Consider the following 164,182-nt stretch of genomic DNA (forward strand, 5'->3'; position numbering starts at 1 on the left):
ATGACGATCGTGATGCTGGTGATCATGACGGAGACGACCGCGGACATCCTCGCGGTCGGGGAGGTCGTCGGGCGGCCCGCGAACGGGCGCACCGTCGTGAACGGCCTCCGCGCGGACTGTCTCTCGACCGCGGCCTCCGGCGGGCTGCTGAACTCGTTCTCGGCGAGCGCGTTCGCGCAGAACGTCGGGATGGTCGCGATCACCGGGGTCAAGAGCCGGTTCGTCGTCGCGACCGGCGGCCTGATCCTCGTGGTGCTGGGCCTGTTCCCGAAGATCGGCGCGGTGGTCGCCTCGATCCCGCAGCCCGTGCTCGGCGGCGCCGGCATCGTCCTGTTCGCGACGGTGGCCGCGAGCGGCATCCGGGCGTTGTCGCGGGTGGACTACGAGGGCAACAACAACCTGGTGATCGTGGCGGTGTCGGTGGGCGTGGGCGTCATCCCCATCGCGGTGCCGACGTTCTACGAGCACTTCCCGATGTGGTTCCAGACCGTCTTCGACTCCGGCATCAGCTCGGCCGCCATCACCGCGGTGCTGCTGAACCTGCTGTTCACGGTGGGTCGTTCCGGACGGCGGCGGGAGGCGGCGATCTTCGCGGAGGGTCCGACCGTCGGCGTGACGCCGTCGCACGACCGGCCCGTCTCCACGACCGGCTCGGGCTGACAGGGTGGGGGAGTGCTGCGACTCGGCTTCCCCGTGATCGGTGTGACCGACCTCGACCGGGCCGCCGCCTTCTGGCGCGCGGCCCTGTCGTTGCGGAACAGCGACGAGTGGTCGGACTCCGCGTGGCAGACGCTGGTCACCGCCGACGGCGAGCGGGCGCTCGGGTTGCAGGTCAGCGAGTCGCCGGTCGAACCGCGGCCGCGGCTGCACCTGGACCTGTTCGTCGACTCCGCGGAGGAGCAGCAGGCCGAAGTGCAGCGGCTGCTCGACCTCGGCGCCTCCGACCCGGGGTGGACGGACTACCCGGAGCACCCCGACTTCGTCGTCCTCGCCGACCCGGACGGCAACGTCTTCTGCGTCGTGGACCTCAGCCACGCCCCGTCGTCGTGAACGCTCGGTAGAGGTCGCGCAACGTGCCGATCTCCCCGCCGTGGTGGCACAGCTCGCGGGTCAGGTGCAGGACGAGGGTCGCGAACGGCTCGTCGGCGAACGGGCCCTCGGCCGGTCCGGTGGGCTCGGTGAACCGCTCCGGGTGGGCGCGCAGAGCGTCGTGCCAGCGGCGGTAGCCCTCGTCGAGGAACGCCAGGCCGCCGGCGGCGGTGAGCGGCCACTCGACCGTCGTGACGTCGAAGGACCCGTCGTCGAAGTGGTTGCTCCAGCGCAGCCAGAAGCAGAGCCCGGCGACGTGGCAGAGGCGCCAGGCGATCGTCGTGATCGGCGGCGGATCGGGCGGCGTCGGCGAGAAGTCGATCGTCGTCCCGCCCCCGGGCGTCTCCCGGACGGTCCACGCCGGCTGCGCCGGCTCCCAGAGGTACTCCGCGTCGGTCAGCCCCTCGAGACGGGGCCGCAGCGTGGTGTCCCAGTAGAACTCCATCTGGGCGAGCAGCTCGTGGTGCCAGTCGATGTCCATGGCCGCACTGCCTACTCCGCGCGGGTCAGGATCTCCATCGCGTGTCCGTCCACGGAGTCCCAGTACACCCCGCGACCACCGTTCATGCGGTTCGTCTGCTGCGGGCCGGAGTGCCCCGGGCCGGCCCAGTAGGCGAGACCGCGCTCGCGGATGCGGCCGAAGATGCGGTCGAACTCGTCCTCGCCGACCAGGAACGCGTAGTGCAGCGGCTGGGCGGGCAGCGGATCGACGTCCATGAAGTCCAGGCTCACGCCGTCCCCGACCGACACGACGTCGAAGTGGTACATCCGCGTCGCCTCGACGCCGAGCAGCTCCGCGAGTTCCCGGGCGGCGGCGCGCTGGTCGCGGCTGAGGACGATGGTGTGGTTCAGCTCGATGCTCATGCCCCGACGCTAGGAACTGAACCGCACTCGAGGTCAAGGCCGGCGGATGCTCGTGCGTCGCGCACACGGCTCGCGGTGGTCGCCGTGCTCCGGGCCGCCGTTGCGTGGCGCACACGGCCGGGAGCGGGCGCTCGTCCGCGGATCGCCGTTGCGTCGCGCACACGGCCAGGGGCGGTCGCCGTGCTCCGCGCCGCCGTTGCGTCGCGCGCACGGCGGGCCAGGACCTCGAGGTCGACGTGACGCAAGGTTCTGGCGCCGCGGATCCTGCGTGGTGTCGCTCTCGTGATGGGGTCAACGGGGACGGGTGCAGCGCGGCGGCGCGACGTCGACGTGACGCAGGTTCTGGTGCCGCGGGTCCTGCGTGGTGTCGCTCTCGTGATGGGAGTGACGCGGACGGGTGCAGCGCGGCGGCGCGAGGCCGACGTGACGCAGGTTCCGACGCCGCCGAACCTGCCACGTGTCGCACTCGCGATCGGCGGACGTGCGCCCGCCCGTGATCACGACTTCGGGAGCGACACGCCCAAGATCTGCTGCGACTCGCCGCCGAAGTCCCGATCACGGTGTCCGACTCCTGCGGCCCAACGCCGGGGAGTGCGGACTTCCCGGGCCGTGCGCGCCGCGCAACGCGGAGGCCGGGGAGTGCGGACGGTGCGGACCGTGTGCGTGCCGCAACGCGGGGGCGGGGGAGTGCGAACGGTGCGGACCGTGTGCGTGCCGCAACGCCGGGGCGGGGGAGTGCGAACGGTGCGGACCGTGTGCGTGCCGCAACGCGGGAGGCCGGGGAGTGCGAGCCGCCCGAACCGTGTGCGTGCCGCAACGCGGGGGTGGGGGAGTGCGAGCCGCTCGAACCGTGTGCGTGCCGCAACGCCGGCCCGCCGTCGGACGAGGACGACGGGCCGGGCGGATCAGCCGACGCGGGCGATCCGGAAGGCGACCTGGGTTCCGGAGACCTCGGTGACGGTCACGCCGAGCTGGGCCTGCTCGCCGTCGACCGTGCCGGTGCACACGGTGGTGGCGCCGACCTGGCCGGGCAGCATCTCCGGGCAGACGACGTCCTCGGCGCCGATCTGGGCCGAGACCTCCGGCGCGAGCTGCTCCGGCGTCACGGCCGGAATGTCGGACGACGAGGACGACGAGGGCGACGCGGGCGGGACGTCCGGCAGCTGGGAGACCTGCTGGGCGATCGAGGCGGCCATGACGCTCACGATCACGGCGGTCACGACGCCGAGGACCACGAACACGATGCTCAGCCACATCCCCGCCGTCGCGAGGCCGCGGCCGTTCTCGTTCCGCTCGCGCGCCTGCCGGCGGCCGATGACGCCGAAGACGATGCCCAGCGGGGAGAACACGAACGCGAAGACGATCGACAGGATCGCCATCGTGTTCGTGCGCTGCGGCGCGGGCGGGGCGGGCGTGTAGCCCGGGGCGGGCTGTTCGGGGGAGGCGTACGGGGGGAGCTGCTGCGTCATGTGATCGCCATCGCGTGGATCTCACGCATTGCGACACGAACGGACCTGCTTGATCGTTTCTTCACCCCAATGCCGCAACGACGAGAGTCACCAGGATTCGGGACAGAGACCTCGGGACACTCCCCGCCCGTGCCGCGCTCCCTCACCGCCACCCCGCTCGACGAGGCCTTCCTCGACCTCCGCGCGGTCTCCGTCCTCTCGGTGCACCTCGACGTCCGGGTGACGGGGCACGTCGACACCGTGCGGCTCGCCGAGGCCCTCGCGACGGCCGCCGACCGCCACCCGATGGCCCGCGCGCGGTCGGCGCCCGAGTCGCCCTGGTCGCTCACCGCCACGTGGGTCCTCGACGCACCGCTCGCCGTCGCCACCACCGACGACGCCGACCACGCCCGGGAGCTTCTCCAGTCGGAGCTGCCCGACGACCGCGCGGTGTCCGTCGTCGTGGTGCGCCACGACGACGGCGACGAGCTGATGTTCCGCTTCCACCACGCCGCGATCGACGGCCGGGGCGCCGTCCGCTTCGTCGCGACCGTGGTCGACGCCTACGCCGGGCGACCCCTTCCCGACGACGGCCCGGTCCTCGACCGGGCCCGCGACCTCCGCCGACTGGCCGGCGCCCGGAGCGTCCGCGACGTCGGGGCGCGCGCCGCGAAGATCGCCTCCGACGCCGCCGGGCGCACCGGCATCACGCGGATCGCCGGCGACGGGGGAGAGGACGGACCCCACCACGCGTTCGCGACCCGCCGTCTGGAACCCGCCGTCGTCGCCGACCTGCGGGAGCGGAAGCCGGAGGGCTCCACCCTCAACGACCTCCTGCTCGCCGCCCACCTGCGCACCGTCCTCACGTGGAACCGGCGGCACCGCGCGCACGTCGGGCGCAGCGTCTCGGTGATGATGCCGGTGGACCTGCGCGGCGAGGAGGACGTCGTCGCGAATCTCGCGAGCTACGTGGCGGTCGTCGTCCCGGTCCGTGAGCTCGAGCACCCCGACTCTGCGGTCGCCGCCGTCAGCGCGCAGACCCGGGCGGTCAAGGAGCAGGGCACCGCCGGGTGGATCGTCGACGTGCTCGGCGCGCTGCGGGTCCCGCGCGGGGTGAAGCGGGTCGCGCCGCGGCTGCTGCCGCTCGTCGAGGGGCGGTTCGTGGAGTCGACGATCCTGTCGAACCTCGGCCCGGTGGAGTTCGGGGATCTCGCCGAGGCCGGCGCCGTGCGCGAGGTCCGGTTCAGCCCGCCGAACCTGTCCCCGCGGATGGCGGTCACGCTCGGGGTCGCCGGTCACGACGACGGGCTCACGCTGACCTGGCGTTCCCTGCGACGCCAGGTCGGCGCGCGGGGCGTCGACGACTTCGCCGAGGAGTTCCTCGCCGCGCTGCACGAGAAGTAGGGCGGCAGGGGCCCGCGCTGCTGGAGCCCCGGCCGACGCAGAAGGTAGCCGCCCATTCGATTGCCAACAACCTGCTACGAAGGAGTAACCGTGTCGGCCGACCGCCGCATCATCCTGGCGACCTCCGGGGGACTGCGTCGCTCCGACCGGCTGGACTGGCAGGTCGCGCCGTTGACCCACCACGCCGTCGAGCTCGCCGGGGTGACCGGCCGGGCGCCGCGGGTCTGCCTGCTCCCGACCGCCGTCGGCGACGACCCGCGCCTCGTCATGACCTTCTACGACAACGCCTCGCGCCTCGGCTGGGCGGCGAGCCACGTGTCGCTGCTGCCGATGCCGAACGTCGCCGACGTGCGGGAGCACCTGCTCGCCCAGGACGTGATCTGGGTGTGGGGCGGCAGCGTCGCGGGCCTGCTCGCGTTGTGGCGCCTGCACGGGCTGGACACGATCATGCGCGAGGCGTGGGAGGCGGGCGTCGTGCTGACCGGGGTGTCGGCGGGGTCGATCTGCTGGCACGTCGGCGGCACGACCGACTCGTTCGGCCCGGAGCTGCAGCCGATCACGAACGGGCTCGGGTTCCTCCCGTACGCCAACGGGGTGCACCACGACAGTGAGCCGGGCCGTCGGCCGACACTGCGCCGGCTGGTCGGCGACGGTGTGCTCCCCACCGCGCACGCCACCGACGACGGCGCCGGCCTGCTCTACCGCGGCACCGAGCTGGCGGAGGCGCTCACCGAGCGGGACGGGGCGCAGGCCTACCGCGTGGAGCGGCACGCCAACGGCACCGTCACCGAGACCGAGCTTCCGTCCCGGCGGCTGCCGTCACCGAGCTGAGCCCGTCCGCTCGGCGCCGGCCCGATCGCCGCGTTCCGCCACGTCCGCGCTCCGCACGAGCGGGCCGTTCGTCACCAAAGAAGGTGATGAACGGCCCGTTCGTACGGAAAGCGGATGCCGCCAGCGGGCCGGCGCGCTCACGTGTCGGTCGGCCCGTCGGTCCAGAGCCCGTCGCGTTCGTAGAGCGAGCGCAGCGCGATGAGGTGGTCGCGCATGGCCTCCTCGGCGGCCGCGCCCTCACCGGCGGCGATGTGGTCGGCGATCACGCGGTGCCACTCGTCGACCCGGTCCCACTCGGCGGCCTCGACGCCGACGCGGCGCAGCCGGGTGCGCAGGACGTCGTTCACCGGCTGGCCCATCATCGTGATCATCAGGTTGCCGGTGGACATCAGCACCGTCGTGTGGAAGTCCAGGTGGCCGACGAAGCCGCTCGGGTCGCGGAGGTCGCGCGGGGCACCGGCGGCCTCGCGGATCGCCTCGACCGTGTCGGCGTCCGCCCGCTGGGCCGCGAGCCGGGCTGCGGACGGCTCGAGCATGAGGCGGGCCTCGAGCAGGTCGTGCAGGCGCAGCTGCGGGGTCATGACGAGGACGCCGAGCGCCCCGCCGACGTCCTCCACGACGCGCGACGGGTCGGGCGCCGCGACGAACGACCCGCCCTGCACCCCCCGCGTGGTCTCGATGAGGTGCTGGCTCGCGAGCACCCGCAGGGCCTCGCGGACCGTCGAGCGGCTGACCCCGAACGCGTGGCTCAGGTCGGCCTCGTTGGGCAGCCGCTCACCGGCGCCGAGCGAGCCGCCCACGATCTGGGCGCGCAGCTCGTCGGCGACCTGGCGGTAGGCCGGACGCACGCGCTGGACCCGCAGCCGGGCCGCCGGGGTCGCGCGCGAGGAACCGCCGTCGCCCGCGGGGGCCGTGGACGAGGAGGACGAGGGCCGGGTGGGGGCCAAGGGGCGATCACGCTCCGGTGGGCTCGGTGGCCCGCAATCGACGGGCGCACCGGGAGCGTACCTGCCGTCGGCTCGTCCTTGACGCAAAACGTCAGACGTTCGAGTGTCGGCCCATGCCCGTGGACCCCGCTGCCGCCACCACCTTCCTGTTCGTCCCCGCCGCCCGCCCGGACCGGTTCGACAAGGCCGTCGCCGCCGGCGCCGACGTCGTGGTGCTGGACCTCGAGGACGCCGTCGCCCCCGAGGGCAAGGACGAGGCCCGGACCGCGGTGGCCGGGTGGCTCGACGCCGGCGGCTCCGCGCTGGTCCGGATCAACGGCGCCGACACGCCGTGGTTCGCCGACGACCTCGCGATGGCGCGGGAGCGCGGGGTCGCGGTCATGCTGCCGAAGGCGGCGCCGCCGTGGCCGGAGGCGCTGACCGACGCCGGCCAGTCCGTCGTCGCGCTCGTGGAGACCGCCGTCGGCCTGCTCGCGGCCGCCGAGACGGCCCGTCGTCCGGAGGTCGTGCGTCTGGCGTTCGGCAGCGTCGACCTCGCCGCCGAGCTCGGGCTCGACCACACCGACGTCGACGCGCTCTCCCACGCCCGCTCCGTCCTCGCTGTCGCCTCGCGGGCGGCCGGCCTCCCGGGGCCGATCGACGGGGTCACGACGGCCGTGCGGGACGAGGAACTGCTGCGCGCGGACTGTGCCCACGCGCTGTCCCGCGGCTTCACCGCCCGCCTCTGCATCCACCCCTCCCAGGTCGCGCCGACCGCGGCCGCGCTGCTCCCCGACGAGGACACCGTGCGGTGGGCGCGGGCGGTCGTCGAGGCTGCCGCCGGGGGAGCGGTGGCGGTCCTGGACGGGGCGATGGTCGACAAGCCGGTGGTCGACCGAGCCCGCGCGATCCTCGCCCGCATCGGGGAACCGGACCCGGCGCAAGGCTTGTGAACGATACGTCGGACATTTACGGTCTCTTGTGACCCGAGCAACAACGGTCGGTGACTGACCGGTCACAGGGCACGGGTCGGGACGGGCCGCCGCCGGGGATGGCCCGGAGAGGACCCGCCGATGACCTCCAGAGACCAGTCGCCCGCTCCGGCCGCCACCGGCCGCAGCGGGGCCGACCTCGCCGCCCGCATCGACCGGCTGCCCGTCATCACGCGCACCCACCGCCGGTGGGTCGTCGTGCTCGGGGCGCTGTTCGTGTTCGACCTCGTCGACCTGAACTCCTTCGCCTACGCGGCGCCCGCGCTGCGCACCGAGTGGGGGCTCTCGATCGGCGCCGTCGGGGTCGTGACCTCCGCGGGCTTCGTCGGGATGTTCGTCGGCGCGATCGTCGGCGGCCGTCTGTCCGACCGGATCGGGCGCCGGCCGGTGCTCATCGGGTCGGTGTTCTTCTACTCGGTGTTCTCCCTGCTCTCCGCGGCGTCGTGGGACGCGGCGAGCCTCGGGGTGCTGCGCGTGCTCACCGGGTTCGGGCTCCAGGCGATGACCGGCGTGCTGCTGGTCTACGTCAGCGAGATGTTCCCGCGCGCCCTGCGCGGCCGGTACCAGGCGATCCTGCTCGCCGTCGGGCTGGCCGGGGTGCCGATCGCGGCGTGGCTCGCCCGGATCGTCGTCCCGCTCGGCGCCGGCACGTGGCGCTGGATCTTCGTCTTCGGCGCGCTCGGTGCGGTGTTCGGGCTGGTCGCGCTGAAGGTGCTGCCCGAGTCGGCGCGCTGGCAGGCCGCCCGTGGCCGGGACACCGACGCCACCGAGCGCCTCGTCGCGCGGATGGAGGCCGAGGCCCGCGAGGCGACCGGCCGCGACCTGCCGGCGCCGCAGCCCGCGCCCGTCCTCCCGACGGCCACGGTCCGCGACCTGCTCCGGGGTGCTTCCCGACGGCGGGTGCTGGTCGCCTCCGCCGCGTGCGTGTTCCTGATCCTGTCCTTCTACGGCTTCAACTCGTGGGTGCCGACGCTGCTGGTCGAGCGCGGCTACACCACCGCGGAGTCGCTGACCTACGCCTCGGTGCTCGCGATCGCCGCGGTGCCGGGCGCGCTGCTCGCCTTCCCGGTGATCGACCGGGTCGAGCGCAAGACGCTGATCTTCGGCCTGCAGTGCGTGGTGGCGGTCCTGCTGCTGGTGTTCGGGATGGTCGTCGACCCGGTGTGGATCGTGGTCTCGGGCTTCCTCGCCTCGATGTTCATGCAGACCGGCGTCGCGGTGCTCTACACCTACATCGCCGAGGTCTTCCCGCTCGAGCTGCGCGGCCTGGGGTCCGGGATCGCGAACGGGTCCGGTCGGCTGGCGGGCGTGCTCGGCGGGGTGCTGGTCGCGGCGATCTTCTCCGGGCTCGGCCTCACCGCGGTCTACGTCTACCTCGCGGTCGCGGCCCTGCTCATGGGTCTCGTGCTGCTCGTCCTGGGCGAGCGCACCAGCAACCGGGCCCTCGAGGACATCTCCGCCGAGGCCCTTGTCACCGAAAAGTCTGACGTTTAGCGTCGGTCGTCGACGGAGGGAGCACGATGACGGTGCGCGACGGATGGCGCGGGCGGTTCCTCGAGGACTTCGAGGTTGGGGACGTCTACCAGCACCCGCTGGGGCGCACGATCAACGAGGCCGACAACACCTGGTTCACGCTGCTGACGATGAACACCAACCAGGCGCACTTCAACGCCCAGGTCGGGGAGTCCTCGGAGTTCGGTCGGATGCTGGTCGCGTCGCCGCTGACGATCGCGATCGCCATGGGCCAGTCGGTCACCGACACGACCCAGAACGCGTTCGCCAACCTCGGGCTCGACGACCTGAAGCTCACGGCCCCGGTGTTCGTCGGGGACACCATCTGGTCGGAGTCGATCGTGCTCGACAAGCGCGAGTCGAAGAGCCGCCCGCACGCGGGCATCGTCACGATCCGGACCCGCACGCTGAACCAGGACGCGGTCGAGGTCCTCCGTTTCCAGCGGACCTTCTACGTGCACCGTCGGGACTCCGCGGGGTCGGCGTCGCTGTTCCCGCAGGCCGCGGAGCCGCTCACGCTGGACGGCGCGTCGTGAGGCCGCTCGAGGACGTCCGGATCGTCTCGCTGGAGCAGTACGGCGCGGGGCCGTTCGGCTCGATGCACCTGGCCGACCTCGGTGCCGAGATCATCAAGATCGAGGACCCGGGCGCGGGCGGCGACGTCGGGCGCTACGTCCCGCCCTACGCCGGCGGCGAGGACTCGCTGTTCTTCGAGTCGTTCAACAAGAACAAGTCCTCGATGGTCCTCGACATCCGGACGCCCGAGGGCCGCGAGGTCTTCCACGACCTGGTGCGTTCCGCGGACGCCGTCTACTCCAACCTGCGCGGCGACGTGCCGGAGAAGCTGGGGATCCGCTACGAGGACCTGCGCCACGTCAACCCCCGCATCGTCTGCTGCTCGCTGACCGGCTTCGGGATGACGGGCCCGCGGTCGAACGAGGGCGGCTACGACTACGTCCTGCAGGCGCTGGCGGGCTGGATGTCGGTGACCGGGGAGCCGGGTGGCGCCCCGCAGAAGACCGGGCTCTCACTGGTCGACTACTCCGGCGGGTTCGTCGCCGCGATCGCCCTGCTCGCGGGCATCCACGCCGCCCGCCGCGACGGGGTCGGCACCGACTGCGACCTCTCGCTCTACGACACCGCGGTCAGTCTGCTGACCTACCCGGCGACGTGGCACCTCACCGAGGGCTACACCCCGGCCCGCACGCACCACTCCGCGCACCCGTCGCTGGTGCCGTTCCAGGCGTTCGAGGCGGCCGACGGCTGGCTCGTCGTCGGGTGCGCGAAGGAGAAGTTCTGGGTGCGGCTGACCGAGGTGGTGGGCCGCCCCGACCTCGCCGCCGACCCGCGTTTCGCCACGTTCGCCGACCGCGACCGGCACCGCGACGTGCTCGTCCCGCTGCTCGAGGACGCCTTCCGCGAGCGCACCGTGGACGAGTGGCTCGAGCCGCTCTACGCCGCGCGCGTCCCGTGCGCGCCGATCCACGAGGTCGCCGGCGCGCTGGACGACCCGCACACGCTGGCCCGCGCGCTCGTCGTCGAGACCGAGCACCCCCGGTTCGGGACGGTGCGCTCGCTGCGGTCCCCGGTCCGGGTCGGCCCACCCGGGGACGACGTCGTCCCGGCGCGTGGGGGACCGCCCATGGGCCGGGACACCGACGCCGTGCTGGCCGGGCTCGGGTACGACGACGAGCGCGTGGCCGCGTTGCGCGCGGCCGGGGCCTTCGGTCCACCGCCCACACCTCAGGACGCGGCGCGCCCGCTGTCCGAGGTCGGCTCCGGCGTCGAGGGCACCGCCCACCCCACCCCCGAGGCGCCGTCGGCGCCCGCCCGCTAGGAGACAGCAGTGGACTTCACCCTGTCCGACGAGCAGCGGCTCTACCGCGACTCGCTGCGCGACTTCGTCGACCGGGAGATCGTCCCGGTGGCCCGCGACTGGGAGCACTCCGGGCGGTACCCGACGGAGATCGTCGAGAGCATGAAGAAGCTGGGCCTGTTCGGGCTCGCGATCCCCGAGGAGTACGGCGGGCTCGCCGCCGACACGGTCTCGTTCGCGCTGACCTTCGAGGAGATCTCGCGCGGCTGGATGGGCATCGCGGGCATCCTCGGCAGCCACTCGGTGTCGAGCTGGATGATCGCCCGGCACGGCACGCAGGAGCAGCGGGACGCCTACCTGCCCGAGCTCGCCACCGGCGAGCGGCGCACCGGCATCGCGCTGACCGAGCCCGGCGCGGGCACCGACCTGCAGGGCATCTCCACCACCGCCCGGCGGGACGGGGACGACTACGTCATCACCGGCACGAAGACGTGGATCACGAACGCCCGGCACGCCGATCCGCTGCCGGTGCTGGTCAAGACCGACCCGCGGGCCGAGCCGGCGCACCGCGGCATGAGCATCCTGCTGGTGCCCGCGGACAGCGACGGCTTCTCGGTCACCCAGGACATCGGCAAGCTCGGCTACAAGGGCACGGAGTCCTGCGAGGTCGTGCTCGACGAGGTGCGGGTCCCGTCGTCGCAGCTGCTCGGCGGGGTCGAGGGGAAGGGTCTGCAGCAGGCGCTGTCGTCGCTGGAGACCGGGCGGATCAACATCGCGGCCCGCTCCGTCGGCATCGCCCAGCGCGCCTACGACGAGGCCCTCGCCTACGCCCGCGACCGCACCGCCTTCAAGCAGCCCATCGGCGACTTCCAGGCCGTCCAGCTGCGCCTCGCCGAGATCGCGGTGCAGCTGCAGGCCGCACGCCTGATGACCTACTGGGCGGCCTCGCGGATGGACGACGGCGTCCGCATGGACACCGAGTCCGGCATGGCCAAGATCTTCGCCTCGGAGACCGCGCTGCAGTGCGCCACGGACGCGATGCGCATCCACGGCGGCTACGGCTACTCCACGGAGTTCGAGGTCGAGCGGCTCTACCGCGACGCCCCGCTCATGTCGATCGGCGAGGGCACGAACGACGTCCTGCGCACCGTCGTCGCGAAGTCCCTGCTGGCGGGCAAGGCGACGGTGGGATGAGCGGGCCGTCCGCCGACGACCTCCGCGCGCAGGCCGCCCGGCTCGGATTCGCGCTCGACGACGACGTCGTGGCCGCGATGCACGCGGCGGTCACCGGCGCGGAGCCGTCGACGGCCGCCCTGCGCGACCGGCCCGCCCCGTTCGACCTGTCGGCCGACCCCGCCCACGGCGACGCCTGGGTGCGGCGCCACGCGCGGGTGCCGCTGGACGAGCCGTCGTCCGACGGTCCGGGCGACGACGTCCCGGGCGTCGGCGATCTCCTCGCCGCGTACGCCGCGGGGACGACGACGCCCGAGCAGGTCGTGGCGGACGCGTTGACTGCCCTGCGCGCCGCGCACGAGACCCTCAACTGCACGATCGCGTTCCTCGACGAGCGGGCCGCCGCGGCGGCGGCCGAGTCCGCGCGGCGTTGGGCCGACGGCACACCGCGCGCCCTGGAGGGCGTGCCGTTCGGCGTCAAGGACGTCATCGACGTCGTGGGGGTCCCGACGACGGCGGGCTCGTTCTGCCACGGCGACTCCCCGGCCACGGAATCGGCCGAGGTCGTGCGACGCCTCGAGGCTGCCGGGGCGATCCCGGTCAGCAAGGACGCGACCACGGAGTTCGCCGTCGGCGGCCCGAACCCCCCGCGCTTCGGGCCCGTGGCCAACCCATGGCGGCTCGACCGCTGGGCCGGGGGCTCGTCGACCGGCTCGGCGGCGGCCGTGGCCGCGCGGGCGGTGCCGTTCGCGCTGGGAACCGACGTCGGCGGGTCGACCCGGCTGCCGTCCGCGTGGTGCGGGCTGACCGGGCTCAAGCCGACCGCCGGCGCGGTGTCGCGGTCCGGGGTGGTGCCGTTGTCGTGGACCGCGGAGACCGTGGGGCCGATCGCCCGCAGCGCCGCCGACCTGACCCGGGTGTTCGCCGTCCTGGCCGGGGTCGACCCGCGCGACCCGCGGCAGGAACCCCGTCCGGAAGAACCGCGGGACCTGCGTGGGCTGCGGATCGCGGTCCCGGGCGGGGCGTTCACCGAGCTCTGCGACGCGGAGGTGCGGGCGGGCGTCGACGGGCTGGTCGCCGATCTGGTGGCGGCGGGCGCGGAGGTGGTCGGCGGGGAGGTCCCGGGCGCCGCGGACGCGCTCGCGGTCGGCTACTCGATCGTCTTCACCGAGGCGGCGAGCCTGCACCGCATCGAGGTCGACCGCTGGGACCGCTACGACCCGGTCGTCGTGCGGCGCATCAGCCAGGGCATCACGACGCCCGCGGTCGACTACCTGCGCGCCCTGCAGTTCCGGGTGGAGCTGCAGCGCGAGCTGGACGCGGTGTTCGCCCGGGCCGACCTGATCGTCGTCCCGACCTGCCCGTCCACCGCCCCGCGCCTGGACGGCACCGTCGTGGTGGACGGCGTCGAGTACCCGCTCTACGCGGCGCAGTCGCGCTCGACGATGCTCGGCAACCTCACCGGCGTGCCGGGCCTCGCGGTGCCGACCGGGGTGGCCTCCGACGGCTGCCCGGTCTCGGCGCAGCTGATCGCGCCGCCGCACGCCGAGGCCCTCGCGCTGCGGGCGGCCCAGCTCTTCCAGTCACGGACCGATCACCACCGGCGACGACCCGCCGTCGTCACGGGAAAGACTTCCGGCCGTTAAACGTCTGATGTATTTTCGTGGCCCGGCTCACAAGGGAACCAGTGCACGGAAGGTGTGGTCGACATGGACTTCGGGGTCTTCATCCCGATCGGCAACAACGGCTGGCTGATCTCGGAGAACGCTCCGCAGTACAAGCCCTCGTTCGACCTGAACCGCCGTGTGGTGCAGGAGGCCGAGGCGCAGGGCTTCGCGTTCGCGCTGTCCATGATCAAGCTGCGCGGGTTCGGCGGGAAGACCGAGTTCTGGGACCACAACCTGGAGTCGTTCACGCTGATGGCCGGGCTCGCCGCGGTCACCGAGCGGATCAAGCTGTACGCCTCGACCGCGGTGCTGACGCTGCCGCCGGCGCTGGTCGCGCGGATGGCCTCGACGATCGACTCGATCGCGCCGGGCCGCTTCGGCGTCAACATCGTCTCCGGCTGGGCCAAGGGCGAGTACGAGCAGATGGGCCTGTGGCCCGGCGACGAGTACTTCGGCTACCGCTACGACTACTCGACGGAGTACGTCAAGGTCCTGCGCGACCTGTGGGAGACGGGGCGCTGCGACCTCGACGGGACGTACTTCCAGATGGACGACTGCGTGCTCTCGCCGCGGCCCACGGGCAAGGTCGACATCGTCTGCGCCGGCCAGTCCGACCGCGGCATGCAGTTCTGCGCCGAGTACGGCGACTACAACTTCATCCTCGCCCCGGGCGTGAACGACCCGGAGGTCTACCGCGAGCCCACCGAGCGGCTCGCCAAGGCCGCCTCGGCCAGCGGGCGGGACGTCCGTTCGCTGCCGCTGTTCATGGCGATCATGGCCGAGACCGACGAGGAGGCCCGCGCGAAGTGGGACTCCTACCAGGCGGGTGCCGACCTCGCCGCGCTCGGCTACATGTCCGACGAGGGCAGCGCGGACCAGACCGCCGACTCGTCCGGGACCGCGCGCACGATCAACCTCCCCGAGGGCGCGGTCAACTTCAACATGGCGACGCTCGTGGGGTCCTACGAGACCGTCGCCCGCCAGATCGACCAGGTCGCGGGCATGCCCGGGGTCGAGGGGATGATGTTCACCTTCGACGACTTCGAGCAGGGCGTCCACGACTTCGGCACCAAGGTCAAGCCGCTCCTGGGATAGGGCGCACGCCCTCCCTCGTCGAAGGAGAGTCACTGATGACGATCGCCAGCCCACCGCGGACCTCGCTCGCCGCCGCCGTCGGGGACTTCGCCGCCGGGCTCCGGCCCGGCGACGTGCCCGAGGAGGTGCTCGAGCGCGCCCGGTACCTCGTCCTGGACGCGGTGGGGCTGGCGTTCGCCTCGACGGTCTACGACTTCCCGACGAAGGCCCGCGCCGCGCTCGGGCGGTTGGGCTCCGGCGAGCACCCCGTGCTCGGCATGCCCGACCGGCTCTCGCCGCGCGACGCCGCGACCCTCAACGGCGTCCTCGTGCACGGGATGGACTTCGACGACACGCACATCCCCGCGGTCACGCACGTCTCGGCGGCCGCCCTACCGGCGGCGATCTCGGCGGCGACGACGGCGGGCGCGACCACCCGCGACCTCCTGCTCGCCTACGTGCTCGGTGTCGAGGTGTCCGCGCGCGTCGGGCTCGGTGGTGCGGGCGGGTTCCACGACGTCGGGTTCCACCCGACCGCGGTCGCCGGCGCGTTCGGCGCCGCGGTCACCGCGTCGAAGCTCTGGGGGCTGGACGCCGCGGGCATCACGGCCGCCCAGGGCATCGTCGGGTCGATGTCGGCGGGGCTGCTGGAGTTCCTCGAGGACGGGTCGTGGACGAAGCGCCTGCACCCGGGCTGGGCGGCGAGCTCCGGCATGACGGCGGCCGCGTTCGCCGAGCAGGACTGGCGCGGCCCGGCCGCGGTGTACGAGGGCCGCTTCGGGCTCTACGCCACGCACCTGCAGCAGCGCGAGTCCGACCCGTCGGCCGTCGCGGACGGGCTGGGAGAGCGGTGGGAGCTGATGCGCACCGCGGTGAAGCCCTATCCGATCTGCCACTTCATCCACGCCTTCGCCGACGCGACCCTGGCCCTGCGCGCCGAGCACGGCGTGCGGGCCGAGGACGTCGCCTCGATCCGGTGCGCGATCCACCCGGTGCCGGGCAAGGTCGTCTGCGAGCCGCCCGCGAACAAGTGGGCGCCCCGCGACGAGTACGACGCGAAGTTCTCGCTGCCCTACGTCGTCGCGACCACCCTGCGCCGCGGCCGGTTCGGGCTGGCCGAGCTGGACGACGACGCCCTGCGCGACCCGGAGACCCTGGAGCTGACGCGGCGGGTCGAGGTCGTCGAGGACCGCGAGGGCGCCTTCCCGCGCGCGTACTCCGGATACGTCGAGCTCGAGCTCACCGACGGTCGCCGGCTCACGTGGCGCGAGCAGGTCAACCGCGGGCACGACGAGCGCCCGCTCACCAACGCCGACATCGACGCCAAGTTCGCGGAGACGATCGGGACGGCGGCCGACGCCGCCACCGCCGACCGCGTCCGCGCGGCGGTGCTCGGTCTGGGTGACGACACCCCGGCGTCGACGTTCGCCGAGGCGTGCCGTGGGTGACGTCCGCGTCGGCGTCTTCCTCACCCACCAGAGGCGGCCGGAGCAGGACCCCCGCACGGTGCTGGCCGAGCAACTCGCACTGGTCCGCACGGCCCGCGACGAGGGCCTGGACTCGGTGTTCGCCGGGCAGCACCACCTCGCGGCCTCGTTCGCGCACATCCAGCCGCTGCCGTGGCTCGCGCGGGTCGCGGCCGAGGCGGGGGAGATGACGGTCGGCACCGGCATCCACCTGCTCGCCCTGCACCACCCCGTCGACACCGCCGAGACGTACGCGAGCCTCGACGTCGTGTGTGGCGGTCGCTCGGTGTTCGGCGTCGGTCTGGGCTACCGCGCCGAGGAGTACGCGGCGTTCGGGGTGCCGCCGGAGGACAAGGTCCGGCGGTTCACCGAGAACCTCGCGATCGTCCGGGCGCTGTGGCGGGGTGAGGCCGTGACGCGGGACCTGCCGTGGACGCGGCTCGACGGGGCCGAGGCCCTGATGCGGCCGGTCGGGGAGCCGCCGGTGTGGATGGCGGCGAACTCCGACGCCGCGGTCCGCCGGGCCGCCCGGCTCGCGGACGCGTGGATGATCAACCCGCACGCCACGGCGTCGACGGTGCGGCGCCAGCTCGAGCTGTACGACGCGGAGCGCTCCGCGCACGGCCTCCCGCCCGGCGGGGAGCGGCCGATCATGCGCGAGGTGTTCTGCGCGGACACCCGCGAGGAGGCGCTGGAGCGGGCGCGCCCGTTCCTCGAGGGCAAGTACCAGGTCTACGCCGACTGGGGCCAGGACCGGGTGATGCCCGACCGGGAGTCGTTCCGCATGGAGTTCTCCGCTCTCGCCGACGACCGCTTCGTCATCGGCGACCCCGACGACTGCCGCCGCGCACTGCTCGCCTGGTGCGACCTCGGCGTCGACCACTTCGTCCTGCGCACCGACTGGGCGGGGATGCCGCTCGCGTCCAGTCGGCGCTCCGTCGAGCTGCTCGCCCGCGAGGTGGCGCCGGCGTTGCGGGAGTCGTCCCTCTCGACGGCGGGGTGACCTGTCGGCTCGCTAGGGCTGCGAGTGCCGTGTGTGGTGCGCAGGATTCCTGTGCACCACACACGCTGGTCGCGGCCCTAGTGTGGCCGGAAGCCTTGGCGGCCCCGGGGCGCCGAGCGCGACGTGGGGCAGGTCCAGTGGCCGCGGGAGCTGCGTGGTGTCGCACTCGGGGCGGGACGATGATCGGGTGATGCGCGTGGTGTGCCTGCCCGGGACGGTGTGCTCGCCGGCGGTGTTCGCGCCGCTGGCCGAGCTGGTCGACGGGGTGGAGGCGGTGTCGTGGATGACGGCGCCGGGCCCGTGGACGGTGCCGGCCGTGGCGGAGCGCGTGGCGGCGGACCTGACCGAGCCGGTCCTGCTGGTCGGCCACTCGACGGGCGGAGCGATCGTGGGGTCGCTGGCGGGCGCACACCCGGAGCTGGTGGCGGGCCTGGTGCTCGTCGACACCGGTGCCCACACGCGTCGGCACGGGGACGTCGGCGCGATCATCGACCGGTTCGCGTCGTCGTGGGGTCGGGAGGCGCTGAGGGCGGTGCTGGACCGGTCGTTCGCGACCCCGCCGCCGGAGGACGTCGTCGCCGATCTCCTCGCGTACGCGGAGTCGGTGCCGCAGGAGGCGGCCGTCGAGGTGCTCCGGAGCCAGCGCGACCTCGACCTCACGCCGGTCCTGCCGACGATCACGTGCCCCGCGGCCGTGGTGCACGGCGTTCACGACCGGGCGCGGTCGACCGTGGAGGCCGAGGAACTCGCGGCGTTGCTCCCGCACGCGACCCTGCACTGGGCCGAATGCGGACACACCCCGGTGTACGAGGCCCCGGAGATCGTGGCGGAGGCGATCGCATCGGTGCGGGAGCGCGCGTCGTAGGCTCCGCCGATGGGGCGTCGGCGGGTCGTGGCACTCGTCCTCGTCGCCCTGGCGCTGCTCTGGCTTCCGGTCAACCAGCCCGTCGAGGGCCCGCAGCTGCTCGTTCTGTCGGAGACGCACGCCGTGACGGCCGCGGACCTGCTCTCCGTGGCCCTCGTGCTGGTCGCCGGATGGCTGTGGTGGACCGGCCGTTCACGGCACTAGGCACGTGATCATGCCGAGTGCGACGTTGCACTCGGCATGATCATCTGCCTAGCGCGCCGGACTGCGTCAGCGGGCTCCCGCGCGGCTGTGGCGGGGCGCGGAGTCGGCGGTCACGGGACGCGGCGGCGGCGCGGGCCGGGTGGTCGCGGGCGCGGGTGCCGGCGGGACGGCCGCGTAGGCGGGGACGGTCTCCTCGGCGTGGCGCGTCGGGGTGGCCGGCGGCATCGGGCGGGGCGGTATCGGCGCGGCGGCGGGCGCGGCAGCCGGCACAGCGGCGTGAGCAGCGGCCGGAACGGCCGGGGCCGCGACCGGCGCGTCGTACGCCGGCGGTGCGAACGGGGCGTCCGGGGTCCGGACCGGGGCCGGGCCGGACCCGCCGTCGGGAAGGGCCTGGGACTGCATCTCCGCCTGGGCCTCGAGGAGATCGCGGATCTGGGTGAGGAGCTCGACGTCCGTGGCCTGGACGGGGCCGGCCTCCTCGCCGCGCAGGCGACGGTTCTGGATCGCCTTCATCGGGGCGACGATCAGGAAGTAGACGACCGCGGCCGTGATGAAGAACGTGATCGCCTGGTTGATGAAGCTGGCGTAGTCGAACGTCACGCCGCTGACGCGCACCGTGCCGCGGAACTGGTCGCCGCCCGGGGAGAGCAGCTGGATCAGCGGCTTGAGGAACGACTCGGTGAACGCCGTGACGACGGCGGTGAAGGCGGCACCGATGACGACGGCCACCGACAGGTCGATGACGTTCCCGCGGAGCAGGAAGTCCTTGAATCCTTTGAACACGGTTCGTCCTCGGGCAGGGAGCTGGGGAGCTGTGTTCCGAGGCTAAGGACGACGGCGTCCGGTCGCGCTGCGCACCCGGTCGGTCGCGGTCAGTCGGCCCGTGAGTGCGTCGGGCGGGGAACCTCTCCCGACCGGGTGCGGTGAGCGCCGCGTGTCGTGGGGCGAGGCGACGGGCGGTGCGCTGAGCGTGCGGCGCTGCGTGGGCGCCACCGTCCGGAGATCGCGCGGGGGCGACCGGTCACCCCGCGGTACGGGTCGTCGTGGTGGTCGTCGTGGACCGACTCGTGCCCGACCGGGTCGTGGTGGTGGTCGGGGACGAGCTGGTGCTGGCGGCGGCGCTCGTCGGGACGATCGGCGCCACCGCGACCGGGGGCGGCGGCACGGGCGCGGTGCCGTTCGAGGCCATGCGCGCGGTGACCACGCCGAGCGCGACGACGAGCCCGAGCACGACCGCCGCGGCCGCCGTCACGACGAGCAGGCGCAGGCGCGGCCGGGGTCGGCGGTGGCTCGTGGCCGTCGGCGCCGCCTCGAAGGGCCGCGTGGACGGTCGTCCCGGGACCTCGTTGGTGGTCGGGGTCTCGTCGATCTCCGGCGCGGAGTGTCGGCCGGTGGTCGAGGGGGTGTCGGGCCGGGCGTGTCGTCCGGTCGTGGCCTCCGTGTCCTGCTCGGTCATCGCCGCCTCCCCGGGCCAGCACCGAGTGTTCTCACCCGATGCAACGCGCGAGGGGCGCCGAGGTCACTCGACCGGGGGAAGCTGGGCGACCAGCCCGTAGATCCCGCTGCGTGGTCGGCGACCCGGCGTCGGCCAGTCGGCGACGTCGACGAGGCCCGGTGCAACGGGCTCGAGGCCGTGCAGGAAACCGCGGATCTCGGCGCGGGAGCGCGGGGTGAGCGGGCTGGCAGAGCCGGCCATGGCGTCACGGATGTCGCGGATGCGGGTCGCGACGGCGGGGTCGTCCTGGTCGTCGCTGCCGTGGCTGAGGACGATCGCGCTGCCCGGCGCGAGGTGGGCGCGGTAGGCGTCCACGACGGTGCGCGGGTCCTCTCCGACGGAGTGCAGCACGGCGACCGCGAGCACCGCGACCGGCTCGGTCAGGTCGAGCAGCGTCCGGACGCCGGGAGCGGCCAGGACGGCGTCGACGTCGCAGAGGTCGGCGTGCGTGATCGAGGCGTGCTCGACGTCGACCAGGATGTCGCGGGCGTACGCGACGGCGACCGGCTCGGCGTCGACGTAGGCCACGCGGGCGTGGGCGCCGACGATCTCGTGGACGTTGCCCACGGTGGGGATGCCGGAGCCGAGGTCGAGGAACTGCATGATGCCCTGGGCCAGGCACCACCGGACGGTGTGACCGAGGAAGTCGCGGTTGGCGCGGGCGATCTCGGCGACATCCGGGTGGCGTTCGAGCAGGACCGCGGCGACCGCGCGGTCGGCGGCGAAGTTGTGCGCGCCGCCGAGGAAGTGGTCGTAGATGCGGGCGGCGTTCGCCTCGCTGACGTCGGTGATGTCTCCGGTGTCGCTCATCGGGCGGCGACCCGCTCCGCCGCGGCCGTCAGGGTGCGCACCGTGACCCGGTGCAGCGGGGCCACCAGGGTCCACACCAGTCGTCCGACGAGACCACGGGGTTCGACCGCCGTGACCAGGAGCAGCGACTCCTGCCGGACCGCCAGCACGACGCGGGGGGTGTAGACCCGGCCCTCGACGCCCAGCACCACGTGGTCCGGCTCCTCGTGCAGGACGGCCCAGCCGACGGCGAGATTCGGCGGTTCCGGAGTCACGAGGAGCAGGCCAGCTCCGCGCTGGACGGTCCGGATGACGGCGAGCACCGTCGGTCCGGCGTCGTCGAGGATGAGGTCGGCCCAGGCCCGCGCGCTGCGTCCGTCGGCGATCCGCGCGGGCGCGGCGTACGCGTCGACGTAGCCGGCGCGGGCGGGGAGCCCCTCGAGGTCGTCGGGCGGGCGCACGCGCTGGACCATGGGGTCATTCGACCACGCGCGAGGGTGCTGTCGAGTGGGCATCCATCCGGCTCCGACGCCTTCGTGAGCCGGATGGTGGCCCACTCGGCGAGCTTCCGGAGATTCTCGGAACCGTTCCGGCGCGACGCGGCTCCAAGCTGGTGTGGAGACCCCGACACGACGTACCTGCGTGCCCTTCCGTGGATCCCTGGCGGTGGAGCTCGGCCTGATCACCTGGGACCGGCTCCTCGGCCCGGACTTCGTCCGCCTGCACCCCGATGTGTACGTCGGTGCGGGCGCCGAGATCGACACCCGGGTCCGGGTCGGTGCCCTGAGCACCTGGAGCCGCGACGTCGGGGTCGTCGCCGGACCGCTGGCTGCGCTCGCGTGGGGCGCGGACTGCCCGTGGGAGGACGCCGAGATCGTCGTCGACCGGCGTCTGCGCCTCCCGGACACCCGGATTCGTCGTGACCAGCTCTCCGCGGACGAGGTCGCGACCTGGTTCGGGCACCGCCTGACGACGCCGGTCCGGACGGCCTTCGACCTCGCACGACGCGAGCCGTTCGTGGAGGCCGTCGCGGCGGCCGACTCGATCGCGCACGTCACCCGCTTCCCGGCGTCCCTGCTGGCCCGCTTCGCGGACCGCTACCCGAAGGCCCGCGGAATCGTGCAGGTCAGGCGCGTGTGTGCAGCGATGGATCCGCGCGCCGAGTCACTTCCGGAGACACGGCTTCGCCTGGGGCTCCTCGAGCGCGGGGTACCCCCCGCCGTCTCTCAGCTGTGGGTCACACTCCTGACCGGTGAGCGCCGACGGCTCGACCTCGCGTGGCCGGACAGCATGTTCGCGCTGGAGTACAACGGGCTGCTGGACCACGGCTCGAGCACGCAGCAGAACAGCGATGCGTTCCGGACGGGACGGCTGTCCGACATCGGGTGGGAGGTCCTTCCCGTCACGTCCGCGATGATCATGGACATGGCGGCCTTCGACGAACTCGGCCGACGGGTGCTCCGGAAGGTCGCGTGACGAGCGGGTGCTCATCGGGCTCGGCCGCCCGTACGGGCCGGATGGACGCCCACTCGGCGGAGCCGCCGGCACCAGCGCCCTACCGCGCCAACGACCGCAGGAGCAGCGTCTCCGCGAGGACACACTTCCCGAACATCGCGAGGTGCAGGCTCTCGTCGATCCCGTGCCAGCGCGAGGCCGGGTCGCCGACCCCCGTGACGAGGACCGTCGCGCCCGGGAACGTCCGGGCGAACTCGGCGATGAACGGGATCGTGCCGCCCATCCCCATCTCCACGGTCTCCGAGCCGAACGCGGACGACAACGCCTCCCGCGCCAGGTCGTAGACCGACCCGGTCGGCGACAGCGCGAACGGCTCGCCCGAGGCGTGCAGCGACACGTCCAGCCCGACCCCCCACGACGCCTGCTGCTCCAGGTGCTCGCGCACCGCGGCGAAGGCGGACTCCGTGGAGTCGCCCGGGGCGAGCCGCGCGCTGATCATCGCCCGGGCCCGGTGCACGAGGATGTTCGCCGCACCCTCGACGGCCGGGGCGTCGATGCCGAGCACCGCGATCGCCGGCTGCTGCGCGACGCGCTCCTCGATCGACCCCGTGCCCAGCAGGTCCACGCCCTCGAGCACGCCCGCGTCGCCGCGGAACTGCTCCTCGGCCATCCCGGCGACGTCGGTCGACCCGCGCACGAGTCCCGGCACGGCCACCGTGCCCTTGTCGTCGTGCAGCGTCGCGAGGAGGCGACACAGGGCGGTCAGGGCGTCGCCGGCGGGGCCGCCGAACACTCCGGAGTGCACCGCCCGCTCCAGCATCGACACCTCGACGACGATGTTCGTGAGGCCGCGCAGGGACGTGGTCAGGGCGGGCACGTCGACGGCGGGGTTGCCGGCGTCCGCGATGACGATGACGTCGGCCGCGAGCTGCTCGTGGTGCTCGGCGAGCAGCGCGGACAGGGTCGGCGACCCGGACTCCTCCTCGCCCTCCACGAACAGCGTCACGCCCACCGGGGGCCGGCCGTCGTAGGCGCGCAGCGTCGCGAGGTGGGTCATCACGCCGGCCTTGTCGTCCGCGGCGCCGCGGCCGTAGAGCCGCCCGTCCCGCTCGGCCGGTTCGAAGGGGGCGCTCGTCCAGAGGTCGTCGCCGCCGGTGGGCTGCACGTCGTGGTGGGCGTAGAGCATCACCGTCGGCTGCCCCTCCGGCGCCGGCCAGTGCGCGACGACGGCGGGTGCGCCACCCTCCGCGGCCAGGATCGACACCGATGCCGCGCCGGCCGAGCGCGCCAGCGTCGCCACCGCGTCGGCGGAGCGGCGCGTGTCCTCGGCGTGCGTCGGGTCCGCCCAGATCGACGGGATGCGCACGAGCGCCTCCAGGTCGCGCCGCGCGTCCGGGAGCACGGCGTCGACGGCGGCCTGCAGGTCGGCGGGAACGTCAGCCATGGGTCGACCCTAGGGTGCGGGACGCCTCGGTGCCCGGACTTCCCGACGGCGGGTGGGGGCGAGGACCGGACTGCGCGGAACGGACGAACTTCACCACGAGGCCCGATCGGCTCGATCCGCATCCGCGGTCGGGGCCGCGGCCCCCGCCCGCCGTCACGGCGACGGACACGACCGGTTGCCGCCCGTTCGGCTCAGCAACTGCTTCCGATTAGGCGCCCGCCGAGCAGCCCCATACGGTCGACCCGGTTCGCCCGAAGGGCCCCGCCGGGTACGAGTTCGCGCATGACGATCGCCGCGATCCACCGCTATCCGGTCAAGTCCATGCAGGGCGAGTCCCTGCAGCGGGCCGCGTTCGACGAGCGCGGGGTGGTGGGCGACCGCGCGTACGCGCTGCTCGACGTCGAGACCGGCATCGTCGCGAGCGCGAAGGTCCCGAAGCGGTGGCCCCAGCTGCTGCGCTTCTCCGCGGCGTTCGTCGACGAGCCGGTCCTCGGGGAGTCGGCGCCGCCCGTCGTCATCACCTTCCCGGACGGGTCGACAAGGCGCAGCGACGACCCGACGATCAACGAGGCCCTGTCGTCGGTCCTCGGCCGGGACGTCACGCTGATCACGACGCCGCCCGAGGGCGCGGGCTTCGAGGAGATCTGGCCGGAGATCGACGACCTCGCCCCGCAGCACATCATCGACGCCACCACGGCCCGGCAGGAGGACACCGGCGAGGCGATCAGCCGCTTCGACGTGGCCGCCTTCGCGCCGACCGGGCGGTTCTACGACCTCGCCGCCATCCACGTCATCACCGAGTCGACCCTCGCGCGCCTCGGCGAGCTCGCCCCGGACAGCCGCTTCGACGTGCGTCGCTACCGCCCGAACGTCGTGCTCGCGGACACCGACCCGGGCTTCGTCGAGAACGACTGGGTGGGCCGGGAGATGAGCCTCGGGGACGCAGTCCGGGTCTCGTACACCTTCCAGACGATGCGCTGCGTCATGACCACGCTCGCCCAGGAGGACCTGCCCGAGGACCGCGACACCCTGCGGACCGTCGCGAAGCACAACCGCGTGCACATCGAGAAGCCCGAGGTCGCGGGGAAGTGGGCGTGCGCCGGCGTCTACGCGGACGTGACCGCCGGGGGCGAGCTCGCCGTCGGCGACCCGCATTCCTGACGGCGGGTCCTAGAGCTCCTGCTGTCCCTGCACGGCCGTGAGCAGCCGCCCGACCTCCTCCTCGACCCGACCCTTGTCGAGGCCGAGCCCGGTGAGGACCCCCTCGCCGTCCTCGGCCTCGAGCAGGGCGAGCAGCAGGTGCTCGGTGCCGACGTAGTTGTGGCCGAGGCGCAGCGCCTGGCGGAACGTCAGCTCCAGGACCTTCTTCGCGGCGGCGTCGAACGGGATCAGCGCCGGGATCTCCTCGACGGGGGCCGGGAGCTCCGCGGCGACCTTGCGGCGCAGCGCGTCGGGCGTGACCCCCTGCGCGGCGATCACCCGGATGGCGAGGCCCTCCGGCTGCGAGAGCAGGCCGAGGGCGAGGTGGCCGGGGGTGATCTCGGCGCTGCGGGCGGTCCGGGCCTCCTCCTGCGAGGCCACCACGACCGATCGGGCCCGCGGCGTGAAGCGCTTGAACCCCTCCTCGGGGTCGATCTCGCTCGCCCCGGCCTTGGGGACGAAGCGCTTCTGGGCGGCCTGCTTCGTGACGCCCATGCTCCTCCCGATGTCGGTCCAGGAGGCACCGGAGCGGCGGGCGCGGTCGACGAAGTGGCCGATGAGGTGATCGGCCACCTCGCCGAGGTGCTCGCCGGCCAGCACGGCGTCGGAGAGCTGCTCGAGCGGTTCGTCGTGGACCGAGGTGATGGCGGAGATGAGGTCGTCCAGGCGGACGTTGACCGGCGACGTCATGCGTCTACCGTAGGTTGACGCCGGGGACAACGTCAACCTTGGGTGGACGACACGAACGGCCCGTTCGCAGCGTCTATGCGCGCGAGAGTGCCGTTCGCTCAGGTCAGGGCGACACCGGCCCCGGCACGTGGACGTACGGCTCGATCCGCTCGAAGTGCTTCCCGCCGATCGGCCGCTTCGCCACCGCCGGGCTCCCGGCGTAGAGGTACCCGGCGTGGGGGAGGTCGCCCTTGATCACCGAGCCCATCGCGACGAGGCAGCGGTCCGGCACGGTCGTCCCGGGCACGACGACGACGTTGCTGCTGAGCAGGGTCCGCACCCCGACCGCGACCGGGCGGGGCAGCTGCACGTTCTCCTCGACGTCGACCCCGTGGGTGATCACCGTCGAGCGCACCCCGGCGAACGAGCTGTACTCGCCCATCGACAGGCCGCCGCTGACGTCCAGGTAGTGCCGGCTCATGATCGCGGCGTGGCGGCCCATGACGAAGGTGCCGGGGCGGTCGTCGGTCGGGTCGTAGCGCTGGTAGGCGGGCGCGGCGCTGATCCAGTTCCACTGCAGCACCCCGGCGCCCTCCTCGAAGCGCAGGAGCCGGACCGAGCGGACGACGGTGCCCGCCCCGATCCGCGCCTCCGGTCCCAGGTCGAGCAGCCCGACGCGCATCAGCAGGCACGGCGAGACGCGCGCGGTCGGGGCGACGCGGTGCCCCAGACGGCGGAGCAGGAAGTTCTTCGCCCGCGAGGCGGGCAGCACCCCGACGGCCAGGACGAGCAGGGTCCGGACGGCGCCCGGAGCGGGCGGCAGGGGTCCCCTCACCGGGTGACTCGGCCGCTGTGTTACGCCGTTCGGAGCAGTGCTCGGGGATGCTGGGGTCTCGGACGAGAGGGTCATCAGAAGCGCTCCCCGATCACGGAGGCCCGCGGGGCGCCGTAGATGGCCCCGGGAGGGACGTCGCGGTCGATGACGGTGTTCGGGGTGACGATGCACGAGCGCCCGATCCGCACCCCCCGCAGCACGATGCAGCGGGTGGTCACCCACGCGCCGTCCTCGACGACGACCGGCGCGGTGACGACCCCCATGTGCCGACGGTCGTGCGACCCCGTCGTCACGAAGGTCTCCTGGGACAGGACGACGTCGGAGCGCAGGATCACGAGGTCGCGGTTGGAGATCCAGACGCCCTCGCCGATCCAGCACCGGTCGCCGACGTGCAGGTTCCACGGGAACCGCACGCGCACCCGCGGGCGGATGATCACATCGGCGCCGATCTCCGCTCCGAACAGGCGCAGCACCCGGGCGCGCAGCCGCGACGAGGGCTGCAGCGAGTTCGTGACCAGCAGCCGCTGCACGACCCACCACAGGAACACCAGCCAGCTCGGTCGGGCCCGCGGGTCGTCGAGCGGCGGGACCTCGTTGAGGTCGACGACGGGGACTTCGCGACCGGCCGTCGTGGCGGCTCCTGTGCCGCTGGACGTCAGCATGGCCGCACTGCTGACACCGGGCCCGGAGGCAGCCGCGACCGCCGCCGCCCGCGCGATGCGGGTCCGCCGGTCCAGGCCGCCCTGCTGGGTCGGCATCTCCGGGACCAGTTCGGTGCCCGGCCGCACGGCCGTCGGGCCGTCGGGGCTGGTCATGGGCGCTCCAGATCGATGAGGGGGGAGACCGGGTGAACCGGTACACGTGGCAGGTCGGGCAGTACTGGCGCCGGCTCCGGCCGGGGACGCGGCGCGGCGTGACGATCGGGGCGGCCGCGCTGGTCGTCGTGCTGGTCGTGGTCGTGGTGCTCGGCGTGGTGGTGCGGTGGAACGACGTCGGCACCACCGCCGACGCGACCGACCGCGGCGCGACGGTGGCCGTCATCGGCGACTCGATCTCGCAGGGCACGAAGCTCGGCGGGCTCGGCCGCGCGAACTGGACGAGCATCGTCGGGGCGTCGCGCGGCTGGAAGGTCACCGACGTGGCGGTCGGCGGCACCGGCTACGCGTACGCGTCGCCCGGGACGCAGACCTTCGCGGCGGGCCAGCTCGAGCGCGCGGTCGCGGCCGGGCCGGGCACCGTCGTCGTGCAGGGGTCGCGCAACGACGGGCTCACCCCGTTGCCGCAGGTGTCCGCGGCGGCCGCCGACCTGTACCGGCAGCTGCAGGAGCGGCTGCCCGGCGTCCGGTTGATCGTCATCGGCCCGGTGTGGTCCGACGGCACGATCACGCCGAGTCTCGAGGCGCTGAGCGACGCGGTCCGCAACCCCGCCCTCGCGGCCGGGGCGACCTACATCGACCCGATCCGCGAGAACTGGTTCGCGACGGCGGCGGGCGCGCAGCCGCCGGTGATCGCCTCCGACGGCGTGCACCCGAGCGACGCCGGCCACCGGCTGATCGCCGAGAAGGTGCTCCGGGCCCTGGAGCGTGGCTGACACGGCTCAGCGCTTCCGCAGGAAGACCATCAGCGTGGCGCCGGCCGCCGACGGCAGCACCTTGTTCACCCCGAGCAGGGCCCGCATCGCCGTCGTCGAGCCGCCGACGTAGGCCGGCTCGGCGCTCATCGCGTACACGTGGTGGTCGAAGCGGTGCTCGGGGAACCAGCGCCGGATCGCCTCGCGCGAGTTGAGCTCGTAGGCGACCGGGAAGGTGTCGCGCTCCTGCTTCGCGGGCTGCAGGCGGCGCAGCGCCCGGTGGTGCAGCACGTTCGGCACCAGGCGGGCGCTCATCCCGACGACGCCCCACTTCCGTGGCGTCCGCGCGCAGAGCCATCCGCCGGGGCGCAGCACGCGGTCGACCTCGGCGGCGAGCACCTCCGGGTTCGCGACGTGCTCGAAGGTCCAGTTCGACACGATCATGTCGACGGAGGCGTCGGCGAGCGGGAACGTGGCGTCGGGGTCGTAGACCTCGGCGCGGGTCAGGGCCGGGTTCTCGCGGACGGCCGGGTCGACGTCGAGCCCGACGAGCTCCGCGCACCGCGGTCGCAGGCGCTGCAGTTCGCGGCGCGCCGGCACCGGGTCCTCCAGGAACTTCCCGCGCCCGGCACCGAGGTCGACCACGGTGTCGGTCGGGCGCATCAGCGCGTTCACGCGGAAGTAGAACTCGACGGTGCCGTCGAGGCGGGTGAACCCGCCCGCCCCGTACTCGGGGAACACCCGGGCCATCGGGGTCTCCCCGACGACGGGGTGCGGCGCGGCCTGCGCGGGCGCGGCGGTGGGTCGCTGCTCGAGGGTGGTCATCGCGGGTCTCCGGTGAGGGCGGGAGCCGGGGACGGCTCGTCGTCAGGAAGGGGGTCGGGGAGGGGAGCGCGGCGCGAGAGCAGCCAGAGCAGGCCGACCATCACGACGATCCGGGACATGGCCTGCAGCAGGGATCCGCGCAGGAGGATGAACTCGTAGCCCGCGATCGCGGGGACGAGGACGGCGGCGAGCGGGGTGCGTCCGGAGAGGGATCCGGAGAGGGCCAGGAGGCGGGCGCGGATCAGCGAGTCGTCCAGGCGGCGGGCGACGACCCCGGCCGCGCCGAGGAACGCGATCACCCCGACCCACCCGAAGTCGATCCATCCCTCCGCCCACAGCGGGGAGTCGAGGTTGGTGAACTTGAAGCCGATCTGGTGGGCGATGAGGACCGTCGTGTTCTCCGGCTTGTCGGTCCAGATCGCCCGGGGGAACCAGAACAGCACGTCGCCGAGGAGCTGCTCGCCGAAGGAGAAGCCCTGGGCGTCGGTGACCCGCAGCGCGATCCCGACGTCGGTCACCGATCCGTAGTCCGTCTTGGCCAGGACGTAGTCGACGGGGTTCGAGAAGTCGTTGTAGTGCACGTTGTACTGGCGCGCGGTCGACTCGCTGACCCGCCAGGCGTCGAGGTAGGGGAAGACGACGAGCGAGGCCATCGCGAACCCGGTGACGAACGCGGCGAGCATCAGCGGGCGCGCGGTGCGCCGCCAGAGGTAGAGCACCCCGAGGATCACGGTGAACGCCCAGAACCGGGAGTTCGAGATCGGGTTGTTGATCAGCAGGTTCATGCCGAGCAGCAGGGCGAACAGCACCTGGTTGGACACCGCCCGGCGCAGGACCCGGTCGTCGACGAGCAGCTTGCCCAGCGTCAGCAGCGCGATGTACGGCAGGACGTTCGCGACGGTCGCGAGGCTCCCGCCGACGGCGTCGCCGGTCGCGGACGCCAGCAGGCCCTGGTCGGACAGGCTGTCGGTGACCGCCTCGCGGCTGGACAGCAGGGCGGAGGGGCCGCCGAGGATCAGGACGAACAGCGGCGACGCCGCGACCGAGCCCCAGCCGAGCAGCAGGACGCGGCGGGGGGCGAAGAAGCGGCGGGGGAGGCCGGTGCCGGGTCCGCTGGTGGGCCGCACCCGCGACCCGACGTCGAAACAGACCATCCCGACCAGCAGCACGAGCGCCTGCAACAGCTGCTCGTCGCGGGTGAGCGTGACCCCGAGCGGGTTCGAGTCGGCCAGGGCCTGGGTCAGGCCGGCCACCGCGATCCAGCAGTAGGTGAAGATCCAGAAGCCGATCGTCAGCCACTGCGGGCGGGCCTGCCACATCAGGCCGAGCAGCCGCACCGCGCTGTAGACGACGGCGACCGCGAACAGCAGCGCCGGCACGCCCAGGGTCGGCTGGGCCCCGAGGACGGGGACGAAGAACAGCGCCGTCGGGATCGCGAGCAGCCCGACGAAGCACAGCAGCGGCACCAGGAACTGCACGCCGGTGAGGGGGACCGGCGCGAAGCTCGGTGCGTCGAGGCGCCTCACGACGCCCAGCTCTCGTGCAGCGTGACCAGGGGACCGCCCGCGCGCAGGGAGAAGAACTCCCAGCCGGGGATGGTGCCGCGGGAGTCCGCGATCGCCGGGTCGGTGACCGTCGTGACGGTGCCGTCGGGCAGGTGGATCACGGCCGAGGGTCCGCCGTCGAGGTCGATCGAGACGGTGTACTGCGTGCCGTCCTGGGCCAGGGCCAGGGGACCGTTGCGCAGCGGCGTCAGCGTGGTGCCGGTGGCGGTGCCGTAGATCCACCGGGTCGCGCCGATGACGAAGTGGCAGTTCGTGTCCGAGACGGGGCGCGCGGTCCAGGTCGCGAGGCACAGCGACGCGGCCGTGGGGTCGCCCGGGCCGAGGGCGAAGCGCGCGCCGATCGTGCGCACGGGGCGGCCGAGCGGCTGGGTCAGGTAGACCGCCCCGGCGCCCTCGACGTTGCCGACGGCGGCCCCGTTCTCGACGGTGGGCGTGGCCGGGACGCCGAGGTTGGTGACGTCCAGGCGGACGCCCTCGTCGCCGGCCGCGGGGAGCGGTCCGTCGGGGTGGCGGCCCCACAGGGTGCGCAGGTTCGGCCCGGTCTGCGCCGCGGCGGGCATCGAACGGACCGGCGACGAGCAGGCGGCCAGCGGGACCGCCGCCGTGGCGAGGGCGAGGCCGCCGAGGAACGTGCGGCGGTTCATCGGACGACGACCTCCTGGGGACGGGGGAGCGGGGCACGTTCGGCGACGACGGCCATGACGACGAGCGAGACCGCGCCGGCCGTCGTCATGCCCCAGGCCAGGCCGTCGACGCCGGCGAGGAGCAGGCCGAGGGCGGCGCCGGCGACGACGCCGGTGGTGGTCACGAGCTGCGCTCCGACCAGGGCCCGGGGCCGGCGCAGGCCGCGCAGGCGGGCGTGGAAGGGCACGGTGAGCCCGGCGAGCACGCTCTGGATCGCCACCGGGATCACGAGGGCGGCGAACGCGGTGTACTGCGGGAACAGCAGGTCGAGCAGGACGTGGCGCAGCGGGATCGCGGCGAGCACGACCAGTCCCAGCGCGGCCATCGCGACGAGGGCGACGGTGCGGAAGCGGTCGACGGCGGCCCGGTCCGCGGCCTTGCGGGCGAAGGCGGGCGTGAGCAGGAGGAGCAGCGCGGCCATGAACGTCACCGGCGGCTGGTAGACGAGGAGCTGGACTGCGCGCAGGCCGGCGGCGTCGGTCGTGGTGAGCAGCAGACCCGCGAGGAGCAGGACGATGTAGACCTGGCTCTGGCCGACGACCGCGACGACGGTGAACCACCCGGACAGGTACCGGCTCTCGCGCAGCCAGGTGCGGGGGCCGGTCGGCCGACGGAGTCCGAGGACCGGGAGCACGGCGACCGCGGCCAGCGCACCGACCCCCCACGCCGCGGCGAGGGACGCGACCGACCAGGTCCCGCCGACGGCGATGCCGATCAGCGCCACCGCCTGGACCGTCGCCCACGTCGCGTCGACCGCGAGGGCCTTCGTCGGGGTGGAGCGGGAGAAGAAGACGTACCGCCCGGCGTCGGCGACGAGAGCGCCCGGGACCCACGGGGCGAAGGCGACGAGCCAGGTGAGCGGGCCGCCGACGACCTCCCCGACCGCGAGCAGCACCAGGGCGCCCAGCACCCCGAGGACCGCGGCCGCGCCGAGAGAGGACGCGGCGAGGTGGCGCCGCCGGTGCTCGTCGGTGACCGTCGGGAGGTGCGCGAGCAGCGGTTCCCCGACGAACGCGCGGATGCCGGCGGAGTAGATGGTGACGACGGCGTAGGCGACGACGAAGAAGCCGAACCCGTCCGGCGCGAGCACGACCGACGCGATGAACGCGGTGAGGTAGTTCGTGCCCGAGCTGAGGACCTGGTCGGCGACACCGGCGAGGACCTTGCCCGCCCGCCCACCGCTCCGCTGTTGCTGCGCTAGCACGACCCCTCCCCCCGAAGGCCTCCGACTGGGCCGACGCTACGGGGATAGCGCCTGAACGGCGCAGTGCGTTACGCCTATCGGACTATGAGTAGCGGAGGAACCCGCTGGAGGGGGTGACGGGCTGGGCTGATCGGGGCCGGCGCCGAGAGGTACGTGAGGCACGTTCGTGGGCCCTCGGAGGTGCCTCATGTACCTCTCGAGGCGGCCGTGGTCTGCGCGCCGACCATCGGGCTCACCTTGTCGCGGGTTCTCGCGGCCCGCCGTCCACCTTGTCGCGGGGAATCACAGCGACAACCTGGGCGGGGCGAGGAAGGAGTCCGCGACAGGGTGGCCGTCAGTTCTGCGACGGGTGCGGACGAGGGATCGGGCACTCGAGGTGGTAGCCGCGGGCGGTGTAGTCGAAGCCGTCGAGGGCGAGCTCGCGGCGGTTCGGGTCGACGGGCGACGCGTAGTACGCCCGGATCTCGGCGATCAGCCCGGACTCCCGGTCGAAGACGTACCACTCGTCCCCGCGCAGGATCGTGCCCTCGGCCGTCTTGTAGTGCGTCCACTCGATGACCGCCTGCGCGCTCGCGGGGTCGGCGAGCAGCCGGTCGACCGTCCACGCCGAGCCGAGGGTCGCGACCCGGTGCGCCCAGTTCTCCGCGATCGTCCGCGACCCGCGCCAGGCCCCGCCGTACATCCCGGGCGGGAAGTAGTGGACGGCGTCCGGGGTGAAACAGGCGACCATGCCCTCGACGTCGGCGTCGTTGCAGCCGTCGAAGTAGCGCCGGATCAGGGCATCCATGTGCTCCGCGGTGAGCATGACGAGAACCCTGCCCGTGCCCGCCGGTCCTCACCAGGTGCTCGTTCGCCGGTGGGGGACCGCGAGTGCGACGCCCGGCAGGTTCCGACGTCCCCGAACCTGCGCCACGTCGACCTCGGCGCCGATCACACCCCCGCCACCCGGCGGGACCGCTCCAGGGCGTCCGGCGTGCCCTCCACCGCCCGCCGGGCGGCGGCGCCCTCGAGCAGCAGGAACAGGTGCTCCGCCCGGTCGACGTCGCCAGTCAGGCGGACGAGCTCGGCCAGCACCGCCTGCTTGTGCGCGCGGACCACGACCATCCCCGGGTGGTCGGGCGGGAGCTCGGCGGCCGCGTGCTGGAAGGCGCAGCCCCGGTCGGTCGGGAACTCGGGCACCGCGGCGTAGCTGTCGAACACCGCACCGACCCCCGGGTCCACCGCCAGGCGCTCCTGCAGGAACGCCCACCACTGCTCGTGCCGGCGCTGCAGGTAGGCGGTGACCAGTGCGGCCTTGGAGCCGAAGGAGTCGTACAGCGTCTTCTTCGTGACGCCGGCCGCCGCCGCGATCCCGGCGACCCCGACCGCCGTGATGCCGTGCGCGTAGAAGAGCTCGGCGGCGTGGTCGAGGACGCGGCGTCCGGCGGGGGTGGTCACGGCGCTTGACTCTATACCGACCGGTGGGTCAACCTCACGGAGGTAGGCCGATCGGTAGGAGACCCGCCAGCATGATCCGCGCCATGACCTTCGACGTCGTCGGCACCCTCATCGACTTCGAGGCCGGAATTCTCGGGTGCGTCCGTGCGCTCGCCGCCGACGGGCCCACCGACCAGGAGATCCTCGAGGCATTCGCCGCCGCGGAGCACGTCGCGCAGCGCACCACCCCGGAGCTGCCGTTCCCGGCGATGCTCGACCCCATCGGCCGGCGCCTCGCCGACGAGCTCCACGTCCCTGCCCTCGACGGAGCCCTCCGCCGCTCGATCCCCGACTGGCCCGCCTTCCCCGACGTCGCCGACACCCTGCGCCGCTGGCGCCCCCACTACCGGCTGGTCGCCCTCACCAACGCCGACCAGGCAGCCGTCGAGGCGTGGGGGCCGGCGCTCGGCCATCCCTTCGACGACGTCGTGACCGTCGACCAGGTCGGCGTCAACAAGCCGGACCCCCGGATGTTCCGGGTGGCACTCAACCGCCTGGCGGACCACGGCATCGAGCAGGACGAGGTCCTCCACGTCGCCCAGAGCCAGTACCACGACATCGCGGCCGCCATGGAACTCGGACTCCGCACCTGCTGGGTCGAGCGCCGCCGGGGCCAGGAAGGCACCGGTGCGACCCCGCCGGCCGCCGTCACCCGTCCCGACCTCCACGTCGGGTCACTCGCCGAGCTGGACGCGCTCCTCGACGACGGGCGGGCGGCGGGGTAGCGGGATCACGGGCGGCGCGCACTCGTCCCGCCAGGACCGGAGGCACCGCGCGTCCAGGGTGCGGTGCCGGGCCAGCGCCACGACCGGCGTCGCCAGCCACCCCACCCCCACGACGACGGCGGCGCCCAGCGCCGCCGTCGCCGCCCCCCGGAGGCACCGCGCACGGCCGTCCCGTCCCCCCGGCGGGGCGTGCCGTTGCGCGGTACCCACGGTCCCCAGGGGACCCCACGCCCCTTTCGTCACGCTTTCAACGGGCCCGTCACCCCGGGTCACGACCGGCCACGTCACGGTCACCCGGTCGAGGAGTGATGGGCTGCTCGCAGACCGTGAAAGTCGAGAACTTTCCGCGAAACCGCGTCATGGAGTCACCGCCGGCCAGTTCCTCCACCGTGAGCTGACCCGAACGGGGCAGCAAGAGCGTCCGAACGCCGAGACCGCCGTCACAGCGGGTCGCGGGAGGGCCGTTCCACACCGGTTGCTGTCTGTCGGGGATCAGCGACCAAGCGCACGAGCTTGGTGGATTTCGTCGACGGAGGTGAATGGGATGACCCCGCAGTCGCGGCTCCGGGTCACCGTTCTCGGGTTGAACTACGCCCCGGAACCCACGGGGATCGCCCCGTACACGACCGGCCTCGCCCGGTTCCTGGCCGAGGCCGGACACGACGTGCACGTCGTCACCGGTCTCCCGCACTACCCGCGGTGGCAGGTCGACGCGGGCTACACCGGTCGGCGCATCGAGGAGCGCGACGGCGACGTCCGCATCACCCGCGTCGCGCACCCGGTCCCGACCAACCCCACCGGCCCCGGCCGCGTCGCCATGGAGGCCGCCTTCGCCGCCCGTGCGGCCCGCGTGTCCACCCACCGCGGCGAGCGCGCCGACGTCGTCGTCGCCGTCAGCCCGGCCCTGCTCTCCGTCGCCGCCGCCGCCCGGCTGCGCCGGCCCGGCCGCACCGCGCTCGGCGTGATCCCCCAGGACCTCTACGGCCACGCGCTGACCGAGACCGCCGTCGGCTCCGGCCGCGTCGCCTCCGCGGCCGCCGACCTCGAGCGCCGCCTGCTCTCCCGCGCCGACGGCGTCGTCGCGATCCACGAGCGCTTCCGCACCTCGATCGCCGCGATGGGGGTCGACGACGCCCGGATCACGACGATCCGCAACTGGACCCACGTCCCGACGGTCACCCGCCGGTCGGCCGACATCGCCGCCGTGCGTCGCGAGCTCGGCTGGCGCGACGACGAGATCATCGCGCTGCACGCGGGCAACATGGGGTCCAAGCAGGGGCTGGAGAACGTCGTCGAGGCCGCCCGCCAGGCCGACCTCGACGGGGTGCCGATCCGCTTCGTCCTCCTCGGCCACGGCGGCCGCCGCGACTTCCTGCAGGCCTACTCCCGGGGCATCCGCCGCATCCAGTTCCTGGACCCGCTGCCCACGGACCGCTTCACCGACGCCCTCGCGGCGGCCGACGTCCTCGTGCTCAACGAGAAGCCCGGCGTCGCCGAGATGTGCGTCCCCAGCAAGCTCACCTCGTACTTCGCCGCCGGCCGGCCCGTCGTCGCGGCGACCAACCCGCTCTCGGCCGCGAGCGCCGAGATCGCCGTCTCCCGCGCCGGCGTCACTGTCGCGCCCGGCTCGCCGCGGGGCCTCCTCGAGGCCGTCGTCGACCTCCGCCTCGACCCGCCCGAGTCCGAGGCGATGGGTCTGCGCGGTCAGCTGTTCGCCCATGACGTCCTACACGTCGACGCCGCCCGCGAGGCGTACGTCGCGTGGGTCGAGGGCCTCGCGGCGGCCCGCCGCCGCCCCGGGCACGCCCCGCTCCCCGAGATCGTCTCCGACACCGGCCTTCCCGACGACGGGTCCTGGCCCGTCCGCGACGCGCGGGTGGAGCCGGCGTGACCGGGGGCGAGCGGAGCGACGGGGGCAGGCTGAGGATCGCGCTCGTCCACAGCTACCACCACACCGAGGTCCCGTCCGGCGAGAACGTCGTCGTCGACGCCCAGGCGCAGGCCCTGCAGGACGCGGGGCACGAGGTCGTCGTCGTCGCCCAGCACAACGACCTCCGCCGCCGCCGGCGCACCTACCCCCTGGAGGCGGCGGCCACCGTCGCCACCGGGATCGGCCCCGACCCGACGGCGATGCTGCGCCGGATCGCGCCGGACGTCGTCCACGTGCACAACCTGTTCCCGAACTTCGGCACCCGCTGGCTCGCCCGGTGGGACGGCCCGCTGGTCGCGACGCTGCACAACTTCCGCCCGATCTGCCCGGCCGGGACGCTGCTGCGCGACGGGAAGCGCTGCACCGACTGCATCGTGACCCCCCGCTCCGCGGTGACCCACGGCTGCTTCCAGAACTCGCGGGTCGCGACGCTGCCACTGGCCCTCGCCACCCGCGGCGGGGCGACGCAGCACCCCGTCGTCCGGCGGGCCGACCGGCTGATCACGATCTCGCAGCGCGCCGCCGACGAGTACCTCGCCGCCGGGGTCTCCGCGGAGAAGCTGACGGTCGTCCCGAACGCCGTCACCGACCTGGCCGACCCGGCCGGACCCGTCGTCGCCGACGGCGAGCGCACCGACCACGTGCACGCGCCGCGGTGGCTCTTCGTCGGGCGGCTCTCGGCCGAGAAGGGCGTCGACGCCCTGCTCGAGCGTTGGCCCGCGCACCTGCCGATCGACCTGGTCGGTTCCGGGGAACTGGCCGCCGACCTCGAGGCGCGGTTCGCCGACCGCCCCGAGATCCGCTTCCTCGGCGGGATGGGGAACGAGGAGGTCCGGCGCCTCCTCGGCCGCTACACCGGGCTCGTCGTCCCGAGCCAGTGGGCCGAGGCCGGCCCGCCGCTGACCTACGTCGAGGCGCTCGCCTCACGGGTCCCGGTCGTCGCGTTCGCCGGCAACGGCGCGGCGGACGACGTGGCCCGGCACGGCACCGGGGTCGTCGTCGACCGCCGGCCCGACCCGGCCGATCTCGCCGTCGCCCTCAAGGACGTGCAGCGCGACCGCACCGCGCTCTCGCGCCGGGCCCGCGCGACCTACGACCAGCACTTCTCCACCCGCGCCTGGGTGCAGGCGCTCACCGAGACCTACCGGGAGACGATCCATGGCTGAAGCGGGGGGCGGCACCTACGCCGCGATCCTCACCGACCTGCTCGCCCGCGGCGTCATCGCCGCCGACGACGCGATCCTCGTCCAGTTCGCCGGGGAGTTCGACGAGAAGACGACCGCCGAGGTCGGGCTCACCAACTGCACCTTCTCCAACCTCGCGCCGGACTCGCCGTCCTCGCGACTGACCAAGGCGAACGCCGGCGACGCCCACGCCATGCCCTACGACGACGGGTCCTTCGACCACGTCATCGGGCACGCGGGCCTGCACCACTGCAGCCGCCCGCACCAGGCGCTGCACGAGATGTACCGGATCGCCCGGCGCACCGTGGTCGCCGTCGAGAACCAGGACTCGCCGCTGATGCGCGTCGCCTGCTCGCTCGGCCTGGCCGGGGTCTACGAGCACGATGCGGTCGCGGACGGCGGCGGCACCACCGGGGGCGTCGACGGCACCGGCACCCCGAACCACGTCTACCGCTGGACCCGCCACGAGGTCCGCAAGACCCTCGCGAGCTTCGACCCGGGCCACGTCGTGCCGGTCGAGTTCCACTCCCGCTGGCTGATCGGCACCGACCGCGCGCTGACGTCGTCGATGCGTTCGGCCATCGGTGGCCGCGAGCGCGTGATCGGCCTGCTCAACCGCGGGCTGAACACCGTGGCCCGCCGTCAGGGCAACATCTTCGGCTTCACGATCCGCAAGGACCTCGCGACGGCGCAGCCGTGGATCGAGGTGGCGGCATGATCCGCAACCGCACCCTGCGCACCCTCGCCGCCGCGGCCGCCGTCGGGATGCCCCGCCGGCTGCGCCGCTTCACCCACACCCGGCTGCTCGGCTACGAGCTCGCGCCCACCGCGAGCATCGGGCACTCGTTCGTCGACGTCGACCGCCTCGTCATGGGCGAGGGCGCGCGCATCGGCCACCTGATCCTGATCCGCGGCTGCGAGCAGGTGACGATGGGCGAGCGGGCCCACATCCTCATGCTGGTCTGGGTCAACTCGGTCCGCCGCTCCACCGGGTACTTCTCCGGCCTGGAGGCCCGCCGGCCCGAGCTCGTCATGGGCGACCACACCCTGATCACGTCGCTGCACTTCATCGACGCCTGCGACCTGGTCGAGCTCGGGAACTTCTCCGCGATCGCCGGATTCGGGTCGATCGTCCAGACCCACGCCGTCGACGTGGAGAACATGCGCCAGGACTCCAAGCCGATCCGCATCGGCGAGTACGGCATGGTCGCGACCCACTGCCTGCTGCTGCCCGGCGCCGAGGTCCCGGCCCGCTCGATCGTCGCCGCCGGCTCCACCGTGGCGCGGCCGCTCAAGGAGGGCAGCCACGTGTTCGCCGGCTCGCCCGCCCGCGCGGCGAAGGCGCTGGACCCGGACATGCCGTTCTTCCACCGGACGAACTCCGAGATCGCGTGATGACGTCGGGGGGCATCTCACGCGGTCGGGCGGTGGTCGGGGTCGCCGACCAGCTCGTCAGCTCGGCGAGCAACTACCTGACGGCGTTCGTCGCCTCGGCGGTGCTGCTGCCGGGGGAGTTCGGGGCCTTCGTCGCCGCGTACGCGGTGGTGACGGTGCTGTGCGCGGCGGGGCGCGCCGTGATCGGGGAGCCGCTGCTGGCGCACCTCCCGACGGTGGGCGCGGCGCGGCGCCCATCGCTGGGGTCGTCCGCGCTGACGGGGTCCGCGGTGCTCGGGCTGGCCGGTCTCGCGGTGTGCGTCGTCGGCGGTCTCGCGTGGGACGGCGCCGTTGGCGACGCGCTGCTGGCACTCGCCCTCTGGGTGCCGGGCGCGCTCGTCGTCGACGCCGGCCGGCACGTCCTGCTCGCCCGCTCCGACACCGGCCGCGCGCTCGCGGTGGACGTCGTCTGGCTCGTCGCCCAGGGGGTCGTGCTCCTCGCGGCCTTCCTGACGACGGGTCGGTTCTCCCTCGGCTCGGTCGCGGCGGCCTGGGGGGTGGGCGCGCTGGTGGCCCTCGTCGTCCTGCTGGCGGTGAGCGCCGAGGCCCGACGGATCGTGGACCCGCGGCCGTGGTTCGCCGAGTCCCGCTACCTCGCGGGCTGGTTCACGCTCACCTCGGTGCTCGGGCAGGCCCAGGTCTACCTGGTGCTCCTTCTGGCCGGGGCGGTCCTCGTGGCCGACGACGTCGCCGGCCTGCGGGCGGTCCAGCTGCTGGTGTTCCAGCCGCCGGTCACCTTCCTCGCCGCGCTGCTCGTGCTCGCGACCCCGGTGATGGCACGCCTCGCCGTCGCCGGGGACCGGGCCGGGCTGCGCCGGGCCCGCCGGACCGCCCTCGCGGCGACCGCCGTGCTGTCCGCGGTGCTGCTCGCCGCGATCCCGCTGCGGGACGTCCTCATGGGCCTGCTCTTCCCGCAGTACCTCGGCTACACCGGGCTGGTCGCACCGATCGTGCTCCAGACCGCGCTGGCCGCCTTCGCCGTTCCCTTCCTCGCCCAGGTCCGCGGTGAACGCCGCGGGGGCGCACTCTTCGGGCTCCAGGTGGTCACGGCCGTCGGGATGCTCGTCGGAGCCGGGGCCGGCCTCGTCGTCGGGGGCGAGGCCGGCTCCGCCGTCACCGGGCTGGCGTGGGGGCTCACGGCCTCCTCGCTGGTCGCGCTGGCCGCCGCGGTCGTGGCCTGCCGGCCGCGCCGCGCACCCGTCGTCGCCACCCGCGAGGAGGTGCCCGCATGAGGACCGTCCTGACGTCCCTCGGCGCGGTCACCGCCCTCGTGGTCGCGGGGCTGCTCGCGCTCGACGCGGCCCGGCTGGTCACCCTCGACCTGGCGGTCGCCGGGCTGGCCCTGGCCGTCGGGCTGGTGCTGTTCGTCGTCCTGCGCGGCCCGGGCGACCTCGGCGTCACGCTGCTGGCCCTCGCCGTCGGCACCGCGACCTGGAACGGGATCTCCCTCGGGCTGCCGCTCGGGCACCTGTTCCTCGCCGTGGCGCTGGTCGTGCTCGCGCTGACCGCGGTGGGTCGTGGACGGCGCCTCCGGGTGCCGCGCTGGGTGTGGCCGCTGCCGGCCGCGCTGCTCGGCGTCATCGCCTGCTCGATCCTGTTCCCGATCGACCGCGGCTACCTGACCTCGCGGTTCGGGGTCCCCGTCGACGCCGCGACCGCGGCCGCGATCCCCAGCCCGGGCATCGCGAACCTGCTCAACGGCGTCCGCTGGATCGTCCCGGCCCTGGCACTGCCCCTGGCCGTGTGCCTGGCCGTGGCCGACCGGGACGCCGTGCGCCGCACCCGGCTCGTCCGCGGCCTCGCGATGGCGTGGGTGCTGGGCGCGGTGGTGAGCGCCGGGATCGCGGTCACCGACGACCTCGGCCTCACCGCGATCAGCGCGCACTTCATCTCGGTCGACGTCGGCGGCCGGCAGGCGGGCCTCACCGCCCAGCCGAACCACCTCGCGCTCTCGGCCGGCCTCGCCGCACCGGTCGCGGTGTGGCTCCTGCTCTCCACCCGGGCGCGCGAGCGCCTGCTCTGGGCGGCCGCGACCGTGACGATCTTCGGGGGACTGTTCGTCTCCGGGTCCCGCGGCGGGCTGGCCATCGGCCTCGGGGCGGCCCTGGTCGCCCTCCTCGTCGAACGGACCGGCCGCCGCCTGCTGCTCCCGCTCGCGGGCGCCGCGATCGGCGCCGGGACCCTGCTCGTGGCCTTCTTCCCGACGATGCTCGACCGCGTCGGCACGGAGCTGCGGCTCTCGGGAGCGGAGAGTGCCGCGGAGTCCGACGCCATCCGGTCCCGCATCCACTCCCAGGCCCTCGCGGACATCGCCGAGTCCCCGCTGCGGGGCATCGGGCTGCACGTGATGGCCGAAGGTCACAACATCTGGCTGCAGCTCGGCGCGTCAGGCGGGGCCCTGTTGTTCGTCGCCTTCCTGGTGACCGCCGTCGGAGCGCTCGCCGACGGTGTCGCCGCCGCCCGCACGAACACCGGCGCGACGGCGGGCCTCGCCCGGGCGCTCGTCGTCTCGTTCGGGGCCTGGCTGGCCGTCGGCGTCGTCGAGAACCAGATCGCCGACCTCTACCTCTACGTCCCGCTGGCCCTGCTGGCCGGGCTCGCGGTCACCGCGCGCCCCGCCGCCGGCACCCCCTCGTCCCCGGCCCTCGTCCGCTCCTCGGGAGAACCGTCATGACCTTCGTCGCCCTGCTCACCGCGATCCGTCGCCGCTGGCTGGTCCTCGTCGCCGGCCTCGCCGTCGGCCTGGCCGTGGCGGCCGCCGTGACGACGTTCCTGCCGCGGACCTACGCGGCGACCGCGAGCCTCTACGTCTCCGCGGTCGACGACGCGTCGGCCCAGAACGCCTACCAGGGCGTGCTGCTCTCCCAGCAGCGGGTGAAGTCCTACACCGAGATCCTCACCTCGGAGCGGGTGCTGCGCCCCGTCATGGACGCGGCCGGCATCGCGGGGACCACCGCGGACTTCGCCGACCACGTCGCGGTCACCACCGACACCGACTCGACGGTCATGAAGGTGACCGTCACCGAGGGCTCGGGCACCGAGGCCGCCGACCTCGCCAACGCGGTCGCGTCGCGGTTCTCCCAGGTCGTCGGCCAGTTGGAGCGCCCGACGGGTGCCGGGCAGGCGCCCGCGGTCACCGTCGCGACCGTCGACGCGGCCGTCGCCGACCCGGACCCGGTGTCCCCGCGCTGGCCGGTCAACCTCGTCGTCGGCGCCGTCGTGGGCCTCCTGCTCGGTGCCGCGGGCGCGGTGATCTCCGCCGCGACCGACCGGACGCTGCGCCGTCCCGCCGAGCTCGCCGAGGTCGCGGGCGCCCCGTCGCTGGGCAGCCTCCCCGCCGTGCGCGGCGGGTTCGACCCGGCGGCCGGGGGCGAGCACGCCGAGGCCGTCCGCCGGGTGCGCACGAACCTCGCCTTCGCCGACGTCGACTCCCCGGTCCGCGTGATCACCGTGACGAGCCCGCTCGAGGGGGAGGGGCGCACCAGCCTGGTGCAGGCCCTCGCCACCGCCTTCGCCGCGACGAGTCGCGTCGCGGTCGTCGAGGGCGACCTGCGGCACCCGGTGCTCGCCGAGCGCCTCGGGCTGCACGGCCCGCTCGGGCTGACCGACGTGCTGCGGGGCCACGGCCCGCTCGGCACCGCGCTGCAGCGCCACGGCGGGGTGGACGTCCTCGTCGCCGGCGAGGTCCCGACCGACCCGTCCGGCCTGCTGGCCTCGCGGGCCCTCGGCGCCGTGATCGACCGGCTGCGCGAGACCCACGACGTCGTCCTCGTCGACGCCCCGCCGCTCGGGCCGGTCGCCGACGCGGCCGTCCTCGCCGCCGGCTCGGACGGCGCGGTGCTGCTGTGCCGGGCCGGGCGCACCCCCGCCGACGCGGTCGGCGCCGCGGCCGAGGCCCTGCGGGCGGTCGGCGCCCGCATCGTCGGCACCGTCCTGACCTCCGACGGCGAGGTCCGGGCCGCGGCCGCTCCCACGGTCGGTGGGAGCGGTGACGGCGGGTCCGGTGCGGAGACGACGCTCGTGCACCGGGTCGATGCCGAGCGCGGCAGCCCCGCGCTCGCGGGCAGCCGGGCGGACCTGGCGGCGGCCCCGTTCGACGCGTGGTTCACCACCGGCGCCACCGGCCCGGCCCGTCGGGGTGCCCACGAGGCGGCCCCGGAGATCGGCGGGCTGCGCGCCCAGCCGGGCCAGTGACCCGACCCCTGAGCCGCCGCGCCGCCCTGGTCCTGGGTGGCGCGGCGGTCGTCGGAGCGGTGGCGGGGTGCTCGACCGGCTCCACGGTGACGGCACCCCCGCCCCCGGAGGTCCCGTTGCAGCGTCACACCCGCTGGACGGCCCGCCCGGACGGGCCGCTGCCCGCGACCGGTGACGAGGGCGTGCCGTTCACGACCCTGCTCTCGAACACCACCGCCCAGCCCACGCTGCGTGGCGGGGCCCTCGTCGGGAACCTGCCCGCGGCGCAGTCCGCGGTGTACGTGACCCAGCCGCTGGGCGCCCCGGTCCGCCGGCTCGGGGCGCGGATCGCGTTCGGGCCCGGGGCGGCGTCGGGGTCGGTGGCCCTGGTGGCCTGGAACGGGGCGCCGACGGTGGACCGGGTCGACGGCCACCTGCACATGGTGTTCACCCCGGACCGCTGGATCGCCGGCGTGCTCGAGGGCGGGACGGTCCGCGAGGTCGCCCGCGCCGACTACGGCCTGGCGCTGCCGCAGGACGGCACGCCCCGCCCGGTGGAGGTGGTGGTCGCGGGGGACACCGCGACCCTGCGCCTGCCCGACGGGACCACGACCGCCGTCCGGGACCCGCGCTTCGCCTCCGGCTCCGGCGTGGTCGCGGTGTGGGAGTTCTACAAGGACGCCGCCGACTCCGCCGAGGTCACGTTCGCCGAGACCTGGGCGGGCTGAGCCGGCGGGTCCGGTGATCACCGGGCACTGAGAGCTGTCCGGAGGGCTTCGACGCAGCGCTGAGGGCCCGCTCGGCACCGGAGAGGTCCGGCGCCCGTCGACGATGGCGAGCTGCTCCCACAGGATGCGTGCAGTTCGCCATCCATCGCTGGGCCGGAGGCTCACCGGTGATCACCGCGCACCGAGAGCTGTCCGGAGGGCCTCCACGCAGCGCTGAGGGCCCGCTCGGCCGACCTCAGATGACCGCGCGGACCGCCTGCTCGAAGCCCAGCACGTGGCGGCGGCAGGCGTCGGCCGCACCGTCCGCGTCGCCCGCGGCGATGGAGCGCAGCAGGCCGGCGTGCTCCTCGACGTGGTCGGCGAAGTCGGTCATCCGGTCGAGGAACAGGCAGAAGATGCGGGTGGCGAGGTTGTGGTGCCGCGTCGCGGTGTCGGAGAGGTACGGGTTGCCGGTGGCGGCGTACATCGACCGGTGCACCCGCATGTCCCAGCGCATCAGCTCCTCGCGGGACAGCGCGGGCACGTCGAGCGCGGCGGTGGCCTCCGCGAGCTCGGCGATCTCCTCGGCGCGCACCGGCGAGCTCTCGCACACCTCGGCCGCCCGGCGCGCGGCCAGCGGCTCGAGCTGGACCCGGATGTCGGTGATGTAGGCGAGGTCGGTGATGTCCACCGCCGTCGCGAACGTGCCGCGGCGGGGGTAGGAGACGACCAGGCGGTCCACCGCGAGGTGCTTGAGCGCCTCCCGGACCGGGGTGCGCCCGACGCCGAGCTCCTCGACCAGCGCGACCTCGTCGACCGGGGCCATCGGCGGGATCTCGAGCAGGATCAGCTTGTCCTGGATCGCGTGGTAGGCGCGCTCGGACAGTGACGTCGGAGGCTGCTGGACGACGGTCACGGCCGTGATCATATCGTGGTCACCCCCGCGTCGCCGGTTGATATGTCACCGGTACTCCTCGGCGGCGTCCAGCAGCCAGGCCGCGACGTAGCCGGCGAACGACGTCCGCACGAGCAGCTGGAACTCCCCGTCGTCGTGGCCGACCAGCAGCACGCCGGACTGCCCGAGCAGCGTGCGGGCGCAGGTCCGCGGCCCGAACGACGCCGGGCGCAGGTCCAGCGCGCACCCGAACGACAGCAGCTCCCGCGCGGCACGGCCCTGCAGCCGCAGGTCGGCGTACTGCGCGGACACGTCCGACGCCGCGGCGCCGACCGCGGCCAGCGCCGGCCGGGTCACCGCCTCCCACGCCGCGGCCGAGGTCGCGGCCACGTCGGTGACCAGCCACTCGTCGGGTCCGAGGTGCAGCGACTGCCCGCGCAGCGTCGGCTCCCACGCCAGCGGCCGGGTCGGCAACGGCACGCCGAGCGCGACCTCGGCGACGGCCGCGGCCCCGGGGGCGACGCGGACGGCGAGGGCGGCGGTCGAGGGCGCCAGGGTGATCGCCAGGTCGTGGCGACCCGCGAGCTCGACGGTCAGGTCCTCGAACCGCGCGCGCCAGGCGTCGAGCAGGTGGACGGGGGCGAGCAGGTCAGCCGTCACGGCGGGCTCCCTCGGGGTCGACGAGCACGGTCGGGGCGATCTCGGCGGCCACGAGGCGGTCGCCGACGGGGACGTGCACGACCTCGCCGACCCGCGATCGCCCGGCCTTCAGCAGGGCCAGCGCGAACGGCCGGCCGAGCGCGGCGCTGCGGTAGCTCGACGTGACGTGGCCGAGCATCGGCACCGGGGGCGGCGGCAGCGCACCGTCGGCGCGGAACTCCACGATCTGCGAGCCCTCGGGCAGCGTCGTGGCCGCGTCCGTGGGCAGCAGCGAGACGAGCTCCTTGCGCTGCGGGTTGAGGTTCTCCGCCCGGGCGAACGACCGCTTCCCGACGAAGTCGGTCTTCTTCTTCGAGATCACCCAGCTCATCCCGAGGTCCTGCGGGGTGACGGTGCCGTCGGTGTCCTGCCCGACGATCGGGTAGCCCTTCTCGGCCCGCAGCACGTGCATCGTCTCGGTGCCGTAGGGCGTGATGTCGAACGGCCGACCGGCCTCGAGCAGCCGGTCCCACAGCGCGGGCGCGTACCGGGCGTCGACGTGCACCTCGTAGGCCAGCTCACCGGAGAACGAGATGCGCGCCAGCCGCACCGGCACGCCGTCGAGCACGGTGTCCTGCCACGTCATGAACCCGAACGCGTCGTTCGAGACGTCCACGTCGCCGAACACCGCGCCGATCACGTCGCGCGAGCGCGGCCCGACGACCGGGAGCACGGCCCACTGGTCGGTCACCGACGTGACGTGGACGGCGAGGTCGGGCCACTCGGTCTGCAGCCACTCCTCCATCCACTCCAGGACGACGGCGGCGTTGCCGGTGGTGGTCGTGACGAGGAAGCGGTCGTCCGCGAGCCGCAGCACGGTGCCGTCGTCGATCATCATCCCGTCGTTGCCGCACATCACGCCGTAGCGCACGCGGCCGACCTTCAGGCTGCTCATGAGGTTCGTGTAGAGCCGGTCGAGCAGCACGCCGGCGTCGGCGCCCTGGACGTCGATCTTGCCCAGGGTCGAGCCGTCCATGATCGCGACGCCGGTCCGGGCGGCGGCGCACTCGCGCAGCACGGCGGCCGCCATGTCCTCTCCGGCGCGCGGGTAGTGCCGCGCCCGCTTCCACTGACCCACGTCCTCGAACACCGCGCCCGCGGCGACGTGCCGGTCGTGCAGGACGGTCGTGCGGACGGGGTCGTACAGGTCGCCGCGCTCGCGCCCGGCCAGCGCGGCGAAGGCGACCGGGACGTAGGGCGGGCGGAACGTCGTCGTGCCCAGGTCCTCGATCGGGCGCCCGAGCAGTTCCGCGGTGATCCCGGAGGCGATGACCCCGGACGTGCGGCCCTGGTCGTGCGCGGTGCCGATCGTCGTGTAGCGCTTCACGTGCTCGACGGAGGTCATGCCCGCCCCGACCGCCCGCTCGATGTCGCGGACGGTGGCATCGCGAGCGAGGTCGACGAACTGCCGCGCCGGGTCGCCGGGCACGCGCCAGAGGACCGTCGTCGGAGTCCTGGGCTGCTCGACGACGGCTGGTGCGGCGTCACCCACGGCGTCGCGCAGGCCACCCGCGAGGTCCAGCACGCCGTTCGCGGCGCCGACCACGCGCGTGCCCGGGAGCTCCTCGCCGGGCCGGAACGCGCCGAGCTCCGGGTCGTACCGCAGGGCGCCCCGGACGTGGCTGAACAGGTGGGCGGTCGGGTTCCAGCCGCCGCTGACCAGCAGAAGGTCGCAGGGGAGCGTGCGCCCGTCGCCCAGGACGGCGCCGGTGACGTGGTCCTCGCCCTCGGCCCCCGTCACCACCGCGTTGCCGTGCACGACGATGTCGCGCTCCAGGCACGGCCCGGCGGCCGGCGGCGTCGGCCGCACGTCCACCACGGTGACCCGGGCGCCGGCGTCGTGCAGGTCGGCCGCGGTCGCGTAGGCGGCGTCGTCGCTGGTGAACACCACGACCTCGGAGCCCGCCCGCACGCCCTGGCGGTGCAGCAGGTCGCGCGCGGCGGAGGCGAGCATGACGCCGGGCCGGTCGTTGTCCTCGAACACGATCGGCCGCTCGATGGCGCCGGTCGCGACGACGACCCGGGCCGCACGGATGCGGTGGACGCGCTGACGGGAGGCCCCGGAGGTCCGGCGCTCGAGAGCGAGCACGTACCCGTCGTCGTGATGACCGAAGGCGGTGGTGCGCTGCAGGTGGAGCACGGTCCCCGACGCCGCGAGCTCCGCGACGACGTCCGCCGCCCAGTCCCGCGAGCCACGGCCGTCGATCGTCTCGGTGCCGGTGAGCGTGCCGCCGGCCTCCGAGCGGTCGTCGACCAGGACGACGTCCTCGCCCGCCCGGGCCGCCTGCCGGGCCGCGGCGAGCCCGGCGGGGCCGGCCCCGACGACCAGCACGTCGCAGTGGTGGTGCTGCCGGTCGTGGCGCGCGGTGTCGGGCACCTGCGCGAGCCGGCCGCGGCCCCCGACCCCGCGGGCGACGAGGCCGTCGGTCAGCTCGACGGTGGCCGCGAGCAGCATCGGCTCGGGGAACGGCTCCTCGATCTGCACCAGGCCCGTGGGGTCCTCGACCCACGCCGCGCCGATCCCGCGCGGGCGGCCGAGCTTCACGCTGGTGCCGAGCCGGTGGACGCCGTGCGCGAGCAGCGCGGAGGCGAGGGTGTCCCCGGGGTGGCCGGTGTAGGCGACGTCGTCGACGACGAAGCGCAGGGTGCGGGACCGGTCGATCCGGCCGTGACCGTCGAGGCGCGTCATGCGGAGCTCCCGGGGAGGAAGGCGTACGTGCGGGTGTCGCGGACGGCCCGGAACCACGTGCGGCAGCCGGCGGAGTGGAACCAGCGCTCCGCGAACGGGCCCTTCGGGTTGTCGCGGAAGAACACGAAGTGCGCCCACTGCTCGTCGGTCAGCGCGGCCGGGTCGTCGGGGTAGGCGACGTCGGCCTGGCCGCCGTAATGGAATTCGGTCTGCTCGCGTGGTCCGCACCAGGGACACGGGATGAGTTGCACGGTCGGGCTCCTCGGTGGGCGACTAGTGCGCGACGCCGGCGGCGCCGTGCTCGTCGACGAGCGCGCCGGTGACGAACCGGTCGAGGGAGAACGGCGCGAGCAGCGGGTGCACGCGACCGTGGGCGATGGTGTCGGCGAAGGCCTGGCCGAGTCCCGGCGTGACCTTGAAGCCGCCGGTGCCCCACCCGCAGTTGAGCAGGACGTTCTCGTACGGGGTGGTCCCGACGATCGGGCTCGCGTCCGGCGTCACGTCGACGATGCCGGCCCAGCTGCGCAGCAGGTGCGCCCGTGCGAAGGCCGGGAACAGCTCGACCGCGGCCGCCATCTGGCGCTCGATGACGTGGAACGCGCCGCGCTGGCCGTAGCCGTTGTAGGAGTCGACACCGGCGCCCATGACGAGCTCACCTTTGTGCGCCTGCGAGACGTACACGTGCACCTTGTTCGACATGACGATCGTCGGGTGCACCGGCTCGAGGAGCTCGGAGACCAGCGCCTGCAGCGGGTGCGACTGGAGCGGGGTGCGGATGCCCAGCCGGTCGAGCAGCACCGAGGTGTGCCCGGCGGCGCACAGCGCGACGGTGCCGGCGCCGATGTCGCCGCGGCTGGTGCGCACGCCGGTGACGCGGTCGCCGTCGACCACGAAGTCCGTGACCTCGCAGTCCTGGATCAGGTCGATGCCGGCCTGATCGGCGCGGCGGGCGAAGCCCCAGGCCACGTAGTCGTGCTTCGCGATGCCCGCCCGGGGCTGGTAGGTCGCCCCGTGGACGGGGTAGCGGATGTCGCCGGAGACGTTGACGATCGGGCAGACCTTCGCCACCTCGTCGGGGCGCAGCCACTCCGCGTCGATGCCGTTGAGCCGGTTGGCCTCGACCCGGCGGACGGCGTCGCGGACCTCCTGCTCGGTGTGCGCGAGGTTGAGCACGCCGCGCTGGCTGAACAGGATCGGGTAGTCGAGGTCCTCCTCGAGCCCCTCCCACAGCTTCAGCGCGTGCTCGTAGATCGCGGCGGACTCGTCCCACAGGTAGTTGGACCGGATCAACGTCGTGTTGCGGGCCATGTTGCCGCCCGCGAGCCAGCCCCGCTCCAGCACCGCGACGTTCGTGATGCCCTGCTTCGCGAGGTAGTGCGCGGTGGCCAGGCCGTGCCCGCCGCCGCCGACGATGACGACGTCGTAGCTCTTCTTCGGCTCCGGGTTGCGCCACAGGGCGTCCGGCTGTTCCGGCGTGCTCACGGCGTCACCTCGGTGTAGAGCGGGTGGCGGTCGGCCAGCGCCGCGACCCGGTAGGTCAGGGCGTCGAGCTCGATCGCGGTGATCTCGGGGCGCAGGGCCCGGGCGATGACGTCGGCGACCTCGCGGAAGCCGTCCGCGCCGAACCCGCGCGTGGCCAGGGCGGCGGTGCCGATCCGCACGCCCGAGCTGACCATCGGCGGCCGCGGGTCGAACGGGACGGCGTTGCGGTTGACGGTGATGCCGACGCGGTGCAGCCGGTCCTCGGCCTGCTTCCCGTCGAGCTCGGAGTCGCGCAGGTCGACCAGCACGAGGTGTACGTCCGTGCCGCCGGAGACGACCCCGATCCCGGGCTCGCCCACCAGGCGCTCGGCCAGGATCCGGGCGCCGGACAGCGTGCGCTCGCAGCGCTCCCGGAACTCCGGGGTGCCCGCGAGCTTGAAGGCCACCGCCTTCGCGGCGATCACGTGCTCGAGCGGCCCGCCCTGCTGGCCGGGGAACACCGACGAGTTCAGCTTCTTGGCCAGCGTCCGGTCGGCGGTCAGGATCACGCCGCCGCGGGGACCGCCCAGGGTCTTGTGCGTGGTCGAGGTGACGACGTGCGCGTGCGGCACGGGCGAGGGGTGCAGGCCGGCGGCGACCAGGCCGGCGAAGTGCGCCATGTCGACCATCAGGTACGCGCCGACCTCGTCCGCGATCGCGCGGAACGCCGCGAAGTCCAGGTGGCGCGGGTACGCCGACCAGCCCGCGACGATCAGCTGCGGCCGGTGCTCCCGCGCGAGGCGGGCGACCTCGTCCATGTCGACCCGGTGGTCGTCGGCGCGCACGTGGTAGGCCGCGACGTCGTAGAGCTTGCCGGAGAAGTTCAGGCGCATGCCGTGGGTCAGGTGGCCGCCGTGGGCGAGGTCGAGTCCGAGGATCGTGTCGCCGGGGGAGAGCAGGGCGGCCATGACGGCGGCGTTGGCCTGGGCGCCGGAGTGCGGCTGCACGTTGGCGTACTGCGCGCCGAACAGGTCGCAGAGCCGGTCGATCGCGAGCTGCTCGACGACGTCGACGTGCTCGCACCCGCCGTAGTAGCGCCGGCCGGGGTAGCCCTCGGCGTACTTGTTCGTGAGCACCGAGCCCTGCGCCGCCATCACCGAGACCGGGGCGAAGTTCTCGCTCGCGATCATCTCGAGCGTCGCGTGCTGGCGCCCGAGCTCGGCCGCGATCGCCGCGTGGACCTCGGGATCGGTCTGCGCCAGCGGACGGTCGAGCACGGCCCTCGAGGTCTCGTGCCCGACGACTGTCATCGTCATCGTCGGTCCTTCCCGTACTGGTTCGCGACGGCTAATATATCAGTCGTCCACACAGTAGGTCGCCCACGGCGACCGGTCAACGCCCCGCAGTCGAGGAGGGCACATGAGCAGCGTGTTCGACCTGTTCACCGTGGGGATCGGGCCGTCGAGCTCGCACACGGTCGGGCCGATGAAGGCGGCGTTCCGGTTCGTCTCCCGCCTGGTCGACCAGGGGGTGATCGAGCGGGTCACGACGGTCCACGTCGACCTCTACGGCTCCCTCGGCGCGACGGGACACGGACACGGCACCGTGCCCGCCGTCGTGCTCGGGCTGGCGGGGGAGCAGCCGCACCTGGTCGACCCGGACCTGTGCGGGCCGCTGGTCGCCGGCGTGCGCTCGTCGGGTCGGCTCGCGCTGGCGGGGAAGCACGACATCGCCTTCGACGTGGATGCCGACGTCGTGCTCCACCGGCACGAACGCCTCGAGCGGCACAGCAACGGGATGGTCCTGACGGCGCTCGACGACGACGGCGTGCAGCTGGAGCGACGCACGTCGTTCTCGGTGGGCGGCGGGGTCGTGCTGGACGACGACGAGGCGGTCGCTCCCGACGCGGCGGACCACCGGTTCACCACCGCGGCCGAGCTCCTGGAGGTGGCGCGTGGCCGGTCGATCGCCGAGGTGATGCTCGCGGGGGAGCGGCTGCCCGAGCACGAGGTCCGGGCCCGGCTCCTGCACGTCTGGTCGGTGATGCGGGCCTGCGTCGACCGCGGCACCTCCGCGGAGGGCGTGCTCCCGGGCGGGCTGCGGGTCCGACGGCGGGCCGCGGCCCTGCGCCGTCGGCTGGAGAGCGAGGGCGACCCGACCGACCCGCTGCACGCCATGGAGTGGGTGACCCTGTGCGCGCTCGCGGTCAACGAGGAGAACGCCGCCGGCGGCCGCGTCGTCACCGCGCCGACCAACGGGGCGGCCGGGATCGTCCCGGCGGTGCTGCACTACGCGGCGCGGTTCCTGCCCGGGTTCGACGACGACGCCGTGGTCCGCTTCCTGCTCACGGCGGGTGCGATCGGGGTGCTGCTGAAGCGGAACGCGTCGATCTCCGGCGCCGAGGTCGGGTGCCAGGGCGAGGTCGGCTCGGCGTGCTCGATGGCCGCGGCAGGCCTGGCGGCGGTGCTCGGCGGCACCCCGGAGCAGGTGGAGAACGCGGCCGAGATCGGCATCGAGCACCACCTCGGGCTGACCTGCGACCCGATCGGCGGGCTGGTCCAGATCCCCTGCATCGAGCGGAACGCCGTCGCGGCGATCACCGCGATCACCGCCGCCCGCATGGCCGTCCGGGGCGACGGCGAGCACCACGTCTCCCTGGACGCCGCGATCGCGACGATGCGCGCCACCGGTGCGGACATGCGCGAGGAGTACAAGGAGACGGCCCGTGGCGGGTTGGCGCTGGCGCTGAGCGTGGTGGAGTGCTGATCAGTCCCGTGTCACCACGCCACCGGTCACCGTGAACGTCGCGTCGGCCGGGCCCGGGGCGTCCAGGACGATCCGGTCGTAGCGCGCCCGCAGCGGGGCGAGCACCGCGGCGACGTCGGCGTCGGCCAGCGGAGGGCCGCTGCGTCCGGTCGGCAGCACGTCGATGGTGCCGCGGGTCCAGCGGCGGATCGCCCGGTCCGTCTCGGCCACGCCCGCGAGCACCTCGCGCACACCCGGCGTCGGGTCGGCCACCCGCCGCGCGCCGGTGCCGGACTCCACCAGCAGCACCCGTGCGCCGTCGCACGCGAGCGTCACCGCGATCTCCACCGCCGGGGACACCGGAGCCGCCCGCGACCGCCCCTCCACCACGGCGAGCACCCGCGCCGGGCCGGCCGCCTCCGCCACCGCCGCGGTCACCGCCCGTACCGCCGTGACCCGCCGCCGGCTCGCGCCCGCGGTGACCACGACCGGGTCCCGCGACGACCGCGGCAACCGGCCCAGCCCGGGCAGCCGACGACGCCGAGCCGCCGCTACCACCGCCGCCGGCAGCACCCCGCCCAGCGCGAGCACCGTGAGGGGATGCGGCGAGGGCCCGGTGTCCCGCGGCTCCGCCTCCCCGATCACGACGGCGGGTCGGTTGGCGGGGCGCGCGGCCGTCCCGGCTGCTCCGGCCGCTCCGGCCGGGACGAGACCGCGGGCCGCCGCGGTGCCGAGGGCCCGCGCCACGATCGCCGCCTCCTCGGGGGTCGCGGCCTCGGCGCGCACCGCGAGCACACCCCCGGTGAGCGTCACCGACGACGACGCCGCGATCTCGGCCGCCGACGGCACCCCGCCGAGGGGCGGACGCCTCGGCCACGACGTCGCCGGCGGCCGGAGCCGTCGTCGGGACCGACGCCATCACCGGCCGGTCGAGCGCGGCGCCGTGCCGTGGCGGGTCGACGAGCAGCACCACCCCGCCGACGGCGATCCCGAGCACCGCGGCCGCGATGGCCCCACGCAGCACACCCACCCCGGGACCCCTCCGTCGTGATCACCCGATCGTGGCAGGCGGCGGGCGGCGGGGGGAAGATCAGCGCGTGCCGGTGAGCACCCGGACGGTGCGGCCGTCGGCGTCGTCGTGGACGGTCGCGTGGTCGCAGAGGTGGGCGAGCTGGGACAGGCGGGTGTCTTGGCCGGAGGCCCGGGGCGGGGCGGTGGGCCGCCCCCGGCACTCGGCGATCACCGCTCCCGCGCTGCGGCGCACGTCGAGGAGGTGCGCGCCGGGCGGGAGGTCGCCGGGCGGGTGGCCGGGCGAGAGATCGGCGCCGCACGCGAGCAGCATCGCCTCGTGCGCGGCGAGCACGGCGGCGTCGGCGCGCTCCCCGGCGAGCCCCGCCTCGTGCACGATCGCGGCGAACCGGGCCCGGAGGTCGGCGAGCGCCGCCCCGTCGGGCACGGGGACCGTCGCCACCGACGCGCCGAGCACCGCGGCGGGCACCGGGCTGGACGCGTTCGGCGGCCGGTGGTCGGGGGAGGGCACCGGGCCGTCGGGGGTCAGCACCCAGGGGTGCGAGCGGCGGGCCAGGTCGACCTGGCCCGGCGCGTAGACGCAGAACACCGAGAGCGGGTGGTCCGCGAGCAGGAGGGTGAGGGCGGCCTCGGCGAGGTCGCGGTCGTCGTCGGGGGCGTCGGCGCAGCTGCGCCCGATGACCACGCCGCGGGTGGCGCGCATCGTCGCGCCGAGCCGGTGGGCCAGCGTCGTCGGGACGACGTCGGTCGGCGCGGGCAGGCGCAGCGCCGCGTCCGGGAGGACCTCGCGGAACGCCCGGGTGCCCCGCCGGTCGAGCACGATCTCGACCTCCCCGCCGGCCTCCAGCGCCGCCTCCACCGTCGGCAGGCAGAGGCGGACGACGTCCTCGGGGTCCTCCCCGACGACGGCCGCGTGCACCAGGCCGACCCCGGCCGTCGTCACGCGGAGCCCCGCTCGGTGACCGGGCCGCCGAGGACGATGGCGTCCGGCCGTTCGAGCGCGTCGAGCAGCCGGCGGAGCAGGCGCGGCGGATCGTGCAGCACCAGGTGCTGGCCCCCGGGCACCGAGCGCGCGGCCAGCACCATCACCTGCGCGACGGCGACGTCGACGAACCCGACCCCGGTGAGGTCGACGTGCAGGTCCGGGCTCGCCCCGGTGCCCTCCTCCGCGATCGCGGTCGCCCGACGGAGCGCCCCGGTGAGCGCGCCGCCGAACCGCTGCGCGATGTGGGCGTCCAGGTCGCCCGCGAGCCGCCAGCTGTCGCCCTCGTCGTGGGCGACCCACCCGACGTCGACGACCCCGCGGTGGTGCACGCCGAGCGACTCGACCACGTGCACCGCGTTCTCCACCGGGACCGTCAGCTGGCACAGGACGTGCAGCGGGAAGCGGGCGGCGAGCTCGTCGTAGCCGCCCTCCTGCTGGGCGAAGACCGCCACCTCGTCGTCGTCCACGAGCGGCCGACGGGACGACTCCTGGGTCATCGCGACCGACGTCCAGCCCTCCTCGAGCGCGCCGTGCAGCTCCGCGGCCTGGATCCGGTGCAGGCCCTCCGCGGTCCCGCCGACCAGGTCGACGAGGCGGGGGAAGTCCATGAACTCCAGCTGCCCGGTCTCCAGCGCCCGTCGGGTGCGCACGCTCGCCTGCGGCCCGGCGAGCCAGTGCTTCTCCAGCCGGCCGTCGTCGCCGAGCCAGCCCTTGTAGAAGACCTTGGCGCCGAAGGCGAGCTCCCGGTCGAGCCAGGCGGCCGTGCCGACCCGCTGCGCGTGGTCGCTCTCGGCGACCTGCAGCAGGTGGGCGCGCGCCGATCCCGCGTCCACCGTCATCGCGTCCCGTGCTCCCGGTTCGTCCGTCCCCCGACGTCCGATCGCGACCTCGCCCGGCCGCGCGCCCCCAGCATCACCCCCGCCGGCGGCATCCGGGCGGTCGAGCGACGGATGTTCACCCGATACGCACGGGTTGTGACGGCGGGTGACGGCCCTAGGGTGCCGTCATGCCGGTTCTCCTCGGGGACACGTATCGCGACGCCCAGCAGCGGCTCGACGGGCGCATGCGCTCGCTGGCCGCCCTCGACCCGGGCAGCCTGGGCGCGGCCGTCCCCGCCTGCCCGGGGTGGACGGTCCACTCCGTGGTGTCGCACCTCGTCGGGATCGCCGCGGACGCGATCGCGGGGCGGCTCACCGGGCCGCCCGACGACGAGTGGACCGCGGGCCAGGTCGACGCCCGGCTCGGCGTCCCGATCGAGGACGTGCTCGACGAGTGGGCGCCGCTGGTGGAACCCATGGTCGAGGGCCTCAACGGCCGCGCGATGGGGGTGCCGCCGTGCGCGGACGTGCTGGTGCACGAGGGCGACATCGCCGAGGCGCTCGCCGACCCCGCCCCGCCGACCGAGGCCTGGGCCCCGTTCGCGGCGATGGTGTGCCGCGGGCGCGTCCGGTCATTGGAGGTGCCGGGGACCCTCGTCGTGCACGCCGGCGACCAGGAGTGGCGCGGGGGAGCAGGCGGTCCGGAGACGACCGTGACCGTCGAGCCGTGGGAGTTCTTCCGCGGCGTGTTCAGCCGGCGCAGCCTGGACCAGATGCGCGCCTGGGACTGGGACGGCGACCCCGAGCCGTGGCTCGCGCCCCTGTGCGTGTTCGGTCCGCGGACGGACGACCAGCCCAGGTGCGCTCCCTAGTACTCACGAGCCGCGGGCACCTCGCTGCGGAACCGCTCGCGGTAGGTGTCCCAGTCGAAGTCGGCGAGGAACGCGGACGCGGCGTCGTACCCGCTGCGGTAGAGCCCGTCGGTGCGCGCCCGGGAGATGCCGAAGTCGAGCAGCCCGACCTCCCCGGCGTCGACGTGGATCGTCCGGGCCGCCACCCACGGGCGGTTGAGGTAGGCCTGGTCGCGCCCGACGACCATCGTCGTCAGCAGCTGCTCGAGCAGGCGCAGCGCGGTCGGCTGCGGCCAGTGCACGAAGGGCAGGCGGAACAGGGAGACGCGGTCGCCGGGGCCGGGCCGGGTGGTGATCGTGACGCCGAAGGTGGGCCACGCGGGGGCGGCGCCGTCGGTGCGGTCGAGGGAGTCGATCGGGAAGTTCGACAGCAGCCCGCCGTCGACGAGCGTCGAGCTCAGCAGGCCGCCGCCGTGGACGAGCGTGGTCGGCTCGAACAGGAACGGGATCGCCATCGACGCCCGCACCGCCGCGGCGACCGGCTGCTCGTCGGGGTCGAGCCCGTACACCCCGCGGTAGTCCCAGGGAAAGCGCACGAGCTGGCCGAGCGTCAGGTCCGAGCAGGTCACGACGAGGCGGTAGCGCTGTTCGGGCGGCAGGGCCGGGTCGTCCAGGCGCAGGTCGCGCCACGTGCGCACGCCCAGGGCGGCGAGCTCGTCGGTGATCCACTCCAGCAGGTAGTCCCCGCGGTAGAGCCCGGCCCCGGTGAGCAGGGCCAGGCCCGGCCCGACCAGCGGCACGCGGCCGAGCCCGTGCCGGTCGGCGACCGCGCGGAAGTCCAGCCGCCGGGTGATCTCGCCCAGCCGGTCGCCGCGCGCGCCGGCCGCCGCGATCGCCCCGACGAGCGCTCCGGCCGAGGTCCCCGAGATCCGTTGCGGGCGGTAGCCCGCGTCGGTCACGGCGGCGACGGCGCCCGCGAGGCCGATCCCCTTGACCCCGCCGCCCTCCAGCACCAGGTCCGCACGCATGGCCCGATGATGCGCCCGGCCCGCGCGGCGCTCAGATCCGCGTCCCGCAGTTCCCGCAGAAGGAGGACCCCGGGGCGACCGGCGTGCCGCACAGGGCACAGACCGTTCCTGACGTCGGGTCCTGCCGGGACCAGGCCTCCTCGGGCTCCGGCGGCCATCCGGCCGGGGCCGCCTGCACGGTCGGCCGGGCGGGCGGGGCCGCTCCGGGCCGGACGCCCGCCGGCCCACCGATGGCCCGGACCCGCGCGACGAGCCGGGCCACGGCGGGCAGCGGCGCGTCCCCGAAGTGCCGCCGGGCGTCGTCGGGGACCCAGAGCGCGCCGATCAGCACCGCGGCGACCGCGAGTCCGAGCAGCGTCCAGCGGTCCCAGGTCAGCAGGGCGCCCAGTCCCGCGAGACCGGCCAGCACCGTCGCCACCACGCGGGCCGGCCGGGGGGACCGGGGCCCGGTCCGCGCCAGCGCGGAGAACACCCAGAACTGCACCGCCGCGAGTGCCGCGCAGAACAGGGCGGCGATGAGGACGAAGCCGCCGATCACCCCGAGCAGCCCCCCGAGGGCCGCACCCAGTTCGGAGCGCGCCCCGCCCGAGGCGGTCACGAGCCCGCCCGCCAGAGCGATCAGCCCGAACACCCCGAGCCCGACCGTCCCGATCATCCAGGCGATCGCCGCCCCGAGCGAGCAGGTCCGCACGAGCAGCACCGACACCGGGCCGCGCAGCACCCGCGCGTACGGCCCGGAGAACCACGCCCGGGCGTCGGGCACGACCACGAGGACGACGGCCGCGCCCGCCGCGAGCAGGGCCGCCGCCGCGAGCGGGATCACCAGCAGCCCGGACACCAGCGCGCACAGCCCGAGGACCGCGCCGATCAGCGCGAACGCCCGCGCCGGCCGGCTGCCCAGCGCGACGAACCACGCGGCGAGCCCGAGCCAGACCGCCCCGACCAGCCCGAACCCCGGGGCCGCCGACCCGGCCGCGCTCGCGAGGACCTCCAGCTCGTCGGTCGACAGCGCGTCCGCGTTCGCGAGCGTCCCGATCAGCGTCGTGAGGCACAGCACCGCGGCCAGCGCCAGCGCACCGATCGCCGCCCACAGCAGCACCGGCATGGCCTGCGCGCGGGAGACCGGGCGGTCGAGGATGGTCCCACCCGCGCGCGGGGAACCCTCGGTGTGCCAGGGCGCGGGCCTCCCCTCACGGGTCGCCGCCGGAGGCGGACCCGCCGTCGGGAACGAGGCCGGCATCCCGCACGTGCGGCACCAGCCACCCTGCACCGGCCCCCCGCCGCACTGCCGGCACTGCTCCATGTGCCCATGGCACCACAGATCGGTCAGACCTGGCGGGAGGTGCAACCGGTCGGCGCTTCCCCCGGCGGGGACCACACCGCCACCGTCTGGTCACCGGTGAGGGAGGTGACGTGGACGTCGCGGGCGGTCGCGACCCAGAACGCGCACGCGGCGGGCGCGCCGGAGACCGTGCGCTGGTCCAGCGCGAGCGTCACCCCGACCGGGTCGGACGGCCGGTCCGACGGATAGCCGACGACGCCGTAGCGCGCGTAGCCCGGGCGGGTGCGCACCACGAGGTCGAGGGAGACGTCCGTCGGCGGGCGCGCGAGGCCGTTGGAGTCCTTCACGGCCCACACCGACTGCTGCTGCCCCGCGCCGAGGTGGTTCAGCCGCGCCTGCACCGAGACGCCCGAGCACGCGACCTCGAGGGCGCGGCGCTGGACGGTGTCGGAGGCGTCGATGTTCAGGGTGATGTCGGTCAGGGTCATGTCGTAGCACTGCTCGCCGATGTCGATCGCGGTGCTCGGGACCCCGACCGACCCCGACGGCATCGGCACCTGCGTCCCGGTGATCGAACGCAGCGTCGAGGAGTGCCCCGCGTGCTTGAGCTCGATCATCCGGGCGCTCCAGGTCCCGGAGACCCGCTCGACCGTCGAGAGGACGAGCGCGTTGATCCCCATCATGTTCTCGCACACCAGGACCAGGTCGTGGAACCAGCCGCGCCAGACCCCGTTGCGCGCCGAGAAACCGGCCGAGTTCAGCGCGAAGCGGCCCACCTCGACGTCCTGCACGATCTCCCACGGGATGCCCAGGAAGTAGTCGCCGCCGGCGTTGACGCACAGGCGCGGTCCTGCGAGCACGGTCGGGTCGTCGCTCGCGGCGACGATCGTCCACGGCACCGGCAGCTCGAGCGTGACCGTGTCGCCGGAGATCGCGACGACGCGGTTCCACTGTTCCGCGTCGTAGGTCAGGCCCTCGCCGTCGACGACCGGGCTGTTGTCGCAGCGCACGTTCACGATGTCGCCGACGCGCAGCACCGCGTCCCCGAGCGGTTCGGTGAGCCGGACGGTGCGGGACCCCGCCGTGATCGCAGCGAGGGTGCGGACCGCCCACCCGACGCCGGCGCGGTCGGCCTCCATCGCGACGGGGTGGATGTCGCCGATCCGGAAGCTGTGGGCGAGGTTCCAGTCGAGACCGGTGCCGCGGGAGCGCGTGTTGGCCAGCCTCGTCGTCGGGGTCCCGCCGTTGCTCCCGGCGCCGAGGTGACGCTGCCCGGAGTGGACGACGACGGCGGTCGAGTGCCGGTAGGTGCCCGCGGGGTAGAAGACACCGGTGACGCCGGAGTCGGCGGCGGCCTGGATCGCGACGCCGTCGAGCTCGTCGCTCAACGCGGTGGCGGCGGGGTAGACGCGGCGGGCGTCGTCGAGGGTCGCGAAGCGGGAGCTCAGGGGCCGGGACCCGCCGTCGCCGACCGCGCCGAAGTCCGTCACCACCGCCCAGCCCGCGGCGCGCGCCTCCTCGGTGGTGGCCGGGGTGTCGGCCACGAACCCGCGCGGCGGGGCGGGGAGCGCCGCCAGGGAGAGCGCGCCCAGGGTCAGCCCGCCCGCGGCGGCGAGGAACTGACGGCGGTCGATGGCGCCCATACGGCCCAGCATGCGTCGGCATCCGGTGGAACCATGGGCTGACGAGCCTGATCGTGTCCGGAGCGCGGCGGTGGTGAGACCGCGTCGTCACGGGCGCGAGGTCGACACCACGCAGGTCTGTGGGCCGCGGAACCTGCGTGACGTCGCACTCGCGGGAGCGCCCCGACCCGACCGGCTCTCAGGCGGGGACGGCCACGTCGTCGTGGACGGGCCGGCGCTGTGCCGGGACCGACACCGAGGCGACGGCCACGAGGGTCTCCCGACGGCGGGCGCGGCGGACGGCGTCCGCCCGGTCGGCCTCCGCGCGCATCGCGGCGCGGGCCTGGTCGTCCAGCGTGCCCCGACGGCTCATCGCGAGGAACGGCGTGGCGATCCAGGCGCCCGCGGCGGTCCCGACGGCGATGGCAGCAGCGGTGATCATCATGGTGTCCCCCGACATCAGTGGCTCCGCCCCCCGACGGAGCGTGTCACTGCAGGTGTCGTGCTGCGCCGGGCGGCCGTTAGCAGAGTCACCCGATCGGACGAGGAACCGTCACCCGACCTGCGCCGCAGCCGCGAAACCGATCGCGAGCGCCCCGGCCAGGAACGCGACGACCACGACGACGGCGACGACCTCGCCGGCCTTCGACGTGCGCGGACCGAGACGACCGGAGCGCAGGGCGGGCGGCAGCCCGGGAGCGATCACGGCACCGAGCAGCCCCCCGGCCGCACCCCAGGCGAGGCCGAGCACCACGGCGGTCGCGAGGTCGAGGCGGGCACCGAACGGGCCCACGACCAGCGAGGTGACCGGGACCGCGACGGCGAGCAGCGCCGCCAGGGCCGGGCCGAGGAGCCACCCGCGGCGCACGGCCTCGTCGGGACCCCGCGCGTGCAGCGCGGCCACCATCCCGCCGAGCGTGCACACCACCCCGGCGACCAGCGGCGCGAGCCACCACGACGGTCCGGCGCCGAGCAGGTGCACCAACCCCAGGTCGCCGTCGACGAACGGTCCGCGCCCGCTCAGCGGGACGCCGAGGCAGACCGCGAACGCGGCGAGCAGCGCCGTCGGGGCGAGGACGACGACCAGCAGGACGGTGGCGACGGGCGGGGCTGTGCCGGCGGTCGGGAGGGCGGGGGTGTCCGTGCGGGCGAGCGCTCCCGCCACCACGAGGGCCAGGCCACCGAGCCAGCAGGCCCCGAGCACGGCGCCGAGTCCGGCGACCGGCCCGGCGAGCAGGTCGCGGGCCCGGCGCAGTGCCGGTGGGAGCGCGTCCGGGCGCCGCCAGGCGATCGCGAGGACGAGCGCACCGCCGAACCAGAGCGTGCCGCCGAGCAGGGTCGTCGCGAGGTCGACGGACAGGGTGCCCGCAGCGGCACTCGTGCGCCCGAGGGCGGCGAGGCCTCCGAGACCGATGACGAACAGCATCAGCGCGCGGGCGGCCTGGACGGGCACGTCGGCCGGCGGGCGGGCGCGCGTGACGACCAGCCCGGCGCCCGACGCGATCGCCGCGCCCGTCACCAGCAGCGGCGTCACCGCGACCGAGCCTCCCAGCGCGAGCGGCCCGAGGTGCACGTCGACCGACCCGCCGACGCCCAGCGCCACGGCGACCGGGACCAGCAGCAGCGGACTGCCGCCCGCCTCGTCGCCGAGGGCCACGAGCAGGAGCGCGCCGGGCACCGCCAGGACGGCGAGGACGGTCAGCGCGGCGAGCGCCGCCTCGGCCCAGTCGCGCGGCGTACCGACCCGGACCACCGGCCGCGCCACCGACGCGGGGCCGCGGGGGACGCCGGCGCCGGGGGTGTCGTGCAGCGGGACCCGGACACGGTGGGGGTGCAGCGCCCCGGGCGACACCGCCGGGACGGGCCGCGGCGCCGGGCGGCCCTCGCTCTCCGGGCGACGCGGGGTCTCCGGGAACCCGTGCGCGGGGCTGCGCGGCGGGGCCTGGCGGGGGATGCCGAGGGCCGGGCTCGGCGACGCGGGTCGCGGGGTGCCGGACGGTGTCGGTCGTGGGCTGCCAGGAGCAGACCGCGGGCTCGGCGGACGCTCTCCGGCCGGGCGGCCGACCTCCGGAGCCGCCTCACCCGCCGTCGGGACGGAGCGTGCTCCCGTCGGGACCGCGGCGTCTTCGGCCTGCCGTGGGGCCGGCACCTCGACCGCCCCGCACGAGCGGCAGAACGCCCACCCGTCCGTCCGCGCCGCTCCGCACCGTGAGCAGGACCCGGCCACCGCACACCCCCGTCCGCGTCCGCCCCCCGACGGCGCGGACCCCGCCATCCCACGAGGTCGGCGCGCCGTGGTCGAGGGACACGAACGGGGGGCCTCGACGGGCGGTACGGCTGAACGAGTGATCATCCGGCTCGTGCGGCCGATCGACGATGGCGGCCTGCACGCATGGGGTGGGACCAGGTCGCCATCGTCGGCGGGACCGAAGGGCGAGCGGGTTTCCAGCGCTCTCGGGGCGGGGCGTGGGCAGCGCTGGGTGCCTTTTGATCACGGTGGAGGGCCCGGCACCCGAGCGCCGATCGACGATGGCGAGCTGCACGCATGTGGTGCGAGCAGGTCGCCATCGTCGACGGAGGACGGGCGGCCCCTACCCGCTGTACGACGCCGCCGGGGGCATGCTGCTCTCCGAGGTCCCGGTGTCGTCGTGGCGCCCGGGCTGCCCGGCGAGGCGGATGGAGCCTAGGTCGGCGCCGGGTCCGCCGACGGTGGCGGTGTGCGCCGCCGGGGCGTGGCCGGGCGCGGAGGCGATGACGGTGAACGTCCCCCCGGGCAGGCCCGCCACCTCGAAGCGGCCCTCGCCGTCGGCGGTCGCGAGGCCGGACTGGGTGCCGCGGCCGTCCACGACGGTCACCCGGGCCCCGCCGAGCGGTCGTCCGTCGCGGCCGTGCACCCGGCCGCTGAGGCGCGGACCGGCACCCGCGGCAGCCGCGCCCGCCACCTCGTGGTCCAGCTCCTCCTCGGAGTCCGTGGCGTCCGCGGACGCCGAGGAGGACGACGACCCCCGGTCCCGCCACGCGATCGCGGCGCCCAGCAGCACGACGCCGATCACGAGCCAGATGCCCATCGTCAGCAGGTGCGAGCCGACCCCGACGTTGCCGAAGTACAGGATCGACCGCACGGCCCCCACCAGCGCGGATCCCAGGTGCACCTCGGAGAGCCCGCCGAAGAACGGCGGCACGATCTCGGCGGGGTAGGCCGAGTTCGACGACGGGATGTTCAGGAAGACGAAGATCAGCATGCAGGGGAAGAGCGCCCACTTGCCCAGGACGACCACGGCCGCCGTCGTCACCAGCCCGACCGTGAACGACGCGACCGCACCCAGCGCGATCACCGCGACGATCTGCCCGAACGACCCGACGATGATCTGCAGCCAGAGGCCCATGAACAGCCACAGCACGATCGGCGTGAGCACGGCGACGCCGGCGGAGATCGCGATCCGCTGGCGCACGGGCAGGAAGAAGGCGGCGTTGCCGAGGATGTTCGCCGTCATGAACCCGACGATGCAGACGATCAGCATGAAGAACATCAGCCCGATGCCGTTGCCGTCGCCGGGAGCCAGCGGGGCGACGTCGACGGTGGTCAGGGCGCCGCCGGCGACGGGAGCGAAGATCGTCGGGACCAGCTGGGTCATGACCCGGCCGTCGGCACCCGCGACCAGCATCTGGCTGCTCTCCGGCACGTACGCGGCCTTGATCGTCTGCTGGAAGATCATTTCGCGGGCCTGGTCCACGGACCCGACCGGCATGAGCTCGACGGCGTTCCCGAGCCGCGGGCCGAGGGACGCGACGAGTGCGGCCGCACCCGCCCCGACCACGCCCACGGGAATCTGGTTCGGCACCGGCAGGTGCAGGGCGGTGATGTAGCAGAGCGGGAACATCACCATGAAGAACAGCGGCATGGCGAGGGAGAAGCGCAGGTTGCTGCGCTTCATCTCGGGGGACAGGGCGGCGGTCATGCGGTCCTCACGACGACGGGTGGGTGGGGAGGTCGAGTCCGGAGCGGACGAGCGCCGCGCTGCGCTCGAACAGGACGTCGGGGCCGGGGCCGTCGGGCTGCTCGCGCCAGGCGGCGACGGCGACGCGCTGGGCCGCGAGCACGGCGGCGGCGGTGGTGTGGGCGTCGAGGTCGAGCCGTCCCGTCCGGAGCGAGACGGCCTCGGTGCAGGCCCGCTCGAGCGCGCGCTGGGCGTCGTCGAGCCGGGGGAGGACCTCGGGGTGGTCGCGGATCAGGGCGAGCTGGTCGTGCCAGACGCTCGACCCGGCGGCGTCGCTGAGCAGGTCGTGCAGCACCGTGATCAGGGCGGTGGCCGGGTCCTCGGCGGCGGGCCGCGCGACGACGTCGGCCACGATCGCCGAGAGCACCCCGGCGTCCACCCCGAACAGGGCGTCGTCCTTGCTCGCGAAGTAGTTGAAGAACGTCCGTGCGGACACCCCGACCGCCGCGCACACCTGCTCGACGGTGATCGCGTCCGGGCCGTCCCGGTGCGCGAGCGACACCGCGGTCTCCCGCAGGGCGCTGCGGGTCTCCGCCTTCTTGCGCTCGCGCAGTCCGGTCCCGGTCACGACGGCGGGCTCCCCTCGTTTCGTCGACTGCAAACTTGCAGCGCCTGCAACATCGTCATGGTATATCGTTAGCCTCAGTAACGAGCAACCTCCGGGGAGGAACCGGCGATGACGGCGACCAGTGAGCTCGCGACGACCGAGGTGCCGCACTACCCGATGGCGCGGCAGTGCCCGTTCGACCCGCCGCGCGAGCTCGGCGCGATCCAGGCCGAGGAGTCGATCCGGCGGGTGACGATCTGGGACGGCAGCCGCCCGTGGCTGGTGACCCGCCACGACGACGTCCGGGCGGTGCTCGCGGACCAGCGCTTCTCCGCGGACAACCTCACCTCCGGCTACCCCGCGACGTCGGCGGCCGTGGGCGCGCGCCGCCGGAACGTCCCGAGCTTCATCGCCATGGACGACCCGCAGCACGCGTTCTTCCGCAAGATGCTGATCAGCGAGTTCAGCGTGAAGGCGATCCGCGCGCTGCGGCCCATGATCGAGCAGACCGTGGACGAGCTGCTGGACGGCATGGCCGCGTCCGCGCAGCCCGTCGACCTGGTGCAGGCGTTCGCGCTGCCGCTGCCGAGCCTCGTCATCTGCCGGATGCTGGGCGTCCCGTACGCCGACCACCCGTTCTTCCAGTCCCGCTCGCACGCGCTGGTGAACACGGAGTCCGGCGTCGAGGAGTCCGTGGCGGCGTCCAACGAGCTGCTCCACTACCTCGAGGGGCTGATCGCCGAGCGCGAGGCGTCCGGGTCCGAGGACGACATGCTCGGGCGCCTGGCCGTCCGGCACGTCCTGACCGGCGAGATCACCCGCGAGCAGGCGGCGTCGATGGGGCTTCTCCTGCTGGTCGCCGGCCACGAGACGACCGCGAACATGATCGCGCTGGGCACGCTGCTCCTGCTGCAGGACCCGGAGCAGGCCGCGCGGGTGCGCGAGGGGCTGTCGGTCGAGGGGGCCGTCGAGGAACTGCTGCGGCTGCTGACCGTGACGCACTTCGGGCGGCGCCGGGTCGCGACCGAGGACGTCGAGCTGGGCGGCGTCACGATCCGGGCGGGGGAGGGCGTGGTGGCGGCCGCGGAGATCGCCAACCGCGACCCCGAGGTGTTCGCCGACCCGGACGCTCTCGACGTCGACCGCTCGCCCAACCACCACGTCGCCTTCGGTCACGGCGTGCACCAGTGCCTGGGGCAGCAGCTCGCCCGCGTCGAGCTGCAGGTCGCGTACCCGGCCCTGCTGCGACGCTTCCCGACGCTGCGGGTGGACACGCCGCTCGACGACGTCGCCTTCCGCGACGCGATGGTGGTGTACGGCGTGCACGCGTTGCCCGTCACGTGGTGAGCCGCTGACACCCCGGCGAGCGGAGCGACGGGGGATCACGCAGCCTTTCCCGACGGCGGGTGAGAATGGGTCGCGACGCCGGGAGGACCCGCCGTCGGGAATTGTCCGAATTGGTCTGGTCTGGGGTCGATGACGTCGAAGGTGCGGCTGCTGGCCGTCACGGTGATTGCCGGGATTCTGGTGGCGGGGGCGGCGTTCCCGCTGGTGGGAGGCCTGGGGCTGCTGTCGAACCAGGCGATCGAGGGAGCGCAGGACACGGCGCCGGGGGTACTCGCGGGTGACATGCCCTCGATCACCACGGTGACCGACATGAATGGCGCGCCCATCGCGTACCTGTATGACCAGAATCGTCAGATCGTCCGGTCCGAGCAGATTTCGGTCACGATGAAGGCCGCGATCGTCGCGATCGAGGACCGGCGGTTCTTCAGCGAGTCGGGCCTCGACCCCCGCTCGATCGCGCGGGCCCTGGTGAACAACGGCACCGGCGGGTCGACGCAGGGCGCCTCGACGCTCACCGAGCAGTACGTCAAGAACTACGACGAGTACGTCGCGGCGAAGACGCCGGCCGAACAGCTCAAGGCCACCGAGGCGACCTTCGGCCGCAAGCTGCGCGAGGCCCGCGTCGCGGAGCAGCTCGACCACTCGCTGTCCAAGGACGAGATCCTCACCCGCTACCTGAACGTCGTGTACCTGGGGAACCAGTCGTACGGCGTCGCGGCGGCGGCCCGCACGTACTTCAACACGACCCCGGACCAGCTCACCGTGCCGCAGGCCGCGCTGCTGGCCGGCATGGTGCAGAGCCCCGCGGCCTACGACCCGGTGGCGCACCCGCAGGCCGCGACCGGGCGCCGCAACGTCGTCATCGACCAGATGCGCCAGCAGGGCGAGCTGAGTCCGGAGCAGGCCGCGGCCGCGGCCGCGTCCCCGCTGGGGGTGCAGGCGCCGCTGCACGGGATCGCGAACGGGTGCACGGGGGCCGGCGACGACGGGTTCTTCTGCAGCTACGTGCTCGACTACCTGGACCAGGCCGGCATCACGCCCGAGCAACTGCGCTCCGGCGGCTACACGGTGCGCACGACGCTCGACCCGGCGGCGATGGCGGCGGCCAAGCAGGCCGTCGACGCGCAGGTCCCGCCGACGCAGCCGCACGTCGCCGACACCCTCGCGGTCGTCCAGCCCGGGACGACGTCGCACCCGGTGCGGGCCCTCGTCGCGAACCGGGGGTACGGCCTGGACGCGGCCGCCGGCCAGACGACCTACGACCTGCCCGCCGAGCCGGAGAACCTCGGCGCCGGGTCGGTCTACAAGATCTTCACCTCGGCGGCCTACCTCGCGGGCGGGGGCGGCATCTCCAACGTCATCCCGGTCCCGCCCAACGGCTACGCCTCGCCGTTGACCCCGGGCTTCGTCGTCTCGAACGACGGCAACTACCCCGGGGCCCTGACGCTGCAGGACGCGCTCGCGCAGTCGCCCAACACCGCCTTCGTCAAGCTCGAGGAGACGACGGGGATCGCGCCGGTCGTCGACATGGCCGTGCAGATGGGCATGACGTCGCTGGCGAAGCCGGGCGCGAACGGCAGCGCGTCGGTCGCGGACACCGTGAAGGCGCAGAACCAGGCGTCGTTCACCCTCGGTGTGGCCCCGACCAGCCCGCTGGAGCTCGCGAGCGTCGGCGCCACCCTCGCCTCGCACGGCACGTGGTGCCCGCCGGACCCGATCCAGTCGGTCACCGACTCCTCCGGCGCCCCGGTGTCCATCCCGACGACCGCCTGCCACCAGGCCGTGCCCCCGCAGCTCGCGGACACCCTCATGACGGGGATGTCGAAGGACGACCAGCCCGGCGGCACCTCCGCCGCGGCCGCCACCGCGGCGGGCTGGAACCGGCCGACCGCGGCGAAGACGGGGACGACGCAGGTCTCCGAGTCGGGGGCGTTCGTGGCGGCGACGCCGCAGATGTCCGGGGCGTCGATCGTGTTCGACGACTCGTCCCGCCCCCGCCCGATCTGCAACGGCAGCCCGCCCACCACGTGCTCGACCGGCAACCTCTTCGGTGGCAACACGCCGGCGCAGACCTACTACCAGGCGATGACGACGATCCTGGGCGGCCAGCCGGTCCTCCCGCTGCCCCCGACGGACCCGCGCTTCGTCGCGGGCGGCGACCGGCTCGCGGTGCCGCAGGAGGTCGGGCAGCCGGTCGACCAGGCGGCCGCAGCCCTGCGGGCGGCGGGCTTCGCCGTCACGACCTCGCAGGTCGACAACCGCTCCCCGGCGGGCACCGTGGTCGGTCAGACGCCGTCCGGTGGGGGCGGGCAGGCCGTGCAGGGGCAGACGATCGCGCTCGTGTCGTCCAGCGGGCACGTGGCGGCGCCGCCGGCGGCCCCGTCGGGCTGAGGTCGGGCGCCGCGCCGTCCTGAGCGAAGGGCACCTTCGGTCGGTCTAGTCGACGGAAGGGGCCCTTCGCTTGAGCACGGACGGCCCCGGACGGCCCCTGAACCCGATCGGGCGCGTTCACCCGGACGGGTGCAGTAGTCGATCCGATCGCCCGCAACCGAACCGCCGGGTCCATCAGGTCTCCTGACCGTCCGGTCACCCACGCGGGTGGAAGCGGGCCCGGATCGCGACATCGACGGGCCCCGCGCGCGTCGGACCGGGCCGCACCTGTCGATTGCCCCGTCGACATCTCGCCGAGGTCACGGAACGACCGTCAGAACGCTGCGTGACCGGTCCTCCGGGGACCGATGACTGCTCCATTCGGCGTAGCGCTGCTGACGTACCCACCGATGCCTGCCGGTGAACACGACGACGGCACTCAGACAGGCGAGGTGATGATCGGTGACCAGCATGCGGGCCCGGGAGGCCGGTGCGGAGACGACCGCCGACATGCACGCGACCGTCGTCGGCGTGGCGGGCGACCCGCTCACCGCCGCGACCGGGAACGTCGGGATCGACGCGATCCGCCGGCGGCGCATGCGGTGGGCCTGGAAGGTCATGCTCACCGACCTGGCGATCGTCCTCGCCGTCGGACTGGTCGCCGCGTCCTTCGTCCCGACGATCGTCCGGACCCACCCCGCCGTCACGGCCGGGCTGCTCGCCGGCCTCGTCGCGCTGCTGGGCACGGCCTTCGCGCTCGGCCGGTGCTGGCACCCGGTCATGGTGTCCTCGGGCGGACTGGAGTGCTCGCGCATCGTCGCCTCCGGCACGGGCGCCCTGCTGGTGCTGGCGCTCACCGAGGTCGCGCTCAAGGACTACCGGCTCCAGCCCTACACGCTGTTCGTCCTGCCGGCCGCGGTCCTCGCGGTGCTCGCCGGGCGCGGGGTCGCCCGGGCGGTGCTGCACCGCCAGCGGCGCCGAGGGCTCGGACTGACGAACGTGCTGGCCGTCGGGTCGTGCGAGTCGGTGACCAACCTCGTCGAGCGGACCCGCCGCGCCCCGGAGTTCGGCTGGACCGTCGTCGGCGCCTGCACGCCGACCGGCTCGGGGGAGTGCGCGGGTGTCCCGGTGGTCGGCGACCTCGACGAGGTCGCCGTCGCGGTGCACGCCGTCGGCGCCGAGGTGGTCGCGGTGGCCCCGGCCCCCGGCTGGAGCGGCAAGCGGCTGCACCGCCTGGCGTGGCAGCTCGAGGGCACCGACCGCGACCTGGTCGTCGACCCCGGTCTCATGGAGGTCGCCGGACCGCGGCTGCACATGACCCCGGTCGACGGGCTCCCGATGATCCGCCTGACGCAGCCGACGTTCGGCGGCTGGGGGCGCGTCTCGAAGACGGTCGTCGACCGGCTGTGCGCCGGACTGGCGGTGCTGCTCCTCGCGCCCGTCCTGGTGACCCTCGCGATCCTCGTCAAACGCGAGGACGGCGGCCCGGTGTTCTTCCGCCAGGAGCGCGTCGGCCGGGAGGGCTCCACCTTTCGGATGGTCAAGTTCCGGTCGATGGTCACCGACGCGGAGACCGCGCGCGCCGACCTCGACAACGAGGCCGCCGGCCCGCTGTTCAAGATGCGCCGCGACCCGCGGATCACCCGCATCGGCAGCGTCCTGCGCCGGTACTCGCTCGACGAGCTGCCGCAGCTGTTCAACGTGCTCGGCGGCTCGATGTCCCTGGTCGGGCCCCGGCCGCCGCTGCCCGCGGAGGTCGCCCAGTACGCCGACGACGCCCGCCGCCGCCTGCTCGTCCGCCCGGGGATGACCGGCCTCTGGCAGGTCTCCGGCCGCTCCGACCTGTCCTGGGACGAGACCGTCCGCCTGGACCTGCGCTACGTCGAGAACTGGTCGCCCGGCCTCGACATCCACATCCTCGCCCGCACCGTCGCCGCCGTCGTCACCGGCCGCGGCGCGTACTGAACCCAGGGACCACCGACATGTCGCTCAACGTCCTGATCCTCGGCCTCAACTACGCGCCCGAGCCCACCGGCATCGCGCCCTACACCACCGGCACCGCCCGCTTCCTCGCCGACGCCGGGCACCGCGTGCACGTCGTCACCGGCCTGCCGCACTACCCGCACTGGGAGGTGGACGGGAACTACCGCGGCCTCGGCCCGGTCCTGCACGAGCGGGACGGCGACGTCCGCGTCACCCGGGTCGCCCACCCCGTCCCGGCGGACCCGACCGGCGCCGGCCGCATCCGTATGGAGGCCGCGTTCGCCCTGCGGGCCGCGACGGTCGGCTCGGCTCGGCCCGACGTCGTCCTCGCCGTCAGCCCCGCCCTGCTCACGGTCGGAGCCGCGCTGCGGTGGCGCCGGCCCGGGACGGCTCTCGGCGTGATCCCGCAGGACCTCTACAGCTACGCGATCGCCGAGGCCCAGGCTCTGGGCGGGCACGCGGCGGGCACCGCCGCCCGCCTCGAGCGCACGCTGCTGCGCCGCGCCGACGGCGTCGTCGCGATCCACTCCAGCTTCCACCGCTCGCTCGCCGACCTCGGCGTCGACGAGCGGCGCATCACCACCATCCGCAACTGGAGCCACGTCCGCCCGACGACGGCGGGTGCGGACGAGCTGATGCGGTTGCGTCGCGAGCTGGGCTGGCGGGACGACGAGGTCATCGCCCTGCACGCCGGGAACATGGGCGCGAAGCAGGGCCTGGAGAACGTCGTCGAGGCCGCCCGTCTGGCGGACGCGACCGGGGCGGCCGTGCGCTTCGTCCTGCTCGGCACCGGCAACCAGCGCGCCCGCCTGGAGCGCCTCGGCGCCGGGGTCGAGCGCCTGCAGTTCCTCGACCCCCTGCCCTCCGACCGCTTCGCGCTCGCCATGGCCGCGGCCGACGTCCTGCTGCTCAACGAGAAGCCCGGCGTCGAGGAGATGTGCGTGCCGTCCAAGCTGACCTCCTACTTCGCGGCCGGCCGGCCGGTCGTCGCGGCGACGGGGGAGCGCAGCGCCGCGTCCTCGGAGATCGCGGCGAGCGGGGGCGGGGTCCGGGTCGGGGCGGGGGAGCCCGAGGAGCTCCTGGGTGCCGTGCTGCGCACCGGCCTCGATCGTGTGGGTGCCGCCGCCATGGGCCTGCGGGGCCAGTTGTTCGCCCGCGACGCGCTGTCCGAGGCGTCGGCCCGCAGCGCGTACGTCGGGTGGGTCGAGGGGCTGGCCGCGGCGCGGTCGCGAATCGTGACGCCGATGGTTCCGCGCCCCCGCGCGGCGGCGGCCATGCCGGTGCTGGAGGACGCGTCGTGAACGCGCACCGACCGAGATCTCGTCGCGCCGCGCGGAATGGGGCGAGGACCGATCGGTCCGCGCGGCGAAATCGGATCTTGCTGTTGGTTGACACGATCCGTGCACGACAACTCGCTCTGCGTAGCGAGAACGATTAGCGTGTTGCTCTGATCAGAGCAACGGCTGCCCCGAATGCCCGAGAGGTGACCGCATGACTGACGCAGGGAACGACACGTGGGGGACTGCCGCATGAAGCGGGCACTGATCACCGGGATCACCGGACAGGACGGCTCGTACCTCGCGGAACTGCTGCTCGGCAAGGGCTACGAGGTCCACGGGATCATCCGCCGGTCGAGCACGTTCAACACCGGCCGGATCGAGCACCTGTACCAGGACCCGCACGACCCAGAGCAGCGTCTGGTGCTGCACTACGGCGACCTGACCGACAGCTCGAGGCTCGTCACGCTCCTCGAGAAGGTCCGGCCCGACGAGGTCTACCACCTCGCCGCCCAGTCCCACGTCCGCGTGAGCTTCGACGAGCCCGAGTACACCGGCAACACCACCGGCGTCGGCACCGCCCGGTTGCTCGAGGCCATCCGCATGGTCGGGATCGAGACCCGCTACTACCAGGCGTCGAGTTCGGAGATGTTCGGGGCGACCCCGCCGCCGCAGAACGAGGAGACGCCGTTCTACCCGCGCAGCCCCTATGGCGCGGCGAAGGTCTACGGCTACTGGATGGCGCGGAACTACCGCGAGGCGCACGGCATGTTCACGGTCAACGGGATCCTGTTCAACCACGAGTCCCCGCGCCGCGGCGAGACCTTCGTGACCCGCAAGATCGCCCGCGCCGCCGCCCGCATCGCCCTCGGCCTCGAGGAGCACGTCTACCTCGGCAACCTCGACGCCATCCGCGACTGGGGCTACGCCCCGGAGTACGTCGAGGGCATGTGGCGGATGCTGCAGGCCGACCACGGCGACGACTACGTGCTGGCGACGGGCACGGCCACCACCGTCGAGCAGTGGGTCCGCTACTGCTTCGACCACGTGAACCTCGACTGGACCGACCACGTCCGGTTCGACGAGACCTACCTGCGCCCCACCGAGGTCGACGCCCTGATCGGCGACCCGGCCAAGGCCGAGAACAAGCTCGGCTGGACCGCGCAGACGATGCCCGAGCAGCTCGCCCGGATCATGGTCGACGCCGACCTCGCCGAGAACCGGGCGCTCGTCCCCACCAGCACCCTCGGAAGGACCGCCCGGTGACCGCGCGCGACTACCTCAACCTCCTCGGCCAGCAGTGGCGGGTGATCGTCGCGGCCGGCCTGCTGGGGGTCGTCCTCGCGGGGATCCTCGTGCTGTTCGCGCCCGTGAAGTACGCGGCATCGGTGACGCTGTACATCTCCACCCAGCAGACGAACTCCAGCTCGACCGACGCCTACCAGGGCAGCCTGCTCTCCCAGGACCGCGTGAAGTCCTACACCCAGCTGCTGTCCGGCTACCGCCTCGGCCAGGAGGTGGTGACCGACCTCGGCCTGAACGACGACCCGCAGGCCGTCGCCGACGAGGTCTCGGCGAGCGTCAGCCCGAACACGGTGCTGCTGACCGCCGAGGTCACCGACACCTCCCCGGAGCGCGCAGAGGCCATCGCCGGCGCCATCGGCCGGCGCTTCCCGGCGCTGATCGCGCAGCTGGAGAAGCCCGCGAACTCCACCCTGCCGCCGTCGGTGACCGCCACCGTCGTGCAGGGCCCGCTGCTGGAGCCGGAGGCCGTGTCGCCCCGCCCGCTGACCGACCTGGGCATCGGTCTCGGCGCCGGCCTGCTCGTCGGCGTCGTCGTCGCGGTCCTGCGCCGCACGCTCGACCGTTCCGTGCGCACCACCGAGCAGCTCGCCGAGGTGTTCCCGAAGCCGCTGCTCGGGACGCTGGCCGAGGACCGCACCGTCGAGACCGTCCCGCTGTTCCTCCGGGACCGGCCGACCTCGCCGATCGCGGAGAGCCTGCGCGCGGTCCGCGCCAACGTCGACATGCTCGACCTGGACCGCACCACGACGGTCGTCGCCGTCACCAGCGCGATCGAGGACGAGGGCAAGTCGACGCTGCTGGTCAACCTCGCGCTGGCCCAGGCGAACGCGGGCCGCCGGGTCCTGGTGGTCGAGGGCGACCTGCGCAAGCCCCGCGCGGCGCAGTACCTCGGGCTGTCCGAGGACGTCGGTCTGACCCAGGTACTCACCGGTCGGGCCTCCGTCGACGACGTCGTCCAGGCCGGCCCCGCGCCGCGCCTGGAGCTCCTCGCGAGCGGCCCGCGCCCGCCGAACCCCTGCGAGATGGTCGAGTCCCCGCAGATGTCCGAGCTGCTCGCGACGCTGCGCGAGCGCTACGACCTCGTGCTGGTCGACGCCCCGCCGCTGCTGCCGGTGGCCGACGGGCTCGCGCTGGCCCGCCTCGCCGACGGCGTCGTGTTCACCGTCCGCGCCGGCTTCACCAGCGGCGCGCTCGTCCGGCGGGCCCACGAGATGCTCGAGACGGCCGGGGTCGGGCGCGTCGGCGTGGTGCTCAACCGCACCAAGGACGCGGGCGACGGCTACTACGCGGGCTACTACTACGCCGAGGCCGAGCGGACGGCCGCCCCGACCCCGGCCCCGAGCCCGACCCCCGGCTCCCGCCAGGAGTTCGCGACGGTGCCCTCGCCGAGCCCGGAGTCCGACACCGAGCAGCACGATCCCGCGACGGCCGGTCGGCGGTCGTGACCACCGGGCACTCGCCGTCGGTGCGGACGACGGCGGCCATCTCGCCGTCGCCGGAGTACCGACGGCGGGTGCCCCGGGCCGTCGTCGTCATCCTGACGGCGGGTGCGGTGCTGGCGGTCGCGACGGCCCTCGTCGCGTCCGCGCTGGCCCCGCGACCCGCCGTCGGGCCCGGCTCGGTGGTCGCCGTGCTCGGCGACAGCTACTCGGCGGGCACGGCGGAGGGCGGCCTGGGCGCCGCCGGCTGGACCGCGCGGCTCGCCCACGACCGCGGGTGGCGGCTCACCGACACCGCGATCCCCGGCACGGGCTACCTGCGCGCCCGCCCCGACGCGGGGACCTACGCCGCGGCCCAGCTCGACGCGGCCCTGGCGGTCGCGCCCGACCTCGTCGTCGTGCAGGGCTCGCTCAACGACGCCGACCTGCCGCCCGCCCAGGTCGCGGCGGCCGCCACCGCGCTGTACCGCACGATCCGCGACCGCGCGCCCCTCGCGCGGCTCGTGGTCGTCGGCCCGGCGTGGCCGGACGCGTCGCCGTCGGTGGACGTCGTGGCCGTCCGCGACGCGCTCGGCGTCGCCGCCCGGGCGGCCGGCGCGCTGTGGATCGACCCGATGACCGACGACTGGTTCGGCGGGCCCGTCCCGGACGGCACGGTCCTGATCGGCACCGACCGGCTGCACCCCACCGACGCCGGCCACCGGCTCATGGCCGACCGGGTCGCCGACGCCCTGACCCACGCCGGCCTCTGACCCGTCCGGGTGAATTCGCGTCGGGTCCTCGGGCGCCGCGACAGCCACCCCATCGGGTGAAGAAAGCCATTCCCGCGACAGACCCGGTGAACGCCGTCGTCGGAGACGTACGACCGCCGAGAAACCGCGCCCATGACACTCGGAATGGTCGGCGGACGGGTTCGGACACCGATCGGTGCCGGTAGCGGAAATGACCCGCCGAGCGATCCGTCCCTCGACCATCGCAGCAATTCCGGAGGACACCGAAGTGAACTCGTCGACCAGCCCGAAGACCGCGTTCATCACCGGCATCACCGGTCAGGACGGGTCGTACCTCGCGGAACTGCTGCTCTCCAAGGGCTACGAGGTGCACGGCCTGATCCGGCGCGCGTCGACGTTCACCACCGACCGCATCGAGCACCTCTACCGGGACCCGCACGAGCCCGGCGCCAAGCTGCACCTGCACTACGGCGAGCTGACCGACTCCTCCCGCCTGATCTCGCTGCTCTCCGAGATCGCGCCCGACGAGGTCTACCACCTCGCGGCGCAGTCGCACGTGCGCGTCTCGTTCGACGAGCCGGAGTTCACCGCGAACACCACGGGCGTGGGCACGGTCCGCCTGCTCGAGGCGATCCGCATGATCGGGCTCGACGTGCGCTTCTACCAGGCCTCGTCCTCGGAGATGTTCGGCGCCACCCCGCCGCCCCAGCACGAGGAGACGCCGTTCAGCCCGCGGTCGCCCTACGGCGTCTCGAAACTGTTCGGCTACTGGACCACCCGCAACTACCGCGAGGCCCACGGGCTGTACGCGGTGAACGGGATCCTGTTCAACCACGAATCCCCGCGCCGCGGCGAGACGTTCGTGACCCGCAAGATCGCCCGCGCTGCCGCCCGCATCGCCCTCGGCCACGAGCGGCACGTCTACCTGGGCAACCTCGACGCGGTCCGCGACTGGGGCTTCGCGCCGGAGTACGTCGAGGGCATGTGGCGGATGCTGCAGGCCGACGAGCCGGACGACTACGTGCTCGCCACGGGGACCGCGCACACCGTCGAGGACTTCGCCCGCCTCTGCTTCGGCCACGTCGGGCTCGACTGGACCCGCCACGTGCGGTTCGACGAGCGCTACCTGCGGCCCACCGAGGTCGACGCGCTGATCGGCGACCCGTCGAAGGCGGCGCGCGAGCTCGGGTGGCGTCCGCGCACCTTCGTCCCGGAGCTCGCCCGCATCATGGTCGACGCGGAGCTGTCGCACCTGCAGGGCCCGACCGCGGACGTGGCCCCCTTCCCGACGCCGTACCCCGGCCGTCCGATCGCGGGCTGACGATGTCCCGGGAGACGACGTGGTCGGCGGCGGCCGACGAGGACGAGGCGTACCGCGACGTCCGGACCCGCCGCCGGCGCACGACCGCCGAGGTCGTGGTCGACCTCATCGCCCGCCGCTCGCGGCCGCACCCGTTCGTCCGGCTGGTGCCGCGCTCCGGGCGCCCGCGGTGAGCACGGGCCCAGGGAGGACGGCGCTGTCCCGACGGCGGGTCCTGGCCGGCCTGGGGCTCGGTCTCCCGCTGCTCGCCGGGCTCGCGGCGTGCGGCTCCTCCGCCGCGGCCGTCCCGACGGTCCCCGTGCGGCTGCACACCGACTGGACGGTCAAGCCCGGCGGCACCACCCCGGTCGTCGGCGACGACGGCGTGCCGTTCCACCTCGCGCAGGAGGGGAGTGCCCCGCCACCCGCCGTCCTGGAGGGGGCGCTGGAGGGGCAGCTGCCCGAGGCGCTGTCGTCCTCCTCGCTCGCCCAGGAGATGCGCGCGGAGGTCCGGCGGATCGGCGCGACGTTCGCCCTCGGCCCCGGATCGCCCCAGGGCGCGCTGACCCTGGCGGCGTGGACCGGCGTCCCGTTCGTCACCGCGCAGTGCCACCTGGTGCTCACCGCGCAGCAGTGGATCCTCGGCGTCGTCGAGCAGGGGGCCCTGCGCGTCGTTCGCCAGGACGGCTACGGCTCGCCGCTGCGTCAGGACGGCGCCACGCCCTACACCGCGGACGTCACCTTCGCCGGCGACACCGCCACCCTCGCCCTTCCCGACGGCGGGTCGGCGACGGTCTCCGACCCCGCGATCGGCGCCACCCTCGGCACCGTCCCGGCCTGGCAGTTCTACAAGAACGGCGCGGGCGGGGCGGACGTCCGCCTGCTGCGCACGTGGGCGGGCTGACCCGTGACCGCGTTGCTGCAGGTCCTCCCGACCTACGACCCCGCCTTCGGCGGCCCGGTGTCCGCGGCGCTCGGCGTCTCGGCGTCCTACGAGGGCGTCGAGGGCGTCACGCTCACCACGGTCGGCTGCGGGCCGGCCGGAGCCGGCTGGACGCGTCACGACACCGTCTCCCGCCGGGCGTTCGCGCCGCCGGTGGCCCGGCACGTGCTGTCGGTGTCGCCGGGGCTGCTGGCGTGGGTGGCCCGCCGGGTGCGCCGGTTCGACCTGGTGCACGTGCACTTCAACCGTGGGCTGGTGATGATCTGGATCCCGTTGCTCGCCCGGCTCGCCCGCGTGCCCTACGTCCTGCAGACCCACGGCATGTGCCGCCCGTGGACCGGGCCGCTCGCCCTGGTCGACCGGCTCTTCACCCGGCCCGCGATCCGGCACGCCCACGCCGTGTTCGTGCTCGGCGCGGCGGAGCGCGAGCAGATCCTCGGCATCGTGCCGGGGGCGAACGTCGTCGAGGTGCACAACGCCGTCCGGTCCCCGGACGCGGTCGACGCCGGTCCGCGCCCCGGCGGGCCACGCCTGCTGTTCTGTGCACGGCTGCACCCGCGCAAGGGACTGGACCGCTTCCTGGACGTCGTCGAGCGCCTCGCGCCGGAACACCCCGGGCTCGAGGGGCACGTGGTCGGTGCCGACGAGGGGGCGCTCGCCGCCGCGCGGGAGCGGGTGGCGGCCGCCGGCCTGCCGGTGACGTTCCACGGTGGCCTGGACCGGGACGGCGTCGACGCGTGGATGGCGCGCTGCGACGTCCTGCTGCACCCGGCGCCGCGCGAGCCGTTCGGCATGTCGATGATCGAGGCGTTCGCGGCGGGCCTGCCCGTGGTCGCGGCCCGCTCCAGCGAGCTCGCCGGGGTCTTCGCCGCCGAGGGCGCGGCTCTGCTTCCCGACGACGGGTCCGTCGAGGACTGGGTGGACGCGACCCGTCGTGTCCTGGTCGAACCCGCGACGGCCGACGCGCTGCGGGTCGGGGGTCGGGCGGTCCTCGAGCGGCACTTCTCGCGGGCGTCGCTGACCCGGACCCTGGCCGGCGTGGTGCACGGAGCGTGACCGTCGGGTCGTCGTCGCCCCGGCCCGTCACCCACGCCCGACGACAATGCTCCACCCGCCGTCGACCTCGGTCGCGCCGCCGGGGCGACAGATCCTCGTTCGGGGCGGGAAGCGTGACGAAACGTGATCGGAAAGGGCTCGATACGTCACACTGCGTATGTGGGAGCCTCCCCGACGACCGACCGACGACCCCGCGAGGGCGCCTGGCACTCGCCAGCGGCCCTCGGCCGGGCGGCGCGCGCCCTCGTCGTCGGCGTCCGCGTCGGCGCGGCCGACGGGCTCCCCGACGCCGGGCACGGCGAGCTCGACGCGTCGTACCTGCCGCGGGCGGTCGACGACCGGCTGGCCGAGCTGCTCGCCTCGCAGGTGCACCCCGTCGTCGTCGTGACCGGGCCACCGTCCGCCGGGGTCACGCGGACCGCGGCGCACGCCGTGCGGCGGACGCGGTCCGACGACCTGTTCGTCGAGCTGGACGACCCGTACCAGGGATCGCTGGAGGAGGTCGTCGAGCGGGCCCGCCGTCGGGCCTCGCCGTCCCGACCGGCGCTGATCTGGTGCGACGACGCCCCGTTGACCCTGCTCGACCAGGTCCGCGGCGACGTCCTCGCCGCGTGCTCGCAGCCCGGCGGAGACGGGCGGAGCCGCGTGACCGTGGTCCGGCTGGTGCTCACGGTGCGGTGGGGGCTGCCGACGCTGTCGCGCGGTGAGCTGGCGGCCTCGCGCTTCGCGCCGGTCGTCGTCGCGCCCGTGACCCCGGCCGAGGTCGTGGGCCGGGAGTCGCACGAGCTCGTCGCCGACCGCGGGGTGTCCGGGCTGGCCGGGCGTCGGATCGGGGAGCTGGTCGCGCCGGTGGCGGCCGCCCGGGAGGCGTTCGCGGGACCGTCCGGGGACGTGGTGCGCCTGGTCGCGGTCTGGCACCGGCTCGGCATCCCGACCGCGCTGGGCCCGGAGGTCCTCGCGGCCCTGCGTCCGGACGACGCGGACGGGGACCTCACCGAGATCGTCACCGGGCTCGTCGAGCAGGGGTGGCTGCGGCGGACCGTCCGCGGCGGGCAGCGGCACCTCGCCCCGGCGCGCGTGCTGGTCGACCTGGCGCGCCTGCCCTCCGACGAGCTCGTCGCCTGCATCGCGGGCCACCTCGACCACCACGCCCGCTACCTCGCCGCCCGCACCATGCTCGCGTCCGGCCTGGACAGCCTCGCGGCGGTGATGGTCGCCGACCTCGAACCGGACCCGCTCGGCCCGGTGGCCGCCCTGCGCGTGGCCCGCGGGTTCGCCGGGCTGGAGCGCGACCGCGAGGCCGCCCAGTGGTTCGCGTTCGTCATCGCGGTCGGCGACGAGGACCAGGCCCGCGCGGCCCACCGCGGTCTCGGGCTCGTGTTCTACCGCTACGACCGGCTCGACCGCGCCCGCCGCCACCTCGACCGGGCCGCCGACCAGCTCGGCGTGCAGGTCGTGCTCGCCGACATCGCCCTGCGCCAGGGCCGCGTCGCCGACGCCCGGGCCCTGCTCGCGCTGCTGCGCCGTTCCCGCGACCCGGCCCTCGCCGCGGAGGCCGCCTGCCAGCTCGGGACGCTGGAGTCCTCGACCGGCCGCCCCGACGCCGCCCGCGCCGCCTTCACCGAGGCCCTCGGCGCCGTCGACCCGGCCGTCGTCGCCCGCGCGCGCACGGGGCTGTCGGCCCTCCCGCCTCGTGTCAGCAATGCGGCCATGCTGACGTCCAGTGACACAGGAGCCGCAACGACGGACGCCGAGGGGGCCGGGGAGCCGGAGCCCGAGGACAGCGATGGCCCATCGCTGTCACCCGACGAGCGAGAGGCGCCACCCACGCACGACGGGGAGCCCGACGAGTCCGACGACTCCGAGGCGCGCACCCGCGTCGTGCCGCTGGCGTCCCGCTCCCGCGGCTGATCCAGCCCCACCCGCCGTCGGGAAGGGGATGGCAGGCTGACGGCATGGCCGTCACGCACGTCGTCACCTTCACCTGGGTCGAGGGCACCTCGACCGACACCGTCGCAGGCATCCTCGCCGCGCTGCAGGAGTGGATCGACCGCAAGGAGGGGCTCGACGGGCTCGAGTCCTGGCAGGCGGGGAGCGACATCGGGGTGAACGAGGGCAACGCGGCCTTCGCGGTGTCCGCGACGTTCACCGACCGGGACGCCTACCTGCGCTACCGCGACCACCCGGAGCACAAGCGGATCATCGCCGAGCAGATCGCGCCGCTGATCGCCGCCCGCTCCGCGGTGCAGTTCGACCACTGACGTCCGGCACACGAGCAGCCCGGCGGTCGACGAGGTCGTCCGCCGGGCTGTGGGGAGTCGGTGGGCTACTTGGCGCCCGCGGTCGGGGTGGTCTTCGGGCCGTCGGGCAGGCGCGAACCGCCGCCGCCCCCGCCGGACCCGTCGTCGTCCGGGCCCTCCTCGCCGGTCGGGCCGGCGGCCGGGTCGTCGACCCAGATCATGATGGTGTCGCCCGGGGTCGCCGCCGCGCCCGCCTTCGGACGCTGGTTGGTGATGATGCTGCGGCCCGCTCCCGTGTGCCGGGCGTTCTGCGGGACGGCCAGCAGGCGAGCATCGAGCGCCGTGTCGTGGGCGTCGGCCGCGGCGAGCCCGACGAGCTCGGGGACCGTGGTCGTGTCGGTGAGGCTGTCGGCCATGGCTCCACGGTACCGACCGGTGACGCGGTGTGCCCGGAGGGGCGTCGCTCGCGCGCGTCGGTCGTTCGGCCCTGTTCACTCGGAAAGAGTAGGACGTCGCTCACAACGTGTGCGTAGAGTAGCTGCACTCGTCGGATGCACCCGTGGCTCGTCCTGAAGATTCACGGATGCGGACGCGAGCACCACCACAGGTGATCGACCCCGGGGGTACGTGATGCGCGCCGTCTACCGCGTCCTGGCCTATCTGCTCGCACTCGAGGTCGTCGTCCAGGCGGCCGCGATCGCCTGGGCCGTGTTCGGCCTGACGACCTGGATCGAGGGCGGGGGAGTGCTGGACAAGGCCGGCATGGAGAGCGAGTCCGTCGTCTTCGACGGCGTCACCGGCTTCATGGTGCACGGCATGAACGGCACGCTGATCGTCCCGATCTTCGGGCTGCTGTTCCTGATCTCGTCGTTCTTCGCCCGGTTCCCCGGTGCGATCGCCTGGGCGGGCGCCGCGTTCGGCCTCGTCGTGATCCAGGTGGCCCTGGGCATCTTCGCCCACTCGATCCCTGCCCTCGGCATGCTGCACGGCGCCCTGGCGCTCGGCCTGCTGGTCGTCGCCCTCGTGGCCGCCCGCAAGGCCTCCGTCGCCACCGCCGCCGCGTCAGAGCCGGCCTCGACCGGCTCCCACGCCGCGCCGCTCGTCTGAGGCGTGCTCACCGACACCCGGCCCGCCGCGCCGGCCGCCCCCCGCGGCCGGCGCCCGCGTCGTCGCACGGTCGTCGCCCTGCTCGCGACCCTCGCCGTCCTGGCGCCCGTCGCGTGGTTCTGGGCGGCCAGCCTCCCGGCGGGGAGCTGGTCGGTGACCGAGATGGGCGTTCCCGACGACGGGGGTGGCCCGGCCGGGATGGCCGGTCACGACATGGCCGGGATGGCGGGCCGGTCGGTGGACACCCTGCGCCTGCCCGCGGAGACCCCCGCGGACGCCCGGATCACGCTCACGGCCCGCGCCGACGGGTCCCGGTACACGCTCAACGGGCAGACCCCCGGGCCCGAGATCCGCGCGGTCGCGGGCCAGGTGGTGGAGGTGCGACTGGTCAACGCCGACGTGGCGCGGGGGATCACCCTGCACTGGCACGGCCTGGACGTCCCGAACGGCGACGACGGCGTCGCCGGCGTGACCCAGGACGCCGTCCTGCCCGGCGGCGAGTTCGTGTACCGGTTCCGGGCCACGCAGGTCGGGACGTACTGGTACCACTCGCACCAGGTCGCCGACGAGCAGGTCAAGGGCGGGCTGTTCGGCTCGCTGGTCGTGGTGCCGCCGGAGGGCGTGGGCCCGGAGGCGACCGCGCTGGTGCACCTGTTCGGCGGGCGGCGCACCGTCAACGGCACGCCCGGCGACCTCGCGGTGCCGGCCGCGCCGGGGCAGACGGTGCGGGTCCGGCTGACCAACACCGACGACGGGCCGATGCGCGCCTGGTCCGCCGCGCCCTACCGGGTGCTGGCCGTGGACGGCACCGAGGTGAACGGACCCACGCCGGTGTCCGGCGCGGCCGTCGGGATCACCGCGGGCGGTCGCGTGGACCTGGAGGTCACGGCGCCGGCGCGGATCGAGCTCGGGGGAGCGGCGGTGGTCGTGGGCGGCGGCGGTGCTCCGTCGTCCGTACCCGCGGCCTCGGTCGACCTGCTCAGCTACGGCACGCCGGCGCCGCTGCGGTTCGACCCGACGACCCCGAACCGCATCTTCGACTACGCGATCGGCCGCCGTCCGGGCTTCATCGGCGGGGTGCCGGGGCTGTACTGGACGATCAACGGCCGGATGTACCCAGACGTCCCGATGTACGAGGTGCGCGAGGGCGACGTCGTGCGCATGCGCATCTCGAACTCCTCCGGCGAGGTCCACCCGATGCACCTGCACGGCCACCACGCGGTGGTCCTGGCCCGCGACGGGGTGCCGTCCACGGGCAGTCCGTGGTGGATCGACTCGCTCGACGTGCCCGACGGCGCGACGTTCGACATCGCCTTCGTCGCCGACAACCCCGGCATCTGGATGGACCACTGCCACAACCTGACCCACCCGAAGCAGGGCCTCGTCGCGCACCTGATGTACGAGGGCGTCACCACGCCCTACCGCGCCGGCCCGGACACCCCGAACGACCCGGAGTAGCCACCCCCGGAACGAACGAGCGGCACCCTCGCAGCATCTATGCGCGCGAGAGTGCCGCTCGTTCAGTGGAGAAGGGCGCTCACGCCCGCACGTCCCGCGCGATCGCCAGGCCCGGCGCCGCCACGCGGACGCGCTCGGCGACCGGGTGCCGGCCCGCGGCCGAGACGACCAGCAGGTACTCCCCGGCGCGCGGGACCTCGAGGCGGTAGTGCCCGTCGTCGGTCGCCGTGGTGCCGACCTGGGCGCCGGTCAGGGCGTCGATGAGCGTGACGGTGCCGTCGACCGGGGCCACGCCGTCGAGGACCCGCCCCGCCAGACCCGGCGTCACGGACGCCGCTTCGATCTCCCGCGGCGCCGGCCCCGTGTCGGCCACCGTCGCGTGCGGGCGGCCGGCGGGGACCAGCAGGCCGCACACCACCGCCGCCACGACGAAGATCGCGGAGGCCACGAGGAACGCCCGGTCGTACCCGGCCAGCGCCGCGGCGGCCGGAGCCAGTCCGACGCCGAGCGCCGATGCGGTCGCCGTGCCGGCGATCGAGGAGAGCAGCGCCGTCCCGACCGACCCGCCGACCTGCTGCATCGTGTTCACCGTCGCGGACGCCACACCCGCGTCCGCCGGGTCCACGCCCAGGGTCGCGGTGTTGATCGAGGTGGACATCGCGGTGCCCATGCCCAGGCCCATGAGGATCAGCGGGCCGAGCACGCTGCCGAGGTACGACGACCCGGGCGAGAGGTGGGAGAACCAGAACAGCGCCCCGGCCCCGAGCAGCAGGCCCGCGAAGATCAGCGGCTTCGGGCCCACCCGCGGGAGCACGATCGCGGGGACGGTCGTCGACGCCGTCATGATCGACGCGACCATCGGGAGGAACGCCACCCCGGTCAGCACCGGCGACAGCCCGAGCTGGGTCTGCATCACGTAGGCGAGGAAGAGCGAGAGGCCGAACATCCCCGTCGTCAGGACGAGGATCGTCAGGTACGAGCCGCCGCGGAACCGGTCGAGCAGGACGCGCAGCGGAAGCAGCGGCGCGGCGCGCACGCGCTGGACGGCGACGAAGACCGCCAGCAGGACCACACCGGCCGTCAGGAAAGCGTAGACGGGCCACGAGTCCCAGCCGTCGGTCTCGGCGGTGGCGAACCCGAAGACGACGCCGAAGAGCCCGGCCGAGGCGAGAACGGTGCCGACGAGGTCGAGCTTCGGGCGGCGACCGGACGGCGCGGCCGGCATCAGCACGAGCGCGCCGACCAGGGCGACCACCGCGAACACCACGTTGACGTACATGCACCAGCGCCAGTCGGCGTACTCGGTGAGCGTCCCGCCGAGCAGCAGGCCGATGGCGGCGCCCGATCCGGCGAGCGCGGAGAAGACGCCGAAGGCGCGGGCGCGGTCGCGGCCGGCGGGGAACGTCGTCGTCAGCAGCGACAGCGCGGCGGGCGCCAGCAGCGCCCCGAACAGGCCCTGGAGGGCGCGCGCCGCGACGAGCAGCCCGAAACCGGGGGCGAGGCCGCCGAGCACGGACGCGACCGCGAACCCGACCAGCCCGACGACGAAGGCCGCCTTGCGTCCGAACAGGTCCGAGAGGCGGCCGCCGAGCAGCAGCAGGCTGCCGAACGCGAGCGCGTAGGCCGTGACCACCCACTGGCGCTGGGCGTCGGAGAAGCCGAGGTCGGCCTGGGCGGACGGCAGTGCGATGTTCACGATCGAGTTGTCGAGGATGACCATGAGCTGGGCGACGCCGATGACGGCGAGGATCCACCAGCGGCGGGTGGGTGAGTCGGTCACGTCGCCGACGCTAGGACCTGAAGTGCGCTTCAGGTCCAGGGTCTGCTCGCTCGCTTCGGTCACAGGGCGCGCAACAACGCTGCAACGCTTGCCCGTACCGGGGTCCTGCCGTGACCGTGGTCACCTCACCACTCCACGAGCCACTCCACGAGCCACTCCACGAGAAAGAGGTGCCGGCGTGACGCAGACCCTGGATCGCCCCGGGAGCGAGGTGGCCGACCGCGTCGAGGCATGGGTGTCGGCGTTCCAGGACGCCCTGTCCGCGCGCGACGTCAGCGCAGCCGTGTCGCTGTTCGCCGACGAGTGCTACTGGCGCGACCTCGTGTCGTTCACCTGGAACATCGCCACCGTCGAGGGCACCGACGAGGTCGCCGACCTGCTGACGACGGTGCTGGACCGGATCGACCCCACCGGGTTCGCCGTCGACGGCGAGCCGACGTCGGCCGACGGGGTCGACGAGGCGTGGCTGACCTTCGAGACCGCGGTGGGCCGGGGGACCGGTCACGTGCGGCTCAAGGACGGCAAGGCCTGGACCCTCCTGACCACCCTCGACGAGCTCAAGGGCCACGAGGAGAACCAGCGCGAGCGACGTCCCTTCGGCACCGAGCACGGCGCGAACCCCGACCGCGTGACGTGGAAGGAGTCGCGGGAGTCCGAGGCCGAGGAGCTGGGCTACACCCGCCAGCCGGAGGTCGTCATCATCGGCGGCGGGCAGGGCGGCATCGCGCTCGCGGCCCGGCTGCGCCAGCTCGGCGTCCCCGCGATCATCGTGGAGCGCAACGAGCGGCCCGGCGACTCCTGGCGCAAGCGGTACAAGTCGTTGGCCCTGCACGACCCGGTCTGGTACGACCACCTGCCCTACATCCCGTTCCCGGACAACTGGCCGGTCTTCGCGCCGAAGGACAAGCTCGGCGACTGGCTCGAGATGTACACGCGGGTCATGGAGATCAACTACTGGGGCTCCACCTCCGCGGAGTCGGCCGAGTTCGACGAGGCCGAGGGTCGCTGGACCGTGAAGGTCACCCGCGACCGCGGCGACGGTCCGGAGGAGGTCGTGCTCCGGCCGGCCCAGCTCGTCTTCGCGATGGGCGTCTCCGGCAAGCCGAACAAGCCCGAGTTCCCGGGCATGGAGAAGTTCCGCGGCGTCATCCAGCACTCCTCGGAGCACCCCGGGCCGGCGGGCTACGAGGACAAGAAGATCGTCGTCATCGGCTCGAACAACTCCGCGTTCGACATCTGCGGGGCGGCCTGGGAGGCCGGCTCCGACATCACGATGGTGCAGCGGTCGTCGACCCACATCATCAAGTCGGACACCCTGATGGAGCTCGCGCTCGGCGGGCTGTACTCCGAGGAGGCCGTGCGCAACGGCATCACTACGCGCACCGCGGACCTCGTGTTCGCCTCGCTGCCCTACCGGATCATGGCCGACTTCCAGCGGCCCGCCTACGACGAGGCGAAGGTCCGCGACCAGGAGTTCTACGACCAGCTCCGCGAGGCCGGCTTCGACCTCGACTTCGGCGACGACGAGTCCGGGCTGTTCATGAAGTACCTGCGCCGCGGGTCGGGCTACTACATCGACGTCGGTGCCGCGCAGCTCGTGGCCGACGGCAAGGTGAAGCTCGTCAACGGGCAGGTGCAGGAGTTCACCGAGACCGGCGTCAAGCTCACCGACGGCACGGAGCTCGAGGCGGACCTCGTCGTCCTGGCCACCGGCTACCGCTCGATGATCACCTCGGTGGCGGACATCATCGGCGAGGAGATGGCCACGCGGGTCGGGAAGGTGTGGGGCCTCGGCTCCGACACCACGAAGGACCCGGGACCGTGGGAGGGCGAGCAGCGCAACATGTGGAAGCCCACCCAGCAGCGGAACCTGTGGTTCCACGGCGGCAACCTGCACCAGTCGCGGCACTACTCGCTCTACCTGGCGCTGCAGCTCAAGGCGCGTCAGGAGGGCATCGCCGGCGAGGTCTACAAGCTGGCGCCGTCGCACCACAAGGAGTAGCTCCCACCGGACGAGCGGGCCGTTCATCACGGAAGACCGTGACGAACGGCCCGTTCGTGCGTTTACGGGAGCCTTCCCGACGGCGGGTGCGCCGGTTCGGGCGCGCGGGTAGACCGGCATCATGGAGTACACGAAGCTCGGTTCGACCGGCCTGGACGTCTCGCGCATCTGCCTCGGCACCATGAGCTACGGCGTGCCGAACGACCGCTGGCCGTGGGCGCTGCCCGAGGACGAGGCGAAGCCGTTCTTCTCCGCCGCGCTCGAGGCGGGCGTCAACTTCTTCGACACCGCCGACGTCTACTCGCAGGGGACGTCGGAGGAGATCACCGGCCGCTGGCTCAACGAGATGGCCGACCGCGACGAGATCGTCGTCGCCACCAAGGTCTTCAACCGCATGCGCCCCGGGCCCAACGGCGCCGGGCTCTCGCGCAAGGCGATCCTCACCGGCATCGACGCCTCGCTCCGCCGGCTCGGCATGGACTACGTGGACCTCTACCAGATCCACCGGTTCGACCCCGAGACGCCGCTGGAGGAGACCCTCGAGGCGCTCCACGACGTCGTGAAGTCGGGCAAGGCGCGCTACATCGGGGCGTCGTCGATGTTCGCCTGGCAGTTCGCGAAGGCGCTGCACCTGCAGGACGCGAACGGCTGGGCGCGCTTCGTGACGATGCAGAACCACTACAACCTGCTCTACCGCGAGGAGGAGCGGGAGATGAACCCGCTCTGCCTCGACGAGGGCGTCGGTTCGATCCCGTGGAGCCCGCTCGCGCGCGGCAAGCTGACCCGCGACTGGGACGAGACGACGAACCGCGGCGAGACCGACGAGTTCGGCAAGACGCTCTACCGCGACTCCGACCGGCACATCGTCGAGAAGGTCGCCGAGATCGCCGACAAGCGCGGGGTCAGCCGGGCCCAGGTGGCGCTGGCGTGGCTGCTGGCCCAGCCGGTCGTCGACTCGCCGATCATCGGGGCGACGAAGCTGAAGCACCTGGAGGAGGCCGTCGCGGCGGTCGACCTGCAGCTCGACGACCACGAGCTCACCGAGCTGTCGGAGACCTACGAGCCGCGGGGCATCGCCGGCCACCGTTAGAACCGGGGGAGCGTCACCACCTGGGAGGCGAACGTCAGGCCCGCCCCGAACCCGCACAGCAGTGCGAGGTCCCCGGGGCGGGCCCGGCCCGACGTCAGGAGCTCGTGCATCGCGAGCGGCACCGAGGCCGCCGAGGTGTTCCCGGTGACCGCGACGTCGCGCGCCACCGCGACGTGCTCGGGCAGCGCCAGCGCCTTGACCAGCCCGTCGGTGATCCGCGCGTTCGCCTGGTGCGGGACGAAGGCGTCGAGCTGCTCGGGCTTGCAGTCGGCCTTCTCCAGGGCCTCGTACACCAGCGGGACCATGCGCGAGGTCGCCCAGCGGAACACCGCCGGGCCCTGCATGCGCAGCGCCGGGCGCTCGCCGGTCGACAGGGCCTCGAGCCAGGTCGGCGCCTGGACGATGAGGTCGGACTGCGCCCCGTCCGCACCCCAGGCCGCCGGGCCGATCCCCGGTTCCGCGGACGGGCCGACCACCACCGCGCCCGCGCCGTCGCCGAACAGGAAGGCGGTCGACCGGTCGGTGGGGTCGATGATGTCGCTCATCCGCTCGACGCCGACCACGAGGACCGCCCCGTGCCCCGCGCGCACCAACGAGGCGGCCACCTCGAGCGCGTAGCAGAACCCGGCGCACGCGGCACCGAGGTCCATCGCGGCGCCGCGCACGGCACCCACCGACGCCGCCACCCGGGTCGCCACCTGCGGCGACGCGGCGTCCGACGACATCGTCGCCACCAGGGTCACACCGATCTCGCCCGCGGCCACCCCGGCGGCGGTCAGCGCGTCGCGGGCCGCCGCGTCCGCCATCGCCACCATCGTCTCGTCCGCGTCGGCGAACCGGCGGGTCGCGATCCCGGAGCGGGCGAGGACCCAGTCCGCGTCGACCTCGAGGTGCTCGCAGACCTCCTCGTTGCTCACGACGCGGCGGGGCCGGTACGCGCCCACCCCGAGGACGGCGGCGGGATGGCCGGTGGTGATCGAACCCAAGGGGTGCCTCGCGAGACGGTCGGGAGCGGTCGACCCCTCCACCGTCGCCCGTGGTCCCGGTTACTCGGAAGTCCTACTATCTGGTACGGGCATGCAACCGGTCACAGCGACGCCAGCGCGGCGCCGACCTCCTCGATCGCCGCGGCGTGCCCGCCCTCCGCGCACAGCGGCGCGAAGAGGATCCGCTCCGCCCCGGCCTGCGCGTACTCGCCGAACCGCGCGACGACGTCCCGCGCCGTCCCGTGCGGCACGCACGCGTCCACGATCCGGTCCATGTCCTGCCCGTAGATGCGCTCCAGGGTCCCGACGGCGAGGGTGCGCGCCTCCGCGCGCGAGGGCGCCAGCGCCGACCACGCCAGCAACCCGCCGGTCACCGGGGGCCGCCCCTGCTCGGCCGCGACGTCGTTCGCGAGCCGCAGGCCGCGGGCGACCCGGTCCGGGCTGCACAGGTACGGCATCCAGACCTCGCCGGCACGCCCGGCCCGGCGCATCGCGGCCTCCGACCGGCCGCCGACCCAGATCGGCACGGAGCCGGTGGGCAGCGGGTCCAGCCTCGTCGGCTCACCGTCCACGTCGACCGTCTCCCCGGCCAGGTAGGCCCGCAGGGTGTCCAGCGCCGCGTCCGTGCGGCGGCCCCGCTCGCGGACCGGGACCCCGCTCGCCGCGAACTCGACCGGGTTCTCGCCGCCGACGCCGATCCCGAGCTCGAACCGCCCGCCGGACACCCGGTCCAGCGTCGCGGCCATCTTCGCCGCGAGCACCGGGGGATAGAGCGGGAGCAGGGTCACCGCGGACACCAGCCGGACGCGGGTCGTGGCCGCGGCGGCCGCCGCGAGCGTGACGAACGCGTTGGACGTGGGGCTGCCGAACAGCACGTGCTCGCCGCACGCGACCAGGTCGAACCCGAGCTCCTCCGCCCGGGCGGCCAGGGTCGGGATCCCGGCCGCGTCGGCGGTCTGCGGCAGCATCAGCCCGACCCTCATGCCTCCACCCCCGCCCGCTGCAGCGTGGCCGCCGCCATCCGCAGGTGCACGTCGTCGACCATCTCGCCATTGACCACGCCGACCCCGGCGCGGCCGGCCTCGACGACGTCGCGCGCGTGCGCCACCTCCTCCTCGGAGGGAGTGAACACCTCGTGGGCGAGCGTCACCTGCGTCGGGTGGATGCAGATCTTGCCGTCGTAGCCGAGGTCGCGGCCCTCGCCCGCGTCCCGGCGGAAGAACTCGCCGTCCCGCACGGCCACGACCGCCTGGTCCAGCGCCCCGACCCCCGCCAACCGCGCCGCGAGCAGCACCTCGGAGCGGGCGAACAGCACCTCGCGGCTCGACGGCGTCCGCCGCCCGCCGACGGAGGCGATGTAGTCCTCGGCGCCGAAGTACGCCGCCGTCACCTCCGAGCCGTCGAGGAGGTCCCGCACCCGCGCCACCCCGCGCGCCGTCTCGATCCCGACGACGACGGGGCGTTCGTCGCCGACCCGGCGGCGCAGGTCGCGCAGCTGCGCCGGGTCCTCGTACTTCGGGAGCACCACCCCGGCCCGGCTCCCCGCGACCGCCTCGACGTCGTCGTCGTGCCACGGCGTCGCGGGCGGGTTGACCCGGACCAGGACGAGCGACCCGCCGTCGGGAAGATCCCCGACCGCGTGCACCGCGGTACGCCGCGCCTCGTCCTTGTCCCCGGGCGCGACGGCGTCCTCGAGGTCGACCGCGATCGCGTCCGGCGACGACCGCGGCGCCTTCGCGACCATGTCCGGACGGTCGCCGGGCACGAACAGCAGCGAGCGCGGGATCAGGTCGGCCTCCGGTGCATCAGGCCCGTCCGTCGCACGGTGCAGACGGTCTCGTCGCGCTGGTTGGACGCGCGGTGGGCGAAGACGACGATGCCCGCGTCGGGTCGCGAGCGCGACTCGCGGGCCTCGACGACCTCCGTCGACACCCGGACCGTGTCGCCGTGGAACACCGGCGCCGGGAACACGGCGTCGGTGAGGCCGAGCTGGGCGACGATCGTGCCCAGCGTCAGCTCCGGGACGCTCAGCCCGACGACGAGCGCGAGCGTGAACATGCTGTTCACCAGGGGCTTCCCGAACTCGGTCCGCGAGGCGTAGTCGTGGTCGAGGTGCAGTGGCGCCGGGTTCATCGTCATCGTCGTGAACAGGACGTTGTCGGTCTCGGTGACCGTCCGGCGGGTGGCGTGCTCGACGACGAGGCCCTCGGTCAGGTCCTCGAACCACAGGCCACTCACGTACGGACCGCCTCCCGGAGCACCTCGAGCGACGACGGGTCCTCCAGCGCGGAGGTGTCGCTGCGGGTCTCACCGTAGAGGAGCACCTCGCGCATCAGGCGCCGCATGATCTTGCCGGTGCGGGTCTTCGGCATCGCGCCGGTGACGATCACGCGGTCGGGCCGGGCGAGCCCGCCGATGGTGTCGCCGACGAGCCGCGTGACCTCCTCCCGCACGTCCGGGCCGTCCCCGGAGACGGTCACGAACGCGACCGGCACCGTGCCCTTGGTGTCGTCCGGGATCCCGACGACCGCCGCCTCGACCACGCGGGGGTGCGACCCGACGACGGCCTCGATCTCCATCGTCGAGAGCCGGTGCGCGGCGACGTTGATGACGTCGTCGGCGCGGCCCAGGACCCACAGGTGCCCGTCCGCGTCGACCACGGCCTCGTCGTTGGTCGCGTAGCAGCCGGGGAAGCGGGAGAAGTAGGTCGAGAGGTAGCGCTCGTGGTCGTCCCACACCGTCCGGGCGAGGGTGGGGAAGGGCCGCGTCATGACGAGGTTGCCCTTCGTGCCGTCGGGCACGGGCCGGCCCTCGTCGTCGACCACCCGGCACGCGTGGCCGGGCAGGGTGGTGCCGGCCGAGCCCGCCTTGAGGTCGTCGACGCCCGCCACCGGGTAGGTCCACGTCGAGCCGGTCTCGGTCTGCCCGTAGGCGTTGACCACGGGGACCCCGAGAGTGTCGGTGGTCCATGCGAACGTCTCGCCGTCGAGGGGCTCGCCCTGCACCGTGATCAGGGCGAGCCGGGGGAGGGGATGGTCGTGGGCCAGCGAGTCGCCGAACTTGCGCAGCATGCGCAGCACGGTCGGGGCACACAGCACCTTCGTCACGGCGTGGCGCTCGCACACCTCGTAGAAACGCGCCGTCGACGGCGTGTCCAGCGCGCCCTCGTAGCACGCGATCGTGGCGCCGTTCGCGAGCCCGCCGATCACCGCCTGGATCGGGAAGGTCAGCCAGCCGACGTCCGCGGCCACCCAGTACACGTCGTCGTCGGTGATCGCGGTCTGCCAGTGCGCGTTCGCCCAGGTGCCCAGCAGGAAGCCGCCCACGGAGTGCACCACGCCCTTCGGCCGCGACTCCGTGCCGGAGGTGAAGATCAGGAAGGCCGGCTCGTTCGGGTCGAGCGCGGCGACCTCGCTGCCCTCCGGGTGGGCGTCGACCAGCGCGGCGTAGGAGGTCTCGCCGTCCTGCAGCGGCACCCCGTTCCCGGTGCGGTCCACCACCACGACGTGCTCGAGGGTCGGGGCGTCCGGCCGCGCCGCGCGCAGGGTGTCGAGCAGCGGCACCGGCTTGCCGCGCCGGTAGATCGCGTCCGCGACGACCACGACCTTCGCGCGCGCCGACGCCAGCCGCGAGGCCACGGCGTCCCGCCCGAAGCCGGAGAACAGCACGGTGTAGATCGCGCCGATGCGGTTGCAGGCGTGGATGGCCGTGAACGCCTCGACGAGGTTCGGCATGTAGATCGCGACGACGTCGCCCCGGCCCACCCCGAGCGCGGTGAGGCCCGCCCCGAGCCGGGAGACCTCGTCGGCGAGCTGGGCGTAGGTCAGCGTGCGGGAGTCGCCGGGCTCGCCCTCCCACACCACGGCAGGGCGGTCGGGCGCGGTCTCGGCCCACCGGTCGACGCAGTTGTCCGCGACGTTGATCAGGCCGCCGTCGAAGTAGCGGAAGTCGCCGAGCTCGCCGGTGCGCACCGTGTCGTACGGCCGCAGCCAGCGGTGCTGCTCGGCGACCCACGCCCAGTAGTCGTCGGGATCGGCGTCGTGCAGGGCCCGGGCGTGGGCGATCTCGTCGGCGTACCGGGCCGACCGCTGCTCCGGGCGCAGCGGGATCAGCGGCGCGGAGATCAGGGCTCCGAGCGAGTCGTCCATGGCCGGCTCCTCCTCGAGACGGGGATGGGTCAGACGGGGCTGACGAGGTGGTGACGACGGGGTGCGGTGCGGGTCCAGCCGTCGGCGTGGCGCAGCCGCACGGCGAGCTCCGCGCGGAGTTCCTCGGTGGCGACGACCGTGTCGACGACCAGGTCCTCCGCCATGCGCAGCAGGTTCACCTCGGCGCGGTGCTCCTCGACGCGCGCCGCGACGAACTCGGCCCGCTCGGTCTCGTCGTCGATCGCGGCGATCTTGCGGGCGTAGACGGCGTTCACCGACGCCTCCGGGCCCATCGCGCCGATGAAGGCGCTCGGCAGGGCGATCGTCGCGCGTGGTTCGAAGCCCGGGGCGCACATCGCGTAGAACCCGGCGGCGTAGGCCTTGCGCAGCACCACGGAGAACTTCGGCACCTCGGCCGAGCTCATCGCGGCGATCAGCTTGGCGCCGTGGCGGATGATGCCCTGCCGCTCGACCTCGACGCCGACCATGAACCCCGGCACGTCCTGCAGGAACACCAGCGGGACGTTGAAGGCGTCGCACCAGGAGACGAAGTGGGCGGCCTTGTCGGCCGAGTCGACGTGGATCGCGCCGGAGCGCACGCACGGCTGGTTCGCGACCAGGCCCACCACCCGGCCCTCCAGCCGCGCCAGCCCGACCACGATCTCCGGCGCCCAGTCCGGCTGGATCTCGAAGAACGACCCGCCGTCGACGAGGCGGTCGATCACCGCGGTGACGTCGTAGCCGGTGACCGGGTCCTCCGGGATGACCCCCTCCCACCCCTGCTCCTCGGGCTCCCGGGCGGTCCCGACGGCGGGTCGGGCCGACCAGTCGCTCGGCAGGTAGGTGAACAGGAGGCGGGCCGCCGCGACGGCCTGCCAGTCCTCCTCGAACACGGCGTGGCCGCAGCCGGAGACCTCGGCGTGCATCCGCGCGCCGCCCATCTCCTCCTCGGTGGTCCGCTCGCCGGTGACCTTCTCGGCCACCCGGGGGCTCGCGAGGAACATCGACGCCCGGCCCTCGACCATGCCGACCCAGTCGGTGAACGCCGGCATGTACGCGCCGCCGGCCGCGGACGGGCCGTGCAGGCAGCAGATCTGGGGGACGCGGCCGGACAGCGCGACCTGCAGCCGGAAGATCGCGCTCGCCCCGCGGCGGCCCGGGAAGAAGCCCATCTGCTCGGTGAGCCGGCCGCCGGCCGAGTCGACCAGGTAGAAGACCGGGAGCAGGTCCCGGTCGGCGCGCTCCAGGATGCGGATCTGCTTCTCGCAGGTCAGCTCGCCCCACGAGCCGGCCTTGACGCCGAAGTCGTGGGCGATCACCGCCACCGGGCGCCCCTCGACCGTGCCGACGCCGGTGATCACGCCGTCGGCCGGCAGCGCGCCCGCGAGCAGGCCGTCCTCGACGAGGGAGTCCGCGTCGAGCAGCACGGCGAGCCGCTCCCGGGCGGTGAGGGTGCCCGGGTACCGGCTCGTGTCCCCGCCGCCGCGGGCGCGGTCGGCCGCGGCCAGGACGTCACCCGCCGAGGGAGGCGCCGGTGCCCCAGGGGGGACGGGCACCGACACCTCCCACGCCGGGCGCCGCCCGTTGCTCGGGGCCGTCACGGGACGAGCCGCTTCGAGAGGATCTCCAGCTGGATCTCGTCCGTCCCGCCACCGATACGCAGGATGCGGACGTCGCGCTGGTGGCGCACCACGGGCGTCTCCTCCAGATAGCCCGCACCACCGAACAGCTGGAGCGCCTCGTCGACGACGTGATCGGCGACCTTGGCCGCGAAGTACTTGGCCGCCGCGACGGACCGGGCCGCCTCGGGGTGGGCGCGGTCGAGGCGGTCGGCGGCCTGGTAGGTCAGCGCCCGGGCGGCCTCGAGCTCGACCTCGGCGGCGGCGATGCGGTGGCGGATCGTCTGCAGGTTCGTCAGCGGGGCGCCCGCCACCTCGCGGCCCGTCACGTACTCGGTGACCATCGTGAGGGCCTCCGCGGCGTGGCCCAGCCCCATGGCGGCGAGCACGATGCGCTCGAGCTGGAACGCCTCCATGATCTGGTGGAAGCCGCGGTTCTCCGCGCCGAGCACGGCGTCGGCCGGCACCTCGACGCCGTCGAGCACCACCTCACGGGTGTCCGACGAGTGCCAGCCCAGCTTCTGCAGTGGCCGTCCCACCGAGAGGCCCGGGGTGTCGGCCGGGACGACGAACGTCGTGATGCCCCGGTGCCCGGCCTCGCCGGTGCGGGCCCCGACGACCAGCACGTCCGCGATCCCCGCGTTCGTGATGTACATCTTCCGGCCGTCGATCCGCCAGCCGTCGTCGGTCCTCGTCGCCCGGGTCGTGATGCCGGCGACGTCCGACCCCGCGCCGGGCTCGGTCACCGCGATCGAGGCGATGGCGGTGCCGGCGGCGATGCGCTCGACCCAATCCTGCCGTTGGGCCGGGGTGCCGTGGCGGACCAGGTGCGGGCCCGCCATGTACGCGCTGACCAGCGCCCCGACCGCGATGCCGCCGCAGGCGCGGGAGAGCTCCTCGGCGAGCACCGTCACGGCCGTGCACTCTCCGCCGTCGCCCGCGGAGCCGCCGAACTCGGCCGGGGTGAGCAGGCCGAGCAGCCCGGCGTCGCCCATCTCCTTCCAGAGCCGCTCCGGCGGGTGACCGGCGCGCTCGGACTCGTCGACGACGGGGCGGACCCGCTCATCGGTGAAGCGCCGGACCGCGGCCCGGAAGTCCTCGTGCGCCTCGTCGAGCTCGAACGCCACGCCTGCTCCGTTCCTTCGACCGACCGGTCGGGCGAAAGTAGGCTGGGTCACAGGCGCTCGTCAATCACCTAGGGTCGACGGCCGTGACACCGCGAGCGAACGGCAGCCGGGCGGAGGAGCAGCGCCAGCGCATCCTCACCGCGGCCGTCGGGGTGTTCAGCCGCCGCGGCTACCGCGCCACCTCGATGAACGACGTCGCGGCCGGTGTCGGGCTCTCCAAGCCGACGCTCTACCACTACGTGGCCACCAAGCAGGACCTGCTCGTCCAGGTCTACGAGCGGGTCCTCGACGAGAGCCTCGCGTCCGCCCGTGCGATCGTCGCCGCGGCCGCGGACCCGCTCGAGGCGGTGCGCGGGCTGATCGTCGACCGGGTCGCGTACACCTGCGAGCACCGGGACCTGCTGAAGATCTGCTTCGAGGAGGAGTCCGAGCTCCCGCCGGAGCTCGCCGAGCCGATCCTCGCGCGGCGGCGGGCCTACGAGGCGGTGGTGCTCGAGGCGGTCGAGGCGCAGGTCGCGGCATCCGGGGCGGATCTGGGGATGGCGACCAAGGTCTACGTCAACACCTGCCTGGGCGCGGCGAACTGGGTCTACAAGTGGTTCGACCGCACCGGTGCGCTCACGCCCCGGGAACTGGGGGAGCAGGTCGCCCGGGTGCAGCTGGCGATGCTGGCGGGCTGATCCGGTGCGGGCCCGCCCCGGCCGGCGACGATGGCGCGCTGCTCGCACCCGCCGCGTGCAGGTCGCCATCGTCGGAAGGGGCCGAGCTCCGGCGGCTTTGTAGACGAGGACCGGACCTGACCGCCTTGCCTCCTAACATTGCTCTCACCAGCGGCGATGAAGGAGCCAGGTCCCATGAGCGTCACCCCGGAGGTCCCCGTGAGCACCGACCCGAGCACCCTGACCGGCGAGCGCCGCGACCTCGTCGAGACCCTCCAGATGCACCGTGCGCTGTTCCTGCAGACCCTCCAGGGGATCACCGAGGAGCAGGCGCGGACGCGGACCACGTTCTCCGTGCTCAACCTCGCAGGGCTGGTGAAGCACGTCGCGCGGACCGAGGCGGGGTGGCTGGCGTTCGCGAAGGAGGGCCCGGCCGCGATGGCGATGGAGTGGCCCGAGGTCGACTGGGACGACCCGGTGATCCAGGCGCGCCTCGCGGAGGGCGACCTGCGCCACGACGAGTTCAACCTGCTCGGCGACGAGACGCTGGAGTCGATGCGGGCGTACTACGCGAAGGTCGCCGATGAGACCGACGCCTACATCGCCGAGGCCGACCTCGACGTCTCGTGGCCGCTGCCGGAGGCACCCTGGTTCGCCCCGGGCGCGACCCGCTCGGTGCGCCGGGTCGCGATGCACATCGTCGCGGAGACCGCCCAGCACGCCGGCCACGCCGACTTCCTGCGCGAGGCGATCGACGGCGTGCACACGATGTGAGTGCCCCACCCCGATCCCGTACGAGCGGGCCGTTCGTCACCTTCTATCGTGACGAACGGCCCGTTCGTACGGTTCGGGCGAGCCGGATCTACGACGGGGAGTGCGCTCCGCCCGCCTGCTCGGTGACGCGGACGCGGCGGCGGAGCTCGCCGGTGTCACGGGAGTCGAACCCCTGGGCGGACAGCCAGGCCTGCACGCCCTCGCGGTCGGGGTGGTTCTCCGGGACGACGTTGTAGACGTAGTTCAGCTGGCGGGCGGCGGCCTCGTCGGCGAGGCGGTTCATCGCCCACGACCCGACGCCGCGACCCCGGAACGCCGGGACCACCGCGACCAGCACCTCGGCGTCGCCCCACGTGTCGTCGAGGCGCCCGTAGGCCGCGACCGCGCCGTCGGCGTCGTCCACCCGCCACCAGGCGTCGCCCAGGGCGTCCCCGTCGGACGGCGAGCCCAGACCGTGCAGGCCCGGGCCGGCGGGGGAGAAGGCGTCGGCCTTGGCCGCGTCCCACACCGGGGTCGGCTCCGCCGTCCAGGTCCACTCGGTCACCGCTGACCACTCCCTCCGCGACTGTCTACGGGTCTTCCCCACTTCGTCACAGTGTCGTAGAATGTGGCGCAGACGACAAGGGAGGCTCCACGGTGACGGTCCTCGAGGATCCGGTCAACGAGGTCGCGGCGCTCGAACGCGTGCCGCAGGTGGACTTCGACACCAGCCCGGACCGCTACCGGCACTGGCGCTTCACCGTCGACGGTGACACCGCGAGGGTCTACCTCGACGTCGACGAGGCCGGCGGCCTGGTCCCGGGGTACGAGCTGAAGCTGAACTCGTACGACCTCGGCGTCGACATCGAGCTGCACGACCTCACGCAGCGCCTGCGCTTCGAGTACCCGCAGGTCCGCAGCGTGGTGCTGACTAGCGGGAAGGACTCGAACTTCTGCGCCGGCGCGAACATCCGCATGCTGGCCGGGTCGAGCCACCCGTGGAAGGTGAACTTCTGCAAGTTCACCAACGAGACGCGCAACGGCATCGAGGACATGACCGCGGCGGGCCAGACGTGGATCGCCGCGCTCAACGGCACCGCGGCCGGCGGCGGCTACGAGATGGCCCTGGCGTGCGAGCGGATCCTGCTGGTCGACGACCGGTCCAGCGCCGTCAGCCTCCCCGAGGTCCCGCTGCTGGGCGTGCTCCCCGGCACCGGCGGGCTGACCCGCGTGATCGACAAGCGCCGCGTGCGCAAGGACCGCGCGGACGTCTTCGCGACGAAGTCCGAGGGCTTCGGCGGGCGCAAGGCGGTCGAGTGGAAGCTCGTGGACGAGGCCGTGCCGCGCCGCGAGTGGGACCGCGTCGTGGCCGAGCGCGCGGAGGAGCTCAAGGGCGACCGGCCGGCCGACGCGCAGGGCATCACGTGGACCCCGCTGCAGCGCTCCGTCACCGACGACGCGATCACCTACGACCACGTCCGCGTCACGATCGACCGCGACGCCCGGACCGCCACGCTCGTCGTCGCCGTGCCCGAGATGACCGACGACCCCGCGCCGCTCCACGAGCAGGGCGCCGCCCACCCGCTGCTCGCGATCACCCGCGAGCTCGACGATGCGATCCTGCGGCTGCGCACCAACGAGCTCGAGATCGGCACGTGGCTCGTCCTCACGGAAGGCACGGTGGGCGCCGCGTTGTCGGCCGACCGGCTGATCGACGGCCACCAGGACGACTGGCTCGTCGCCGAGACCACCCGGTTCCTCCGGCGGACCCTCAAGCGCCTCGACGTCACCAGCCGCAGCCTGATCGCGCTGATCGAGCCGGGCAGCTGCTTCGCCGGGCCGTTCCTCGAGCTGGCGCTGGCCTGCGACCGGCAGTACATGCTCGAGGGCACCTTCGAGGAGGCCGAGGACGCGACGCTGCCCAGCGGCGCGGAGGCGACCGAGCCGGCCACGCTCGTCGTCACGAACGCGCAATTCGGGACGTTCCCGATGGGGAACGGCCTGTCCCGGCTGGAGTCCCGGTTCTACGGCGAGGACATCGACGTCCCGAAGGACGAGCCCCTCACCGGCGCCGACGCCGACGACGCGGGCCTCGTCACCGACGCGCCCGACGACATCGACTGGACCGACGAGATCCGCATCCTGCTCGAGGAGCGGGCCTCGCTCTCCCCGGACGCCCTGACCGGCATGGAGGCGAACCACCGGTTCGTCGGCCCCGAGACCATGGAGACCCGGATCTTCGGCCGCCTCACGGCGTGGCAGAACTGGATCTTCATTCGGCCCAATGCGAGCGGCCCCGAGGGCGCGCTGCGCAAGTACGGCACCGGCCGCAAGGCCGACTTCGACCAGAAGCGGGTGTGAGCAGTGACCTCAGCGCGACCGAAGATCGACTTCGACGCCAAGATCCCGAACAACGTCGACCTCGCCGGCGACCGCAAGCTGCAGCGCGCCCTGGAGCGCTGGCAGCCGAACTTCCTGGACTGGTGGGGCGACATGGGCCCCGCCGTCGACACCAAGGACGTCTACCTGCGCACCGCGGTGGACGTCGGCCGGGACGGCTGGGCGCACTTCGACCACGTCCCGATGAACGAGTACCGCTGGGGCGTATTCCTCTCCGAGCACGACCCGGACCGCACGATCGCCTTCGGCGAGCACAAGGGCGAGCCGGTGTGGCAGGAGGTCCCCGGCGAGTACCGCGCGGACCTGCAGCGCCTCATCGTCATCCAGGGCGACACCGAGCCCGCGTCGGTGGAGCAGCAGCGTTTCCTCGGGGCGACCGCGCCGTCGCTCTACGACATGCGCAACCTCTTCCAGGTCAACGTGGAGGAGGGCCGTCACCTCTGGGCGATGGTCTACCTGCTGCACGCCTACTTCGGCCGCGCCGGCCGTGAGGAGGCCGACCAGCTGCTGGCGCGCAACTCCGGCTCGGACGACTCGCCGCGCATCCTCGGGGCCTTCAACGAGGAGACCCCGGACTGGCTGTCGTTCTACATGTTCACCTACTTCACCGACCGGGACGGCAAGTACCAGCTCGGCACGCTGAAGGAGTCGGGCTTCGACCCCCTGAGCCGGACCTGCGAGTTCATGCTCAAGGAGGAGGCCCACCACATGTTCGTGGGCACCACCGGCATCGACCGCGTGGTCCGCCGCACCGCGGAGCTCATGCAGACCCACGACACCGAGGAGGTCGCCGGCGCCGGCGGCATCCCGCTGACGATGATCCAGAAGTACATCAACTTCCACTACACGGTGTCGCTGGACCTGTTCGGCAACGAGTCCTCGACCAACGCCGCGAACTACTTCACCGCCGGCATCAAGGGCCGCTGGCAGGAGGAGCGTCGCGACGACGACCACCTGCTCGCCGACGACGCCGGCCACGTCGACGCGTTCCGCGACGGGCAGATCAGCCGCAACGAGGTCCCGGCGCTGCTCGCGCTCAACCAGGACCTGCGCCACGAGTACATCAACGACTGCAAGACCGGTCTCAAGCGCTGGAACCGCATCCTGCAGAAGGCCGGCATCGACGCCGAGCTGTACCTGCCGCACGTCGGCTTCAACCGCCAGGTCGGCGCCTTCGCGGGCGCGCACATCACGCCGGACGGCAAGGTCGTCAGCGAGTCGACCTGGAACGCGCAGAAGGACCGCTGGCTGCCCACCGAGGTGGACAAGACCCACGTCCGCAGCCTGATGCACCCCGTCCTCGAGCCGGGGAAGATCGCGAGCTGGATCGCGCCGCCGTCGACCGGGATCAACGACAAGCCCGTCGACTTCGAGTACGTGCACTTCCACTAGACCCGTCCGAGCGCCCAGGGGTTGATGTGCTGTCCCACCACCAGCAGTTCAACGCGTCGCACTACCTGCTCGACCGGCACCTTCCCGACGGCGGGGGTCGGGTCGCGCTCCGGGCGCTGACGCCGTCCGGGGTCCGGCAGCTGACGTACGCCGAGGTCGAGACCGAGGTGCGCACGGTCGCCGCCGGGCTCCGCGGCCTCGGGGTGCGCCCCGAGCAGCGCGTGCTCATGTGCTGCTCGGACGGGGTGGAGCTGTTCTCCGCGATCCTCGCCGCGATGCGGATCGGGGCGGTCGCGGTGCCGGTGTCGACGATGCTGCGCGGGCCGGAACTCGCGAAGCTCGTCGTCGACTCACGGGCGCCCGTGCTGATCTGCTCGCCGGAGTTCGGCGCGGTGACGCGGGCCGCGGTGCTGTCCGCGGTGGAGGGGGGCGCCCCGGACCTGGCCGACGTCGTCGTCACCCCGGCGAACGTGCCGTGCGACGACCCGGACCCGCTGGGCGGCTACCCGGTACGCACCCGCGACTGGACCGACCTCGCGGCCACGGGCTTCGGGTTCGACGACGGGCTCTACGCCACCTGGGACGAGTCGCCCGCGCTGTGGCTCTACACCTCGGGCACCACGGGCACGCCCAAGGCCGCGATGCACCGGCACGCGGACATCCGCACGGTCTGCGAGACCTACGCCGCGCAGGTGCTGGGCATCCGCGCCGACGACGTGTGCTTCTCGGTCGCCAAGCTGTTCTTCGCCTACGGCATCGGCAACTCGATGTTCTTCCCGCTGTCGGTGGGCGCCTCGGCGGTCCTGAGCCCCGGCCGCCCGTCGCCGGCGGCGATCGCGGCCGTCGTCACCGAGCACCCGGTGACGCTGTTCTACGGCAGCCCGAGCGTCTACGGCCCGCTGCTCGCCTCGGACCTCCCCGACGACACCTTCCGCCGCGTGCGTCAGGGCGTCAGCGCGGGGGAGGCACTCCCGGCCCGCATGGTGATCGGGATGCGCGACCGGTTCGGCGTCGAGGTCCTCGACGGCATCGGGTCCACCGAGGCCCTGCACATCTACCTGTCGAACAAGCCGGGCGAGGTGGCCCCGGGGACGTCCGGGGTGGCCGTGCCCGGGTACGAGGTGGAGATCCGCGCGGAGGACGGGTCCGTGGTCGCGGACGGCGAGAAGGGCACGCTCTACCTGCGCGCGGACTCGCTGTGCACCGGCTACTGGTGCCGCACCGACGTCAACCGCCGCGTGTTCGAGGGCGAGTGGATGCGCACCGGCGACACCTACGTCCGCAACCCCGACGGCACCTACCAGTGCCTCGGGCGCACCGACGACGTGCTCAAGGTCGGCGGCATCTGGGTCACGCCGATGGAGGTCGAGGAGCGGCTGGTGCTGCACCCGTCGGTCTCCGAGGTGGTCGTGGTCGGGGTTCCCGACGACGATGGGCTCGACCGGACGGTCGCGTGCGTCGTCCCGGTCGAGGGCGCGATCGTCGACCCTGAGGCGCTGATCGCCTGGTGCCGCGAGGGCCTGGCGTCGTTCAAGAAGCCGCGGCACGTGCTCGAGATCGAGGCGGTCCCGCGCACGGCCACCGGCAAGGTGCAGCGCTTCCTGGTCCGCGAACTCGCGGCAGCGCGCCTCGCGGAGGTCGCGGTCGCCAGCGGAGGGTGACCGACGGCTCGGCGTCATCGACGCGGCGTGACGCGAGACCCCCGCGCATGCCTGAGAACCGCTTCCGGCGGCAGCGGTTCTCGCGGTCGGTCGCGGGCCGGAGGTGACCGCCCGTGACTACGCGGTCCCCGGCCACCAGAAGGCTGCGGCGAGGTCCAGCTCGACGAGATCGGGGTGCCGGAAGAACAGGGCCTCGTCGCGGTCGAGGCGCTTCGGCGCGCGCGACCCGGTGGGGCAGCTCGCCTTGTGCGGGACGGGCGAGAGCCGTCCGGGGCGGATGGCGTAGCAGAACGAGCAGGTACCGAACACGGTCACCTCCGGCAATCGGGCCGCCGGTGGTGGACGACGACTGCTGGATGTCCCGGGCGCCGCAGTGCACCCGGCTGAGGGCCGAGTGTTCCCGGCCGCAACACGCGCCCACCGACTTCGTGACGACGGGCACCGCGTGACGTGGGTCCTGTGATAGCGGACGGTTGCCAGCGGAGTCGATGACGACGGACACTTCACTCGTTCGCCACATGGCCGACTCCAGCCGACTCCAGCGGGTGATCGCATGGCCGTCACGGCCCCCACAGCTCCGGCCCCGACGCCGACCGCCCGCGGTCGGGCCGTCGTCACGGTCGCCCGGAAGGTCCCGTTCACCGCGACGGTCGTCGTCCTGATGATCGTCGGCGGCCTCGCGACCGGCGCGTTCTGGAGCCCGCTCGACGGCCGCCCGCTCGGCGCGGACCTCGCCTTCGGCATCCCGTCGTTCGCGGACGGTAGGTGGTGGACGGTCGTCACCGGGGCCCTGGTCGCCGGGCACCCCCTGCTCTACGTGCTGACCCTCGGGCTGTTCGCCGTGGCGGTGGGCTGGGCCGAGGTGCGCTGCGGGACCGCGCGGACCGCGCTGGTGACGATCGGGTTCCACGTCGGCGCGGTGCTGATCACCGCCGGGCTGGTCCTCGCCGTGGCCGCCACCGACTGGCCGTGGGCGCAGGCGCTCGCGGCGGACGTCGACACCGGGTTCTCCGCGGGCATGATGGCCGCCCTCGCCGTGGCCTCGGCGACCCTGCCGGCCCCGTGGCGCCTGCGGCTGCGGATCGTGCTCGTCGCCTACGCCGTGGTCGGACTGCTGTTCCTCGGCGGGCTCGCCGACCTGGAGCACGCGTTCGCGGTCGCCCTCGCGCTGCCCCTGTCCCGGCGGCTCGCGGGCCCGCACGCCGTGCCGGTCCGCGGTGCGACCCTCGGTCGGCGCGAGTGGCGCCTCGTCGCGGCCGTCGCCCTCGGGGTGATCGCGTCGATCCGCGTGCTCACGCTGGTCGTCCCGGTGGTGGGCCCTCTGGGGAACACGGCGTCGGACTCGACGGTCCTCGAGACCGTGATCTCCGTGGTGATCTCGCTGCTCCTGGCCGACGGCCTGCGCCGGGGTCGCCGCCTCGCCTGGGTCGCCGGGCTCGTCCTGGGCGGGGTGTACCTCGCGCTCGGGCTGCTGGTCGTCGGCGTCGTCACCTACGCCCACGCGACGAACCAGATGGACCAGGTGGAGCTCGTCGGGCTCGCGGTGTTCGTGCCGAACGCCGTGCTGTGGTCCGCGTTGACGGTGTGGCTGGTCGCCGGGCGGCGCGCGTTCGCGGTGCCGTCCCGACGGCGGGTGCGGAAGGCCTCGTCGTCGGGAACGCCCGGGACGGCACGAGCCGCCCTGCACCGGTTCGGCGGGCCGACCATCTCGTGGATGACGACGTGGCCGGAGAACCGCTACCTGCCCACCGGAGACGACGGGGTCGTCGCCTACCGCGTGCACGCCGGGGTGGCGGTCGCGCTGGGCGACCCGATCACCGACGACCTCCCGGCCGCCCTCGACGACTTCCGCGGGCTCGCCGAACGCTCCGGCTGGGTGCCCTGCCTCTTCTCGACGACGGCGGAGCTGGCGACCGTCGCGGAGGACCGCGGCTGGCGGGCGCTGCAGGTCGCGGAGGACACCGTCGTCGACCTCGAGGGGCTGGCCTTCACCGGCAAGCCGTGGCAGGCGGTGCGCTCGGCGTTCAACCGGGCGAAGAAGGACGGTATCTCCCACCGCCTGGTGCACCTCGACCAGGAGCCGCGGGCGGTCGTGGCGCAGGTGCGGTCGATCTCCGAGGAGTGGGTGGGGGACAAGGGCCTGCCGGAGATGGGGTTCACCCTCGGCGGAGTCGAGGAGGCGCTGGACCCCGAGGTGCGGACCGGGCTCGCCGTGGACTCCGAGGGCACCGTGCACGGGGTGACGTCGTGGCTGCCGGTGTACGGGCCGGACGGGGTCGTCGTCGGGTGGACCCTCGACGTCATGCGCCGGCGCTCCGAGGGCTTCCGGGCGGTCGTCGAGTACCTGATCGCCTCGGCCTGCCTGGCGTTCCAGGCCGAGGGCGCGCGGTTCGTGTCGTTGTCCGGGGCACCGCTGGCGCGCTCCGAGCGGACGGAGTCCGAACCCGTGCTCGACCGCGCCCTCGACCAGCTCGGGGCGATGCTCGAGCCGTACTACGGGTTCCGCTCGCTGCACCAGTTCAAGGCCAAGTTCCGGCCGCGGCACGAGCCGATGTTCCTGGTGTACCGCGACGAGGCGGACCTGCCGCGGGTCGGGATCGGCATCGGCCGCGCCTACCTGCCCGACGCCGGGTTCCGCGAGTTGGTCGCACTCGTCCGGGAGTGAGCGCATCGTTTTCCGTCACCGGCCGGTTGAGAGAGGTGTGACCCTCTCCGAGCCCCTCGAGCTGCCGTGCGGTGTGGTGCTGCCGAACCGGCTCGTCCGCGCGGCCATGACCGAGAGCATCGCCGACCGCCACGGTGACGCCTCGCCCCGGCACGAGCGGCTCTACGCGGCGGTCGCGGCCGGCGGGCCCGGGCTGGCGATCACCGGCAACGTCATGGTCGACCGGGCGCACCTGGAGCGGGCGCGCAACGTCGTCGTGGACCGCTGGACCGACGAGGCCGCGCTGCGGCGGTGGGCGACGGCGGCCGCGGGGTCGTCCCTGGCGCCGACGATCGTGCAGCTCTCGCACCCCGGCCGGCAGACCACGCGCTACGTCAACCCGCACCCGGTGGCGCCGTCGGCCGGACCCGCCGTCGCGCTGGGCGGGGCGTACGCGAAGCCGCGCGCGCTGACCATCGTGGAGGTCGCGGACCTGCAGGAACGGTTCGTCGACGTGGCCCGGCGGGTGGTCGACGCCGGGTTCGCGGGCGTCCAGGTGCACGCGGCCCACGGCTACCTGTTGTCCTCCTTCCTCGACCCGGCCACCAACCGGCGCACGGACCCGTACGGCGGGTCACTCGCGAACCGGGCGCGGTTCCTGCTCGGCATCGTCACCGCGGCGCGCCGCGCACTGCCGGCGTCGGCGATCGTCGCGGTGAAGCTGGACGCGCGGGACGACGACGAGCTGGTCGAGCTCGGCGGGTGGCTCGAGGCCGCGGGCGCCGACCTGCTCGAGGTCTCCGGCGGGAACTACGAGCGGCCGGCGATGGTCGGGCTGGACGCCTCCGGGGCGGAGCTGACCGGTGAGCACGAGTCGCCGTTCTGGAACTCCGCGGCGGCGCTGTCCGCGGCCGTCGACGTGCCCGTGGTGCTGACCGGCGGCTTCCGCAGCCGCGCCGAGGTGGACCGGGCGCTCGCGGCGGGGGTGTGCGCGGCGGTCGGGGTGGGGCGGCCGCTCGCGGTGCGCCCGGAGCTCGCGGGCCGCTTCGTGCGCGGGGAGGTCGACACCCTGGACCGGCCCGCGCCGCGCCTCGGCGGGCCCGCGGCGGTGCGGGCGCTGCTCGGGGCCGCCGTCGGCGCCGGGTGGCACCGGATCCAGCTCGCCCGCACGAGCCGGGGCCGCGGGCCGGCGCTGCGCCTCCCGGCCCTTGCCGCGGGCCTGGACTACAGCGTGGGCGACTGGGTACGCAGCCTCGTCGAGCGGCCGGCCCGACTGCGCCGGGCGCGGCGGGACTGAGCGAGGGGGCCTACGACAGGCCGAGCTGCCAGAGCGCCGACTCGGCCTGCGCCACGATCGCCTCGGGCCCGGTGACCTCGTCGGCGTCCGCGGCGTCGCCCATGTCGCCGGCCTGGTAGCGGGTCCACACGCCCGCGTGGATGCAGGCCGCCCGCCACCGGGCGAAGGCGATGTAGAAGTCGATGTCCGGCAGCTTCGAGCCCGACGCCTGCTCGTAGCGGGCGATGAGGTCCTCGCGGGTCGGGAAGCCGCCGAGCTGCGTGGGGTTCGGCAGGGCGGCGGGCACGGTGTCCCCGGGCTGGGACCAGGACACCAGGATGTGCCCGAGGTCGCAGTAGGGGTCGCCGATGGTGGCGAGCTCCCAGTCGAAGACCGCCGCCGCGGTCCCGTCGTCGAGATAGGAGATGTTGCCGCTGCGGAAGTCGCCGTGGGCGATCCGGTTCGCCGGCGGCTCGGGCACCCGCTCGGAGAGCGCCTGGTGGGCGCGGTCGATCGCGGAGAGGTCCTCGACCGCCGAGGCGTGCGCCTGCCGATGCCAGCGCTTGAGCTGGCGCTCGACGAAGTTGCCGGGGCGGGCGAGGTCGTCCAGGCCGACCTCGGCCGGCTCCACCGCGTGCAGGGCCGCGAGCACGTCCATCGTGGACTCGCCGATGCGCTGCTTGACCGCGTCGTCGGGGATCCAGCCGGCGTCCTCGACGCTGTTCAGCACCCGGCCCGGCGCGAAGTCCATGACGTAGAAGTCCACACCGGCCACGTCGTGGTCGTCGCAGAACGCGACCGGCGGCGGGACCGGGACGTCGGTGGGGGCGAGCGCGGACAGGAAGCGCCACTCGCGACCCATGTCGTGCGCCGTCTCCAGCACGCCGCCGAGCGGGGGCCGGCGCAGCGCCCAGGTGGTCCCGGCGTCGTCGGAGACCCGGTAGGTCAGGTTCGACCGCCCGCCGGTGATCCGCCGGAACACCGGCTCCCCGGACACGTCCGGGACGTGGTCGAGGAACCAGGCCACGGCCTCGTCGGGAACGCCGGAATCTCCAGAACGGCTCAAGGGGTCACCACGATCTTCCCGACCTGGGCGTTCGACTCCAGGTACTCGTGCGCCTCCACGATCGAGTCCAGCCCGGCGAACACCCGGTCGACCTGCGGGGCGAAGTCGCCGGAGCGCAGCCCGGCGCCCACGAACTCGCCCGCGCGGCGCAGTCGCTCCTCGTCGTGCGTCATCGCGAAGAGGGTATAGCTGCGCATCCAGAGATCCGGCAACGTCTCGGCGGGGAAGATCGTCGGCTGCCCGGAGAGCAGGCCGTGGATCGTGACGACGCCCCCGCGCGCGGTCGCGCGGCACAGGTCCGCCACGCCGGGGCCCGCGACGGCGTCGAAGACGTGCTCGACCCCGCGACCGCCGGTGATCTCCAGGACCCGCTCGACGAGGTCCTGCTCGCCGGTTGCGACGACGTGCGCCGCCCCGGCGTCGAGCAGCTGGGCGGCCTTCGACGACGAGCGGGAGGTCGCGATCGGGATCGCGCCGACCCGCCGGGCGACCGCCATCGCGGCGAGCCCCACGCTGGAGGTGGCGGCCGTGATCAGGACGTGGTCGCCGGCGCGCAGCCCGCCGGTCTCCACCAGCCCGCCGTACCCGACGAGGAACGGCATCCAGACCGCCGCGCCGTCGACCCAGCTCGTCGTCTCCGGCAGCGGGACGACCGACCGGGCCGGGACCAGGGCCTTCTCGGCGTACACCCCGTAGTCGTTCATCGAGAAGCCCGGCACCACGCTCACGCGATCGCCGACCGAGAAGCGGCCCGGTGCACCCACGGCCGACACCGTGCCGCTGCACTCGTAGCCCAACCCCGCGGGGAGCCTCGTCTGTTCGATGTAGGTCCCGCGCCGGAACATCGACTCCGCCCGGTTGAGTCCGATCGCGGCGACGTCGACGACGAGCTCGTCGGGCGCCGGACGCGGGTCCTCGCGCTCGACCACCTCCAGCACCGACGGGTCGCCCAGCTCGGAGAACCGCACCGTCCTCGTCATGATCACCGATGGTGCCCGCCGGGCGCGCCCCGCGCACCCTCTTCCCGGACGGGCCGCCCGGGTCTACCGTGACCGTATGACCCGATGCGAAAACTGGTCATCATGACCGAGGAGCGCGGACGCCGGGTCCTCGACGCCGCCGGCGAGCTCCTGCTCGCCCACGGCTACCGCAAGGTGACGATCTCCGACGTCGCGGAGCGGGCCGCCGTCGGGAAGGGCACGGTCTACCTGCACTGGCCGAGCAAGGCCGAGCTGTTCGCGACGGTGCTGGTGCGCGAGGGGGTCGAGCTCGGGCGCGCGTTCGTGGCGTCGTTGCGGCGCGATCCCGGCGAGGTCCTGCTGCACCGGACCATGCGGTCGTCGTTCCTCATCGTGATGGCCCGCCCGCTCGCCCGGGCGCTCTACACCGCCGACACCGCGCTGCTCGGCAGCCTGATCACGGACACGAAGACGGGGACGGCCCTGACCCGCGGCAACGCGGGCTACCACCCCCGCCACCTCGGCCTGATGCACCGCCACGGCCTGATCGCGGACGACCCGGCCACCGACCCGGAGCTGTCCTACCGCCTCACGGCCACGGCGTGGGGCTTCTTCGCCCTCGACGCGCTCGTCGAGGCCCCGCTCGACCTGACCGGACGCGCCGACGCCCTCGCCACCACGATGCGCCGCGCCTTCGAACCGGCCCGGCTGCCCGACCACGACGCGCTCGTGGTCGCGGCCGCCGAGATCGCCGACCTCTACGACGCCCAGCTCACCGAGCTGGGCGCCTCCCTGCCCTGACGCCCTCGAGGAGGGGTCATGACCACCACCGAGCTCGAACCCGCCGACACGGTTCCCCCCGACACCACCGACGAGCCCGCCCTGCTCGCCTGGCTCGCCGGGATGCGCACCGCCCACCCCGTCTGGCGCGACCGCTACGGCATGTACCACGTGTTCCGCCAGGCCGACGTCCTCGGCGTGCTGCGCGACCCCGCCCGCTTCTCGTCGGAGACCTCCCGTCTGGCGCCCTCGGCCAAGCAGGTCTCGCGGGGGATGCTCACCCAGATCGACCCGCCCGAGCACCGGCGGCTGCGCTCGGTCGTCTCCACGGCGTTCACACCCAAGCGCGTGGCCGACCTGGAGCCGCGCATCCGCGAGATCACCCGGCGGCTCCTCGATGCCGTTCCCGACGCCGGATCGTTCGACCTGGTCGACTCCCTCGCCTTCCCGCTGCCCGTCACCGTGATCGCGGAGATGCTCGGCCTGCCGGACGACGACCACCCGCTCTTCCGGACGTGGGCCGACCGTCTCTTCTCCATGCAGGTCGACGACCCGTCGGACCCGTCGCTGGGCGAACGGGTCGCGGAGGCGATGGCCGACATCCGCACCTACCTCACCGCGCGCGTGCAGGAACGCCGGGCGGCGCCGACCGACGACCTGATCTCCGCGCTCGTCGAGGCCGGGCTGGACGACGAGGAGGGGGCGAACTTCTCGCTGCTCCTCCTGCTCGCCGGGCACATCACGACCACGGTGCTGCTCGGCAACGCCGTGCGGACCTTCGCCGAGCACCCCGGGGTGTGGGAGGGCCTGCGCGCGGACCCGTCGACGATCCCGGCGGCGATCGAGGAGGTCCTGCGGCTGCGGAGCCCGTTCGTCATGGCGGGTCGGGTGACCACGGAGCCCGTGGAGATCGCGGGCGTCACGATCCCGGCCGACCGCTTCGTCGTGACGTGGATGCTCTCGGCCAACCGCGACGAGCGGGCGTTCGCCGAGCCGGAGGCGTTCGTCCTGGACCGGGGGATCGGTGGTGGCGCGCAGACCGCGTTCGGACACGGCGTGCACTTCTGCCTGGGTGCCCCGCTCGCCCGACTGGAGGGTCGGGTCGCCCTGGAGGAGCTGACCGCCCGGTACTCCGCGCTGTCGCCGACGGAGGTCTCGATGGGGGCACTCGAGCCCTACCCGCGTGGGGTGCTCGGGGTGCGCCGCCTGCCGGTGAAGGGTGTGCGGAGCTACTGAAGGTGACCGGGTGCCGAGCCTTTCTCACGGTGCGTCACACTGACGCGCGTGACGACCGGGACCGCACCGCGCGTGCTCCTCGCGATGGCCTGCCTCGTCGGGCTGCTCGGGGCGGTCGCGGTGCTGTCCGGGGCGGTTCCGGTCGGCCCGGCCGGGGCGGCGCCCCCGGTCGCGGTGGGCCCGGCCGTGTCACCCGCGGCGGCCCCCGACTCGCTGGCGACCGCGCCCACGGGGGAGCCCGCGACGGTGCTCGCGGTGGCCGACCCGGTGACCGTCGACGTCCGGCTCGAGGGCGGCCGCACGCTGCGGGTTCGCGCTCTCGGGGTGCAGCCGCCGGAGCGGTGCTACGCCGACGAGGCGCTGCAGTTCGCCCGGACGACCCTGGCCGGGCGCGCGGTGATGCTCGTCGGCGACGGCCGTGCGGACCGGTTCTCCCGCGCCCTGGCGTGGGTGTCGATGCCGCAGGGCGACTACGCCGTGGTGGCCGCCGAGGCCGGGGTGGTCACCACCTACGCGGCGGACGCGCCGCGTGAACGGATGCCCGCGGTGCGTGCCGCGGCGGCCCGGGCGGAGAAGGCGGGGCGCGGCCTCTGGGGCCCGCCGTGCACCTCCGGCCCGTGAGGTCGCGGGCTGGCGCGTAACCGGTCGCGCATCCGCGAGAGGTACATCAGGCACGTCGGGGCGCCGGCGGGGGTGCCTCACGTGCCTCTCGTGGGTGGGTCGCGGGCGGCGCGGGCGCGAGGTCGACGTGGCGCAGGATCCGCGGCTCGGGTCCCTGCGTGGTGTGGTTCTCGCAGGTGTCGTGGTCACATGGCGGGGGTACCTGCCGACCCGGCGGGCGTGACCTCGGGCCGCCGACCCGGGTGAGGAGGTCCCGTGTCGCTGCTGGCCGGGATCCTCCTGGCGGTGGCCGCAGCCGCGGGCAACGCGATCGGCTCGGTGCTGCAGCGCTCGGCCTCCCGCCACCACGACCCGTCCCTGCGCTGGTGGGAGGGCCTGCTCGCGCTCCTGCGCCGGCCGGCGTGGCTCGCGGGCATCCTGGCGCACGTCGTGGGGTTCGCCTTCCAGGCGGTCGCCCTCGCGACGGCGCCGATCACCGTCGTGCAACCGGTCCTGGTCGTCGAGCTGCCGTTCACCCTCGTGCTGGGCGCCCTGCTGATCAGCGCGCCGCTCGGTCGGCGCGCGTGGATCGCGGTGGCGACGATGGCCGTGGGCGTCGCGCTCTTCCTCGCCTGCCTCGTCCCCGAGGGTGGCGACCCGCGGACCACGCCTCCGGCCGCCTGGGCGGTGGGCACGGCCGTCGTCCTGCTCGTGCTCGGGGTGTTGCTCGTCCTCGGGCGTGCCGGACGCGGGCGGCGCCGCGCACTCTGGTTCGGCGTCGCCACCGGGGTGACCTACGGCTACAACGCCGCGCTCATGGCCGGACTCGGACCGGCCTACGCCGGCGGAGTCGGCGAGGTCCTCGTGACGTGGCAGTTCTACGGCGTCCTCGTCGGAGGCACGGTGTCGTTCCTTTTCCTCCAGCAGGCACTCCAGGCCGGCGACCTGCTCTGGGCCCAGCCCGGGATCACCCTCGCCAATCCGTTCGTCGCCGTCATCTGGGGGCTCGCGGTCTTCGGCGAGCGCATCGCGCTCGACCTCCGGGCCCTCGGCCTCCTCGGCGGCGTGGTGGCGATCGTGGTGGGCACGGTCGTGCTCAGCCGCGTCGAGGAGGAGGTCGAGGAGGAGGTCGACGACCGCGAGCCCGGCTGACCGGTCAGACCCCGGCCCGGTGGCGCGTCAGCTCGAACGGTTCGTCCTCCGGGGTCGCCTCTCCGGTGACGATCTCGGCCCACTGCCGGACCCCGCTCCGGAACCCGACCGGGTCTCTCCACACCATGACGACGACCCGGTAGTGCTCGATGAGGTCGAGCAGGGCGGTCAGGTCGAGGGAGGTACGCGCATCCTCGAGTGCCGACTCGTACTCGGCGACGAAGCGGCTGCGCTCCGGCTCGGGAAGGCGGTCGCGCACCTGAGCCGGGGATGCCCCGCGCTGCAGTGGCCCGTCGTCCGGGACCGGGTCGGCCGTCATGGCTGCAGAGTAGCGAGGACTCCCGACGGCCAGGTGCCGATCAGCGCAGCACTGGGGCCGGTTCGGCACCGGCTGACCGGTCAGGTCCCGACGGCGTCCCGGAGCGCGGTGACCATGCGGCCCCGGAAGGCCCGCATGCTCGCCGCGTCCGGGACGTTCGCATCGGCGCCGTGGTACATCCCGGGCTCGACGTGCAGCTCGACCGGGACCCCGGAAGCACGCAGGCGGCCGGCGTAGGAGACGTCCTCGTCGTGGAACAGGTCCTGGTCGCCGACCCCGATCCACGTGGGCGGGAGCCCCGCGAGGTCCCGACGGCGGGCCGGGGCGGCCCCGTCGGGCACGCCGGGGGCGCCCGCGGGGCCACCGACGTAGGCCGTCCACGCCCGCTTATTCATCCGCGCGTCCCACACGAAGCGTCCCCGACCGCCGGGGACCGGGGCGAGCGCGGTCCGGTCGTCGAGCATCGGGTACTCGAGCAGCGCGAACGCGACCGGCCGGCCCTCGTCGTGGGCCCGGTGCACCGTCGCCGCCGCGAGCCCGCCGCCGGCGCTCGCCCCGCCGACCACGATCCGGTCCGGGTCGACGCCGAGCTCGGCCGCGTGGTCCTGCAGCCAGCACAGCGCCGCGAAGCAGTCGTCGAGGTCGGCCGGGAACGGGTCCTCCGGGGCGAGCCGGTAGTCCACGCTCACGACCGGCACGCCGGCCTCGCGGACGAAGCGGCTGCACAGGTCGTGGTCCATGCCCGGGTGCCCGAGGAGGTGCCCACCGCCGTGGATCCACAGCAGCGCCCCGGTCGGCCCGGACCGCGACTCGTCGTCGTAGACCAGGACCGGGACGTCGCCGGGCACCGTCCGCTCGGTGACCGTGACCCCGGGCAGGAGCTCAGTGTCCCGCCGCATCCGCTCGCGCAGGGTCGGGAGGACACCGAGCGGCACCCACCCGAACGAGATCGCCAGGCGCGGCGAGCGCAGCTCCGGGGCGACGCGGCCGAGGGCACGCACCATCCCGAGCAGCCACGTGCCGACCACGAGGGCGAGCACCGCCGCCAGGAGCTTCTTCACAGGACCTTGCCCGGGTTGAGGATGCCGTGGGGGTCGAGGGCGGCCTTGACGGCGCGTTGCATGGCGAGGTTCTCCGGGGTCTGCTCGGCGGTGAGCCCGTCGCGTTTGAGCAGGCCGACGCCGTGTTCGCCGGTGACGGTGCCGCCGAGGTCCAGCGCGTCGGCGATGATCTGGTGGAAGGCCTGCTGGGCGCGTTCGCGGGCGGGTTCGTCGCCGACCGGGGTGATCAGCAGCGGGTGCAGGTTCCCGTCGCCGGCATGGGCGATGTTCGCGATGGTGGTCCGGTGCCGCTCGCCGGTGGCCTGGATGCGGGCGAGCATCTCGGGGACGGCGGCGCGGGGCACGCAGACGTCCTCGGTGAGCACCGGGCCGAGCCGTTCCAGGGCGGGGTAGGCCAGCCGCCGCGCGGCGAAGAGCGCGTCGGCCTCCTCGGCGTCGGCGGCGCGCGCGGAGAACGTGGCGCCGGCGGCGTCGAAGTGCCGGATCATCTCCTCGGCCTCCGCCTGCCCCGCAGCGCCGGGGGCGTCGGAGCGCCCGAGCAGGATGACGTCGGCCTCGGCGGAGATACCGAGGTTCTTCCAGGCGTCGACGGCTTCCAGGCAGGTCTTGTCGACCAGTTCCAGCGCGCTCGGTGTCAGCCCGGCGGCGGTGATCGCGGCGACCGCACGCCCGGCGGCGACGACGTCGGCGAAGTAGCCGGCGACGGTGTGCTCGGGGGCGCGGGCGGGTCGGAGTTTGACGGTGACCTCGGTGATCAGACCGAGGGTGCCCTCGGAGCCGACCATCAGCCCGGCCAGGTCGAGCCCGGCGACGCCCTTGGCGGTGCGCCGCCCGAGCCGGACCAGCTCGCCGAGCCCGTTCACGACCTGCACGCCGAGGACGTAGTCGCGGGTGACGCCGTACTTCACGCAGCACATGCCGCCGGCGTTGGTGGCGACGTTGCCGCCGATCGTCGACCACGGGGAGCTGGCCGGGTCGGGCGGGTACCACAGGCCCTGCTTCGCGCACTGGGCGCGCAGGTGGTCGTTGACGATCCCCGGCTCGACGACGGCGAGCCGCTCGGCCGGGTCGATCTCGTGGATCCGGGTCATCTGCTCGACCGACACCACGACACTCCCGGCGGTCGCGTTCGCCCCGCCCGAGAGCCCGGTGCCCGCCCCGCGCGGCACCACCGGCACCCGGTGTTCCAGGCACGCCCGCACCACGGCCTGGCACTGCGCGGCGTCGAGCGGGCGCACCACCGCGGCCGGGAGTTCCCACGGCGCCCACTCGGCGTCGTCGTGGGCGTATGAGGCCAGCACGTCCGGGTCGTCGACCACACGATCCGCCGGCAACGCCGCCCGCAGCGCAGCGACGACGGGAGCCGGAGCAACGGTGGTCATGGCGCCTCCGCGGTCGGGTGGAGCGGTCGCCCCACGGTAACCGCCGCCACCGACACTCATCGTCCTACGACGTCAGCGGCACCTCGCTCGCCACGCGACGGACGTCCACGCGGTCGAGCGCCCCGAGCGCCCGCGTCAGCGCCTCCGCCGACGACGGCAACAGCGGCATCCGCACGTCCGGGGTCGGAATCCGGCCGGTCGCGTGCAGCAACGCCTTCGTGACGACGGGGTTCGGCTCGGCGAACAGGGCGGTCACCAGCGGCAGGAGCGCCGCGGCGTGCTCCCGTACGGCCTCGGTCCGACCGGCCGACGCCGCCGTCACCAGCGCCGCGAACCGCTCCGTCGCCACGTGCGCCGAGGCCGTGATCGCGCCCCGCCCGCCGAGCAGCACGGTCGGCGCGATGAACGCGTCGTCGCCGGCGAGGACGGCGAAGCCCGGGGGAGCGGACGCGAGGACCTCCAGGGTGTCGACGTCGAGCGCTCCCACGGCCTGCTTGAGCCCGACGATCCGCGGGTGTGCGGCCAGGTCCAGCAGCGCGGCCGCCCCGAGCCCGCGGCCGGTGCGCACCGGGACGTTGTAGACGACGACGGGCACGGGCGAGCGGTCCGCGACGGCCGTGAGGTGCGCGACGACGGCGGCCCCGGTCGGCCGCACGTAGTACGGCACCACCGTGAGCGCCGCGGTCACGCCCGGCACGTCGGCCAGCGCCTCGTGACGCGCCAACGTGGTGCGGGTGTCGTTCGTGCCCGCGGCCACGATCAGCCCGGCGCCCCGCTCGGCCGCGACCTCCGCGCAGACGTCGACGACCGCGTGGCGCTCCTCGGCACCGAGCGACGTCGGCTCCGCGGTGGTGCCCAGTGCGACCAGCCCGTGGGCCCCGTCGTCCAGGACGGAGGAGGCCAGCCGGCGCAGCGCGACGAGGTCCACCTCGTCGCGGGCGGTGAACGGCGTGACCAGGGGGACCCAGAGCCCGGCGAGATCGACCATGCCCGCCGATGCTGGCCCGCCGGCCCGCCCGGCAGAAGCGACGATCGCGCGGGGGTCTGTGAAGCACGGCTGCACGCTCGCGGGGGCGATCTGCGACGATCCTCCCGTGATCCGCCGAATCGCCCCGTTCCTTGCGCTGATCGCCGCGGCCCTGGTGGTCGCCGGCTGTTCGAGCTCGGAGGTCCGCCGGGCCAGCGGCGGAGCACTGACCGCGCCGGGCGGGGCGGCGTCGACCGCCCTGACGTACAACGCCGCGGCCCCCGCGGGTGCGAACGTCACGGTGGAGACGGTGCGGGCGGAGGACAGCACCGCGGCCACGCTGACCGCCCAGGGCCTGCTGCCGGACCGCGGGTACGCCGCGCACCTGCACACGAGGCCGTGCGGGCCGACCGGCAACGACGCCGGCCCGCATTTCCAGAACCGCGTCGACCCGGCCGCGACCCCGGAGAAGCCGTCGTCCGACCCGGCGTACGCCAACCCGCAGAACGAGTTCTGGCTCGACCTGCGCACGGACGCGTCGGGCGCGGGCACGGCCACCACCACCGTCCCGTTCGCGCTGACCGACCGCGCCCCCGCGTCGCTGATCGTGCACGAGAAGGAGATGACGGCGATCGCGCCGGGCCAGGCGGGCACCGCCGGCGGCCGCCTCGCCTGCGTCACGCTCACCCCGTAGCGGAGATCGTTATCGTGGGGCGCGATGAAGCGCCCCGCGTCCGGCCCCACCGTCACCCTCTGCCGGGGCTGCTGCTGCGGCACCACCCGCAAGCACCCGGGCGTCGACCACGCCGGTCAGGTCGACCGGCTCCGCGAGGGCACGGCCGGCGCGGGCCGGGTGACGCTCTCCGACTGCCTGGACGCGTGCGCGCACTCGACGGTCGCGGTGGTCTCGCCGTCGCGCGAGGGCCGCGCCGCCGGTGGCCGTCCGGTGTGGCTGCTCGGCGTCCTGGACCGCGACACCGAGGACGAGATCGTGGCGTGGGTGCAGGCCGGCGGCCCGGGTATCGCCGACCCGCCGGGGATGCTCGACCTGCGGGTGTTCACCCCGGCCCGGCGCATCCGCGCGCAGGTCGACTGAGGCGCACACTGGGCGCCATGCAGCGCGTCGCGGTACTCACCGAGCCGGACCACGTCGTCCTCGAGACCCGCGAGGTGCCCGAGCCGGGCGCGGGGCAGGTCCAGGTGCAGGTCCGGGCGGTGAGCGTCTGCGGGTCCGACGTGCACTACTACGACCACGGGCGCATCGGCGGCTTCGTCATGCACGCCCCGCTGGTGCTCGGGCACGAGACGTCGGGCGTGGTCAGCGCAGTGGGGTCGGGGGTCGGGTCACCCGCCGTCGGGACCCGCGTGGCGATCGAGCCACAGGTCGAGTGCGGGCGCTGCGCGCAGTGCCGCCAGGGCCGCTACCACCTGTGCCCGGACATCGCGTTCTTCGCGACGCCGCCGGTGGACGGGTCGTTCGCCGAGTACGTCGTGGTGCCCGCGCACCGGGCCCACCCGGTGCCGGACACGGTCTCCGACGAGGCCGCCGCCCTGATCGAGCCGCTGTCGGTGGCGCTGCACGCGGCGGCGAAGGCCGACATCGGGCCGGGCACGCGGGTGCTGGTCAGCGGCGCCGGGCCGGTGGGGCTGCTGTGCCTGCAGGTGGCGCTGGCCCGCGGCGCGGCGGCGGTCGCCGTGACCGACGTGATGGCGCTGCGCCGGGAGGCCGCGACCGACTACGGGGCCACCGCGACGATCGACGGCAACGACCACGAGACCGGGCTCGCGGCGCTCGGCGCGGCGATCGGGCAGGCCGACGTGGTGCTGGAGTGCACCGGCGTGCAGCCGGCGATCGACCTCGCGGTGGCGGCGACCGCGCCGGCGGCGACCGTCGTGCTCGTCGGCACCGGGTCGAGCATCACGCTGCCGCTGGACGTCGTGCAGGCCCGCGAGCTGACGGTGAAGGGGACCTTCCGGTACGCCCACGTGTACCCGGCGGCGATCGAGCTCGCGGCCTCCGGGCGCATCCGCCTCGACGACATGGTCACCTCGCACCACCCGCTGGAGGACGCCGTGGGTGCCCTGCTCGCGGCCCGCCGGGACCCGCTGGCGCTCAAGGCCGTCGTGCACCCGTCGTCGTAGGCACCTCCCTGTGTCAGCAGTGCGGCCATGCTGACGCTGGACGTCACAATCGGCGCAGGTATGAGGCCCGCTGCGACCGCGCCACCACGACCAGGCACCCCGCGGCGACGACGGCCAGCACCACGAACAGCACCGCGTACGGCACCACGGCGGACGCGACCGCCAGCACGGCCGGCACGAGGAACCCGACGTAGGCCAGCGCGTAGAACACCGCGGTCAGCCCGGCCAGGTGGCGGCGCGGCGCGATCCGGCCGACCTCCGCGAGCCCGCTGACCAGCGCGAACCCGTATCCGACGCCGAGCACGGCCGCCGTCACGAGCGCGAGGACGACGCCCGGCGCGGCCGCCGTCACCGCCGCGAGCACCATCCCGACGGCGGCGCAGGCCTGACCGAGCATCCCGCCGCGGGCGTCGGTGATGCCCTGCCGCTTCGCGACCGACTGCGCGGCGACCCCGGCCACGAGCGTCACCGCGGTCATCAACGCCGCGAACGCGATCGCGTGCCCCGGCACGGCCCGCGCGACCAGCGACGGCAGCACCGCGTACGCCACGCCCGCGCACGTGAACACCCACGGCGCGACCGGCGCCACGACCGTCCAGAACTCGCGGTGCCCGCGCACCGGGATGCGCAGGTCGTCGCGCAGCCGCCGGGTGGGGGCCGCGTCGCGGTCCAGGGTCTCCGCGGTGCGCAGGGCGAGCAGGCCCAGGGGGACGCCGACGACGACGTGCACCGCGTACGAGAGCACCTCCGGGTACGGCGCCCACTGCGCGAGCACGCCGGCCGCGGCCGGGCCGAGCAGGAACCCCGTCGTCAGGGACATCGCCGCCCGGGAGGCGCCGGACCCACCGGAGAGCTCCTGGATCCACGTGGAGCCGACGGCCATCGCCACACCCAGCGCGAGCCCGGCGAGCACCCGGCCCGCGAACAGCACCGGCACGGCCTCCCCACCGAGCCCGAGGACGAGGCTGCCCGCGATCGCGAGCGGCGGCGCGGCGAGCATCGGCGGCTTGCGCCCGAGGCGGTCCGACAGCGGCCCGCCGACCAGCATCCCGGGCACGATCCCGAGGACGTAGGCACCCAGGAGGACGTCCACGGTCGCCGTCGAGAACCCGCCCAGCTCCCGGTACATGACCATGAGCGGGGTGAACTGGTTGCCGCCCCAGGCGACGGTGAACAGGGCGAGCCCGACCGGGAACCAGCCCGCCCGCGTCCCGACGACCGGGCGCCGGGTCAGGGTGGCCGTCATCGGCCGCGCCCCGTCCGGTGCGTGTGGTCCAGGTGCTCGACGAGGGCGGTGCGGAAGCCGTCGACGTCGCGGGCGGCGACGAGGTCGCGCAGCGCGCGGTGCTCGGCGAGCACGTTCTCGGCGGTCGCATGCCGACCGCGGATCGACTCGGCGGTCATGCGCTGCTGGCGCTCGCGCAGGGTGCGGTAGAAGCCGATGAGCAGCGAGTTCCGGCCGGCGTCGGCGACGAGGCGGTGGAACTCGGCGTCGGCGGCGGCGAAGCCGGGGAGGTCGCCGTCGTCGTGCGCCCCCTGCTGCACGACGATCGCGTCGTCCAGGGCGGTGACGAGGGCGGCGAGCTCGTCGGGGCGGTCGACGACGGCGGCCACCGCATGGGACTCGAGCACGGCCCGCGCGTCGAGCACCTCGTCGATCTCCCGCGGCGCGACCGGCACCACCAGCGCCCCGCGCTTGGGGAACAGCCGCAGCCAGCCCTCGACCTCGAGCCGCAGGAACGCCTCGCGCACCGGGGTGCGGGAGACGGTCAGCGCCGCGGCGACCTCGCCCTCGTTGACCATCCGGCCGCCCTCGAGCTCGCCGGTGAGCACGCGGTCCTTCACGTGCCGGTAGACGACGTCCGCCGCGGACACCTCTGGGGCACCACTGGTGAGCGACATAGATACAAGTTAGCACGCCGAGCGAACGGCCCGCTCGCAGCTTCTATCCGCGCGAGAGTGCCGTTCGATCGGAAGGGGGGTGGGCCGATCGGCCGAGCCGGTTACGCCCCGGTGCGCGCCACCAGCCCGGCCGCCTCGATGCCCGCCACGACGGCCTCCTCGTCCGCGGTGGAGGCGTCGCCCGACGCGCCCGCGGCCCCGATGACCTCGCCGTCGGCGTCGGTGATGAACACGCCGCCGGGGACCGAGAACACCTTGCCGCCGGCGAGGGCGGCGACGGAGGTGAAGAACTCCGGGGAGTCGGCGGCGCGCTGGGCGATCGCGCGGCTGTCCATCATCAGCCCGATCACGCCGTGGGCCTTGGCGATCGCCACGTCCGGCCGCAGGAAGCCCGACCCGTCGGCCCGGCCCAGCGCCACGAGGTGCCCGCCGGTGTCGAGGACGGCCACGGTCAGGGGCTTGTAGCCGGCGGATTCGCCGTGCCGCAGGGCCTCGGCCACGATCGTCGACGCTTGGGAGTAGGTCAGGGCAGTCATGGCCGTCCCATTCCCCGCAGGGGCGCCGCTCATGTTGACCGCGGCAGATAGCCTCGGACACGTGGACTCGACGATGCCGGCGGGGGCCCCCTCGCCGACACCGCCGAGGGGGATGCGCAGCCTGCACTCGCGGGTGCTGGCCGGGCTCTCCGAGGCGGTGGTGGTCACCGGTCCCGCCCGCCCGGGTGGGGCCTACACGATCGTGCACGCCGCGAACACCGCCGCCGAGCGCCTGCTGCCGGGGATCACCGCCGGCCTCGCCGTCGAGCGCGTCCCCCACGACGCGTTCCGGTCGGCCGTCGCCCAGCAGCTCCCGGGCTTCGAGGCCGAGGTGGCCGGTCGGGTGCTCGTCGCCCGCGCCGAGCGTCTCGACGACGACGTCCCGCCCGGCGCGGACCTCCTCACCTGCTGGTACCTGCGCGACGTCACCGACGAGCGCCGCGGGTCGGCCTCGCTGCAGCGCGCCCAGGCCCGGGCCGGGTTCCTCGCCGAGTCCGGGCGCGCCCTGCACGGCGTGCTGAACCTGGAGCGGACGCTGCGGACCGCGGCCTCGCTCGCCGCCGGCTTCCTCGCCCCCACCGTGCTGGTGCTCCTCGCCGACGGGTCGGACGCCGTCCGGTGGGCCCGCGCCGACGCCGGCCGGCCCCGGCCGCACGCCGGCGAGATGACCCGCGTCGAGCTGCGCGCCGCCCCCCGCCTGCACGAGGCCCTCGTCGAGGAGGCGCCGGTCGACCCGTGGGTGAGCCTCGAGCTCGCCGAGCTGCCGGTGTGGAACGAGCGCCCGACCGGGCGGATCGTCGTCGTGCCGGTGCCCGGCACCGTCGTCCGGGGCGTGCTGGTGCTGGTCGAGCCGGCCGACGACGAGGACGTCGTCCCGCTCGCCGAGGAGTACGCGACCCGCGTCGGCACGGCCCTGTCCGCCGCGGCCCTGTTCCGGGAGCAGGCCCACCTCGGCCACGTGCTGCAGGCGAGCCTGGAGCCGCCGCCGCTGCCGGACGACACGCGCGGCGCGGTCGTCGTCGGGAGCGCCTACCGGCCGGCCCGCGAGAGCCTGCGGGTCGGCGGCGACTTCTACGAGGTCCTGCCGCGCACCGCGGTAGGACGCACGCCGTTCCTGCTCGGCGACGTGTGCGGCAAGGGGATCGAGGCCGCGGTCCTCTCCGGGCGGGTGCGGCAGTCGCTGCACGCGCTGCGGCTCGTCGAGCAGGACCCGACGACGCTGCTCGGCCTGCTCAACGCCGCGCTGCTCGACGCCGCCGACCTCGACGCCGCGGTGACGATGCCGCGCTTCGCCACCATGGTCCTGGGCGATGCCGAACCCCTTCCCGACGGCGGGTTGCGGCTGCGGCTGGCGACGGGCGGCCACCCGCCGCCCTTCGTGGTGCGCGCGGACGGCACGGTCGAGGAGGTCGACGTCGTCGGCTCCCTGGTCGGCGCCCTGCGCGACGCCGAGTTCAGCGGCACCGAGGTGCTGCTCGCGCCCGGTGAGACCTGCCTGATCTACAGCGACGGCGTCACCGAGGCCCGCGGCGGCCCCGGCGGGCGCGACTTCTACGGCGAGGAGCGCCTCGCGGCGGCGCTCTCCGGCTGCGCGGGCGCCCCGGCCCAGGTGGTGTGCGAGCGCGTCGTGCAGCTCCTCTCGGACTGGCTGGCCGGGCGGGACCACGACGACGTGGCCCTGCTCGCGCTCCAGGCCCCGCCGCGGCCGCGCCCCGACCGGTCGCGCCCCGACCGACCGTCCCCCCGGCCCCGTCCCCGGCCGGGTCACCCGCCCCGGGAGGCCTCGTGACCGCTCCCCACCACGCCGGCCCGCGCACCGATCTCGCGGCCCTGCGGGAGGACTTCCTCGACCGCCTGGCCGCCTCCGACGAGGAGGGCGCGATCACCCTCGCGCTCGAGGCCCTGGACGGCGGGCTCGACGTCGAGACCGTGCTGCTCGACGTCGTCGCCGAGGCGCAGCGCGAGGTGGGGGAGCGGTGGGCGGCCGGGACGTGGACCGTCGTGCAGGAGCACGTCGCCACCCACATCTCCGAGCGCGTGGTCGCCGCGGTCGCGCGCCACCGCCCCGCCGACCCGCCGTCGGGCATCGGGCGCATCGCGGTCGCCTGCCTCGACGGCGAGTGGCACGCCCTGCCCGCGCGGCTGCTCGCCGAGGTCCTCGGCCGTCACGGCTGGGAGGTCACCTTCCTCGGGTCGAGCGTCCCGGCCGCCCAGCTGGCGGTGCACCTGCACGAGACCGGGCCCGACGTCGTCGCGATCTCCAGTTCGCTTCCGTCGCGGCTGCCCGCCGCGCGACGCATGGTGGAGGCGTGCCGGGCGTCGGGCACCCCGATCCTCGCCGGGGGCGCCGCGTTCGGCCCCGAGGGCGAGTGGGCGGGCGCGGTCGGCGCCGACGGGTGGGCCCCGGACGCGCGGGCGGCCGCCGCGCTGCTGGCCGGCTCCTTCGGTGCCGAGGACGACGGCCGGGTCGACGACACCTCCCGCGAGGAGCAGGCGCTGCTGCACACCCGTCGGGCCGAGCTGGTCGCCGGACTCGGACGCCGGCTGCGCGCCGACCACGGGCACGACCCCCTGACCGACGAGCAGCTCGCCGACGACCTCGGCCACCTCGTCGACTTCCTCGCCGCCGCCGTCTACGTCGACGACCCCGGTCTCCTCGCCCGGTTCCTGCGCTGGGTGGGCACGGTCGCGGTCCCCGGCGGCCTCGCCCCCGCGGAGATCCGGCCCGCGATCGACGACCTCGCGGACCGCCTCGGCGACTCGCCGCGCACCGTCGCGCTGCTCCGCTCCGATCCGGTGCAGGAGGCGTGCTCGGGGGAGGGCGCCGCGTGATCGCGGAGGCACCGGAGTTCGGCGTGCGGATCGAGAAGGAGCAGGGTCCCGACGGCGGGTCGCGGGTCGTCGTCGTGGTCTCCGGCGACGTCGACTACACGCACGTCGGCGAGCTCGAGTCCGCCGTCGACCACGAGATCGACCGCGCCACGGGTCCCCTGGACCTGGTCGTCGACCTCGCGGCCGTGCCGTACTGCGACTCCTGCGGCATGCGGGTGCTGCTCGGCGCCTCGCAGCGCGTCGACGGTGGCGGCGGGACGTTCGTGCTGCGGGGGGTGCACGGCCAGCCGTCGCGAGCCCTCCGCCTCACGGGCCTGGACCGGGTGCTCGGGGCGTAGGCCCGCCCTGCGGTCCCGCGAGAGGTACAGGAGGCACCTTCGCGGGCGACTCGACGTGCCTCATGTACTTCTCGCGCTCGGAGTAGCGGGTGCGGCATCCGCGAGAGGTACAGGAGGCACCTTCGCGGGCGGTCCGACGTGCCTCATGTACTTCTCGGCGACGTGTCGGGCCGTAGGCGCCCGGTGGGGCGGTCCGGGTTGAGCGCGACCTGCGCCGGGTGATCTAGTCGCCGCCATGACGTCGTTGCCCGAGAACCTCGAGACCGTCGCCGTCGACCGGCCCGTCGAGCACGTCGCCCGGATCTCCCTGGTGGCCCGCGCGATGGCACCGGCGTTCTTCGACGAGATCGCCGCGGTGACGGCGGCCCTCGACGCCGACCCCGGGACCCGCGCCATCGTGATCACCGGCGCCGACGGCCGGTTCTCCTACGGTCTGGACCTCATGGCGGCGGCCGGGTCCCTCGGCGGGGTCCTCGGTGACCCGAGCGCCGCGAACCGCGAGGCCTTCCTGCGCCACCTGCGGGGTCTGCAGGGCTCGATCACCGCGGTCGCGGACTGCCGCACGCCGATCGTCGCGGCGGTCCAGGGCTGGTGCGTCAGCGGCGGGGTGGACCTGATCACCGCAGCCGACGTCCGCCTGGCCAGCACCGACGCGCTCTTCTCCGTCCGCGAGGTGCGCATGGCGATGGTGGCCGACCTCGGGTCGCTGCAGCGCCTCGTCGGGATCGTCGGCGACGGGCACCTGCGCGAGCTGGCCCTGACCGGCGACGACGTCCCCGCCGCCGAGGCGCAGCGCATCGGCCTGGTCAACCGCGTGTACGAGACCCACGACGAGCTGGCCGGGGCCGCCGTCGAGCTGGCGAGCCGGATGGCCGCGAACTCCCCGCTGGTCACGCGGGGGATCAAGGACGTCCTCGACGCCGAGCGGGGCCCGCGCGTCGAGGCGGGCCTGCGCTACGTCGCGGCGTGGAACGCGGCGTTCCTGCCGAGCGCGGACCTGCAGGAGGCGTTCACCGCGTTCGCCGAGAAGCGGAAGCCGCAGTTCGAGTGAGCACGACGGACGAGGTCCTCGGCTGGTTCGACACGCTGTCGAACTGGGGCCGCTGGGGCGACGACGACGAGCGCGGCACCCTGAACCTCGTCACCGACGAGGTCCGCCTCGCGGCCGCGCGGGCGGTCCGGGGCGGCCGCAGCGTGTCGTGCGGCTGGGAGGTGGCCGGGGACGACCTGGAGCGGTCGACGACGACGTGCCCGTGCGCCGCCGACATGCCGGGCGCCGAGCAGATGCCGGACCGCTTCCACCGCGACCGGCACTGGGGCTTCTCCTCCGAGCGCCTCGGCCTGGCCTATCACGGCAACTCCATCACGCACCTCGACGCGCCCTGCCACCTGTTCTGGGACGGCCGGATGTACAACGGCCGCTCGCACGAGCTGGTCGACCCGACGTCGGGCTCGGCCTGGGCGGCCGTGACGGCGGCCGCGGACGGCATCGTCACGCGCGGGGTCCTGCTCGACGTCGCGCGGGTCCGCGACGTGCCGTGGCTGGAACCCGGCGAGGGCGTGCGCCCGGAGGACCTCGAGGAGGCCGAGCGGCGCCAGGGGGTGCAGGTGCGGCCCGGCGACGCGGTCCTGCTACGGACCGGGTTCGGCCGGGCCTGGCACGAGACCGGCGCGTCGATCGGGTTCGAGCAGGCCGGGTGGCACGCCTCGTGCCTGCCCTGGCTGCACGAGCGGGGCGTCGCCCTGATCGGCGCCGACACCCCGCAGGACGTCCAGCCCTCCGGGGTCGACGGCGTCCTCATGCCGGTGCACGCCGTCGGCCTCGTCGCGATGGGCCTGTGGCTGCTCGACAACTGCGACCTCGAGGCGTGCGCGGCGACGGCGGCCGAGCTCGACCGGTGGGAGTTCCAGCTCGCCGTGGCACCGGTCCGCCTGGCGCGGACCTCCGGCAGCCCGGTCAACCCGATCGCCACGTTCTGACCCTCAGGCCGGCGACACCACCGCGAGCGCGCGCCGCCGACCGACGAGCCGCTCCAGCTCGACCTCCACGCCCCGGTCCGACCGCCGCTCCAGCCACCGCCGGCCCGCCGCGAACCGCGCCACCACCCACGAGTCCAGCACCCCGCGGACCACCTGCGGCACCACGGTCCACGGCACGACGACGGGCTGGCCCAGGTCGCGCAGCCCCTCCCGGCCGAGGAAGAGCCGCAGGTGCCCGAGGACCCGGCGTCGTTCCCACCAGCCGCGCAGCCCGCCGCCGACCTTCGTGCGCTGCCCCTCGACGAGCGCCGTCGTCAGCGCCACCCCGGACGGCGTCGGCCCACCCTGCGCCAGCAGCAGGTGGTGGTCGAACGCGTGCTGGGCGCGTTCGGTGGTGAACAGCCAGTCCTCGTCGACGCCCATCAGGAAACCGACGTAGCGCCACAGGTGCATGACGGCGTCGGACTCGGCGCGCGTGATCCGCCACCCGAGGACCCGTGCCCCGAGCAGCGCCGTCGCGCTGAACAGGGCGAGCGTCCCGGCGAGGTCGCTGCGGTTGATCGGCAGGCCGAGCCGGGCGGGGTCCCAGTCCGCGGAGCGCTCGAACCGGTCGTTCACCACCGCGTGCATCGCCCGCACGTGGGCGGTGAGCCGGAACCCTTCGCCGTCCCGGGCCATCCCGCCGGGCGCACTCACCGCCCGCCCCCACACCAGGGTCTCGCCGAGGCGGCGCATCGCGCCCGCGCCGGTCAACCCGCCGGTCTCGACGAGCAGGTCGGCCGGGCCCTCGTAGCGGTAGCCGCCGATCAGCGCGAGCGCGAGCAGCACGTCGTCGCGCGTCCGACCCAGCCGCCGGTACACCGCGGCCCCGCGTTCGAGCAGGTCGCGGTCGAGCCACACCGGCTCGCGCTCGAGCTCGGCGACGAACCGGCGCAGCGCCGCCGGGTCCTCGTCGGCCGGGCCGGAGGACAGCGCCCGCTCCAGCGTCGTCATCGTCACCCGGGACGGAGAGCCCGGCCGCATCGCCGCCGCCAACTCTGCCCCCACCTCGTCGCGCAGCAGCATCCGCCGCCCGATCTCGTCGACCAGGCCCTCGTCGACCTCCCGCACCCGCCCGAGCAGGGCGAGCGGCCGGGCGATGCGGGCGTTGCGCTCCGGAGCGCCGCGGAACCGCGCGGGGTGCGTGACGGGGACGGTCTCGGCGGTCATGGCCATGACGCTCACACGCCCACGTCGTCGGCTTCAACTCGCATTTCCGACGGCGGTCGTGGCTGGTCGGGCGGCCGGGCCGCGTCAGGTGCTCGCGTCCTGCTCACCGCTAGGCAGATGATCATGTCGAGCGCGACGTCGCGCTCGACATGATCATCTGCCTAGCGCGCCGGGACGGTGTCCCCCGACGGGGGGACACCGATGTCGTGCGCAGGACCGGCTCCCCGGGGGACGGTGTCGACCCTCCGCGGGAGACAGGATTTCTCCTGTCAGCCACGGAGAACGCCCCGACCGGACGCTCCCCGCACCACCTCCCTCACCTCACGGGAGCACGTCATGCGTCTCACCCGGATCGCCGCCGCCACCCTGATCGCCGGCTCGCTCACCTTCGCCGGGACCGGCATCGCCCTCGCCGACACCACCACCCCGGTCACCGCCTCCAGCAGCAGCGTGGCCGCCGCGGAGCTCGGCGTCCTCACCCTCGGCGCCAGCTCGGTGAAGCCCGGTCAGAGCGTCTCCTTCTCCGGCACCTTCGCCGAGCCGGCCGCGTCGACCGCCACGGGGCCGATCACGGTCACCTCGCCGGCCTTCGCCGGGGCCGCCACGATGGACCGCACGAACCCGGAGGCGTTCTCCGGCTCCGCGACGGTCGCGAGCGGCGCCACGGCCGGCACCTACACCGTCACCGCGTCGTCCTCGGCCGGCACCGTGAGCACGAAGCTCACCGTGGTCGGCTCCGGCCCGGCCCCGACGCCCGCCCACCACGGCGGGACCGGGACCGGCACGCACTCCTCGGGCACCGGCTCGTCGTCGGGGGAGTCCACGGGCACCACCGACAGCACCAGCCCCGACCTGCTGACGACGGGATCGGACGCCCTGCCCTGGGCGCTCGGCGGGCTCGGTGCGATCGCCCTGGTCGGCGGCGGCGCCTATGCCATCGGCCGCGGCCGTCGCGCCGACCGCCAGGTCGAGCAGGAGGCCCGGCAGCAGTACCGCGAGCCGCGCACCGAGGTGATGTACCGCCGGTGACGGAGCGGCTCAGCCGGGGACGTGGACCACGGTCCGCGTCCCCGGCGTCGTCGTGTGCAGCACGAACGTCCCGCCGGCCCCCTCCACCCGCGCCCGGGTCGAGGCCAGCCCGATGTGCCCGTCGGCCAGGCGGGCGGAGAGCACCGCCGGGTCGACGCCCACCCCGTCGTCTCGCACCTCCAGCCACCGGCCGCCCGGGTCGTCGCCCAGCGTCACGGACACCGTGGACGCCCGCGCGTGCTTCGCGACGTTCGTCAGGAGCTCCCGGGCCACGCCGAACAGCAGCGGGTCGTGCGGACCCGTCGTCAGGGGCCCGCCCTCGACGGTGACGGCGAATTTGCCCTGCGCCGCCGCCCGCTCGGCCACGCGCCGCACCGCGACCACCAGCCCGGCCTCGTCGAGCACGTAGGGGTGCAGCGCGAAGACCACCTCGCGCAGCTCGCGGATCCCGGCCCGCAGCGCGTCGTCGGCCGCCTCGGCACCGTCCAGCTCGTCGAGCTCCTGGCCGGCGACGAGCAGCGTCTGCAGGGCGTGGTCGTGCAGCTCCTCGGCGAGCCGCCGGCGTTCCCGGGCCTCGGCGTCGAGGACCTGGGAGGTCAGCGCGTCGGCGTCGAGGAGCAGGGCCCGGATGCGGTCCGCGCGGCGGGCGAGGACGACGGAGAGGAGGAACGTCGCGATCGCGACCAGCGCGAGCACCGCCGCCTCGCCCGCGAGCGTCGTGGCGGCGACGGGGGAGCGGAGCACGGTCGCCGTCACGAGGAACGACACGATCGTCGCCACCCCGACCAGCGCGGACAGCTCCGGGCGGTACCGGAACGCCGCGAGCACGGGGATCACGACGTAGGCCAGGGTCGGCAGCGTCCCGCCGCCCCCGGCGAGCAGCGCGAGGACCGTCACCGCGACCAGGTCGGCCGCCGTCGCCACCAGCCCCGTCCGCGGGCTCACCGGCCGCCGCGTCACCCGCGCCAGCCAGGCGGCGGCGAACCCGGCGTAGACCGCGAGCGTCGTCCAGAACGCCGGGCCCTCCACCCGCGCCGGGTCGAGCGCCGCGGTCACCGCGACCAGCGCGATCAGCCCGAACCGCAGCAGGCTCGTCGTCCGGGACGCCTCGGCGGCGTAGGCCGCGAGCGCCCGGTCGGCGGGGGTGCTCACTCGAGCAGTCCCCGCCGCATCGCCTCCGCGACGGCCGCCGCCCGCTCGGTGACCTCGAGCTTCTCGTACATCCGCTGCACGTGGGTCTTCACCGTGCTCGGCGCGACGTAGAGCTGCTTCGCGATCGCGGGCGTCGAGAGCCCGGTCGCCATCAGCCGCAGGATCTCGGTCTCGCGCTCGGAGAGCTGCGGGCCGCGGTCGGCGCGCCGGTGCCGGATCTCCCCGGCCAGCCCCGCGGCGAGCTCGGCGGGCAGCACCGTGCCGCCCTCGGCCGCCGTCCGGACCGCCTCCACCAGTTCCCGACGGCGGGTCTCCTTGGGCAGGTAGCCCGCGGCGCCCTCCTCGAGGGCGCCGTAGACGATCGTCGGATCGGTGAACGCGGAGAGGATGACAATCCGCGTGGGGACGCCGTCGCGGGCGGCCCGCCGGACGATCTCGGTGCCGTCCGCGCCCGGCATCCGGTGATCGACGAGCGCGACCTCCGGACGGTGCTCGACGATCGCCGCCAGCGCCGCGTCGCCGGTCTCGGCCTCGGCGACGACGTCGATCCACCCGCTGCCGTTGAGCGCCCGGACGACGCCGTCGCGGTACATCTCGTGGTCGTCGGCCACGACCACGGTGATCTTCTCGCGGGAGTCACGCACTCGCCCAGAACTCCGTCGCCAACGCCAGCCAACGCTCCGCCGCGTCGACGTGCGGGCCGTGCCCGGACCCCTCGAACATCTCCATCCGTGCCGTCCCGCCCGCCGCGGCGTAGCGCTCGAGCACGGTCCGGATCTGAGCCACCATCGGCTGCGGCGGGAACGTGTCCGCCCCCGGCCAGCCCGGCACGACCCCGGCCTGCCCGAGGGTGCCGAGCTCCAGCATCGATCCGTCGGCGACGACGACGTCGGCCGTGCCGTGCGTCCAGAGCACCGGCGGCTTCGGGTCGAGGTCGGGCAGCCAGGACCAGTCGCAGTACTTCGGCGACAGCGCGTTGAGCAGGCCCCGCGTGCCGGGCGCGGCGCCGGGCCAGTGCTCGGAGGTGGTCGCGTCGCCGGGGTAGCCGTCCTCGCTGATCGTCGAGAGCAGGATCTCGTCGACCAGGAGGTCCTCCCGGTCCCGCGGGAGCCGGAAGTCCGGCGCCCAGTAGGTGTTCGCCATGACGTTGCGGGGGCTGAGCGCGTCGTCGCCGGAGCGGTCGCCCTCGCGCAGCTTCGCGACGAACTGCGGGTTCGCGACGCCGGCTCCCGAGCCGGCGAAGTCCTCCCAGCACGGTCGGCCGTCGGGGAACGTGCCGCCGTAGCCGTAGGGCGAGACCGGGTCGAGGAACGTCAACGACGCGACCGGCCGCGCCCGCGCGACCAGCGCGATCGCCGCGCCCGCCGTCGACCACCCCACCAGGTGCGGCCGCTCGATCCCGAGCGCGTCCAGGTAGGAGCCGAGGTCGTCGGCCCAGTCGCCCAGCCCGCGGGTGGCGTCGATCGGCGCGGGCTCCGTGCGCCCGAACCCGCGCATGTCCGGCGCGAGGAACCGCCACCGGTCGCTCGCCGGGCTCATCAGGTGCTCGAAGAAGCGGCCGGTGGACAGGTTGCCGTGCACCAGCACCACCGGCTCGCCGTCGGCGGGCCCGGAGGTGAGGTGGTGCATGCGGATGCGGGCCTCGACGGTGCCGGCCTCGACGCCGGGGAGCAGCTCACTCATGGTGAGCGGAACGCTAGTGCGGTGCGGCCGCCCGGGGAATCCTCACACCGCGGGCCCGCGTGTCACCCGGCGCGGCCGCAGCACGATCCGGCGCAGGTCCTCGGCGGCCCAGATCGCCTTCGACTCGGCGCGCTTGCCCTCGTCCTCCCAGTAGCGGTCGGTGAGCCGGTCGGCCAGCTCGCGCCCGCCGTCGTCGTGCACGGTTGCGTCCGCCTCGACCGACACCCACGCCTCGGGCTCTCCGGGCGGGGTCGCGACGACGAACGTCGCCTGCGGGTCCTCGGCGAGACGGCGGACCTTGAGCGAGCCCGCGAGCGAGAACAGCTGCAGGTCGCCGTCGGGCGTGGCCTCGAACCACACGGGGCGCGGCGCCGGCAGCCGGGCGCCTGCGGGCGACACGGTGATCAGGCCGTAGAGGCGGCGGTCGAACAGGGCACGGTCGGCGTCGGTGAAGGTGGTCGGAGCCATGCCCCCGAGCGTGCGCCGAACCGGACACCGCGCCCATCGGCGGAACTCCAGGACACCTTCGCGAGCGTCTACGCTCGATCCCGTGGACGCCGTCGGGACGCTGCTCGGGACGGTCCGCGTCGAGGACCCGGTGCTGCGCGTGGAGCGGCTCGGCCCCGGACCGGCGTCGTTGTCGACCGGGCACCGCTGGGTGCTGATCACCCTCGCCGCTGGGCAGCTGAGCGTGGCCGGCGCCGTCCTCGGGCCGGGCGATGCCCTGCTCACGCGCGGGCGGGGCCTGCTGGCCGGGACGGTCGGCGACGACGGCACGACGGCGCTCGTGGCCGAGTTCACCCTGCACGGCGAGCGGCTCGTGCGCCTGCCCGAGGCGGTCGTGTGCCCGGCCGACTCCGAGATGTGCCGGCTGCTCATCGAACGGCTCGCCGAGCAGCTCGACGCCGCGCCCGCCCAGGACGTCGTGTCGGCCCGGCTGCTCGACTGGATCGTCACCGAGACCGTGCGCGACGCCCTCGTCGCCCAGGAATCCGACGGCGCGGTGTCCGACCCGGTCGTCGCCGCGGCGCTCGCGGCCGTGCACGGCGAGCCGGCCGGGGCGTGGACGGTGGACCGCCTCGCCCGCTCGACCGGCGTGAGCCGGGCCCTGTTCGCCCGGCGGTTCCGCGACGTCGTCGGCACCTCGCCGCTGTCCTACGTGCGGTCCTACCGGCTCGACCTCGCCGAGCGCGCGCTGCTCACCGAGCCCGACGCCACCGTCGCCGCCATCGCGCGCCGCGTCGGCTACGCCAACCCGTTCAGCTTCTCGACGGCGTTCCGGCGGCACCGCGGCCTCGCGCCGAGCGAGGTGCGGGAGCGGGCCTGAGTCAGCCCAGCGGCACCCGGGCCAGGATCCCGTCGACGTCCACCCCGCGCGGGAGCGTGCCGAAGGCCGCGCCGTGCTCGCCCGCGACCCGACTCCCCACGAAGGCATCGGCCACCGCCGGCGGGGCGTGCCGGACCAGGAGCGAACCCTGCAGGACGATCGCCATCCGCTCCGCGAGCCAGCGCGCGCGGTCCTCGGAGACGTCGCGCAAGTCGTCCTGGACCGCCTTCCACGCGGCGTCGAGCCGGTGGTCGGCGCCCGCCGCGGCCTCGACCTCGGCGCGGTAGGCCTCGACGGCGGCCGGCTCGCGCCCGAGCACCCGCAGCAGGTCGAGCGCGTTGACGTTGCCCGAGCCCTCCCAGATCGAGTTCAGCGGCGACTCGCGGAACAGCCGCGGCATGCCCGACTCCTCGACGAACCCGTTGCCGCCCAGGCACTCCAGCGCCTCGCCGACCAGCGCGGTCTGGCGCTTGCAGATCCAGTACTTGCCGAGCGTGACGCCGATCCGCCGGAACGCGGCCTCGTGCTCGTCGGTCGCCGATCGGTCCTGCGCGCCCGCCAGCCGCAGCGCCAGAGTCACCGCGGCCTCCGACTCCAGCGTCAGGTCCGCGAGCACCGCCCGCATCAGCGGTTTCTCGACGAGCGTCGAGCCGAACGCCGACCGGTGCTGCGTGTGCCAGACCGCGCGCCGCACGGCGTCGCGCATCCCGGCGGCCGAGCCCAGCGCGTTGTCCAGCCGGGTGCACGCGACCATCTCGATGATCGTCCGCACGCCGCGGCCCTCGTCGCCGACCCGGAACCCGATCGTGCCGTCGAACTCCGGCTCCGACGAGGCGTTCGAGCGGTTGCCGAGCTTGTCCTTCAGCCGCTGGATCGCGAACGGGTTGCGGGCACCGTCGGGCAGGATCCGGGGGACGAGGAAGCACGTCACGCCCGCTGCCGTCTGGGCGAGCACGAGGAACACGTCGCACATCGGTGCCGACGTGAACCACTTGTGGCCGGTGAGGGAGTACGTGCCGTCGGCGTTCGGGGTCGCCGTCGTGGTGTTGGTGCGGACGTCCGAGCCGCCCTGCTTCTCCGTCATCCCCATGCCCGCCAGCAGCCCCGTCTTCGACGACGGGTCGGTGAGGCCGGGCTGGTAGCTCCGGGACATGAGACCGGGGCCGTACTGCGCGAACAGCTCCGGGGCGTGCTTCAGGGCCGGGACCACCGCGTGCGTCATCGAGACCGGGCAGCCGTGGCCGGCCTCGGCCTGCGACCACACCAGGAACCCCGCCGCCCGCGCCACGTGCTGACCCGGACGCCCCTCCCAGACCGCTCCGGCGAAGCCGCGGGAGACGGCCTCGCCGAGCAGCGCGTGGTAGCCCGGGTCGTAGTCGACCTCGTCGACGCGGTGCCCGAACCGGTCGTGCGTGCGCAGCCGCGGCTCGTTGCGGTGCGCGGCGTCCGCCCAGTCCCGGACCTCCGCGCTCCCGGCGCGCCGTCCCGTCTGGTGCAGCTCGTCGAGCGCCCATCCCGCGCCCTCGCGGCCGACCGCCTCGAGCAGGGGCGGGTCGGCCGCGAGGTCGACGTCGACGAGGTCGGGAGCCTGGTTCGTGACGACGTGCGTGGGGGCCATCGCCCGATTCCACCACGCCGGGTTACCTGTGGGTAGGCCCTCAGGTGAGCAGGGCGAAGACCCCGGCCGCGACGGCGAGGAACACCAGCGAGGCGACGGTGCCGAGGACGTCCGTCCAGGGCTGCGGCGCGTCCCGGGTCGGCTCGAGCCACCGACCCAGCGCCCGCGTGACGACGGGCATGACCGCCCACGTCAGCAGGCCCACCGACAGCACGTTGCCCACGAGCAGGCTCGCCCACAGCGGGGCCGCCGGCCACAGCGCCGAGAGCCCCAGCGTCAGCAGCACGACCGTCGGGTAGAGCCCCACGAGCACCGACAGCGCCGTCTTCCACGACGGCGTGACCGGACCGGCCGCACCCGTCGTCGGGAACCAGCTCCCGAACGACGCGGGGACCCGCTGGAGCCGGAAGTCCCGGAAGTGCTCGCTCTCCCGGATCAGCTGCTCGCGTTCCGCGGAGGCGAGCCAGGTCTCCAGGGCGTCCTCGGAGGCGAACCGGGTCACCGCGACCCAGTCGTCCTGCACCCCCGCGACCGGCGGGTGCAGCTCCGTGCCGCGGTGACCGGGCGCCCGGCGTTCCGCGTCGGCCATCCGGTGCTGCCAGGCGAGGAAGTCCGCCTCGTCGTGAGGCGGGACGTGGTGGGCGACGACGACGGTGACGAGGTCCGTCGCCGGCTCGACGCTCATCAGTAGGGGTGGCGGTCGGGGGTGGCCAGGTACTCCTCGTACACCGCCGCGCCGAGGTCCGGGCGGAGCTGCTCGATCTTGATGCGCCGCTCGCTGAGGGGCCGGCCGAAGTCCTCGTACTGGAACTGGTCGTCGAAGCCGACGCCGCGGGTGGCCTCGAGGTCGTTGGCGAAGTAGACGGCGTCGCAGCGCGCCCAGTAGATGGCGCCCATGCACATCGGGCAGGGGATCCCGCTGGTGTAGACCTCGGTGCCCATGAACATCCGGGCGCGGGCCTCGACGACGTCGGGGGAGCCCTCGGGGCGGGGGACGAGGGCGAGGTGGTGGTCGGCGCGCTGGTCGGGGGCGATGCTCGGCGCGTACGGGTTCAGCACCGCCGCGGCCTTGCGGAGCATCTCGACCTCGGCGTGCGCGGTGACGTCGCCGGTGAGCAGCACGCGGTTCTGTCCGCGCGCGACGATCTCGCCGTCCTTCGCGAGCACGGCGCCGAACGGCCCGCCCCAGCCCCTGCTCACGGACTCCGCCGCCAGCCGGCAGGCCTCCGCCATCAACTCGTCGTGGGTCATGCCTGGCCTCTCGCCGTGGGTCGCGCGGGGTTGCGGACGCGGCGGAACGTTAGGCCGAATGCGCTGGTGCGAATAGCTCGTTCGGAGCAACGGATGATCTCGGGTAGGACTCGGGACCCAGCGTGCTCGACCGGGCACGGTGCGTCATCCCGGGTCGTGGACCGTGCGCGAGAAGCGATTCCGTGGGAATCGGTTCTCGCACAGGGTGCGGGGGTGCCGGACCCGCCCGCCCCGCTCTCTCCGCCCGCCCCGTCCGCGAGGGCGACACCACGCAGGTCTGCGGCCGGCAGAACCTGCGCCACGTCGCACTCGCGACGACCATCGACCCCATGGCGACGTCCCACGACCACGACGCCGGGGGAGACCCGGAGACCCTTGCCGCGAAGCAGGAGCTGCGCGAGCACGTGTGGGCGCGGCTGACCGACGAGAAGCAGGCCCGCTTCCCGGGCGCGCGGAACCGCATCCCGAACTTCGTGGGCGCCGAGAAGGCGGCCGACCGGCTGCGCGACACCGACGTCTGGCGCAGCGCCCGGACGATCAAGTGCAATCCGGACTCCGCGCAGTGGCCGGTGCGGCAGCGCGCGCTGGAGGACGGCAAGACGGTGTACATGGCGGTCCCGCGCCTGGCCGACCCCAACCCCTTCTTCCTCCTGGACCCCGACGACCTGGGCGGCCGCACCCCGCGCCAGGCCTCGTCGATCAAGGGGGCGACGGCGGCCGGGCGGACCGTGGCCGTCGAGGACCTGGAACCGGTCGACCTCGTCGTCGCCGGCTGCGTGGCGGTCACCGCGGGCGGCGCGCGGCTCGGGAAGGGCGGCGGGTTCTCCGACCTGGAATTCGCGGTCGCGTTCGCGGCGGGGCTCGTCACGACGACCACACCCGTCGTCACGACCGTGCACGAGCTGCAGGTCGTCGACGCGATCCCGACCGTCGACCACGACGTCACGCTCGACCTGGTCGTCACCCCGGAACGTGTCCACGAGAGCCGTCACGAACCCCGTCACGAACCCGCGATCGTCTGGGCGGAGCTGACCGACGAGAAGATCGATTCGATCCCGCTGCTCGCTTCCCGGAGCCGCATGCGCATGGCACGGTGAGAGCCGGGTCACCCACTCGATGACGAGGAGACAGACCATGGCCGACGCGCCCTCGATGGCGGAGCTGCTCGGGGACAACCCGCCGAAGAACTGGGGCAAGTGGGGCGACGACGACGAGGTCGGCTCGCTGAACTACCTCGATGCCGCGCAGGTGTTGCGCGGGGTCGGGAGCGTGAAGTCCGGACAGGTGTTCACGCTGCAGTGCCCGATGGGCCTCCCGCACGGCGACCCGGTCTTCCCGGGCCGCGAGGGCATCAAGCGCGAGATGGTCTGGGACCAGGAGCTCTTCGACTCCGGGAACGGCCCGTCCTTCCCCGGCGGCCTCCGCGCGACCGACGACAAGGCCGAGATCTTCCTGCAGGGCTCGTCGCAGTACGACGCGCTCGGCCACGCCTGGTATGACGACACGCTGTGGAACGGCCGCTCGGCCGACACCACGAACGGCGGCGGGATGAGCTGGGCGTCGGTCATGCCGATCGCGCAGCGGGGCATCGCGGGACGCGGCGTGTTGATCGACATGGCCCGCCACCGTGGCAAGGACTGGCTGGACAAGGGCGAGACCTTCACGCACGACGACCTCCAGGAGGCCGCGGCGAAGCAGGGCACCTCGATCGAGGACCGCGACATCCTGCTCGTGCGCACCGGCTTCCTGAAGTACTTCTACGCGGTCTCCGCCGACGAGTTCTACGCCGACTTCGTCGAGCCGGGCCTGACCTACTCCCGCGAGCTCGTGGAGTGGTTCCAGACCAAGGAGATCCCGAACCTCGTCACGGACACGATCGCGAACGAGGTCACGGCGAACCCGGAGACCGGCGTCCTGCTGCCGCTGCACGCCTCCCTGCTGCGCAACCTCGGCATCAGCCTCGCGGAGATCATCTGGCTGGACGACCTCGCCGACGCCTGTGCCGCCGACGGCCGGTGGGACTTCCTCTACACCGCCGCGCCCCTGAAGATCCACGAGGCGACGGGCTCGCCGGTGAATCCGGTGGTGATCCGGTGAGCGACTCCGTCTACGAGTCGAAGCCGTGGCTCGCGCGCTACCGCGACGACTACAACCACGGCGCCGTCACGATCGAGTTCGCGAGCGCGCTGGACATGTTCCGCGCGGCGCTCGAGCGGGATCCCGACTGCGAGATCGTCCGCTACTTCGACGGCACGCTGACGATGCGCGAGCTGGACGAGTTGTCGGATGCGTTCGCCGTCGCGCTCGTCGACCGCGGCTTCGCGCAGGGCGACCGGCTGGCCACGTACCTGCAGAACATCCCGCAGGTGCTCGTCGTGGTCGTCGGGACCTGGAAGGCCGGCGGCATCGTCGTCAGCGTCAACCCGATGTCGCGGCAGCGCGAACTCACGACGATCCTCACCGACTGCGAGGCGACCGCGATCGTCTCGCAGGAAGACCTGTGGTCGATCGCGAGCGAGGTCGTGCCGAACACCAGCGTGCGGATCGCGTTCTCGACCTCCCCGCTGGAGTTCCAGACCCGGCACGACGAGCGCCTGTTCAAGGGCATAGAGCGGACCGACTGCGCGGGCGCGGAGGACCTGACGACGGTCCTCGAGCAGTTCCGCGGGCAGAAGCCGGAGCCGGTGACGCTGACCGGCGACGACGTGGCGTTCCTCGGCTACACCTCCGGGACGACCGGTCCGCCCAAGGGCGCGATGAACACCCACGCGAACATCGTGTTCAACGCGCAGACCTACCGGGACTGGATCCAGCTCGGGCGCGAGGACTCGGTGTTCGGGGTGGCGCCGCTGTTCCACATCACCGGGGTGGTCGGGCACCTGGCGATCGCGCTGCTGCTGCCGTGCCCGCTGGTGCTGGCGTACCGGTTCGAGCCCTCGGTGGTGGTCGAGGCGATCCGGGAGCACCGGCCGACGTTCTCGATCGGCTCGATCACCGTCTTCATCGCGATGATGAACGCGCCGGGCGCGGACAAGGATGCGCTGTCGTCGCTGGTCAAGGTCTACAGCGGCGGCGCCCCGATCCCGCCGTCGACCGTGAAGGCGTTCCAGGACCAGTTCGGCCACTACATCCACAACTTCTACGGGCTCACCGAGACGAACTCGCCGTCGCACGGGGTCCCGCTCGGGGCGACCGCGCCGGTCGACGAGGCGTCCGGGGCGCTCTCGGTGGGCGTGCCCATCTTCGACACCGTGGTGCGGATCGTTCGTGACGACGGGTCCGAGGCCGACGTCGGCGAGGTCGGGGAGATCACGACCAAGGGTCCGCAGGTGGTGCCGGCGTACTGGGGCAAGCCCGAGGAGACCGAGAAGGCGCTGCGCGGGCCGGGCGGGATCGTCGAGCTGAAGACCGGCGACGTCGGCTACATGGACGCCGAGGGCTGGTTCTACGTCGTCGACCGCAAGAAGGACCAGATTAACGCCGGCGGCTACAAGGTCTGGCCGCGGGAGGTCGAGGACGTCCTCTACGAGCACCCGGCGGTCCGCGAGGCGGCCGTCGTCGGGGTCCCGGACGAGTACCGGGGCGAGACGGTGAAGGCGTTCGTCTCGCTGCGGCCGGGGCAGACGGTGGAGCCCGACGAGCTCATCGCGTTCTGCAAGGAACGGATGTCGGCCTACAAGTACCCGCGCCAGATCGAGCTGCGCGACGAGCTGCCGAAGACGGTCACCGGGAAGCTGCTGCGGCGGGAGCTGCGGGGCACCTGATCCGGAACGAACGGGCCGTTCGTCACGGTAGAGCGTGACGAACGGCCCGTTCGTACGTTTCCGGCGGAGGCTCAGCGCGACGCGCGGCGCAGGCTCAGCGCGAGCCCGATCTCCGAGGCGCCGCGCAGGAGGAACCCGAACCCGGCGAGCAGGGCGATCGTCCCGACCGCGGCTCCCGGCGAGAACAGCAGGATCAGCGCGGCGAGCAGCGCCAGCACGCCCATGCCGATGTTCCACCCGCGGTGCTCCTTCGAGCGGGCGGCGACGAACAGGTCGTTGATCCCGGCGAAGAGGAACCACAGCAGCAGGCCGACGACCATGATCGTCACGCCGGTGCCGGGGAAGAAGATGACGAGGATGCCGGCGAGGGCCGTGATGATCCCGAAGATCACGACCCACCACCGCCCGGGGGCGCCGTGCTGGACGCGGAGGGCCACCGTCGCCTCGATGATCCCGGAGATCAGCAGGCCGATCCCGAGGAAGATCGCCAGGACGAGGACGGTCGCGATCGGGAAGACGAGGGCGATGAGGCCGACGACGACGCCGAGGATGCCGTCGGCGAGGACCCATCCCCAGCGCTTGGCGACGTGGGAGACATCGATCGAGGAGGTCACGCCTCGTTGGGTACACCCTGGGCGGTTCGCGCACCAGCACGGCGCGCTCACACGTGATCAGGGAGGCTGGCCCGCGTGCTCCGGTTGCTCGTCCTCGTGTTCCTGACGGCGGGATGCGCGGCGGCTCCCGCGCCCGCACCCGCCGTCGGCCCGGACCCGGACGTCGAGTTCGCCGCGATGATGATCCCGCACCACCAGCAGGCACTGGAGCTCTCCGCGTTGGTGGCCGGGCGCACCACGGATCCGACCGTCACCGACCTGGCGTTCCGCATCGACCGCGACCAGGTCGAGGAGGTCGGTCAGCTCCAGGGCTTCCTCAACCTCCGCGGCGGACCGCCCCCGATGCCGATGCACGCGATGGCGGGCATGGCGGACGCCCCGACGCTCGAGGCGCTCCGGGCCTCGTCGGGACCGGCGTTCGACCGACTCTGGCTCCGCACGATGATCGCCCACCACGAGGGTGCGCTCACGATGGCGCGGGACTACCCCGGCGGTGCGCTGACCGAGTTCGCGCGGACGTTGACGCTCACCCAGCAGGCCGAGATCGACCGGATGCGAGGTGCGCTGGGCTGACGGGCGGCTACCGGTAGCGCTCCTCCAGCTCCCGGATCTCGGAGATCCCCACGATCTCGGTGAACGCGTCCAGGCCCGGGACGTCGAGCTGCTCCAGCGCGCCCGTGGGCGAGCCCTCCTTCGCCAGGTGCGTGAGCATCTCCCGCACCCCCGAGGCCGCCGCGAGCAGCGTCGAGACCGGGTAGAGCACGAGGGCGAAGCCGAGCTCGGTCAGGCGCGACAGCGGCGGGATCGGGGTGCGCCCGCCCTCGGCGCCGTTGAAGACGAGCTTGTACCCGGACAGCTCGGAGGCGACCTTCTCCAGGTCGTCGCCGGAGGTCGGGGCCTCGACGAACAGCACGTCCGCGCCGGCCTCGGCGAAGGCCCGCGCCCGGTCGATGGCGGCGTCGACCCCGGACACCTGGCCGACGTCGGTGCGCGCGATCAGGACGAGGTCCGGGTCGGTGCGGGCGTCGACGGCGGCCCGGATCTTGGCGGTCATCTCCTCGAGCGGCACGACCTGCTTGCCCGCCAGGTGCCCGCACTTCTTCGGCATCACCTGGTCCTCGAGGTGCAGCCCGGCGACCCCCGCCTGCTCGTACTCGCGCACGGTGCGGATGACGTTGATCGGGTTGCCGTAGCCGGTGTCGGCGTCCGCGATCAGCGGCACGTCGACCACCGACGTCATCCGCCGCGCGTTGTCGACCATCTCCGCCTGGCCCAGCAACCCGACGTCGGGACGGCCCAGGAGCGAGGCCGTCGTCCCGAAGCCGGTCATGTAGACGACGTCGAAGCCGGCCTGTTCGACGAGCCGCGCGGTCAGGGCGTCGTAGGCCCCGGGCGCGACGACGGGGCGCCCGGAGTCGAGCAGGGACCGCAGCCGGGCCCGACGTCCGGTGGGGTGACTGAGCAGGTCGGCCATGACCCGGTCCTTCCTCGTTGTGTACAAACCGCGCCGGAGAACTGGTCAACCGGCGAGGAGCACCCTACGTTGCGTACAACGCTCCGGGAGGTCGCGATGGTGACGACGACGGGTCGCGCGCACGTCGCGCTCCGCGAGTCGATCCTGCGCGGCGACCTCGCGCCCGGGGCGCACCTCGGCGAGGTCGAGCTGGCCGAGCGGCTCGGCGTCTCGCGCACACCCGTCCGCGAGGCCCTGTCCCGCCTCGCCGCCGAGGGGCTCGTGGAGGTGCTGCCGCACCGCGGGGCCAGGGTCTCGAGCTTCTCGCCGGACGACCTCGACGGCATCTTCGACGTCCGGCTCGCCCTGGAGCCGCGGGCGACCGCCCGGGCGGCCCTCCGGGCCACGGCGGAGGACCTGGACGCCCTCGACGACCTCGCCCGCCGGATGCTCGAGATCGGCGCGCCCGGCCCCGACCAGGACCTCGACGCGATCGTGCCGCTCAACCGCGACTTCCACGCGCGGCTCCTGGCGGTGGCCGACGCCCCGGCGCTGTCGGCCGCGCTGGCGAACGTGGTGCACACGCCCATCGTCCTGCGCACCTTCCACGCCTACGACCCGGCGTCGCTCGCCCGCAGCCTGGCCCACCACGGCGAGATGGTCGCCGCGCTGCGGGCGGGCGACGCGGACTGGGCGAGCGCCGTCATGCGCAGCCACATCGGGAACGCACGAGCCGTGATGGTGAGGAACCGATGACCAGTCCACACGGATCGAACTTCGCCGGCCGCGTGGGGTGGGGGAGCAGTCCCGCCGTCGTCGTGGTCGACCTGGTCCGCGCCTACACCGAGCCCGGTGGCCCCTTCTTCCTCGGCGGCCACGAGGACCGGGTGCTCGCGGCGACGGCGGAGCTGCTCGCGAGCGCCCGGGCGGCTGCGGTCCCGGTGATCTGGACCGTCGTCCGCTACGCCCCCGACCTCTCCGACGGCGGGTTCTTCACCGCCAAGGTCCCGGCCCTGGCCTGCTTCGCCGAGGGTGCCGACGGCGGGTGGGGCGAGCTCGCGCTCGCGCCCGCGGCCGACGACGCCCTGCTGGTCAAGCAGCACGCCTCGGCCTTCGCCGGCACCTCGCTGGCCGGGACCCTGCGCGCCCGCGGGGTCGACACCGTCGTCGTCGCCGGGGTCTCGACCTCGGGCTGCGTGCGCGCCACCGCCACCGACGCGCTGGCGGAGGGCTTCCGCCCCGTCGTCGTGACCGAGGCCTGCGGGGACCGCAGCGACGCGCTCCACGAGAACAACCTCGCCGACCTGGACGCGAAGTACGCCGACGTCGTCGGACTCGCCGCAGCGCAGGAACACCTCGGAGGTCAGACGCGGCGCACACGCCGGCCGCCGTCTGATCGGTGAGGATGGCCGCGTGAGCGTCCTGTCCGCCCCCCAGATCCCGATGCTCTTCGTCGAGCTGGATGCCGTGCGGCGCACCGAGGAGGACCTGGGGCGGCCGTACCGGGGCCCACTCGACGTCGAGGTCCACCTCGACGCCGTCGAGCGGCTGCGGCTGTGGAAGGCCGGGGGCGGTCGGGTCGTGGGGTTCGCGCACCTGCCCGAGGTGGCGCGCGGGGAGCTCGCCGAGGACATGGCGGTCCGCCTGCTCTGGACGATCCACGAGCGCTCGGGCAACCCGTTCGACACGCTGGTCCACTGCCCGCACGACCCGGACGCGGCCACCCCCGACCTCTCGCGGTGCTGGTGCCGCCCCCCGATGCCCGGGTTGCTGATCGCCGGGCAGGAGCAGGTCGCGCTGCGCCAGCGGGAGCGCTACCCGGTGTGGATGGCGCTCGTGGTGGCCGCGGGCGACGCAGTGCGGGAGTGCGCCGAGGGCCTGGGGCTCGACGTCGTGGACGCTGCCGCGTGGCGGTGGGGCGCCACCGGGTGATGTTCTGCGGATCACCGTCCGAAACGCGCTGACCTGGGCGGATGAGGCGGAACGTCCCGTGGCCGGGAGGTGTCGCGCAGGTGTATGCCTGAGCTACGCAACGTTCTCGGCTCCGAGGTGAGAGACATGTCCGATCGTCCGATGTCCGAGCGCAAGCACGTCGTGCCGGCGCCGCCGGCGCACTGCTGGGAGGTCCGGGGCTGGCAGCCGCCGACCCCGCCGTCGGACGACGACGCCGGTTGGCACACGATCGCCTTCTGCCCGACCCACGACGACGCCGCCGTCATCGCGCACGCCCTGGTCGCCACGGCCGCGCGGGAGCCGAGGACCCCGGGGTCGTTCGAGTACGCCGAGGTGTGGGGCCCGTCGGAGGAGGAGGGTGGGCGGTCGCACACCTGCGAGCGCTACCCGGAGCCGGACGTCCACGAGCGGCGCGCGATGTGGTTGCGCGCAGCTTCCTCGCTGTACACGGACGGTCTGACGGTGTGACGGAGATCCGGCCCCGTCGCCCCGGGGGCGGACACGGTCGTGTCAGGATGAGGCATGGGCCAGGCCACCCGTGAGGGATTCTTCGACGCCGCCCTCCGCCTGCTCGCCGCGGGCCACGACGACGGCGTGGCCTCGTCCGAGCAGCGTCGGGCCCGGCTGAAGCTGGCCCCGCTGTGCCGGGCGGTCGGCGTGACGACGGGCTCGTTCTACCACCACTTCGAGGGCTGGGACGGGTTCGTCGAGGCGCTGCTCGAGCACTGGGAGACCACCGAGACGGCGCGGCTCGTGGAGGCGGCCGGCCGGGAGGCGGACGCCCTCGAGCGGCTCTCCCTGCTCACCCACCTCGCCCTGACGTTCCCGCACGAGGCCGAGGCGGCGATCCGCGCGTGGGCGCACGTCGACCCCCGGGTCGCCGTGGTCCAGCGGCGGGTCGACCACGCCCGCTGGGTCGCGGTCGCGGAGTGCGCCGAGGAGGTGCTGCCCGGGGAGGGCGGCGAGGTGGCCTCGGTGGCCCTCGACACGCTGATCGGCTTCCAGTGCCGGCTGCGCCCGCTCGACGTCGACGACCTCCGCACCCGCTTCGCCCGGGTCCTGCGGCTCAGCGGCCTGCCGACCCCGGACGGGCTGCTGCCGCGCCGCTAGGGTGATCGTCCATGGCGGCCGTTCGCATTGCTAACTGTGCCGGGTGGTTGTGGGACCGGTTCTCCGGTCTGCGGGACGCACTGGCGGGTCCCGTCGACGTCGTCACCGGCGACTACCTCGCCGAGCCGACGCTGCGCCAGCTCGCGCTCGAGCGGACCAAGGACCCGTCGCTCGGCTATGCGCGCAGCTTCCTCGCGCAGTTCACCGACGCGGTGGACCTGCTCGTCGAGCGCGGGGCGAAGCTGGTCGTCGACGCCGGCGGGCTGAACCCGGCGGGTCTGGCCGAGCAGTGCCGCCAGGTGCTCGCCGAGCGCGGGCACACGCTGGTCGTCGCCCACGTCGAGGGCGACGACGTGCACGGCCGGCTGGCGGAGTTCGGGCCGCTGCCCCATCTCGACGACGGTCGCACCCTCGCCGACTGGGGTCACGACCCGGGCACCGCCAACGCCTACCTCGGCGGCTGGGGCATCACCGCCGCGCTCGCGGCCGGCGCCGACGTCGTGATCACCGGCCGTGTCACCGACGCCTCCCTGACGACGGGCGTCGCCGCCTGGTGGCACGGCTGGGGCCTCGAGGACTGGGACGCACTCGCCGGGGCGGTCGCCGCCGCCCACGTCATCGAGTGCGGGCCGCAAGCCACGGGCGGCAACTTCTCGGGCTTCACCTCCGTGCCGCGGGTCGACGACCTCGGCTACCCGATCGCCGAGATCGCCGCCGACGGCACGGCCGTGATCACGAAGCACGACGACGCGGGCGGCATGGTCACCACCGACACCGTCACCGCGCAGCTGCTCTACGAGATCCAGGGGCCGGTCTACCTCAACCCGGACGTCACGGTCGACCTGGCCGACGTCGTCGTCACGCAGGAGGGGCCGGATCGCGTCCTGCTGGACGGCGTCCGCGGCACCCCGCCGAGCCCGACGACGAAGCTCGCGATCACCGCGCCCGGCGGGTTCGAGTCGAGCGTCTCCTTCTACGCGACCGGGCTCGACCTCGAGGCCAAGGCTGCCCTGCTGCGCACCCACGTCGACCGGATCACTGCCGGGCTCGACCTCACGCTGCTGCGCGTCGACCGGATCGGGACCCCGGTCGAGGACCCGCGCGACCAGTGGGAGGCCGCGCAGCAGATCCTCGTGACCGCGCAGTCGCAGGACCGGCGCCAGGTCGGCGCCGAGCGCTTCATCGCGCCCCTGACCGGCCTGTTCCTGCCCGGCTACCCGGGGCTCTACGTCAACCCGCTGCGCGTCGCAAATCCCGTCGTCGAGTACTTCCCGACGCTCGTGCCGACCGAGGCGCTGCACCACGAGGTCGTCCTCGCGGACGGGTCGCGAGTGCCGGTGAAGGACACGCCGGTGCGGGCGGAGTTCCGCGGGCAGCCGCCGTCCGTGCCGGCCGCCGGCGGATCCTCTCCCGACAGAGCAACGAGCACGCCGATAGGGAGGCGTGCCCCGCTCGGGCTCGTCGCGCACGGCCGGTGCGGAGACAAGGGCGGCAACTCCAACGTGGGGTTCTGGCCGCGACGGGCGTCCGACGCGGCGTGGGAGTGGCTGCGGGCCGCGATCACGACGGACTGGGTCGCCGAGGTGTACCCCGGCGTCGAGATCGAGCGGCACGAGTTCCCGGGCCTACGGGCGGTGCACCTGGTGATCCACGGGATCCTCGGGAAGGGAGCCTCCTCGAACGGGCGCCCGGACATCGCGGGCAAGGCCGTCGCGGAGTTCCTCCGTGCCCGGCACGTCGACGTGCCCGAGGTGCTGCTGCCGTGAGGGGAAGATTCGAGCGCTCTTGTGGTGTGAGGGTTCCCCTCACGCGGGGCGGGGGCGGGGCGTGAGCGGGCTGACCGGACGGTTGGAGCACGCGTGGGCGCACCCGGTCGCGGCGGACGAGCCGTTCGACCTGACCGGCGAGCTCGAGGCGGTGCTCGGCGGGGTCGGGCTGTCCGCCGTCGACGCCGGCGGGGCGGTCACGATGACGGGTGCGGACCCGGTCGTGCCCTCCCCGATGCGCATCGGCGGGGCGGCGACGATCGGACTGCTGGCGAAGTCGGTGGCCGCGGCCGCAGTGCACCGGTGGCGCGGCGGACCGGGGCAGGACCTGCACGTCGACCTGCGCCGCGCGCCGCACCGGCTCTGCCCGTTCTACGACCGGCGATGGGAGCGGCTGGGACGCTACCCGGTCACCTCCACGCTGGAGACCGGCAACGCGATGGCGTTCTCGTTCTTCCGGTGCGCCGACGACCGCTGGGTGATGCCGCAGAACATGTACGCGGGGCTGCGCACACGGGCCCAGGAGCTGCTCGGGGTGCCGCTGACGAAGGAGCGGGTCGCGGCCGCGATCGGGGAGTGGACGGCGCCGGAGCTCGAGGCGGCCGCCGCGGAGGCGGGCGTCGTCATGCCGATGCTGCGCACGCTGCCGGAGATGCTCGCCTCGGAGCAGTACCCGCACCTCGCCGACCTGCCGCTGATCGAGGTCACCAAGATGGCGGACTCGGATCCGCAGCCCCTGCCGGCCGTCGGGAAGGGGCCCTTCGACGGGCTGCGGGCACTCGGCATGGGGCACGTCATCGCGGGCGCCGGGTTCGGGCGCTCGTTCGCCCTGCATGGTGCGGACGTGCTCAACCTCTGGCGGCCCGGCGAGGGTGAGCACGAGTCGACGTACGCCTCCGCCAACGTCGGAATGCGCTCGACGTGGCTGGACCCGCGGGCGGACCGTGCCGAGCTGTCGCGCCTGCTCTCCGGCGCCGACGTCTTCTTCCACAACCGGCGCCAGCAGTTCCTGTCCGAGATCGGGCTGACGCCGGCCGAGGCCTGCGCGGAACGGCCGGGGCTCGTCTACGTCAGCGTCTCGCTGCACGGGCTCGCCGGGCCCTGGGCGGGACGGCCGGGCTTCGACCAGTCGGCCGGCTCGGTGACCGGGATGATGCTGCTCGAGGGCTCAACCGACCGACCGCGGCTGCCGCCGATCATGGTGGTGAACGACTACATCGTGCCGTGGCTGGCCCAGGCCGGGGTGGCGTCGGCGCTCCGTCGCCGGGCGACCGAGGGCGGCTCGTACCACGTGCACGTGTCGCTGACCCGGGTCGCGCTGTGGATCCTGTCGCTGGGGATCTTCGACAAACAGTGGGCGCACTCGATGGCCGGTTCGGCGGGCGAGCACGAGTACCTCGACCCGCAGACCTTCACCGCCGCGACGCCGCTGGGCGACTACCAGGGCGTCACCGACCAGGTGGACATGTCGGTGACGCCCGGGCACTACGACCCCGTGCTCGACGCCCGGGGGTCCTCCGGCCCGGTCTGGCGTCAGAGCTCGTAGAGCATCTCCAGGAACTCCGGGTTGTTCAGCGCGCCGTGGCGGGCCTCGCGGACGGCGGCGATCGCATCGTCCGCGGTGTAGCCGTCCCGGATCAGCGCCGCCGCCGAGAGCAGGCCGGACCGGTTCATCCCGGCGGCGCAGTGGATCAGCACCCGCTTGCCGGACGCCCGCATCGACCGCACGAGGTCGGCCAGCGCGATCAACGTCTCGCGGTCGGGCTTCGGGCCGTCGTCGATGAGCCAGTGGACGTAGAACTCGACGTCCTCGAGCGGGGGCTCCTCGCCGGAGAGGTCGAACACGGCGTCCCACGGCTCGCCGGGGCTGGGGTGCCCGGACTGCCAGAGGCCGGGCACGACCTCGTCCGCCGGCCACGGGGGCGCCTCGTCGACCAGGTCGTCACGGAGATGGGCGGGGACGTAGCCCTCGAGGGGATCGGAACTCACCCGATCTCTGTACCCGCCCTGATCCGAGTTCTCGCGGCGCATTTCCGGGCGTGCGGCCTCGTGATCAACGAGCACTCCGGGTCGTCGGGCGGTCCGGGGAGCGCCGAGAGTGCTCGGTGATCACGGACGAGGGGCGTGACGGCCGCAGCAGGTCCCGGGCGGTGGCGAGCCGTTGGCGTTGCCCGCCGGAGAGGGTCGCGCCGTCCTCGCCGACGAGGGTGTCGAAGCCGATCATGCGATGCCCGTGACCGGGCGACGACGGCGGGCGTGCACGACGTTGATCGCGACCGCCACCACCCCGAGCGCGACGATCACCGCGCCGTAGACCTCCGCGGCGGTCGCGAGGCCCACCAGGCCGCTGCCGATCCCGGCGACGACGGCCGGCACGGAGAAGGCGGTGTAGGAGATGACGTAGGCGACGGCGAACAGCTCGCCGCGCTCGTCGGGGCCCGCGATCTCGGCGAAGACGCCGAAGCAGGCGAGCGCGGCGGCGCCGAAGCCGACGCCGGCGACGACCGTGCCCAGTCCCGCCACGACGACCGAGCCCAGGGCCATCCCGAGCAGCGTCACCGCGGTCCCGACCGCGAGCAGTCCGGCCGCCGGCGCGACGAGCGAGCGCACCGCCCGGTCCCGCAGCAGGTAGGAGGTGACCGCCCCCGTGCCGCACAGCAGGGTCACGACGAGGCCGCCGACCAGCCGGGACTGCACCCCGAGCAGCGTCGACGCGATCGACGGGCCGAGCGACATGTACAGCCCGCCGAGCGCCCAGCTCGTGACGAGCACCGGGGTGATCGCGAGGACCTCGGCGCGCAGGCGCGGCGCGACCCCGACCCGCGGGACCAGTGACGACCAGACCCCGGACCGCCGCGTCGACGTCTCGGGCAGGACCGCCACGATGACCGCCGACACGACGAGCAGGGCCAGCAGGACGATCCACACCAGACGCGTGGGGGCGGGCGCCAGCTGGATCAGCGCGCCGGCGCCGACCGCGCCGGCCGCTAGGCCGGCGAGGGTCCCGACCCCGGTGATCATCCCGGCGCGGTGCGGGGCCTCGGGCGGTGCGAGGTCCACCATCGTGGCGCCGAGGGTGGTGATCGCGGCCCCCGTCGCGATGCCCTGCAGGACGCGCGCGACGAGCAGCGCCGCCACGTCACCCGCCGTCAGGAAGACGACGAAGGAGACGGCCTCGAGGGCGATCGCGCCGGCGAGGACCGGACGGCGGCCGACGTGGTCGGAGAGTGCGCCGACGACGAGCAGCGCGCCGAGCAGGCCGAGCACGTAGACGGCGAAGACGACCGTCAGCGTCGCGGCGGAGAACCCGAAGAGCTGCTGGTAGAGCGGGTACAGCGGGCTCGGCACGCTGGAGGCGGCCGGGAACAGCACGACGATGCCGCCGACGGCCGCGAAGAGCCGAGCGCGGGTTCGCACAGATCGCTGCGTTTGCACGACGACGACGCTAGCACGGCTTCAGCAACGATCGCTGCGTTAGGATGGGGATCGTGAGTGAGACGAGCGGGTCCCGGCCGGGCGGCCGGTCGGCGCGGGTCCGGGCGGCGGTACACCACGCGGTGGAGGACCTGGTCGCCGAGGGCGTGCGGACCGAGGACCTGACGATCCCCGTGGTGGCCGCGCGCGCCGGGGTGCACGCGACGACGGTGTACCGGCGCTGGGGCTCGGTGGCCGAGCTGCTCGCGGCGGTCGCGGAGCACCGCTTCACCGGGGACGTCGTGGTGCCCGACACCGGCGGGCTCGGCGGCGACCTGGAGCGCTGGGCCGGTGACGTGGCCCGCGACCTCGCCGATCCCGACAGCCTCGCCCTCATGCGCGCCTCCATCGGCGCCGGCGAGACCGCCTCGTGTGCCTGCACGGCCGATCGGCGGGCCCAGATCACGGCGATCCTCGACCGGGAGCGGGCCCGCGGGGGAGCGGTCCCGGAGGTCGACGCCGTGGTGGACGGGCTGCTGTCGCCGCTCTACTACGAGGCCCTCTTCGTGCCGGCGCACGAACGAGGGCCCGCACCCGGCAGCCGGGTACGGGCCCTCGTCGGGAACCTGTTGGGTCAGACGGCCTCGCTCACGCCGTAGCGGGCGCGCTTGCGGGGGAGGACGTTGGCCTGCGTGAGGTCGCCGTCGTAGTGGGCGATGACCTTCGGGTCCATGATCGCCCGCCACAGCGGCGGGATGACCGCGACGACGATCATCGTGCCGTAGCCGCTGGGCAGCTGCGGGGACTCGTCGAAGTGGCGCAGCGTCTGGTAGCGCCGGACCGGGTTCGCGTGGTGGTCCGAGTGCCGCTGCAGCTGGTAGAGCAGCAGGTTCGAGACGGTGTGGTCGGCGTTCCAGGAGTGCCGCGGGTCGACCCGCTCGTAGCGCCCGTCGTCCCGCTTCCCGCGCTTGAGGCCGTAGTGCTCGAGGTAGTTCACGACCTCCAGCAGGCTGAACCCGACGACCGCCTGCACGACGAGCCACGGCAGCACCGCCCAGCCGAACACCGCGACCAGGGCGCCGAACAGGACGACGGTCATGGCCCAGGCGATCAGGATGTCGTTGCGCCAGGTCCAGTGGCTCTTCTGGTGGCGGGCGAAGCGCTTCTTCTCCAGCTCCCACGAGCTGGTGAGCGAGCCCCAGACGCTGCGCGGCAGGAAGCTGAGCCAGAAGCTCTCGCCGAGCCGCGAGCTCGCCGGGTCCTCCGGGGTCGCGACCCGCACGTGGTGCCCGCGGTTGTGCTCGACGTAGAAGTGGCCGTACGCGGAGGTCGCCAGCGCGATCTTGGAGAGCCAGCGCTCGTTCTCCTCGCGTTTGTGCCCGAGCTCGTGCGCGGTGTTGATCGCGATGCCGGAGACGACGCCCATCGTGAGCGCGAGGCCGATGTTGCTGACGACGCCCAGGTCCTGCGTGGCCCAGACCCAGCAGCTGAACACGAGGCTGACGTACTGCACCGGCAGGAACAGGTAGGTGATCCAGCGGTAGTACTTGTCGGCCTCGAGGCGGGCGCGCTCGGAGTCCGGCGGGTTGTCGTTGGTGCGGCCGATGAGCAGGTCCATCGCCGGCAGGACGACGAACAGGATGATCGGGCCGAGCCACCAGAACAGGCTCAGGCCGGTCAGGTGCACCAGGCCGTACGCCGCGATCGGCAGGGCCGGCATGACGGTGCCGAGCGGCCAGAGGTAGCGGCGCTTGTCGCGCCACGGCTCCTGGTCCTCCAGTCGATCCTCGCGTGCCTGTTCGACGGTCATCGTCGGCCTCCTCGCGTTCCCCGGACGCCGTTAACTGTGACAGCGCGTCGCAATAGAAACAAGACCGAGTTTTTGTCTCAGTTCGGACAGTGCGTCACGTCGGCAGGAGAGGCCGCATGAAGGTGCGCTCGTGGCGCAGGACGCAGCCGGACTCGTCGCGGATGCGGTCGGCCGCGACGAACTCCGGGTCGACGTCGAACCCCTGCCGGTAGATCTCGTACTCGGCGAGGCTCGGGAAGCTGAACAGTGCGAGGGCCTCGTCGCTCGCGCCCTCGCCGGGCAGGAAGTAGCCGTGATGGGTGCCGCCGTGCCGGTCGACGAGCTCCATCCAGGCGGCCGCGAAGCGCTCGAAGGCGTCGATCTTCGCGGGGTCGATCGTGTACCGGACGACGCAGGTGATCATGCCGGGGAGTACCCGGGCGACCCGTTCCCGACGGCGGGTCGGGGCCGGCTCTCCCGGGCCGGATCGCGCCGACCCCGGTGGGTGGATGGGTGACCGCTCGTCGGGGCCCGGACGGGCGCGCGAGTGCGACGCCACGCAGGTCCGGGTGCCGGCGAACGTGCGTGGTGTCCACCTCGTGATGGCCCGACACAGGGCGGGGTCAGGCAGCGAGGAGGCAGGTGGCGATCCGGGCGAGGCGGTCGGCGGCGTCGGCGTGGTCCAGGCCGGGGGAGACGAGGTGGCTGATGGTCAGGCGTACGACGGCATCGACCGCGTCCTCGACCACCCGGCCCTCGGTCTCGGGGCGGCGCCGGCGCACCCAGTCCCCGACCAGCCCGGTGCCGCCCGCGATGATCGCGTCGCCCCGCGTGGTGAGGAACGGCAGCAGACTGGTGTCGCCGCTGCGGCTGCCGGTCAGGATCGCGCGCAGCAGCGGGTTGTCGGCGGCCTCGTCGAGGGTGAACCGGACCGCGCCGCGCACGCCCTCCGGGACCTCGTCGTTGCCGTCCAGGACCGACGCGATCCCGCCGAAGAAGCGCTCCGCCTCGCGCGCGACGAGCGCCTCGCCGACGCCGTCCTTGGTGCCGAACTCGCGGTAGAGGGTCGGGCGCGACACTCCCGAGGCGGTGGCCACCTCGCCGATCCGGACGCGGTCCCAGCCGTGCTCCACCGCGAGGTCAGCGGCGGTGTCGAGCACGCGCTCGCGCACCTGGCGTCGGAACTCGACGCGGAGTGATTCGCCGGTCATGCGTCGAGTGTCACTCATTGCGACCGATAACGTTCGCGGAGCACAGGTAGTGGGGCTGAACGGGTGTCGACACTCCGTCCGTTACCGCATCGTGACCCGACTAGTTTCTGCGGGCATCCGGCCTGAGCTGCGCGTCTGTACGGCGCAAGCACGAGGAGGTCACATTACGCCAACTCAGTGAACACAGACCGTTGGTCCGAGCGGGTGTAACGCGTCCGGGTGGCTACCGATGAGTCGGCCACAGTGCGAGCAGGACCGGTCGTCGGGGCCAACGAACGAGGGAGTCGCAAGGATGCGTGCACGTCCCGGACGGTTGCTGCCGAGTGTGATCGTCGGTGGACTCCTGGCTGCTGGACTGGCCCTGGGAGCGGGCTCCGCGAGCGCTGCCGAAGGCGACAAGTGTCAGATCGGCTCGAAGAGCTACATCAGCGAGTCGGCCCTGTACGGGGCCGACTCCGACAAGGACTGCGTGGGTCCGCTCGGGAAGATCACCGCCTTCGCAGCCGACCTGGTCGGGCTTCTGCGGGAAGATGATGTCGCGCCGACGACAGCTCCGAAGCCGACCGTGAGCGCGTCCCCAACCACGACGCCCCCTACGACCTCGACGACTCCTGCGGGTGCTGGTGGGAGCGGGGGCTCCGCCAACGGGCAGGGTCGCGGGAACCAGATCGTCGCCGCTCAGGCACCGCCTCCGGCCGCACTCCCCGCCGTGGCGCCAGCTCCGGCCCTGCCGGCTGGGGCCCTCGGCGCCCTGCCCCCGCTGCCGGCGTTCGCACCGGCGGGTCTCGCGACGAACCTGTTCGGCGCGAACAACTACGACCCGGGTCTGCTGCTGGGGTCGCCGCTCGGAGACGCCGCGTCGGCGCTGTTCAACCCCAAGGCCGACAGCGACGTCACGACCGTGAGCCAGGCGCAGGTCCTCGGCGCCACCTCGGGCAGCGGCTACGGCACACCCGTGACGATCGGCGTGATCATCCTGGCCTGCCTCATCGGGTTCGCCGTGCGGCACCGCGTGATCAGCCGGATGAAGGCCCGCGAGCTGCCGCCGGTCGACTACACCCCGCGGCACGCCGCCCCGGAGCCCGAGACCGAACTGGTCGAGGCGCCGCACGAGGCCCGGACGATGGTGGTCCTGACTCCGAGGTAGTCCACCGCTAGGCACATGATCATGCCGAGCGCGACGTCGCGCTCGACATGATCAACTGACTAGCACCCTCACCAACGAGACCCCGCCGGGCGGTCACCGCGTCGACCGCCCGGCCCTCGACGGCCGGCTGCCCCCGGCCCCCGACGATCCGACGGCGGACCTCCCCTGGCCGCCGTCGGATCGTCGGACACCGATGCACCGGACACGGCGATCACCGCCCTAGCGTGCCGACGAGCCGGACGGACTCGCGGCGCTAGCGTGGGCGCCGATGACCGACACCCCCTGGGAACCGCCGCTCGCGGGCACCGAGGCCGAGCAGTTGGTCGGGGCGCTCGAACGGCTCCGCGCGACGTTCCGCTGGAAGGCCGACGCGCTCGACGAGGACGGCCTTGCCGCGACCGTCGGCGTCTCCGCGCTGACCCTCGGCGGGCTCCTCAAGCACCTCGCGTGGGTCGAGGGCCTGACGTTCCGGGGCAAGCTCCACGGCGAGCGGCTCGGCCCACCGTGGGACGACGCCCCCTGGGACGACGACCCGGACCGGGAGTTCACCTCCGCCGCCGCCGACGGCCCCGCCGAGCTCTACGCCCGCTACGACCGCGCGGTCGCGGACTCCCGCGCCGCGCTCGAGGATGCCCTCGGCGACGGCGGGCTCGATCGCACCGTCCACCTCACCGGTTCCGACGGCGAGCGGGTGACCCTCCGCCGACTGGTCTGCGACCTCGTCGAGGAGTACGGCCGTCACACCGGCCATGCCGACCTGCTGCGCGAGTACGTCGACGGCCGCGTCGGCGAGGACCCACCGCCCGGATGGAGGCCACAGTGACCAGGCTCGTGCTCGGCTGCATGCGCATCGAGGGTCTCGACAACGGGTCGGTGCGGGCCCTCGTCGACACCGCACTCGACGTCGGGATCACCACGTTCGACCACGCCGACATCTACGGTTCCACCCGCCACGCCTGCGAGCGCCGGTTCGGGGAGGCCGCCGGGCTGACGGGCGCCCGGCGGGACGCGGTGACGATCCAGACGAAGGTCGGCATCCGCGAGGGCTACTACGACTTCTCCCGCGAGCACGTCCGGCGCTCCGTCGACGAGTCGCTCGAGGCGTTGCGCGTCGACCACGTCGACGTCCTGCTCCTGCACCGACCCGATGCGCTGGCCGACCCCGACGACGTCGCCGAGACGCTCGACGGGCTCGTCCGGGAGGGCAAGGTCCGGGCGGTCGGCGTCTCGAACCACACCGCCTCCCAGATCGAGCTGCTCGCGCGCTCGCTGCCCCACCCCGTCGTCACGAACCAGATGCAGCTCGGCCTCGGCCACGCCCCGATGATCGCCGCCGGGCTGGCGGCCAACGTGGCGAGCCTGGACCAGTCGGTCGACCGCGACGGCGGCGTGCTCGACGCGTGTCGGCTGCGGGGGATCACCGTGCAGGCCTGGTCGCCGTTCGCCGACGCGCTGGGCCGGATCGTCCTGGGCGACCGCGAGCACCACGCCGAGCTGAACGACGCCCTCGACGAGATCGCCCACGCGCACGGCGTCACCCCGACCGCCGTCGCGACCGCCTGGATCACGACCCACCCGGCGCGGATGCAGGTCGTCGTCGGCTCCACCCGTCCGGAGCGCATCCGCGACGCGGCACCGGGAGCGGACCTCCGGCTCTCGCGGCCCGAGTGGTACCGGCTCACCGCCGCAGCGGGCTACGCGATCCCGTAGACGTCGTAACGCGTTAGCCCGAACAGTCGAAGCAGAAGGCGTGAACCTCACGACCTGGCTGCCCCTCGGACTCGGGCTGCTCCTGATCCCGCCGGTCGCCGCCGTGCTGACCTATCGCCTGCTGCGCCGCCCCGTGTGGGCGTGGCAGGCGTTCCTCGTGCGCGGACTGGCCGGGGTGACCGGCTTCCTCGGGGTCGGGGCGGTCGTGACGATCGTGCTGTCGCTCGCGAGCGGCCTGCCCGAGGTCGTCGGCGGCGTCGTCGCGATCGCGATGGGGGTGCTGGTCGCGGGCAGCGTCTGTCTCACCGCCCGCGGCCTGCGCGACCCCGCACCCGCCGTCGTCACCCCGCCAGACGAACCGGCAGGTGCTTGATCCCGTTGACGAAGATCGAGCGCAGGCGGTCGGGTTCGCCCACGACCTCCAGCTCGCCCATCTCCGTCAGGAGCCGCCGGAACATCACCCCGGCCTCGCGCCGCGCGAGGTGCGCGCCGAGGCAGAAGTGCGGTCCGTGGGCGCCGAAGCCCTGGTGCGGGTTGGGGGAGCGGCGCAGGTCGAGCCGCTCGGGCTCGGTGAACACCGACTCGTCGCGGTTCGCCGAGCCGTAGACCAGCAGCAGCTTCTCCCCGGCCGCCACGGGCACGTCGCCGACGGTGGTGTCCTCGACGACGGTGCGCCGCATCCAGTTGATCGGCGACGCCCAGCGCACCACCTCGTCCACCGCGGTCGGCAGCTCCGGCTCGGCCGTCCACGTCGCCCGCGCCTCGGGGTCGAGGTGCAGGCCCCAGATGCCGTGGGTGATCGCGTTGCGGGTGGTCTCGTTCCCCGCGACGCAGAGCAGGATGAAGAACGAGGCGATCTCCTGGTGCGTGAGCCGCTCGCCGTCGACCTCGCCGTGGACCAGCGCGGAGAGCACGTCGTCGCGCGGGTCGTCCTCGACGCTCGCCGCCAGTTCCGTCATCAGCCCGGAGAGCCCCGCACCCGCCGTCAGGTAGTCCTGCAGCGGGTTCTCGGAGGTGACGTACTCCGGGTCGTCGCCCGCGAGGATCATGTTCGACCACGTGAAGACGTCGTCGCGCCGCGACTCCGGGATGCCCATCATGTCGCAGATCAGCAGCAGCGGGAGCGGTGCGGCGATCTCGGTGACCAGGTCGAACTCGCCGCCGTTCGCCGCGGCGGTCGCCCGGGCGCGCTCGAGCACCTCGCCGGCGATGCGCTCGACGTCGTCGATCAGCTTCCCGACCCGCTTCGGCGTGAACGCGCCCGCCGCGATCCGCCGGATCTTGGTGTGGCGCGGGGCGTCCATGCTGATCAGCGAGCCGAAGAACTCGTGGGCCTCGGCGGGCAGGTCGAGGATCGAGACGGCGCCCTTCCCGGAGCAGAACCGGTCGGGGTTGCGGCTGACCTCCTCGACGTCCGCGTGCCGCGTCACGACCCGGAACCCGTTGCCCGGTGGGAACCCGGGGAACTCCGGCTCGGCGTACCAGGGCAGGCCGTCGGTGGCGCGGAGCTCGGCGAAGGCGGCGTAGCGCTCCTTCCAGCCGAGCTCCCAGAACTCGCGGGTGCCGAGGTCCATCAGTCCTCCAGGATCGTGACGAGCGTGGTGGTCAGCAGCTTCCGGACGGCGGGTCGGTCGAGTGATCCGCGCACCAGCCACTCGCGGGAGGCGGCGCGGACCATGCCGAAGAAGGCGCGCACCCGGGCGCGCAGGGGCTCGTCGCCCGGGTCGAGCTCCAGGGCGGTGAGGACCCGGTCGACGGCGGTCTCGTCGGCGTCCTCGACGACCGCGTCGATCTCGGCGTCGCCGGAGAGCCCCAGGCCGACCGACAGCCACAGCGTCCGCCGGTCCTCGACGCTGTCCAGGAACCACTCGACGGCCGCGGCCGCGCGTTCCTCGCGCCCGCGGCCGGGCAGGTCGGCCGCCGCCTGTTCGGGGATCGTCAGCAGCTCGCGCAGCGCCTCGAGGTAGAGGGCGCGCTTGGTGCCGAAGTAGTGGTTGAGCAGGGCCCGCGCGACGCCGGCCTCCCGCGCGAGGTCGGTGGTCGAGACGTCGGCGTAGGGCCGCTCGGCGTAGATCCGCAGCGCGGCGTCGAGGATCTCGGTCCGGCGGGCGTCCGGGTCGAGGCGCCGCCGGGCGGCCAGCTCGTTCACCGCACGACCGTCAGCGGCAGCCGCAGCGCGCCCGGCGCCTCGGCGGGGACGGCGGGACGGTGCGGGGCGACCGGGTCGACCCGGCGGTACGGCTCGCCGGGGGCCGGCCGCCGGTCGGCCTCGCCGGCGTTCGGCCACAGCGACAGCGCCCGCTCGGCCAGCGCCGTGATCGTCAGCGACGGGTTCACGCCCAGGTTCGCGGGGATCGTCGACCCGTCGATCACGTGGATGCCGGGGTGCCCGTGCAGGCGGTGGTACGCGTCCACGACGCCGTCGTCGGGCGTGGAGCCGAGCACCGCACCGCCGAGGAAGTGCCCCGTCACGGGGATGTTCGCGAGGCTCGACGCCGCGCCCACCGGGACACCTCTGATGCGTCGCGCGACCCGCCGTGCGACCTCGTGCCCGGCGGGAATCCACGGCGGCGCGGACTCCCCGTCGGGCGCCGCGCTGGTGAGTCCGGGCAGGAACCGGCGGCGGCGCAGGACCAGCGAGTTGTTCAGCGTCTGCATGACGAGGAGCACGATCGACTCCTCCGACCAGCGCCGCGGCCGGTGCAGGAGCTTCAGTTCCCGACGACGGGTCACGACGGCTCGCACGACCCGTCGCAGGCCCGGCCCGTGCCGGCCGATCGTCGGGTCGTCGGGGTCCGCGGTGCCGTCGACCAGCATCGCCGACATCAGCGCGAGCAGGTTCGACCCGTGGCCGTAGCGGACCGGCTCGACGTGGGTGTTCTCGTCGACGTGGATCGAGGAGGTGATCGCGACGCCGTCGGTGAAGTCGGCGGCCGGGTCCGGGGTGCGGGCGGCGAGGATCGCCTCGGAGTTGGTGCGCACGCCCCGGCCGAGGCGAGCGGAGATGCGGGGGAGGAGTCCCTTCGCCCGCTGGCGGTGCAACAGCCGCTGCGTGCCGAGCGCGGAGGCCGCGACGACGACCTGACCCGCCGTCAGGACCCGTCGTCGGGAACGGTGGCCGAGGCGCGGGGTCTCCCGGACCTCGACGTCGTAGCCGGAGGCGCCGGACAGGTCGCCGTGCCGGGGCGAGATGTGGGTGGCGGTGGTCAGCGGATGGACGACGGCGCCCGTGGCCTCGGCGAGGTGGAGGTAGTTCTTCGCGACCGTGTTCTTCGCGTCGTGGCGGCAGCCGGTCATGCACTCGCCGCAGTGCCGGCAGGTGTGGCGGGACGGCCCGGCGCCGCCGAAGTACGGGTCGGGGACCTCGACGCCGGGCTCGTCGCCGAACAGCACGCCGACGTCCGCGTTGCGGTAGGTGTGCCCGACGCCGAGCTCGTCGGCGACCTCGCGCATCACGGCGTCCGCGGCCGAGGTGCGCGGGTAGGTCGTGACGCCGAGCATGCGGGAGGCCTGGTCGTAGTGCGCGTCCAGCTCGTCGTCCCAGTCGACGCCTTCGGGCCAGGAACCGTCGGCGAACACCCGTGGCGGCGGCCGGTACAGCGTGTTCGCGTAGACCAGCGAACCGCCGCCGACGCCCGCGCCGGAGAGCACGAGGACGTGGCGCAGCGGGTCGACGCGGAAGATTCCGTGCAGGCCCAGGCGGGGTGCCCAGAGGAAGTCGCGCAGGTGCCAGGACGTGCGGGCGAACTCGTGGTCGGCGAACCGGCGGCCGGCCTCGAGCACGCCGACGCGGTAGCCCTTCTCGCGGGCCCGCAGCGCGGTGACCCCGCCACCGAACCCCGAGCCGATCACGAGGACGTCGTAGTCCATGCCGGGCACTCTGCGCCGCTTGTTGGCAGCGTGTCAACAGTCGCCGGTGTTCTGCTCCTGGCGGAACTCCGGGACGGGTGGGGCGCCCGTCTGTCAGCGTGCTCGGCATGGGTGAGCTGATTCGGCTGGACGCGCACCGACGGGACCGAACGAACGGCACTCTCGCGCACGTAGAAGCTGCGAAAGTGCCGCTCGCTCATCGGGGCGGGGGCCCGGAACCGCTGTGGCGCGAGGTGGTCGGGCGGCGGGTCCGCGCCGTGCGCCGGGACCGCGGGGAGCGACTCGCCGACACCGCGGAGCGCGCCGGCATCTCCCCGCAGTACCTCTCGGAGGTCGAGCGCGGGCGCAAGGACCCGTCGAGCGAGATCCTCGCGGCGGTGGCGGGCGCCCTCGGGGTGTCCCTGCGCGAGATCGTCGAGCTCGCCCACGCCGACCTCGCCCGGGGCGCCGGCGCGCGGGGCCCGGTGCTGCTGGCGGCGTAGGCACCTCCTAGTGCCGCTCGATCACGTGGTCGACGATCCCGTACTCGCGGGCGGCGGCGGCCGTGAGCACGAGGTCGCGGTCGGTGTCGCGTCGGAGGGTGGCCGCCTCCTTGCCGGTGTGCCGCGCCAGGATCGCCTCCATCTCCGCCCGGACGCGCACCACCTCGTCGGCGGCGAGGATGAGGTCCGGGATCGCTCCGCGACCCTGCGCGGCGGGCTGGTGCAGCACCACCCGGGTGTGCGGGAGCGCCGACCGCCGGCCCTCCGCCCCCGCCGCGAGGAGCACCGCGCCCGCCGCGACCGCCTGGCCGACGCACGTCGTCGCGACCGGGGCCCGCACGTACTGGATGGTGTCGTAGACCGCGAGCATGGCCGCGGTGTCACCGCCCTCGCAGTTGACGTAGAGCGAGATCTCCTGGTCCGGGGCGTCCGCCTCGAGGTGCAGGAGCTGGGCGATCAGCGCGTTGGCCACGCCCGCGTCGATGCCGGTGCCGAGGTAGACGATGCGCTGGCTCAGCAGGTGGGAGTAGACGTCGACGATGCGCTCGCCGCGCGAGTCCCGGGTGAGGACGTTCGGGATCGTGTAGCTGCTCATGCCGGCACCCCCATCCCGACCCGCAGCCGCCGCACCGGCATGACCTGGTCGAACCCGGACACGATGCCGTCGATGAACCCGTAGTCCCGGGCCTGCTCGGCGGTGAACCAGCGGTCGTGCAGCGAGTCCTCGAAGACGCGCTCGGGCGGCTGCCCGGTGTCGGAGGCGATCAGCCCGAGCACGGTGTCCCGGGTGTGGCGCAGGTCGTTGGCCTGGACCTCCACCTCGACGGCCGATCCGCCGATGCCCGACGACCCCTGGTGCATCAGGATCTTCGCGTGCGGCAGGGCGAACCGCTTGCCCGGCGTGCCGGCGGAGAGCAGGAACTGCCCGGCGCTGCAGGCCAGGCCCAGCGCCAGGGTGGACACGTCGCAGGGGACCAGGCGCATGACGTCCCGGATCGCGAGCATCGCCGGGACGGAGCCGCCGGGGGAGTGGATCCACAGGGCGACGTCGGCCGAGTCGTTCTCGGCCGCGAGAGTGAGCAGGTGGCCCGTGAGCGCGGTGCCGTTGTCGTCGTCGAGGGCGCCGTCGAGCACGAGCACCCGGTGGCGGAGCAGGTGGGCCCGCAGCTCCGGGGAGAACGTCGTCGGTTCGGTCATGGTTCGACGGTGGCGGGGCGCGGCCCGCCCTCGCCACGAACTCCGCTGGAGGCGGCGTCACGCTGCTGTGAGCAGATCAGAACAGCCCGTGGCAGGCCTCGACGAACTCCCGCCGGGCGCGTTCCGCGATCTCCGGCCACTGCTCGCGCGGCACGCACAGCGGGCCCTCGGACCCCAGGAACGCGTTCATCCCGTGCAGCGCGATCCATCGGGGGTCGTAGTCGCTCGCGGTAGCTGCGTCCCAGGCCGCCACCCGGTCGACCAGCCCCGGCAGCAACCCCGGCTCCGCGAACGCCCATCGGTTGATCGGTGGCCCGTGGGCCTCGGTGAGCGCGCCGCACGCGGCGCCGGCGCTGGGATCGGTGCAGCGGTGCGCGTCGTACCGGGCGCGCAGCTGGCCGGCGTAGAACCAGAACGCCCCGGTCTCGTGGTGCCCGTCGCGGAAGACCACGGACGCCATCGCGGTCAGGACGGCCGGGCACCACTGCTCCGGCGAGGCGAGGATGCGGGCGACGGTCTCCCCGCGGGACCGGTCGTCGCCGAGCCCGGTGAGGGCGGCGAGCTGCTCGGTCATGTCGATGTCGGCGTACTCGCCGGTGGAGCGGGTCATGCACCGGACCCTCGTCGGGCGCGCGCCGCCGGGCCTCCGTACGACTACCTACCCTGGAACCCGTGATCGTCGCCGCCCTCCACGTCGCCCCGGAGCGGAGGGCGCCGACGGAGGCCGTCGAGCGGATCGAGCTGGAGGCGGGGAAGGGCGTCGTCGGGGACCGCTACTTCGGGACCCGCCACCGCCACGTCTCCGTCCAGTCGCTCGAGGAGCTGGCCGAGGCCGCCGAGCGCCGCGGCGGCCCGGTCCCCGCGGGCGCCACCCGCCGCACCCTCACGCTCGATTCGGGCAGGGTCCCGACGACGCCGGGCGCGCGGCTCGTCATCGGCGACGTCGTGCTGGAGGTCGTCCGGAAGGCCGCCCCGTGCCGCGTCATGGAGACCGCCGTCGGTCCGGGAGCGGCCCGCGCGATGCACGAGCGGGGCGGGGCGATCTGCCGGGTCCTGACGTCGGGTGTGGTCGAGGTCGGCGACCCGGTCGCCGGCTGATCAGCGCACCGTCGGCCGCAGCGCGAGCACGACCGACACCGCGATCACGAGGTGCATCGCCATCAGACCCACGACGTTGACGAGGGTCGCGCCCTGGCCGAGCAGGAGCAGGTCGGGGATCCACGTGAGGGCGAGCACGACGGGCACGACGACGGGCAGGGCGCGTGGCGCGACCCGCCGTACCGCGAACCACCCGCCGGTCCCGAGGGCGACGCCGAGCACCGTCGCCGGCAGGAAGACCGCGGGCTGGAGGCCCATGGCGATCCCGCCGGCGTCGAGGGCGGAGACGACGAGGGCGATCAGCGAGTTCACGACCGCCGCCGCCACCAGGGCGACGCCGAGGCGGGCGGGGATCGGGGTGGTGCGGACGGCGGTGGTCATGACGGACGCTCCTCTGGGTTGCGTGTGCAACTCAAAGTGTGCGTCGGGTTGCGTGTTAAAGTCAACGCTCGTGGACGACGACGTGCGCTGGCTGGACGCGGGGGAGCGGTCGGCCTGGATCAACGTGGCGAAGGTGCTGCTGACGCTGCCGGGTGCGCTCGAGAGCCAGTTGCTGCGCGACGCCGACCTGACCCTGTTCGGCTACATGATCCTGGCGCGGCTCTCGGTCGTCCCGGAGGCGACGCTGCGCATGAGCGAGATCGCCGAGATGGCCAACGGGTCCCTCCCGCGGACCTCGCACGCGGTGACCCGGCTCGAGGACCGGGGCTGGGTCGCGCGCACCGTCTGCACCGGGCAGGGCCGGCGGTTCACGGTCGCCACCCTCACCGACGCCGGCCGCGCGCACCTCGAGGCCGCCGCCCCCGGGCACGTGGCCGAGGTGCGGCGGCTCGTGGTGGACCCCCTCGGCGCCGACTTCCTCGCCGTCGGCGGCTCGATCGAACGCGTCGTCGAGGCCCTCGGCCTGCCGACCGGGACGCTGGCCTGACGACGCCGGCCTAACCGCGCACCAGCAGCGGCACCGCCTCGTCACGCAGCGGACCCGGCATCGCGAGGCGGGTGCAGGCGTCGAAGTGGGTGCCGCCCTCCTGCTCCAGGGTCGTGATCGGCACCCCGGGCCACGCGTCGACGAGCAGCCGCTGCTGGCGGTCGAACTCCTCCGGCTCGCCCCCGCCGCAGGTGAGCAGCAGCGGCCCGGGGCCGGTGGGCGTGTGGTGGACCGGGCTCGCGTCGTGGGCGTCCTGCTCGCTCATCGCCAGGACGTCGTTGAGGTAGGAGCGCCGGATCGGCTCCAGGTCGTACAGCCCGCTGATCCCGACGACGGGTCCGATCGTGTCCGCCGGCAGGTCGTGCGCCGCCCAGTCGGTGGTCATGGCTTCGGCGACCAGGTGGCCTCCGGCCGAGTGCCCGACGAGACCGATGCCGGTCGGATGCACGCCGAAGTCCCCCGCCCGGCGGGCCAGCTCGGCGATGCCCGCCCGGACGTCGGCGATCACGTCGGCGATCGCCACGTCCGGGACCAGCCGGTAGTCCAACGAGGCGAACACCGCACCGGCCGTCAGGAAGGGCTCGGCGAGGAAGCCGAAGTGCTCCTTGTCCAGCGCCTGCCAGTACCCGCCGTGGACGAAGACGACGAGGGGCGCGGTGCCTCCGCCCGGCGGCGGGGAGTAGACGTCCACGGCCTGCCGGGGGTCGTCGCCGTAGCTGATCACCAAGGGCGGGTGGTCCCGGCGCAGGGCGTCACTGCGGGCGCCCCAGTCGGCGATGATCGCGTCCGCGTCGTCGACGAGCGCGCGGGCGTCGTACTGGGCGTCGAGCCATTCCCTCGTGGCGTCCATGGTCGCGGGCTACCCCGCGAACGCCCGGCGGTAGTACGCGACGAGCCGGTCCGCGAGGTCCGCGGGCAGGCCGGCCGCGCGCTGCTCGTCGACCACGGCGAGGAACTCCCGGCCGTACCGGGCATCGTCGTCGAGCGGGTCGCCGGGCAGGTGGAGCAGGGCGAAGGCGCTCGCCAGGTCCGGCGCCAGCGTAGCGAGGGCGTCGGAGGTCGGTCCGCCGGTCCAGGCCGGCAGGCCGTGCATCCACACCACGACCTCGCCCGCCCGCTCTCCACCCACCCGCACGTAGATCCGCTCCAGGTACTCGAAGCCCCCGATCGGCACGGCGTGGAGCAGGACGCCCGGCACCCGTCCGCCGTCGGTCGCGAGGTCGATCTCGTGGTCGAGCCACCCGTCGAGCGCGAGGCCGCTGGGCTCGTCGTCGCCGAACAGCTCGGCCCAGCTCAGCGGCTGCGGCTCGCCGTCGAGCTCGACCGTCACGGCGTAGTCCAGCCGCCCGCCCCCGACCGTGGCCCAGAGCGCGAGCAGTTCCTCGGGCAGCGGCGCCGCGCAGACCCGGGCGATCTCCTCGACGCGGGCCGACGGTGTCGGCGGCCGGGCCTCGTACACGACCCGCCCGGCGACCGGCACGAACCCGTGTTCGCGCAGCACGGCCAGGTCGCGCTCGTCGAACTCCGTCACGTCGTCCTCCCGTCGCGCCGGGTGCAACCTTCCACTCCGCGTGCCGTCACGCCGTTGCGAGGGTCCAGGGCCGGTTGTGGCGGGGTGTCCGGGTGGGGTCGAGCCACTTCGGGGGGATGAACCAGGGCAGCCGTTGGTCCATGACGATCTCCCAGCCCGACCGGTGCACCAGCCCGTGGTGGTA

165 protein-coding genes and 1 pseudogene (1 of these 166 cut by a window edge) are annotated in these 164,182 nt (G+C 74.0%); 87 read left to right on the top strand and 79 right to left on the bottom strand.

Going from position 1 to position 164,182, the window contains the following annotated elements:
* Positions 1-660 carry the 3' portion of a nucleobase:cation symporter-2 family protein gene (locus QRT03_RS24270; RefSeq protein ID WP_286055677.1) on the top strand. It extends 774 nt beyond the left edge of the window, so the window shows 660 of its 1,434 coding nt (coding positions 775-1,434); the start codon falls outside the window, past its left edge; the stop codon is at positions 658-660.
* 12 nt (positions 661-672) lie between these two features.
* A complete protein-coding gene (locus QRT03_RS24275; RefSeq protein ID WP_286055678.1) occupies positions 673-1,050 on the top strand; it encodes a VOC family protein in 378 nt (125 codons plus the stop codon).
* Here QRT03_RS24275 and QRT03_RS24280 read toward each other — a convergent pair.
* From QRT03_RS24280 to QRT03_RS24290, 3 genes are all read right to left on the bottom strand, one after another.
* On the bottom strand, positions 1,028-1,570 hold the full coding sequence (locus tag QRT03_RS24280) for a DinB family protein (protein ID WP_286055679.1): 543 nt from the start codon (positions 1,568-1,570) through the stop codon (positions 1,028-1,030). The two genes, QRT03_RS24275 and QRT03_RS24280, sit on opposite strands and share 23 nt — an antisense overlap.
* 11 nt (positions 1,571-1,581) lie before the next feature.
* The gene (locus tag QRT03_RS24285; RefSeq protein WP_286055680.1) at positions 1,582-1,953 is read right to left on the bottom strand and encodes a VOC family protein; all 372 of its coding nucleotides are present in this window, start codon (positions 1,951-1,953) and stop codon (positions 1,582-1,584) included.
* 905 nt (positions 1,954-2,858) lie between these two features.
* Positions 2,859-3,422, bottom strand: a complete 564-nt coding sequence (locus QRT03_RS24290) for a DUF4190 domain-containing protein (RefSeq protein WP_286055681.1) — start codon at positions 3,420-3,422, stop codon at positions 2,859-2,861.
* Between the two features lie 129 nt (positions 3,423-3,551).
* Between QRT03_RS24290 and QRT03_RS24295 the strand changes: the two genes are divergently transcribed.
* Together QRT03_RS24295 and QRT03_RS24300 are read left to right on the top strand one after the other, a co-directional pair.
* Entirely contained in the window at positions 3,552-4,805 is a 1,254-nt protein-coding gene (locus QRT03_RS24295) for a hypothetical protein (protein ID WP_286055682.1), read from the top strand.
* Positions 4,806-4,895: 90 nt separating this feature from the next.
* Positions 4,896-5,636: a Type 1 glutamine amidotransferase-like domain-containing protein gene (locus tag QRT03_RS24300; RefSeq protein WP_286055683.1), complete on the top strand. Its 741-nt coding sequence runs from the start codon at positions 4,896-4,898 to the stop codon at positions 5,634-5,636.
* A 137-nt stretch (positions 5,637-5,773) separates the two neighbouring features.
* Here QRT03_RS24300 and QRT03_RS24305 read toward each other — a convergent pair whose 3' ends face one another.
* On the bottom strand, positions 5,774-6,583 hold the full coding sequence (locus QRT03_RS24305; protein WP_286055685.1) for a FadR/GntR family transcriptional regulator: 810 nt from the start codon (positions 6,581-6,583) through the stop codon (positions 5,774-5,776).
* A gap of 113 nt (positions 6,584-6,696) precedes the next feature.
* On the opposite strand from QRT03_RS24305, the gene QRT03_RS24310 reads away from it, so the two are divergent.
* The 11 genes from QRT03_RS24310 (at position 6,697) to QRT03_RS24360 (ending at position 18,334) form a co-directional block, all read left to right on the top strand.
* Positions 6,697-7,515, top strand: coding sequence for an HpcH/HpaI aldolase/citrate lyase family protein (locus QRT03_RS24310; RefSeq protein ID WP_286055686.1), 819 nt, complete (start codon positions 6,697-6,699; stop codon positions 7,513-7,515).
* Positions 7,516-7,635: 120 nt separating this feature from the next.
* Positions 7,636-9,048, top strand: coding sequence for an MFS transporter (locus tag QRT03_RS24315; RefSeq protein ID WP_286055687.1), 1,413 nt, complete (start codon positions 7,636-7,638; stop codon positions 9,046-9,048).
* Between the two features lie 26 nt (positions 9,049-9,074).
* Positions 9,075-9,602, top strand: coding sequence for a MaoC family dehydratase (locus tag QRT03_RS24320; RefSeq protein WP_286055688.1), 528 nt, complete (start codon positions 9,075-9,077; stop codon positions 9,600-9,602).
* The gene (locus tag QRT03_RS24325; protein ID WP_286055689.1) at positions 9,599-10,903 is read left to right on the top strand and encodes a CaiB/BaiF CoA transferase family protein; all 1,305 of its coding nucleotides are present in this window, start codon (positions 9,599-9,601) and stop codon (positions 10,901-10,903) included. Before QRT03_RS24320 ends, QRT03_RS24325 begins: the two co-directional genes overlap by 4 nt.
* A 9-nt stretch (positions 10,904-10,912) precedes the next feature.
* Positions 10,913-12,076: an acyl-CoA dehydrogenase family protein gene (locus tag QRT03_RS24330; RefSeq protein WP_286055690.1), complete on the top strand. Its 1,164-nt coding sequence runs from the start codon at positions 10,913-10,915 to the stop codon at positions 12,074-12,076.
* Positions 12,073-13,701, top strand: a complete 1,629-nt coding sequence (locus QRT03_RS24335) for an amidase (protein WP_286055692.1) — start codon at positions 12,073-12,075, stop codon at positions 13,699-13,701. The genes QRT03_RS24330 and QRT03_RS24335 overlap by 4 nt, the downstream gene beginning before the upstream one ends.
* A 63-nt stretch (positions 13,702-13,764) precedes the next feature.
* Entirely contained in the window at positions 13,765-14,817 is a 1,053-nt protein-coding gene (gene rutA / locus QRT03_RS24340; RefSeq protein WP_286055693.1) for a pyrimidine utilization protein A, read from the top strand.
* Between the two features lie 35 nt (positions 14,818-14,852).
* Positions 14,853-16,244 carry an MmgE/PrpD family protein gene (locus QRT03_RS24345; RefSeq protein ID WP_286055695.1) on the top strand — a complete coding sequence of 464 codons (1,392 nt, stop codon included), beginning with the start codon at positions 14,853-14,855 and terminating at the stop codon, positions 16,242-16,244.
* Positions 16,237-17,265, top strand: a complete 1,029-nt coding sequence (locus tag QRT03_RS24350; RefSeq protein ID WP_286055696.1) for an LLM class flavin-dependent oxidoreductase — start codon at positions 16,237-16,239, stop codon at positions 17,263-17,265. The genes QRT03_RS24345 and QRT03_RS24350 overlap by 8 nt, the downstream gene beginning before the upstream one ends.
* A 190-nt stretch (positions 17,266-17,455) precedes the next feature.
* Positions 17,456-18,130: an alpha/beta fold hydrolase gene (locus QRT03_RS24355; RefSeq protein ID WP_286055697.1), complete on the top strand. Its 675-nt coding sequence runs from the start codon at positions 17,456-17,458 to the stop codon at positions 18,128-18,130.
* Between the two features lie 9 nt (positions 18,131-18,139).
* Positions 18,140-18,334: a hypothetical protein gene (locus QRT03_RS24360; RefSeq protein WP_286055698.1), complete on the top strand. Its 195-nt coding sequence runs from the start codon at positions 18,140-18,142 to the stop codon at positions 18,332-18,334.
* Positions 18,335-18,742: 408 nt separating this feature from the next.
* Here the strand turns inward: QRT03_RS24360 and mscL are convergent.
* The 4 genes and pseudogenes from mscL to QRT03_RS24380 form a co-directional block, all read right to left on the bottom strand.
* Positions 18,743-19,117, bottom strand: a pseudogene (gene mscL, locus QRT03_RS24365) (large conductance mechanosensitive channel protein MscL); the annotation flags it as partial.
* Positions 19,118-19,355: 238 nt separating this feature from the next.
* Complete coding sequence (locus QRT03_RS24370) at positions 19,356-19,790, bottom strand: hypothetical protein (protein ID WP_286055699.1); 435 nt, start codon at positions 19,788-19,790, stop codon at positions 19,356-19,358.
* Positions 19,791-19,853: 63 nt separating this feature from the next.
* A complete protein-coding gene (locus tag QRT03_RS24375) occupies positions 19,854-20,639 on the bottom strand; it encodes an SAM-dependent methyltransferase (RefSeq protein WP_286055700.1) in 786 nt (261 codons plus the stop codon).
* Positions 20,636-21,091 (bottom strand): DUF2867 domain-containing protein, encoded by a 456-nt coding sequence (locus QRT03_RS24380; protein WP_286055701.1) that lies wholly within the window; start codon positions 21,089-21,091, stop codon positions 20,636-20,638. Before QRT03_RS24380 ends, QRT03_RS24375 begins: the two co-directional genes overlap by 4 nt.
* Positions 21,092-21,260: 169 nt before the next feature.
* On the opposite strand from QRT03_RS24380, the gene QRT03_RS24385 reads away from it, so the two are divergent.
* A complete protein-coding gene (locus QRT03_RS24385) occupies positions 21,261-22,094 on the top strand; it encodes a hypothetical protein (RefSeq protein WP_286055702.1) in 834 nt (277 codons plus the stop codon).
* Between the two features lie 79 nt (positions 22,095-22,173).
* On the opposite strand, the gene QRT03_RS24390 is transcribed toward QRT03_RS24385, so the two are convergent.
* Positions 22,174-23,517 (bottom strand): dipeptidase, encoded by a 1,344-nt coding sequence (locus QRT03_RS24390; RefSeq protein WP_286055703.1) that lies wholly within the window; start codon positions 23,515-23,517, stop codon positions 22,174-22,176.
* Between the two features lie 282 nt (positions 23,518-23,799).
* Between QRT03_RS24390 and QRT03_RS24395 the strand changes: the two genes are divergently transcribed.
* On the top strand, positions 23,800-24,678 hold the full coding sequence (locus tag QRT03_RS24395) for an MOSC domain-containing protein (protein WP_286055704.1): 879 nt from the start codon (positions 23,800-23,802) through the stop codon (positions 24,676-24,678).
* A 9-nt stretch (positions 24,679-24,687) separates the two neighbouring features.
* Here the strand turns inward: QRT03_RS24395 and QRT03_RS24400 are convergent, their stop codons facing one another.
* From QRT03_RS24400 to QRT03_RS24410, 3 genes are all read right to left on the bottom strand, one after another.
* On the bottom strand, positions 24,688-25,407 hold the full coding sequence (locus QRT03_RS24400) for a Clp protease N-terminal domain-containing protein (RefSeq protein WP_286055706.1): 720 nt from the start codon (positions 25,405-25,407) through the stop codon (positions 24,688-24,690).
* A 103-nt stretch (positions 25,408-25,510) separates the two neighbouring features.
* On the bottom strand, positions 25,511-26,221 hold the full coding sequence (locus QRT03_RS24405) for a DapH/DapD/GlmU-related protein (protein ID WP_286055707.1): 711 nt from the start codon (positions 26,219-26,221) through the stop codon (positions 25,511-25,513).
* Positions 26,222-26,295: 74 nt separating this feature from the next.
* A complete protein-coding gene (locus QRT03_RS24410; RefSeq protein ID WP_286055708.1) occupies positions 26,296-27,036 on the bottom strand; it encodes an LbetaH domain-containing protein in 741 nt (246 codons plus the stop codon).
* A gap of 32 nt (positions 27,037-27,068) precedes the next feature.
* Between QRT03_RS24410 and QRT03_RS24415 the strand changes: the two genes are divergently transcribed.
* Positions 27,069-27,812: an SGNH/GDSL hydrolase family protein gene (locus QRT03_RS24415; RefSeq protein WP_286055709.1), complete on the top strand. Its 744-nt coding sequence runs from the start codon at positions 27,069-27,071 to the stop codon at positions 27,810-27,812.
* A 6-nt stretch (positions 27,813-27,818) separates the two neighbouring features.
* Here the strand turns inward: QRT03_RS24415 and QRT03_RS24420 are convergent, their stop codons facing one another.
* The 6 genes from QRT03_RS24420 to QRT03_RS24445 all read right to left on the bottom strand — a co-directional run bounded on the left by QRT03_RS24420 (position 27,819) and on the right by QRT03_RS24445 (position 33,506).
* A complete protein-coding gene (locus QRT03_RS24420) occupies positions 27,819-28,616 on the bottom strand; it encodes a class I SAM-dependent methyltransferase (RefSeq protein WP_286055710.1) in 798 nt (265 codons plus the stop codon).
* Positions 28,613-30,142 carry a hypothetical protein gene (locus tag QRT03_RS24425; protein WP_286055711.1) on the bottom strand — a complete coding sequence of 510 codons (1,530 nt, stop codon included), beginning with the start codon at positions 30,140-30,142 and terminating at the stop codon, positions 28,613-28,615. Before QRT03_RS24425 ends, QRT03_RS24420 begins: the two co-directional genes overlap by 4 nt.
* On the bottom strand, positions 30,139-30,825 hold the full coding sequence (locus QRT03_RS24430; RefSeq protein WP_286055712.1) for a hypothetical protein: 687 nt from the start codon (positions 30,823-30,825) through the stop codon (positions 30,139-30,141). Before QRT03_RS24430 ends, QRT03_RS24425 begins: the two co-directional genes overlap by 4 nt.
* Entirely contained in the window at positions 30,822-32,069 is a 1,248-nt protein-coding gene (locus QRT03_RS24435; RefSeq protein WP_286055713.1) for an MATE family efflux transporter, read from the bottom strand. The genes QRT03_RS24430 and QRT03_RS24435 overlap by 4 nt, the downstream gene beginning before the upstream one ends.
* A 334-nt stretch (positions 32,070-32,403) precedes the next feature.
* Entirely contained in the window at positions 32,404-32,874 is a 471-nt protein-coding gene (locus QRT03_RS24440) for a nuclear transport factor 2 family protein (protein WP_286055714.1), read from the bottom strand.
* A gap of 125 nt (positions 32,875-32,999) precedes the next feature.
* Positions 33,000-33,506 carry a TetR/AcrR family transcriptional regulator gene (locus QRT03_RS24445; protein WP_286055715.1) on the bottom strand — a complete coding sequence of 169 codons (507 nt, stop codon included), beginning with the start codon at positions 33,504-33,506 and terminating at the stop codon, positions 33,000-33,002.
* Positions 33,507-33,589: 83 nt separating this feature from the next.
* On the opposite strand from QRT03_RS24445, the gene QRT03_RS24450 reads away from it, so the two are divergent.
* Positions 33,590-34,270, top strand: a complete 681-nt coding sequence (locus tag QRT03_RS24450) for an HAD-IA family hydrolase (protein ID WP_286055717.1) — start codon at positions 33,590-33,592, stop codon at positions 34,268-34,270.
* On the opposite strand, the gene QRT03_RS24455 is transcribed toward QRT03_RS24450, so the two are convergent.
* Positions 34,220-34,480, bottom strand: coding sequence for a hypothetical protein (locus tag QRT03_RS24455; RefSeq protein WP_286055718.1), 261 nt, complete (start codon positions 34,478-34,480; stop codon positions 34,220-34,222). The genes QRT03_RS24450 and QRT03_RS24455 overlap by 51 nt on opposite strands.
* 334 nt (positions 34,481-34,814) lie before the next feature.
* Here QRT03_RS24455 and QRT03_RS24460 point away from each other — a divergent pair, with 334 nt between their 5' ends.
* The 8 genes from QRT03_RS24460 to QRT03_RS24495 are packed head-to-tail and all read left to right on the top strand — an operon-like array spanning position 34,815 to position 43,719.
* On the top strand, positions 34,815-36,161 hold the full coding sequence (locus tag QRT03_RS24460) for a glycosyltransferase (RefSeq protein WP_286055719.1): 1,347 nt from the start codon (positions 34,815-34,817) through the stop codon (positions 36,159-36,161).
* Positions 36,158-37,366, top strand: coding sequence for a glycosyltransferase family 4 protein (locus tag QRT03_RS24465; RefSeq protein WP_286055720.1), 1,209 nt, complete (start codon positions 36,158-36,160; stop codon positions 37,364-37,366). Before QRT03_RS24460 ends, QRT03_RS24465 begins: the two co-directional genes overlap by 4 nt.
* Positions 37,359-38,102 (top strand): class I SAM-dependent methyltransferase, encoded by a 744-nt coding sequence (locus tag QRT03_RS24470; RefSeq protein WP_286055722.1) that lies wholly within the window; start codon positions 37,359-37,361, stop codon positions 38,100-38,102. Before QRT03_RS24465 ends, QRT03_RS24470 begins: the two co-directional genes overlap by 8 nt.
* Positions 38,099-38,779 (top strand): acyltransferase, encoded by a 681-nt coding sequence (locus QRT03_RS24475; RefSeq protein ID WP_286055723.1) that lies wholly within the window; start codon positions 38,099-38,101, stop codon positions 38,777-38,779. Before QRT03_RS24470 ends, QRT03_RS24475 begins: the two co-directional genes overlap by 4 nt.
* Positions 38,779-40,050: an MATE family efflux transporter gene (locus tag QRT03_RS24480; RefSeq protein ID WP_286055724.1), complete on the top strand. Its 1,272-nt coding sequence runs from the start codon at positions 38,779-38,781 to the stop codon at positions 40,048-40,050. Before QRT03_RS24475 ends, QRT03_RS24480 begins: the two co-directional genes overlap by 1 nt.
* Positions 40,047-41,492 carry a hypothetical protein gene (locus tag QRT03_RS24485; RefSeq protein ID WP_286055725.1) on the top strand — a complete coding sequence of 482 codons (1,446 nt, stop codon included), beginning with the start codon at positions 40,047-40,049 and terminating at the stop codon, positions 41,490-41,492. The genes QRT03_RS24480 and QRT03_RS24485 overlap by 4 nt, the downstream gene beginning before the upstream one ends.
* Complete coding sequence (locus tag QRT03_RS24490; protein ID WP_286055726.1) at positions 41,489-43,012, top strand: tyrosine-protein kinase domain-containing protein; 1,524 nt, start codon at positions 41,489-41,491, stop codon at positions 43,010-43,012. The genes QRT03_RS24485 and QRT03_RS24490 overlap by 4 nt, the downstream gene beginning before the upstream one ends.
* Entirely contained in the window at positions 43,009-43,719 is a 711-nt protein-coding gene (locus QRT03_RS24495) for a hypothetical protein (RefSeq protein ID WP_286055727.1), read from the top strand. The genes QRT03_RS24490 and QRT03_RS24495 overlap by 4 nt, the downstream gene beginning before the upstream one ends.
* Before the next feature lie 235 nt (positions 43,720-43,954).
* Here QRT03_RS24495 and QRT03_RS24500 read toward each other — a convergent pair whose 3' ends face one another.
* From QRT03_RS24500 to glyA, 6 genes are read right to left on the bottom strand one after another with little or no spacing between them, the layout of a single operon-like run.
* Entirely contained in the window at positions 43,955-44,623 is a 669-nt protein-coding gene (locus QRT03_RS24500; protein WP_286055848.1) for a GntR family transcriptional regulator, read from the bottom strand.
* A 36-nt stretch (positions 44,624-44,659) separates the two neighbouring features.
* The gene (locus QRT03_RS24505; RefSeq protein WP_286055728.1) at positions 44,660-45,253 is read right to left on the bottom strand and encodes a sarcosine oxidase subunit gamma; all 594 of its coding nucleotides are present in this window, start codon (positions 45,251-45,253) and stop codon (positions 44,660-44,662) included.
* Positions 45,243-47,981: an FAD-dependent oxidoreductase gene (locus QRT03_RS24510; RefSeq protein ID WP_286055729.1), complete on the bottom strand. Its 2,739-nt coding sequence runs from the start codon at positions 47,979-47,981 to the stop codon at positions 45,243-45,245. Before QRT03_RS24510 ends, QRT03_RS24505 begins: the two co-directional genes overlap by 11 nt.
* The gene (locus QRT03_RS24515) at positions 47,978-48,232 is read right to left on the bottom strand and encodes a sarcosine oxidase subunit delta (RefSeq protein WP_286055730.1); all 255 of its coding nucleotides are present in this window, start codon (positions 48,230-48,232) and stop codon (positions 47,978-47,980) included. The genes QRT03_RS24510 and QRT03_RS24515 overlap by 4 nt, the downstream gene beginning before the upstream one ends.
* Before the next feature lie 22 nt (positions 48,233-48,254).
* Positions 48,255-49,463, bottom strand: coding sequence for a sarcosine oxidase subunit beta family protein (locus QRT03_RS24520; protein ID WP_286055731.1), 1,209 nt, complete (start codon positions 49,461-49,463; stop codon positions 48,255-48,257).
* Positions 49,460-50,758, bottom strand: coding sequence for a serine hydroxymethyltransferase (glyA, locus tag QRT03_RS24525; protein ID WP_286055732.1), 1,299 nt, complete (start codon positions 50,756-50,758; stop codon positions 49,460-49,462). Before glyA ends, QRT03_RS24520 begins: the two co-directional genes overlap by 4 nt.
* Before the next feature lie 103 nt (positions 50,759-50,861).
* Here glyA and QRT03_RS24530 point away from each other — a divergent pair, with 103 nt between their 5' ends.
* Positions 50,862-52,208, top strand: a complete 1,347-nt coding sequence (locus tag QRT03_RS24530) for an L-serine ammonia-lyase (RefSeq protein ID WP_286055733.1) — start codon at positions 50,862-50,864, stop codon at positions 52,206-52,208.
* Here the strand turns inward: QRT03_RS24530 and QRT03_RS24535 are convergent, their stop codons facing one another.
* Positions 52,209-53,000, bottom strand: a complete 792-nt coding sequence (locus QRT03_RS24535) for a P-loop NTPase family protein (RefSeq protein ID WP_286055734.1) — start codon at positions 52,998-53,000, stop codon at positions 52,209-52,211.
* Here QRT03_RS24535 and QRT03_RS24540 point away from each other — a divergent pair.
* Complete coding sequence (locus QRT03_RS24540) at positions 52,990-53,238, top strand: hypothetical protein (protein WP_286055735.1); 249 nt, start codon at positions 52,990-52,992, stop codon at positions 53,236-53,238. The two genes, QRT03_RS24535 and QRT03_RS24540, sit on opposite strands and share 11 nt — an antisense overlap.
* A 39-nt stretch (positions 53,239-53,277) precedes the next feature.
* On the opposite strand, the gene QRT03_RS24545 is transcribed toward QRT03_RS24540, so the two are convergent.
* Together QRT03_RS24545 and QRT03_RS24550 are read right to left on the bottom strand one after the other, a co-directional pair.
* On the bottom strand, positions 53,278-54,159 hold the full coding sequence (locus tag QRT03_RS24545; protein WP_286055736.1) for a hypothetical protein: 882 nt from the start codon (positions 54,157-54,159) through the stop codon (positions 53,278-53,280).
* A complete protein-coding gene (locus QRT03_RS24550; RefSeq protein WP_286055737.1) occupies positions 54,156-55,040 on the bottom strand; it encodes an STAS domain-containing protein in 885 nt (294 codons plus the stop codon). The genes QRT03_RS24545 and QRT03_RS24550 overlap by 4 nt, the downstream gene beginning before the upstream one ends.
* A 167-nt stretch (positions 55,041-55,207) precedes the next feature.
* Here QRT03_RS24550 and QRT03_RS24555 point away from each other — a divergent pair, with 167 nt between their 5' ends.
* Entirely contained in the window at positions 55,208-55,891 is a 684-nt protein-coding gene (locus QRT03_RS24555) for a maleylpyruvate isomerase N-terminal domain-containing protein (protein ID WP_286055738.1), read from the top strand.
* Here QRT03_RS24555 and QRT03_RS24560 read toward each other — a convergent pair.
* The 7 genes from QRT03_RS24560 to QRT03_RS24590 form a co-directional block, all read right to left on the bottom strand.
* Positions 55,888-56,898 carry a patatin-like phospholipase family protein gene (locus QRT03_RS24560; protein WP_286055739.1) on the bottom strand — a complete coding sequence of 337 codons (1,011 nt, stop codon included), beginning with the start codon at positions 56,896-56,898 and terminating at the stop codon, positions 55,888-55,890. The two genes, QRT03_RS24555 and QRT03_RS24560, sit on opposite strands and share 4 nt — an antisense overlap.
* A gap of 31 nt (positions 56,899-56,929) precedes the next feature.
* The gene (locus tag QRT03_RS24565; protein ID WP_286055740.1) at positions 56,930-58,201 is read right to left on the bottom strand and encodes a zinc ribbon domain-containing protein; all 1,272 of its coding nucleotides are present in this window, start codon (positions 58,199-58,201) and stop codon (positions 56,930-56,932) included.
* A gap of 23 nt (positions 58,202-58,224) precedes the next feature.
* A complete protein-coding gene (locus QRT03_RS24570) occupies positions 58,225-59,823 on the bottom strand; it encodes a pectate lyase family protein (RefSeq protein WP_286055741.1) in 1,599 nt (532 codons plus the stop codon).
* A gap of 178 nt (positions 59,824-60,001) precedes the next feature.
* The gene (locus QRT03_RS24575) at positions 60,002-60,262 is read right to left on the bottom strand and encodes a hypothetical protein (RefSeq protein ID WP_286055742.1); all 261 of its coding nucleotides are present in this window, start codon (positions 60,260-60,262) and stop codon (positions 60,002-60,004) included.
* 93 nt (positions 60,263-60,355) lie between these two features.
* On the bottom strand, positions 60,356-61,654 hold the full coding sequence (locus QRT03_RS24580; RefSeq protein ID WP_286055743.1) for a hypothetical protein: 1,299 nt from the start codon (positions 61,652-61,654) through the stop codon (positions 60,356-60,358).
* 739 nt (positions 61,655-62,393) lie between these two features.
* Entirely contained in the window at positions 62,394-63,761 is a 1,368-nt protein-coding gene (locus QRT03_RS24585) for a carboxypeptidase-like regulatory domain-containing protein (protein ID WP_286055744.1), read from the bottom strand.
* Positions 63,762-63,768: 7 nt separating this feature from the next.
* Positions 63,769-64,368, bottom strand: coding sequence for a TetR/AcrR family transcriptional regulator (locus tag QRT03_RS24590; RefSeq protein WP_286055745.1), 600 nt, complete (start codon positions 64,366-64,368; stop codon positions 63,769-63,771).
* Between the two features lie 108 nt (positions 64,369-64,476).
* On the opposite strand from QRT03_RS24590, the gene QRT03_RS24595 reads away from it, so the two are divergent.
* The 13 genes from QRT03_RS24595 (at position 64,477) to QRT03_RS24655 (ending at position 80,359) form a co-directional block, all read left to right on the top strand.
* On the top strand, positions 64,477-65,694 hold the full coding sequence (locus QRT03_RS24595; protein ID WP_286055746.1) for a cytochrome P450: 1,218 nt from the start codon (positions 64,477-64,479) through the stop codon (positions 65,692-65,694).
* A gap of 129 nt (positions 65,695-65,823) precedes the next feature.
* A complete protein-coding gene (locus QRT03_RS24600) occupies positions 65,824-68,085 on the top strand; it encodes a transglycosylase domain-containing protein (RefSeq protein WP_286055748.1) in 2,262 nt (753 codons plus the stop codon).
* Between the two features lie 450 nt (positions 68,086-68,535).
* Entirely contained in the window at positions 68,536-70,029 is a 1,494-nt protein-coding gene (locus tag QRT03_RS24605) for a sugar transferase (protein ID WP_286055849.1), read from the top strand.
* A 17-nt stretch (positions 70,030-70,046) separates the two neighbouring features.
* Entirely contained in the window at positions 70,047-71,348 is a 1,302-nt protein-coding gene (locus QRT03_RS24610) for a glycosyltransferase (RefSeq protein ID WP_286055749.1), read from the top strand.
* A 228-nt stretch (positions 71,349-71,576) separates the two neighbouring features.
* Positions 71,577-72,590, top strand: coding sequence for a GDP-mannose 4,6-dehydratase (gene gmd / locus QRT03_RS24615; RefSeq protein WP_286055750.1), 1,014 nt, complete (start codon positions 71,577-71,579; stop codon positions 72,588-72,590).
* Positions 72,587-74,074 (top strand): tyrosine-protein kinase domain-containing protein, encoded by a 1,488-nt coding sequence (locus tag QRT03_RS24620; RefSeq protein WP_286055751.1) that lies wholly within the window; start codon positions 72,587-72,589, stop codon positions 74,072-74,074. The genes gmd (QRT03_RS24615) and QRT03_RS24620 overlap by 4 nt, the downstream gene beginning before the upstream one ends.
* A complete protein-coding gene (locus QRT03_RS24625; protein ID WP_286055752.1) occupies positions 74,071-74,820 on the top strand; it encodes an SGNH/GDSL hydrolase family protein in 750 nt (249 codons plus the stop codon). The genes QRT03_RS24620 and QRT03_RS24625 overlap by 4 nt, the downstream gene beginning before the upstream one ends.
* A gap of 247 nt (positions 74,821-75,067) precedes the next feature.
* Positions 75,068-76,120, top strand: a complete 1,053-nt coding sequence (gene gmd / locus QRT03_RS24630; RefSeq protein WP_286055753.1) for a GDP-mannose 4,6-dehydratase — start codon at positions 75,068-75,070, stop codon at positions 76,118-76,120.
* A gap of 2 nt (positions 76,121-76,122) precedes the next feature.
* Complete coding sequence (locus QRT03_RS24635) at positions 76,123-76,293, top strand: hypothetical protein (RefSeq protein ID WP_286055754.1); 171 nt, start codon at positions 76,123-76,125, stop codon at positions 76,291-76,293.
* The gene (locus QRT03_RS24640) at positions 76,290-77,003 is read left to right on the top strand and encodes a hypothetical protein (protein WP_286055755.1); all 714 of its coding nucleotides are present in this window, start codon (positions 76,290-76,292) and stop codon (positions 77,001-77,003) included. Before QRT03_RS24635 ends, QRT03_RS24640 begins: the two co-directional genes overlap by 4 nt.
* A 3-nt stretch (positions 77,004-77,006) precedes the next feature.
* Positions 77,007-78,098, top strand: coding sequence for a glycosyltransferase family 4 protein (locus tag QRT03_RS24645; RefSeq protein ID WP_286055756.1), 1,092 nt, complete (start codon positions 77,007-77,009; stop codon positions 78,096-78,098).
* 159 nt (positions 78,099-78,257) lie between these two features.
* Positions 78,258-80,009, top strand: coding sequence for a tetratricopeptide repeat protein (locus tag QRT03_RS24650; RefSeq protein WP_286055757.1), 1,752 nt, complete (start codon positions 78,258-78,260; stop codon positions 80,007-80,009).
* Positions 80,010-80,053: 44 nt separating this feature from the next.
* The gene (locus tag QRT03_RS24655) at positions 80,054-80,359 is read left to right on the top strand and encodes a Dabb family protein (protein ID WP_286055758.1); all 306 of its coding nucleotides are present in this window, start codon (positions 80,054-80,056) and stop codon (positions 80,357-80,359) included.
* 65 nt (positions 80,360-80,424) lie between these two features.
* Here QRT03_RS24655 and QRT03_RS24660 read toward each other — a convergent pair whose 3' ends face one another.
* Entirely contained in the window at positions 80,425-80,754 is a 330-nt protein-coding gene (locus tag QRT03_RS24660; RefSeq protein ID WP_286055759.1) for a PASTA domain-containing protein, read from the bottom strand.
* A 214-nt stretch (positions 80,755-80,968) separates the two neighbouring features.
* Here QRT03_RS24660 and QRT03_RS24665 point away from each other — a divergent pair, with 214 nt between their 5' ends.
* Together QRT03_RS24665 and QRT03_RS24670 are read left to right on the top strand one after the other, a co-directional pair.
* Positions 80,969-81,445 carry a hypothetical protein gene (locus tag QRT03_RS24665; protein ID WP_286055760.1) on the top strand — a complete coding sequence of 159 codons (477 nt, stop codon included), beginning with the start codon at positions 80,969-80,971 and terminating at the stop codon, positions 81,443-81,445.
* 3 nt (positions 81,446-81,448) lie between these two features.
* Positions 81,449-82,903 carry a multicopper oxidase family protein gene (locus QRT03_RS24670; protein WP_286055761.1) on the top strand — a complete coding sequence of 485 codons (1,455 nt, stop codon included), beginning with the start codon at positions 81,449-81,451 and terminating at the stop codon, positions 82,901-82,903.
* 79 nt (positions 82,904-82,982) lie between these two features.
* Here QRT03_RS24670 and QRT03_RS24675 read toward each other — a convergent pair whose 3' ends face one another.
* Complete coding sequence (locus tag QRT03_RS24675; RefSeq protein WP_345783282.1) at positions 82,983-84,683, bottom strand: MFS transporter; 1,701 nt, start codon at positions 84,681-84,683, stop codon at positions 82,983-82,985.
* Positions 84,684-84,861: 178 nt separating this feature from the next.
* Here QRT03_RS24675 and QRT03_RS24680 point away from each other — a divergent pair, with 178 nt between their 5' ends.
* Positions 84,862-86,685: an NAD(P)/FAD-dependent oxidoreductase gene (locus QRT03_RS24680; RefSeq protein ID WP_286055762.1), complete on the top strand. Its 1,824-nt coding sequence runs from the start codon at positions 84,862-84,864 to the stop codon at positions 86,683-86,685.
* Positions 86,686-86,806: 121 nt separating this feature from the next.
* Positions 86,807-87,775: an aldo/keto reductase gene (locus QRT03_RS24685; protein ID WP_286055763.1), complete on the top strand. Its 969-nt coding sequence runs from the start codon at positions 86,807-86,809 to the stop codon at positions 87,773-87,775.
* Here the strand turns inward: QRT03_RS24685 and QRT03_RS24690 are convergent.
* From QRT03_RS24690 to QRT03_RS24720, 7 genes are all read right to left on the bottom strand, one after another.
* Complete coding sequence (locus QRT03_RS24690; RefSeq protein WP_286055764.1) at positions 87,772-88,761, bottom strand: beta-ketoacyl-ACP synthase 3; 990 nt, start codon at positions 88,759-88,761, stop codon at positions 87,772-87,774. The two genes, QRT03_RS24685 and QRT03_RS24690, sit on opposite strands and share 4 nt — an antisense overlap.
* Positions 88,762-88,862: 101 nt before the next feature.
* Positions 88,863-89,744 carry an LLM class flavin-dependent oxidoreductase gene (locus tag QRT03_RS24695; RefSeq protein ID WP_286055765.1) on the bottom strand — a complete coding sequence of 294 codons (882 nt, stop codon included), beginning with the start codon at positions 89,742-89,744 and terminating at the stop codon, positions 88,863-88,865.
* Positions 89,741-90,592 (bottom strand): HpcH/HpaI aldolase/citrate lyase family protein, encoded by an 852-nt coding sequence (locus QRT03_RS24700; protein WP_345783284.1) that lies wholly within the window; start codon positions 90,590-90,592, stop codon positions 89,741-89,743. Before QRT03_RS24700 ends, QRT03_RS24695 begins: the two co-directional genes overlap by 4 nt.
* On the bottom strand, positions 90,547-90,999 hold the full coding sequence (locus QRT03_RS24705; protein ID WP_286055766.1) for a MaoC family dehydratase: 453 nt from the start codon (positions 90,997-90,999) through the stop codon (positions 90,547-90,549). The genes QRT03_RS24700 and QRT03_RS24705 overlap by 46 nt, the downstream gene beginning before the upstream one ends.
* Entirely contained in the window at positions 90,996-92,909 is a 1,914-nt protein-coding gene (locus QRT03_RS24710) for an AMP-binding protein (protein ID WP_286055767.1), read from the bottom strand. Before QRT03_RS24710 ends, QRT03_RS24705 begins: the two co-directional genes overlap by 4 nt.
* Positions 92,910-92,938: 29 nt before the next feature.
* A complete protein-coding gene (locus QRT03_RS24715; protein WP_286055768.1) occupies positions 92,939-94,465 on the bottom strand; it encodes an acyl-CoA carboxylase subunit beta in 1,527 nt (508 codons plus the stop codon).
* 41 nt (positions 94,466-94,506) lie between these two features.
* Entirely contained in the window at positions 94,507-95,655 is a 1,149-nt protein-coding gene (locus QRT03_RS24720; RefSeq protein ID WP_286055769.1) for an acyl-CoA dehydrogenase family protein, read from the bottom strand.
* 83 nt (positions 95,656-95,738) lie between these two features.
* Here QRT03_RS24720 and QRT03_RS24725 point away from each other — a divergent pair, with 83 nt between their 5' ends.
* Both QRT03_RS24725 and QRT03_RS24730 read left to right on the top strand, forming a co-directional pair.
* Positions 95,739-96,335: a TetR/AcrR family transcriptional regulator gene (locus QRT03_RS24725; protein ID WP_286055770.1), complete on the top strand. Its 597-nt coding sequence runs from the start codon at positions 95,739-95,741 to the stop codon at positions 96,333-96,335.
* Between the two features lie 174 nt (positions 96,336-96,509).
* The gene (locus QRT03_RS24730; protein WP_286055771.1) at positions 96,510-97,088 is read left to right on the top strand and encodes a DinB family protein; all 579 of its coding nucleotides are present in this window, start codon (positions 96,510-96,512) and stop codon (positions 97,086-97,088) included.
* Positions 97,089-97,176: 88 nt separating this feature from the next.
* On the opposite strand, the gene QRT03_RS24735 is transcribed toward QRT03_RS24730, so the two are convergent.
* On the bottom strand, positions 97,177-97,632 hold the full coding sequence (locus QRT03_RS24735; protein ID WP_286055772.1) for a GNAT family N-acetyltransferase: 456 nt from the start codon (positions 97,630-97,632) through the stop codon (positions 97,177-97,179).
* Positions 97,633-97,724: 92 nt separating this feature from the next.
* Here QRT03_RS24735 and boxC point away from each other — a divergent pair, with 92 nt between their 5' ends.
* From boxC to QRT03_RS24750, 3 genes are read left to right on the top strand one after another with little or no spacing between them, the layout of a single operon-like run.
* The gene (gene boxC, locus QRT03_RS24740; RefSeq protein ID WP_425604895.1) at positions 97,725-99,428 is read left to right on the top strand and encodes a 2,3-epoxybenzoyl-CoA dihydrolase; all 1,704 of its coding nucleotides are present in this window, start codon (positions 97,725-97,727) and stop codon (positions 99,426-99,428) included.
* A gap of 3 nt (positions 99,429-99,431) precedes the next feature.
* The gene (gene boxB, locus QRT03_RS24745; RefSeq protein ID WP_286055773.1) at positions 99,432-100,859 is read left to right on the top strand and encodes a benzoyl-CoA 2,3-epoxidase subunit BoxB; all 1,428 of its coding nucleotides are present in this window, start codon (positions 99,432-99,434) and stop codon (positions 100,857-100,859) included.
* A gap of 26 nt (positions 100,860-100,885) precedes the next feature.
* Positions 100,886-102,520 (top strand): benzoate-CoA ligase family protein, encoded by a 1,635-nt coding sequence (locus QRT03_RS24750; protein ID WP_286055774.1) that lies wholly within the window; start codon positions 100,886-100,888, stop codon positions 102,518-102,520.
* Positions 102,521-102,637: 117 nt separating this feature from the next.
* On the opposite strand, the gene QRT03_RS24755 is transcribed toward QRT03_RS24750, so the two are convergent.
* Positions 102,638-102,835, bottom strand: coding sequence for a hypothetical protein (locus QRT03_RS24755; RefSeq protein WP_286055775.1), 198 nt, complete (start codon positions 102,833-102,835; stop codon positions 102,638-102,640).
* A 238-nt stretch (positions 102,836-103,073) separates the two neighbouring features.
* Between QRT03_RS24755 and QRT03_RS24760 the strand changes: the two genes are divergently transcribed.
* Both QRT03_RS24760 and QRT03_RS24765 read left to right on the top strand, forming a co-directional pair.
* The gene (locus QRT03_RS24760; RefSeq protein WP_286055776.1) at positions 103,074-105,185 is read left to right on the top strand and encodes a bifunctional lysylphosphatidylglycerol flippase/synthetase MprF; all 2,112 of its coding nucleotides are present in this window, start codon (positions 103,074-103,076) and stop codon (positions 105,183-105,185) included.
* A 37-nt stretch (positions 105,186-105,222) separates the two neighbouring features.
* Positions 105,223-106,461, top strand: a complete 1,239-nt coding sequence (locus QRT03_RS24765; protein ID WP_286055777.1) for an oxidoreductase — start codon at positions 105,223-105,225, stop codon at positions 106,459-106,461.
* Positions 106,462-106,471: 10 nt separating this feature from the next.
* Here QRT03_RS24765 and QRT03_RS24770 read toward each other — a convergent pair whose 3' ends face one another.
* Positions 106,472-107,506 carry a phosphotransferase family protein gene (locus tag QRT03_RS24770; protein WP_286055778.1) on the bottom strand — a complete coding sequence of 345 codons (1,035 nt, stop codon included), beginning with the start codon at positions 107,504-107,506 and terminating at the stop codon, positions 106,472-106,474.
* Positions 107,503-108,486, bottom strand: coding sequence for a zinc-dependent alcohol dehydrogenase family protein (locus tag QRT03_RS24775; RefSeq protein WP_286055779.1), 984 nt, complete (start codon positions 108,484-108,486; stop codon positions 107,503-107,505). The genes QRT03_RS24770 and QRT03_RS24775 overlap by 4 nt, the downstream gene beginning before the upstream one ends.
* A gap of 84 nt (positions 108,487-108,570) precedes the next feature.
* Between QRT03_RS24775 and QRT03_RS24780 the strand changes: the two genes are divergently transcribed.
* The 4 genes from QRT03_RS24780 (at position 108,571) to QRT03_RS24795 (ending at position 112,233) form a co-directional block, all read left to right on the top strand.
* Positions 108,571-109,266, top strand: coding sequence for a TetR/AcrR family transcriptional regulator (locus QRT03_RS24780; RefSeq protein WP_286055780.1), 696 nt, complete (start codon positions 108,571-108,573; stop codon positions 109,264-109,266).
* Positions 109,267-109,284: 18 nt separating this feature from the next.
* Positions 109,285-110,481, top strand: a complete 1,197-nt coding sequence (locus QRT03_RS24785; protein ID WP_286055781.1) for a cytochrome P450 — start codon at positions 109,285-109,287, stop codon at positions 110,479-110,481.
* Positions 110,482-110,529: 48 nt separating this feature from the next.
* Positions 110,530-111,102: a thermonuclease family protein gene (locus QRT03_RS24790; RefSeq protein ID WP_286055782.1), complete on the top strand. Its 573-nt coding sequence runs from the start codon at positions 110,530-110,532 to the stop codon at positions 111,100-111,102.
* Positions 111,103-111,357: 255 nt separating this feature from the next.
* Positions 111,358-112,233 (top strand): DMT family transporter, encoded by an 876-nt coding sequence (locus QRT03_RS24795; protein WP_286055783.1) that lies wholly within the window; start codon positions 111,358-111,360, stop codon positions 112,231-112,233.
* A gap of 4 nt (positions 112,234-112,237) precedes the next feature.
* Here QRT03_RS24795 and QRT03_RS24800 read toward each other — a convergent pair whose 3' ends face one another.
* From QRT03_RS24800 to QRT03_RS24815, 4 genes are all read right to left on the bottom strand, one after another.
* Positions 112,238-112,552 (bottom strand): DUF6247 family protein, encoded by a 315-nt coding sequence (locus QRT03_RS24800; protein WP_286055784.1) that lies wholly within the window; start codon positions 112,550-112,552, stop codon positions 112,238-112,240.
* Positions 112,553-112,632: 80 nt separating this feature from the next.
* Positions 112,633-113,613, bottom strand: coding sequence for an alpha/beta hydrolase (locus QRT03_RS24805; protein ID WP_286055785.1), 981 nt, complete (start codon positions 113,611-113,613; stop codon positions 112,633-112,635).
* Positions 113,610-114,995 carry an FAD-binding oxidoreductase gene (locus QRT03_RS24810; protein WP_286055786.1) on the bottom strand — a complete coding sequence of 462 codons (1,386 nt, stop codon included), beginning with the start codon at positions 114,993-114,995 and terminating at the stop codon, positions 113,610-113,612. Before QRT03_RS24810 ends, QRT03_RS24805 begins: the two co-directional genes overlap by 4 nt.
* Positions 114,996-115,059: 64 nt before the next feature.
* Positions 115,060-115,983: a dihydrodipicolinate synthase family protein gene (locus QRT03_RS24815; RefSeq protein WP_286055787.1), complete on the bottom strand. Its 924-nt coding sequence runs from the start codon at positions 115,981-115,983 to the stop codon at positions 115,060-115,062.
* A 106-nt stretch (positions 115,984-116,089) separates the two neighbouring features.
* Between QRT03_RS24815 and QRT03_RS24820 the strand changes: the two genes are divergently transcribed.
* Genes QRT03_RS24820 through QRT03_RS24830 form a run of 3 tightly spaced genes read left to right on the top strand, consistent with a single transcriptional unit; the run spans position 116,090 to position 118,104 of the window.
* On the top strand, positions 116,090-116,656 hold the full coding sequence (locus tag QRT03_RS24820) for a superoxide dismutase family protein (RefSeq protein ID WP_286055788.1): 567 nt from the start codon (positions 116,090-116,092) through the stop codon (positions 116,654-116,656).
* Between the two features lie 24 nt (positions 116,657-116,680).
* The gene (locus QRT03_RS24825) at positions 116,681-117,058 is read left to right on the top strand and encodes a hypothetical protein (RefSeq protein ID WP_286055790.1); all 378 of its coding nucleotides are present in this window, start codon (positions 116,681-116,683) and stop codon (positions 117,056-117,058) included.
* A gap of 17 nt (positions 117,059-117,075) precedes the next feature.
* Positions 117,076-118,104 carry an NAD(P)-dependent alcohol dehydrogenase gene (locus QRT03_RS24830; protein WP_286055791.1) on the top strand — a complete coding sequence of 343 codons (1,029 nt, stop codon included), beginning with the start codon at positions 117,076-117,078 and terminating at the stop codon, positions 118,102-118,104.
* Positions 118,105-118,147: 43 nt separating this feature from the next.
* On the opposite strand, the gene QRT03_RS24835 is transcribed toward QRT03_RS24830, so the two are convergent.
* The 3 genes from QRT03_RS24835 to QRT03_RS24845 form a co-directional block, all read right to left on the bottom strand.
* Entirely contained in the window at positions 118,148-119,350 is a 1,203-nt protein-coding gene (locus QRT03_RS24835; RefSeq protein WP_286055792.1) for an MFS transporter, read from the bottom strand.
* The gene (locus tag QRT03_RS24840) at positions 119,347-120,006 is read right to left on the bottom strand and encodes a GntR family transcriptional regulator (protein ID WP_286055793.1); all 660 of its coding nucleotides are present in this window, start codon (positions 120,004-120,006) and stop codon (positions 119,347-119,349) included. The genes QRT03_RS24835 and QRT03_RS24840 overlap by 4 nt, the downstream gene beginning before the upstream one ends.
* Before the next feature lie 101 nt (positions 120,007-120,107).
* Complete coding sequence (locus QRT03_RS24845) at positions 120,108-120,542, bottom strand: GlcG/HbpS family heme-binding protein (protein ID WP_286055794.1); 435 nt, start codon at positions 120,540-120,542, stop codon at positions 120,108-120,110.
* Positions 120,543-120,603: 61 nt separating this feature from the next.
* Between QRT03_RS24845 and QRT03_RS24850 the strand changes: the two genes are divergently transcribed.
* From QRT03_RS24850 to QRT03_RS24870, 5 genes are all read left to right on the top strand, one after another.
* Positions 120,604-122,331, top strand: coding sequence for a PP2C family protein-serine/threonine phosphatase (locus QRT03_RS24850; RefSeq protein ID WP_286055795.1), 1,728 nt, complete (start codon positions 120,604-120,606; stop codon positions 122,329-122,331).
* Positions 122,328-123,374 carry a cobalamin B12-binding domain-containing protein gene (locus QRT03_RS24855; protein ID WP_286055796.1) on the top strand — a complete coding sequence of 349 codons (1,047 nt, stop codon included), beginning with the start codon at positions 122,328-122,330 and terminating at the stop codon, positions 123,372-123,374. The genes QRT03_RS24850 and QRT03_RS24855 overlap by 4 nt, the downstream gene beginning before the upstream one ends.
* On the top strand, positions 123,371-123,712 hold the full coding sequence (locus QRT03_RS24860; protein ID WP_286055797.1) for an STAS domain-containing protein: 342 nt from the start codon (positions 123,371-123,373) through the stop codon (positions 123,710-123,712). Before QRT03_RS24855 ends, QRT03_RS24860 begins: the two co-directional genes overlap by 4 nt.
* A gap of 235 nt (positions 123,713-123,947) precedes the next feature.
* Positions 123,948-124,763 (top strand): crotonase/enoyl-CoA hydratase family protein, encoded by an 816-nt coding sequence (locus tag QRT03_RS24865; protein ID WP_286055798.1) that lies wholly within the window; start codon positions 123,948-123,950, stop codon positions 124,761-124,763.
* Entirely contained in the window at positions 124,760-125,692 is a 933-nt protein-coding gene (locus QRT03_RS24870) for a cyclase family protein (RefSeq protein ID WP_286055799.1), read from the top strand. Before QRT03_RS24865 ends, QRT03_RS24870 begins: the two co-directional genes overlap by 4 nt.
* 3 nt (positions 125,693-125,695) lie before the next feature.
* Here QRT03_RS24870 and QRT03_RS24875 read toward each other — a convergent pair whose 3' ends face one another.
* The gene (locus QRT03_RS24875) at positions 125,696-126,901 is read right to left on the bottom strand and encodes an oxygenase MpaB family protein (RefSeq protein ID WP_286055800.1); all 1,206 of its coding nucleotides are present in this window, start codon (positions 126,899-126,901) and stop codon (positions 125,696-125,698) included.
* A 336-nt stretch (positions 126,902-127,237) separates the two neighbouring features.
* Here QRT03_RS24875 and QRT03_RS24880 point away from each other — a divergent pair, with 336 nt between their 5' ends.
* A complete protein-coding gene (locus QRT03_RS24880) occupies positions 127,238-127,930 on the top strand; it encodes a hypothetical protein (protein ID WP_286055801.1) in 693 nt (230 codons plus the stop codon).
* A 9-nt stretch (positions 127,931-127,939) separates the two neighbouring features.
* Here QRT03_RS24880 and QRT03_RS24885 read toward each other — a convergent pair whose 3' ends face one another.
* Genes QRT03_RS24885 through QRT03_RS24900 form a run of 4 tightly spaced genes read right to left on the bottom strand, consistent with a single transcriptional unit; the run spans position 127,940 to position 131,233 of the window.
* The gene (locus QRT03_RS24885; RefSeq protein WP_286055802.1) at positions 127,940-129,082 is read right to left on the bottom strand and encodes a sensor histidine kinase; all 1,143 of its coding nucleotides are present in this window, start codon (positions 129,080-129,082) and stop codon (positions 127,940-127,942) included.
* A complete protein-coding gene (locus tag QRT03_RS24890; RefSeq protein ID WP_286055803.1) occupies positions 129,079-129,726 on the bottom strand; it encodes a response regulator in 648 nt (215 codons plus the stop codon). The genes QRT03_RS24885 and QRT03_RS24890 overlap by 4 nt, the downstream gene beginning before the upstream one ends.
* Positions 129,719-130,765, bottom strand: coding sequence for an alpha/beta fold hydrolase (locus QRT03_RS24895; RefSeq protein ID WP_286055804.1), 1,047 nt, complete (start codon positions 130,763-130,765; stop codon positions 129,719-129,721). Before QRT03_RS24895 ends, QRT03_RS24890 begins: the two co-directional genes overlap by 8 nt.
* A 42-nt stretch (positions 130,766-130,807) precedes the next feature.
* Entirely contained in the window at positions 130,808-131,233 is a 426-nt protein-coding gene (locus tag QRT03_RS24900; protein WP_286055805.1) for a pyridoxamine 5'-phosphate oxidase family protein, read from the bottom strand.
* 82 nt (positions 131,234-131,315) lie between these two features.
* Between QRT03_RS24900 and QRT03_RS24905 the strand changes: the two genes are divergently transcribed.
* Positions 131,316-132,092: a helix-turn-helix transcriptional regulator gene (locus tag QRT03_RS24905; protein WP_286055807.1), complete on the top strand. Its 777-nt coding sequence runs from the start codon at positions 131,316-131,318 to the stop codon at positions 132,090-132,092.
* A gap of 1 nt (position 132,093) precedes the next feature.
* On the opposite strand, the gene QRT03_RS24910 is transcribed toward QRT03_RS24905, so the two are convergent.
* Genes QRT03_RS24910 through QRT03_RS24920 form a run of 3 tightly spaced genes read right to left on the bottom strand, consistent with a single transcriptional unit; the run spans position 132,094 to position 134,961 of the window.
* The gene (locus QRT03_RS24910; RefSeq protein ID WP_286055808.1) at positions 132,094-133,710 is read right to left on the bottom strand and encodes an acyl-CoA dehydrogenase family protein; all 1,617 of its coding nucleotides are present in this window, start codon (positions 133,708-133,710) and stop codon (positions 132,094-132,096) included.
* 40 nt (positions 133,711-133,750) lie between these two features.
* Positions 133,751-134,395 carry an antibiotic biosynthesis monooxygenase gene (locus tag QRT03_RS24915; protein ID WP_286055809.1) on the bottom strand — a complete coding sequence of 215 codons (645 nt, stop codon included), beginning with the start codon at positions 134,393-134,395 and terminating at the stop codon, positions 133,751-133,753.
* A complete protein-coding gene (locus tag QRT03_RS24920; RefSeq protein ID WP_286055810.1) occupies positions 134,395-134,961 on the bottom strand; it encodes a nucleoside deaminase in 567 nt (188 codons plus the stop codon). Before QRT03_RS24920 ends, QRT03_RS24915 begins: the two co-directional genes overlap by 1 nt.
* Positions 134,962-135,290: 329 nt before the next feature.
* On the opposite strand from QRT03_RS24920, the gene QRT03_RS24925 reads away from it, so the two are divergent.
* From QRT03_RS24925 to QRT03_RS24935, 3 genes are read left to right on the top strand one after another with little or no spacing between them, the layout of a single operon-like run.
* Positions 135,291-136,058, top strand: coding sequence for a 5-formyltetrahydrofolate cyclo-ligase (locus tag QRT03_RS24925; protein ID WP_286055811.1), 768 nt, complete (start codon positions 135,291-135,293; stop codon positions 136,056-136,058).
* A 37-nt stretch (positions 136,059-136,095) separates the two neighbouring features.
* The gene (locus tag QRT03_RS24930) at positions 136,096-137,058 is read left to right on the top strand and encodes a cyclase family protein (protein ID WP_286055812.1); all 963 of its coding nucleotides are present in this window, start codon (positions 136,096-136,098) and stop codon (positions 137,056-137,058) included.
* Positions 137,055-138,725: a class I adenylate-forming enzyme family protein gene (locus QRT03_RS24935; RefSeq protein WP_286055813.1), complete on the top strand. Its 1,671-nt coding sequence runs from the start codon at positions 137,055-137,057 to the stop codon at positions 138,723-138,725. Before QRT03_RS24930 ends, QRT03_RS24935 begins: the two co-directional genes overlap by 4 nt.
* 71 nt (positions 138,726-138,796) lie before the next feature.
* Here QRT03_RS24935 and QRT03_RS24940 read toward each other — a convergent pair whose 3' ends face one another.
* Complete coding sequence (locus QRT03_RS24940) at positions 138,797-139,339, bottom strand: HdeD family acid-resistance protein (RefSeq protein WP_286055814.1); 543 nt, start codon at positions 139,337-139,339, stop codon at positions 138,797-138,799.
* A gap of 75 nt (positions 139,340-139,414) precedes the next feature.
* Between QRT03_RS24940 and QRT03_RS24945 the strand changes: the two genes are divergently transcribed.
* Positions 139,415-139,912, top strand: coding sequence for a DUF305 domain-containing protein (locus QRT03_RS24945; protein WP_286055815.1), 498 nt, complete (start codon positions 139,415-139,417; stop codon positions 139,910-139,912).
* A gap of 7 nt (positions 139,913-139,919) precedes the next feature.
* On the opposite strand, the gene QRT03_RS24950 is transcribed toward QRT03_RS24945, so the two are convergent.
* Positions 139,920-140,813 (bottom strand): isocitrate lyase/PEP mutase family protein, encoded by an 894-nt coding sequence (locus QRT03_RS24950; RefSeq protein WP_286055816.1) that lies wholly within the window; start codon positions 140,811-140,813, stop codon positions 139,920-139,922.
* A gap of 96 nt (positions 140,814-140,909) precedes the next feature.
* On the opposite strand from QRT03_RS24950, the gene QRT03_RS24955 reads away from it, so the two are divergent.
* The 7 genes from QRT03_RS24955 to QRT03_RS24985 all read left to right on the top strand — a co-directional run bounded on the left by QRT03_RS24955 (position 140,910) and on the right by QRT03_RS24985 (position 147,167).
* On the top strand, positions 140,910-141,548 hold the full coding sequence (locus QRT03_RS24955) for a GntR family transcriptional regulator (protein ID WP_286055817.1): 639 nt from the start codon (positions 140,910-140,912) through the stop codon (positions 141,546-141,548).
* Entirely contained in the window at positions 141,545-142,195 is a 651-nt protein-coding gene (locus QRT03_RS24960) for an isochorismatase family protein (protein WP_286055818.1), read from the top strand. Before QRT03_RS24955 ends, QRT03_RS24960 begins: the two co-directional genes overlap by 4 nt.
* Positions 142,196-142,205: 10 nt before the next feature.
* A complete protein-coding gene (locus tag QRT03_RS24965; RefSeq protein WP_286055819.1) occupies positions 142,206-142,724 on the top strand; it encodes an HAD family hydrolase in 519 nt (172 codons plus the stop codon).
* 126 nt (positions 142,725-142,850) lie between these two features.
* Entirely contained in the window at positions 142,851-143,213 is a 363-nt protein-coding gene (locus QRT03_RS24970; protein ID WP_286055820.1) for a hypothetical protein, read from the top strand.
* A gap of 54 nt (positions 143,214-143,267) precedes the next feature.
* Complete coding sequence (locus tag QRT03_RS24975; RefSeq protein WP_286055821.1) at positions 143,268-143,855, top strand: TetR/AcrR family transcriptional regulator; 588 nt, start codon at positions 143,268-143,270, stop codon at positions 143,853-143,855.
* Positions 143,856-143,866: 11 nt separating this feature from the next.
* Entirely contained in the window at positions 143,867-145,621 is a 1,755-nt protein-coding gene (locus QRT03_RS24980) for an acyclic terpene utilization AtuA family protein (protein WP_286055822.1), read from the top strand.
* A gap of 61 nt (positions 145,622-145,682) precedes the next feature.
* Positions 145,683-147,167: a CoA transferase gene (locus QRT03_RS24985; protein ID WP_286055823.1), complete on the top strand. Its 1,485-nt coding sequence runs from the start codon at positions 145,683-145,685 to the stop codon at positions 147,165-147,167.
* Here QRT03_RS24985 and QRT03_RS24990 read toward each other — a convergent pair.
* A complete protein-coding gene (locus QRT03_RS24990) occupies positions 147,155-147,610 on the bottom strand; it encodes a protein-tyrosine phosphatase family protein (RefSeq protein ID WP_286055824.1) in 456 nt (151 codons plus the stop codon). The genes QRT03_RS24985 and QRT03_RS24990 overlap by 13 nt on opposite strands.
* Positions 147,611-147,841: 231 nt before the next feature.
* Positions 147,842-149,038 (bottom strand): MFS transporter, encoded by a 1,197-nt coding sequence (locus tag QRT03_RS24995; RefSeq protein ID WP_286055825.1) that lies wholly within the window; start codon positions 149,036-149,038, stop codon positions 147,842-147,844.
* 62 nt (positions 149,039-149,100) lie between these two features.
* On the opposite strand from QRT03_RS24995, the gene QRT03_RS25000 reads away from it, so the two are divergent.
* Positions 149,101-149,694 (top strand): TetR-like C-terminal domain-containing protein, encoded by a 594-nt coding sequence (locus QRT03_RS25000; RefSeq protein WP_286055826.1) that lies wholly within the window; start codon positions 149,101-149,103, stop codon positions 149,692-149,694.
* On the opposite strand, the gene QRT03_RS25005 is transcribed toward QRT03_RS25000, so the two are convergent.
* From QRT03_RS25005 to QRT03_RS25015, 3 genes are all read right to left on the bottom strand, one after another.
* Positions 149,670-150,845, bottom strand: coding sequence for an alkane 1-monooxygenase (locus QRT03_RS25005; RefSeq protein ID WP_286055827.1), 1,176 nt, complete (start codon positions 150,843-150,845; stop codon positions 149,670-149,672). The genes QRT03_RS25000 and QRT03_RS25005 overlap by 25 nt on opposite strands.
* 94 nt (positions 150,846-150,939) lie before the next feature.
* A complete protein-coding gene (locus tag QRT03_RS25010; RefSeq protein ID WP_286055828.1) occupies positions 150,940-151,248 on the bottom strand; it encodes an NIPSNAP family protein in 309 nt (102 codons plus the stop codon).
* A 199-nt stretch (positions 151,249-151,447) separates the two neighbouring features.
* Entirely contained in the window at positions 151,448-152,035 is a 588-nt protein-coding gene (locus QRT03_RS25015) for a TetR/AcrR family transcriptional regulator (RefSeq protein WP_286055829.1), read from the bottom strand.
* A 709-nt stretch (positions 152,036-152,744) separates the two neighbouring features.
* On the opposite strand from QRT03_RS25015, the gene QRT03_RS25020 reads away from it, so the two are divergent.
* The 4 genes from QRT03_RS25020 to QRT03_RS25035 all read left to right on the top strand — a co-directional run bounded on the left by QRT03_RS25020 (position 152,745) and on the right by QRT03_RS25035 (position 155,265).
* Positions 152,745-153,182, top strand: coding sequence for a hypothetical protein (locus tag QRT03_RS25020; protein WP_286055830.1), 438 nt, complete (start codon positions 152,745-152,747; stop codon positions 153,180-153,182).
* A 268-nt stretch (positions 153,183-153,450) separates the two neighbouring features.
* On the top strand, positions 153,451-154,005 hold the full coding sequence (locus tag QRT03_RS25025) for a mycothiol transferase (RefSeq protein WP_286055831.1): 555 nt from the start codon (positions 153,451-153,453) through the stop codon (positions 154,003-154,005).
* Complete coding sequence (locus QRT03_RS25030) at positions 154,002-154,892, top strand: aldo/keto reductase (RefSeq protein WP_286055832.1); 891 nt, start codon at positions 154,002-154,004, stop codon at positions 154,890-154,892. Before QRT03_RS25025 ends, QRT03_RS25030 begins: the two co-directional genes overlap by 4 nt.
* A 40-nt stretch (positions 154,893-154,932) precedes the next feature.
* Entirely contained in the window at positions 154,933-155,265 is a 333-nt protein-coding gene (locus QRT03_RS25035; protein ID WP_286055833.1) for a hypothetical protein, read from the top strand.
* On the opposite strand, the gene QRT03_RS25040 is transcribed toward QRT03_RS25035, so the two are convergent.
* Genes QRT03_RS25040 through QRT03_RS25050 form a run of 3 tightly spaced genes read right to left on the bottom strand, consistent with a single transcriptional unit; the run spans position 155,234 to position 158,762 of the window.
* On the bottom strand, positions 155,234-156,466 hold the full coding sequence (locus QRT03_RS25040) for a cytochrome P450 (protein ID WP_286055834.1): 1,233 nt from the start codon (positions 156,464-156,466) through the stop codon (positions 155,234-155,236). The genes QRT03_RS25035 and QRT03_RS25040 overlap by 32 nt on opposite strands.
* Entirely contained in the window at positions 156,466-157,041 is a 576-nt protein-coding gene (locus QRT03_RS25045) for a TetR/AcrR family transcriptional regulator (protein WP_286055835.1), read from the bottom strand. The genes QRT03_RS25040 and QRT03_RS25045 overlap by 1 nt, the downstream gene beginning before the upstream one ends.
* A complete protein-coding gene (locus QRT03_RS25050) occupies positions 157,038-158,762 on the bottom strand; it encodes a GMC family oxidoreductase N-terminal domain-containing protein (protein ID WP_286055836.1) in 1,725 nt (574 codons plus the stop codon). The genes QRT03_RS25045 and QRT03_RS25050 overlap by 4 nt, the downstream gene beginning before the upstream one ends.
* 185 nt (positions 158,763-158,947) lie before the next feature.
* Between QRT03_RS25050 and QRT03_RS25055 the strand changes: the two genes are divergently transcribed.
* The gene (locus tag QRT03_RS25055; RefSeq protein WP_286055837.1) at positions 158,948-159,244 is read left to right on the top strand and encodes a helix-turn-helix domain-containing protein; all 297 of its coding nucleotides are present in this window, start codon (positions 158,948-158,950) and stop codon (positions 159,242-159,244) included.
* Between the two features lie 7 nt (positions 159,245-159,251).
* Here the strand turns inward: QRT03_RS25055 and QRT03_RS25060 are convergent, their stop codons facing one another.
* From QRT03_RS25060 to QRT03_RS25070, 3 genes are all read right to left on the bottom strand, one after another.
* Positions 159,252-159,839, bottom strand: a complete 588-nt coding sequence (locus QRT03_RS25060) for a ClpP family protease (RefSeq protein WP_286055838.1) — start codon at positions 159,837-159,839, stop codon at positions 159,252-159,254.
* On the bottom strand, positions 159,836-160,441 hold the full coding sequence (locus tag QRT03_RS25065; protein WP_286055839.1) for a ClpP family protease: 606 nt from the start codon (positions 160,439-160,441) through the stop codon (positions 159,836-159,838). The genes QRT03_RS25060 and QRT03_RS25065 overlap by 4 nt, the downstream gene beginning before the upstream one ends.
* 76 nt (positions 160,442-160,517) lie before the next feature.
* The gene (locus QRT03_RS25070) at positions 160,518-161,051 is read right to left on the bottom strand and encodes a hypothetical protein (RefSeq protein ID WP_286055840.1); all 534 of its coding nucleotides are present in this window, start codon (positions 161,049-161,051) and stop codon (positions 160,518-160,520) included.
* A 62-nt stretch (positions 161,052-161,113) separates the two neighbouring features.
* On the opposite strand from QRT03_RS25070, the gene QRT03_RS25075 reads away from it, so the two are divergent.
* Positions 161,114-161,539 (top strand): MOSC domain-containing protein, encoded by a 426-nt coding sequence (locus QRT03_RS25075; RefSeq protein ID WP_286055841.1) that lies wholly within the window; start codon positions 161,114-161,116, stop codon positions 161,537-161,539.
* Here QRT03_RS25075 and QRT03_RS25080 read toward each other — a convergent pair whose 3' ends face one another.
* Positions 161,540-161,920: a DUF6069 family protein gene (locus QRT03_RS25080; RefSeq protein ID WP_286055842.1), complete on the bottom strand. Its 381-nt coding sequence runs from the start codon at positions 161,918-161,920 to the stop codon at positions 161,540-161,542. It lies immediately after the preceding gene.
* Between the two features lie 70 nt (positions 161,921-161,990).
* On the opposite strand from QRT03_RS25080, the gene QRT03_RS25085 reads away from it, so the two are divergent.
* Positions 161,991-162,467, top strand: a complete 477-nt coding sequence (locus tag QRT03_RS25085) for a MarR family winged helix-turn-helix transcriptional regulator (RefSeq protein ID WP_286055843.1) — start codon at positions 161,991-161,993, stop codon at positions 162,465-162,467.
* A gap of 10 nt (positions 162,468-162,477) precedes the next feature.
* Here the strand turns inward: QRT03_RS25085 and QRT03_RS25090 are convergent, their stop codons facing one another.
* Entirely contained in the window at positions 162,478-163,317 is an 840-nt protein-coding gene (locus QRT03_RS25090; protein WP_286055844.1) for an alpha/beta hydrolase, read from the bottom strand.
* Positions 163,318-163,326: 9 nt separating this feature from the next.
* Positions 163,327-163,998 carry a hypothetical protein gene (locus tag QRT03_RS25095; RefSeq protein WP_286055845.1) on the bottom strand — a complete coding sequence of 224 codons (672 nt, stop codon included), beginning with the start codon at positions 163,996-163,998 and terminating at the stop codon, positions 163,327-163,329.
* Positions 163,999-164,182: the final 184 nt, after the last annotated feature.

The sequence above is a fragment of the Actinomycetospora termitidis genome, from assembly GCF_030286555.1.
In the GTDB taxonomy this organism is placed as follows: domain Bacteria; phylum Actinomycetota; class Actinomycetes; order Mycobacteriales; family Pseudonocardiaceae; genus Actinomycetospora; species Actinomycetospora termitidis.

Bases quoted from the DNA above. Each gene is read 5' to 3' on its own strand.
- QRT03_RS24280 (WP_286055679.1), bottom strand. From the start codon at position 1,570: ATGGACATCGACTGGCACCACGAGCTGCTCGCCCAGATGGAGTTCTAC.
- QRT03_RS24285 (WP_286055680.1), bottom strand. From the start codon at position 1,953: ATGAGCATCGAGCTGAACCACACCATCGTCCTCAGCCGCGACCAGCGC.
- QRT03_RS24290 (WP_286055681.1), bottom strand. From the start codon at position 3,422: ATGACGCAGCAGCTCCCCCCGTACGCCTCCCCCGAACAGCCCGCCCCG.
- QRT03_RS24310 (WP_286055686.1), top strand. From the start codon at position 6,697: ATGCCCGTGGACCCCGCTGCCGCCACCACCTTCCTGTTCGTCCCCGCC.
- QRT03_RS24315 (WP_286055687.1), top strand. From the start codon at position 7,636: ATGACCTCCAGAGACCAGTCGCCCGCTCCGGCCGCCACCGGCCGCAGC.
- QRT03_RS24320 (WP_286055688.1), top strand. From the start codon at position 9,075: ATGACGGTGCGCGACGGATGGCGCGGGCGGTTCCTCGAGGACTTCGAG.
- QRT03_RS24335 (WP_286055692.1), top strand. From the start codon at position 12,073: ATGAGCGGGCCGTCCGCCGACGACCTCCGCGCGCAGGCCGCCCGGCTC.
- rutA (WP_286055693.1), top strand. From the start codon at position 13,765: ATGGACTTCGGGGTCTTCATCCCGATCGGCAACAACGGCTGGCTGATC.
- QRT03_RS24345 (WP_286055695.1), top strand. From the start codon at position 14,853: ATGACGATCGCCAGCCCACCGCGGACCTCGCTCGCCGCCGCCGTCGGG.
- QRT03_RS24355 (WP_286055697.1), top strand. From the start codon at position 17,456: ATGCGCGTGGTGTGCCTGCCCGGGACGGTGTGCTCGCCGGCGGTGTTC.
- QRT03_RS24360 (WP_286055698.1), top strand. From the start codon at position 18,140: ATGGGGCGTCGGCGGGTCGTGGCACTCGTCCTCGTCGCCCTGGCGCTG.
- QRT03_RS24370 (WP_286055699.1), bottom strand. From the start codon at position 19,790: ATGACCGAGCAGGACACGGAGGCCACGACCGGACGACACGCCCGGCCC.
- QRT03_RS24375 (WP_286055700.1), bottom strand. From the start codon at position 20,639: ATGAGCGACACCGGAGACATCACCGACGTCAGCGAGGCGAACGCCGCC.
- QRT03_RS24380 (WP_286055701.1), bottom strand. From the start codon at position 21,091: ATGGTCCAGCGCGTGCGCCCGCCCGACGACCTCGAGGGGCTCCCCGCC.
- QRT03_RS24390 (WP_286055703.1), bottom strand. From the start codon at position 23,517: ATGGCTGACGTTCCCGCCGACCTGCAGGCCGCCGTCGACGCCGTGCTC.
- QRT03_RS24395 (WP_286055704.1), top strand. From the start codon at position 23,800: ATGACGATCGCCGCGATCCACCGCTATCCGGTCAAGTCCATGCAGGGC.
- QRT03_RS24400 (WP_286055706.1), bottom strand. From the start codon at position 25,407: ATGACGTCGCCGGTCAACGTCCGCCTGGACGACCTCATCTCCGCCATC.
- QRT03_RS24410 (WP_286055708.1), bottom strand. From the start codon at position 27,036: ATGACCAGCCCCGACGGCCCGACGGCCGTGCGGCCGGGCACCGAACTG.
- QRT03_RS24420 (WP_286055710.1), bottom strand. From the start codon at position 28,616: ATGACCACCCTCGAGCAGCGACCCACCGCCGCGCCCGCGCAGGCCGCG.
- QRT03_RS24430 (WP_286055712.1), bottom strand. From the start codon at position 30,825: ATGAACCGCCGCACGTTCCTCGGCGGCCTCGCCCTCGCCACGGCGGCG.
- QRT03_RS24440 (WP_286055714.1), bottom strand. From the start codon at position 32,874: ATGCTCACCGCGGAGCACATGGATGCCCTGATCCGGCGCTACTTCGAC.
- QRT03_RS24450 (WP_286055717.1), top strand. From the start codon at position 33,590: ATGACCTTCGACGTCGTCGGCACCCTCATCGACTTCGAGGCCGGAATT.
- QRT03_RS24460 (WP_286055719.1), top strand. From the start codon at position 34,815: ATGACCCCGCAGTCGCGGCTCCGGGTCACCGTTCTCGGGTTGAACTAC.
- QRT03_RS24470 (WP_286055722.1), top strand. From the start codon at position 37,359: ATGGCTGAAGCGGGGGGCGGCACCTACGCCGCGATCCTCACCGACCTG.
- QRT03_RS24475 (WP_286055723.1), top strand. From the start codon at position 38,099: ATGATCCGCAACCGCACCCTGCGCACCCTCGCCGCCGCGGCCGCCGTC.
- QRT03_RS24480 (WP_286055724.1), top strand. From the start codon at position 38,779: ATGACGTCGGGGGGCATCTCACGCGGTCGGGCGGTGGTCGGGGTCGCC.
- QRT03_RS24485 (WP_286055725.1), top strand. From the start codon at position 40,047: ATGAGGACCGTCCTGACGTCCCTCGGCGCGGTCACCGCCCTCGTGGTC.
- QRT03_RS24490 (WP_286055726.1), top strand. From the start codon at position 41,489: ATGACCTTCGTCGCCCTGCTCACCGCGATCCGTCGCCGCTGGCTGGTC.
- QRT03_RS24510 (WP_286055729.1), bottom strand. From the start codon at position 47,981: ATGACGCGCCTCGACGGTCACGGCCGGATCGACCGGTCCCGCACCCTG.
- glyA (WP_286055732.1), bottom strand. From the start codon at position 50,758: ATGACGATGACAGTCGTCGGGCACGAGACCTCGAGGGCCGTGCTCGAC.
- QRT03_RS24530 (WP_286055733.1), top strand. From the start codon at position 50,862: ATGAGCAGCGTGTTCGACCTGTTCACCGTGGGGATCGGGCCGTCGAGC.
- QRT03_RS24550 (WP_286055737.1), bottom strand. From the start codon at position 55,040: ATGACGGTGGACGCGGGATCGGCGCGCGCCCACCTGCTGCAGGTCGCC.
- QRT03_RS24555 (WP_286055738.1), top strand. From the start codon at position 55,208: ATGCCGGTTCTCCTCGGGGACACGTATCGCGACGCCCAGCAGCGGCTC.
- QRT03_RS24560 (WP_286055739.1), bottom strand. From the start codon at position 56,898: ATGCGTGCGGACCTGGTGCTGGAGGGCGGCGGGGTCAAGGGGATCGGC.
- QRT03_RS24565 (WP_286055740.1), bottom strand. From the start codon at position 58,201: ATGGAGCAGTGCCGGCAGTGCGGCGGGGGGCCGGTGCAGGGTGGCTGG.
- QRT03_RS24570 (WP_286055741.1), bottom strand. From the start codon at position 59,823: ATGGGCGCCATCGACCGCCGTCAGTTCCTCGCCGCCGCGGGCGGGCTG.
- QRT03_RS24575 (WP_286055742.1), bottom strand. From the start codon at position 60,262: ATGTCGGGGGACACCATGATGATCACCGCTGCTGCCATCGCCGTCGGG.
- QRT03_RS24585 (WP_286055744.1), bottom strand. From the start codon at position 63,761: ATGACCGCCGCCCTGTCCCCCGAGATGAAGCGCAGCAACCTGCGCTTC.
- QRT03_RS24595 (WP_286055746.1), top strand. From the start codon at position 64,477: ATGACGGCGACCAGTGAGCTCGCGACGACCGAGGTGCCGCACTACCCG.
- QRT03_RS24600 (WP_286055748.1), top strand. From the start codon at position 65,824: ATGACGTCGAAGGTGCGGCTGCTGGCCGTCACGGTGATTGCCGGGATT.
- QRT03_RS24605 (WP_286055849.1), top strand. From the start codon at position 68,536: ATGCGGGCCCGGGAGGCCGGTGCGGAGACGACCGCCGACATGCACGCG.
- QRT03_RS24610 (WP_286055749.1), top strand. From the start codon at position 70,047: ATGTCGCTCAACGTCCTGATCCTCGGCCTCAACTACGCGCCCGAGCCC.
- gmd (WP_286055750.1), top strand. From the start codon at position 71,577: ATGAAGCGGGCACTGATCACCGGGATCACCGGACAGGACGGCTCGTAC.
- QRT03_RS24635 (WP_286055754.1), top strand. From the start codon at position 76,123: ATGTCCCGGGAGACGACGTGGTCGGCGGCGGCCGACGAGGACGAGGCG.
- QRT03_RS24655 (WP_286055758.1), top strand. From the start codon at position 80,054: ATGGCCGTCACGCACGTCGTCACCTTCACCTGGGTCGAGGGCACCTCG.
- QRT03_RS24660 (WP_286055759.1), bottom strand. From the start codon at position 80,754: ATGGCCGACAGCCTCACCGACACGACCACGGTCCCCGAGCTCGTCGGG.
- QRT03_RS24665 (WP_286055760.1), top strand. From the start codon at position 80,969: ATGCGCGCCGTCTACCGCGTCCTGGCCTATCTGCTCGCACTCGAGGTC.
- QRT03_RS24685 (WP_286055763.1), top strand. From the start codon at position 86,807: ATGGAGTACACGAAGCTCGGTTCGACCGGCCTGGACGTCTCGCGCATC.
- QRT03_RS24695 (WP_286055765.1), bottom strand. From the start codon at position 89,744: ATGAGGGTCGGGCTGATGCTGCCGCAGACCGCCGACGCGGCCGGGATC.
- QRT03_RS24710 (WP_286055767.1), bottom strand. From the start codon at position 92,909: ATGGACGACTCGCTCGGAGCCCTGATCTCCGCGCCGCTGATCCCGCTG.
- QRT03_RS24730 (WP_286055771.1), top strand. From the start codon at position 96,510: ATGAGCGTCACCCCGGAGGTCCCCGTGAGCACCGACCCGAGCACCCTG.
- QRT03_RS24760 (WP_286055776.1), top strand. From the start codon at position 103,074: ATGGCCGTCACGGCCCCCACAGCTCCGGCCCCGACGCCGACCGCCCGC.
- QRT03_RS24775 (WP_286055779.1), bottom strand. From the start codon at position 108,486: ATGACGAGGACGGTGCGGTTCTCCGAGCTGGGCGACCCGTCGGTGCTG.
- QRT03_RS24780 (WP_286055780.1), top strand. From the start codon at position 108,571: ATGCGAAAACTGGTCATCATGACCGAGGAGCGCGGACGCCGGGTCCTC.
- QRT03_RS24785 (WP_286055781.1), top strand. From the start codon at position 109,285: ATGACCACCACCGAGCTCGAACCCGCCGACACGGTTCCCCCCGACACC.
- QRT03_RS24800 (WP_286055784.1), bottom strand. From the start codon at position 112,552: ATGACGGCCGACCCGGTCCCGGACGACGGGCCACTGCAGCGCGGGGCA.
- QRT03_RS24810 (WP_286055786.1), bottom strand. From the start codon at position 114,995: ATGACCACCGTTGCTCCGGCTCCCGTCGTCGCTGCGCTGCGGGCGGCG.
- QRT03_RS24815 (WP_286055787.1), bottom strand. From the start codon at position 115,983: ATGGTCGATCTCGCCGGGCTCTGGGTCCCCCTGGTCACGCCGTTCACC.
- QRT03_RS24825 (WP_286055790.1), top strand. From the start codon at position 116,681: ATGAAGCGCCCCGCGTCCGGCCCCACCGTCACCCTCTGCCGGGGCTGC.
- QRT03_RS24830 (WP_286055791.1), top strand. From the start codon at position 117,076: ATGCAGCGCGTCGCGGTACTCACCGAGCCGGACCACGTCGTCCTCGAG.
- QRT03_RS24835 (WP_286055792.1), bottom strand. From the start codon at position 119,350: ATGACGGCCACCCTGACCCGGCGCCCGGTCGTCGGGACGCGGGCGGGC.
- QRT03_RS24840 (WP_286055793.1), bottom strand. From the start codon at position 120,006: ATGTCGCTCACCAGTGGTGCCCCAGAGGTGTCCGCGGCGGACGTCGTC.
- QRT03_RS24845 (WP_286055794.1), bottom strand. From the start codon at position 120,542: ATGACTGCCCTGACCTACTCCCAAGCGTCGACGATCGTGGCCGAGGCC.
- QRT03_RS24865 (WP_286055798.1), top strand. From the start codon at position 123,948: ATGACGTCGTTGCCCGAGAACCTCGAGACCGTCGCCGTCGACCGGCCC.
- QRT03_RS24875 (WP_286055800.1), bottom strand. From the start codon at position 126,901: ATGACCGCCGAGACCGTCCCCGTCACGCACCCCGCGCGGTTCCGCGGC.
- QRT03_RS24880 (WP_286055801.1), top strand. From the start codon at position 127,238: ATGCGTCTCACCCGGATCGCCGCCGCCACCCTGATCGCCGGCTCGCTC.
- QRT03_RS24895 (WP_286055804.1), bottom strand. From the start codon at position 130,765: ATGAGTGAGCTGCTCCCCGGCGTCGAGGCCGGCACCGTCGAGGCCCGC.
- QRT03_RS24900 (WP_286055805.1), bottom strand. From the start codon at position 131,233: ATGGCTCCGACCACCTTCACCGACGCCGACCGTGCCCTGTTCGACCGC.
- QRT03_RS24910 (WP_286055808.1), bottom strand. From the start codon at position 133,710: ATGGCCCCCACGCACGTCGTCACGAACCAGGCTCCCGACCTCGTCGAC.
- QRT03_RS24915 (WP_286055809.1), bottom strand. From the start codon at position 134,395: ATGAGCGTCGAGCCGGCGACGGACCTCGTCACCGTCGTCGTCGCCCAC.
- QRT03_RS24920 (WP_286055810.1), bottom strand. From the start codon at position 134,961: ATGACCCACGACGAGTTGATGGCGGAGGCCTGCCGGCTGGCGGCGGAG.
- QRT03_RS24925 (WP_286055811.1), top strand. From the start codon at position 135,291: ATGGCGACGTCCCACGACCACGACGCCGGGGGAGACCCGGAGACCCTT.
- QRT03_RS24930 (WP_286055812.1), top strand. From the start codon at position 136,096: ATGGCCGACGCGCCCTCGATGGCGGAGCTGCTCGGGGACAACCCGCCG.
- QRT03_RS24950 (WP_286055816.1), bottom strand. From the start codon at position 140,813: ATGGCCGACCTGCTCAGTCACCCCACCGGACGTCGGGCCCGGCTGCGG.
- QRT03_RS24955 (WP_286055817.1), top strand. From the start codon at position 140,910: ATGGTGACGACGACGGGTCGCGCGCACGTCGCGCTCCGCGAGTCGATC.
- QRT03_RS24960 (WP_286055818.1), top strand. From the start codon at position 141,545: ATGACCAGTCCACACGGATCGAACTTCGCCGGCCGCGTGGGGTGGGGG.
- QRT03_RS24970 (WP_286055820.1), top strand. From the start codon at position 142,851: ATGTCCGATCGTCCGATGTCCGAGCGCAAGCACGTCGTGCCGGCGCCG.
- QRT03_RS24975 (WP_286055821.1), top strand. From the start codon at position 143,268: ATGGGCCAGGCCACCCGTGAGGGATTCTTCGACGCCGCCCTCCGCCTG.
- QRT03_RS24980 (WP_286055822.1), top strand. From the start codon at position 143,867: ATGGCGGCCGTTCGCATTGCTAACTGTGCCGGGTGGTTGTGGGACCGG.
- QRT03_RS25000 (WP_286055826.1), top strand. From the start codon at position 149,101: ATGGGGATCGTGAGTGAGACGAGCGGGTCCCGGCCGGGCGGCCGGTCG.
- QRT03_RS25005 (WP_286055827.1), bottom strand. From the start codon at position 150,845: ATGACCGTCGAACAGGCACGCGAGGATCGACTGGAGGACCAGGAGCCG.
- QRT03_RS25010 (WP_286055828.1), bottom strand. From the start codon at position 151,248: ATGATCACCTGCGTCGTCCGGTACACGATCGACCCCGCGAAGATCGAC.
- QRT03_RS25015 (WP_286055829.1), bottom strand. From the start codon at position 152,035: ATGACCGGCGAATCACTCCGCGTCGAGTTCCGACGCCAGGTGCGCGAG.
- QRT03_RS25025 (WP_286055831.1), top strand. From the start codon at position 153,451: ATGACCGACACCCCCTGGGAACCGCCGCTCGCGGGCACCGAGGCCGAG.
- QRT03_RS25040 (WP_286055834.1), bottom strand. From the start codon at position 156,466: ATGGACCTCGGCACCCGCGAGTTCTGGGAGCTCGGCTGGAAGGAGCGC.
- QRT03_RS25050 (WP_286055836.1), bottom strand. From the start codon at position 158,762: ATGGACTACGACGTCCTCGTGATCGGCTCGGGGTTCGGTGGCGGGGTC.
- QRT03_RS25060 (WP_286055838.1), bottom strand. From the start codon at position 159,839: ATGAGCAGCTACACGATCCCGAACGTCCTCACCCGGGACTCGCGCGGC.
- QRT03_RS25065 (WP_286055839.1), bottom strand. From the start codon at position 160,441: ATGACCGAACCGACGACGTTCTCCCCGGAGCTGCGGGCCCACCTGCTC.
- QRT03_RS25070 (WP_286055840.1), bottom strand. From the start codon at position 161,051: ATGACCCGCTCCACCGGCGAGTACGCCGACATCGACATGACCGAGCAG.
- QRT03_RS25080 (WP_286055842.1), bottom strand. From the start codon at position 161,920: ATGACCACCGCCGTCCGCACCACCCCGATCCCCGCCCGCCTCGGCGTC.
- QRT03_RS25090 (WP_286055844.1), bottom strand. From the start codon at position 163,317: ATGGACGCCACGAGGGAATGGCTCGACGCCCAGTACGACGCCCGCGCG.